This is a genomic window from Cobetia sp. 1CM21F (assembly GCF_023161745.1).
GTDB classification, from domain to species: domain Bacteria; phylum Pseudomonadota; class Gammaproteobacteria; order Pseudomonadales; family Halomonadaceae; genus Cobetia; species Cobetia amphilecti.
Genome location: NZ_JALNTQ010000001.1, coordinates 1042918 through 1273603 on the forward strand (window position 1 = coordinate 1042918; position 230686 = coordinate 1273603).

Here is a 230686-nt window from a genome sequence, read left to right on the forward strand (position 1 = left end):
CATCGGCTGGCCTCTGCTCGTCTGAGCCCAGCCTTCGCCACGGCCATGTGACATCTCATTTGAGACCTCTTGTGGCCGTGGTGGATCAACCCCGAGACGCTTCCCGTCATGCCTCCTGGCATGGCGGGCTTCTCCGTTCGGTCGAGTCCACGGTGATGCAATATCGCCGTGCCTTCCCGTTGTCGCCGCGAATGCGGCATTTCCCTGACGGTCACCGGCCACAAGCCGAAGACAGTCGCGGCCAAGGGTCGTTTCAATGGAAGACATCCTCTACTTCCTGCAACAGGTCATCAATGGCCTGACCATCGGCAGCACCTATGCCTTGATCGCCATCGGCTACACGATGGTCTACGGCATCATCGGCATGATCAATTTCGCCCACGGCGAGATCTACATGATCGGCACCTACGTGACCTTCATCGTCATCGCGGCGCTGGGCATGCTGGGCATCGCCAACCCCTTCTTCCTGATGGCGGCCGCCTTGCTGGTGGCGGTGCTGGTGTCCTGCGCCTACGGCTTTGCCGTGGAGCGGGTGGCCTATCGCCCGGTACGTGGCTCCAAGCGTCTGATCGCGCTGATCTCGGCGATCGGCATGTCGATCTTCCTGCAGAACTACATGCGTCTGGCCCAGGGCTCGCGTGACATGGCGATCTCCAGCCTGATCCCGGGCGGTTGGGAGTTCGGGCTGGAAAGCTTCGCGGTCAATCTCTCCTACATGCAGGTGATCATCTTCAGCGTCACCCTGGTGTGCATGCTGCTGCTGTCCTCCTTCATCTCGCGCTCCCGCCTGGGGCGTGCCTGTCGTGCCTGCTCGCAGGATGCCGGCATGGCGCGTCTGCTGGGCATCAATACCGACATGATCATCTCTATGACCTTCGTGATCGGGGCGGCGCTTGCCGCCGTGGCGGGCCTGCTGCTCGGCATGTACTACGGCGTGGTCAATCCCTACATCGGCTTCCTGGCCGGCCTCAAGGCGTTCACGGCGGCGGTGCTGGGCGGGATCGGCAGCATCCCCGGCGCGATGCTGGGCGGACTGCTGCTGGGGGTCGCGGAGGCGCTGACCGGCGGTTACCTGTCCACGGAATACAAGGACGTGGTGGCCTTCGGACTGCTGATCCTGATTCTGCTGTTCCGTCCCTCCGGGATTCTCGGCAAGCCCGAAGTGGAGAAGATCTGATGCCCAAGCTTGCGAAACAGACTCTGAAGAAGGCGGGCACCTCGCCTGCCGAGACGTTGCCGCCCCAGCCTGCCTATCGGCGTCCCTGGTGGTCGGCGCTCGCGGCCGCCGTGCTGACCCTCGTGCTGGGCGGCTCGGTGCTGGGGGTGCAGCTCGAATCCACCGGCATCACTACCACGGTGCGCTTGATGGGCATGGACACCTGGGGCTGGTTGCTGGCCGCGGCACTGGCCGTCTTCCTGCATCAGCTGGTACGTCCGCAGATCGAGGAGTGGCGGGCGCGTACCCGCAAACCCTCGCGTTTCAGTGTCCCCGATGTGATGAGCGGCCAGAAGCGTCAGCTGTGGATCATGCTGGCCATCGGCGCGCTGCTGATCTTCCCGTTCCTCTCCAACCGCTCGGCGGTGGATCTCGCGACCCTGACGCTGATCTACATCATGCTGGGCCTGGGGCTCAACGTGGTAGTGGGGCTCGCCGGGCTGCTGGATCTCGGCTACGTGGGCTTCTACGCCGTCGGGGCCTATACCTATGCGCTGCTCAACAGCTATCTGGGCTTCAGCTTCTGGGAGGCGCTGCCCATCGCCGGGTTGATGACGGCGTTGTTCGGCTATCTGCTCGGCTTCCCGGTACTGCGATTGCGCGGGGATTACCTGGCCATCGTGACGCTGGGCTTCGGCGAGATCATCCGCATCCTGCTCAACAACTGGACCGAGCTGACCGGCGGCCCGAATGGCATCTCGCGCATTCCCAAGCCGACCTTGTTCAACCTCGAGTTCTCGCGGCGAGCCGACGAGGGCAACATCGCCTTCCATGAGTACTTCGGCATCGACTACGACCCGGCCCTCAAGGTGATCTACCTGTATCTGCTGGCCTTGATCCTGGTGCTGATCACGCTGTTCGTGATCTACCGCTTGCTGCGCATGCCCATCGGGCGGGCGTGGGAGGCACTGCGCGAGGATGATATCGCCTGTCGCTCGCTGGGCATGAATCCCACCGGCATCAAGCTCTCGGCCTTCACGATCGGCGCGAGCTTCGCGGGCTTCGCCGGTGCCTTCTTCGCCGCGCGTCAAGGCTTCATCAGCCCCGAGTCCTTCACCTTCATCGAGTCGGCGATCATTCTGGCCATCGTGGTGCTGGGCGGGATGGGCTCGCAGCTGGGCGTGATCCTGGCCGCGATCGCCATGACCTTGCTGCCGGAGCTGGCACGCGAATTCAATGAATATCGCATGCTGCTGTTCGGGCTGATGATGGTGTTGATGATGGTCTGGCGTCCTCAGGGCCTGGTGCCGCTCAAACGACCGCAGATGGAGCTCGACCGTGGCTGATACACATGATAATCAGGTCCGTGACAAGCAGGTCCGTGACAAGCAGGTCCGTGACAAGCAGGTCCGTGACAAGCAGGTCCGCGACAGGCAAGACCTCGACAATCCGATACCGGTCGCCTCCGCGCGTCGTCAGGCGCGCACCGAGGGCGGAGCGCCATTGCTGGATGTGCGCGATCTCACCATGCAGTTCGGTGGCCTCAAGGCCGTGGACGGCGTGACGCTCCAGGTGCATCCGGGCGAGGTGGTGTCGGTCATCGGGCCGAACGGTGCGGGCAAGACCACCGTCTTCAACTGCATCTCCGGCTTCTATCAGCCCACCGGCGGCGAGGTGTATTTCCAGAACCGCGCCATGCATCGCCTGCCGGGCTATCGCATCGCCCAGGCCGGCATGGTGCGCACCTTCCAGAACGTGCGGCTGTTCAAGGAGATGACCGTCATCGAGAACCTGCTGGTGGCGCAGCACATGCACGCCGAACGCAATCTTCTCAAGGGACTGTTCAAGACGCCGGGCTATCGACGCAGTGAAAAGGCGCTGATGCAGCATGCCGGCGACTGGCTGGAGCGAGTCGGTCTGCTCGAATTCGCCAACCGCGAGGCCGGCAATCTGGCCTATGGCCAGCAGCGTCGACTCGAGATCGCGCGCTGCATGGTCGCCAGGCCGCGGCTGCTGATGCTGGATGAGCCGGCGGCGGGCCTCAATCCCAACGAGACACGTGATCTGGATGATCTGATCGTCAGCCTGACCCGCGATGAGGGCATCTCGGTGCTATTGATCGAGCATGACATGAGCCTGGTGATGGGCATTTCGGACCACATCTACGTGGTCAATCAGGGCCAGCCGCTGGCGGATGGCAGTCCGGAGGACATACGGCGCAACGATGCCGTGATCAAGGCCTATCTGGGGGAAGAGTGATCATGAGTGAGCATGTCGAAGACGTGACGCCCGAGGCCACGCTTGCCGGTGAGGAGCTCGCGCCCCAAGAGGCCATGCTGGCCCTCGAGCATCTGACCACCCACTACGGGCCGGTGCAGGCGCTCAATGATGTCTCGCTGGCCGTCGGTCAGGGCGAGATCGTGACGCTGATCGGTGCCAACGGTGCCGGCAAGACGACGCTTCTGATGTCGATCTGTGGCGATCCGCGTCCGACCAGCGGGCGGGTGTGGTTCGAGGGCGAGGAAATCACCGGCACGCCCACGGCGCGCGTGATGCGCGGTGGGCTGTCGGTGGTGCCGGAAGGTCGCCGCATCTTCACCGGCATGACGGTGGAGGAAAACCTGGCCATGGGCGGCTATTACCAGAGCAAGGAGGAGAACGAGCGCAGCATCGAGCACGTGCTGGGGCTATTCCCGCGTCTCAAGGAGCGCTTCCAGCAGCGCGGTGGCACCATGTCCGGCGGAGAGCAGCAGATGCTGGCCATCGGACGTGCCCTGATGAGTCGGCCGCGGCTGTTGTTGCTCGATGAGCCATCGCTGGGGCTGGCGCCCATCGTGATCGGGCAGATCTTCGAGATCGTCGAGCAGCTGCGCGAACAGGGCACCACCATCTTCCTGGTGGAGCAGAATGCCCATCGTGCCCTGTCGATCGCCGATCGCGGTTACGTGCTGGAGCATGGTCGAGTGGTGTTGGCGGACAGCGGCAATGCGCTGCTGGCCAATGACGACGTGCGCCGCGCCTATCTCGGAGGCTGATCGCTCGCAGGTCGATCGGGTTCACCACACCAGAACGCCGCCTCCGGCACTGAATCGTCAGTGCCGGAGGCGGCGTCTTGTTTCGCTCTCGAGATGGGGATGAGGTGGAAGTGTGGGAAGGAGGGGAGGAGAGAACAAAGGCTGGCTCGGTCAGTGGTGTGCTGCTCGTGCCAGTCCCTTTATCAGTACCAGTGACCTGCGTGAGCAGAGGTCAGGCAGAGAGCGATTCGGGAAACTCTTCGGGCATGTAGGCGACGCCGTCATGAATGCGGTAATGATCGGTGGGGCCCGAGGCCTGGCAGCTGTTGACGCATGCCTGGCTGGCGGGAAGCTGGCGCAGGGGGTAGCGCACGCCGGCCTGGCACAGTTCCAGCATCTTCTTGAGCGCGCTGCGCTCACAGTAACCACACAGGCACTCGAGGGCGTTGTCGAGGCAGTCTTCTTCGCTCATGCCAGCGCCGTAGATGCGATTGTCATCACAGACGACGAATCCGAGAGCGCCGGGGGATGTGGCGGGTGTTGTCATGTCTGCTGCCGTATCAGGTACTGCACTGAGAATGTTGTCAGCCATGATGAACCTCATTGTGATGGGGTATTCCGGCTTCTCCGAGCCAGTCGCTAGCTTGTCTGTCCATGACCCTCTCTGGTCATGCCTCATCCCAGAGTAGACGGCGGTCGTCAAACTGCCATGCAAATCTGTTTGGCGCGTCAAGGACGAACCGATGCTGCGTCAGAAATGTGACAGAGAAATGACATTCAGGTGACTGCCCGGGTCCCACACCTGGCGGCCTCAGGTCGGCTGGCAGCCCGGCGACTGGCGGTAACGTGAGTTGAGCGCCAGCAATATCGCGGCACTTTCGGCATCGAAGGCCCCGCTGATTGCTCCGGGACGAAAATGTGCCTGGAACGCGGCAATCGCCAATTCGGGACGTGCGGCGTCCACCGGATAGCCGTAATGCGTGAGCGCCGTGAGCAGAACCTGCTGTGATGGCAGGCCCTCGCTTGCCAGCTGACGCTGGAAGCACAGCACGTCAGAGGTACGTGGCCAGGCACCGATGCCGGCCTCATGCAGACGCTGCCAGGGGAAGCGCGGGCCGGGGTCGGTCTTGCGCTCAGGGGCGATGTCCGAGTGCCCGACGACATCCACCGCCTTGATGCCATGGCGCGCGATGATGGGCTTGAGCAGCGTGATCAGTGCGCTGATCTGCGCCTCGCTCCACGGCGCGAAGTCACGCGAGGGGGACCAGCGTCTGGCGACCGCCGCCGTGGCGTCTTCCTGTTCGCCTGCCGGCAGTGGCACCAGTGCCAGCGGCCCGGCATTGACGATCTCGATGCCGATGGAGGTGTCATTGAGATTGCTGCGCTCACCCCACTGGCTGACGCCGGCATGCCAGGCGCGACGAGCTTCCGGTACCAGCGGATAGACGCGCGGCAGGCCGGTCGCGGGCATTGGCGACGACAGCAGATAATGCGCGCTGACCTGAGAGCCGGTCAGGCTGATCAGGGAGCCGCGCAGATCATCATCGGTGTAGTGCAGCACCAGATGGCGAACCCGCGAATTGCTCTTGCCCTGAGGAGAAGACGTCACCCAGTCGAAGATATCGCTCCCGTCACCGGCGCCAGAACCCGGCTGGGTGCCACAGCCTGCCAGCAACACAGTGAGCGTGGCAGCGGCCAGCGACAGCAGACGTCGCGACAAGAAGCGTGACGAGAAGGAGGGTGGCGAGCAGGGGCGCGGTGAACAGTAGCGTGGCGTCATTGAGCGGTCATCGTGGTTAAAAAAGGAGAAGCTGCTGACAAGACGGTACCGCAACGGGACGGCGGCAGTCGCCTCGCGATGCACGCGACTGCCGGCAGCGAAGCAGACGGCCCGGCCGGGAGAGCATCACGCAGACTGGGCCATAACCTGCTGAATTCTCATGACTTGCGGGTTGCAGGATTCGCTCTGCCGCCTCGTGCTCGCATGAGGTATAATCCTGCGCACCTGACCTGACGCTCGCCCCGTGGCGGCGCGATTGCCGTGCCTGACAACAGTAATCGCCCCTGTGCCCTGCGCGCCAGTGTGTCTGTCTTTCCCATCGCTTGCCCTTGAGGAGCCGATCCTGATGACCGTGATCCGCCAGGATGACCTGATCCAGAGCGTCGCCGACGCGCTGCAGTACATCTCCTACTACCATCCGAAGGATTTCATCGACGCCATGAACGCGGCGTACGAGCGTGAAGAGAATCCTGCCGCCAAGGATGCCATCGCGCAGATCCTGATCAACTCCCGGATGTGTGCCCTGGGTCATCGTCCCATCTGTCAGGACACCGGTATCGTCACCGTCTTCGTTCACGTCGGCATGAACGTGCGCTTCGAGGCCGACATGAGCCTGGACGACATGGTCAACGAAGGCGTGCGTCGCGCCTATCTGCTGCCGGACAACGTGCTGCGCGCCTCCGTGCTGGCAGACCCGGACGGCAAGCGTGCCAACACCAAGGACAACACGCCGGCCATCATCCACCACAAGCTGGTGCCGGGTGACAGCGTCGAGATCCACGTCGCGGCCAAGGGCGGCGGCAGCGAAGCCAAGTCCAAGTTCGCGATGCTCAACCCGTCCGACTCCGTGGTCGACTGGGTGCTGGAGCAGATTCCGAAGATGGGCGCTGGCTGGTGTCCGCCCGGCATGCTGGGCATCGGTATCGGCGGTACCGCCGAGAAGGCGATGCAGCTGGCCAAGGAGTCCCTGCTCGAGCCGATCGATATCCAGGAACTGCAGGCGCGTGGTGCCTCCAACCGTGCCGAAGAGATCCGTCTCGAGCTGTTCGAGAAGGTCAACGCCACTGGCGTCGGCGCCCAGGGCCTCGGCGGTCTGACCACCGTGCTCGACATCAAGGTCATGGATTACCCGACCCACGCGGCCAACAAGCCGGTGGCGATCATCCCGAACTGTGCGGCGACCCGTCACGTGCACTTCACCCTGGATGGCAGCGGTGTGGCAGAACTGCCGGCACCCAAGCTCGAGGACTGGCCGGAAATCACCCGTGAAGCGGGCGACAGCGTCAAGCGTGTCAACCTCGACACCGTGACGCCCGAGGAAGTGCAGAGCTGGCAGCCGGGCGACACCCTGCTGCTCAACGGCAAGCTGCTGACCGGTCGTGATGCCGCTCACAAGCGCATGACCGAGATGCTGGCACGCGGCGAGCAGCTGCCGGTCGACCTCAAGGGTCGCTTCATCTACTACGTCGGCCCGGTCGACCCGATCCGTGACGAAGTCGTCGGTCCGGCTGGCCCGACCACCGCGACCCGCATGGACAAGTTCACGCGCACCCTGCTGGAAGAGACCGGCCTCTTGGGCATGGTCGGCAAGGCAGAGCGTGGCCCGACCGCGATTGACGCCATCCGCGACAACAAGTCCAGCTACCTGATGGCCGTCGGCGGCGCTGCCTACCTGGTCGCCCAGGCGATCAAGAAGTCACGCGTGCTGGCGTTTGAAGACCTGGGCATGGAAGCGATCTACGAATTCGAGGTCGAAGACATGCCGGTGACCGTGGCCGTCGACAGCGCGGGCGTCTCCGTGCACCAGACGGGCCCGGCCAAGTGGAAGGAAATCATCGCCAGCCGCGCCTGATGACGGCCGAGTGATGAATCGTCACGTCCTTGTGGCATGCGTCCTTGTGACCTGCGTCCTTGTGGCAAGTGTCCTTGTGAGATGACCTGAAGAACCCCGCCCGTGATCGCTCATCGGCGGGGTTCTTGGCTTTGCGGCGCTCAAGACATCTTCCCGAGCGCCAACGCAACGGCATCGTCGCGCGCGCTGCTGTGGCATACTCTGGCAACCCTGACGCCTGCAATGGAGTTGCAATGACCGCCTGGCTACTCGGCTTTCTCCTGCTGACCAGTCATATCCTCGGTGCCATGTCCGCCGTCATGGCCCTGATGTCGAGCCGCACTTCACAAGGGGCGATCGCCTGGATTCTGTGTCTGCTGACGTTCCCCTACGTGGCGCTGCCACTGTACTGGGTGTTCGGACGTCCACGCTTCTATGGTTACGTCAGCGCTCGTGAGGAGCGCGACTCGACCATGCGTCGCGTGCTGATGCGCTTTCGGCCCAAGCTGTCGCCGTGGCTGTCACGCCCGCTGGGCGGCAACCCCACCCATCTGGATGCCATCGAGCGTCTGGCGATGATGCCGGTCACCACTGGCAACCGCGCCAAGCTGCTGATCAATGGCGAGCACACCTTCGATGCGCTGTTTCACGCCATCGATGCCGCCGAGGATTACATCCTGATCCAGTTCTTCATCGTGCGTAACGATGAGCTGGGGGTGCGTCTCAAGCAGAAGTTGATGCGCCGCGCCGAACGCGGCGTGCGGGTCTGTTTCCTGTATGACGAGATCGGCTCGCGCAAGCTGCCCGACGGCTATCTGAATGATCTGCTGGAGTCGGGATGTGAGGTCAGTGCCTTCAACTCCTCGCGCGGCTGGCGCCATCGCTTCCAGATCAACTTCCGCAATCACCGCAAGATCACCGTCATCGACGGCCGCTTCGGCTTCGTCGGCGGGCTGAATGTCGGCAATGAATATCTGGGCCATTCCGAGCGCTATGGCGCCTGGCGTGATACCCACCTCAAGCTTGAGGGGCCCAGCGTGATGGGCCTGCAGGAAGCCTTCTGGGAAGATTGGCACTGGGCAACCGGTGAGGTGCTGTCACTAGAATGGCAGCCACAGATCAGCTGTGACGAATGTCAGCATGTGGTGATCGTGCCCTCCGGTCCGGCGGACCGCCGCGAGACGGCCAGTCTGCTGGTGCAGCAGGCGATTCACTCCTCGGTCAGTCGCATCTGGATCACCAGCCCCTATTTCGTGCCGGACCAGGGCGTGCAGGATGCGCTCAAGATCGCGGCGCTGCGTGGGGTGGATGTGCGGGTGATGATTCCTGAGCGTCCCGATCACCTGCTGGTGTTCCTGTCGGCGTTCTCGTTCCTGTCCGAGATGATTCGCTCCGGCGTGCGTGTCTTCCGCTATCAGCCAGGCTTTTTGCATCAGAAGGTGATGTTGATGGACAGCCATACGGCGACCATCGGTACCGTCAATCTCGACAATCGCTCCTTCCGCCTCAACTTCGAGATCACGGCGTTCGTGCCCGATCACCAGTTCGCCTCGGAAGTGGAGGCGATGCTCGAGGAAGACTTCCGCCACTGTCGTGAAATCAGCTGCGAAGAGCTGGATGCGCGGCCGATGTGGCGCAAGCTGGTCTCGCGCGCGGCCTATCTGCTGGCACCCATCCAGTAATGCAGCATCCTGCATGCAAAGACTTACATGCAAAGCCCTGCATGCGACAAGCGCCTGCCGAACTGAGCAAAACTCGCTCGGCAGGTCTTGCCAATCGCCGCGCCAGCAGGCATCTTCTCGCTATAACTGATCGCCTTCTTATATCTTTAAAGAATAAGGTGAGAGCCTTGAGGTGCTTCACGTGCCACGCACGCCAAGCGCCACCGAGGCCGGCGATTTCATGATTCAGCGCTGAGACCCGCCATGACTGCTCAAGACTCCACCGCTAGCACTGCACCCTCCATCGACTATCAGTTTCGCGATGATGCGGATGTGATCGCCTTCGCGCGCCAGCATGTCGGTGCGCGCTATCCGGCCTTCGTGACCGCTGAAGCACTTCAGGTCGAAGAGATCGGCGATGGCAACATCAACTATGTCTATCGTGTCTGCACGCCGGACCGCTCCGCCTCGGTGATCGTCAAGCAGGGGCTGCCCTGGGTGCGCATCATCGGCGAAAGCTGGCCGCTGTCGCTGGTGCGTGTGCGCATCGAGGCGGAAACCCTGCAGTTCGAGGCCGACTGCGCGCCGGACCTGGTGCCGGCGCTTCATCATTTCGATGAAGCTCGCTCGGCGATCGTGATGGAAGATATCGGCGATCACCGCAATCTGCGCCATGCCTTCCTGGAGCGCGCGTCTTTGCCACGGCTGGGCGAGCAGATGGGGCGGTTTCTGGCCACCACGCTGTATCGCAGCAGCGACCTGGCACTCGATGCCCACGACAAGAAGGCGCGCGTCGCACGCTTCATCAATCCCGATCAGTGCAAGATCACCGAAGACCTGTTCTTCATCGATCCGTTCTGCGATCACGAACGCAACAGCATCAATCCGGCGCTGCGCGCGGATGCCGAAGCCCTGTGGCAGGACGCCGCCCTGAAGGTCGAAGTGGCGGAGCTCAAGCAGCGTTTCCTGTCCGCGCCCGAGGCACTGCTGCATGGCGATCTGCATGCGGGCTCGATCTTCGTGCGGGAAGACAGTACCAAGGTCATCGATCCGGAATTCGGCTTCTTCGGTCCGGCGGGCTTCGATATCGGCAGCTGGTTGGCAGCACTGTGGCTGGCGGCCTGCGCGCATACCGAGCTTGAGGGAGAGCAGGGCGACAAGCGTGACTACGTGGCACAGCTGCGTGCCCAGGCGGTCGCCAGCTGGGAAAGCTTCGCTCGTGAGTATCGTGAGCAGGCCGCCCACACGCCGGATGCCAGCTTCGCTGCGCCGGGCGTGGCTGAGCGTCTGTTGGCTCGCATGTTGCGTGACGCACTCGGCTACGCCGGCTGTGAGCTGATCCGCCGTACCGTGGGGCTTGCGCATATTCTGGAACTCGAATCCATCAGCGATGAGGCCACCCGCGCGCGTGCCGAGCGACGTGCGCTGTCGCTCGGGCGCGAGCTGATCATGACGCGCGAAAGCCTGAGCGATATCGATTCCATTGATTCCATCGATGCCCTGGTGGCGCGTCACCTCGCCTGAGGGCGGGCATGCCTGGCAGGAGTCGGGCGTTCAGGGCCCGGCTAGGGTAGACTCTGCGCTCCGCACCCACGCGCTTGCCCTGTCACGCGCGTGGTTCAGTCGAGGAGCATGGTGCTTTATCGGCAGAGTGACTGCCTGCCATCGCCTTTCCAAGACGTCTGCCTTTTCAAGAAGAGATTTTCATGGCCCTGTCTTCCACGCCTTACAAGGTGGATCTGTCGCTGACCGACCTGGATCGCGGCGTCTACGAGACCCTGCGCTTCACCGTGGCTCGTCATCCCTCCGAAACCGAACTGCGTCTCTGCGTGCGTCTGCTGGGTCACGCCCTGTGGTACAGCGAGAACATCGCGTTCGGTCGCGGCCTGTCCGATGTCGATGAGCCGGCGCTATGGGAAAAGAGCCTCGATGGCCGTGTCCTGCACTGGATCGAAGTCGGTCAGCCGGATGCCGAGCGCCTGACCTGGTGCTCGCGACGCACCGAGCGTACCTCGCTGCTGGCCTATGGCAGCCTGCGCGTATGGGAAACCAAGGTCGTGCCGGCGGTGGCGGGGCTCTCCAACCTCAACATCGCGGCCGTGCCGGAAGGTTCGCTGGACGCCATCACCGAGTCGCTGCCACGCAACATCAAGTGGACCGTGATGATCTCTGAAGGTACCATCTTCATCACCGATGACAACGGCCAGCACGAGATCAATCTCGAGTGGCTGAAGGGCGAGCGCTGAGCCACATCAGTCTCGCACCTGCCCCCAACGACAACGCCCCCGCAAGCATGGCTTGCGGGGGCGTTGTCGTTGGGGATGGCTCAGCCGGAGCGGCTGACGTGAGCGAGGCTGATTCGGTCCGGCCGCGGCTCAGATGACGCTCAGGTCCTTGTCGACCATCAGGCGGCCTCGGCCATTTTCCTTGGCGTGGTAGAGGGCGTCATCGCTGCGCTTGACCCAGCTCGACAGGGTGTCGTCGGGGTGCAATTCGCTGGCGCCGGTGCTGAAGAGGATCACGCCGTGCAGCAGGGGCGAGGCTTCGCAGCGCTCCCGCAGGCATCTGTCGAACTGGCGTGCCGTCGCCAGGGTGCCGGGAATCAGGATCATGAACTCCTCGCCGCCATAGCGTCCCGCTTCCCCCGAGAATTCCTGCGTCAGCTGGCTGACATGGCGTGAGAACTCTTCCAGTACCGTGTCGCCATACGGATGCCCGTGGTTGTCATTGATCATCTTGAAGTGATCCAGATCGCAGATCAGCAGACAGGCACTTCGCGAACGCCTGATCCAGGCTTCGGCCTGTTCATGGATGGCGCGGTGATTGTAGAGACCGGTCAGGCTGTCCAGCAGACTGAGCCGCTCGAGCCGTGCCGCATAGGCATTGGCGATATCGCGCTCTTCATGGATGCGTCGGGCATAGCCTGCGATCACCACGCTGAGCAGCCCGAAGGCCAGCGTGTAGCTGAAGCCCATATCGAGAAAACGCATGCCTTCGGAGGCATAGCGGCTGACCAGCCCCGGCCTTGCATGCTCAAAGGCCAGCAGTGCCCACGGCATGAACATCAGGCCGATGATGATGATGCCGCGGCGTCTGGGATTGGCGGGCAGTACCGCCAGCACATAGGCCGACGCCATCAGGTAAAACAGCAGGGTCGGGCCGGTCGCGCCATGATTGAACAGCCAGTTGCCCGGCAGCATCACGAAGGTGACCAGCGCACAGAACAGCCAGGCCATGCGCTGGAACTCACCATGAAAGCGCGAGCGATACCACATCAGGGCGATGAACGCGCTGGTGATGACCAGCACGATGTTGTACGCCGGCAGGGTGAGGTCCAGCAGGGAATTGAAGAGGGCCGAAATCAACCCGATGAAGAATGCGGAGACGAGAAAGCCATGATGGAGTATCTCGCGGGCGGAGCCGGTCTTGCCGACCAGCCAACGCCAGGAGGTAACTATCAATTTCAATGGGCTGACCATGTGACCTCGGGCATCGAGATGTCAGTGCACGCCAGGCACCAACCGGGAAAGGCTGGATGATACACCACCTCATCATCAGCCACAGCTCGCCAGAGCCAACGAAGGGCGCGCAAACCCTATGCTAACGCATGGCAGGTCAAAAAATGCCTCATCCATTACTGTGCGCAATGACGTGGGTCACTCTTGGTGCTATGCGCAATATATTGCCTGTTCGACGCTGGCGCGATAAATCCTGATGCCTTCCTAATGATTTGCGTCGCCGCGCCGTTACTTCCAGGGCGTGTAGCGGTAGCTGTCGGGGTCGTTGGCATCCGGGCTGTCGGCTTCCTTGAGGCGCACGAGGGTGTTGCCATCGTCATCCTCTTCGACTCCCGTGACTGTCACCGGAAAGTTGGGTGACAGGGCATCGAGTGCCGGCCATTGCCCCTTGGTGATCTGGCTGCCGGCGGCAGGGGCGCTGTCGGCGCTGACCTTGATGGGGTCTCCGCTGACGCTGGTGCCGCCCTTGAGCGTGGTGGTAAGCGTGAATTGGATCATCAGTCGCGAACTCCTCTGGACGATTGTCGTTCATGGGGCGTTGCATTCGAAGGTGCGCAATGAATGCCTGCTTCATGAACATGCGTCGCACCCGGGCATTTTGCAATGCCGACAGCGGATTCAGGTGTCACTGCGACACCAGATCACGACGCAGGTAAAGAAATGTGAGATTCCTGCTTTTCTTTTTGAGATCAATGCGGTACATTACGTCTCGTCTTGAGGGGGAAGCTCTTCCGGACACTGTCGGGACGTGGCGCAGCTTGGTAGCGCGCTGCAATGGGGTTGCAGAGGTCGCAGGTTCGAATCCTGTCGTCCCGACCAGATTCAAGTGAAAAGGCCATCCGGAAACGGATGGCCTTTTTGCGTTTTCGCATGTCGAAAAGATTCCTGCCTCTTCACTGTTCGCTCTGTGCTCTTCATTTTTATTCTCCGCTCTTCTGTTCCATTCTCTGCGCTCCTCACTTCCCTTCTTCATTTCCTTTCTTGCGATAACCAGCCTGCCTCGCGCATCTCGCCTTTGTCCGTATTGCTCACTTTCCTGGCGCCTCAGCTCTATCAGCACTGTGCTCGCGCAAGTTCTTTTGTGTTGATCCAGGCAGATGCCTCTGACATGTGGCCCTGAAAACGCTGCCGATTGAGTTGATGTGGATCAATTTTCTGTCGGTTCGAAGGGTGGGGTAGGCAGGATGAGTTCTCTAAGCATGTAAGTATTAGAGTTTTCGTATATACTGCGCCAGTCGATATTGGGGGTGATAATGAAAATCATAGACATTTACACGGCATCTCGATTCAATCCCGAACGATCCATCCTCAGAGAACAGCTGGGCGGAGGCTATGTGGTGCAGACCTGTGCCGTGGCCGCCGAGAACTACTGCTTCGAGGTCTCTCAGTCGCGCCATTTCATCCTGGGGTTTGAGGTCGCGGGTGCACGCAGTGCTGAATTTCTGTCGATCATCACCGAGGATTACGTCTTCCAGCATCCCGGCATTCGCCCGGAAACGCTCTCGGCCTACCTGCAGGATCGCGCCCGCCATCCACTGCGTCGTCGCGCAGCCTCTGCGCCTTCCGCCACTGCGTCGGGCGCCGCACGGCGCAGTGTCACCAGCGTTGCCGTTGGCTGATGATGCTTGAGGCGACGCTCTTCAGCGAATGCCGTTGCGCCGTGCTGAGGTGAAAATCAGGCCAGAAGCAGGCAAGAGACCGGCGCGTGCAGGGCTAGCGAGACAGCAAGAAAGACAGTCAGGAAGACTATAAAGACAAGAAAAATTAGAACGGCAAGGAAGGGTAGAACGCAGCGCTGGGGAAGGGGAGCTGTTTAGAGAAGGCTGCGCAGGTTTTTCACTTTTTACGGCGCATAATTTTCGGCACGGGCTTTTGCGGCACACACTTTTTACGACGTTCACTTTTCGCCGTGCATCTACTCTTCGTCGTGTATTTGCGCGCCGCATGTATTCGCAAGGCGCGCGCAGGGTCACGTTCTGGCCCGATAGCGCCTGAGCGCCCAGACCGTAGTGGCGAGGCTCAGACAGCAGAGCAGCGGCAGGGCGACATCGAGACAGGAATCCAGGTTCCAGTGTTGCAGCAGGCCGTAGTCCCAGCGCTCCGCCTTGGGGCCGTCGCCCTTGTATTCGTGCTGAGCGATCTCGCGGCCCACAAACAGGGCGACGGCGATGGCGCCTGCCGACCACACGCCAAATAGCGGCCATAGCGCCAGCTGGATCAGCACGGCGATCACGCCGTGCTGAACGGCACTGTTCAGAATCTCGGCCGTCATAGCTCAGCCATCATGCTGTAGGCCCTCATCCCCCGACCGTCATTTCTCGACCGTCATTTATCGGCCCTGGTTGTTCGATCAAGCTTGCGCCTCTCACGCATAGCCCAGCGCCTTCTGCAGGCGCTCGGCGTTGTCGGCGACCCACCGGGCATTGATCGGCCCCCAGTCACGAATCACGTAGTGGCCGATATTGTTGCGCTGGCCTTCCTCGCGCTGGAATTCACAGACGATCTCGAGCTCGCCCAGGGCGGTGATGGTGTCCTGGGCGGTGCGCCGTGGCATGCCGGTGGCGGCGATGATGGCCGGTACGCTGGCGATGTCATGCGCGATGAGGTGGGCCACGAACAGGCGTCGATAGAAGCTCGTCTGGGTCTTGCTCAGCGGGGTGTCGGACATGGGGGCTCCATACGGCGAAGAAGGGGGCTGTCGAGAGGTGATCAGTGGCTCAGGGTGTAGTCGATGGTGGTCACGACTCTGACGTTCTTGATGTCCGGGGTATAGCTGTCGAGATCCGAGATCGAGAAATAGCCCTGGCTGGCATGCTTGATGTGACCGACAGTGCTGCCGGAATCCTCTGCGAACTGCTGGGCGGCGCGCCGGGCATCCGCGGTCGCGGCCGCGATCATGTCGGGCTTGATGGCTTCAAGACCCGTGAACAGGAATTCGGTGCGATAGGCATAGTCAGCCGAGAGCAGGATACCTTCGCGCACCAGCTCACCGGTCAGTGAGGCACTCTGCTTGACGAGGTCGACCTTGGGCGAGCGCACCAGCACCGTGGCTTCGGCGCGATAGCGCTCATCCGGACGCTGGGCGTTGTAGCTGTTGGCGTAGAGGTCAGTCACCTGGGGAGAGGTCACGCTGACCTGGTCGGCGGGGAAGCCCCGGGCGGTGAGAAAGGCGCGAATCTTGCGCTCATCATTGGCCAGCGCCTCATGAAGGCCGGTCAGCTGATTGGCATTGACGCTGAAGTGCAGCGGCCAGAGGGCCAGATCGGCCTTGACCTCACGCTCCGCGAGCCCCTTGACCGTGACCACGCGGCTGGAAGATTCCCACACCTGCGCGGCCTGCTTGAGATAGCTGCCACTCCAGACCATTCCCACGGCCAGCAGGCCGCCCAGCACGGCCGAGCTGATGATGTTGCGCATGAATTGTCGTCCCTGACGTGAGCTGTGAGCTGGCCGCCGCCTGTGGCGAGGTCAGTCCTGTACCTTGCCGCGCATGGCCTTGATCTTGCCCTTGCGCGTCTTGCTGTCGACGCGGCGACGCTTGGCCCCCTTGCTGGGCGCTGTCGCACGGCGCGCCTTCTGCACCTTGACGGCTTCCAGAATCATCGCCTTGAGGCGCGCCAGCGCATCTTCCTTGTTCAGCTCGAGGGTGCGATGGCTCTGCGCCTTGATGATGATGACGCCTTCCTTGCTGATGCGCTGATCCGACAGCTGCATCAGGCGCTCCTTGTAGAAGCCGGGCAGCGTCGAGCGCTGCACATCGAAGCGCAGGTGAACGGCGGAGGCGACCTTGTTGACGTTCTGGCCGCCATTGCCTTGGGCGCGAATCTGGGTAAGGTCGATTTCCCAGTCGGCCAGCGCTACCGAATTGGAGATGGTCAGCATATTGAATCTCCTTGTTTTTGGGACTGTGTGGTTTGTCACGCAGGCACAGTCAGTGAAGCGATGGTCCATCTTAGCCTATTCGCGCACTGGCTTCAGAATGGCGCTTGAGTCTGCCCCTCCATTCGGTCAGCTCGCGACGCTGATCGTCTGCCCTCGTGTCACAGCGCAGAGAGCCGTGAGAACTGTCATGAAGAGGAGGAGAGGCGAGGAGGAGAGGCGAGGAGGCGAGGCGACGATTTATCCTGATATGGCGTTGAGGGAGGGTGAGTTCAACCGCGCGCTGCCCGAGACGCCCGGATATCGGGTACCCTGCTGGCTGCGTCTTGCGTCAAGTCTCTCTACTTTGCTTAGCCCCTCTCCCATCCTCTGCAGAGCGCCTCATGGATATCCCGCATCAGCGTCTCGTCTATTTTCAGGTCACCGTCGAAGCCGGCTCCATCCGGCGTGCCGCCGCGCGTCTGAACATCGCCCCCTCGGCTGTCAGTCGTCAGATAGGTCTGCTCGAAGAGGCCATGGCCGCCTCGCTCATCGAGCGTACCCGTGACGGCGTGCAGCCGACGCGGGTCGGCGAGATGCTGCTGGATTACATCCTGCAGCGAGAGAAGCTCGACCAGCACCTCGGCGAGCGTCTCGATGCCTATCAGCGGCTGGAAACCGGAGAAATCCGCCTGATCATCGGCGAAGGCTTCGTCGGCGACATCATCAACAGCCCGCTGCGCGCCTTCCGCAAGCAGTACCCCGGCATCACGCTCAAGGTCGATACCGGCAGCATGCAGAGCATCATCGACAGCGTGATCGAGGATGAGGCGGATATCGGCCTGATGTATCACGAACGGGTCCATCCCCAGCTGCGCTTCTGGCATTCAAGCCCGCAGCCGCTGGTGGCCATCATGTCGCCGGAGCATCCGCTGGCGTGCGAGACCCATGCGCTGACGCTCGAGGAAGTGGCGCAGCATCCCATGGCGCTGTGGGGGCCGAGCCACGGCGTGCGTCAGCTGATGGACGATGGTTTTCGTGAGGCAGGGGTGCGTCAGCTGATGGACGATGGTTTTCGTGAGGCAGGGGTGCGCCCGCATATGGTGGTGCAGACCAATTCCATGGAGGTGCTCAAGCAGGCGGCGCGCTCCGAACTTTGCATCACGCTGTTACCGGCCTTCGCCGCGGCGCGTGAGCTTCAGGAGGGCGTGTTGATCGCGCGGGATGTGGAGTGCGCCAGCTTCCGCCAGGCCCGCGCACATATTATCACGCGGGTCGGGCGGCGCATGCCGCGTGCCAGCCTGCAGCTACTGCGCCATCTTGAACGCTGGATCGCGGCGTTCAGTGGTCCGCGTCAGGAAGCGCGCTGATAGCAAGGGCTTGTGGTCTAGGGGCTCTGGTTTCGGTCAGGCGAGGCGGGGGCAGCTGGGCGGGCACCTTGCTCAGCCAGCGATCGCACAGATGATGGAGATCATCCTCGTCCGCCGGACACAGCTCCGGCGGCTGACAGCGCTCGAAGACCGCCTTCATCAAGCCTTCCGGCAGGTTGAGCGTGGTGACGAAACTGCGTGCCAGGCGCAGGTCGCGGCGCAGCTGACCGGTGGAGATCCCCGAGTCATAGCGGCCCGGCAGCACCCAGCGCGGAAAATTCACCTCGCTCACGGCACTGCGCCCGGCGCCGAGGTTGATGGCATCGATGCACGCCTGGGGTGTCACGCCCGCGCGATAGGCCATGGCGACCGCCTCGGCGGTGGTGATCAGATGCGCGGCATGCAGATAGTCGCTGGCCAGGGCGGCGGCATGGCCACAGCCAGCGTCCCCGACATGCAGATGCTGCGTGCTGATGATGTCGAGCAGCGCTGACATGCGCGTCACTGTCGCCTCATCGCTGCCGATCAACAGCGTCAGGCTGGCATTCGCCTCATCGGCCGGATTGCGACTGGTGGCCGCTTCCAGCCAGTGATGGCCGGCGAGGCGTGTCTGCACGGCCAGTTCGCGGCTGAGCGTGACATCACCACTGCAAAGATCGATCACGGTACTGCCGGGCGGCGCCCTGCGCAGCAGGCCTTGCTTGCCTGTCAGTACCTTCTGCACCTGTTGCGATGTGGCCAGCGCCATCAGGTAGACCTCGGCGCTGAAGGACGAATGGCTCGCGACTTGCCCCTCGGGCGCTGCCACTGGCATGACGCCCTCGACTCCGGCATGCGCAAGCGCCTGTATGGCCCGAGTGCCAATGGGCGCATCGCCAATCACGCAGATCTTCATGCTGAGCATCCCTCGAGGGTTTGTTCACCTGGCCTCAGGCGGCGGCCAGCAGCTGACGCACCAGCGACGTCCAATAGCTGACGCCGATGGGCGTGGCCGCATCATTGAAGTCGTAGTGCGGGTTGTGCAATGAGGCGCTGTCTTCGCCGTTGCCCAGCCAGATATAGGCGCCCGGGCATTCCTGCAGCAGATAGGCGAAGTCTTCCGAGGCCATCGAGGGCGGCAGATCACGATGGACCCGCTGGATGCTCGGCAATTGCTCGAGAACGCTGGCGCAGCGTTCGGCATGGCCGGGTGCATTGAGCGTCGCGGGATAGCGCGGCTGATAGTCGAAGTTGACCTTGAGACCGTGGAAGGTCGCCATGGCATGGACGGCGTCATGGAAGCGCTGTTGCAGATGCGCGCGCAGTGTCGGGTCGAAGCAGCGCAGGGTACCGCGCAGTTCGACCTCTTCCGGCATCACGTTGAAGGCGTCGCCGGCATGGAACTGGGTGATGCTGAGAATCGCGGTCTGGTGCGCCGGCGTCTCGCGGCTGATCAGCCCCTGCAGCTGGGTCACCAGCTGACAGGCCGCCAGGATGGTGTCCTTGCCCAGATGCGGCATGGCAGCGTGGCAGCCGTGGCCGCTCAGGGTCAGGGTGAAGACATCGAAGGCCGCCATCACCGCCTCTTCATGCACCGCCGCCTCGCCGAGCGCCAGCCCCGGCCAGTTGTGCAGGCCATAGATGGCATCCATCGGGAACTGCTCGAATAGGCCGTCCTCGACCATGCGGCGGCCGCCGCCTTCGTTCTCCTCGGCCGGCTGGAACACGAACACCACGCGGCCGGCAAAGTCAGGATCGCGCGCCAGTTCACAGGCCGCGCCCAGCAGCATGGTGGTGTGGCCATCATGGCCGCAGGCATGCATCTTGCCCGGCGTGTGCGAGCAATGTGAGACAGCGTTGGCCTCGGTGACATCCAGCGCATCCATGTCGGCGCGCAGGCCGATGGTCTGGCCCTTGCCCAGCTTGCCGTCGAGCACCGCGATCACGCCGGTCTCGGCGAGTCCCGTGGTGACTTCCAGGCCTGCCGCACGCAGGATCTCGGCGACGCGCGCCGAGGTGCGGTGCTCCTCGAAGGCCGTCTCGGGATGCTGATGAAACTCATGACGCCAGCTGCGCAGCAGTGCCTCGTCGATCTTGTCGGGTAGTTGCATGCTGAATTCCTGTGGAAACCGGCACCCTGGAGTGCCGGCGTGAAAGTGATGAGAAGGGGGTAGCAAAGTGAGAAGCGAAGGGTAATGCGAAAGGTACAGCCCGAAGCCCTAGTGATCAGAGCAGTGCCTGCGCCACGACCGCCGAGCCGATATAGGTGCCAGTGAAGACCAGCAGCGAGATGATCACCAGCTTCCAGCCTGCCTGGCGGAACATGCTGAACTCGCGCTTGCTCAGCGCCAGACCCGCATAGCCGAGTACCGGCGTGACGATGGCGAGGAAGTTGACGAAGCCCAGCTGCTCGGTGATCCAGCCGCTGCCCGGGAACCACGGCAGCGTCATCAGGATGCTGACCAGCGACACCCAGGCGATGGCCGGCAGGTAGAAGGGCATGATGCGGGCGACCAGCAGGCCGAGCATGGTCATCACGTACAGGATCAGCATGCCGGGGGCGGCGTCGATCAGGCTGGCGCCATTGATGGTGTTGACCACCCAGCCGACCACGCAGACGGCCGCGACGACCATGGCCGTCTTGCCCAGCTGGTTCTCCGGGCGGTCTTCCACCAGCGCGTCTGAGGCCAGCTTGGCTTCCTCGTCATTCATGGCGTCATCGCTGCCGGCCCGCTTGCGGCTGAAGAAGCGGAACAGGCGCTCGGCGACCGGCAGGGCGATGAACAGCGAGACGTAGAGGCCGGTGGCATAGGTCAGCAGGTTGCTGGCGCCGGCGAAGGCCAGCAGCTCTTCGCCCATCTCCGGCAGGGCACCGGCGATGGCGCCGGAACATGCCGCCACCATGCTGCCGCTGCCGACACCGCAGGCCATGGCCAGCGCACGCGGGTCGAAGATGTCCAGCGAAGTCAGATAGCCTGCCATCAGTGCGAACCACAGGGTGCCGAACATGGTGCCCACGACATAGACACCCATCACGCCGACGCCTTCCGGGCCCTTGAGGCCGTACTTGTCGGAGATGATCGCGATATTGGGTTCACGCGCGATGGAGTAGGTCGCGCCGATCGCCTCGCGGCCCATCTTGAGCACCACCACCGCGATCGGCATCGCGATCAGCATAGTGCCCAGATTGCCCAGCTCCTGCAGGATCAGCGCCGGACCCGCCGAGATCAGCTGCTCGATGGCCGGGCCGATGGTGGAACCGAAGCGGGCGATGAACGGCATGATCGACAGCAGGATGACCGGCCCTGCCGCCGCGCTGACCACCGGCGGGATGAAGCGCCTGGTACCACTGAACAGGTGCGGATTGCACAGTACGGCGGCAATGAAGGCATAGAACAGCGGCAACAGCAGCAAGGTGCCGGGGCCGAGCGGGAACTTGAGAATACCGATCAGTTCGGCGCCGAGAGACAGCACCACGACCAGCAGGTGCAACCGCCAGTCCAGGAGTTGAGAAAGGGGCATGTGGGACTCCGCTTGTTATTGTAGTTTCTTCAGCTGATGAAACGTCTGGAATGCAGCGCCTCGGGGCATGCCCGCGGCTGTCGGCTGCCACCCTCTGCCGGGGCGGTCAGCGCAATCCAGTATTGTCAGGAGCGGTGCTCTAAAGAAACACGGAGGGTGTGCGAAAAAATAGCGCGGGTCATCTTTACTACTGAACCAGACGCCCACAACGCGACGACCCGACACGCCGCATGGGGCGGCGTGTCGGGTCGTCGGGTGTATCGAACGTGTCGGGTGTATCGAACGTGTCGGGTGTGTTGAGTGTGTTGAATGTGTTGAATGTGTTGAGTGTGTCGAGTGTATTGAGAGTGTCGAGCGTGTCGCGACTGACCGCAGGCCGCCATTCACGGCCCGGCGGGCAGTCAGTCGCGGGTGATCACGCGCAACAGCTCATGGCAGGCGCCGAGGCTATGATAGTCACACTTGGCACCCGGCGAGCTCTTCAGGTCATCGAAGCGCTGGTTGTCGGCATTCAAAAGGCGATACCAGGCACCGTGCTGGTGGTCGATGAAGTGCTGCCAGGCGTAGCCCCACAGGCGCTCGTACCACTCGGCGTAGTGTGAATCGCCGGTGGCCTCGTGCAGCAGCGCCGCGGCCACCAGGCTCTCGGCCTGCACCCAGAAGTACTTGTCGTCGTCGCAGATGGTGCCATCCGGCGCGAAGCCGTAGTAGATGCCGCCACGTTCGCTGTCCCAGGCCAGATCCAGGGCGGTATCGAACAGACGCTGCGCGGTCGGCAGCAGCCAGTCGTCATCGCGATGACGCTTGAGCATCAGCAGCAGCTTGGCCCACTCCGTCAGGTGACCCGGCTGGAAGCCCCACGGACGATAGAGGTTCTTGGGGTCGTCGCGGTTGTAGTCCCAGTCGACGTTCCAGTCGCGATCGTAATGCTCCCAGATCAGGCCATCGGCCTTGGCGGCCTGACGCTGGCAGATGTTGCTGGCCAGGGTCATGGCGCGTTCCAGATAGTGCGCCTCGTCGGTGGCTTCGAAGGCGGCCAGCATGGCTTCACAGGCATGCATGTTGGCGTTCTGGCCACGGTAGTCGGACAGCGTCTGCCAATCGGCGCTGGCCTCGTCGGCATATAGCCCCGCCTCTGGCGACCAGAACTTGTCTTCCATCAGCGCGCGGGTCTCCTCGAGCCAGCCGCGGGCCTCCTCGATGCCGGCGCGCCAGGCCGTCGCATAGGCCAGCATCACGAACGCCAGGCCGTAGCACTGGTTGGTGTGGTCTGCCTCGCCTTGCTCGCTCAGCGACCACAGATAGCCACCGGTCTGCGGATCGAGATGCACATCGCGCAGATAGTCGATGCCGTGACGGGTCGCGGCCAGACACTGCTCATCACCGCTGCGCAGATATTCCATCGCGAAATTGAAGACCATCCGCGTGCTGCTGACCAGATGACGCGCCGCGGGCGCATACACCGTGCCGTCGTCGCGCCAGGCCTGGAAGTAGCCACCGCGTTCATGGTCTACCGCCTTGGGAAGATAGAAACCCATGATCGAGCGGATATGCATATCCAGAAAGCCGCGGCTGGCGAACGTTGCCGGCATGGGCGGTACTGCCTGACGTGACAGCGGTGCCTTTTGCGGTGCCTGCATCAGTGGAGAGGCTTGTTGAGGCTGTTGTTGAGACTGTTGCTGAGAGGCGTGCTGAGTCATCAGGAAGCCTCCACGACGCCGGCTGCCGCCTTGCTGGCGGTGAAGCTCTCCAGCGGGTTGAGCCAGTAGAGGTCCATCGCCGCGGTCCAGGAGAAGTCGCGGCCGCCACAGCCCTCACCGGTCACCGAGTTGAAGTACTCGTAGTAGCCGGCGGCCTCGATGCACTTCTGGCTGGCCTGCTTGATCTGGTCGGCCTCGCGGGACATGCCATATTCCTCGCAGCCGATGGCCAGCATCCAGTTGATGTGCAGCCAGCTCGGTCCGCGCCAGTAACGCTTCGGCTCGAAGCGGTTGCTGGCCGGATGGGTGGAGGCGACACCGAAGGGCGCCTGTTCCAGCCATTCCTCGAGCAGACCGCCCATGCGCTGCGCCTGGGCGCCGCTGGCGACACCGGCGAACAGCGGCAGAATGCCGGCGGTGGTGACGTGCTCCAGCAGCACGTTGGCACGCGCATCACGGCTCAGGAAGCAGCCCATCTCATCGCTCCACAGCGCCTGCACGCCTTCCTCGGTGCGCGCCAGCGACTGCTTGAGGCTGAAGAGCGCCTCGCCGTGGGTGTTGACCAGACCCAGACCGGCGGCATCCTCTTCGCACAGCGCGATCAGGTCGCGCGTGCCACGGTGCAGGATGGAGATCAGGCTGATGTCCTCGACGCGGTACGGGCAGTCGCGATACAGCACCTCGGCGTCGTGCTCGTTCTGCTGGAAGAATTTCACCAGATAGATGTAGCGATCGTATTCGTACTTGTGTGGGCGCTCGGACGGATCGACCAGACCGGTATCGCGACGCACGTATTCGGCATCGACCGGCGGCACGCCAGCCAGCGGGCCATCCCACTGGGGGCTGTTGTCCATGCCCGATTCCCACGGGTGATAGCTGCATACGCGGCCGGTATGTTCCGGATCACGATCGCGATAGAACCACAGGTGGTAGCGGATGACGCCGGGCAGGGTGGCAGCCAGCTTTTCCTCGGCAAGCCGGCGATCACGGCCTTCCTCGAACAGCAGCTTCATGACACTGGCCAGCACCGGCGGCTGGGAGATGGCGCTGGTCGACGGGCTATGCTTGACGCCCCAGACTTCCGGCCCCGGGAAGTAGGTTTCCGCGTCACCGTGGAAGACGATGTGCGGCACCATGCCGTTGTCCCACTGGCCTTCCAGCAGACGCTCGACCTCACGCCAGGCACGCGCCTCGTCACCGGCGGCCAGCCAGCCCAGCGCGGTGATGGCGGCGTCCCAGTTCCACTGGAAGGGGTAGAGGCCACGCGTGGGCACGGTGTAGCCGCCCAGGTCGTTGAGCTTGAGAACGTCGTGAGCGCTGAGCGCGTCGAGCTTGGCATTCATGTGAGTCGGCTCCGTTCGGGATGAAAGGTTTGGGCTGAAAGGTTGGCTAGAGAGGGGTCGGGGTGCCTTACGCCGACATCAGGTGGCCGCTGTGGTCGTAGAAGCGCACCTTCTCGGCCAGCGGGCGGATGTGGATGTCGCTGCCATTGCCGACATCGAGATCACTCGGCACGTTGACGCGAATCATCTCGTCACCGAAACGCGCGGTCAGCTGCTTGTGCGATCCCAGCAATTCCGAGACCAGTACGCGCACCGGGGCGAAGTTCTCGGTGGGCTCGAAGCGCACCTCGAAGTCCTCGGGGCGGATACCGCACTTGTGCACCTGCTGGCTCGACTGCTCGGAGCGGGTCGGGTGATTCCAGCGCGCATCCGGCGGGATGAAGTTCATCGGCGGGTTGCCGATGAAGCTGCCGACGAATTCGGTCGCCGGGTAGTGGTAGATCTCGGAGGGCGGCGCGTACTGCTCGATCTGACCACCCTTCATCACCGCGATACGGTCCGCCAGGCTCATGGCCTCGACCTGGTCGTGGGTCACGTAGATGGTGGTGGTGTCGGAGGCGGCGAGGATGGTCTTGAGCTCGGCGCGCATCTCCAGACGCAGCAGGGCATCCAGATTCGACAGCGGCTCATCCATCAGCAGCACTTCCGGCTCCATCGCCAGGGCGCGCGCGACCGCGACCCGCTGACGCTGACCGCCGGAAAGCTGACCGGAGTAGTGATCGAGGCGGTCCTCGATATGCATCAGTGCGGCGGTTTCCTTCACCTTGCGCTGGATATGCGCCTCGCTGTCCTTGCGCACGCGCAGGCCGAAGGCGATGTTCTCCGCCACGGTCATGTGCGGGAAGACGGCGTAGTTCTGGAACACCATCGCGATGCGACGATCGCGCGGTGCCAGCGAGGTGATCTCCCGCTCGCCGATGCGGATCGAGCCGCTGCTCTCGTATTCCAGCCCCGCGATGATGCGCAGCAGGGTGGACTTGCCGCAGCCGGACGGGCCGAGCAGCACGGTGAATTCCTTGTCGCGGATCTCGAGATCGATGGACTTGAGGATTTCCTGCTTGCCGAACTGCTTGCGTACGGCGCTGATTTGGATGGCTGACATGGTCTGACTCCTTTGATCGAGAGCGGCGGCGAGGAAGTGAACTCGCTTGCGAGAGACGATGAAGATCGCCGCCGGTCATTGGCCTGATGAGCGGGCGTACGTTAGCGGTTGGAAATGCCCCACATGCTGAACAGGTACTTCCTGATCGCGAACAGGAACAGCAGCGCCGGAACGACCAGAATCAGACCACCGGCATACTTGATCTCGGCAGGTGACTCGGAAAGGCTCTGCACCAGGAAGGCGGTCAGGGTGCGGTTCTCGACGGTGAGAATCGCCGAGGCGAACACCTCGTTCCACGAGATCACGAAGGCGAACACGGCCGAGGCGGTGATGCCCGGCGCGGCCAGCGGCAGCACCACGCGACGGAAGGCCTGCCAGCGGTTGCAGCCCATCAGCCAGGCGGCTTCCTCGAGTTCCACCGGAATGCCCATGAACAGGCTGGAGGTGATCAGCACCGCAAACGGCAGTGCCAGGGTGGCGTGCACCATCGCCAGACCCAGGATGGAGTCATCGATGCCGACCTGGATGAAGATGACGGCCAGCGGCAGCGCCAGCAGCGGCATCGGGAAGGCCCGCGACAGGATGATGATCATGCGGTAGGCATTCATGCCCGGGAACACGAAGCGGGCCAGTGCATAGCCTGCCGGTGCGCCGAGCACGATGGCGATCACCATGGTGAAGACGGCGGCCAGTAGCGAGTTGCCCAGCGCGCTGATCACGCCCTGGTAGTGCCAGAAGAAGTCGAGGGTCTCGAAGCTCAGCGTCGGGGTCAGGGTCTTGGGCCAGCCGGTGATCTGCTCCGGTGTGCTGACGCTGTTGAGCATCAGCAGGGCGATGGGCACCAGCACCCACAGCACCAGGATCGAGACACCAGCCCGGAACAGCCATTTCCAGGCCATGTCATTGCGCCGTGGCTTGTGGGCGGTCTGTGCCTCCTGGCGTGAGGAGTCGGCTGAGGAGTCGCCTGAGCGTGACGAAAGCGATGGCGGCATGACGGCCTCGGAAGAAGAGGATTTCATCAGCGGGCCTCCTTCGGCACATTGAGGAACTTGATGTAGAAGCCGGTGATGACCACCGAGATCAGCATGATCAACACCGCGTAGGCCGCAGCCGCACCCGTCTGCTGGTAGAGGAACTGCCAGTCGAAGGTCTCGCTCATCAGTACCGGCATGTCACTGCCGCCCAGCATCATCACTACCGCGAAGACCTCGAGTGCCAGCAGGGTGCGCAGAATCAGCGCCGACTGGATGCTGGGGCGCAGCATCGGCAGGGTGATCTTCCACAGGCGCTGCCAGTAGCTGGCGCCGAACACCTGACCGGCCTCGTCATATTCCTTGGGGATCAGCCCCATGCCCGATACCAGGATCACCAGCACGATGGCGGTACCGCGCCAGATCTCGGCGACCACCACGGCCAGGAACAGCGCGAAGGCATTCTGATAGTTGAGCCAGGACGCCGGCGCATCGATCACGCTGACCGCGCTCAAAAAGCTGTTGAGGAAGCCGAACTGCTCGAGGATCGCCAGCCAGATGATGCCGGCGGCCAGATCGGAGATGCCCAGCGGGATGGTCCATATGTAGAGGATGCTGTCGCGCCCCTTGTTCATCCTGGTGACCATCAGCGCCATGCCGATGGCCAGCACCAGCTGCAGCGGCACCACGACCCCGGTCAGCAGCAGGGTGTTCTTGAGTGACGGCCAGAAGTTGAAGTCCTGATAGATGCGCGTGAAGTTGGCCAGGCCCACGTTGCCATCACTGCTGGTGAAGGCCTCGGCGAAGATCTGGATGAACGGATAGAGAAAGAAGGCACCCATGAACAGCAGGCTGGGGGCGATCAGGTAATAAGGTAGCCAGCGATCGTGCTTCATCTTTGCTCACCTTTGGCGTTGTTGTGATGGCTTGTCGGAATGGTTTGGTGGCACCGGGTCGGCATGACAGGGGTTGGCGTTCCGTCATGGCGACCCGTCGGGGGGTGCCGTTGCTGCTGCTGTGCTGCGAGTGATGCGTGTGTGGCGAGTGAGGCGTTCTTGAGCGTTGCGTTCTGGCGTCAGCGGCTTACTTGACCGGGCAGGGGCCGTCGCTGGGTGTATCCGGGAGCCAGCAGCCTGCGCCTGATGTGTTGATCAGCGTCTGCAGGCGCGGGGCGAGGATATCCAGCGTCTCCTCGATGTCGGCGTCGCGCAGTACGATCTGCACGAAGGCATCGCGGTAGATCTTGTTGAACAGGCCCGACTGCTGGCCCAGGCCGCTGGGCAGCAGCGAGAGCACGGCGTCATCGGCGGAGGACTGGGCCGCGACCGCCTTGCCGGACATGCGAATGCTGGCGGGCAGGTCATCGGGCAGTTCAGCCTCTACCACCGGGAAGAAGTTGGTGGCCCGCAGGGTGCGAATCTGCGCTTCCGGCGTCATCAGATAGCGGATCAGCTTGCGCGAGGCATCGGGATTCGTGGCATTGGCGGGCACTGCCAGGCCGGCGACCACCGGCATGTAGCCGCGTCCGCTGGGGCCGGCAGGGGCCGGGAAGGCCACGTACTGATCCGGCTGCTTGTTGAAGGCATCCTTCAAGCGCGCGGTGTGATCGAAGGCGACCCACACCTCGCCATTGAGCAGCGGTTCCTGCATGAAGCCGTAGGCGGTGGAGCGCGGATTGGTCACCGCCCAGATCTCGCGGAACTTCTGCCACATGGCCACGGCGTCATCGCTGCGGAACTCACGCACCACCGAGTGGGTGAAGGACGGGTAGAGATAGCCTTCCAGGAAGCGGTGGATCAGCCCCTTGCGACCGGCCGGGAAGCCCAGCTTGGGGCTGCCGGTGGCCTCCTGCATGTTGCGGCCCCAGGCCAGCAGCTCGTCATAGCTCAGCGCGTTCAGGTCAGCGCCTTCGGGCAGGTAGGGCAGCGCCTTGCGGTTGGCGGCCATGATGTAGGTCGCCTGCATCCACGGAATGTAGCGCTGCTGGTTGCCGCCCAGCTTGCCCAGTGTCATGTACTGCTGGCTGATGCCCGCGTCCGCAAGTGAGCCTTGCAGGTCATCCAGCGGCGCCAGAATGCTGGGCGTCAGCGACCCCAGTTCGCCGTGCAGCCCGCCGAGCAGATCCAGCGCGCCATCAGGGCTGGTCTTCTCCGCCTCGAGACGCGACAGGAAGGTGCCCGTCTCCTGCGGCATGTAATTGATGGCCTCGGCGTAGGGTGCCAGCGCGATCTCGCGCATCTGCTGGGCCTCTTCCAGCGGTCTGGCCTGGGTGCTGAAGAAGGTGATGTCAGCGAGGGCGGACGTACTGCCCAGCAGCGCCAGCAAAGCGAGGGCGGTTGGCATCTTGCGCATGGAGGTCTCCCCGGTCGGGTGTTGTTTTTCTGGCGTCACGCTGACCACGTTCTGGCGATGGCATTTTGCGGTCAGGCGTCTGGCGTCGTGAGGTCAGTCGATGGTCCTGTGTGCTCAAGCATGTGTGCTCAGGCAGTGGTATCGCGCAGCAGCAGGTCGTAATCGAAGCAGCGATGGCGTGGCGCGCCATCCTGCGGTGCCAGCACCAGTTCGATCAGCGCCTGACTGACGGTCTCGAACGAGATGTCCAGGGTGCTGAGGCTGGGCTGGCGGTACATCTGCGGCGGCAGGTTATCGGCGCCGATGATGGCGATGTCCTCGCCGGGCGTGTGGCCGCAGGCGCTGACCGCTTCCATCACGCCGTAGGCGAAGATGTCGCTGGCACACACGAAGGCGGTGGGGGCGTTGGCCCCGGACAGCGCTTCATGGGCGACCTGATAGGCGCTGGCATAGCCGTGCGGGCAATGGCGCGAGCTGGGCGCGAGGCCGGCGTCGTGCATCGCCTGCAGATAGCCGGTCTCACGTTCGACGGCGGTGTAGAGGTCGCTGAAGAAGTTGAGGAACAGGATGTTGCGATGGCCCAGGCCAATCAGGTGGCGGGTGGCGCGCATGAAGCCGTCGGCGGCATTGATGTCGACCCAGTCGTGCTCGCTGGCGCGGCCGGTACGACCGTGAGTGACGAAGGGAATGCCGCTGTCGAGCAGGAAGTCGACGCGCGGGTCCTGAATGCGGGTACGGGCCACCACGAAGGAATCGACCTTGCCGCCATCGATGAAGCGCTTGTAGGTGTCCAGCTCGTCGCGGTCCTCGGGCACCGTGGTGACGATGAGGTCATGTTCCGGTGCGGCGTCGTGCAGCGCCTGGCCCAGCGCGACCAGCAGGCGGGTGTTGAACTGATCACGAAAGTCGCCCTGGGCGCCGTTCATGATGTAGCCCACCGAGGAGGTGCGGCCTGTCTTCAGGCGGCGTGCGCTCTGATTGGGCTTGTAGCCCACTTCACTGGCATAGGCCTGCACCCGCTCACGGGTCGTGGCGCTGACATCCTCGAATCCGCCCAGTGCCCGCGAGACCGTCGTGACCGACAGGCCCAGCTGGCTGGCGAGATGCTTGAGTGTGATGTTCGGCGGCATGGCACTTTTCCTTTGCGGTAACTGTGAGCGGAAACCGTTACCCGAAACGTTTCGGAAGCGATCTTTTCACTGTTTTGATTAGCTTGGCAAGAATGACGAGACCAAAGAATATATCCGTAATAATCCCGACATATGGCGCTGAAAATCGCCGCTCTGGCTGGCGATTGAGCCGGCGACGATACCACGCTATTTGCACGTAGCGATCTGGCGCGCGTCAGCGCAGGAGGAGGGCAGCAAGCCATGCGGACAGGCTGGTAGCGGAGCCGCTCTCATGTCGTGAGGCGACGCTCGGATGGGGCTCCTGACGGGCATGACTGCCAGAGCCACAAACGCCGACACCCCGCACAGGGCAGGGAGTCGGCGTCTGGAGAGCGTTATTCGAGTCAGGCTTCAAAGCTAAGTCGTTCAGAGCCTCAGTTGCCCTGTGGCGCGAGTGCCGCGGCCTGCTCCTGCTCCTTCTCCTTGCGCGAAGGGCGGACCAGACGGCCCTGCAGGTCCTCAAGCGAGACACCCTTGGTCTCGGGCATGAAGAACAGCACGAACACCAGTTGCAGCAGCATCATGACAGCGAAGAAGGCAAATACCGGCCCGCCGCTGAAGTGGCTGAGGATGGTCGGCATCAGCAGCGCGATCAGCGCCGCGAAGATCCAGTGCACGGAGCTACCGAAGGACTGGCCCATGGCGCGTACCTTGTTGGGGAAGATCTCGGAGATGAATACCCAAATCACCGTGCCCTGGCTCATGGCATGCGCCGCGATGAATACGCCAAGCAGCACCGGCACGCCATAGCCGCCCATGGCGGAGAAGTCCTCGAGATGGAAGGCCCAGGCGATCAGGCACAGCGACACGAGATAGCCGGCAGAGCCGATCTTGATCAGGGTGCGGCGCCCCAGCTTGTCGATCAGCGCCATGCCCAGCAGGGTGAAGACGAGGTTGATTACCCCGATGCCCGCCGTCGAGAGCAGAGCAGCACTGGCTTCCAGCTGCGCCTCGGCCAGAATGCGCGGCGCGTAATAGATGATGAAGTTGATGCCGGACAGCTGATTGAAGGCCGCGATCAGGAAGGCGAACAGCACCGGCAGACGATAGCGCCAGGCGAACAGACGGGTGTGCTGCTTGGCACTTTCCTCGCTTTCGGTGCCGCGGATGATGGCGATTTCCTCGGCGATGTCGGCCTTGGGGTTGATCAGCGCGATGATCTCGGCGGCGGCCGCCTCATCGTTGCGCTTGAGGATCAACCAGCGCGGGCTGCGCGGCACCTTGCAGATCATCAACAGATAGAGGGCGGCCGGCACGGCTTCCACGCCCAGCATCCAGCGCCAGTTCTCACCATCGATGAAGCCGATGAAGTAGTTGGAGACGAAGGCGATCAGAATCCCGAAGACGATATTGAACTGATAGAGCCCGACCAGCGCACCACGCCGCTTGCGCGGAGCGATTTCCGAGATGTAGATAGGCGCCGCGACGGATGAGGCCCCCACGCCCAGCCCGCCCAGCAGACGGAAGAACGAGAATACATAAGGGTCAGTGGCCAGCGCCGACCCCAGCGCCGAGACCAGATAGAGGATACCGATGCCGATCAGCGTGGCGCGGCGCCCGAAGAGATCGGTCGGCCAGTTGCCGAAGATGGCGCCGATCACGGTGCCCCACAGGGCCATCGACATGATGATGAGGCCGTGGTTGAGATCGCTCAGACCCCACTGGCTCTGCAGTGAGGTATCCGCCCCCGAGATGACGGCGGTATCGAAACCGAACAGGAAGCCGGCGAGGGCAACCGTGATCGACCATTGAAGTATTCGTGACATGGTGTAGCTCGTCCAATGAGGGCTAGGGTAAGTGACAGCAACTTGTGAAACTTAATCGTTCAAGATTGTATGGATGAATCGTGTCACCGCGCAATGTCAGCATAGCGTGTGCGATTCTTTCTATCAGCTATACCTTATGGTGAAAGGCATTTCGTTGAGGGATGTTGCTCATTGCCTATTCGGAAATTCAATAGCTAGAACAATAGGTTATTGAAAACGCCTTATTGTTATTCTTTATAGTTTTAACGTTATTCTATTTTGCGTTATTGCCGCTGCAGGCGTAGGCTTGAGGCATCAATCCTTGAGCGAAGCAGGAGGTCGAAAGATGGCAACCTCAACACAGCGCCCCCTGGTCGAGAGCTTCTTCGACGAAGACAGCAACACCTTCACGCACCTGGTGCGCGACCCGCAGTCCCGCCAGTGCGCGATCATCGATCCCGTGCTCGACTTCGATTATCCCGCAGGTCACACCAGCACCCGCTCTGCGGATGCCTTGCTTGCGCATATCGAAGCCGAGTCCCTCGAGGTGGCGTGGATTCTCGAGACCCACGTGCACGCCGACCATCTGTCGGCGGCCGCCTACCTGAAAGGCAAGCTGGATTGCCAGCTGGCGATCGGGGCGCGCATACGCGAAGTGCAGGACATCTTTGCCGATATCTTCGCCGCCGAGGCGGGTTTCGCGCGTGATGGCCGCCAGTTCGACCGCCTGCTGGAAGAGGGCGACAGCCTGGCGATCGGCGGGCTTGAATGCCGCGTGCTGCATACGCCGGGCCATACGCCGGCCTGCTTAAGCTACGTGATCGGTGACGCCGTCTTCGTTGGCGATACGCTGTTCATGCCCGATTACGGCACCGCGCGCTGTGACTTCCCCGGCGGTGATGCGCGTACGCTGTATCGCTCGATTCACAAGGTGCTTTCGCTTCCGGACAGCACACGCATCTTCCTGTGCCATGATTATTCGGCCGAAGGGCGTGAAGGCTTCTGCTGCCAGACGTCGGTGGGTGAGCAGCGTGAGCACAATATCCATGTGCATGACGGCATCGATGAGCAGGCCTTCGTCGACATGCGCACCAAGCGTGATGCCGGGCTTGGCATGCCGCGTCTGATGCTGCCGGCGGTGCAGGTGAACATGCGTGCCGGCCAGCTGCCGCCGGCGGAAGACAACGGTCGCGCCTATCTCAAGATTCCGCTCAACCTGCCGTTTGATCAGCTGTGATGGCTGCCATGCCGGCAGGGAGTGTGTCCAGGCGCTTTGCCTATGTAGCTTGCTTACGTAATTTTGTGACTCAAATGGACGATTTTCCGCGATGGGAGCCTTATCGATGAGCCAGAGCACGCCACAGACCCCGCCAGTTTCGGATTCTGCAACGACGCCTTGTGACAACCAGGGGGCTGATTCGGCCACCGAAGCGACCCGCGCCGCCAATCACCGCCTGGCACCCAACGCCCACAAGGTGGTGATCATCGGTGGCGGGGCCGGCGGTATCGCGGTGGCGGCCAGTCTGCTCAAGCGCCAGCCGGGCATGGACATCGCCATCGTCGAGCCCGCCGAGCAGCACAGCTATCAGCCGGGCTGGACGATGGTCGGTGGCGGTATCTTCACGCCGGAATTCACGCGCAAGCCGATGCACTCGGTGATGCCCAAGGGCGTGCACTGGTATCGCGATACGGCCACCGGCATCGATGCCGAGGCACACGAAGTCACGCTCGGCAATGGCCATCGCCTGCGCTACGAGCGCCTGGTGATCGCCATCGGGCTGGAGCTGGACTGGGGCGCCATCGACGGGCTGGAGGAGACGCTGGGAATGAATGGCGTCACCTCCAACTACCGCTATGACCTCGCGCCCTATACCTGGCAGCTGGTGCAGACCCTCAAGGGCGGCAAGGCGCTGTTCACCCAGCCGCCGATGCCCATCAAGTGTGCCGGTGCGCCGCAGAAGGCGATGTATCTGGCCTGCGATCACTGGCAGCGCGAGAACGTGCTGTCGCAGCTCGAGGTCAGCTTCCACAACGCCGGCGGCGTGATGTTCGGCGTGCCGGCCTACGTGCCAGCGCTGGAAGAGGCGGTCGCGGGCTATGGCATCGATGTCAGGTTCCATCAGCGGCTGGTCGCGGTGGATGGCGAGACACAGACGGCACGCTTCGAGGTGCCGGCCGCCGAGGAGGGCGGCGAGCCACAGATCGTCGAGCAGTCCTTCGACATGCTGCATGTGGTGCCGCCGCAGAAGGCACCGGCGTTGATCGCCCAATCCGGGCTGGCCAACGCCGCTGGCTGGCTGGATCTCGAACCCGAGACCCTGCAGCACTTGAGCCATCCCGACATCTTCGGGCTGGGCGATGTCAGCGGTACCTCGAATGCCAAGACGGCCGCGGCGGTGCGCAAGCAGTCCCCCGTGGTGGTCGAGAACCTGCTGGCCACGCTGACCGGTGGTGCGCTCACCGCAGGCTATCGGGGCTATGGCTCCTGCCCGCTGACGGTGGAGAACGGCCGCATCGTGCTGGCGGAATTCGGTTACGGCGGCGAATTGCAGCCGACCTTCCCCAAGTGGGTCAATGGCGGCACGCGTCCGACTCGCCTGGCCTGGCAGCTCAAGGCACGGGGGCTGCCGTTCATCTACTGGAACCTGCTGCTCAAGGGCCACGAATGGCTGGCGCGTCCGGCGTCACGCGATGTCTGAGCCGGTTCGAGAGGCAAGGGGGACGTCGCTTGCCCGCTGGCTGCCGCTGGCGGGTTGGCTTGCCCACTATGACCGCCACAGTCTCGGGCGTGATCTGCTGGCGGCGGTGATCGTCAGCGTCATGCTGGTGCCTCAGGCGCTGGCCTATGCACTGCTGGCGGGGCTGCCGGCGCAGGTCGGCCTCTACGCCAGCATGCTGCCGCTGGTGCTGTATGCGCTGTTCGGCACCAGCAGCACCCTGGCGGTGGGGCCGGTGGCGATCATCTCGCTGATGACGGCCTCGGCGATCGCGGGCATGAGCGGCGCCGATGGTGCGGCGCTTTCCACGCCCGAGATGCTGGCCGCCGCACTGCTGCTGGCCTTTCTCTCCGGCGCGATGCTGATCGCCATGGGGCTGTTGCGCCTGGGAGTGCTGGTGAATTTCATCAGCCACCCGGTGATCTCGGGCTTCATGACTGCCTCGGGCATCCTGATCATCGCCAGTCAGCTCGGGCCGATCACTGGCCTGAGGCTCAGCGGCGGCAATCTGATCGCGATGGGCGAGTCGCTGTCGGCAGGCGCGCAAGAGCTGCACTGGCCGACACTCGCCATCGGGCTGGGCTGCCTGGCGTGGCTGATCCTGGCACGCCGTCATCTCAAGCACGGCCTGATGGCCTTGCGGATGAGCGAGAGCGCGGCGGGCATGCTATGCAAGACCACGCCGATCATCGCCGTCATCGTCTCCAGCCTGCTGGCCTGGGGGCTGAGTGATCCTCTCGTTCAGGGCGAACAGCTTGAGCAGGGCAAGAGCAGCATGGCGCTGGTCGGTGCCGTGCCCGGCGGGCTGCCCGATCTCAGCCTGCCGAGTCTTGTCAGCCATGACTGGTCGGGTCTGCTGATCTCGGCACTCTTGATCAGCGTGGTCGGCTTCGTCGAATCGCTGGCGCTGGCCCAGACCCTCGCCGCGCGGCGCCGTCAGCGCATCGATCCCGACAAGGAGCTGATCGCGCTGGGCGTCTCCAACATGGGCGCAGGCGTCTGCGGTGGCATGCCGATCTCGGGCGGGCTGTCGCGCTCGGTGGTCAACTTCGATGCCGGCGCCGCCACGCCCTTGGCGGGGGCCTTCACCGCCATTGGCATTCTGCTCGCCAGCCTGTGGCTGACCGACTGGCTGGCGTGGCTGCCGCGCGCGACGCTGGCGGCGATCATCATCGTCGCCACCACCAGCCTGATCGACATCGCGGCGATCAAGCGCACCTTCCGCTACTCGAAGGGTGACGGTGCGGCGCTGATGATCACGCTGATCATCACCCTCGCGCATGGGGTGGAGAGCGGCATCATCGTCGGTATCGCCGTGTCGCTGGGGCTCTATCTCAAGCGCACCAGCCAGCCGCACAGTGCGCTGGTCGGGCGCGTGCCGGGCAGCGAGCACTTTCGCAATGTCGAGCGTCATGAGGTGGAGACCGACCCCGAACTGGCGATTCTGCGCATCGACGAGAGCCTGTATTTCGCCAATGCGCGCTATCTGGAAGACACGGTGCTGGCGCTGATGGCCGAACGTCCCTCGCTCAAGCATCTGGTGCTGGCCTGTCAGGCGGTCAACCTGATCGACGCCTCGGCGCTGGAAAGCCTGGAAGTCATCAATGAGCGCCTGAGCGCCGCTGGCGTGAAGTTGCATCTGAGTGAAGTGAAGGGCCCGGTGATGGACCGCCTCAAGTGCTCGGGGTTGCCGGCCAATCTCGGTGGCGACATCTATCTCAGCACCTTCGATGCCTGGCAGGCGCTGAGCATTCACGGCAGCCACTGCGGCCAGTCCTGCGCTCGGGACGGCATCAGCCAGACGGCGGCGGTCGGCTGATAGGAGCAGGCGCTGGTTTCAAGAAAGAGCCGTAAACGAAAACGCCCCGCCTCGGTGATTGCCGAGGCGGGGCGTTTTGTCATCTGGTCACACAAGACGCTCAGTCAATACGTTCAGTCAATACGTTCAGTCGAGCACCGGGCCGATGATGTGCTTGACCTCCAGATAGCCCGCCAGGCCCCACGGCCCCAGCTCACGGCCGATGCCGCTGCGCTTGAAGCCACCCCAGCTGGCTTGCACCAGCGGCAGCTGCTCGCTGTTGTACCACACCACCCCAGCGCGCAGGCGACGGCCGAGTTGCTGGGCGCGCCTGGCATCGCCGCTGACCACCGTGGCCACCAGCCCGAAATCACAGTCATTGGCGAGGCGAATCGCCTCGGCCTCATCGGCGACGCGGCGCGAGCACAGCACCGGCCCGAAGATCTCCTCGCGCCACAGACGGCTTGTCACCGGCACATCGGTGTAAAGCGTCGGCGCCACGAAGTAGCCCTTGCCTGGCAGGCTGCGATGGGTGCCATCGCGCAGCGCCGTCAGGCCTTCCTCGCGCGCCACGTTCAGATAGCTCAGCACGGTGTCGCGCTGGCGGGCGCTGGTCATCGGGCCCATCTGGGTCGTGGCGTCCAGCGGGTCGCCCAGTACGAGTGCATCGATGCGGCTGGCCAGCGCGGCGTGCAGCTCATCGGCGATGGCCTCGTGCACCAGCAGGCGCGAGGTGGCAGAGCAGATCTGACCGGCATTGAAGTAGATGCCCGCCATCACCCAGTCGGCGGCTTCCTCGACGTCGGCATCGTCGAGCACGATGATCGGCGACTTGCCGCCAAGCTCGAGAGAGACGCCGCGCGTGCCACAGGCCGCGGCCTGCATGACCTTCTCGCCGACCACATTGCTGCCGGTGAAGGAAATCTTGTCGATGCGCGGATGACGGGTCAGCGGCGCGCCGATGCCCTCGCCATCGCCGTGCAGCAGGTTGAACACGCCCGCCGGCAGACCGGCTTCCAGCGCGATCTCGGCCATCACCTGTTCCGGCAGCGGCGTCACTTCAGACGGCTTGATCACCAGGGTGCAGCCCGCGGCGAGCGCTGGCGCGACCTTCCAGGCACTGGTGACCAGCGGGAAGTTCCACGGCGTGATCAATCCCACCACGCCAGCCGGCTCGTGATAGGTGTGCGCGGCATAGCCTTCGACATCATGCGCGACCTCCGCACCCTGACGCGCATCCAGCGCGCGTGCCTGGGCGGCGTAATAGCGGTAGCAGCCGATGGCGTCATCGAGATCGATCTCGGCCTCGGCGCGAATCTTGCCGTTGTTGCGACACGACATCTCCACCAGCGCTTCCCGTCGTGACGTAAGCCCCTCGGCGAAGGCCTCCAGATAGACCGCGCGCTCGGCGCCACTCAGTGCCTGCCAACCCTCGAAGGCGTCGGCGGCGGCCGCGACGGCGGCCTGTACATCACGCGCATCTCCTGCCGTCACCTCGGCGATGACGGTCTCCTCGAAGGGGTTGGTGACCGCCAGACGACGCTCGCCGTGGGACTTGACCCACTCGTTGTTGATGAACTGATGATCGAGCTTGTGCATGGACATTCCTGACATGTGAGTTTCTGGCATGAGAGTTCCATGCCGCCTGCCACCACAGGGTCACAGGCGGGCATTGTTCAGTGTTGTGGCGCTAAGCGGCGAGCCAGGCTCACTGTGCGATTGAGCGCTGCCATCCCGTCGCATCGATTTCCACCAGCAGCGGGGCACTTGCGTCGCGCTCGCTGATCGCTGTCGCCAGCTGACTGGGGGAGTCGATCGCCACTGCGGCGCAGCCGAAGCCCTGGGCGAGCAGCTGGAAGTCGGGGGCCTTGATGTCGACGCCCAGCCGCGTGACGCCGGCGTTGTCCATGAAGCGGCGAATCTCTTCATAGCCCTGGTTGTGCCACAGCACGATCACCACCGGCAGCTGTTCTTCCACCGCGCAGGCGAGTTCGGACAGCGTGAACATGATGCCGCCATCGCCGACCAGCGCGATCACCGGCAGGTCCGGGCGGCCCAGGGTCGCGCCCATCGCGGCGGGCAGGCCGTAGCCGAGCGTGCCGTAGCCGGTGGAGGCATTGAAGTAGCGGCGCGGTGCCGGCTGGCTGAGCAGGTGATTGGCGGCGTAGACGGTCGCGCAGGAATCGCCGACCCAGATCGCCTCCGGCAGCGCTTGCTGGAGGGTATCGAACAGCGGCACATAGGGCGCGAAGGCCGGGTCAGTCGGCAGCGCGAGGGCCTCAAGCGTGGCGGCGGTGATCTGCGCGCCGCGTGTCTTGCCCGCCTCTGCGTCAGCCGTCTTGTCATAGGTTTCGCCCAGGCTATCAGCAACGCTCGCGGCGAGAGTCTCCAGCGCCAGGCCGGCGTCGGCGACGATGGCGAGTGTCGCCTGCTGGTTGCGCGCCAGCTGTTCGGGGTCGATATCGATGCGGATCAGCTGGCCACCGATCACGAAGCCATCATCGAACACCACGTCGTAGTCGGTCTCGCCAAGTTCGGTACCGATCGCCAGCACCACATCGGCGTCGCGCGCCAGTTCGCGTACCGCAGGCAGCGCGGCATTGGCGCCGAGATCCAGCGGGTGGGCGCCGCCCAGCAGACCTTTGGCATTGATGGTGGTGACGGTGGGGGCATCGAGCGCCTCCACCAGCTGGCGGGCCGCTTTTGGCGCAGCGACACAGCCACCGCCCAGCAGCACCAATGGCCGCTCGGCGCCCTGCAGCAGGCTCACGGCCTCAGCGAGCAGGGCCGGGTCCGGCGCGAGGCGCCCGATGCGCGGGCGCGTGAAGTCATGCGTGGTGCGACCGGCGGGCGGTGCGAGCTCGGCATTGAACAGGTCGATGGGAATCTCGATATGCACGGGGCCCGGGCGGGCACCCTCGAACAGCGCGAAGGCGCGGGCCAGCACTTCCGGCAGCGCGGCCGGGTCGAGCAGGGTGTGGCTGAAGCGCGCCACGCCCGACACCAGCTGCTGCTGGCTGGGCAGCTCGTGCAGACGCCCCTGGCCACGGCCGAGGGTGTCGGTGCGATTGACGCTGGAGATCACCAGCATCGGGATGGAGTCGGCCAGTGCCTGGCCCATCGCGGTGGTGATGTTGGTCATCCCCGGACCGGTGATGATGAAGCACACCCCGGGCTTGCCGGTGCTGCGGGCATAGCCATCGGCCATGAAGCCGGCACCCTGTTCGTGGCGCGGGGTGACGTGGCGAATGCTGCGCGCGGCGGGGTCGGCATCCGGCTCCAGGCCACGGTAGAGCTCGACGGTATGCACGCCGGGAATACCGAAGACGGTGTCGACGCCGTAGGTGTCACGCAGCAGTCGGATCAGGAGTTCAGCACATGTCATGGCAGGTTATTCCAATGACGGGAGCACCGTGGTGCTCCCGTATGAGATGAGAAACAAGTTGAGTGCCCGCTTGGCTCAGAACACGAACAGATGCGCGATGCCGGCGATGATCGGCAGGGTGATCAGCGTGCGCAGCACGAAGATGGCCACCAGCTCCCAGATCTTGAGCGGAATCTTCGACTTGAGCAGCAGGGCGCCGATCTCGGACATGTAGATCAACTGGGTCAGTGACAGGCAGGCGATCACGAAGCGGGTCAGTTCGCTGTCGATGTCCTTGGCCAGCACCGCCGGCAGGAACATGTCGGCAAAGCCGACCAGCGTCGCCGGGGCTGCCTCTGCCGCGTGGGGAATCTGCAGCAGTTCCAGCAGCGGAATCATCGGGTAGGAGAGCCAGGTGAATACCGGCGTGAACTCGGCCAGCATCAGCGCCACGGTGCCGATGGCGATCACCACCGGCAGCAGGCCGAGGAAGATGTCCGCCACGTTGAAGCCGGCCGATTTCACCAGCTTGAGCGGGCTCGGCGCATGCTCGGCGCGCGCGACGGCCATGCCGAGTGAGTAGCGCAGCACGCCACAGTCGCTCTGGTTCTCTTCACTGATCTGGCAGCCGACCGGCTCATGATAATCATCACGCTTGCGCGACAGCGGCGGCAGACGCGGCACGATGACGGCGGCGATCAGGCCCGCGATGACGACGGTCAGGTAGAAGGGCACGAACAGGTGGTTGATGTTCATGAAGCTGGTGACCAGCAACGCGAAGGCGATCGAGACCACCGAGAAGTTGGTGGCGATCACCGCCGCTTCACGCTTGCTGTAGAAGCCCTGCTCGTACTGCTGGGTGGTGATCAGCACGCCGACGGTGCCGGAACCCATCCACGAGGCGGTGGCATCGATGGCGCTGCGCCCGGGCAGATTGAAGATGGCGCGGAACGGGCGACGCACCAGGCTGCCGATGAATTCCATGAAGCCGAAGTCGACCAGCAGCGGCAGCAGAATGGCCGCGAAGAAGAAGAAGGTCAGCAGTACCGGCGCGAGATCATTGAGCATCACGCCGCCGGTGAAGGCCGCGGTGACCTGGGTTGGCCCCCATTGGAAGTAGGTCATCAACGCGAAGATGGCGCCGAGGGCGCGCATGGCGAACCATACCGGCGAGACATCGAACAGCTCGTGCGCCGCGCCCTGACGTGCCCAGGCCGGCTTGGCGAGCTTGACGAAGCCGGTGAGGATCACCGACAGACACAGCACCGCGACGGCGATGGCGGGCAAGGCGCTGCCGAGCGTGGCCTTGAGCCAATCGGCCATCAGGCCCATGCCGATGTTGATGGTGTCGCCGACACTGAACGGCACCAGGAAGAAGCTGACGCCGAGCAGTGACGGCACCAGGAATTTCATCAGCCCCCTGGCCGTCAGCGGCACGGGGCGGGTGGCGATGAGGTCTTTCTGCGCCTTGTGTGGCTTGGCGGTCTCAGGCTGTTCAGCACCAGAGCCAGAACTTGAGACAGAACTTGAGCCAGAACTTGAGACAGAACTTGAGACAGAACTTGAGACAGAACTTGAGACAGAACCGGAAATAGCGCGGGGCGGCGTATGGTCCGCCGCGGAGTCGATGCTGGTTGTCATTCGGGTCACCTAGATCTTGTTGTAATGGTCAGGCTCTAGCCGAGCATTGTGTGATGCATCATGCCGTATCGTCTCGGGTGATTCTGTGTGCGCCGAGGGCGGGACGGGCCCCCGGCGCGGGTGCAGCAGGGCAGCGGGTCATTCGTGGGTCGTTCGTGGATCAGTCGCGCTGTTGCACGCCCGGCAGCACGCACAGCATCTCGTAGAGCAGGGTCGCGCCCATCAGCGCGGTGTTGCCGCTGGTGTCGTAGGGCGGGGAGACTTCCATCAGGTCACCGCCGACGATGTTGAGGCCACGCGCGCCGCGCACGATTTCCATGCCCTGGGGCATGGTCAGGCCGCCGGCTTCCACGGTGCCGGTGCCGGGGGCGACGGAGGGGTCCAGGCCATCGATGTCGAAGGTGATGTACACCGGGCGGTCGCCCATCATGTCGCGCACTTCGGCCATCAGCGGGGCGAGTGACTTGAACCAGCACATTTCGGCGGTCTCGACACGGAAGCCCTGCTGGCGGCACCAGTCGAAGTCATCGGCGGAGTAGCCGGTGCCACGCAGGCCGATCTGCACCACGCGATTGCTGTCGAGCAGGCCTTCTTCCTGGGCGCGACGAATCGGTGTGCCGTGGGCGATGGGCTCGCCGAACATGTGGTCGTTGACGTCGGCGTGGGCATCGATGTGGATCAGGCCGACCGGACCATGCTTCTTGGCGATGGCGCGCAGCACCGGCAGGGTGACGGTGTGATCGCCACCCAGCGTCAGCGGTACGCAGTCGTGGCGCAGCACCTCATCGTAGAACTGCTCGATGATGTCCATGCTCTTAGGCAGGTGGAAGGTGTTGATCGGCACATCGCCGATGTCCGCGACCTGCAGGCTATCGAAGGGCGCGGCGCGGGTGGCCATGTTGTAGGGGCGCAGCATGCGCGATTCATCACGGATCTGGCGCGGGCCAAGACGTGCGCCCGGACGGTTGGAGGTACCGATGTCCAGCGGAATGCCGATGAAGGCGGCGTCCAGGCCTTCCGCGGTTTCCTGAGCCGGCAGACGCATCATGGTGGCCGGGCCGCCGAAACGTGGCATGTCGTTGCCGCCCAGCGGCTGATTGAACTCGCTCATCTGTCTCTCCAGGGTCTTGAGTCGCTCGCGCTGACGTGACGGCGAGCGGGGTATTGTGATTGTTCGCCTGATCGTTCGGCCGGACGGTGGCATGAAAGCCGGCGATCTTCCTTGGCGCATACCCCAGCATTGCAGTAACCATGCCAATTTTTAGTCGATTGATTTTATTGGGTTTTATTTGAGAGTGGTCGCAGAGTGATTCATTTATGGATCACTCGTGCGCCATTAATGATTCAAAAATGGATCGCTGATTCATTTGTGGATCACATTCGGGCATCATCGAGAGTGTCTTCAAGCGCAGTGCGAGAAAGACCAGCAGGAAAGACCTGCTGGAAAGTACTGATAGAAAGAAGCGCTGGAAAGAACTGCTAGAAAGACCTGCTGTAAAGCCCCGCCCGATTCACAGGCGCGACCATGAGGTGCCCGCCATGTCAGAGCTCGACCGTCAGATTCTCAAGACCATCATCGACACCGCTCACGATCACTACTTCGTGGTCAATGCGGATGGCCAGGTGATGGATGTCAGTCCCGGCGCCGCGGCTGTCTATGGCATGACCCGCGAGGAGTTGTGTGCCGCCAACGTGCATGAGCTGGAAGCCAGCGGCGTGCTCAAGCCCTCCATCAGCCTGGAGGTGCTGCGCACGGGGCGCACCCTGCAGATGATGCAGCTCACCGCCACCGGGCGGCGGGTGGTGGCGCAGGCGCATCCGGTGTTCGTCGCGGGCAAGCTCGAGTGCGTGGTCAGCCGCTCGATGGATCTCACCGATATCCAGCTGTTGCAGCAGGAGTACGCGGTGCTCCAGCAGCGCTTCAGTGATCACCTGCGCCGCAATTCACGCGGTGGCGAGCTGAGTGGCGTCAGTCAGGCAGAGGGCGATCGGGCAACGGCGGGGGCAGGGCAATCAGTCCACGACACTGAGCAATATGCACAGAGCCAGGCTGAACAGCGGCAACGTGAACAATCAGCACGAGAGCAGGCCGAGTGCGAAGACGCCGCGCTGGAGCTGGGCGAGCTGCAGGTCAGAAGCCCGGTGATGCGCGAGATCGCGCTGCTGCTCAAGCGGGTCGCGCCCACCAACGCCACGGTATTGATGCTGGGCGAATCCGGGGTCGGCAAGACGGCCTTCGCCCATCAACTGCATCGCTGGAGCCAACGCGCCGACGGCCCCTTCATCGAGGTGAACTGCGGCGCCATTCCCGAGAGCCTGTTCGAGTCCGAGATGTTCGGCTATCAGGCCGGCGCCTTCACCGGCGCGGGCAACCGTGGCAAGGCAGGCCTGATGGAGCAGGCCGAAGGCGGCACCCTGTTCCTCGATGAGATCGGTGAGCTGCCGCTGGCCACCCAGACCAAGCTGCTCAAGGTGATTCAGGACGGGATGATCACTCGCCTGGGCGACACCACCACCCGCCGCGCCGACTTCCGTCTGGTCGTCGCCACCAATCAAGACCTCGCCGCCCGCGTGGAGCAAGGCCAGTTCCGCCTCGACCTCTACTACCGAATCAATGTGCTCCCCGTCAGCCTGCCGCCGCTGCGCGAACGCCGCGAAGACATTCCCGCCCTGATCGAGCAACACCTCTCCCGCCTCAATCAACGTCACGGTCGCCGCAAGCTCCTCGACGCCTCGTTATGGCCCATCCTCATGCGCCAGGACTGGCTCGGCAATATCCGCGAACTGGAAAACTGGCTGGAACGCGCCTGGCTCAGCGCCCCCAGTGATGTCATCGACAGCAACTCAGTGAAAACACTACTCAACACTTGTTCCACGAATAACGCTAATGGACTAGGCAATTCATTTGGCTTCAGTAATGACAAATCTAAGGGAATAGGCGTTACTGAAAGTTTTACCACTGCCGATAACTCTCATAGTCCCAATTCCCTCTCAGAGCCTGCCGCTGAGGGGGCGGTAGCCATGCCAATCCCCAAACTTGGCCCTAACGAAACTCTCAAGGAAGGCCTGGCACGCATTGAAGCACAATGGCTACGTGAGATGGCAGCGGAATTGCCCAGTACCTATGCGATAGCCAAGAGGGCAGGGATCAGTCAGCCGTCAGTGGTGAGGAAGTTGAAGAAATAATTTTATATCCTTGGTTGAATTGTATGGCTGCTCACTAAATGCGGATGAGAGGAAAATGATCGGAAATATATCAAGCAAATGTGATTACATGAGTAAAGTGCTTTCTTTCATGTTTAAGGTTGCAATTTTTGTTGGGGGTATTTCACTTTTCTTTTACTGTAAAAGAATTGATTATTTTCCAGTGGGGATATCTTTTGGGGATGGTTTACTATTTGCTTTCTATTCTCCAATTGTACTTGTTGTATTTTCTGTATTCATTGTTACGCTCATTAGTGTTGGTCTTTTGTTAGTAAATTTTATTTTTGATTTTTACAAGCTAATGCTAAAAGTAAACAATTTTTTCGCGATTTTTACTTTGCCTTATGTACCAAAATACAGGTTAAATATTAAATACAGCTTTCCTTTAATTGTACTGGCTGTTTTTGGTGTTTTTATCTCCTTGGTTCTTGCAGAAAACTGGATGCAGTTAATAACTATTTCCATAATTTCAATAGCTTGTGCTCTGATGTGGATGTTATTGGTCATTACTAGAAAAGAAGATAAATATGTTTTGCTTTACAGAGATAGAAAGACGCATAAAGCAAATAGTAGTATAGTGAATAAGCTGCTTGCTTTATCCCTTATTGTAATATTATCTTTGTTTTTCACTAGTCTTGGAGGTAAATTGTTAGATGGTTCTATGCTGATAGCTGGTATACGAAAAGATAATGTTAATATCCTTCTTGAAGACCCGTATGGGAAAATAGCTTCTATGCAAGGGTTTGAAGTAGCTAAGCTATCAGGTGAAAGTAAACTGTTTTTAGTTAAAAATGTTACTGTGTTATTAGCTGGTTTCGGTGAGAATATAGTTGTTGGTAAATCTAGTGGTGATGTTGTTACTGCTAGATTGATAGTTCCAAATAAAAATGTATACGTGGTTGGTGATTGAAGTATTAGTTAATATTTTAAATAACATGTAGTGGCAATATGCTATTCGAAGCGTTCTTTTAGTTTTCGTCAATCTTGCCATTAATGTCGATGACAAATAAAAATAACAAGGGGTTAAATATGACAGATCGATTACAGCTCACAAGAAACTGTCAGTTTTATAAAATCAAAACTAAAGTGAGCAATCTATATATAAAGTCAATCCTTGATGCAGCTGTTGATAATATGTGTAAAGACGGCGATTTTATTCTGAATACCTTAAGAGAGAAAATGGAAATAGAGGTTGATAAGCGAACCGTGAGTTGTAAAGTCTCTGTGAGAGTATATCCCTCAGAAAAGAAAGTTTACTTCTTTAACGGTGAAATAGAAGATAAAATACATGCATTCATAGCCATTATAGAATACGGTGGTTATATTGGTGTTATTAAAAAGAGTTGTTCAAATATTACCAGTGTGACTGAGCAGAGGTTGACTTTGGTAGATAGTAGCCAACTTGGAGCTACTATAGATACTAATGAAGTTGAATTTCAGAAGCTCACATTAAGAAATATCACAGTTTCAGATAAAGCTATGCGTACTAGATCATACGAGGCTGCAGATTTAAAGGGGCTTCTCTCGCCTCATGCAGCAGGAAGGTCAATACCATCTGCAATAAGGTATCGTGATGGTAGCTCGATTAGAAGTATATCTGGAGTAGGCAGATTTGTTGAAGCATCGCCTAGAAGTAGCCTGGAAGATATTACTAAGTGGGTGGTTAGCCGTATTGATTCGATTAGCACGTCGCAATTCGTCGATAACTATTTAAATACATTTGCGAAAAAGATAGCATTGCCTGATGTTTTGTCTTCATGTATTCCTATAGCTATACTTATCGAAGTAAATTCATTATTAGATAAGATTGAGAGCGATGATTGTGTCGTTAAATATACTCCTCGATATGGTGGACCTATTAAGGTTTCAGAGAGGGTATGCCAAAGATTAATCTATGGTCTTGAAAAAGTACATGAAGTTATTGGTAGTCAGTATAAGGTAAACGGCGAATGTGATAATACTTATCTTAGGATTAATAGTAATACCATAACCCTTCTCTCAAATTTATTAAGTAGATTCAAGGTAACTAACAATGATGATGAATATACTCTGCAAAGGTTCATTGTTAAGTATGGGTTCTATAGCGTGGCTTTTTCAGATCCTAAATACATGTATTTTATGGGTAAATGTTTTGAAGATACTTCTGGAGTTTCAGATATCCAAGGTATTCTAGACATACTTATCCCTAAGGCTGAGCTTTTGAAGGTAAATTCTGAGAAAGGTGACTTTAGTAGTAGCAGTACTTCTTTCTCTTCAAAATCAATGTTTAAGGCTGTAGAGGAAATTCATAGTAATGATGATTTTATATTTTGCGATGATCTCGGTATAGAATGGGCAGATCATATTACTATTAACCAAAATGAAGCATGTATTAATTTTATACATTCGAAGCATGGAGATATTAGTACTTCTGCCAGTAAACTGCATGATGTTGTAGGTCAAGGGATAAAAAATCTAGGATATGTATACTCTTCTGAGGAAGCCATATGTGAACGCGCAAACACAAAGTTCGCAGGGAACTATAATATTAATAAGCAATCGACAAATATCAGTAGAGTCAGAAAGGGCGTGCTGTCGAGCTTGGATTCAAGTATAGAGACGTTGTTTAAAAATTATGCATTGCATAGGAAGTGTATATTAAGTTGCTCGTTCATATCTAAATCTTTGATTGAAGCAGAATTTAAAAAAATTGCATCAGGTAAAAAAGTAAAAGGACACGTCATTCAGTTACTTTGGATACTTTCCTCCTTTGTACATGCATCCAAAGAAGCGAATGTTATTCCAGTAGTATACTGCTTGCCGTGATTTTATCTAATTCTTCGAGTTTATCTTAAAGAATATTTGTGGATATGATTTAAATGGTATTGTTACCTTATAATATCCATCACCACCAGACTCCCCATCACCCCTTCACATAATGGCTTGATCTCGCTGAAGCCGTCATCGACGGCGAGGTCTGTCTTGGCTTTGGCGTAGGTGGTGCCGTCGGCGGTGGGGTGGTAGCTGGTGCAGTGCAGGCGGATCAGCTTGTCGTCGAGGAAGAGGCCGTATTCGCGGGTCTGCGAGGTGATGGGCGTGCCCTGGTGTCGCTGTGTCATGGCGATATCGAACCAGTAGACCTGACGGTGATCCACTCGGGTCAGGCCGGAGTCGAGCATCTGACTGTTGATGGGGGCCCATTGCGCCAGTTGGTCCGTGGCGGCCATTACCTTGAGCTGCGCGTCGCTGACGGTGTCGCCATGCAGGTCATAGATCTCGAGGATGATCATGTCGGTGCCGGTACCCGCCTGACTCTGCCATTTCTGCACGATATGCGGCAGGCGCCCCTCGGCGGCAGACCACGAGGCAGGCAGATGTAGCGCCAGGTTGATGCCCAGCGACTTGGCGTGGCCCTTGGTATGGAATTCCTGGAAATAGCCGTCGTACAGCTCGTATACCGGCTCGATCTGATACTTGGTCGCCAGCAGGAATTCCTTGAACGGCGAGGGCAGGTATTCCCCCTGGGCGCGCAGGTGAATGGCCTCGATGAAGCGGGCCGCGAAGTCGCTGGTCAGCTTGTCGGTGGTCAGTTGGGAATCCAGTTCCTTCTTTATCTGACGGCGAATGCCATCCAGCACTTCGCGCGCGTGGTCCTTGCCCATCAGGGTGGCGAGGTTTTCCGCCAGACGATGGGTGATGTTCGGGAAGGCATTCTTGAAGTAGGCGGAGGCCAGTTCCGCATCCGGCGCGAGGCCGGGATACTCGTCGGCGATGCGTGACAGCGTGATGTCCTGGGCGATGACGAAGCCGTAGGTACTGCTCAGCGTATTGATGACCTTGGGCGTGGGGCGAAACTGTGCGGCTTCGGCGCGTGCCGAGGCACCGGGGGTAATGAGACATAAGCCCAGGCCCAGGCCCAGGCCCAGTCCGAGCGTCAGGGCGGCGGCGGCCAGCCCGGGAATTGCCCCAAAGGAGCGTGTTACGGCAAACGCCATGCGTGACATCCTGTCAGAGTGCGATCGATTCAATCCTATCATCGGCCTACGGTGACTTCTTGCGTGCTGACGCTGTTCAGATGCCTAATCAGGCAGAAGTATCAGACTGCGCGTCATGCGACGCACGCGGTTTCCCTTGTGAGAGAGCAGCAGACAACGATGTCCAGACGACACCAGTATTCGGTTGAACTTGAGTGGACCGGCAATCGCGGTGATGGCACCCGCCATTACACCGCCTATGAGCGTGATTTCGTGGCCCGTGTCAGTGGCAAGCCGAGCCTGGAGGGCTCCGCCGACCCCGCTTTTCGGGGCGACGCTGGCCGCTGGAATCCGGAAGACATGCTGGTGGCCTCCGTCTCGGCCTGCCATAAGCTGTGGTATCTGCACCTGTGTGCTGAGGCCGGCATTCGTGTCATGAGCTATCACGATCACGCCGAGGGCACGATGCAGGAAGGCTCGCCTGCCGCTGATGACAAGACTCAGGCTGAGAGTCAGGGCGAGGCGGGGCGCTTCACCTCCATCGTGCTGCGCCCCGAGATCACGCTGGCCGCCGGTGACGATATCGCGCTCGCCCATGAGTTGCACCACCGGGCGCATGCGCTGTGTTTCATTGCCAATTCGCTGAATTTTCCGGTCAGCTGTGAGGCGGTGATCACCCATCAGTGATGGGCAGCCCTCAGCCCGCGTCAGACCGACCGTGTCATACTGACCGTGTCAGAACCCAAAAGGCCACCAGAGCAATCTGGTGGCCTTTTTTTGGTTTCAGCGTCTCGAGAACTGATCAAACGAGGGAATCAACCGCGTGCGTTCACTTCCTCGATCAGCTTGCTGGAGCCGGTGAGGTCCGGCAGGCAGGCGCCGTCGGCAATCTTCGCCAGCAGCACTTCTTCGGTTTCTTGCACCTCGATGGCGTGGGTGGCGATGGCCGAGACTTCCTCTGGCGCCATGACGATGACGCCGCTTTCATCGGCGAGGATGGCATCGCCCGGATTGACGACGACACCGCCGATGCTGACAGGCACATTGAGCGCGCCGCCGATACCGGCGAAGCGGGTGGTCAGCGAGGCGACACCGCGACTCCAGACCGGGAACTGCTTGTCGCGAATGGTCAGCGCATCGGTGGCCATGCCATCGATCACCACGCCTGCCACGCCGAGGCGCGAGGCGACTTCCGTCATCACGCCGCCCCAGCAGGCGCGGTGGCGATCGCCCTGACGATGCACGATCAGCACATCGCCCGGACGCACCAGGCGCATCAGGTGGTTGAGCAGGGTGCCATCTTCCGGCGGCAGCGAGACGGTGACGGCGGTACCGGCGATGCGCACCTCGGGCAGCATGCTGGCAATCGCCGGTTCGACGAAGCCGTGGGTGTGGAAGTGGCCGATGGTGGCCGTCTCGCACTGCTTGAGCTGTTCCAGCCGTTCAGGCGCGACCTGCGCTGGCATGTCATTGAGTTGGTACATGGAAGTCTCTCGTCGTGGTCGGTCAGATCAGGCTGGGCAGGAAGGTCGTCAGCCACGGGGCCCAGTAGAGCATCAGCATCGCGAACAGGAAGCAGATTACGATCGGCCATGCCGCGGCGTAGATGGTCTGCATCGGCGTCGCCGGGGCGGCGCCTTTCACCGCGAACAGGTTGTAGCCGAAGGGCGGGGTCAGACTGCCCACCGAGATGTTGATCAGGAACAGCGTCCAGAACCACACCGGATCAAAGCCATACAGCTTGACCAGCGGCGCGTAGATGGGAATCACCACCATCATGAAGGCGATCTGGTCGATGAACATGCAGGCGATCAGCGGAATCAGCATCAGGATCAGCAGCATCCACACCGGGTCAAGATCCAGCCCGGTCACGCTGCTCACCAGACCGCTGGTGGCGCCGGTGAAGCTCAACAGCTGCGAGAACAGCTTCGAACACGCCAGGATCAGGATGATCATGGTGCTGACCTTGAGCGAGGACATCACCGCCTCGCCGGCCATCTTGAACGAGAACTTGCGGTAGTAGGCCGCGACCACCAGCGAGCCCAGCACGCCGGTGGCGGCGGATTCGGACGGCGTGGCGATGCCGAGCAGAATCAGGCCGAGCACGGCGAAGATGATGATGGTGAACGGCAGCATGTTGATCACGGCGCGGCGTTTTTCCTGGGCCGTGCCGCCACCGCTTTCATCGACGGGCGGCGCACGACGCGGGTCCAGCGTGATGCGCACCTTCACATAGAGGATGAACAGCGCGGCCAGCAGGATGCCGGGCAGGATACCCGCGATCAGCAGGCGCGCGATGGAGACATCCACCATCGAGCCGATGATGATCACCAGCAGGCTCGGCGGGATGATCGGCGCGAGACTCGCCCCGCCCAGAATCAGGCCGATGGAGAGCCTGTCGTCATAGCCGCGCTCCTGCATGGTCGGCAGCGCCGAGCGGCTGAGCATGGCGGTCACGGCCAGCGCCGAGCCGGACAGGGCACCGAACAGCGTCGAGAGGGCGACGACAAAGAAGTAGAGGCGACCCTTCATGCGGCCCATCAGGGCATCCAGCGAGTCGAAGATCACATCGATGGAGCCGGAGCGGAACAGCAGCTCCCCCATCAGCACGAACAGCGCGATGGTGGTCAGCGTCTCCGAGGTCATGCTGTCGTAGACACTGTTGGCGAACATGCCGAAACCGGCGGTGCCCATCAACCACAGCGTGCCGAGCACGTTGATGGTCAGGAAGGCGGCGAAGACGGGAATGCCGAGGGCGAACAGGCCCATCAGCAAGGCGATGGCCAGGCCCAGAGAGGTATACCATTCCATGACTCAGGGTCCTTTTCTGGTGTCGGCGGTCGCCGAGGGTGTCGCGCGGCTAGTCGAGCGGCCAAAGGCGTGGCGCAGGAAGTACAGGGCGGCGCTGATCATCGCGTAGGCGATGAAGCTGGAGACCCAGTACTTGGGAATGTCGAGGCCCATGGCGGTGGTGGTGTGGTAGTTGAACTGACGCAGGCTTTCCTGCACGCAGATCCAACCGGCCACGGCGCAGACGGCGCCGGTCACCAGGGCGAGGAGACGATCATAGAAGGCGCGCGCGGCAGGGCCAAGGCGCTCCGGCAGCACGGTGATGGCGATATGGCCATGGGTGCGGGCCAGTTCCGGCGTTGCCAGCGAAATCGAGAGGCATAGCAGGTAAGCCACCATCGCGCCGGACCACAGGGTGGGAGAGTTGAAGAAGTAGCGCGCGATGACTTCCAGCCAGAAGCACAGGACGATGCCACACAAGGTGACACCGCCCAGAAGGAAGCCTGCTCGCGTCACGCCGTCATGCACACGTGCAAGCAGGGTTAGCATGGTGGATTCCTTACTCGCTGACGGTGGTCAGGTTCTTCTCGATCGCCAGTTCACGCATGGCGGTCACCGTGTCCGGGGTCTTGTCGATGCCCAGCTGCCAGATACCGTCGGTGACGAGGGCATCCAGACGCTCGGCGTCTTCGGGTGCGAATTCGGTGGCCTGCATGCCCGCTTCGTCCAGCGCCTTCCACTCTTCGACTGCCAGCTCATCCAGGATCGGGACGATCTCGGTTTCCAGCTCACGCCCTTCGTCGAGCAGCACTTGCTGCTGTTCCGGAGACAGGGTGTTGAAGGCGTTCAGGTTCATCAGCACGAAGTTGTAGGTCTGACCGAAGGTCGGCTTGGAGTAGTAGCCGGCGACTTCCTGCCAGCCCATGTCCTTGACGCCATTCAGGCCCCAGGCCGCGCCGTCGATCACGCCACGGTCCATCGCGGAATAGACATCGCCACTGGACATCAGCACCGGCGTACCGCCCAGGCCCTTGGTGACGTTGGTATAGGTGGGGCTGCCGCGCAGACGACGGCCATCCAGACCCGGCGTACCGGTGATCGGCTCCTTCAGCACGTACTGGAAGCCGTGGCTGCCCAGCGGCGGAATCGCGATCAGCTTGAGGCCCAGGCCGTTGTAGTGCTCATCGACCATGTCCCACAGGCCGGATTCACGCGTCTGTTCCGGATTCACCGCCACGCCATCCATCGCGGCGCCGACGCCGGTGGTGTTGGTGTGATAAGCGGCGTGGGTATACAGCAGCTGGAAGACACCGGCCGCGACAGGCTGCAGCTGCTCGAAGGGCGGCACCACATCCGGGCCGGTCAGCTTGATGGTGAGGTCGGCGGCCTTGTTGGCTTCGACTTCCTTGATGAAGCGCTGGGCAATCTCGCGGGAGTAGGCAGTGGTCTGGTCGTAACTGGACAGCATGCGCAATTCGGTGGCCATGGACTGGGTGGCCGGGAGGAGGGCGAGCAGCGGGAGCAACAGAGCGGGCTTGAGGGTTTTCATAGCAGTATCCACGTTATCGTTATTGTGAGCGGGGCAGTGCATGCGGGACTTCTCGTGACCATGATGCTGCGTCCGGGAGATGCATGCGGTACCTGTCCCTGCTTCTTGTTGTGATGGTACGCCTTCAATCTATGAGGCCCTCCCTTCGCGGTCAACGAATCATCAGCCTTTTGGGCTTTCAAATTTCAATACGCAGTATTTGCCAAATTTATGTAAGAAAATATGTGTGTATTGTGCGGTGACAACATGCGGGGATTGCGATGAGAAATTGGCCGATCGATGGCAGAAAAGACAGGCAAGTCGTCGCAGGGATAGTGGGCAGTCGCTCGCGATAAACCTGCCTGAAGGCATCTGCTCGGTCAGCAGAATAGCCATCAGAGTGGCTATCAGAATGGCTATCAGAGTAGCGAGCAGAATGGCTATCAGAGTGGCGAGCAGAATGGCTATCAGAGTGGCGAGCCGGAAACCCGCAGAGCGATGGATCCTGACCACGGGAAAGCCCCCGTTGCCGATGACCTCTTGTGAGCATCGGCAACGGGGGCTTTCGGGGGGGTGCATCACTACTTGATAAGCACTGAGCGCAACTGTTCTCTCAGTCAGTCAACTCGGCCAGTCAGCGCGCCGCGGACTCGCTCGAGAGACCCAGGCTCGGCTTGCGCAGCGCCAGCGGCATCAGCGCCAGCGAGACCGGCAGGCCGATCATCACCGGGTGCAGGCCGAAGGGATGGCCCAGCACCTGCCACAGCACGGCGGTGGCCAGCCCGCCCCACATCATGATCACCCCGCCACGCGGGTCAGGCGTGCGACGGCACAGCGCGACCACCGTCGGCACCAGCACACCGCAGACCAGCATCGCGCTGCCGAGAATCCAGATATCGAGCAGACGCGGTGCGTAGAGCGCCAGGCCCAGCGAAATCAAGGACATGGCGACCACCGAGTGGCGGCTCATGCGCAGCATGAAGGCATCATTGCGGCCCTTCATGCGCGGCTTGATGATGTCGTTGGCGATGGAGGACGCACCGGCGATGAAGAACGAATCCGCGCACGAGATGATGGTCGCCAGCAGCACGACGACCATGCTGACCATCAGCGGCAACGGCAGAGTGGCCTTGATGATGGCGTAGAAGGACAGGTCCGGATTGGCGACCGCGATATCCAGCCCCAGCTTGGCGAAGGCGCCGATCAGGACCACGGCACCGCCGACCAGCAGCGTGAAGACGATGGCAACGGCGTAGCCGGTGCGTGCCGCCTTGAGGCTGCGCGCGGCCCAGAAGCGCTGCCACAGGTCCTGACGCACGAACTGATAGGCGCCGATGGTCAGCATGTAGACCGCCAGTTCATGGCCGGAAATGCCGGTCAGGCTCAGGAAGTCAGGGTTGCCTTCGGGCATGGGGGCCGCGCTGATGAACTCCCAGCTGCCGCTGGCGTAGTAGACGGTGACCAGCAGGAAGAAGATGCCCAGGGTCTGCAGGGTGCCCAGAATGGCGTCTGACCAGATGACCGCCATCAGGCCGCCCAGCCATGTCTTGGCGGTCAGCAGTGCCCAGGTCAGCAGGATGCCCACCGGCAGTGCCAGGCCGAACACCAGCTTGAGCACCGTGGCCACGGCCACGAACTGCATGCCGGTGATGGCCGCGTAGGCACACAGGATGCTGAGCAGCGTCGGCACCCTGACGCCTTCGCCAAAGCGACTGACCAGGAAGTCGGCCAGGGTCACCATGTTGAGGCGCTCGCCTTCGGCGTGGATCTTGCCGATGAAGAAGTACAGCGCCACGCCCGCGAAGGTCATGCCCACCGGCAGCCACAGCTGGCCCATGCCGAAGGTGTAGCCCTTGGAGACGAAGCCCAGCAGGGTAGAACCGCCGACGGCGGTACCGATCAGCGTACAGATCAGCGGGAAGGTCGAGGTGGAACGGCCTGCTACATTGTAATCATCATAGGTCTTGATGCGGCGGAAGAAATAGAGCGAAAGCCCCATCAGAAATACGCCACATGCTATGATCATGATCGAGAGAATGAAGGTTTCTCGGGTATCGAACATCGTCGTGTTTTCCGCTTTATTGATATTGTATTGATCGTCATTAGTGTCTTGAGCGAGGGGGAATATATCACTCGAAGGCAGACGTTGGTGACGCGGTGCTGACTTTATTACCATCTGGCGTGCCACCGGGAGTGCATTTCATTGCGCTCTTGCCGGTCGCGCCACTTTCGGGACAGGAACAATCGCCATGCGACCCATACATGACACGCTGGACTGGAACCTGCTGAGAACATTCATCGTCATCGTCCAGGAGGAAAGCGTCAGTCGGGCCGCGGCGCGTCTCTACCTGTCGCAGCCAGCGGTGAGTCTGTCACTCAAGCGCCTGGAAGAGCGCCTGGGGCAGCGTCTGATCGAACGGGACAGTCATAGCTTTCGCGTGACCGGGGCGGGGCAGGTGGTCTATCGCGAGGCGGTGGAGATCTACGCCAATGTGGCGCGTCTCGCCTCTGAGGTGGGCAATAGTCATACGGAGATTTCCGGACATGTCTCGCTCCTGTTCATCACCGGCATTGAATGCCGTTTCCTTGATAGCGTGTTCGCACGCTTTCACCGCTGTTTCCCCCAGGTCACCTTCTCGATCCAGGAAATGTCCAGTCACGAGGTGCAGCAGGGCCTGCTGCAGCGCCAGGGGGCCTTGGGTATCTGTCTGGCCCAGCAGACGCCTGAACAGCTGATGTCCCAGGTGCTGGCGCGCCAGAATTACCGCTACTTCTGTGGTCGCATGCATCCGTTGTTCGGCCAGCAGAACCTGCCGATGGATGCGCTGCGCAATGAACGCTATGTCTCCTTTGGCAGTGAGCAGCTCGATGGCGTGCTGTCACCGCTGGCGATGTTCCGTGCTCGCGAAGGCGTGCAGGGTCCGGTGATCGGTCAGTCCAGCAGCCTGCAGGAAATCCGCCGCATGGTGCTGGCCGGTTGGGGCATCGGCTGCATGCCCGAGCACATCGTGCGCCGTGAAGTCGCGGAAGGAGAGTTGTGGCCCCTGCCGCCCTATGGTGGCGTGGCCGATATCGACCTGCACCTGATGTGGCACCGCGAGGCGCGTTTCAGTGCCGCCGAATCCACCTTCGTCAACTTCATGCACAACGCGCTGGCCAAGGTGCCGCTGGAAGAGCGTCTGCATCGCGGACTGGAAATGCAGCCCGCCGCGGCCTCTGCCGCAGCCGACGGTGTGCCGGCCAGTCGCGACCCGCTTGCCGCCGTGCATGCTGATCCTGATGCTGAACGGCTGAATGCAGCCCAGCCGGGTGCGGCCCAGCCGTCTGCGGCCCAGCCGGAGTCCGACGAGAATGAGGGCGAGGGCACGGGCGAGACCGTCTAGACCGAGCCTCAGTTTCAAGCCCCATTTCTCAAGCGCTTCCCAACGTCATTTCTCGACTAGCACCATCGGCACCGCTGCCATCCTGCAACATCGGATGACAGCGGTGCCGATGGTGGGTGGGTCGTTACTGGCCTCAGTAGGCGAGATTGATCCAGGTGGTCTTCAGGTCGGAGTACTTGTCCAGCGCGTGCAGTGACTTGTCACGCCCGAAACCGGACTGCTTGACGCCACCGAAGGGCACGCTGATGTCGCCATCGGCGTAGCAGTTGACCCACACCAGCCCCGCCTTGAGACGCCGCGAGACACGATGGGCACGCGCCAGGTCGCGGGTCCACAGACCAGCGCCCAGACCGTAGATGGAATCATTGGCCAGTTCGATGGCCTCTTCCTCGCCGCTGAAGCGGGTCACGCCGAGCACCGGGCCGAAGATTTCCTCGCGCATCACGGTGCTGTTCTGGCCGCCTTCCACGATGGTCGGCTCCAGATACCAGCCGCCGGCGGTGGCGTCGCTGGGCGCGATCGCCTGACCGCCCTGGTGCAGCGTCATGCCTTCCGAGAGCGCCGTCTCGACGAAGCCGAGCACCTTCTCGTGGTGGTCCGCGCTGACCAGTGCGCCCATGCGCGTGGCCGGGTCGAGCGGATCACCGGCCGGCATGGCGCGGGCGCAGGCGATCAGACGCGGCATGAAGTCATCGAAGATGGCTTCATCGACATACAGGCGCGAACCGGCGATGCAGACTTCGCCCTGATTGATGAAAATGGCATCGGCGGCGGCGCGAGCGGCCTGGTCCAGGTCCGGGCAATCCGCGAACACGATATGCGGCGACTTGCCGCCACACTCCAGCCACACACGCTTGAGGTTGGAGTCGCTGGCGTAGCGCATGAAGCGCTTGCCGGTCGCGGTGGAGCCGGTGAAGGCCAGCGCATCGACTTCCATGTGCAGGCCGAGCGCCTGACCCGCCACCGCGCCCAGGCCCGGCGTGACGTTGAACACGCCCGCCGGAATGCCGGCTTCATCGGCCAGTGCCGCCAGGCGCAATGCACTCAGGCTTGAGGCTTCGGCCGGCTTGAGCACCACGCTGTTGCCCAGTGCCAGTGCCGGCGCGAACTTCCAGGAGGCGATCATCAGCGGGAAGTTCCACGGCACCACCGCCGCGACCACGCCCAGAGCTTCACGGGTGATGGTCGCGTGCACGTTCTCGCCGGTGGGCGCGATCTCGTCGTAATGCTTGTCGATGGCCTCGGCGTACCAGGCCACCGAGCGCGCGGTTTCCGTCAGATCAAAGCCCAGGCTGTCGCCGATCGGCTTGCCCATTTCCAGTGTCTGCAGCAGCGCCAGTTCTTCGGCATTGTCGCTGATCAGCTGGGCAAAGCGCTGCAGCACGGCCTTGCGGGCCTGGGGGGACTGACGTGACCAGACACCGGATTCGAAGGCGCGACGCGCGGCCATCACGGCGCGATCGATGTCCTGCTCGGTGCAGGCGGTGATATGCGCCAGCACTTCGCCGGTTGCCGGATTGAAGGCCGGGAAGGTGTCGCAGCCGGTGCTTTCGGTATAGGCGCCATCAATGAAGGCACGCGTCTCGAAGGTCAGCGCGGCGGCGCGTTGCTGCCAGTCGGCATGCGTCAGCGGGGCGGATGTGGCAGTGCTCATTGGGCGTTCTCCGCGGTGTTGTGGGTCGCATTGGCGTCGTCAGTGTTGGTGCTGACGATGCCGGCACGCTTGAGCATCGCCAGCAGCAGGACGTTGGCGCCATCCTCGAGATCGGACGGTTCGGCGTTCTCGCTCTCGTTGTGGCTGATGCCGTCTTCGCAGGGCACGAAGATCATCGCCACCGGATTGATGCCGGCGATCTGCACGGCGTCGTGACCGGCGCCGGTTTCCATGTCGCGGTAGCTGAGTTCCAGCTCTTGACTTGCGCTGCGCACCATCTCGATCAGTTCCGGCGCGAAGGGCGTCGGCGGAATGTGCTGGACCTCGATCAGCTCGATGTCCACGCGTTGCTTGTCGCTCTGGTTGGCGGCGTGATGCTTGAGGCACAGCGCCTTGAGCTGGTCGTGCATCTCGGCGAGCACGGCCGGTTCCAGGTGACGCAGGTCGACGCTGAAGCGCACCTGGCCCGGAATCACGTTGCGCGAGTTGGGATGCACATTGAATTCGCCACAGGTGACGCGACCGTTGGGCTGGTAGGCATCGGCCAGCGTCAGGATGTCGCTGACCAGCGCGCAGGCGGTCTTGAGCGCATCGCGGCGGTAGGGCATCGGCGTCGGGCCGGCGTGGGCTTCCTGACCGCTGACCACCACGTCGAACCAGTGCAGACCCAGCGAGCCGGTGACGGCACCGATGGTGATCTCTTCCTGCTCCAGCACCGGGCCCTGCTCGATATGCGCCTCGAAATAGGCGCCGAAATCATGGCTGCCCACCGGCACGTCGCCGGCATAGCCGGTGCGCGCCAGTGACGCGGCAACGCTGTCGCCGTCACGATCGGTGGCGGCCAGGGCCTTCTCGAGCGGGATCAAGCCCGCATGCACGCCGGACCCCATCATCACCGGCACGAAGCGGCTGCCTTCCTCGTTGGTCCAGATCACCACTTCCAGCGGGGCTTCGGTCTCGATGCCGCGCTCATCCAGCACGCGCATGACTTCCAGGCCGGCCAGTACGCCGTAGCAACCGTCGAACTTGCCGCCGGTGGGCTGGGTGTCGATGTGGCTGCCGGTGGCGACCGGCGGCAGGCTGTCATTGCGCCCCGGGCGACGGGCGAAGATGTTGCCGATCTCGTCGACGCGCAGTGTCAGGCCCGCGGCCTCGAGCCAGCCGGTGACCAGCTCGCGGCCGGCGCGGTCTTCTTCGGTCAGGGCCAGACGGCAGTTGCCGCCCTTGGGCGTCGCGCCGATCTCGGCCAATGTCATCAGCGCGTCCCACAGGCGCTTGCCGTCGACGCGCAGGGCGAGGCTATCCAGAATCTGTTGGGTCTGTTCGGTGTTGGCAGAGGGAGCTGAAGGGGTGGTGGTAGTGGACATGTTGTTGTATGACTCCTGTCGTCGCGCTCTGGCGGCATGGTTCAACTGTTCTGACGGTTCAACTGTTCTGACTGGCGACCTTCCCGCCTCGGGCGACGGGAAGGTCATCCGAAGGCGGGAAGGTAGCCTCCCTGTGACTTACTCGGCCGCGTTGCGCGTGAGGGCATCTTCACGGATGCCGCTGAGCAGCTTGCCCGGGGCGATGCCGTCCGGGTCATAGCGCAGCTCGATCAGGGCCGGCAGACGCTCGCGGTCGGCGAATTCCAGGGCGCGCTTGAAGCTTTCCTCGAAGTCCTCGTCCTTCTCCACCACCTGACCCAGGCCGCCGTAGGCGGTGACCAGCGCGGCGAAGTCCGGGTTGGTGAAGGTCAGCGCGATCTCGCGGCCCGGGAAGTCGTTTTCCTGGTGGGCGCGGATGGTGCCCCACATGCCGTTGTTGAACACCAGTACCACGACGCCGAGGCGGTACTGCAGTGCCACGCCCAGCTCCTGCAGGTTCATCTGGAAGCAGCCATCACCGGCGTAGCAGACGGCGGGGCGTTCCGGATATTCCAGCTTGCTGGAGATGGCGGCGGGCAGGCCGTAACCCATGGAACCGACGGTCGGGGCCAGCGAGCTGCCCAGGCCACGGAAGCGCACGTAGCGGTGTGCGTAGAGCGCGTAGTTGCCGGCGCCGACACTGATGCAGCCCTTGCCATCGAGAATGCGGTCGACGGTCAGGCTGACCTTGTCCAGGCTCAGCGGGCCCGGCGACGGCTGCTCTTCCAGCGTGGCCAGATAGGCGGCGCGCGCCTCGCGGGTAATGCCGGACCAGCGCGGCGCGCTATCCGGTGACAGGGTGGAAAGCGCCAGCGCGAAGCCGTTGACGTCGGTATTGATGGCCAGCGTCGGCTGATAGACACGGCCCAGCTCTTCCGGGTCTGCGTAGATGTGCACCAGCTTCTGGGTCGGCACCGGCGACTGGATCCAGCTGTAGCCTTCGCTGGTGGCTTCGCCGATGCGGGTGCCGACGGCGATCACCAGATCACTCTCGACCAGCTGCTGACGCAGCGCGTCATGCATGCCCATGCCGACGTGACCGGCGAATTGCGGCAGTTCGGCATCGACGCACTCCAGACGGCGCCAGGCGACACCGGTGGGGATATCGAAGCGCTCGGCGAAGCCTTCCAGCGCGACCTGGGCATCGCGGGTCCAGCCGCTGCCGCCGACCAGCAGGAAGGGGCGCTCGGCAGTCGCGAGCAGGCTCTTGAGCTCATCCAGCTGCGGCTGACCCGGGTAGGTGGCCAGACGCGGGTGCGGCTTGACGTCCGCGACCTGGGCTTCGCCCCACAGGGTGTCTTCGGGCAGTGCCAGCACCACCGGCCCCGGACGGCCGCTGCGTGCCACCTGATAGGCACGCGCGATGTATTCCGGAATGCGCGAGGTGTCGTCGATCTGCGCGACCCACTTGGTCATCTCGCCGAACATGCGGCGGTAATCGATTTCCTGGAAGGCTTCGCGCTCGATGAAATCGCCACCGACCTGACCGATGAACAGGATCATCGGCGTGGAATCCTGATAGGCGGTGTGCACGGCGATGGAGGCGTTGGTGGCGCCCGGGCCACGGGTGACGAAGCACACGCCCGGCTCGTTGGTCAGCTTGCCGTAGGCTTCGGCCATGTAGCCTGCGCCACTTTCCTGGCGGCAGACGATGGGCTCGATGGCGCCCTTGTGCTCATTGAGTGCATCGATGCACGGCAGATAGCTTTCGCCCGGCACCAGGAAGACACGCTTGGTGCCGTGCAGACGGATCTGGTCGACGAGGATCTGCCCGCCATTGCGCAGCGGCAGAGTGGAAGCGGAGGAAGTGTTCGCGGCCTGAGTCATGGGAGTGCTCTCGTTGTTGTTGAGAAATCAGTGTTGAGAAATCGGTGTTGAGAATTCGGATGTTGAGAAATCGGTGTTGAGACGTCGGTAGTTTTTGACGCGGTAATGAATTCGGTGCGGCGCTCGGCAGGGCAACCTTTCAGAACTGAGGCGCGGTGCTGTCGACGGGCATGAGGTCATAAAGCGCCTCGAGCTGTTCGGGGTAGATGACGCAACGCGCCTGCAGCCCCTGCTGATTGGCCCAGTGCTGGTCGGTGCCCAGCCCGTGCTTCCAGCGCCACGGGCCATCGATGGCCAGCCGGCGATGGGTCTTGCAGGCCCGCGCCAACCGCTGACGCCACGGCTTGAGCGTCTCGGTGATGGTGGCGGCGGGCTGGTCGGGCATCAGGCCCAGATCCGTGGCCAGGTCCCCGGTACCGATCAGCGCTCCCAGCAGGCGTGGCGTGTCATCGCCCGCGGCGAGCAGTTCGTCGGCGGCCAGCAGTCCGGCCTGGCTTTCCAGCGTCGCGACGCTCTTCAGACTGCCCCGTGGCAGGCCATGCAGGGCTTCCTGCTCGGCGAGGGCGTCATCCAGCGCGGCCAGCTGGGCGCGTTGCTCGACGGCGGGCAGGAAGATGGCGGCGGGCGTGCCAGTGGGATCGCCCAGGGTGGTGCTGATCAGCTCTGCCAGTTCGTCGCGACCGCCGTGCTCCAGCAGGTTGAGGCGCACGGCCGGCCACACCTTCAGGGCACGGGCGCGTCTGGCGAAGTCGGCGAAGCGGCTGATGGCGAGCTTGCGTCCGGCGGCCGGGGTGAACTCTTCGAGATCGACCACGATGGCATCGGCGCCGCTGGTGAGGGCGGCCTGCAGACGGGCGGCGTCGTCACCTGGCACGAACAGCCAGCGCTGGGGAAGGTTGTGGTCCATGGCGGTGGTCATCACTCAGCCCTCCATCAGGTTGGGCAGGAACAGCACGAGTTCCGGAATGAAGGTGATCAGCATCAGCACGGTCAGCATCGCGCCCAGCATCAGGCCCAGCGGGCGCAGCGAGTCGCTGACGTTGATCCCGGCGATGCGACAGGCGGCCATCAGGTCGATCCCCAGCGGCGGCGTATTGGCGCCGATGGCCAGATTGACGGTCAGCAGTACCCCGAAGTGCACCGGGCTGATGCCGTATTGCGCCAGCAGCGGCATCACGATGGGCGTCACGATGATGATGATCGCCACGCTTTCCATGAAGGACCCCAGCACCAGCAGCACGGCGGTCAACAGCAGCAGGACGCTGATGCGGCTGTCGGTGAATTCGCCGATCATCTGGGCGATGGCCTGCGGCACCTGCTCGTAGGTCAGGCCCCAGGCGAACATGCCGGCCGCACCGATGATCAGCAGGATGGCGCCGGTGGTCTCGGCGGTTGCGCGGACGCTGTCCAGGAAGCCGCGCCAGGTCAGGCTGCGATAGACACAGGTGCCGATGATGATGGCGTAGAGAATCGCGGAGGCGGCGGCCTCGGTGGGCGTGAAGACCCCGAAGCGGATACCGCCGATGATCATCACCGGCACCATCAGGGCCGGCATGGCGCTGAGCAGGGCGCGGCGACGCTCGCCGGGCACACGGGCCGCGACACCGCCCGACCAGCCATGCTTGCGTGACATGTAGAGGGCGACGCCGACCAGCGCGACGGTCAGCATCAGGCCGGGGATGATGCCGCCCATGAACAGCTGGCCCACCGAGGTATTGGAGGTGGTGCCGTAGACGATCATCACGATGCTGGGCGGAATCACGGTGCCGATGGAGCTGGCGGTACCGACCAGCGCACTGCTGAAGCCCTTGTCATAGCCGTTGCGGGCCATGGTGGGCAGCAGCATGCTGCCGATGGCAATCACGTCCGCCACGCCGGAGCCGGACAGCGCGCCGAACATCATGCAGGCCAGCACCGCGACCACCGCCAGACCGCCGCGGATGTCACCGACCATCGCCATGCACAGGCGTACCAGGCGTTCGGTCAGACCGGCGCGGTTCATCAACTGGGCGGCGAGCACGAACAGCGGGATCGCCAGCAGGGTGAAGCTTTCCATCCCGGCCACGAATTGCTGCGCCGAGACCATCATGGGCGCGGCACCGAAGGCCAGCAGGTAGAAGAGGGCCGACATCAACAGCGCGAAGGCGATGGGGATGTCGATGAGGATGCCGAGCGCGAATACGCCGAGCAGAGCCAGGGCGCCGAGAGTCATGAGGCATCTCCTTGGCGTGGGGATGACGTGGCGTCATCGGCCAGGGTGTCACGCGAGGTTGCGGTCGGCGTCAGCAGGTGCTCCAGCTGTACCAGTGCCATCGCGGTGCAGCACAGCGGCACGGACAGATAGACGATACCGGCCGGAATCTGCAGCGCGGTGGTGGTCTGACGCATGGTGATGGCGGTCAGATCCATGCCTGCCTTGGCCAGCAACAGCAGCATGATCAGGATCATCGCGTCAGTGATGCGTCCGGTGATGCGCTGGATACGCACCGAGCGCACCAGCAGCGGCAGCAGGCCCGCACTCAGGTGAGTGCGGTTGCGGGTGCAGGACACCGCGGCCAGCAGGGTGGTCCATACCAGCACCAGTTGCGGCAACTCTTCTGCCCAGTGCGGCGGCTGGCCCATGACCCAGCGCATGAAGACGGTCCAGATCACCAGTGCCGACAGCGCGGCGACTCCGCTGGCAGCCAGGGCCAGACAGCCCCGGCAGCTCCAACGTGAGAGGGTGATCATCAAGGTACGCACGGCACACAACACGGCCAGCGGCTTGACGGAGGGAGAGGCGGAAGACATCGTTACTCGCCCTTGCGGTATTGCTCGACCAGGCCCATCAGCTCAGGCCCGAAGACGTCGGTGTACTCGGCCCACACACCCTGCACCTTGGCATTGAAGGGCGCGGTGTCGACCTCGTTGACCTGCATGCCTGCCTCTTCCAGCTTGGCGACCAGCTCGGCGTCATCCTTCTGGGTCATCGCGCGCTGCTTGTCACGCCATTCGTCGGCGCTCTTCTGCACCGCGGCCTGATCCTGCTCGGAGAGCTGATTCCAGGTGAAGTTGGAGATGGTCAGACACGCCGGTGCCCAGACGTGACCGGTGAGGGAGACGTAGTCCTGCACTTCGCTGAAGGAAGAGGAATAGATGATGGCCAGCGGATTTTCCTGGGCATCGAACACGCCCTGCTGCAGCGCGGAGTAGAGCTCACCGAAGGACAGTGGCGCCGGGCTTGAGCCCAGTGCGGTGAAGGTGTCCAGACGCATCTTGTCCGGCGTGACGCGAATCTTGAGGCCCGCGAGGTCTTCCGGCGTGGTGATGGGGCCACGGTTGTTGGTGACGTGACGGAAGCCGTTTTCCCACCACGACAGGATCTTCATGTTGTGCTCGTCGGCGACATCCTCGAGCGCATCGCCCAGCTTGCCGTCATAGGCGGCGTAGGCGTGTTCGCGGTCCGGCCAGGAGTAGGGCAGTTCGACGATGCCGAAGCGGGCATCCAGCGGCTGGAAGGAGCCACAGCCGATCACGCCAGCCGGCACGCTGCCGATCTGCATGCCTTCCACGACCGTCTTCTCGTTGCCGAGCTGTCCGCTGGGGAAGACCTGGAAATTGACGCGGCCATCAGTGGCCTCGGCGACATCCTTGGCAAAACCTTCCGCAGCGATGTTCCAGCTATGGGTAGGCGCCAGCACGTGGCCGAGCTTGATATCCTGAGCCTGAGCGGCGCTCAGCGGCAGGATAGCGGTAGCGGCAATTGCAGCGGTCAGCAGGGTACGCTTCATCGGGACACCTCTTGGAGTTGTTATCGTTGTGACAGGCGCCTCTGTGTGCGCCTTGATCCAAGAGTGTGTTCTGTTCGTGTATTTCGGTAGTTTCGATTTTTTATTCTTGGTATTAACCAGATTTATGCTGGGTCTCGATCTCCCGCCGACCTAAGAGTCTAGTCTTTTATATACCGTTATCTTGTTTTGCTGCCCATTGCGGTTCTGGCAGGCCTGGGCGAAGCAACAGTCATCGGGACACGCAACACAAGGCGCCCGCGAAGAGACGTGTCTTCGCGGGCGCTGAGATATCACTGAGACAGCCTGGTTGGCGCCTGAATTACGCCTGACTGTCGTTTGGGAGCCGCGCTCGGGTCAGGCCACCGCCTTGTCCAGTGCCTGGCTGACATCGGCGATGATGTCGTCGATATGCTCGATCCCCACCGAGATGCGCACCAGATCCGCCGAGACGCCGGCCTTGGCCAGTTCTTCCTCGTTGAGCTGGCGGTGAGTGGTGGAGGCCGGGTGGCAGGCCAGCGACTTGGCATCGCCGATATTGACCAGGCGCAGGATCATCTGCAGCGCATCGATGAACTTGCCGCCGGCGATGCGCCCGGCTTCGGCCTTGTCGTCACCTGTCGCGTCCGTCTTGATGCCGAAGCTTACGATGCCGGAGGCCTTGCCGCCGGTGATCTTCTGGCAGGTGGCGTGATAGGGGCTGTCCGGCAGCGCGCCGTAGTTGACCCAGCTGACGCTCGGATGCTGCTGAAGGTACTCGGCCAGCGTGAGCGCATTGCTGCAGTGGCGCTCCATGCGCAGCGCGAGAGTCTCCAGCCCCTGCAGCAGCAGGAAGGCGCTCTGCGGTGACAGCGCCGCGCCGGTATTGCGCAGCGGCACCACACGGCAACGCCCGATGTAGGCAGCCGGGCCGAAGGCTTCGGTGTAGACGACGCCGTGGTAGGAGGGGTCCGGCTCGTTGAGAATCGGGAAGCGCTCCTTGTTGGCGACCCAGTCGAACTTGCCGGAATCGATGATGATGCCACCCACGGTGGTGCCGTGGCCGCCGATGTACTTGGTCAGCGAGTGGATCACGATATCGGCGCCGTGATCGAAGGCGCGGCACAGCACTGGCGTGGCGACGGTATTGTCGACGATCAGCGGCACGCCATGCTGGTGGGCGATCTCGGCCAGACGCGCGAGATCGACGATGTTGCCGGCAGGATTGCCGATGGACTCGCAGAAGACGGCGCGGGTCCTGTCATCGATCAGCGCCTCGAGGCCGGCGAAGTCATCGAAGGCCGCCATGCGCACCTCGACCCCCTGACGCGGCAGGCTATGGGCGAACAGGTTGTAGGTGCCGCCATACAGCTGGCTGGTGCTGACGATGTTGTCGCCGACCTGCACCAGCGCCTGGATGGCATAGGTGATCGCCGCCATGCCGGAAGCCACCGCCAGCGCCGCGATACCGCCCTCGACGGCGGCCATGCGCTGCTCCAGCACGTCATTGGTCGGATTCATGATGCGGGTGTAGATGTTGCCCGGCACCTTGAGATCGAAGAGGTCCGCGCCGTGCTGGGTATCATCGAAGGTGTAGGAGGTGGTCTGGTAGATCGGTACCGCCGCTGCCTTGGTGGTGGCTTCCGAGGTATAGCCGTGATGCAGGGCGAGGGATTCCAGCTTCATGTTGTCAACCGACATGACAGTGTCCTTGTGCGAGAGCGTGGCGAGATCTTGTTGTGTCGTGCTGTTTTTCGTGATGTTCAGTTCGTGCTGTTTTTGCGTGCTGTGGTCGTTCGTCCGTATGCGGCTGCGGTCTGCCTCCACCGCCAGCAGGGCGCATGCCGCAACGACGCTCAACATTAGCAACGGGTCATCGCCAAGTCCAAGCGTCGCTCACGCCGGCACCACCGGCCGCTGACTGGGCGGCACGCCGAACTGGCGACGAAAGGCGGTGGCGAAGTTGGCCGCGCTGCGATAGCCCGCCAATTCGGCTGCGGCTTCTATCGTCAGCTTGCGGTCCTGCAGCAGGTGCGCCACTCGGGTCAGTTGCCGACGTCGCAGGTCCTGCGCCAGGGTCTGGCCGTAGGCGTCGCGATAGCGGCGCTGCAACTGGCGCACGCTCATGCCCAGCCGTGATGCCATCTCCGCCTGGCTCAGATAGGCGGCTTCCCCGCTGTGTATCCAGTCTTCCAACCTTGCCGCCCAGTGCTTGCCAAGCCCTTCGGGAGTCGGATGAGTAAGAGAGGCGGAGGCCGCCAGACATTCGCTGATCACTTCCAATGCCAATGACTCGATGCCGAGACGCAGCGCCAGCGTCCCCGGCCGTTGGCGGCTGAATTCCTCCAGTCGCTCGATCAGACGCGCAGACGGCTGCCAGGCGTAATGGGCCAGATGCCGCGCCTCGGGCATCAGCTGGCTGGCGCGTGACACCCCCAGATGCAGTTTCAGCCATGCCGGCGTCAGCGACAGGATGGCGCTGTGTTCCTGCGCGCCTTTCACGCTCTTGAGCGCGAATTCCGTCACCTCATCGAGGGCGATGCATAGCGCGCGCCCCGGTGCCAGTGCATGGCTGTCCGGGCCGAAACTGACCTTCGGCTCCCCGCGCCACACCACGGCGATCTTGAGTGATGGCTCGATACGGGAGCGAATCATCAGGTCGGCACGTTTGCGCACGCGGTTGAGGCGCATGAACAGGCCGGGCTGAGCCTCATGCAGATGCATGTTGCCGATCAGCGCGCCATCGCCCGACTGGCCCTCGGCAGGCTCGCATTGGTGGTCGCTGGTCAGGGCGCGCGCCATGCGGTGGACCTGTTCCAGCTCGATGATCCTGTGCCTTGCGCTCTCGCTTGAGGGCGAGGAGGAGGCTCTGGAGCACGCAGTGGAGGAGAAAGCAGAGGAGAAAGAAGAGGAGGGCATAGAGGAAGAAATAGAGGGCGAAGCGGAAAGCGCATCAGCGGTCGTCGCGGCACCGCTAGCGCGGCCGGAAAGGGAGGTAAGGCTCATCTTGTCGCACCTGCAAACATCACGGAGGGTTCCGCAAAGGTTTTTGTCGTCGTGGAGTGCCAAAATGCCCCGTCAATGCATCAAATGCAAATAATTATCATTAGTGGCGACAGGCAGTGAGCACAAGACAATGAGCACTAGGCAAGGGGACACGATGAAGAAGAAGCACACTCAAGGACGCGGACTGTGTGGGGCAGGGGCGCGTCGTTTGATGCTCGGGGCGGGCGTGGTGCTGATCAGTCTGCCGGCGCAGGCGGACGACTCGACGCTGGTGCTGGATACGCAGCGGGTCACTGGCCTGCGCCTGTATGACATGGCCTCCAGTGAGGAGAGTGGTGGCTACAGCGTGGATGCCGCCACGGTGGGCTCCAAGGTGCCGGCCTCGCTGCGCGACATCCCGCAGTCGGTCAGCGTCGTGACCCATGACGCCATCGAGGACCAGAACTTCATCACCCTGGATCAGCTGGCGGCGCGTACGCCGGGCGTGCGGGTGCTGAACAACGACAGTGGCCGCTCGTCCATCTTCGCGCGTGGCTATGAGTACGATGCCTACAGCATCGATGGCCTGTCTGCGCCGATGTCGAGCCTGACGGGCTCGGTGCCTTCGCTGACCGCCATCGATCGGGTCGAGGTCATGCGCGGGCCGTCCGGCCTCTTCAACAGCACCAGTGAGCTGGGCGGCGTCATCAATCTGGTGCGCAAGCGGCCGACCGATACCTTCCAGGGCTCCATCAGCGGTAGTGTCGGTACACTGGATGACAGAAGCGTCAGCGTCGATATCTCCGGGCCCATCGATGAGCAGGGCCGTATCCGCGGGCGCCTGGTGACCCGCTCCACGGAGCAGGCGCAGTGGGTCGATGACAACGACAACACGCTGAATGATTTCTATGGCGCGCTGGATATCGATCTGGATGAGAACACCGAGCTGTCACTGGGCGTGATCCACAACACCAAGGACATCACCGTCAATCAGGGTCAGCCGGTGGGCAGCGATGGCGACTTCACCTACGGACGTAGTTCGGCTTTCTATGGCGCGGACTGGAACAGCTTCGAGAGCGACTCCACCGATGTCATCGCCGAGCTGACGCACCACTTCAGTTCGCGCGGCTATGGACGGCTGGCGGCGCGCTACAGTGATCGCAATGCCGATTACGAATACGCCTACAGTGGCTCCGCGCTCAGTGACAGCGGCGATATGAGCAGTGTCGCGGGCTATGCCGGTTTCACCGATGAGACCTCGGTGAGCGTGGATGCCAGCTACACCCAGGGCTTCGATGCCTTCGGCAACCAGAACGAATTCGTGGTCGGGGTCGACTACAAGACCTCAGAGGCGGACACCACCGCGGCGCGCACCAGCAATCTGACCGGCTCCAGCGCCAGCATCAGCGAGCTGAACAACCTGGCCTATGTCGACATTCTCGGCAACGCGCGTGACGGCGTCAGTGGCTACAGCCTGTCGCGCACCAAGACCACCCTCGAAGAACAGGGCCTGTACGGCAAGGTGACGCTGCGTCCCGTGGCGCCGCTGGCCGTGATACTGGGCGCGCGGGTCAGCCATTTCTCGGCGGATTCCGAAGACAGGATCAATGGCGGCAGCAGCGACATGCAGGACACGGCTGTCACGCCCTACGGCGGACTCGTGTATGACCTGGACGCCGATCACTCCGTCTATGCCAGCTACTCCAAGGTCTTCGAGCCTCAGACCAGTGAAGGCGAGGACGGTGACCTGATCGACCCGCGGGAAGGCGAGCAATACGAGATCGGCATCAAGGGCAGCTATCTGGATGGCGCCCTCAATGCGCGCATCAGTGGCTTCCAGCTGACCGACAGCCACCGCGCGGCATCCTCCACCGACAGCAGCGTCGATTACTCGGTGGATTCCGGCAAGATGCGCATCACCGGTGCGGAGCTTGAGCTGGCCGGCAACATCACGCCGCAGTGGGATGTCATCTTCGGCTACACCTACATGGACTCCGAAGTGCTGGAGGCCGGCAGCTCCGATACCTTACTGATGCTGATGCCCAACAACATGGTCAATCTGTGGACCCAGTATCGCTTCGAAGGCAACCTGCTGGACGGCGTATCCGTCGGTGCCGGCATGACGGCGCTGAGTGACTTCGACAACACCCAGGGCACCATCCATGCACCGGGCTATGCGGTATTCGATGCCATGCTCGGTTACCAGTTCACGCCACGACTCAGCGGCCAGCTGAACGTCTACAACCTGTTCGACCGCGAATATTACGTGCGCGCCGGTTCAGCCAGTGTCTTCAACTTCGTCGGGCGCCCGGCCAGCGCCGTCGCCACCATAAAGTATGAGTTCTGATGGTGGCTCTCGGATTGCGAGCGCGCATGAGGCTATTCGCCCGGCTACAGGCATGGGGGCTCATCATGCTGACATCCGCTACTGTGAGCTTGCCGGCCCTTGCCATGTCTCACGCCGCTGATGAGGCGCTGCCAGGCACCACGACCTCCTTCACCCAGCATTCGCGCCTCACGGGGCACGACTATCTGATCCAGGTGGCATTGCCCAGGGTCGCGCCGCCGCAAGGGGGCTATCCCGTGCTGCTGGTACTGGACGGCAATCGCCATCTCGATCTGTTCACGGCGGCGCGCGACATATTGGGACGTCGCGGCTTTGACAAGGCGCCGGCGAATCTCGCCATCGTCGCGGTCGGCTACGCGGGCAGTGACGAGCAGGCAGAGGCGACGCGTGCCACCGTCACGACACTGCGCTACAAGGACTTCACGCCACCGCTCACCAGCGGCACCGCACCTGAAGGCACGGGTGGCGGGGCGCAGTTTCTGGCCTATCTGACGCAATCCTTGCCGCCTGAACTGGCCTCACGCTATCCGCTGGATCTCGAGCAACCGGCGCTGGTCGGTCACTCGCTTGGCGGCCTGTTCGCGCTCCATGCCCAGCAGCAGGCGCCTGAGGCGTTCGGCGCGATCTTCGCGATCAGCCCTTCGCTTTGGTGGCTGCAGGAGAATGACCAGGCCAACTGGCCGCTGCGTCTTGTCTGCTCCGAGGCGGCGGGCCCGGTATTGATCGCCGCTGGCGGACGCGAGCAATCGCCGCAGCCACAGCGCAATGACCCAAAGCGGGACAGGCTGCGTGTCCAGCGCGCGATGATCGACAACGCCCAAGCCTATGCGCGCCAGTTGGGCGAGCGCTGTCCGCAGACCGAGGTGCAATGGAAGCTGTATGAAGGCGAAGACCACGGCAGCGTGATGTGGCCCGCGGCGCGCTCGGTGATGGAAATGTTGTTGGGGTCACGCTGATCAGGCTTGCCTGCGCGAAAGTGCGAAAGCGCGTGCGTGCAGTTGAAGGGGGGCAGCTAGACAGTAAAGACACGACGGCGGCATCAGCGTGAGACGTTTATCGTCCTGGCTGATGCCGCCGTCGTCTTGTTTCAGAGCCGCTTGTTCAGTGCAGCTTGTGTCAGAGCGGTCTGTAACAGCGCGGTTTGTATCAGAGCAACGCTTACATCACCGCACGTACCGCCAGGAACAGCACCGTCGGGGCGAGTAGGATACCCAGGCCGGTGTAGAAGGTGGCCGTCATCGCACCGTAGGGCACCAGGCGGGCATCGGTGGCGGCGAGACCGGCCGCGACGCCGCTGGTGGTGCCGATCAGGCCGCCGAAGATCATCGCGGAGCGTGGATTGTCGAGCCCGATCAGGCGTGCTGTCATCGGCGTGGCGACCATGGTCAGAATCGACTTCACCAGTCCGGCCGCGATCGACAGCGCGACCACTTCGGAGCTTGCCCCCAGCGTGGCACCGGTGACCGGGCCGACGATGTAGGTGACCGCGCCCGCGCCGATGGTGGTGATATCGACCGGGTCGGTATAGCCGAAGGCGATGGCGACACCCCCACCGGCGATGAAGGAGATCAACACGCCGACGAACAGCGCCACGACCCCACGAAAGCCGGTCTGGCGAATTTCCTTCAGGTTGACCCCGTAGGCGGTGGCGATGATCGCGAGATCACGCAGCATGCCGCCGCCCATAAGGCCAAGCCCCGAGAACAGCGTGACATCCGAGAGCCCCTTGCTGCCGCCGGTGGTCGCGCCGCCCACATAGGCCAGCACCAGGCCGAGAATGATGGCGATGGCGGAGCCGTGCAGCTTGCCGTGGGTCAGGTTGTTGCTGATCCAGTAGGCGACATACATCGCCAGGCCGATCACGGCGAAGGCGGCGACCAGATGATACTTGTCGAACAGTTGGACGAGTGACTCGATCATGGTTCAGCCCTCAGTGTTTGTGCGCAGGAGTGGAGGAGGTGTGGCGGCTGCGGTCCAGCACCGGCGCACCTGTCGTCACTGAGGTTCTGGTCGGCGTATAGCGGGTCTCGCCGGCGAGCGGGTCATCTTCCAGCGCATTCTCGGGGCGCTTGCCGGTCAGCAGCGGCACGAGGGCCAGCCCCAGCACCACGGCCAGCACGCCCGCGACCAGTGCGACCATGCCGCCACTGAAGGCCGCGACCACGTTCTGGCTGGCGGCCATCGCGACCACGATGGGGATGTACATCGCGTTCCAGAAATTGATGCCGCTGGCGGTGCTGTCGGCCATCTTGCCGCGGTCCTTGAGCACGCCGGTGATGAAGATGAGTAGCAGCATCGCGATGCCGACGCCGCCGAGATTGGAATCGATATTGAGCATTTCTCCGAGCAGATCACCGATCACGAGACCGGCCATCATGCACCCTGCCAGCAGGGCAACTCCGTAGATCACCATGGCGTAATACCTTCTTGTTGTTGTGGTGAAGGGGTGGTGAATCAGTGTGGCGTCTTGTCGTCTTTCTGATTTATCTAACTTATCTCTTTCTCCAGGTTGGCTAGCCTGGCTTTACGTGTCTTGTGTCTGACTATTGCGCGTCCTTTGCCTGTCCTTTGCCTGTCCTTGGCAGGGCTTGAGGGTGAGTGAACCCACCGGCATGACGTGATGGCGTCACGCCATGCCGATGGCAGTCGATGATGGAGCGTCAAGCTGTATAAGTCCTACCGAACGAGCCCTCAGCTGTGGGCTAGAGAGCCCTCAGCCGTGGGCGCGTGAAGGCTCTGGCATGAACAGCTCGGCATACTCCTCGCGCAGCTGTTTCTTCTGCACCTTGCCCATCACGTTGCGTGGCAGGCTATCGATGAAGAACACGCGCTTGGGCTGCTTGTAGCGGGCCAGCTTGTCGCTGAGGGCGACCAGCACCGCCGCTTCATCGAGACTGTCCTGGTGGCCGGGCTGCATCACCACCACCGCGCAGACGCCTTCGCCGAAGTCAGGATGCGGCACGCCGAACACCGCCGATTCGTTGACGCCGGGCATGTCATCGATCAGCAGCTCCACCTCCTTCGGGTAGATGTTGTAGCCGCCGGAGATGATCAGGTCCTTGTCGCGGCCGCTGATGCACAGATAGCCATCGGCATCGATATGGCCGAGATCACCGGTGATGAAGAAGCCATCCTCGCGGAATTCGCTGGCGGTCTTCTCCGGCATCTTCCAGTAGCCCTTGAAGACGTTCGACCCACGTACCTCGATCAGGCCGGTCTCGCCACGCGGCAGGATGGCGCCTGTCTCGCGGTCGGTGACGCGCACCTCGCTGCCGGGCAGCGCCATGCCCACCGTGCCCGGACGGCGCTCGCCGTCGTAGGGGTTGGAGGTGTTCATGTTGGTCTCGGTCATGCCGTAGCGTTCGAGAATCGCGTGACCGGTGCGTGCGCTGAATTCGCTGTGGGTCTCGCTGAGCAGCGGCGCGGAACCGGAGACGAACAGGCGCATGCTGGCGGTCGTCTCGCGGTTGAGGCGCTCGGATTCCAGCAGGCGCGTGTAGAAGGTCGGCACGCCCATCAGCACGCTGGAACGCGGCATCAGATCAAGAATCTGCTCAGCATCGAACTTGGGCAGGAAGGTCATCGAGGCGCCGACGGTCAGCACGATATTGCAGGCCACGAACAGGCCGTGGGTATGGAAGATGGGCAGGGCGTGGATCAGGTGGTCGTCCGCGCTGAAGCGCCAGGTCTCGGCCAATGCCTGGCAGTTGGAGGCCAGGTTGGCGTGGGTCAGCATCGCGCCCTTGCTGCGACCGGTGGTGCCGGAGGTATACAGAATGGCGGCGAGATCATCGGCGGCGCGTGGCTCGACCTCGTGGCTCGCGCTGCACTGGCGCGCCTGCTCCATCAGGCTGCCGTCCTGCTCGGTACCGAGGCTCTCGACGCGCGGCACGCCGCATTGCTTGCCGAGTTCGCGTGCCGTCTCCAGCGCCTTGGGCTGGCAGACATACAGGTGCGGGCCGGCGTCGCCCAGGAAGTAGCGGATCTCCTCGCCGGTGTAGGCGGTGTTCAGCGGCAGATAGACCGCCCCGACCTGCAGGCAGGCCAGATACAGGATGATGGTCTCGCAGCTCTTGTCGATCTGCACCGCGACGCGGTCGCCCGGTGCCACGCCCAGCTCGCGCAGGGCACTGGCCATCTGGCCGGCGGCAGTGCGTGTCTGGGCGAAGGTGTAGCCGTGGCCTTCGACGGTATCGAGGAAGGTGGCATCCGGGCGCTCATCGAAGTTGCGCGCAAATTGCAGATAGAGATTGTCGTGGTTGGCGTGAGACATAATTGGCTCCAATGGCGTTGTTCTTGTCGTGAGGCGTTGTCTTGTCATGAGACGTCATTGACGCAAAGCAAGAGACGTTGTGGTCAGGTGTGCTCCGCCAGGCGGCGTGCCTGCCGGGCGAATCATTTTTCGAGCGGCTTATTCTTTGAGCGGCTCATTCTTCCAAAGACTCAGGCGCTTGCTTGCTGTCGTTGGCATCAGCAGCCGACTTCGGCGCGGGCGGCTGTTCGGCTGTTTTTGATGACAGTGGTGAACTGGACTGGGGCGAACTGGACAGGGAATCGGTTTCCTTTTTAGTTTCGCGCCTGGGGGCCTTGGCCAGTTCCTTGTTGGCTTTCGACTCCTTCTTGACCTCGCTGCTGCACACCACGCTGTCGTTGCGGCTGAAGGCCTCGTGGTTCTGCTCGATGCGGTGCGGCTCATAGAGGTAATTCACCATCAGGCCGTGGGCCTGCTGGCGGCCATTGGGCGAGGTGTCGCCGGGCCAGTTGAGGCGATGCAGGCTGGCACCGTTGCCGAGGTGGAAGCGGGCGACCGGGTCCATCGGCTGGCCGCTGCGATGCTTGACGTTGACCAGATAGTGGGCGGCGAGGGCACGCAGCTCCGGCGCCATCTTCTGCTGGGCCTCCTCGTCATTCATCCAGTCATCGTGCTGCAGGTGATGGGCCAGCAGGTCGGAGACTTCCAGGCCTTCCTCGTCACGTGCACGTTCGAGCCACTGGCTGAAGCCGGGCACCGGCGAGAGGGTGACGAAGCGGCTGAGATTGGGCAGTTCGCGTTGCAGCTCCTGCACCACCTGCTTGATCAGGAAGTTGCCGAACGAGATGCCTTTCAGGCCCTTCTGGCAATTGCTGATGCTGTAGAAGACGGCGGTGTCCGCCTCGCGCTCGGTGGTCTGGCCGCTGTTGGCGAGCAGATGCTGGATGTTGTTGGGCACGCCCTTGCACAGTGCCACCTCGACGAAGATCAGCGGCTCATCGCCGATGGCCGGGTGGAAGAAGGCGTAGCAGCGGCGGTCCTCGGGGTCGAGGCGTCCGCGCAGGTCGCTCCAGTCCTGGATGGCATGCACCGCCTCATAGCGGATGATCTTCTCCAGCACCGCCGCGGGGGTGTTCCAGTCGATGGCCTCCAGCATCAGGAAGCCGCGATTGAACCAGGAGGCGAACAGGTGCGCGAAGTCGGCATCCAGCGGCTTGAGCTCCGGATGCTGCTTGATGAGCTTGAGCAGGTCGGCGCGCATGCGCACGATTTCATAGGTGCCGCCGGGGCATAGATTCAGACGGCGCAGCAGCGATTGGCGCCTGGGTTCGCTGGCGGCGAACAGCGTGCTGAGGTTGGCGTTGTCCGGGGATTCACGATAGGCCGCGTAGGCGGCGTGAATGCGTGCTTCATCGGCGGCGTAGTGCTCGGCCAGCACATGGAAGAAGGCGAGGCGCTGCTCGTGGTCCAGCTGCTGATAATCCTCCAGCGCCCGCTGGGCCATCATGATGCGCGAGGCTTCACCGCTGCTCTCGGTGAGGTTGTGGCAGCTCTCGATCAGGCGGGCGAGGGCGGTGTCTTCATTCCCGGCGCCTGGCGAGAGGCCGACCTGCTGGCGGGCACGCTGGCCGACATGGGTCAGCAGGTCTTGCAGAAAACTCAGATTGATGTTCATGGCGGTCTTCCTCAAGGCGCGAGACGCGAAGCTGTGGTGGCTGGTTCATATCCATTGCTCAGTATGGCGTCTGAGGAATGAATATTTGGCTTCGTCTTGTTGTATACAACAGATAGGCGTCTGGTGTGTTAGCGTCAAGTCCTGACATGCCAGACACGACTAAAGTCAGTTTCCTGCGCGGCCACTTCCCCTGTTCAATGAAGGCAAGGAGACGAGACAGCGACTGGCCTCATGGCCGGTTGGCATGCCTGTGAGGGGATTGAGGCAAGGTCGGCAGAATTTGGCGCCATCGTCACCGCAACATGGCCGCAAGGCATCAGCACCAGTGCTCAGCATCAGTGCTCAGCATCAGTAAAAGGACGCCGCAGATGATCAAGATGTCCCACACCCAGCGCCTTCGCGATCTGCTCGAAGATGCCATCGTCGAAGGGCGCTTCCCGCCGGGGACCAAGCTCGATCCCGAGGCCCTGGGGCGCGAGTACCAATGCTCACGCACGCCGATCCGCGAGGCGCTGCAGCAGTTGGCCGCCTCCGGCATGGTGAAGGTGGTGTCCAAGCGCGGCACCTTCGTGACGCAGCTGGGCGTCTCGGAGCTGGTGGAACGCTTTGAAGTCATGGCAGAACTGGAAGCCATGTGTGGCCGACTCGCCGCGCGGCGCATCACCACGCAGGAGCTTTCTGAACTCAAGGACGCCCACGCCGCCTGCCGTGAACGCCTGGAAGCCGACGACGCCAATGGCTACTACTACGAGAACGGCCTCTTTCATCACTGTCTCTATCGCGCCAGCCACAACGCCTTCCTCACCGAAGAAGCTACGCGCCTGCACGCCATCCTCAAGCCGTACCGCCGACTGCAACTTCACGTCCGCCACCGCATGCACAGCTCCTACGCGGAACACGAAGCCATCGTCGCCGCCATCGAAGCCGGCGACGCCGCTGCTGCTGAACAGGCGCTGAAGGATCACGTGCATATCCAGGGGGAGAGGTTTACGGATCTGGTGGCGAATATTGAGCGGTTGCATGAGGTGGTGTAACTGCATGCATTTGTGAATTGTTTATTATTAGAATTGGTTGTGTTGTACTATAGTGTCGTATTATATTGTTGACCTTCTGGTATATTCCGTGGCTTTTAAAGCTATATTAAGGTTAGGGTTTGTATCTACGTATTAAAAATTAGGATGCGCTATGCTCAATACAATGATTTGTCTTTCTGATATTCACTATCGTTATGGGTTTATAGACTTGGATGAGTACTGTGAAAGAGTTAGTGTAGCTCGATGGTTGACAAGTGAGTTTGATAAAGATGATCCTAGAGAAAATATAAAATATTACGAACATGGTGCAGATGATACACCTCCCATGAGTGAGGGCGACCAAGACGTGCAGGATGATGAGGAATTTAATGTCAATTCTCCTTTTATGGAGATGCTTGTAAACAAAGTTTGGGTATTCACAAAATCAGATAGAGATTCGTATCCATCAATTCCACATGGTCATTATAGAAGTCAAAATAAAACATGGCCAAAGTTGAACCCATATACAGGGTATGTTTATAAGCGTAAGCACCAAGCCGAAAGTAAATTGAGTAGACAAGAGATGATTAACATGTGGAGAGATGAAGGCTTTAAAAGTTTTTGTAGAGAGATGATAGTTTGGTATCTAGAAGAGTTTCCAGCATACGAGTTTCCAGTAGCAAGACCGCTTAAGTTGCCAAGATGGTGATATCTTATACTTTTTATTGGTATGATTTGTGCCGCATCGGTTTAGTTCTTAATTGGTTGCTCGGAGTGATGATCTTTGTCTGGCATTTAGTTAAGAAGGATAAATATAGGTTCTTAGGCTAATGTATTTGCTTTTGATTTCGCTGTTACATTTATATTTTACACACTGGCAATATGTCTTTTAATATTTAAATGGGTTTTCTGATGACTAACGGGTATGAGTTTAGTAGTTGCTATGGTCTTTTTTCTGAATGCTTGAGTCCACATTTTATATATTTACCTTTGTCCTATTCCACGGGAGTAAATGCTGATATTTTGTCAGAATATGTTTTTCCTTTAGCTAGCCCTTTCCTCTCTGCTGCCCTCGGTGCTATTGCTGCCTATCTCGCCTTCAATAGTCAAGATAAGCTTAAGATTGAAAAGAACAAAATTGACTCTATCAATAAGCTAATATTGGATGCGGAGTCTGCAAGATCTAACTTAATTGCGATAAAATATAATTATATTGGCACATTAGAGAGTCATCCTGTTCAACGGTTACTTGCTATCCCTAGTATACTTATTGATGTTGACAAATTATCTGAGAATATGCATGAGTTATCTTTTTTAGCTAGCTCTGGGAAAGACTCATCAGTTCATTGGTGCAATATTTTAAAGATCAAAGCTATGTTTCACAATTACAATTCATTGTTAACCTTCTGGAGCAAAAGAGATGAGTTGAATGAAGAGATGAGGATAAAACTCCGTGACAAAATAGATGGACCGATGATGAGGAGGCTATCGGAGGATGAAATTCTAGAAACCCTCGGTGTGGCTTTTCTTATAGCTATAGTTGATATTAATGAGCGTGTTATAGCTTTAACAGATGAATTGATTATAAGTTTTAATGATTTTTTAATAGGTTTTCCTAAAGAAGCAGAAAGGTATATTAGTAAGAGAGTGGGTAAAAGGTATGGCGGTATTCTAAAATATCAGTATAGTGTTGATAAAGAAATGCTGGATGTTCTTACTAAATCCCCTAGCGTTAATTTCGAGTTGATGGGCGCTCTTATGAATGAAGACCCAGAAATAATGGCAAAGAGATACAAACATGCTTAAAGTAATTTTTTTGCGTGATATTCAAATAAAGCAAGTCCATGCTTGTTAGTATTTTTTAAGTTAAGTTTCAGGCTGCACAGTAAAAATTTAACATCCTGCTCATAAAGAGATCATGTATCCTAAGGTTTAGACAGCAAAGTTAGAAGATTAGTCTGTTATGGTTATGAAATATTACCTTCTCATCGCAAGCATTCGTATAGTTGATGATTCAATGTCCATGATATCGGGCATTAGACTGTTATGGAGTATTGGAGTGTATCTCGGTGAACGAGTGCGCTAAGTTTGGTTAGCTAACCCTTATACAACTGATTGAATCCTTTGACGCTGAACCCCTTCAGGAACTGATCACCAATCTTCAGGACAGGCACGCTGCGAAAGCCTGTCTTGGCGAATTCCTTCTGGCCCGCGGGGGATCGGACGTCCACCAGGCGGAAGCCGATCTTCTGCTGCTCCAGATACTGCTTGGCTGTCTTGCAGTGCGGGCAGTTTGCCATGGTGAAGAGTGATACCCGTTTCATTGCTGTGCTCCCGTGTTGATCGAACCCGCGCCTTGTACGCACATCGCCTGAGAATGCTGGCGGGCAATGATAACAGCCGTCGGTCTCTCTCTACACCAGCACTTCCCGCATCAGCACCTCTTGCACTATCACTTCATGTACCAGCACTTTCCATATCGGGCGTTGTGAAGGTCAGTCCTTGCGTGGGATATGGCTCATCGCATGTTCCGCCAGGGCGGTGATGGTCAGGCTGGGATTGACGCCCAGATTGGCGGCGAGCATCGAGCTGTCACAGATCAGCATATTGCGGTAATGGAAGACGCGATTCTGCCCATCGCAGACGCCGTCCTCGGGGGAGGCCGCCATGGCCGCGCCGCCCATGCAGTGCGCCGTGGTCGGAATGTTGAAGAGTATCTCGGGGATGCTGCTGCCGGGGATGGCGCCGATGGCCTCTGCGCCACGCGTGACGAAATCATTCGCCTCGGGGATGAAGGTCGGGATGCGCTTGCCCTCGGTGACCAGCGCCTTGCGCAGCGGCCAGTACCACAGGCGTTTCAACTGCATGTTGAGGTGGCCATCCGCCGTCTGCATGCACAGAAAGATGATCGTCTCCTTCGCGAAGCCCCACGGCAGCTGGAATTTCAGCGCGCGGCGCGGATTGGCCGCCACCACCTTCGCCATGGCCTTGAGCCACGAGAAGGGACGTGTCCAGCCGGGCTTGCCCCTGGCCATCGCGGTGAACAGCAGCCCCATGAAGTCGGAGCCCGCCGGATAGCGCGTGGCTTCGATATGGGTGTGCTCATCGATATGAATGCCGGAGCCGATGGCGATGCCCTTGGACATGTCATCGTGACTGTCTGGCATGCGACAGCTGATCAACGACTCCGCATTGGTGCGCACCCGCTTGCCCAGCGCGTTCGAGATGTCCGGCAATGAGCCCTTGTCCCTGAGGTGGAACAGCAACTCCTGGGTGCCGAGCGACGAGCCTGCGAAGACGATGGACTGACAGGTGACACGGCGCTTGCCCAGTCCGAGATAGAGCCCGGCGAAGGTGGAGGGCACCGTCGTCACCACATAGCCATCGGCCCCATCCGCCTTGTTATTGAGCGGCACGACATCGATCACCTTGGTCTCGGCATGCACCTGGGCACCGTGCTTCTCGGCCAGATACAGATAGTTCTTGTCGAGGCTGTTCTTGGCGCCGTGCCTGCAGCCCATCATGCAGCCACCGCAACCGATGCAGCTGCGTCTATCAGGCCCTTCGCCATCAAAGTAGGGGTCTGCATGCGCGCTTCCGGCGGCTGGCGTGGTGCTTTCTCCCTCGGGGCCGAAGAAGATGCCGACCTCGGTGGGGTACCAGGTGCCTTCGCAGCCGGCGACCGCCGCCATGCGTTTCAGGTGGTGATCCGCTGGCGCGATGATCCGATTGGTGGTCACGCCGAGCATCTGCTTCGCCGTGGCGTAGTGCGCCGGCATCACCGCATGCCAGTCATTGAGCCCCGCCCACTGGCCGTTGTCCCACACCCTGTCGGGCGGCACCAGCAGCGTCTGCGCATAGGTGATGGAGCCGCCGCCCACCGCGTTGCCGTGCAGCACGATGACATGGCGGAAAAAGCTCATGGTGAAGAAGCCGCGCAGGCCCAGCATCGGCCGCCACAACCAGCGACTCAGCCGCCAGTTGGAGCGCGGCATATTGTCCGGTGTCCAGCGCTTGCCCTGTTCCATGACCGCCACGCGATAGCCTTTCTCGGTCAGGCGATGCGCGCACACCGAGCCGCCAAAGCCCGAGCCCACGATGAGGTAGTCGTAGTCATGCTCGTGCTTATGGCCGTGCTTATGCTCGTGCTTATGGGCGTGCGCCTGTGGCGGGGTGTCACTGGCATGGCGATCGGTGTCTGACATGGCGGCTCTCTATAGGGAAGCGCTGCTCTCAGCAGGAAAGAGCGCCTCGCACGGTACTGGCTGGGCGACTGCCTTCTGGATGCTGGTGAGCGGGCTAGCGAGGGGGCTAGTGAGGGGGCTATCGAGGGAAGTACAGCGCCAGCTGCCGGACGATCAGATCGACGAAGCCCTGGCGGTCGATATCGAACAGCACTCTGGCGTTGTGCGGCTTGCCGGTGAGCTGATAGCGGTCCACCACCGTCATGCCCTGGGTGTGCTCGCCCTGTGTCTCGACGCCGACCCAGCACTCCACCGTGGTGAACAGCTCAGGCGCCAGCAGCCAGGCGATGGTGCAGGGATCATGCAACGGCGCGCCGTTGAAGCCCCACTTCGGATCGCGATGGTAGATCATGAAGAAGTCGAGCAGCTCCGCGACACACTGGGCAACGGGATTGTCGATGGCGCGGATGCGCTCGATATCTTCATCCATGATCTGCGCCTGATGGGTGACATCCAGCCCGCACATCACGATGGGCAGGCCGGACTTGAACACCATGTCGGCGGCTTCGGGGTCGACGAAGATGTTGAACTCGGCGGCGGGCGTCCAGTTGCCGACACCGGCCGCGCCGCCCATCAGCACGATGCTGTCGATGCGCGGGTGCAGCTCAGGATAGGCTGAGAGAAACAGCGCGATGTTGGTCAGCGGGCCGGAGGGCACCAGCGTGACCTTCTGCTCACAGGCGCGGACCTTCTCGGCCATCAGCTCGATGGCGCTCTGGTTGACGGGGGCAAAGCCGGGGTTCGGCAGTTCAGGGCCATCCAGGCCACTTTCGCCATGCACGTTGTCGGCGATGATCAGCTCGCGCGCCAAAGGCTTGGGCGCACCGCCCGCCACCGGAATATCGTGGCGGCCCAGCAGGGTGAGCACCCGCAGCGCATTGTTGAGCGTCTTGTCGGGCGTCTGATTGCCAGCGCTGGTGGTGACGGCCAGGACGTCGAGCGCGTCTGAGCTAAGGGCCAGAATCAGCGAGATGGCATCGTCGTGGCCGGGATCGCAATCGAGAATGATGGGGCGCGGCATGCGGCAGTCCTTGTCGTGAGTCGTCTTGTTGTCGTGGCTTGCCTCTATAAGCTTCTCCTTTATGCCTGAACGCAAAACGACACGCCATCCTTGCGAAGGGCGTGTCGTCTGTCAGGGCAATCGGGTAATGCGGGGCGGATCAACCCGTCTGCTGGGCGCGGGCCTCGTTGAGCATCTGCACCAGCACTTCCACCGGTTGCGCGCCGGGCACGTAGTACTGGCCGACGATGGTGCTGGGCACCGACTGGATACCGGCGTTGCGCAGCGCCTCCTGCTGGGCGGCGACTTCCTGCTCGCCCGCGTCGGAATCAAGGAAGGCCAGCGCCTGCTCGATGCTCAGGTCGTCATCGTGCTGGCTTGCGATCTCGGCCAGCACCTGCCGGTCACCCACGTTCTTGCCATCGTGGAAGTAGGCAGTGAACAGGGCTTCCAGCAGCGGGCGCTCCGCCAGGCCCTTGGATTGCTGGCGCCAGACGATGCGCTGGGCATCGGTGGAATTGGGCGTGCGCTCCATCAGAGCATGGCGGAAGGTGACGCCACTCTGCGCGCCGGCCTGGGCCACCTGGGCATCGAGTTCCGCGCCACGCTCGACACTGCCGAACTTCTGCGCGCGGTAGTCGGCCCGCAGCATGCCTTCACGCGGCACCCACGGATTGAGCTGGAAGGGCAGGTAGTTCACGCGTACCTCATCCTTGAAGTCGAGTTGCGCGATGGCGTCATCGAGATGGCGCTTGCCGATCCAGCACCAGGGGCAGACCACGTCGTAGGCGACCTGGATATCGAGCTGTGACATGGGATTCTCCTGCTGATCTCTCATGCGCTCTTCACTACAGCGCGAAGGCCACCGTGAGAGCACGTCGAAAAGTGTACGTCGAAACAAGCACGTCGAAATGATTTTGAGCAATCGCTCATCATTGTCCTGTCATCCTAGCGATTTGGGGCGCGGGACGCTACCGAAAACGCCCTGACCGATCATGTGTCATGACCGGACAGGGCGTTCGGGTTCAGTGCTGTGTAATTACTGCACCGGGCTCAGCAACTCAATCAACTCAGTGCCTTGCGCAGATCCGCCAGGGCGCGGATGTCGTCCGGGCCGGTGCGGCAGCAGCCACCGATGGCCGTGGCGCCGGCGGCCAGCCAGCGCGGTGTCCAGCCGGCGAGGTCATGGTCGTGGTCATAGCCGTGGCCATCAGAATCTGAGACGGCGCAGGCGGCAGACCAGGTCTTGGTGGCCGGGTCATAGACCTCACCGGAGTTCGGGTAGATGACGATGTCCTTGTCCGTCTCGCCACGAATCTCGCGCACCAGCGATTCGATGTGCTCAAGCGCGGTGCAGTTGACGCCGATGGCGACCACCTGCTCGCAGTCGGCGATGGCGCGCACGGCATCGCGGATCGGCGTGCCGTCGCTCAATTCGGTGGCGTTGCGCGCGCTGAAGGCGACCCAGGCACGCGCGGTCGGGAATTCATCGCGCAGCAGATCACACACGGCCAGTGCTTCCTCGGCACAGGGGAGTGTCTCGACGGCGAGCACATCCGGCTTGGCATCGAGCAGCGTGGCGAGGCGGGCACGGTGGAAGTCGCGCAGGCCGGCGCGGTCCAGCGCGTAGCCGCCACGGTATTCGCTGCCATCGGCGAGCCAGGCGCCATAGGGGCCGACGGAGGCAGCGACCAGCGGCGGGCAGTCCAGGCGTTCCGGGTGCGCGGCCAGATAGTCGCTGCGGGCCTGCGTCGCCAGGGTCACGGAGCGCTGGATCAGCGCGCTGGCCTGGGTCTCGCTCAGGCTGCGTGCCATCAGGCCCTCAAGCGTTGCCTGGTAGCTGGCCGTGGTGGCGACATCGGCACCGGCCTCGAAATAGGCGCGGTGGACATCGACGATCGCCTGCGGATCATCGGCGAGCACCTTGGCTGACCACAGCGAGTCGTTGAGATCGAACCCGGCGCGCTCAAGCTCGGTGGCCAGGGCGCCATCGACGATCATGAAGGGCTGGCGCGCGGTGATGGCGCTCAGCGGATTGCGGGTGGCATCAGCGGGCATCGAGGGCCTCCTGCGGGGTCGGGTTGTCAGAATTCGCAGCGTCGGCAGACGTGCGATGGGTCAGATAGTGCACCAGATAGCACAGCGCCACGAAGGGCACGCCGAAGTAGAGCGCGATGCGCTGGTTGGGATCGAAAGCGATACCGATGCAGGCCAGCGCGCAGAACAGGAAGGCGGCAATCGGCACGACGGGATACAGCGGCGCGCGGTAGGTCAGCTCGCTGGCGCTATGGCCGGCCTTCAGCCACTGGCGGCGGAAGCTGAACTGACTGGCGGCGATCGCCATCCACACCAGCACCACGGCAAGCCCGGAAATCGACACCAGCGCCAGATAGAGGGTGTCCTCGGCATACACGCTGGAGAGCAGCGACAGCAGGCCGCCGAGCATGGTGATCAGCAGTGCGGGCACCGGAATGCCGCGCTGATTGACGCGACTGAATACACGCGGCAGCGTCTTCTGATCGGCCAGGGTCCACAGCATGCGTGAGGCGGCGTAGAGGCCGGAATTGGCCGCCGACAGCAGCGCGGTGATGATCACGAAGTTCATGATATCCGCCGCGTAGGGGATGCCGGTGAGCTGGAAGGCCGCCACGAAGGGGCTTTCCTTGAGGCCGGCGCTGTCCTGCGGCAACAGGGCGGCGATGACGATGATGGTGCCGATGAAGAAGATGATCAGGCGCCACAGGGTCGCGCGGATCGCCAGGGGCACGTTCTTCTCGGGGTTCTCGCTTTCGCCGGCGGCGATGCCGATCAGCTCGGTGCCGGAGAAGGCGAAGCTGACGGCCAGCAGCGTCATCAGAATCGGCATCACGCCGTGATCGAACACGCCTTCCTGCAGGATACGCGTGACGCCGGGCGCCTCGACGTTACCCGTCAGGGGCGTGAAGCCGAACATGGCGGCGGCGCCCACCGCGATGAACACGATCACCGCGGCGACCTTGATCAGCGACAGCCAGAATTCGGATTCGGCGAAGAAGCGTGCCGAGACGATGTTCATGCCGAACACGATCAGCGAGAAGATGCCGCACCAGATCCACGCTTCGACACCGGGGAACCAGCGCCCCATGAACACGGCGGAGGCGGTGAATTCCGAGCCCAGCGCCACGGCCCAGGTCAGCCAGTAGAGCCAGGCCACGGTATAGCCGGTAGCAGGGCCAAGATAGCGGGTGGCGTGGGCGCTGAAGGCGCCGGGCTCCGGGTGATGCACAGCCAGTTCGCCGAGACACATCATCACCAGATAGACCACCAGGCCGCCGATCAGATAGGCGAGTACCGCACCCGCCGGGCCCGCCTGCTGAATGGTATAGCCGGAGCTGAGAAACAGGCCGGTGCCGATGACACCGCCCAGTGACAACATCACCAGATGGCGCTGCTGCATGCTGCGTTTGAAGTCAGTGGTGTTGCTGTCAGACATGGCGGGTATCACTCATGGAGCTGATGATCTGACTGGCGCTCAGGCTGGTGATCTGACTGTCGATCAGAGCTTGCTCGTGCAGGCCGCGCTCGTGCAGGCAGGGCGGATGGATGGACACATGTGGCATGGCAGAAACCGGCTGGAGGTGAGAGGGAAACAGGCCGGATATGATAAATGAGAGATAAAGTCTATCCCAACGAATCATCAAGCCGATTGGCTATATATTTAGATGGGCAACTAACGGTGAGGTGCGCGATTGGTGGTTGAAGAACCCCGCAGTGGCAGGGCTTGGCGTGATAATTCATCTCACGCCTTGAAACGGGGTCATGGCGCATATCGCCAGTCTTTTCACAATGATGGCGCCGCCTTTTCTCGTGTCATGTTGTGCGATGGCAGGTTGCAGAAAACGCAAAACGGCCACCCGTAGGTGGCCGCTGTTTTTCTGCATGCCTGCGCTAGACGTTCTGCGCAGGTAAGCGATCAGGCGAGGCTTTCCAGCGCCTGCTCGATGATGGCGAGACCTTCCTCGAGCACTTCCGGCTCGACGGTCAGCGGCACCAGGATACGGATGGTGTTGGAGTAGAAGCCACACGACAGCAGGATCAGCCCCAGCTCCTTGGCCTTGGCACACACGGCGGCGGTGGCGGCGGCGTCCGGCTGGCCATTGGCATCCACCAGCTCGAAGGCGGCCATGGAGCCCTGGTTGCGCGGGTGAGCGACATGCGCGAAGCGCTCTTCCCACTTGGCGAAGCGTGCGGCCAGCAGCTCGCCCATCTGGGTGCTGCGCTCGAGGATGTTCTCTTCACGGATGACGTCGATCACGGCCAGCGCCGCGGCGCAGGACAGGGCGTTGCCGCCGTAGGTGCCGCCCAGTGAGCCCGGGCCGGAGGCATCCATCACCTCGGCGGTACCGACCACTGCAGACAGCGGCATGCCGTTGGCCAGGCTCTTGGCCATGGTCATGATGTCGGCTTCGACACCGCTGTGCTCCATCGCGAACAGCTTGCCGGTACGCGCGAAGCCGGACTGCACTTCATCGGCGATCAGCAGGATGCCGTGCTCGTCACACAGCTCACGCAGCGCGGTCAGGAAGCTCGGCGAGGCGATGTAGAAGCCGCCTTCGCCCTGCACCGGTTCCAGAATGATGGCAGCGGTGCGGCTGGCCGGGATGTCGGTCTTGAACAGGGTACGGATGGCATTCAGGGACTGCTCTTCGCTGATGCCGTGCTTCTCGTTCGGGTAGGGAGCGCGGTAGACGTCACCCGGCATCGGGCCGAAATCGCCCTTATACGGTACGACCTTGCCGGTGAGGGCCATGGTCATCATGGTGCGGCCGTGGAAGGCGCCGTCGAAGGTGATGACGCCGCTGCGGCCAGTGGCGGCACGCGCGATCTTGATGGCGTTCTCGACCGCTTCCGCGCCGGAGTTCATCAGCAGTGCCTTGCGCTCGGGGCCACGCACCGGCGTCAGTTCACACAGCTTCTGGCTCAGTTCGACGTACAGCGGGTGGGACATCACGCCAGCGGCGGTGTGCATCAGCTTGTCGAGCTGTGCCTTGACGGCAGCGACGATCTTCGGGTGACGGTGGCCCAGGTTGAGCACGCCGATACCACCGGCGAAGTCGATCCAGCGGGTGCCATCCGCGTCCCAGATTTCCGCGTTCAGCGCGGTGTCGGCAGACTGCGGGGTGGCGGTGGCGGCACCACGTGCAACGTACTTCTTCTTGAGAGTTTCGAGTTGAGCGTTGTTCATCTTGTTCTCCGTACGGATTTCATCGGCCTGCACTGTGCACGCCTGTCACTGTTCGGGGCCCGCACGCCGTGGCGTGCGGGAATCTTGTCGAGAGTTGCCGTGCCTCAGAGGCCGCCGATGCAGACGTACTTGAGCTCGGTGAACTCTTCCAGACCGTGGTGCGAGCCTTCGCGACCCAGGCCGGATTCCTTGATGCCACCGAAGGGCGCGAGTTCGGTGGATATCAGGCCTTCATTGACGCCGACCATGCCGTATTCCAGCGCTTCCAGCGTGTGCCAGATGCGGCGGTAATCGTTGGCGTAGAAGTACGCGGCCAGCCCGAACGGGGTGTCGTTGGCCATCGCGATGGCTTCCTCGTCCTTGCCAAAGCGGAACACCGGCGCCAGCGGGCCGAAGGTTTCCTCATCCGCGACGACCATGTCGGTGGTGACATCGGCCAGCACGGTCGGCTCGAAGAAGCTGTGACCGAGAGCGTGCTTCTTGCCGCCGGTGACCAGGCGCGCGCCCTTGCTGACGGCATCATCGACGTGGCTCTGCACCTTGTTGACCGCCGCATCGTTGATCAGCGGGCCGATGGTGTTGCCTTCGACCAAGCCATCACCGACCTGCATGCTCTCGACACGTGCCGCGAGCTTGGCGACGAAGGCGTCGTAGACACCGTCCTGAACGAGGAAGCGGTTGGTGCACACGCAGGTCTGGCCGGCGTTGCGGAACTTGGAGGCGATGGCGCCATCCACGGCCGCATCCAGGTCGGCATCATCGAAGACGATGAAGGGTGCGTTGCCGCCCAGCTCCATCGCGGTCTTCTTGACGGTGGAGGCACACTGCGCCATCAACGTCTTGCCCACCGGCGTGGAGCCGGTGAAGGACACCTTGCGGATGCGCGGATCGGTGGTCAGCACTTCCCCGATGGCGATCGGCTTCATGGCGGTGACGACACTGATCAGCCCCTTCGGCAGGCCGGCTTCCAGCGCCAGGTCCGCCAATGCCAGTGCGGTCAGCGGCGTGGCTTCGGCCGGCTTGATGACTACCGCACAGCCTGCGGCGATCGCCGGGGCGCACTTGCGAGTGATCATCGCCAGCGGGAAGTTCCACGGCGTGATCGCGGCCACCACACCGATCGGCTCGCGCAGCACCATCAGGCGCTTGTCGGCGCCGTGGGACGGCAGGGTCTCACCGGCCATGCGCTTGGCTTCTTCGGCGAAGAATTCGATGAAGGAGGCACCGTAGGTCACCTCGCCACGCGACTCCGCCATCGGCTTGCCCTGTTCCAGCGTCATCAGCTGGGCGAGGTCTTCACGGTGCGCCAGCACCAGATCGAACCAGCGACGCAGCAGCGCGGAACGCTCCTTCACCGGCACCTTCTTCCAGGCGTTGCCGGCGATCTCGGCTGCGGCGACGGCGTCACGGGTGTCATCGGCGCTGACCTCGGCGACACGCGCCAGCTGCTCGCCGGTGGCCGGATTGGTCACGTTGAAGGTGGTGCCGGTCTCGCGGTGCTCGGTACCGATGAGCGCCGGGACGAAGACGTCGCTGCTGGTTTCCGAATTGACGTAGCGCTTCAGGAAGTCGCTGATCGGGAGGGCGGAACGGGACATGTGAAGCTCCTCTGGCGTTCTGGCGTGCAGGTCATTCATGGAGTGAGCAGCATGTCGCAAGAGGCGTCAGCTGCTCTCGAGTCGGCTCGAAAATTACTGAGTCGAGATGGCTGGGCAGGCGGAACAGACTGCCCAGCGGTGTAGGTATTGCGTGTTTACTGCGCCGTGAAAGCCGGGGCCATGACACGGTCGCTATAGGCTCGGCCGAATTGCTTCAGGGCGATGACATACATCACCAGACCCAGAGCCATCCAGGCGCCGAAGATCAGCCATTCGGTACCGGTCAGCGCGGAAGGGCTACCCGGCAGATACAGGCAGGCCATGCCGAAGGACAGAAGGATGGCCAGTGTGCCGCAGAGCTTGCCGTGGCGGACGCGGAACGGACGCGGCATGTCGGGCTCACGGATACGCAGGATCAGGAACGAGATCGCGACGAACAGATAGGCGATGACGATACCCAGGCCACCCGCATCGACGATCCACACCAGTGCCGGACGACCGAAGAAGGGCGCGATGCAGGACAGCAGACCGATCAGCAGTACCGCATTGGTGGGCGTCTTGTGCTTGGGGTGCAGCTTGCCCAGCCAGGCAGGCAGCATGCCGGCATGTGCCAAGGCATAGATGGCGCGAGAGCCACCGATGTAGAAGGCATTCCAGCTGGTGATGATCCCGGCGATACCTGCAAGGATCATCAGCTTGCTGGCCCAGGGCGAATTGAACAGGGCGCCCATGGCGTCCGGCACGCTCAGTGAACTTGCCAGCAGGGAGTCATGATCCAGTGCCATGCTGGTGGCCAGGATGATCAGCGCATACCAGACCACGGCCAGTACCACGGACATCATCAGCACCTTGCCGATGGCGTTGTAGGGCAGATTGATTTCCTCTGCGGCCTGCGGAATGACGTCGAAGCCGACGAACAGGAAAGGCACCAGTACCAGCACCGCGATGATGCCTGCCACCACGCCGCCTTCGGACTGGGTGAACAGCGGTGTCATGTTGGCGACATCACCTTCGAACAAGGCGCCGGTCACGAACAGGACGCCGGCGATCAGAATCACGCCTGTGACGACCTTCTGCAGAAGTGCGGCAGTGGTGATCCCGACATAGTTGATCGCCATCATGGCCAGCGAGCCGCCGACACCGACAGCCACCCAGGTCGCCTTCACATCCCAACCGGCGATGGTCCACATGTGGCCAACGGCATAGTTGGGCGCGAGGTTCTCGATGACCGTGGGCAATGCCACCGCCTCGAAGGACACCACGCTCAGATAGCCGAGAATGATGGTCCAGGTGCACAGAAAGGAAGAGAAGTGCCCCATGGCCCGGTAGCTGTAGACATGCTCACCGCCCACCTTGGGCATGGCTGCTGCCAGTTCTGCATAGGTCAGACCGATCAGGACGACGGCGATGCCGCCAATGATGAAAGCGATGATGGCGCCGACGCTGCCGGCATCCTGAATCATGCCGCCGGTGAGGACGATCCAGCCCCAACCGACCATGGCGCCGAAGGCAAGTGCCAGGACGTCGCCACGCGCAAGGACTCTGACTAGCTGTTCTGCAGGGGGAGTAATGTTGTTCATTGGAATACTCAAATCGATCTTGGAATTTGTTATATAGCGAAGCCGTTTCCTGCTGATGTCCCGTGCGCTCTTCTCAATTTCAAATCCAAAGCTTGCTGGCATGAACGAGAAGTAATGACAGTCCTGTCGCTGGCTGATGCTTGCTGAAAGGTCGCTCCTGTAAAGGGGGAGCCAAGAGCGATTCAGCAATCATTTCGCTGTGAGCATCAGTCAGTAGGCAACGCCTGAAACACACGCTACCAGCGCCACGCCCGATGGCGAATAGACCAATTTTGCGTTTGACTGGACCAATCAACAGGGGCTGCGGATAATCAGGGCTGAATGGGCGCTGCGCGCCGCCTGTCAGGCGAGTGGCTGGCGGGGGGGGACGACCTCGGGAAGCTGCGTGACAGCACTACGACAACGTCAACGACAACGGGAGACCGCGATGGAACTGGCCGCGCTGGAGCCGCTGATCGAATGTTATCGCCGCCAGTCCGAGACGCTGGGCAAGCAGGTACGGCTGGAGCAGGCGTTGCTCGAGGTGATTCGTGAGCAATGGCCGCTGGGTGCGCGGCTGCCGCCGCATCGCAAGCTGTGCGAGGCGCTGGGGGTGGCGCGCAATACGCTGGCCTTGGCGATCAAGTCGCTGATCGAGGAAGGTTATCTGCACACCGGCCAGGGGCAGGGTACCTGGACGCGTCGCCCGCATGCGCGCCGGGCAAGCGCGGGTTCGGGGGAGTTCGGGGCGGCGGAGTTAGGGCCGGGTGAATCAGGGGCGGTCGCGGCGGGGGCAGCACCGGCACCGCTGCCGTTGTCGGCGCGGGCCCGCAAGGTGCTGGGCGGGCAAGGGGCGAGTCTGATCCAGAGTGGCGCCTTCGTGCCGGGTATTCCGGACATCGCACGCTTTCCGATGCGCAAGTGGCGCCAGCTGTATGCCAGCGTGACGGTGCCCCACAACGCGCTGCTGCTGTCCTACTCCAGCGGCGGCTATGGTCCGCTCAAGCGTGAGATCCGCGATTTTCTGCGTCGTTGGCGCAATATCGATTGCGATACCCAGCAGATCATCATCACCGAGGGTACCCACCACGGCATCGAGCTGTGCGCGCTGGCGCTGGCGGATGCCGGGCAGCGGGTGGTGATGGAGTCACCCTGCTATTGGGGCGCGCGCAATGTCTTCCTGGCCGCGGGCCTCGAGACCCGCCAGATTCCCTGGCGGCCGGTGAGCGATGCGACGAGTGATACGACAAGTGAGGCAGGACACGATCTCACCTCGCTTGGCGAAGGGCCGGTGCAGATCGCCTACTTCACCGGCTCGCACCACTATCCGCTGAGTGTGCCCACCTCGCGGCGTGACAAGCAGAGACTGTGCGAGGCCTGTCAGCCCGCCTATATCCTCGAGGACGATTACGAGTTCAGTGGCGATGATCACGGCGAGCTGCTGTTTGATCCCGATTCCGGCAATCGCCTGCTGGTGGGCTCGTTCTCCAAGCTGATGTTCCCCGGGCTGCGGCTGGGCTATCTGGTGGTGCCGCGCGCACTGGCCGGGCCGATGAACCGCCTGCGCAGCGAGGTGTTCCGCGAGGGGCGCATGCTGGATCAGGCGGTGCTGGCACAGTTCATCGCCGATGGCGATCTGGATGCCTGGTATCAGCGCATCCAGCGCGATTATCTCGGCCGGCAGCAGGTGGTGCATGACCAGCTGTGTCAGGTGAAGGGCGTGATCAGCGTTTCGCCGCCGTCGCGCGGCATCAGCCTGTGCGTGCAGTTCGCCCCCGAGATCGACGATCAGCGCGTCGCGCAGCTGATGGTCAAGGAGCATCTGATCGTGCGGCCACTGAGCATGGTCTGCAGCAGCGAGGATTCACGACGCGGGCTGGTGCTGGGGGTCGGCATGCTGGCGGGCGAGAGTCTGGTCAGCGAGGTGGCGCGCCTGAGACGCACGCTGGAGAGCATTCTGAGCATGCGGGATATTCGCCGCCACAACTGAAAACGCCTTCGCCGGTAAGGCGAAGGCGTGGTATCGACACCGGTTGCGTGCGTTATTTTGCCTGCTGCATGCGCTCGGTCAGCTTGCGGAATTCCTCGCGCATGGCGCTGTTCTCGAAGCTGGTGGCGACCGGTACCTGCAGGCCGGCCAGGGTGTCGAAGGTCTTGACGCCCTGGCGGATCAGGTCGGCGACGTGGGCGCTGAGCTTGACGGTGCGATAGGTATTGGTCGCCACTGCAAGCTCGCGCTGACTCTTGGTCAGAGAGGTCGTGACGCGGTCGCGCTGCTCGGTCACCAGCGAGCGATACAGGTTGATTGTCTTGAGCGTCAGCGCATTGGCGCGGATGTTGTTCTCCAGACTCTCGCGTGATCCGCCTTGCTTGATCAGCGTGCGAGCTTCGCGCGTGGTGGCCTCGGCTTCGTCGGCGAAGCCTTGCAGTTGCGGCAATACCTCATCATTCACGCGCGTGATGAAGTCCTGCTGCATGGTCACGATCATGCGGTGAAGCATGACGACCATGCCGTAATAGCGGCGCGCGTAGTCGAGGTTCTCGCCGCTGTCGCGGGTCAGCTCGGCGAGCTGCTGGGCCACCGACTTGATGCTGGCGAACACGACACTCATGGTCAGCACATCATCGCCGACCACCGAGGACAGCCACACCTGGACCTGGTCCGGCGTCAGGGTGATGCCGATCTCCTCGAGTCGCGCGGCCAGCTTGCCTTCCAGCGTGGTCAGCTCGCCTTGATAGGCGGCGATGTTCTTCTCATGCGCGGCGATCAGCAGATCATAATCGCCGCGCGTGCTGGCGGTGAATTCGCGCAGGGTATCGGTGGGCGTGAGGCGCGTCAGCGTCGAGACATCGGTGTCCGGCGCGAGGATGCGCTTTTCCTTCAACTCGGAAATCTCGCCGCGCGATTCGCGAATCTTGTCCTCGACCTGGCGATAGGTGCTACGCAGCGTCGAGAGTTGTGGCACGTCGAGGGCCTGCATGGCTTCCTCGATCATCTCGTCCATATCGCTGCGCGCAGACGCTTTATCGCGGCTGATCCATGCCTCTTCCGGCAGAGTGTCCATTTCATCGAAATAGCTGACCGCCTTCTTCAGGGTGGCGAAGGCTTCCGGCTGGTCGTAATCCATGTCCTGTGCGGCGAGCGCCGGCGAGGCGGCCAGCGTCGTCATGCTCAGGCCAAGCCCGACGAGCCAGACGCGCAGGGAAGGGATGAAGGAGTCGTCAGGCGCTTTTGGCATTCAAGAGTCTCGATTGATCAAACTGCTCGGCAGCGCAGGGTAGCAAAATCGCTGACAGGCGTCTTGCGACGCCCGAGGCGCTTGGTCATCACTCTTGCTCAGCATCCAGCGCAGGCACGACCTCTTCCTCGAGTCCGATGCAGCACTCGTTGCACAGAAATTCGATCACCGCCTGCAGGTGCCCGTACTGCGGCACGCAGATGATGCTGCGCCCCTGTTTCTTCTGGGTGATCAGGCCGACGGCGGCCATGCGACTGAGGTGGTGCGAGAGCGTGGAGCCCGGGATTTCCAGCGCATGCTGGATGTTGCCCACCGTGGCACCGTCGAAGCCGGCCTTGACCAGAAAGCGGAAGATCGCCAGGCGGTGAGGGTTGCCCAGCTCGGCAAGGCTGGCGGCAGCGGCATCATGTTCCATGGCAGTCATCCTGTTAAGCGTGTCGTCTGGAGAGGTGAAAGCATATGTTTCGATATTTCTAGAATTATAGTTGACACAAGCGTGAGCTGCAATCTAGGCTTTGCATCGTTTCCATATTTCTAGAAACATAGATTTTAGAACATGGTTTGTAGAAACATGGATTCTAGAAATACACATCCTGGTATGTAGGGCCTGGCGATATAGAGGTATGAAATGTCTGACTCACTGCACGACGCCTTGGGCATGTTTGCCTTCCTGGCGGTAGAACTCTCGGTATTGTTCCTGTTGATCAGCTTGCTGGTCGGGGTGTTGCAGCGACATATCCCGCCATCCCGGGTCGAGGCGCTGCTGAGCGCCAGTCGCCGCAGCAGTTACTTCATGGCCGCTGGCCTTGGTGCCATCACGCCATTCTGCAGCTGCTCGACCATTCCGATGCTCAAGGGTTTGATCCGTGCTCGCGCCGGCTTCGGGCCGATGATGGTCTTCCTGTTTTCATCACCGCTGCTCAACCCGATCATCATCGGCCTGTTGTTGGCCACCTTCGGCGCCAGACTCACCGCCGTCTATGTGACGGCCGCGCTGGGCGTGGCACTGGGGGCGGGCTGGTTGCTGCAGGCGCTGGGGTTCGAGCGCTTCATCCGCCAGGACAAGGTGCAGGACGCCTCGAGCTGTGGCGGAAAGGCGCAAGCCACCGGCGGCTGTGGTTCAGCCGTCGCCAGTACCAGCAGCTGTGGGGCGGCGGTGGTCGCGGAGGCAACGCGCAAGCCCGAGGGGCGTTATCACGGCCTGGCGCGTGAGGCCTGGAATGACTTCGTGAAGGTGATTCCGTATCTGTTGATCGGCATCGCCATCGGCAGTGTCATCTATGGCTTCATGCCGACGGAGCTGCTGGTGCAGTACGCCGGCCCGAGCAACCCGTTGGCCATTCCGGTCGCGGCGGTGATCGGCGTGCCACTCTATATTCGCGCGGAAGCGGTGATTCCGCTGGCCTCGGCACTGATGGCCAAGGGCGTGGGGGCGGGGACGGTGCTGTCGTTGATCATCGGTAGCGCGGGCGCCAGCCTGACCGAGCTGGTGCTGCTGCGCTCATTGTTCGGTATCAAGTTGATCCTGGCCTTCGTGACGGTGATCTTCGCGATGGCGATGATCGCCGGTTACGCCACCTATCTGTTGTTCTGACAAATGTCGTTCTGACAGCTGGCGTTCGAGAGAAGATCATTCGGGTTGATAGGCTTGCGGCCGGCCGGTGAGGGGGTCGATGCGATCCAGCGACGGCCCTTGGTAGCGATCGGTGATCAGGGCCACCACGGCGTCACCGTATTGCTCGAACCAGAAATCGCCCATGGCCTTCAGATGCTTGATGTTGGTGGTGCTGATGTCGTCCATCGCGTCATCAGGCGCCTTGAGCATGCCGGGCTGTGGGCGCATCTCGGCATTGACGCGGATGTAGCTGCCCGGCGGCGAGATGGTGATGGCCTGATAGCCGACCACCTTCTCATCGGAGAGCACGTCGATCAGGCTGCCTTCCAGTACCCACTGCACTGCGCCCCAGTGCTGGGAATCCGGGCCATTGATCTTGCGCGTGCGTGTTCCGGTGCCGATCGACAGCACGCGACGCGGCTCATGCGGCCACAGGCGACAGGCTTCGGCGATGGCGCACATGGTGGGGTTGTTGGCGATGACGCCGCCATCGATCAGCCAGGTCTGCTCGTTGTCCGGCCCCAGCTTCATGTCGCGGGTCGGGAAGTAGGTGGGCGCCGCGCTGGAGGCGTCCGCGACCTGCCAGGCCAGCAGCTTGTGATGCTCGCGCTTGCTCGACTTCAAGACATGCGGGCGGCGTCTCTCGATGCCGTAGGTGACGACAAGTACCTGCTTGCCAGCGGGGACATCCCTGAGCTTGGCCTGACCGAGGTGCTTCTTGAGCATCGTGCTCTTGCCCTTGGCCTCGTACTTGGGCGCATTGATGCCATCGAGTTCGAACCAGCCGCGATTGTCAGCGAAGATCTGCCTGGCGCTGGTCGCGCTGTAGAGCCTATTGATGTCCTCGAGGCTCATGTTGGTGGTCGCCAGCGCCAGCGCGATCAGACTGCCGGTGCTGGTGCCCGCATAGAAATCGACCCGCTCACGCAGGCTGGTCTGGTGGTCATTTCTGAGTGTCGCGTCGACACGCATCAGAAACTGAGCGGTGGCCGCCCCGCGTATGCCGCCACCATCCAGTGAAAGAATCAGCTTGGACATGCTTGCCTCCTGCAGAGCGGGTAACGCTCAGTCCTGTCCACGGCAACGCCTGTGGCTGCTACCAGAATAGAGAGGCCACTGGTTTTCAGCCGACTGAAATGACTGAGACGGACAAACAGCAGGGCCTGATACTGGCAGAGAGAGCAGAGGCGACAGGTCAGCGAGGCACTGAAGACGAGATAAAGGGGGAAGGCGGAAAGAGGAGAGAAGAGAGGAGAGAGGAGAGGAGAGAAAAGAGGAGAGAGGGGACCAGAAGAGGAAAGAAGAGAGGCGTGGCGAGGAAAGCCGCGATTACCTCCCATGCAGCGGACTGATCGCTCATTGCATGGGAGGCAAGCCGTTGGCGGCCGGAGTCGGTGCTAGAGGGTGTAGTCGACGCCGACCCACAGGCGGCGGCCATCTTCCACGTAGCCGAAATCGTCGTAGCGCACGCGCTTGTCGAACAGGTTGTAGAGGCCGGCGCTAAGTGTCAGCTGAGTGGTGGCATCGAAGCTGACGCCGGTATCGACGATCGTGTAGGACGGCGCGATGACGGTACGACTGGTGACACCGGTGGCGGGCTGAGTCTCTTCGCCACGCCAGTCGACTCGTGTCCAGTGATTGAGGCGATGGTTGAGCTGCCAGTCCAGCTGAGCCGTGGCCTGGTGGCGGGGAATCTGGGTCAGCGGTTGGCCCTTGTTCTCGCCACTGGTCTGCTCGGAATCGGTATAGGTGTAGCTGAGTGCCAGCGCGAGGTCGTGACGCAGCTCCTGATTGAGACTCAGCTCGACGCCCTGGGTGACGGCACTGTCGACGTTATTGTACCAGCGCGCATCATCCGCGCCGCCAGCGCAGGCGCCATCCGGGCACAGTTCGGTGACGATCTTGTCATCGAAGTCGCTGCGGAACAGGGTCACGCCCGCCTGGGTGCCTCTGGCATTGTCATACAGCAGGCCGATCTCGCGGCTCAGAGAGGTCTCGGCTTCCAGATCCGGATTGCCGTAGATATCGCCGCCGCGACTGTCCTGTACCCAGTTGTCGGCGACCTGACGCAGACTCGGCGCCTTGTAACCGGTCGCCACGCCCGTCTTGAGCGTCCAGCTGTCGGCCAGTTGATAGACGCTGTAAAGACGCGGTGACAGGTGGCTGCCGTAGTTCTCGTCTTCATCCAGACGCACGCCGCCGGTCAGCGCCCAGTCGTCGGTCAGCAGCCATTCGTCCTCGGCGAACAGTGACCAGCGGCTGTTGCGGATCTCGTTGATCTCGCTCAGAGCGTTGGTGTCGTTGTCCTCGAGGTGCTCCTCCTCGAAGCTCACGCCCAGGGTGGTCAGGTGATCGCCCAGCGGAATCAGCACGTTGCTGCTCGCCTTGATATTGCTCAGCGTGATGTCACGGCTATCGTTGCGCGACGTCTCGTACTGGACGTAGGAATTGGTGCTGGCGCTGGCCCAGTCACCCTGATGGCTCAGGCTGAAGCGGCGAGTATCCCAATCACGATCACTGTCCTGGCCCTGACTGCGGTCTTCCTCGGTCTGGCGATTCTGGTCGTGATAGGCGAATTCGGCCTCGATGCGCTGGTTGTCGTCCGGCGTGAGGCTGAGCTTGGTGTCGAGGTCCTGACGCTTGCGCTGTGGGTAGCCGCGGGTGATGTCATCTTCCTGGCGCGTGGTCTGTCCGGCGCTGACGCTCAGGCCCAGCAACCCATCGATGAGCGGGCCCGAGGTGCGAATGCGGCTCTGGCGTTCATGTCCCGACACGCTGTGCTGGGGGATGAAGGTGTCATAGTGCAGATTGGTGACCCACTCCTCCTGCGTCTTGCGGGTGATGATGTTGATGACCCCGCCGATGGCATCGGAGCCATAACGCGTCGACATCGGGCCACGTACCACCTCGATACGCTCGATCGCTTCCAGTGGCGGCAGCCAATCCTGCTCGAAGCCACCACTGCCGCTCGGTCGCGTATCACGGCTGTCGATCGGGCGGCCATCCACCAGAATCAGCGTGTATTCACCGGGCATGCCGCGAATGCTGATGTCCTTGGAGTATCCGCCGCTGGATACCGTCACCCCGGGCAAGCCGCGCAGCGCATCGGTGAGGTCGCTGTAATGACGGCCTTCAAGGCTCTCGCGTGTGATCACGCTCATCGAGGCCGGGGCATCCTTGACCATCTGATCGTGACCGGACGCGGTGACGACGATGTCTTCCAGCTGGTCGGAGGCATGGCTCGGGAGTACCACCAGAGAGGGGAGCGCCGCCAGGGCCAACAAGACGGCTGAGCGTGAGGCCATGGGGCGGTGAGGTGCAGAAGGGGGCGCTGGCATCGATTGAAGTTCCCGAGATTATCGTTATGTGCGTGCATCATTCGTGCACTTTTTGAATGATAATGCTTTGCATTGGCGAAGTGCAACGCACTGTTGCGAAAATGTGACGTTGGTGACAATCTTCGACGCTGAATCCATTCATCTTGGTGAGATAGGGCTATCTATGGGGAATTCTCGGCTAGTAACGGCAGGACTGATGGCAGGGTTGATCGGCCTGCCGCTGTCAGGTGTCGCCTTGGCCAGCGCGGCATCGCAGCCAGCTGATGCTCCTGCTGCGGCGATGTCGCCGCTTGCGACCCAGTTAGCGCAACGGGGGTTGGCGGCGGGTGAGGGGTATCCCGGCCTGCACAGCCTGTGTAGCCTCGAGGCACCCCTGGTTGACGCGGGCAAGCGCCACCGACACTCCGAGGATGAAACTGCCAAGCCTAGACCCAGATCGAAGCCCTCCGCTGACAAGCGCAAGTCGCTGGGGCCGCACAGGGTATTCGACAATCTCTACTTCGTCGGCAATGGCCAGGTTTCGAGCTGGGCCTTGACCACCTCCGAGGGCATCATCCTCATCGATGCGATGAACACTCCGAATCAGGCCGAGACCATCATCGCGCCAGGCATGCGCGAGCTGGGGCTGGACCCTGCCGATATTCGCTATCTGGTGATTACCCATGGCCATGGCGACCATTACGGCGGCCAGTCCTGGATCGTGGAGCAGTATGCGCCCGAGGTGATCATGACCAAGATCGATTGGGACATGCTGGATGACCCCGAGCAGCGCATCGACAACCCGCGCTGGGGAGAGCCGCCAGAGCGGGACCATCAGGTCATCGACGATGAGAGGCTGACGCTGGGTGACACCACGCTCGGCATGTACATCACGCCCGGCCATACCCCCGGCACGCTGTCGCTGGTGTTCCCGGTCAAGGATGGCGATGAAGTGCATCACGCCGTGTTGTGGGGCGGCACTGGCTTCAACTTCGGGCCGGATGAGGCCAGACTGCGTGGCTATTCTGCCTCGGCGTCACGCATGCATCAGATCGCGCAGCAAGCCGGCGTAGACGTCTTCCTGTCCAATCACCCCAAGCGTGACGGCACGCCCGGACGAATCGCGGCGCTCGAGACTCGCAAGCCAGGCGAAGCGCATCCCTTCGTGACCGGAGGCCAGGCGTTGGGCGCGCTGGATCTGCTCAGTGATTGCACGTTGGCCCAGGCCGAGCGTCTGCGCGCCGCACGCTGAGTCATCCTGCGGACATTGCGCGCGACAAACGAAACAGGCCGCCCAAGATGGGGCGGCCTGTTTCGTGTCGAGCATGTCGCATCACACTCGGCTTGCTCAGGTGTGTGCTGAAGGTCTGCGATCAGGTGTTGAGCACGACGCCACCATTGAGGTGAATCGTCTGGCCTGTCATGTAGCTTGAGTCTTCGCTGGCCAGATAGACGTAGGCCGGGCCCATTTCACTTGGCTGGCCGGGGCGTTCCATCGGTACCTGCTGGCCGAAGTTGGCGACCTTCTCATCCTCGAAGCTGGCGGGGATCAAGGGAGTCCACACCGGCCCGGGGGCGACGGCATTGACGCGAATACCGCGGTCCATCAGCGTGCCGGACAGTGAGCGTACCAACCCCTGGATGGCGCCCTTGGTGGCGCTGTAATCGATCAGGCTGTCATTGCCCTTGAAGGCATTGACGGACGAGGTGGCGATGATGGAATCGCCTTTGGAGAGGTGCGGTACGGCGGCCTTGATCATGTAGAAGTGACTGAACAGATTGGTCTTGAAGGTGCGCTCGATCTGCTCGTCATCGATCTCGGTCACGTCATCCCAGTCGTACTGCTCAGCGGCATTGTTGACCAGAATATTCAGCTGTCCGAATTCTTCCATCGCGCCCTCGACGACCTTGCGGCAGAAGGCCGGGTCGCCGATATCCCCTGCGATGCGGCGTCCGCGTCTGCCTTCGGCTTCGATCAGACGGATGGTCTCCTCGGCATCGACTTCTTCACTGCCCAGGTGCGTGATCAGACAATCGGCACCTTCGCGTGCAAAGTGCACGGCGGCGGCGCGACCGATACCGCTGTCACCACCGGTGATGACTGCCACCTTGCCCAAGAGCTTGCCGCTGCCGCGATAGCTCTCGCGGATATATTCGGGCTTGGGGTCCATGCGATGTTCATCGCCCGGTTGATGGTTCTGATGCTGTGGGGGCTGTTGCTGAGTCATGCCGTCACCTCCGGTTCGTTGATCGTGAATGCGCTGATGCGCGTTCAGACGCTGAACGTCTCCCCACAGATCTGTGGACGATCGTGGCGGATTAAACCCCCTTGATCAAGATTTTCTTGTTTAGCGATATAAAAACGCCCAGCCCCGAGTGAACGGAGCTGGGCGTCAGAATGTCTCGTCATCGGCAAGCCTGACAGTTGTCAGGAGGCGATATCCTCATGCTTGTCATGCATGGTGGCTGGCGTACTGGCGCCCGCTGCCATGGTCTGTGCAAGCGGAACACGCGGCTCGCTTTCCTCGGTCTGTTCTATTCCGTGCAGGCTCGGCAGATTGGCAGGATCATGCCCGGGGCCGGTTTCGAGGCTGGGCAATGCCTTGCGAATGATGCTGGCGCACAGGGCACGGTGTGCATGCAGTGTCAGACCTTCCCGTTCGAGGAATTGCAGCAGCCGAGTGGCTGAGACCAACGCCACGATGGGATGGAGATCGCGAAAGTGTTCCTCGACCTGGCTGGCACTGATCGTCGCGAGTCGCTCCGGATGGGTATGCGGCATCGAAATATCCTCTTTTCGGGTTCCGATGAGTCGGAATCTTGAGTGCTTCTTCAGGTGTCACGCTCCCTCGACGGCGGTGGGGCTTGCCCATCTGCCAGCGTGACCGCTGCGCTTTCCCTGGCGCAGCGGTCATTGGTCTTGCGGTGACAGCTCGTACTGAGAGTGTTCGTGCTGAGAGTCTTTACTTTACGACGGTGTTGCGTTCTTCAAAAGCTAGTATTAGAGAATTCGCGAATATCTTCCAGCCTTGATGCGCGCATGCTCTCATTTTTATCGTGCTTTCGCGAAACTTCATGCCTTCGCGCAGGCGGATACCTGCCACGGGGTTCTGACTGTTAGACTAACGCTCCCCCATGTCGTACAGATGTCCGTCATGTTGAATATAGTCAGGATGGCCACGAAGCTACCTGACAGATGATCATTTTTCCTTCTATGGATGTGCCATGAAACGCTTTGTGCTGCTCGATACCGCGCCGATCCCCGGTACGACGGATTCGTTGTGTCTGTTCGAGTATGGCGAGGACTTCGTCATCAAGATCGAGAGCGGCAAGGGCGGGCAGCTGATGAATACCCGCATGCATGGCTCGGAAGATGCGCTGGCAGAGATTCCTGCCGGCCTGCTCAAGAGTCGCGGTACGGCCTCGGCGCCGCAGCGCGTTCTGATCGGCGGGCTCGGGATGGGCTTCACGCTGGCCGCCGCGCTCAAGCACTTCAAGGCCGATGCCGAGGTGGTCGTCGCCGAGCTGGTGCCGGGAGTGGTGGCCTGGAATGACGGCCCGCTGGGGGCCAAGGCGGGTTATCCGATTCGGGATCCGCGCACGACAGTCGAGAATCGCGATGTGGCCGAGGTGCTGCGTGAAGCGCCCGGCGGCTTCGATGCCATCATGCTGGATGTGGACAATGGCCCGGAAGGCCTGACCGCAGATGACAACGACTGGCTCTACAGTGCTGAGGGGCTGGCGGTGTGTGCCAAGGCGTTGCGCCCGGCCGGCATTCTGGCGGTGTGGTCGGCCACGGCCGATGCACGTTTCTCGCAGCGCCTGTCGCGGGCCGGTTTCAAGGCAGAGGCGCGTCAGGTCTATGCGCATGGCACCTCGGGGGCCAAGCACACCATCTGGATCGCGCGTTACGTGGGGCGTGCGGAGAAGCCTGATGACAAGACGAAGGCCGGGAAGGGCAATGGCAAGCGCTCAGGCAGTCCGAGCAGAAAGCCGGCATCGAAAGGTGCCGCACGCCCGCCGCGCCGCAAGTAGGCTGAGTGTCTCGTTGCTGATGACGTGATGGTTGGCTCTTCGCCTCATGCGCTTACACACGCTGTGAGTGACGGCAGCGCCTTCACCGCAGGGTGAACGCATGACAAAACGGGCTGGCCACATGATGTGGTCAGCCCGTTTTCGTGTGCGTCATCGGCGCTTGTCGATAGCGTTGAGCCTGTCACAGCGCCAAGCGCTTTCGACTAGGCCCGATGCTGGATTCTGGCTCAGGCCGCTTCGCGCGCCTTCATGTCCTGGTGATATTCCTCGGCGAGGCGCTTCTTGGTGGCGTCATCGAAGACGCGGCCTGCCAGCTGGAAGACTTCCTGCTCTTCCTCATCCAGGTGGTGGGTCACCAGGTGCTCGAGCTGCTTGGCGGTGGCCAGCCAGCCCGGTGAGCTGTAGTCGGTCGCCTCGAGCTTCTCGACCAGCTCATCGATCTCATGGTGCTCGGCGACACTGTGACGCGCCTTCTCCTGCGTCATGTCGTGCTCCATCATCGGCATGTAGAGCGCGCGCTCCTCAGCACCGGCGTGATTGGTCAGCGATTCCTTGAGGCGCTTGAACAGGTCATCGCGCGGCTCGCTGTCACCTTCGGTCTGCAGCAGCATGTCCAGCAGGCGGCGTTGTTCGTCGTGGGTCTCGCGCAGGGCTTCAAAAACGGTCATGTTCCAGCTCCTCATCATGTCTGGCGTGTTGAGTGGCGGGTCTGCTTGTGTGCGATCTTGCTTGTGTCAGGTCTGTACAACTCTGGTGGCGGATCGGCGGAAGTTCAAGTGCGCAACGCTGATCGGCCTTGAAAAAGCCTTGGCGCGAGGCAAGGAAACAAGGGTGACCCTTGAATTCTTTGCTCGGTGGCGTGCCCGCACGGTGTCTGATCGATGCCAGCTGCCGGCCGCCACCGTCAGGAGCCCCGACATGTCCCAAGACCAGACCACGCCAGTCGATTCCTTCAGCCCCAAGGGGTCCCACGCACCGGCATTATCGGCGTCGCTGTCCGGCAGTCAGCTGGATCGGCCGCCGGGCGGTGGCTGGCCGTCGATCAAGGCGGTCGAGAAGTTCATCTGGCAGGAGCATCTGCCCATCGAGGGCCATCGCAGCCTGATGAAGATGAACAAGCCCGATGGCTTCTATTGCCCGAGTTGCGCCTGGCCGAATGGCGACAAGCCCAAGGGTGCCAACTTCTGCGAAAACGGTGCCAAGGCGCTGGCGTGGGAGGCGACACGCGAACGCGTCAGTGATGAGCTGTTCGCCAACAACACGCTCAGCGAGCTGCGCGAGTGGTCGGATCACCATCTGGAGAAGGAAGGGCGCTTGACGCGACCCCTGCGCTACAACGCCCAGACGGACCGCTACGAGGTCACCAGCTGGGAAGCGGCCTACGCCGAGATCGGCCAGCGCCTCAAGCGCTATGAGGACCCGAACCAGGTCGAGTTCTACACCTCGGGGCGTACTTCCAACGAGGCGGCGTTCCTGTTTTCCCTGTTCGGGCGCATGTACGGCACCAACAACTTCCCGGACTGCTCGAACATGTGCCACGAGACCACCTCGCGGGCGCTGCCGGAATCCATCGGCATCGGCAAGGCGACGGTCAATCTCGAGGACTTCAAGCAGGCCGATGCCATCTTCATCTTCGGCCAGAACAGCGGCACCAACAGCCCGCGCATGATGGGTGACCTCCACGAGGCGCGTGGCCGCGGGGCCGAGGTGGTCAGCTTCAACCCGCTGCGCGAGCGGGCGTTGGTCAGTTTTGCCGACCCGCAGTCGCCCAAGGACATGTTGAGCGGCAAGGGTGTCGAGATCAGCAGTCAGTATCATCAGCTGCGCATCGGCGGGGACCTCGCCGCCGTGCAGGCGATGTGCAAGTACGTGATCGAGGCCGACGATGCGCTGCGCGAGCGCAATCCGCATGCGGTGGGCTATCTGGATCACGACTTCATCGCCCAGCACACCCACGGCTTTGATGCCTTCGCCGAGCATTGCCGCAAGCTCGAGTGGCAGGACCTGGTCGCCATGTCCGGCCTGTCACGTGAATCGCTGGAACAGGCGGGGCAGACCTATCTGGAGGCCGAGCGCGTGATCTGCTGCTGGGGCATGGGAATCACCCAGCATGCGCGCGGCGGCGACACCATCCAGCAGATCATCAATCTGTTGCTGCTGCGCGGCAATATCGGCAAGCCCGGCGCGGGGGCCTGCCCGATACGCGGCCATTCCAATGTGCAGGGCGACCGCACCGTCGGCATCGAGAATCTGCCCAATGACGCGATGCTGGATGCCTTCGATCGGGTCTTCGATATCAAGTGTCCGCGCGAGAACGGCCATGATGTCGCCGAATGCTGCGAGGCGATTCTGCGCGGCGAGGTACGCGCCTTCATCGGCATGGGCGGCAATTTCTTCCGCGCGATTCCCGATCAGAAGCGCGTGGTCGAGAAGGTGCACGAGATGGACATGACGGTGCATATCGCCACCAAGCTCAACCGCAGTCACCTGCACCCCGGCAAGCATGGCTGGGTGCTGCCCACGATCGGCCATAGCGAGCGTGACCTGCAGGCCGGCGCCGATGGCAAGGGCGCGGAGCAGGTCTCCAGTGCTGAGGACGGCATGTGCAATGTGACGCCGTCGCGTGGCGTGATGGAACCGGCGGACCCAAGCCTGCACTCCGAGATTGCCATCACCTGTCAGCTGGCCAAGGCGACGTTGCCGCCGCATCCCACCCTGGATTGGGATTGGCTGCAGGCGGATTACGCGCGGATTCGTGATCGCATCGAAGAGGTCTTCCCGCAGATCTTCCCCGACTACAATGCGCGCCTGGCTCAGGGCGGCTTCCATATCCGCATCGCCCCGCGTGAGCGCATCTGGCATACCGACTCGGGGCGTGCCAACTTCCTGTTCCCCGAGGGGCTGGGCACGGATGAGGAGGGGCTGAACAAGGTCACCCATGAGACCCTGAACATGGATAGCACCTTCCTGCTCATCACCATGCGCGGTCACGACCAGTTCAATACCACTGTCTATTCAAATGACGACCGCTATCGCGATGTCTATGGCACGCGCATGGTGGTGATGATCAGCCCGCAGGATCTCGAGACGCTGGGCCTGAGCGAGGGTCAGCGCGTGACGCTGGAAACGGTCAGCGAAGACGGCGTCGAGCGCAGCATGGCAGGCTTCAAGCTCAAGGAATACGACATCCCGACGGGCTGTCTGGCAGCGTACTATCCGGAAACCAATGATCTGATTCCGCTGGATCACCGCGATGCGCGCAGCAACACGCCCGCCTCGAAATCGGTGCCGGTCCGGTTGCGCCTGATGGACAGCGAAGAGGTCAATGCCAGCGAAGGGGTGCTGGCGAGCAGCTGAAGGGCTTCAGCATGAACCGCTAAACAAGGAAAGGCTGAAAAAATTTGCATCCTGTACTCGGCGTCAGGTTTTGATGTCAGAGAAGGAGGGCGAGAGCCACGCCACGCGCTGCACTGAAAGAGTGCGTCGTGTGGCGTTCTGGTGTCTGGCGCTCAAGTTGATGCCAACGTCGGCGTATTTGAGGGGTTTGTAGGTACTGCGCCGGACTTGTCGCGAAATCATTTCTGGAGGCGGTCTTGCGCCCAACCGCGCCTGTTGGCAGGCCAGATCCTGACGCCTGTGTCAGCTTCATGGCACAGGCGGCGAGCTGGCTTGTTGCGCGGCTTGAGGATGGGTGGCGTGAATCTTGCGTGGTGATAGGGTAGCGACCGCCGCTCTGACCTCCGCCCTGCCCGCCACCTTGCCCGCAGGGGGCGGTGGCCGGCGTTCAGGCAGGCTGACACCACCACAAGACTCGACGACTCACGACCGAGCTCCAGGAAGGCACTCATGGCAGAACACTCCTCACCCCATTCCGCAGACCATGCATCGATGGCAGGCGAATCCGGCAATGATTATCCCTTGAGCGAAGTGCCTGCCTCGGCACGACGGGGACTGCTCTCCACCTCGATGGTGCTGCTCGGTTTCACCTTCTTTACCGCCACCATGTGGGCGGGCGGGTCATTGGGTGCCGCGTTCGCGCTCAATGAACTGCTGTGGATCATCGTGATCGGCAATCTGCTGCTCGGCGGTTACGCTGCCGCCCTGGCCTATATCGCCTGCAAGAGCGGTCTGAATTCGGTGCTGATGGGCCGGCTGTGCTTTGGCGAGAAGGGCAGCCGCCTGTCTGACTTCGTGCTCGGGTTCACCCAGATCGGCTGGTACGCCTGGGGCACCGCGACCATCGCCATCGTGCTGGTCAAGACACTCGGCTTGCCGGAGTGGCTGACCACGCCGCTGATGGTCATCTTCGGTTTCGCCTTCTGTCTGACGGCGATGATCGGTTATCGCGGGCTGGACATGCTCTCGCGCATCGCCGTGCCGGCCATGTTGCTGTTCATCCTGTTCAGTCTCTATACCGGCATGGTCGATGTCGGCGGCGTGGCAGGCCTTGCGGCACTGACGCCGACCGATTCCATGAGCTGGACGGCCGCGATCACCGCAGTGATCGGCACCTTCATCAGCGGTGGCACCCAGGCAACCAACTGGAGCCGCTTCGCGCGTTCGCCGAAGATCGCCGTCATTGCCACCCTGGCGGCCTTCTTCGTCGGCAATGGCCTGATGGTGCTCACCGGCGCGCTCGGCGCGATGATCTACCAGCAGGCCGATATCGTCGACGTGATGATCGCCCAGGGGCTGGTCAGCCTCGCCGTCCTGATGCTGTTCCTCAATATCTGGACTACCCAGGACAACACCATCTACAACTTCGCGATCGCCGGCTGCAATCTGCTGCGCACTCCGCATCGTCAGCGTGTCACCCTGGGTGGCGCGGCCATCGGTACAGTGCTGGCGGTACTCGGCATGTATGAGTGGCTGATTCCGTTCCTGATTCTGCTCGGCACCTTCATCCCGCCGATCGGCGGCGTGATCATGGCCAACTTCTGGCTCGGTCACAAAGGGCAGTATCCGCGCCTCGCCGAGGTGCCCAAGGTCGATTACCACTGGCCGGGCCTCGCCGCCTACGCCATCGCCTGCCTGTGCGCCTGGAGCTCACCCTTCATGCCGCCCGTGGTGGGTGTCGTGGTCGCCTTCGTCGTCTACGGCGGACTGATCAAGCTTGCCAAGGTCGAACTGGCCAACAAGACGGCGGCCTGAGTGGCTGAGCGTCTGATGTGAAGGGCAGAGGAATATGAAACGCCCAACGAGTCCTGGACTCGTTGGGCGTTTTTCATGGGGGAAGAAGCGTCAGGGTAGAGAAACTTCAGGGTAGAGCTACTTGATGCACAACATGGTTGTGCATAGAATGAGGGGAAAAGGTGCTGCCATGGCGGTGGAATTCAGGGATGTGTGGCTCGAGAGCTTCTACGAGCAAGATGTTGGCCACCGCAAGATACCTGCGGCGCTCTCCAGTTCGCTCTATCGCAAGTTGCAGATTCTCGATGCCGCAAGTCAGGAGTCTGATCTGAGGATTCCACCGGGCAATCGGTTCGAGCATCTGCAGGGCAATCTCGCAGGTTATTGCTCGATTCGTGTCAACAAGCAGTATCGACTCATCTTTCGATGGGAGGCAGGGATTGCCCATCAAACATATCTAGACCCGCATGCTTACAAGGGCTAGAGGAGGTAGCAGTGATGAGAAACACCCAGCGGCGCCCACTAACGGTAGGAGAGATGTTGACGGCAGAGTTTCTGGAGCCGATGAACATCGACATTCGCACCCTGGCCGAGGCGATGGGAGTGCACAGAAATACCCTGAGCCGTATCGTGCATGACAAGGGCACCTTGACGGCCCCGATGGCCATCAAGCTGGCGGCTGCGTTAGGCAATACGCCGGAGTTCTGGCTCAACATCCAGCATGCCGTGGAGCTTTGGGATGTGCGCCATCGTGCCTATGCCGAGGATGCCAAGGGCGTACGCCGGATAACGCCGCAAGTTGATGCCACCGAGCTTGCCTCGCACTGACGTCGCGCGCTCTTCACGGCGAGTGATTGAAATGGCGTGGGCTCGTGAGTACATGCCCAGCAATGCAAAGCCCCAGCCTGAAACTCAGGCTGGGGCTTTGTGCTTTTCGCATTCGGTAACACCTCGTCGTGCCGCTCGCGTTGATCAGGCGGTTGCTGGCTTCACCTGAATCACCAGGCAGACGGCGATCAGTGCCATGCCCAGCCAGCCGAGCGGTACGATATGTTCCCCGACGATGGTGACGGCGAGCAGCGCGGCGACCAGCGGTTCGAACAGTGTGAGCAGGGTGGCCTTGCTGGCGGCGACGGTCTTCAGGCCGTAGCCGAAGGCGATATAGCCGAGGAACATCGGCACCAGCGCCATGTAGAGCGCGACCGATGTATTGCCGGGGGTGGCGAACAGGCGCGGGTCTGCCACCAGCATGCTGAGGCCCAGGCCTGCGATCAGCGAGATACCGGCGACGCCGAACAGGCTGCCCATGGCAGCGCGGGCGTGGGTGCCGTGGTCCATCATGCGCCGGGCGATCAGCGAATAGGCGGCGTAGGTCGTGCCGGCGATGATGCCCAGCACGATACCGCCCAGACGTTGCCAGTCAGCGTGAGGCACGCTCTCTATACCTGTCGCCATCGGGTCGCCTCCGGCGCTGATGGTGGCAATGTCCCCGCCATGAGTGGCCGTTTCGCCCATCGCCATCATCACCACACCGGCAATCCCCAGCGCGAGGCTGATGTACCAGCTCAGCGTGAGTCGGTGGTGGCCGAACAGGCGCTCCAGAATCGCCGCGGCCAGTGGCGCCGTAGCGATGGTGATCACCGTGCCGATGGCGACGCCGGCCAGATGCATCGAGGAGTAGAAGGCCAGCGGGTAGATGACGACACACACGGCGCCGAGCAACACCCAGCGCTTCTGCGCCATCAACAGGCCCAGGCAGCCCATGATATTGGGCCGTGCGATCACGGCCTGAAGCAGGCCGCCGACGCCCATGGCGAAGGCGCCGGTCGCCAGCGGACTGACATCCTGATTGAAGTGGGCCGCCGTGCCGGTGGTGCCCCACAGCAGCGCGGCAAACAGAACGGCCAGGCTTCCCATGTCGGTCGACCTTGCAGACCCGGCGATATCGGGGCGGGTGGTTGTCATGGTGATGTCCTTGCGTGTATTGCCAATCCCTTGGCCGTTTTCAGTCGCAGCATGAGCGCTGGAAAAAGTGTGCTGAAACCACTTTCGGCGAGTTGAGTTGACGCGCCAGCTGGCTGCCGCTCAGGGCGCGCACTCCAACTTGCCAACAAATCCCTCATCGTCGTCAGGCGTCGTGACGCTGCCATGGCTCCGATCCTTGCTCCGGCCCTTGCTTGGCATCGCGGCCATGCTCGGTATCGCTCCAGGGATCATGCTCACCCCAGTAAGCAGTGTCGCCGTGTGTATCAGCTTGAGCGTCGCAGGCCGTGTCAGGTGTCGTCCAGGCCGCGAGGTCTGCCTGCGGGCTGGCCATCGGCGTTTGCGTTGCCTGCGGACGCAATTGCAGCATCAGGCAGGTCATGATCAGCACCATGCCGATGGCCCCCATCAGCGTGAACTGCTCGCCGACCACGATGACGGCCAACAGGCCCGCCACCAGTGGCTCGAACATGGTCAGAACCGTCACCCGGCTGATGGGCACGCTGGCAAGCCCGCGCCCGAAGATGAGACTGGCCAGCAGCATCGGGATCAGTGCCATGTAGATGGCGACCGCCGAATTCACCGGCGTGGCGAACAAGCGTGGATCGAGGAACAGGCAGCTGATGGCCAGCCCGATCAACAGCAGGACGCCGGCACAGCCGAACATCGCCCCCATGGCCGCACGGCGATGAACGCCCAGCAGCATCATGCGTCTGGCAAGCAGCGAATAGGTGGCGTAGCTGGCGCCGGCCAGCACGCCCAGCCCGATACCGATGAGCTTGCGGCTCTCGCTGGCAACGCCGCTGGCAGTGGCGTTTGCCGCCGTGTCTGCCAGGCGTGTCTCGCCCATGGCCATCAACCCCACGCCGGCCATGCCCAGCATCAGCGCCGCGTACCAGCGCGCACTGACGCGCTTGCGGTCCAGCACATATTCCAGCACCGCTGCCGCCAGCGGTGCCGTGGCGATGGTGATGACGGTGCCCATCGCGACGCCGGTGTATTCCATGGCCGAATAGAAGGCCAGCGGGTAGACGATGATGAACAGCGCCGCCCACAGCACGAGATGCTTGTGGACCAGCAGGGCGGCCAGCTCCTCATGGAGGATTCGTCGCGACAGCACGGCCTGCAGAATGCCGCTAAAGCCCATGGCGAAGGCGCCGGTGGCCAGCGGGCTGACATCCTGATTGAAGTGGGCGGCGGTGCCGGTCGTGCCCCATAGCAGGGCGGCCGTGAGGACGGAAAGATTGCCGATCTGGCGTTCCAGCGCTGGGCGGAAGGGCGTCCGGGAGAAGGAGTGCTGCATGGTGGATGGCTCGCAATGAAGTGTGTCTCGGTGTGCACGAGATTACGCCTCATCGCGAGAATATATTGTGCTGAAACTACGCTCTGATCTGCCAGGAGAAGCAAAACGTCATATACCGCCAGCGTGCGGTGATTGACTGCTGGGTTCGGGTGCTCAATCGGTTGTTCAGATGATCGAGCCAGTCGCTCATTCAGTCATTCGGGGGAGTGAGGCTCGAATACTGACGCGTCATCTCGCGTGGCGACTGGCCGAAGTAGCAGGAAAACCGCCGCGAGAAGGCGGAAAGGTTCTGATAGCCGACGGCCTCGGCGACCTGCTGGACGCTGAGATCGGTATGGATCAACTGCGCCCGCGCGCGCTCCATGCGTCTGGCGGTCAGGTACTGCTTGACGCTGACGCCCAGATTGTCGCGGAACACCTTGTGGAACTGGGTCGGGCTCAGGTGGGCGAGTCGGGCCAGGGATGTCACATCGTGGGGCTGGGCCAGCTGCGCGTTCATGACGTCGAGCACTCTGAGCAGACGACGATCGACGCGCTGATCACAGGTCTGCTTCTCCAGCAGGCCGAGAAACAGCGCGATGGAGAGCTGATCGATGTGCTTGTCGACCTCGCCCTGCAGCTGCGCTTCGAGAAACAGCAGGTAGTTCATCAGCAGGGTGCTGATCGAGAACACCACGCGTTGCGACGCCGCGAGATTGTCGGGCAGGTAGTCCAGATCGGCGACGATGAAACGCGCGGCGTCCTTGGCATGAAACAGGTGCGCCTCCCCGGGGCGAATGATGACGCACTCGCCGGTGACCACGGTGCCATGATGGCTGCCGACCTGGATATCGAGATGGCCGCGGATCGGCAGCACCAGCTGGTGGTGGTCGTGGTCATGACTCGTGGCCTGCGGGGTATAGGCGCGCAGCGAGAGTGTCGTCATGGTGCGATGGCCATCATCCGGCGATGCAAGGGCAGCAAGCAGAGCAAGAGGAACACGCGGGCCGTCAGCGGCTCAGCTCGATGCTGCGGGTCTGGCCGCGGCCGACCTGCACCTGACTGAGAATCAGCGGGCTGCGTGTGCCGTCCGGCAACTGGATGACACCGGCGACATAGAAGGTGCCGGATGGCAGACCAGTGGCATTGAAGTAGCCATTGCTGTCAGTGCGCACGATGTGGGTGTAGGCCTGGGCGCGCGGGTCGGCGCGAGACGCCGTCTTGCCCGCCAGTGCCAGTTCCGCGGCTTCGGCGGAGTAGGTGGTGACCGGCGCGATCGAGATACCCGCCCGGTTGGCGTAGATCGTCTGGCCCTGCCACTCATAGGACATGCGGCCCTTGATCACCGAGGTGCCGGTCTTGTCGAGCTTGGCGTACTCCGCCTCCGGGAAGGCGACGGTGCGCTGGACGCGCTGCTCGCCCTGTTCGGACTGCGAAGAGCCGAAGTCCGGCAGCGAAATGCTGTCGGCCATGCGCGAGGCGCTTTCACACCCGGCAAGAACGGCGGTGCACATGAGCAGAGCGAGTGGAGTACGCAAGTGACGAAGCATGGCGAGTCTTCCCTGAAGTCGAGTGATGGGCGGCGCGGGCGTCGGCTCGTGAGCGAGCCAGTCTGGCCACAGCTGCTGCCTTTGCCCCACATCCTACTGCGCCGAGCACAGTCAGGGAACTGCCGGTGAGCGGGAGACAGGCGCGGGTGACTCTTCCGTCAGGCATCGGCATCCGTGGGCATCCGCTGGTAACTCTCGCGGTTTCGACCGACCCTTGTCAGTAGGCCAGCGGGAAGCATTTGCCCGTGAGCGGGCTGGGTTGCGCAAAGCATGCCTCTGGAGTTGCTTAAACAGGAACTCCTTGTTCATTATACGTTTGTCTATAACGTGATGGCGCTTGTTACCATGCTGTTCATCAAACCCTGTGCAAGGGCTGCGCAAGAGCTGTTCAAAGCCGCTCGAGGTCTGCTTGGGCGCTGTTCGAGTGCTATTCGGGTGCAGCACACAGGTGGCAATACCGCCTTGCGCGCTGGCGTCGGGTGAACCATTCATTGTCCGGGAGGGCCGCATGTCGACATCCCAGAGTGCTACTGATCCTTCACGTCGTCAGCTATTGAAGCTGGGGCTCGGTGGGGCAGGCATTGCCGTGTTCGGCGGCCTGTCCCTCCAGGCCCTGGCCGAGACGGTCGCTGACGAGCAACAGATGCAGGATGACAGTGCCTTCGCGACGTTCATGGTCCTGTCGCGCTGGCTGCTCAGCGACAAGACCCTGGATGAGCGGCTGGGTCAGCGCTACTTCGAGGCGCTGGCGAGAATTCCGGCCGAGGGAGTGCCCGGTGTCGGCAGCTTGCCGGCCCTCAAGACTCGGTTGCTGGCCCTGGGCGAGTCGCGAGAGTACGTGAAAAAGGAAGACCTGAGTGACGGCGAGATGGCGCTGGTGCGCCGTCTGCTGCAGGCCTGGATGCTGGGCACGGTCGGCAAGTCGATCAGTGACCCTGCCGCCGAGGTCATCGCCTTCGAGCGCGCTGGCATGTATGCCGGGCCGCGCGATGTGCAGGTGGTGCGTACCTATTGCCCCAATCGCCCGGGGTTCTGGGCAGAGGCACCCAAGGCCTGAGTGGTCACGCTTTCTGACCGCCCCTGTTGCCGTTCCCAATTTCCCGAGGAGAATCCTGTATGGCCGAGGAACCCCGTGCGTATGATGCCGATGTGATCGTGGTCGGTTCCGGCGTTGCCGGTGCCCTGATCGCACATCGCCTGGCCGAGGCCGGCAAGTCGGTCATCATGCTGGAAGCCGGCCCGCGCATGCAGCGCTGGCAGATCGTCGAGCGCTTCCGCAACCAGGCCAACAAGATGGACTTCATGGGGCCCTATCCTGCCAGCAAGGCGGCGCCCCATCCGATGCTCTACGGCGAGAATGCCGACTATCTGGTGCAGAAGGGCGAGCAGGCCTACGACGCCCAGTACATTCGCGCCGTCGGCGGCACTACCTGGCACTGGGCGGCATCCTCCTGGCGTTTTCTGCCCAGCGATTTCGTGCTCAAGAGCGAGTATGGCGTCGGGCGCGACTGGCCGATCGGCTATGACGACCTGGAAGACTATTACTTCCGGGCCGAGGTCGCGCTGGGTGTCTGGGGGCCGAATGATGTCGATCTCGGCAGCCCGCGCAGCGCCGAGTATCCGATGGCCCCGCTGCCGCTGTCGTGGAACGAGCGGCGGGTCAGCGAGCGCATCAATCCCCACGGCTTTGACATGGTCACCGAGCCGGTGGCGCGCAACAGCCGCCCCTATGATGAGCGCCCGACTTGCTGTGGCAACAACAACTGCATGCCCATCTGCCCGATCGGTGCGATGTATTCCGGCATCATCCATGTCGAGAAGGCCGAACGTGCCGGTGCCAGGTTGATCGACAATGCCATCGTGCATCATCTGGAAAGCGACGCCAGCGGCAAGATTCGCGAGGTGCGCTATCTGGACCCCGACGGCAAGCAGCATCGCCTGAGTGCGGCGCGGGTGGTGCTGGCGGCCAATGGCATCGAGACGCCCAAGCTGATGCAGATGTCGGTCAACGCCCATACCCCCGATGGGGTGGGTAACCAGAACGACATGGTCGGCCGTCATCTTATGGACCATCCCGGCACCGGGGTGAGCTTTCTGGCCGATGAGCCGCTGTGGGCCGGGCGTGGCCCTCAGGAGATGACCTCGATCATCACCTGGCGCGACGGCGACTTCCGCAAGGACTTCGCGTCCAAGAAGCTGCATCTGTCCAACATTGCCCGCACGCAACAGATGACCACGGAGGTGCTGTCGGAAACACCGCTCAGGCTCGGCGCGGATCTGCAGGCGCAGATCGATAATCGCGCCAGCCGCTATGTGCAGTTCGACAGCTTCCACGAGCTGTTGCCAGAGGCCGCCAATCGCATCACGCCGTCAAAAAAACGTGACGCTCTCGGCCTGCCGCGCCCGGAATTCCGTTATGCTATCGATGATTACGTCAAGCGCAGCGCCGCGCATACCCGTGAACAATATGCGCGTATCGCTCAGCTGATGGGAGGCACCGACATCGCGTTCCGTGATGAGTTCTCCAACAACCAGCATATCTGCGGTACGACCCTGATGGGAGACAACCCCAAAGACTCCGTGGTGGATCGCGATTGCCGAGTGCATGGCCATGACAACCTGTTTGTCGCCAGCTCCGGCAGCATGCCCACCGTCGGGTCGGTCAATTGCACCCTGACCATCGCGGCGTTGTCTCTGCGTATTGCCGATCTGCTCGAACAGGAAATATAAGCATGGTCCCGCACGTCCGTACTGCTGGCACCCGTGATGCCATTGATGAGAAAGGTCGCGGTGCCCGCCCGATCCTTCGCCCCGCACGCCTGACCCGTGCCGTCCGCCTGGCCGCCATTGCGGGCACCAGCGCTTTGTTGCTCAGCGCCTGTGGTAGCGGCGAGGACGAGCACGCCAGCCAGGTGGAAGCCGACAAGGCCGCCACCAATGACCCCGCGCTGATCGAGAAGGGTCTTTACATGGCGCGCGCCAGCGATTGCGCGGCCTGTCACAGCACCGAGGACGGCGATGAATACGCCGGTGGTCTCGGCTTCGAGACCCCGGTGGGCGAGATCTACGCCACCAACATCACTCCGGATACCGAGCACGGCATCGGCAACTACACCCTCGAGGAGTACACCCGTGTGCTGCGCGAGGGCGAGGCCGCCGATGGCCACAACCTGTATCCGGCGATGCCGTTCCCGTCCTATGCCCGTCTGACGGATGAGGACATCAAGGCGCTCTACGCCTGGAACATGCATGAGGTGACGCCGAGCAGCACGCCCAACCGCGAAAGCGAGATTCCGTTCCCGCTCAACATGCGCTGGCCGATGGCACTGTGGGAAGAGATCTTCTCGCCGCTGGAGCCGTGGCAGGACCACGAGGACAAGAGTGCCGACTGGAACCGTGGCGCCTATCTCGTCCAGGGGTCAGGCCACTGTGGTAGCTGTCATACCGAGCGTGGCTTCGCCTTCCAGGAAACGGCACTGACCGGTGATGAAGAAGGCTATCTCGGCGGGGCGATGATCGAAGGCTGGCGCGCCTTCAACCTCACGCCGGACATGCAGGATGGTCTGGGCAGCTGGAGCGAGCAGGATATCCAGACCTATCTGGCGACCGGCAACCTCAAGGGCAAGGCGCAGGCTGGCGGCCCGATGGCGGATGTGGTCGAGCACTCCATGCGTCACATGAGTGAAGATGACCTGCGCGCCATCGCGGTCTATCTGAAGTCGATTCCGGCGGTGGATGGCAAGGGCGAGCAGGGCGAGGCGGTCAATGATGGCGATCGCGAGGCTGAAAGCGAGCCGCAGGTCGCCACGCGCTTCAATCAGGGCGCACCGGCCGATGATGTGCTGTTGCTGCGCGGTCAGCCGCTGGACAAGCGCCCCGATGATGAAGACCTGATCGGTCAGCTGACCGACGCCACGCCGGGCGTGCGTCTGTATCTGGGCCACTGCGCCATGTGTCACGGCGCGGATGGCGCCGGCACCCAGGATGGCTACTACCCGTCGCTGTTCCACAACAGCGTGACCGGCAGTGTCTATCCGGACAATCTGGCCCAGGCGATCCTCAATGGCGTGCAGCGTGAGAACAATGGTCACAGTGTCTTCATGCCGGCCTTCGATGACAGCCTGACCGATGATGAGCTGATCAACCTGATGGACTATCTCGAGAGTCGCTTCGGGGAAGGTCATCAGTCCGAGACGCTGGCATCGCCCGACACGCGTCGTCAGCAGCTGAGCGACAAGCTCGAGGACTGGCGCAAGCACTGAGTCCGGTGCAGGCGCTGAGTCCGGTGCAGGCCTGAGTCCGGTGCAGGCACAGAGGTCTGTGCTGACAGGCCTGCGCAAGTGCTGGGTAGCCGAGTGAAAAGACAGCCCTTGAAAGTGGGCTGTCTTTTCCGTGACCTGCGCCATGGCGCCGAGAGTGCGGTTGTCGTGTGCGTTCAGGCCGTCTCATCCCGTGTTCAGTTTCCCGTGACTGGATCATCCGTGACTGGCGATGTCACACAGTTGGGGTAATATTGCCCCATGCAGGACCCCCGATTCACATTCATCCCGCTCGGGTTGCGCTCAAATGCAGCACAAACTGAAGAACTGCGGTAGAATGTGCGCCCAGACTTTAGCTCTTTATCAATTATTCGAGGCAACATAGCAGTATGACCGACGCTAATCTTGACGACCAGCTTGCATCCCTGTTTCAGGAGCAGGACACCAAGCAGGACCAGAACGCCCGCATCAAGGAGCTGGAGCGTCAGCTGCGTGAAGCCAGCAAAGAAGCCGACAAGCTCCGTAATGCCCGTGACAAGGCAAAGAAGGAAGTCGAAGACCTGCGCGCTCGCAACGAACGCCTGAGCGAGAAAGCCGCAGCCTCTGACAAGCACCGCAAGCAGGTCGAACACGAGTTCAACCAGAAGCTGGTGCAGTACAAGGCACGTCTGGCACGCGAACAGGCCATCGCCCAGTCTCGCATGATGCCGATGGGCGCAGCCGTCGAGGAAGCGACCGAAGAAGCCGATGCGGCCTCTCTGGAAGACCTCGGCCTCAACGCTGCCGCTATCCGTGCCCTGACTGACGCTGGCTACGACGACGTCGCCAAGGTTCGCAAGGCTCACGCCGATGGCGTGATCTCTGAAGTCAAGGGCATCGGCCCGAAGGCTCAGTCCCAGATCGCTGAAGCCCTCGACGCCTGATCGTTGCCGTTGATCGAAAAAACCCGCCAATCGGCGGGTTTTTTTGTGTCTATCATTCGCCCTGTGGCGGGCGTGACTGATGGCCTAATGCTGCGTCTACTCCCGGGTCTACTGTTAGAGCTCAGGCCAGCTGACCGCTGACTGTTGCTCGCCCAGCCAGTCCTTGAGGGCGGTGCGCATGTCGGCGGTCGGGATCGAGCGTCCGTTCAGCGCATGCACCACCCTGGGCAGACTCGGCGCCTCACCGGCATCTGCTGGCCAGGCCTGCTTGAGCGTGAAGGCGAGCTTCATCGGCTCCTCGCCGTGCAGGCTCTGCTGCATGCGGGCGTGTTCCACGGCCAGCGACTCGAGCTCGGCCTCAAGGCTGGCATCCTCGATATCGGCGCGGCTGACCAGCAGCATGCGCGGCAGGTCGAGCATGTCGGCGCGCGGCAGCCAGTCCTTGGACAGCGGATGCAGCGCCACCAGACGCGTCGCGTCATCGCCGTTGAGGAAGGCAGCGTGCATCTTGCGGCTGTTGATCAGCGCCTGGGGCGCATCGCCGACATATTCATCGCCTTCCAGCTCTTCCAGTGAGCGCGGGCTGACCAGCTGCATGCTGGAGCCGACCTTGACCTCCACCCACTGCTTCAAGGCCAGATGCGAGCGTGCATCGTCATCGCTGATCACCACTCGCACCGCGCGGGTGGTGTCGTTGAGGAAGCGGATCAGCAGCTCCTGCGGCTCGAACAATTCGGTGTAGCGGATCAGCTCGTCACGCGCGACCAGGCTGACATCGTCGAGATCCGCGCCATCCAGCACTCGCAGTGACATGCCGCTTTCGGCCAGTGCCTTGAGCATCTGCGGTGTCAGGTAGGCGGCGTCGAGGCTACCATCGCTCAGCCCTTGCTCCACGGCCTCGGGGCTTGAGAACTGCTTGAGCAACAGCGGGCTGCTCAGTTGCTCATCGAGGGTGCCCTCGGCTTCGAGCATCACGGCGGGACTGACGCTGACACCGCCATCGGCGGGCATGCCGATCTCCAGCGCGCTGGCGTGCTGGGCAAGGGTCAGGCTGGCAGTGGTGAGCGATAGGGTCACGAACATGCGTGCCAGACGCGGGCGAGATATCGGTAGTGATATCGAAGGACAGAACAGTGCAGGGGAAAGCAGGGACATCTGGCACTCCGGCAACGGTAACAGGGTGATGGCGTACGGCAGCGATGACAGCGCTCGCGCGTGGGCGCCAATGGTAGCCGTTTGGCCTGTGGGTGTCAGGCACGGCGCGGCGTCATGTCTCACCTCGCCGCCAGGCCCGCCATCCTGCGGGGTGACCGTGAAGATGATCGTGAGGATGGCCGTGGAGATGAGCGTATGGATGACCGCGGGCATGAAAAAGCCCCGTCTCCGAAAGGAGGCGGGGCTTTTGACGACTGTCAGCACAGGTGGCTCAGTCCACTTCAGCTCATGGCTGAGCACATGCGGCAGCTCACGGCTCGGCACATAGGGCAGCTCACGGCTGTGAGCGTGCCACCGGTGCTTCACCGGTCGCGGCAACCGGCTCCGGTGTGGCCACTACACCATCGCGGCGCGCGAAGTGATCGACCCACAGCGCGATCACGCCATCGCCGGTGACGTTGGTGGCGGTACCGAAGCTGTCCTGGGCCAGATACAGCGCGATCATCAGGCCAAGTTCCGCCTCGCCAAAGCCGAGCATGCTGCCCAGCACGCCCAGCGCCGCCATCACCGCGCCACCCGGTGCCCCGGGCGCGGCGATCATGGTCAGGCCCAGCATGATCAGAAACGGAATCACTTCGCCGAGGCTTGCGAGTGCCAGGTTGTGGCTCATCATCATCACGGCGGTGGCACAGGTGACGATGGTGATGGTGGAACCGGACAGGTGGATGGTGGCGCACAACGGCACGCTGAAGTTGGCCACTTCATCGCTGACGCCATTGGCCTTGGTCTGGCGCAGGCTGACCGGAATGGTCGCCGCCGACGACATGGTGCCCAGCGCCGTCAGGTAGGCCGGCAGCATGTTGCGCAAGAGGCCCAGCGGAGAGCGACGCTGGATCAGGCCGGTGATCAGGTAGGCCGTGCTCAGCCAGATCCAGTGCATCACGATCGCCAGCACCAGCACCTTCCAGAAGGTATCCAGTGTCGACAGCGCCTTGCCCTCGTAGGCCATCTCGGCAAAGGTGCCGGCGATGAACAGGGGCAGCAGCGGGATGATGACGCGATTGAGGAACACCTCGACCACTTCACGCGATTCGAAGACGGCGCTTTTCAGGGTCGGCAGTTCGCGGCGGCTGATGACCACGCCGAACACGAAGGCCAGCACCAGGGCCGTCATCACCGGCAGTGCCGCGGGGATTTCGAGATCGAGAAAGGGAGTCAGGGCATCGCGGCCTTCAGCGACCGGCGCCATGCCGGACAGCATGCCGGGCAGCAGGTTGCTGGCCACCAGGAAGGCGAAGATGCCGGCCAGAATCGTCGACCCGTAGGCCATGCCGACGGTGCGACCCAGCATGGCGCCGGAATTCTTCGGCAGCGACGCGATGCCGCTCATGACGTAGAACAGGATGATCAACGGGATGGTGAAGTTGATCAGCTGGCCGATGATGACCTTGGCGGTCAGCGCGGCACGTACGAGGGCATCCGGGGCCATCAGGCCGATCAGCAGGCCGGCAATGATGCCGAGGATAAGTTTGACGATGAGCTTCATGTGGATCTCGAGGGTTTGACGGGTTCTTGCCCCGATAACGGGTCGTGAATCGCGTACCACCTCGGCGACGCACCGAAATGGCGCGCAGAGTTTACCTGAATTGCGCCACCATTTCAGGCGCCTGGCCAGCTGCCGTGGCATGGGGTGTGAATGCCCATGACTCGACGTGCTGACCAGGCGCCATTTCAGGCTCTCAGCCGTTCATCGCTTCGCTCTCATCACTTTCGCGTTTTCTCTTTCGCGCCTCGCTTGCCCACCCAGCGCTTCGCTTTAGCTCTCGTCTCACTGTCTTGATCTCACTGCCTTGATCTCACTGTGATGAAGAGACCGAGCGGCGTTGCTTCACACCATGATGAACCAGTGCCACCGCTGCCAGTGCCAGCCCGAACAGAGACATGCCCTGCCAGCCATGCACGCTCATCATCTTGACGCCGATGGCGGAACCGGCTGCCGCGCCGAGGTAGTAGCACAGCATGTAGACGGCGTTCATGCGGCTCTGGGCCTTGGGGTCGATCGAGAACACGCGCACCTGGTTGGGAATCTGGGCCGCGAAGACGCCCAGGTCCAGCAGGATGATGCCGACGATCAGTCCGGCCAGGCTGTCACCCCACATGGCGAGCACCGCGAAGGACGCCAGCACCATCACCAGGGCGAAGCTGATCAGACGCCCCGCGCCGACACGATTGACCAGTCGGCCCGCCGCCTTGGCACCGAAGATGCCCGCCAGCCCGATGATGCCGAACAGCCCCGCCTGCTGGACGCTGTAGTCAAACGGCGCATCGGTGACGTGAATGGCCAGCGTCGCCCACATGGCATTGAAGGCCGCGAACCACAGCGCGCCGGTCAGCGCGGATTCCCGCAGCAGGGCGTGTTGCTTGAACAGCGTGCCCATCGAGGCGATCAGTCTGGGGTAGGCCATCTGCACGGCAGGCGCGCGGCTGGGCAGGTGACGGTGCAGCAGCACACCGATGATGACGGTGATGATGGCCGCGGCCAGGAAGACGCTGCGCCAGCCCCAGTATCCGCCGATGCTGCCGCTCAGGGTGCGTGACAGCAGTATGCCGATGGTCAGCCCCGTCATCAGGGTGGCGATGTTCTTGCCGCGCGCCTCGGGGGTGGACAGCGAGGCGGTCAGCGGAATCAGCTGCTGGGTGATGTTGGCGCCCAGTCCGGCCACGAAGCTTGCCAGCAACAGCGGCCAGAAGCAGGGGGCCAGGAAGATGCCCAGTGAGGCCAGTGCCAGGGTGATGGACAGATTGCGGATCAGCTGGCGCCTGTCCATGGTGTCGCCCAGCGGCGAGATCAGCAGGATGGCGGCGGCATAGCCGAATTGGGTCGCGGAGGGAATCAGGCCGATCATGCCCTGGCTCACGCCCAGTGAGCCGGCCATCTCCGCCAGCAGCGGCTGGTTGTAGTACAGATTGGCGGCGGTCGCGGCGACCGCGATCGCCATCAGCAACAACAACCCGCGGCCAATGGCGGGGGGGCTGTCGGCGTCTGGTGTCGATGTCGGCGTGTCAGTGCCTGACGGGACAGTATCTGATCGGGCAGTGTCCGATGGGGAAGTGCTTGAAGGGGAAGTGCTTGAAGGGGAAGTGCTTGAAGAAGTGCCTGTCACCTGGGTGTCCTCATGTTCGTGCTGCCAAGCGTGGCAGCGGTGATTCATGAGGGGCAGAGTAGGCAGTGTTCACCTATAAGAGAAATGTTGTTGTTTGATATGTTTGATGCTCATCCGGTATAGATCTGTGATCTACCTTGGAGGCGTTAAATCCTGGTTGCCCTCAAGCCTGGCTGTGCTCAAACGTGGCTGTGCTCAAGCCTGGCTGCACTCAAGCCTGGCTGTGCTCAAGCCTGACTGTGCTTAAACGTTGCCTGGAGTCACTGGCCTGGCCGCGCGACGCTGTCGCGTTCCACCAGCCTCGGGGCCAGTTGGGTCTGGCCCGGGAAGGGAGTGCCTTCCAGACGCGCGATCAGCTGATCGACGGCCGTGGTGCCCAGCGCATAGATCGGCTGGCGGATGGTGGTCAGAGCGGGTGAGAGGTAGGCGCTGATCTCGATATCGTCGTAGCCGATGATCGAGAGTTGCTTCGGTACCTCAAGGCCCAGGTCCTGGGCGGCGCGCAGACAGCCCAGCGCCAGCAGGTCATTGAAGGCGAAGATGGCATCGGGTCTGTCGGCCGGATTGGCCAGCAGCAGGTGGGCCGCGCGATGACCGTCGGCCAGCATCAACTGGGTCGCGATCTGCCAGTCCTCGGCGAGCCCCAGACCGGCGGCGTGCAGGGCGTCCAGTGCTCCGCTCAGGCGCTCGCGGGAACGCGCATGATCACGAGGCCCGGTCAGCAGGGCGATGCGCTCGATCCCCTGCGCCAGCAGGTGCTCGATGGCAAGCCTGCCCCCCAGGCGTGAATCGTCATTGACCACCGTCATGTCCCAGCCCGGCTGGGGCTCGGCGTCCATCATCACCGTCGGCAGTGGCAGGGCGCTGAGCGCCTCGAGAAAGCCCGCGCCGTTCTCGGCCGTCATCACCACCAGGCCATCGATGCGCCGGTCCCGCAGCGTCTCGAGATAGCTGAGCTGCTTGGCATCGATATCGTCGCTGTTGCACAGGATCAGGCTGTAGCCTGCCTGGTAGCAGCGGTCCTCGACGCCACGGATCACCTCGGCGAAGAAGGGGTTGTGCGCACTGGTGACGATCATCCCCAGGGTGCGGCTGCGGTTGGATTTCAGCGCGCGAGCGACGCTGTCCGGGCGATAGCCGAGCGCAGCGATCGATTCGCGTACCCGAGCCTCGGTCGCGCTGGCCACCGGGCGGGTGGCATTCACGACATGCGACACCGTGGTTACCGAAACTCCAGCGTGTGCCGCCACATCCTTGAGTCGAATCACTGTTCTATCCCTGGTGATGAGCCTGATGGTGAAAGTCGAGCGGGCGTCACTGGCCCTGCGAGGCGAGCAAGACACGCCATTGATGGAAAGACGCAAAAAGACGGTAAAACGCCGGCCAGTGGCCGGCGTTCTGTTCCGCGATGCAGGCGGCGTGAGCCTTGTGAGCGCTTATTCGGTGATCAGCTTGAGCGGCACGGAGATGGTCTTCTCGACGTCCTCGTCCTTGAGCAGCTTGTCGGCGGTATCGACACCGAGGCTACCGATCAGTGCCGGCTGCTGGGCGACGGTGGCGTCCATCTTGCCGGCCTGCACGGCCTTGATGCCTTCATCGGTGCCATCGAAGCCGACCAGCAGGATGTCCTTGCCGGCGGCCTGCAGGGCACGCTGGGCGCCCAGCGCCATTTCATCGTTCTGGGCAAAGACGGCATTCACGCCCGGATGCGCCTGCAGGAGGTTCTCCATCACGTTCAGGCCCTGGGTGCGGTTGAAGTTGGCCGGCTGAGTGGCGACCAGGCTGAGGCCTGCCTGGCCGTCGATGGCCTTCATGAAGCCTTCGCCGCGATCACGCGTGGCCGAGGCACCGGCGACGCCTTCCAGCTGCACGATCTCACCCTTGCCTGCGAGTTTCTCGGCGATGAAATTGCCCGCCAGTTCGCCACCGGCGACGTTGTCGGAGGCGACGTGCGCCGCGACCCGACCGCCGTTGGCGCTGCGATCCAGTGTCACCACCGGCACATTGCGGCCATTGGCGGTGCGCACGCTGGAGACCACGGCATCGGAATCGGTCGGGTTGATCAGCAGCAGATCGACGCCGCGGGACAGGGCGTCCTCGACATTGGACAGCTCACGCGCGGCGTCATCGCCGGAATCCAGCACGATCAGCTCGTGGCCCAGTTCCTCGGCCTTGTCCTTGGCACCCTGCTGGAGGCTGACGAAGAACGGGTTGTTCAGCGTCGAGACCACCAGCGCGATCTTGTCGGCCATGGCGGATTGCACCGGCATCAAGCTCAGGCCTGCGGCAGTGATGGCGGTGGTCAGCGTGGAGGTGAGCAGTTTTCCGTTCTTCTTCTTCATGGCGATGGTCCTTTCGTTGTTGTCGGCGACCCGCTGGAGGGCCCCCGTGGTTGGCGCACGGGGGCGAGGGTCTTCGATACTGCCGGGAATGAAACCGTGTCGTGTCTTACGTACTTGTGCTTCTATTTCTGCGGTACTTGCTCTTCTATTTCTGCGCGCGGCTGTCGATCAGTACCGCGAGCAGTATGACGGCGCCCTTGGCGATCATCTGGTAGTAGCTGGAGACGCCCATGATGTTCAGCGCATTGTTGAGCACGCCGATCACCAGTGCCCCGATCAAGGTGCCGAAGATGCGTCCACGGCCACCCATCAGGCTGGTGCCGCCGATGACGACTGCCGCGATGGCGTCCAGCTCGTAACCGGTGCCGGCATTCGGCTGTGCCGAGCCCAGACGGGCGGCGAGGATGGCACCGGCCAGTGCCGCGAAGGCCCCCGCGATGGCATAGACGCTGATCTTGATGCGATTGACGTTGATGCCGGACAGACGCGCGACCTTCTCACCACCGCCGACCGCATAGACGTGACGCCCGAAGCGGGTGTGGTGCAGCACGCCCCAGCACAGCACGTAGACGAAGAACATCATGTAGATCGGGATCGGCACGCCGAGCCAGTAACCGCCGCCCAGATTCCAGAAGCTGTCAGCGGCTTCGCTGACGCCGATGGAGACCGGGCGACCATCGGTGTAGACGAGCGTGGCACCGCGCAGCACCGTCATCGCCACCAGCGTGACGATGAAGGCCTGGATGCGACCGAAGGCGACGAACAGGCCTGAAATGGCGCCCAGGCCGGCACCGGCGATGATGGTGCCCGGCACGCTCAGCCAGGGGGAGAGGCCGGCGGCGGTCATCGAGGCCGCGAAGGCGCCGGTCAGCGCCAGTACCGCGCCGACGGACAGATCGATGCCCGCGGTGAGAATGACGAAGGTCACGCCCATGGCGATGATGGCATTGATGCTGGTCTGGCGGAGCACGTTGAGCAGGTTGTCGGACGACAGGAAGTTGTCGGACAGGCCGGCACTCACGGCGATCAGCAGGGCCAGCGCGATCAGCGCCTTGTTGTCGACCAGCAGGCGCATGACGTCGAGGCGGCGGCCGCTGGCGGCAGAGGAAGAAGGAGTAGACATCAGTTCGGCATCTCGTGGCGGGAAGCGGAGGAATCGGGGGTAGAAGACGGGCGGGCGGTAGCGCGTGATGCAGCGCTGGACGTTGACGTGCCATTCGCGGCGTCGTTGCCGCTGCTGAGGGGACTCTCGAGGCCCGAGGCCGCGGTCATGATCGCTTCCTGGGTCGCGTTCTCACGGCTGAATTCGCCGGAGATGCGCCCATCGGCGACCACCAGAATGCGATCGGCCAGGCCGAGCAGTTCGGGCATCTCGGAGGAGATCAGCAGCACGCACTTGCCCTGGCGCTTGAGCTCGTTGATCAGCAGGTAGATCTCGCGCTTGGCGCCGACATCCACGCCACGGGTCGGTTCGTCGAGAATCACCAGCTCCGGCGCCGGCATCAATGCCTTGGCCAGCGATACCTTCTGCTGGTTGCCGCCGGACAGGGTATCGACCGGCTGGTCGGTATTGCTGACCTTGATCTGCATGCTCTTGACGAAGCTTTCGACGGCGGCGGCTTCCTCGCCATGACGAATGCGCCCGAACGCGCCACAGAAGCTCGGCAGGGCGCTCAACGACATGTTGCTGGCCACCGAGTGGGCGAGAATCAGGCCCGCCTGCTTGCGGTCTTCCGGTACATAGACCAGGCCCGCGGCCAATGCCTCGGCCGGCGAGGAAAATCTCACCGGCTGGCCATGCAGCTGCACGCTGCCGGCGCTGATACGGGTATCGCCGCACAGGGCGCGGGCCAGTTCGGTGCGCCCGGCGCCCATCAGGCCGCCAAAACCGAGCACTTCTCCGCGGCGGGCCGAGAAGCTGATGCCCTTGACGCCCGGTGCCTCGAGATCTTTCACCTCAAGCATCACTTCGCCATCAGGGCTGGCGGGCGTGTAAGGGTAGCGCTCTGCCAGCTCGCGACCGACCATCAGGCGAATCAGGCCGTCCTCATCCAGTTCCGCCGTCGGCCCCTGGTGGATCATCTGGCCATCGCGCAGCACGGCGACTTCATCGCACATGCTGAAGATCTCGTTCAGGCGGTGGGTGATCAGGACCAGTGAGCGGCCTTCGGCGCGCAGCTCCGCGACGACCTCGGCGAGAATCTCGGTCTCGATGTCGGTCAGCGCATCGGTGGGCTCATCCATGATGATGATCTCGGCGTCCAGCGACAGCGCCCGCGCTATCTCGACCATCTGCTGCTGACCGATGCTCAGCTCGCTGACGGCGGTGCGGGAATCCAGCGATTGGCGCAGGCGGTCGAGCAGCTGGCGGGCATCACGGTGCAGGCGCTTCCAGTCGACGGTACCCAGCGCGGTGCGTGGCTCACGGCCGAGGAAGATGTTCTCGCCGGCGGACAGACCCGGCACCAGATTGAGTTCCTGGTGGATGATGGCGATGCGGCTGTCCATCGCCTGACGCGGGGTGGTGAAGACCACTTCCTCGTCACGCAGCCACAGCGTGCCGGCGTCGTAGCGATAGACGCCGGAGAGAATCTTCATCAGCGTCGACTTGCCGGCGCCATTCTCGCCGGCCAGTGCATGCACGCGCCCCGCGCGCAGCGTCAGGTCGACACCCTTGAGCACGCTGACCCCGGAGAAGCCCTTGTCGATGCCCTTGAGTGCCATCAGCACCCGCGGTTGTGCATGGCTCTGCATCAGAAGGGCACTCCACAGTGCAGGATCACGTTGGCGTACGGCGTGCACTCGCCCGTGCGCACGATGACGCTCGCCTCGGGCAGCGCCGCCTTGAAGGCTTCATGACTGAGCTGCTGGCGGGCGATCGGTGCGAGGGACAGGCGGTCCAGGGTGTCCAGACGTTCGACGATGGCGTCATGGAAGGATGGACTCTTGACCGGCAACTCCTCGGCCAGGGTCGTGGCCTCGATGCACAGCTCGGCCAGCAGGGCGTCCAGCACTGGCAGCATGGCGGGCAGGCCGGGAACCACCGCGAGATCGACACAGGGCACGCCCTCGGGAATCGGCAGGCCGGCGTCGGCGATCACCACGGTGTGGGTATGGCCGAGACGGGCGAGGTGGCCACTGAGAGGTCCGTTCAAGATGCCGTGTCGTTTCACGTCGCAGTCCTTGGGTAAAGCAGGAATGAGTCGATCCAGTGTCTGAATCCGCTGGTTCACAATGGCGCCAATTATGAACCGCAAACGTTTGCGGTGCGGTAAGCGATACGTCGTAGGCGCTGTAGGGTGACTACCTTTCTGTAGTCTGAGGTCCAATGCGGGGTGTGCTCGGGAGGTGATCAAAAGGGAAGGCGATCGAAAGGAAGGCGATCGAAAAAGAAGGTGGTCGGAAGAAGAAGGGGGTCGAAAGAAGGTGATCGAAAGAAGAAGACGCTCACACAGAAAGGGTCTGCACAACAAAGCCCTCAAGTTCATCAGGCCGGTGCCGATAGCCACCACACTCAGACAGACAAATACGCCCGGTATGCGTGCTTTTTCGCCTGATGGCGACTCAGCGGGCATGTGAAAATACCTTCACCCTATCGAGAGGTGCATATGGCGACGATTTCATCGCTGGGGATTGGCTCTGGGCTCGACCTCAACAGTCTGCTGACGGATTTGGAGACGGCAGAGCGTCAGAAGCTCACGCCGATTGAGACCCAGCAGGCAAGTTACGAGGCCGAGTTGTCGGCCTGGGGCACGATTCAAAGTCGCCTGGAATCCCTGGATACCGCCGCCGCGGCGCTGGCCGATGCCGACACCTATGCCGGCATGACCACCACCGCCAGTGGCTCGGGCGTCAGTGCCACGGCAACCTCGGAAGTGAGTGCGGGCAGTTATTCGGTGGCTGTCACCCAGCTGGCGCAGGCGCAGAGTCTGGCGACGACGGGCCAGGCGAGTCGTGATGAGGCCATCGGTGATGGCACCGCGACCACGCTGACGCTGTCATTGGGCACGCTGGCCAGTGATGGCAGCTATGCGGCGGACGCCGAGCGCAGCGCCAGCATCGTCATCGACGAGAGCAACAACACGCTGGAAGGCATTCGTGATGCCATCAATGAGGCGGGTCTCGGGGTCACGGCCTCGATCGTCAATGATGGCTCTGACACGCCGTATCGCCTGGTGATGACCTCGGACGAGACGGGCAACGAGGCGGTGATGAGCCTCTCGACCAGCGGCGAGGTGGCAGAGCTCGATAGCCTGCTCAGCCATGACCCGGCGAGCTATGACCCGACAAGTAGTGACCCGGCCGCCGGCGGGATGGAAGAAGTCGTCGCGGCGCGCAATGCCGAGTTCAGCGTCAACGGCATCAGCATGCAAGCCACCTCCAATGTCATCGATGATGCCGTGGATGGCTTGACCCTGACGCTGAGCGAGACCAACACGACTGCCAGCGTGGTCACCGTCAAGGAGAACGCCGAGTCGGTAAGCAAGGCGATGGAAACCTTCGTCAATGCCTACAACGACCTGCAGGACACCATCGACAATTACACCGCCTTCAATGCCGATGAAGGGACCGCGGGGGAACTGCTGGGCGATTCGACGCTGCGCACCATCGAGAGTCGCCTGACCTCGGCGCTGAATTTCACCAGTGAGGGCGATTTCTATGCGCTCTCCTCGCTGGGAGTGAGCCGTACCAACGATGGCAAGCTCGAATTCGACAGCGCCGTGATCGAGGCCGCCGACAGTGAGCAGCTGGCGGCGATGTCGGGGTTCTTCATCTCCGATGATGAGGCGGGCACCAGCGGCTTTGCCAGCCAGATGTCCAGTCTGCTGGAAGAGGTGGTCGGGGAGGACGGCACGCTGGAAAGCACCACGGAAGGCATCGAGGGGTCGCTGGAGAGTCTCGCCAGTCAGTATGAGCAGACCGAAGACACCATCGAGGCCACCATCGAGCGTTATCGGGAGCAGTTCACGGAACTCGACATCCTGGTGGCCAACCTGACATCCACCAGTGACTACCTGACCAGTCAGCTGGAAACGCTGGAAAACAGCTGGGACATGACGGGCTGATCGGTGGCTGATGCCTTGGCCATCCGCGATCCGCTTGCGAGATTCGATGCGTCCGGCGATGCCCGCAGTCGAGACGGCATGCCGACGACGGCTCCATATCTGACAGAGATACTGACAAACGCCATGAACAAGGGAACCCAATCACCATGAGTCGCTATCGTGGCGCCAATGCCTATGCCCGTGTCGGCGTGGAATCCGGTGTACTTTCCGCCAGTCCACACCAGTTGATCGTGATGTTGTTCGAGGGAGCCGACCGCGCGCTGGCGGCGGCGCGTCTGCAGATGGAGGCCGGCGACGTGGCCGCCAAGGGGCAGTCGCTGGCCAAGGCGACCAGTATCGTCACCGAAGGTCTGCGTGCCTGTCTGGATCATGAGCAGGGCAATGAGGTCGCGACCAATCTCGATCGCATGTATGACTACATCGCGCGCCTGATCATGCAGGCCAACCTGGGCAATAGCCCGGAAAAGCTCGACGAGGCGCGTCGCCTGCTCAACGAGCTGGGAGACGCCTGGCGTCAGATTGCCGTACACGACAAGGGATTGGACTGACCATGGACAGCAATGCACTGCTCGCCGATGACACCTTCCAGCAATGCGATGAGCTGCTGGAGCAGATGAATGCCATGCTGCGTTCAGCACGCCTGGGTGACTGGCCCGCGGTTCTCGGCGGGCAGGCCAGCTATATCGAGAAGATGCAGCAGCTACGCATGCCGCGAGGTGGCAACGCCGAGACGCGCAGTGCGCTGGAGCAACGCCTGCGCACGCTGACCACGCTGGAATCAGAGCTGACCGTCCAGCTCAAGGCGCGCCAGAGTCAGTTGCAGGAAGTGCTCGGGGATGTGGGTACGCGCCGCAAGCTGGCACGTAGCTATGGCCAGGGCAATTATGGCCAAGGCAGCTACGGTCAGAATAGCTGAGGCCACAGTAGCCAAGGCCAGAACAGCCAAGATCAGGCAAGTTACGATCAGGGCGGCCAGGCTCAGCAGAGCAGGGCTTGATCGGGCGCGGGGAGAGCCGAGTCTTCAATGCCTCGCGCATGACTCCCTGACGGCCTCCCTGGCAATGAGGATTGCACGACATGAGCGGCATCAATCCCTTGATCGATAGTCTGCTCCATCAGGTGTTGGGAAGGGCGGCACAACGCCCGCCGCCGGCGGACTCCGGTGTCGTCTTCCCGACCTCCGCTCTCCAGTCGCGCCAGGGGCTGGGGGCGGAAGACGGCAAGGGCAGTGGCGGCCAGAATGGCGCCAGTCCGCTCTTCCAGACAGGCGCTGGAACAGGATCAGGCGCAAGCGCAAGGCCTGCGGCTCCGTCATTGAATGCCGGCTCAGCGTTGCTGACAGCCTCGCAAGCCTCTACTTTTCCCACTGGCGCCCTCGCGTCAGCTTCCTCTTCCCGCCCACCGTCCGGTGCTTCCGTCGAGCTGACGACGCAGACACAGACGATGTCGCGTTTGCTCGATGCCCTGTCACAGCTGGTGGCCAGCGGCTCGCCGTCCGCGCGGGTCGGGTTGGCGCTGCCGGAAGGGCAATCGCTGGTTTCTCTGCTGGCGCGCGGCCAACCCTTGCCCGGTCTTCTGGCGCCCATGGCGTTGTCCAGCGCATCACTTCTCAGTCTGTCGGCGGCCTTGAGCCAGCAGATCCACCAGAGCGGGCTCTTCTACGAAGCGGACCTGCTCGCCTGGGTCGAGAATCGGCTGGGATTGGCCGACCTCGCCGGTCATCCGCAGCTTGCCAATGCCAGATTGGAGGCTCTGTTGGCCTGGCGGCAATGGCCGGTGCTGGCGGAGGCGCGCTTCATCCCCTGGGAGGCGGCACGTGAGGACGCCTTTGTCTGGCGCATGCGAGACATGCGAGCAGAGCTGCGCCGTGAGTCGCGCCCGGGCATGGCTCGCCCGAGCAGTGACATGCTCTTGCCGCCGGGTGGCATTGACGCGGCCCGACAGGGCGCCAGCGCCCATGAAGCCAGTGCGCTGGGTGCCTATCGCGCCAACATGCAATTGGGCGTCGCTCAACCTGCCGCCTCTGATGTGTCTCGCCAGGCGATTGGCTCAGACGCCCTTGCCAGCGGGCTGGTACAGCAACAGCTGTTGTTGATTCTGGGTCAGCCCTTCCATTGGCAGGGCCTGTTGATGCCCGGCCTGCATGTCTTCTTCAGCCTCTATTTCCCGGGGCCGCCTTATCGGCATCGCTCGCGGGATGAGGAGGAGCGACGTACAGCGCCATTGGCCGTGACGCCCGTGGCTGCGCATGACGCCACACCTGACAGTCGCCGCAGTGATCACGGCGAGGCTCAACAGTGGAAGATGTCGCTGACCTTGGTGGCAGGCGACAGCGATGGCGAGGAGGGCAGCGATCGCAAACCACAGGTGACTTCCGAGCCGGAAAATCTTGCCGCGCGAGACACTGCGGAGCAGGGCGAAGGGCAGATGCAATCGCCCAGTAGTGTGAAAAGTGCGGAAAGTGAGGGTGGTGAGAAGAGCAGGAGCAGTGAGAGCGGTGATACTGCCGCGCGGGCAACGCTTGCACTGAAGCTGACCTGGTATCAGCTTGATGCGCCTGTGGCATTGGTGGTCGAGATAGAGCGACTGACGCAACCTTCCAGCAACGCAGGCGAGCGTGATACGGCCTTGCGCGAGCTGCAGCATTCGCTCGCGCAAGGTCTGGCCGGGTTGGCGCCCCGGGTGTACGTACGCCCCGTCGATGCAGTGCCTGATCATGAGGCGCCCGCGTCTTCTGATGGCGCATCTGTCGATGCCCCTTGGGCCACGGCAAAGCAAGCGACGGATTTCATGCATACCCAGGGTGAGAGGCTGGGGCAGCGCATCCAGCAGCGGGCCAACTCGCTGGGTCTGAGCGTGCATGAAATGCCCGAGCTGGTCGAAATGCTGGCCACCGGCCTGCCGGCACGCAAGGATTTGCCTACAGCCTTGATGCAGGTCGTCGTCAAGATCGCCGAGCTATGGGCCGAGAGGCATCGCTCACAGAAGGCGCCTTCTGAGTAAAATCCTCGAATGTCCCGCTCTACAGGATGATGTTTCATCCTTGTACGATTCTTGCTCATTGAGTCCTGGCGAATGTTTTTATGGCATGCCACTGCATGGCGACTGTGGAGGTGTGAAGTGACACTTCAGGCGTCACGCCACAGGCCGGGATATCGAGAAATATAATTTATTTATAATATTTAAATAAAGCGTCACTCAGGCGAACTGCTTGCGTGGATACGGTATTGAAACTCCGCCGAGGGTCGCCCTGTAAATGCAGCTCGATCCTGCATGTTGTTTGTGCCAGAACCCTCATATGCAGTGTTTTATTGCGTTGAAGCGGCGAGAGAAACCCATTTGGGCGAGTCGCTGGCGGGTCCTCTCACAGCGTTGAAATAGCAGATAGCCCATTCTGGACAAGTGCTGACATTGCGTTATTCCTCGCCTTTACGCAGGGGTAACTTGCTGCCTGTTGGCGGCCCGTTCGGGGCAATTGCTCGATATTGTACAAGGCATGCCCCGGGCGGCGGGAAAGGGTCAGGGCTGCCTTTCACGAAAATGCAACACACTGTGCGCACCATCCGCTTGCTATTGCTTTGTATGACAAATCTGGTGCATCGTGATTATGCAAGTCGTCTTGAAGACAAGATTGAGGGCTTTTCTGACACACCTTGCTGCCATTTCGGCGCCTTGATGCAGCTTTTGTGCATATAGCGTAGTGGTATGTAAAAAAATGTTGATGAAGAGTCTGGTCCATTACGTGATTAAGTATTAGAATCGCCATCTTTAAGTGGGTGGCTCATTTGATCATGAAGCCGCTAGCCCGCATGGCGCCATTGGTCCGGCGCCATTGAGTATTTCGTTTCATCACATCAAAACCATAAGGAATGACGGTCGAGCGCCAGGGTTGGCGGTAGCTCGGGACGATCAGACCACTCAGGGAATCATGATGTCCTCACTGCTCAATGATATACAGAGTGTCAATCTGTCGTATCTTCTGCTTGTGCAGCGCTTGTTGGTCGAAGATACGGAAATGGCGCTGGTACGCCTGGGTCTCGATCAAGAGATGGCGGATCTATTGTCTGGCATGAGTGTCAGTCAGCTGGTGTCGTTGTCGTCCTGCAATCAACTGCTGTGCGAGCTGGCGTTGGATGATGCCTCGCAGCTCAAGGGGGTATTGCAGGGTGGACGCGACCAGGATTTCAGCGCGATGCACACTGCCATGCTGCTGAATGCGCGTCAGAACGATGCTGGACTTCGCCAGGGGGGAGTCAGCTGATGACCCAGAAAAGTCTCGTCGATGAACTGCAACAGCTGCAGTTGGCAGTAGAGTTGATCGAACTGGGGGCCCGCCTGCAGGTGCTCGAGACGGAAACTGAGATCAGCCGCGCGCGTCTGGTCAAGCTGTACAAGGAAGTTCGGGGTGTCTCGCCGCCCAAGGGTATGCTGCCGTTTTCCACCGACTGGTTCATGACCTGGCAGCCCAATCTGCATGCATCGCTGTTCCACGGTTTCTACCGTCGGCTCAAGGCGCAGGGCGCGTCGCGCATGAATGCCTTCGTCAAGGCATATCGCTTCTACCTGGAGCATGTCGGCGAAGACGAGCCGGTGCTGGCGCTCACGCGCGCCTGGACACTGGTGCGCTTTTTCGAAAGTGATCTGCTGGAAGTGGCCAGCTGCAAGACCTGCAGTGGCCATTTCGTGGTGCACGCCCACACGCCATCACACGATTACGTGTGTGGCATCTGCCAGCCGCCATCGCGTGCCGGCAAGACGGCAGCCCGTCGCAAGGCCCGTGAAGAACTGGCACTGGAGCAGTCGGCAGCCGTCGCCAGTCTCGGCTGATAGCTGTCTCGTGTCAGCGAAGGCGCCAGGATGGCGCCAGGCGAACGAGCAAGACGAGCGTGCAAACACCAGAAGGCTTGCCCATCCCCGGGCAAGCCTTCTTGCGTTGTGCACCATTGATTGCCCGCCTGTCTCTGTGCCGACTGTTCGACCATGACTGTTTCGACCATGGTGCTTTCGACCATGGCTCATTCGGCCATTGTGCTTTCGCCCATGGCTCATTCGGCCATTGTGCTTTACACAACGACTGCCTCAACGAATATTCCGCCGTGACCCTAAAGACATGCTCAGCGACGCCGATAGTCAGATTCATGCGACGTTGACCGAATGCCAAGGGGGTTATTGTGTTGTTGTTCATAGGCTATCTAGTGGTCATCGGGTCCACCCTGGGCGGGTATCTGATGGTGGGCGGGCACCTGGCGGTGCTGATGCAGCCCGCGGAATTGCTCATCATCTGTGGCTCTGCCGTCGGCGCCTTTCTGGCCGGCAACAACGGCAAGGCCATCAAGGCCACCGGCAAGGCATTCTCGAAGTTGAAGCGCACGCGTGGCTACAACAAGTCCCTGTACATGGAAGTCATCGGGCTGCTGTATCTGCTGCTGTCGCGTGCCCGTCAGCAGGGCATGCTGGCGATCGAGCAGGACATCGACAATCCGCAGGAAAGCGCCTTGTTCGCCGAGTATCCACGCCTGCTCTCCGACCCCATTCTGATGAATTTCATCACCGACTACCTGCGCCTGATGGTCAGCGGCAACATGGACCCCTTCGAGCTCGAGTCGCTGATGGAACACGAGATCGAGACCTTCAAGCACGAGACCGAGATTCCGGTGCATTCCCTCTCGGCGGTGGCCGATGGTCTGCCGGCCTTCGGGATCGTCGCCGCCGTGATGGGGGTGGTGCATGCGCTGGCCTCGGCGGACCAGGGCGCCGCCCAGCTGGGCGTGTTGATCGCCAATGCCATGGTCGGCACCTTCCTCGGCATCCTTTTGGCCTATGGCTTCGTCACGCCGGTCGCCAACAAGATCCAGCACGAGGTGCACGAGGCCGTGAAGATGATGCAGTGCATTCGCGTCATCCTGATGGCCTCGCTCAATGGCTACGCTCCGCAGGTCGCGGTGGAATTCGGCCGCAAGGCGTTGTTCACCGCCGAGCGTCCCAGCTTCAACGAGCTGGAAGAGCATGTACGCGAGATCAAGAACAAGGGTGCGGGCTGATATGGCGATTCTGTCAGTCGCAAGTCCGTCTCTCGCAAGTGCGTCAGTCGCAAATGCGTCTCTCGCAAGTGCGTCAGTCGCAAGCGCGTCCGTCACCTGCGTGTCAGTGGCACAGGTGCCGCTGGCTGTCGTGGTCGAGGCAGTGGGTGTCTCTGGACTGAAGCTCGGAGGTCTCGATGAGTGAAGAGCGCAGACCCATCGTCATCAAGCGGCCGCGTATCGTCAAAGGGCATCACGGCGGTGGCTGGAAGATCGCCTACGCCGACTTCATGACCGCGATGATGGCCTTCTTCCTGGTGATGTGGGTGATCTCGAATGCCTCGGATGACGACCTGCGGGAAATCTCCGACTACTTCGGTGCACCGCTGGAAGTCTCGCTGCTGGGGGGCGATCGCAATTCGGCCTCCAGCAGTGCCATTCCCGGTGGCGGCTTCATGGCCGAGCAGACCCAGGGCGAGAAGGGCGCTGATCTGCAACGCCTGCAGCGCCAGGCGCTGGCCGATGATTCCCGCATGGCCGCCATTCGCGACGAGATCGATACCACCATGACGCAGCGCATGGCCGATGACGCGGACCTGGCCGAACTGCGTGAGCAGCTGCAGATCGAGTTGACCTCCGAAGGCTTGCGCATCCAGATCACCGATAGCGATCAGCACCCGATGTTCGCGTTGGGCAGCAAGCAACCCTCGCCACAACTGTCGCAGTTGCTTGGCTTGCTGGCGCCGATTCTCAAGCGGCTGCCCAATCATCTGAGCATCACCGGGCATACCGACAATCGTCCCTTCGTCGGTGAAGGCGGCTACGGCAACTGGGAGCTCTCCACCGATCGCGCCAATGCCGCGCGCCGCGTGCTGGGCAACAGTGGGCTGCCCTATGAGCGCATCGTGCGCGTGGTCGGCATGGGCTCGCGCATCAGCCTCGACAGCCAGAACCCCGAGGCCGCCATCAATCGTCGCATCAGCCTGATGGTGCTCAGCCAGTCGGCCTATCGCGATATCACCGACAGCAACGGCGTCAATCCCCGGCCCGCCGAGGACATCAACAGCCTGCGCGAGCGTCTCGAGCAGCTGGCAAGCCCGGTACGCGTGACGAATCCCGTCGCTGGCAGTCCTGTCACCGACAGCCCCGTCGCCTCCGGGCTGGACAGCTGAGTGCGCTCAAGGCGCCTCATGTCAGAACTCAAGCGGCGCCGCTTCCCGTGTGATAGCGCAATGACAGCCAGCGAGAACATGCATGGATATCAGTGAGTTTTACGACACCTTCTTCGAGGAGGCGCAGGAGCTGCTGGCCGAGATGGAACGCCTGCTGCTGGCGCTGGATGTCGAGGCGCCGGATGCCGAGCAGCTCAACGCCATCTTTCGTGCGGCCCATTCCATCAAGGGCGGCGCCGCGACCTTCGGCTTCACGGTCCTGCAGGACACCACCCATCACCTCGAGAACCTGCTGGACCGTGCCCGCCGTGGCGAGTTGCGGTTGAGCATTCAGCATATCGATCGCTTTCTGGAGACAAAGGACATGCTCGACGACCAGTTGGCGGCCTATCGCAATGCCCAGTCCCCCGACCCCGAGGCCTACGCGCATATCGTTGCGGTGCTCAAGCAGCTGGGCGAGGAGCCGTCGGTGATGGATGCCCCGAGCGTACCAGTGCCATCTGACATTGATGGCCCGGGGGCACCAGGGCCGTCAGGCGAAGCGTCTGCGCCAGTCGGCAGCGATATGGCCACGCCGTCTGCGCTCGAGCCACGGCCCAACGCCGACGCAAGTGTGCCGTTGCTCTCGGTCACTCTGATGTTCGTCGCCGACCGCGAGCGTGAACTGCTGATCGAAGAGCTGGCCAACCTCGGAGAGGTCATCTCCAGCAGCGGTGACGAGCAGGTATGTCGCGTCATCGTGAGTACCACGGTCAGCGCCGCGGATATCGAGGCGGTGCTGTGCTTCGTCATCGAGCCGGAGCAGATTCTGATCGAGCCCGCGACAGCTGCTCCACCAGCGGAGGTTGATGGCGTAGTTGATGACGTAGTGGGTGGCGTAGCGGATGGTCAGGTTGAAGCGGCTGTCGATGCAGGCTCGTCGGCAGATATCTCTTCCACTGGCATGGAAGAGTCGTCCTCCACTGGCGCGGCAGGGTCATCTGCCGCTACCCCGGCGAGTGGCGAGCGACGCAGCCAGTCGGGGCGGCGCGCCACTGATGCGCCCACTGAGCAGGGCTCCATCCGCGTCGGCGTCGACAAGGTCGATACCATCATCAACCTGGTCGGCGAGCTGATCATCACCCAGTCGATGCTGGAGCAGACGGCATCGGCGACCACGCCGCCGGATCAGGCGGCGCTGGTCAGTGGCATCAGCCAGCTGCAGCGCAATGCACGAGATCTGCAGGAAGCGGTGATGTCGGTGCGCATGATGCCGATGGACTACGTGTTCTCGCGGTTTCCGCGCCTGATTCGCGACCTTGCCTCGCGGCTGGGCAAGCAGGTCGAGCTGGTCAGCCAAGGGCATGACACCGAGCTGGACAAGAGCCTGATCGAGCGGATCATCGATCCGTTGACCCATCTGGTGCGCAACAGCCTCGATCATGGCATCGAATCGCCTAGCGAGCGTGAGGCGAGTGGCAAGAGCGCCCACGGCACCCTGACGCTGTCTGCCCGCCATCAGGGCGGCAATATCGTCATCGAGGTGATGGATGACGGCGCCGGCCTCGATCGCGCGCGCATTCTGGCCAAGGCGCGCAGCAACGGCCTGGCGGTCAGCGATGGCATGAGCGACGACGAGGTCTGGCAGCTGATCTTCGCCCCCGGCTTCTCGACGGCCGAGCAGGTCAGTGACGTCTCGGGGCGTGGAGTCGGCATGGATGTGGTCAAGCGCAACATCCAGGCGCTGGGCGGGCATGTGGAGCTTGCCTCCGTGACCGGGCAGGGCACCACCACGCGTATCGTGCTGCCGCTGACGCTGGCGATCCTCGAGGGCATGGCCATTCGCGTCGGCGAGGAAATCTACATCCTGCCGCTGTCGGTGGTGGTGGAGTCGTTGCAGCCGCAGGCCGACATGCTGTTCAGCATGGTCGGCAATGATCGCCTGCTGAAGGTGCGAGATGAATACCTGAGCCTGGTCGCCTTGCATGAGGTGTTCGCGGTACCGGGTGCCCAGACGCAGCCGGAGCAGGGCATCGTGGTGGTGGTGCAGGGCAAGGGGCGCCACTACGCCTTGCTGGTGGATGAGCTGATCGGTCAGCAGCAGGTGGTGGTCAAGAATCTCGAAAGGAATTATCGCAAGGTGCCGGGCGTCTCTTCGGCGACGATCCTAGGCGATGGGCGGGTGTCGCTGATTCTGGATGTTTCGGACCTGCATCGCCTCGCCAATCAGATGCCAGCGGTGCAGCGGCAGGCAGAGGTCGTCACTGAGTCGGCCATGCTCCGGGGCACCATCATGCCCCGGGACGCCATTGTCAGCTGAGGCGCTGGCCGTTCACCGGTCGCATCCTCGCCCCTTGCGCCTCGGCGCGAAGCTCCACCCCATCACAGACAGGAGATGAGCATGTCTCACACTCAAGTTGCCGCGGCGCAGACGTCCAATGTCGGCCTGGCGCAGGACCACGCCTCCAAGGTCAATGACGGCGGCGAATACCTGGTATTCAGCCTCGGCGAGGAGCACTACGCCGTGGATATCCTCAAGGTGCAGGAGATTCGTGGTTACGAGAACGTCACGCGTATCGCCAATGCACCGGCCTTCATCAAGGGCGTGACCAACCTGCGTGGCGTCATCGTGCCGATCGTCGATCTGCGGCTGAAGTTTCAACTGGGGCAGGCTGAATACACGGCGCAGACGGTGGTCATCGTGATCAATATCGGTGAGCGTGTGGTCGGCATCGTCGTCGATGGTGTCTCCGATGTGATCAGCCTCGCGGCCGATCAGGTGCTGCCGCCGCCGGAATTCGGTGCGCGCATGAACAGTGACTTCCTGGCGGGGCTGGCGACCGTCAATGACCACATGCTGCTGATCATGGATATCGAGCACATGATGACCAGTGATGAAATGGCGCTGATGGAGCCCGCGGCGCAGCCGGCATGACCTGCTGTCTCGCGGCATGAGTCAGGCGCAATAGGCGGCATGTTGCCTGCGGCGTGTGCTCGCCTGATCTCGCGAGCTTTTCCACCCGTTTCGTCTCGAGCGCCGCTGGCCTGCTGGTCAGCGGCGTTCTTGCGTTCAAGAACGGCCGACAGCGGCCGATAAGGTGTGCACCACAAGGTCGTGGGCGGCTGTACCGGGCAATGACGGTCATGCTGCCGGTCAGTGGTCTCGCCGGGTCAATGACGATCACGCTGTGACGAGTACGAGGCTAAGCAAGGGCAATGCGAAACAATCAGCCGGTGACGGCAAGGGAATACCCCATTGGTGAGCATGACTACCTGATCTCGCGTACCGATCTCAAGGGACGCATCACCTACGCCAACTCTGTCTTCATCGAGGTCAGTGGCTTCACGCGTGATGCCTTGATCGGTGCGCCGCACAATCTGGTGCGCCACCCCGACATGCCAGAAGCCGCCTTCGAGAATCTTTGGTCGACGCTCAAGCAAGGCGAAAGCTGGCAGGGACTGGTCAAGAATCGACGCGAGAACGGCGACTATTACTGGGTCGACGCCTGTGTGACGCCGCTGATCGAGCAGGGCGAGGTGATGGGGTTTGCCTCGGTGCGCGTCAAGGCCAGTCGCGAGCAGATCGCCCAGGCCGAGCAGGTCTACGCGGGCCTCAAGCAGGGCAAGCGCGACTATCGCTTGAGCAAGGGCCGCATCGTGCGTGCTGGCCTTACGGGGGCCTTCCAGCGCCTCACCCAGTGGCGCATGGCGCCGCGTATCGCGCTGCTGGCCGCACTGCCGCTGGTGGGCGGAGCCTTGATGGGCAGCGAGCTGCTGCAGGTGCTGGCCGATAGCCAGGCGCATGCACGTACCGTGCTGGCCCAGCTGTCTGCCGAGCTACCCGCGGCGCAGCTGGCGACGCTCGAGCAGCGCCAACAAGCGCTTGAGGCGAGCCATGCGCGTCTGGAGTGGGGGCTGTGGATCGCCTTCGCTGGTGTGGGCGTGGTGTCGCTATGGTTGGCGCTGCGTACCTACCGCAGTCTGGTTCGTCCGCTGCGCAGCACACTGGATTTCGCGCGCCAGATCGCCGCGGGCAATCTTTCCCAGTCGATGACGCTGGCGGGCAATGATGAGATGGCACGTCTGGTGCGAGCGCTGGACAGCATGCGCAAGTCGCTGGTCGGCATCGTCAGCGAGGTCAATGCGGGCATCAATGTGGTCAGGCCTGCCGCTGGCGACATGGCACACGGCAATCAGGAATTCTCGGCGCGGGTCGAACAGCAGGCGGCATCGCTGGAAGAGACGGCGGCCAGCATGGAGCAGATGACCGGCACCGTGCGCCAGAATGCCGACAATGCCATCCAGGTCTCGCAACTGGCTGATCAGGCCACGCGCTCCTCCAATGAAGGTGGCGAGGCGATGCAGGCGGTGGTGGTCCGCATGCAGGGGATTACCGCCACCTCTGAAAAGATGGCCGACATCATCAAGGTGATCGACTCGATCGCCTTCCAGACCAACCTGCTGGCCCTCAATGCCTCGGTGGAGGCCGCACGCGCCGGTGAACATGGTCGCGGCTTTGCCGTGGTGGCCGGTGAGGTGCGCAATCTGGCCTCTCGCAGCGCCGAGGCGGCGCGCGAGATCAAGGCGCTGATCGACACCACCCAGCGGGAGATCAGTGATGGCGGGGATCAGGTCGAGGCGGCGCGCGGCACCATGGAGGCGATCGTGACCGGCATCTCGCGGGTCAATGACCTGATCGCCGAGATCTCCTCGGCCTCGCGTGAGCAGAGCGGCGGTATCGAGCAGATCAATACCGCCATCAACGAGATGGACCAGGCCACTCAGCAGAACGCCCAGCGTGTGATGAGCAGCGCCCATCTGGCGCAGGATCTCGAGCGTTCGGTCGCGGGGCTGTCGCATGCGGTCAACGTCTTCCGCTTTGGCGGCGAAGGCCCGGAGCAGATCCCCGCACGTCTGCCGGGGGACGCATCAGCCGAGCAGTCTTCTTCTGTGCACGCTCAGGCCGCGACTCGAGCGCAGGTGCCTGGTGGCTCACAGGGCTCGCGACGGTGACAGATCTCACGCCGCCACCCGTCTGGTCCGCCCCGTCACCGGCCTCCCATGCCCTCGGGCGGGACCTGGTGATGACCGATGACGACTTCGAGCGCATCGCGCGCCTCATCTATCAGCGCGCCGGCATCGTGCTGGCGCGTCACAAGCGTGAGATGGTCTACAGCCGTCTGTCACGCCGGCTCAGAGTGCATGGTCTGACACGTTTCCATGACTATCTGACCATGCTGGAGGCCAGCCTGAGTCGCAGTGATCACGACGAGTGGCCTGCCTTCATCAATGCGCTGACCACCAATCTGACCGCGTTCTTTCGCGAGCCCCATCACTTCGTGATGCTCGAGAACTTCCTGCGCGAGCGCCTGCAGCGTCAGGTGTCGGGTCAGCGAGCGCCGCTGCGTATCTGGTGCGCGGCCGCCTCGACCGGGGAGGAGCCCTATTCCATCGCGATGGTACTGCGCGAGGTGTTGGGGGCCGCGGCGAATCAGGTCGAGCTGATCGCCACCGATATCGACACGGATGCGCTGCGGGAAGCCGAACTCGGCATCTACCCCTTCGAGCGCATCGCCAAACTGGGTGAGCAACGCTGCAAGCGCTTCATGCTGCGTGGCAGCGGCAGTCGCCAGGGGCAGGTGAGGGTGCGCCCGGAGATCAAGCAGCTGGTGCGCTTTCGCCACCTGAATCTGCTGGATAGCCTCTGGGACCTCGGTAGCGGCTTTGACGTGATCTTCTGTCGCAACGTGATGATCTACTTCGACAAGCAGACCCAGTCACGTCTGCTGGACCGCTTCGCACTGATGCTCAAGCCCGATGGACTGTTGTTTGCCGGTCATTCCGAGAATTTCTCATGGCTCAATGATGCCTTCACGCTGCGCGGCCAGACGGTCTATACCCTGTCTCGCCGCCGGACGGAGGGCGCGTGATGCGTCGTGATGGCTGGTGATGATTCCCTTTCCCTTACCCACTCTCCAGGAGTGTCTGGATGCCTACTCCCGCTTCATCGTCATGCTCGGTCTCAAGCTCAAATGCTGGTTCAAGGTCAGATTCGAACTCAAGTGCAGCTGCTGGCGCAGGCACGTCCCAGGCCGGGGCCGGGCGCATGATCCGTGTGCTGTGTGTCGATGACTCCGCGCTGATCCGTGAGTTGATGGCAGAGATCATCAATGCCCAGCCTGACATGCAGGTCGTGGCCACCGCGCCGGACCCGCTGGTCGCGCGAGACCTGATCAAGCGTCACGAGCCGGATGTGCTGACGCTGGATGTGGAAATGCCGCGCATGGATGGGCTGGACTTCCTCGAGCGCCTGATGCGTCTGCGGCCGATGCCGGTGGTGATGGTGTCTTCGCTGACCGAGCGCGGCGGGGAAATCACGCTGCGCGCGCTGGAGCTGGGCGCGGTGGATTTCGTCTCCAAGCCGCGTCTGGGCATACGTGGCGGCATGCTCGAGTATGCCGAGACGATTGCCGACAAGATTCGCGCCGCCGCGCGGGCGCGTGTGCGGCCTGCGGGTCGCGCCGTGACGTCGCCATCTGCTGGCGGTGCACAGGCCGGCTCGGTTCTGTCCACTACGGCCCTGTCCAATTCGGCTCAGTCCCACCCTTATCCATCCAGTCTGGCAAATAGGTCAGTCGCCGCTTCGGTCAGTCAGGGTACGCTTGGTCAGGATACGGTCAGTCCGTCTGCGGCCGCTGCTGCCAGCCGACGGCCATTGCTGTCGAGCGAGAAGCTGATCGCGGTGGGGGCCTCGACCGGCGGGACCGAGGCGATACGCGCGGTGTTGCAGTCGTTACCGGCGGATGCGCCGGCCATTCTGGTGACTCAGCACATGCCGCCGGGCTTCACGCGCTCGTTCGCCGAGCGACTCAATGGACTGTGTCGTATCGCCGTCAAGGAAGCTGCGCACGGTGAGCGCATCCTGCCGGGGCATGCCTATATCGCGCCTGGCGACGCCCACCTGACGCTGTCGCGCAGCGGGGCCAACTATGTGGTAACCCTCGATCAGCGTCCGCCGGTCAATCGTCACCGCCCATCGGTGGATGTGCTGTTCGATTCCGTGGCGCGGGTGGCCGGTCGCAACGCCGTGGGCGTGATCCTGACCGGCATGGGCCGCGACGGCGCGCGGGGGTTGTTGCAGATGCGCGAAGCCGGCGCCCACACCATCGCCCAGGACGAGCAAAGCTGCGTGGTCTACGGCATGCCGCGGGAAGCCGTCGAGCTCGGGGCCGCACAAAGCGTGTTGCCGTTGAGTCGCATCAGTGGGCATCTGCTCCACCAGGCACAGCTGGCCGGGCGTTCGCAACGCGTCTAGACCGCTTCGATCTGCCTGGGCGTGGAGGTAAATGGGTGTGAGTTGCCGGCAAGGAGAAGATGGCCGCAGAGGGTAAAGTCTGCCGGCTTGTGGCCGATAACCCCCTCACAAGGCTGGAATTTTCAGCCGTTCCCTCATGTGATTCTGGAAGAGAGCCCGACCGCTGATGGCCGACAAGAACCTGCGAATCCTCGTCGTCGACGACTTTCCCACCATGCGTCGGATCGTGCGCAACCTGCTCAAGGAGCTCGGCTTCATCAATGTGGAGGAAGCCGAAGATGGGCAACAGGCATTGGAGTTCCTGAATCAAGGCAGCTTCGAGCTGGTGATCTCCGACTGGAACATGCCCAACCTCGATGGGCTCGAGATGCTCAGACGCGTGCGTGCCAATCCCGCCACGACCACGTTGCCGGTGCTGATGGTCACCGCTGAGGCCAAGAAGGAAAACATCATTGCCGCCGCCCAGGCCGGTGCCAGTGGCTATGTGGTCAAGCCCTTCACGGCGGCGGTGCTGGAAGAGAAGCTGGGCAAGGTCTTCGAGAAACACGGCCTCTGAGCCATCGCGCCACGTTGGCCGGGCCACGCTGGCCGCGTCACGCTGGTCAGGCAAGGCTGGCGCGGTCAGCGTAGTTGGTCACATCAAGGAGGGTGTCATGAGTCATCTGGAATCATCATCTGAACCCCAGTCATCCTCGGGCGCTGATCCTGGTGTGATGGCGCGCGATGGGGCAGCCACCCTCGCCAGGGCGGGGGATAGCAGCGAAGACCTGATTCGGCGTATCGGCCAGCTGACGCGCATGCTGCGCGACAACATGCGTGAGCTGGGGCTGGATCGGGAGATCGAACGTGCTGCCGAGGCGATCCCCGATGCTCGTGATCGCCTCAATTACGTGGCCAGCAAGACGGAACAGGCAGCAGATCGTGCCCTCAATGCCTGTGAGCGGGCCCAGCCGCTGCAGGATGCCCTGGCCAGTGAGGCGAAGTCGCTCAGCGGGCGCTGGGACGCCTGGTTTGCCGAGCCGGTGGCCCTGGATCAGGCGCGTGAACTGGTGATCGACACGCGTGCCTATCTGGCCGTGGTGCCTGATCAGACCAGCGCCACCAACAGCGAATTGCTCGAGATCATGATGGCGCAGGATTTCCAGGACCTTACCGGTCAGGTGATCAAGCGCATGATGGATGTCATCCAGCAGATCGAGATGCAGCTGTTGCAGTTGCTGCTCGACAATGTCCCGGAGGGCCATGCACGTTCGGCGCTGGCGCCTTCCGGACAGGCCGTCACCACAGCGACCGCTGCAGGGCTTTCGGAAGCAGCGCTTTCAGCCTCGGCGTTGGATGAGCAGGCAGCCCCCGGCGACGTGGACGCCCAGTCTGGCGCCTTGCTCAATGGCCCCCAGGTGCGAGCCGATGCACCGGGGGTGGTCGCCAGTCAGGATGAGGTCGATGACCTGCTGGATAGCCTCGGTTTCTAGCCGCCTTCCCGGTAGTGGCTCCTGCTGGTCCTTGTTCTTCATACCTTGCCCGTCCACGTCCCGTAAGGCGGGCAAGGGCGTTTTTGGGCGCTATTCCGCGCTTTGATCCCAGCCGTGCTTGGCACAATAAGCCCCATTCTCGGCATGATGCGTTCGCCGTGCGCGCCAGTGTGAGCGAGCGTCATGCTCCCAGGCAGTCCAGGCAGATGCGATCCCAGGCAAGCGGAGTAGCCGGTGGCTGACGAGCAGAGCAGCGACGACAAGACAGAAGACGCCACGCCCCACCGAATACAGAAGGCCCGCGAGGAAGGGCAGGTGCCCCGCTCGCGGGAGCTTGCGACCTTTCTGTTGCTGGGCGGAGGTGCGGCAGGCCTGTGGCTGTTGGCGGGGCCGCTTGGCGACACCCTGGAGCGAGTGCTGGGCGCCTCGTTCGGCTTTGATCGCGCTCAGGCACTCGACAGTCGCGTGATGCTTGCCAATGCCTTGATGCTGGGCCAGGAGGCCTTGCTGGCACTGTTGCCGTTGTTCGCCCTGCTGATGGTGCTGGCGCTGGTCGGCCCGGTGCTGCTGGGCGGCTGGATGTTCTCCACCAAGTCGCTGGCGCCGTCGCTGGGCAAGCTCAATCCCGTCAAGGGGCTGGGCCGGATGGTGTCCTCCCAGGCGCTGGCCGAGCTGCTCAAGACCATCGCCAAGTCGATACTGGTCGGTGGCGTGGTGGTGATGTATCTGCATGCCCAGCGCCAGGAATTGATGGCGCTGATGATGATGCCGCTGGGCAACGCCATGGCGGATGCGCTGGCGATCGTGGCGCGCTGTACGGCGCTGGCGATATTGATGCTGATCGTGCCGACGCTGATGGATGTGCCGTATCAGTTGTGGAGTCACGCCAAGAAGCTGCGCATGAGCCTCGAGGAGATCAAGCGCGAGCACAAGGAGACGGATGGCGACCCGCAGATCAAGGCGCGCATCCGTCAGCAGCAGCAGGCCATGGCGCGCGCGCGCATGATGAGCGCCGTACCCACTGCCGATGTCATCGTCAACAATCCGACGCACTACTCGGTGGCGCTGGTCTATCACGAGGGCGACATGCGCGCACCGCGGGTGGTGGCCAAGGGGCGTGATGAGGTGGCGCTGCGCATTCGTGAAGTGGGCGAGGCAAACGGGGTGCCGATGCTGAGTGCGCCGCCCCTGGCGCGTGCCCTGCACACCCATGTCGATCTCGAGCAGGAAATTCCCATTGCGCTCTATCAGGTGATCGCCGAGGTGCTGGCCTGGGCGATGCGTCTCAAGCGGGCGCGCCAGCAGGGTGGCCTGCGCCCGAGTCTGCCGGTAGATCTGTCCGTTCCCGATGAGTATCAGGTGCCGGAGGAGGCGCAAGGGGCGGCTGAGGAGGCTGGCCCGCCAGGCGCCGAGCGTGATGACGGGGAGCCGGCAGCCGAAGCTGAGGATTCAGCCGCAGGCGCGATGTCTTCTGATCATGATTCTGATGACGCCGATGCCGGGGCGGTGTTCCAGCCCAGCGCCAAGCCCGGGCCGGACAGTGATGCGACGACGGATCCTCGCGTCGGAAGTTGATGATCGAAGTTGAGGCCCGAACTTGATAACCGTCCTGCTGCCCGATGCTGCTGCCCGAGCCCCATGACTGACCGCCATTTCTGCACCCCAAGCCCGGGCCGCTGCGCAGCATGCGCAATGCCCTTCACGATCGATGAGCCGCTTGCATGAATACCTTGCTGACACTGTTTGACCGCGTGGGGCTCAACACCTCCAGCCAGCTGAAGGTGCTGGCCGGTCCGCTGCTGATCATGATGATCCTGTCGATGATGGTGTTGCCGCTGGCGCCCTTCATTCTCGATCTGCTGTTCACCTTCAATATCGCGCTGTCGATCATGATCCTGATGGTCAGCATGTTTGCGCAGAAGCCGCTGGATTTCTCGGCCTTCCCCGCGGTGCTGCTGTTCTCGACCTTGCTGCGCCTGTCCCTCAATGTCGCCTCGACGCGGGTGGTGCTGCTGGAAGGTCACAACGGCGGTGACTCGGCGGGCAAGGTCATCGAGGCCTTCGGCCAGTTTCTGGTAGGCGGCAACTTCGCCGTCGGCCTGGTGGTGTTCTCGATTCTGGTCATCATCAACTTCATGGTCATCACCAAGGGTGCCGGGCGTATCGCCGAGGTCGGCGCACGCTTCACGCTGGACGCCATGCCCGGCAAGCAGATGGCGATCGATGCCGATCTCAACGCCGGCCTGATCGGCGAAGACCAGGCGCGCGAGCGCCGCCGGGAAGTGTCGCAGGAATCCGATTTCTTCGGCTCGATGGACGGTGCCAGCAAATTCGTGCGCGGCGATGCGGTGGCGGGGCTGGTGATCATGGTGGTCAATATCATCGGCGGGCTGATCATCGGGGTCGGTCAGCACGACCTGAGCATGTCCGATGCGGCGCGCACCTATACGCTGCTGACCATCGGCGATGGCCTGGTGGCCCAGATTCCGTCGTTGGTCATCTCGACCGCCGCGGGGGTGATGGTGTCGCGGGTCAACACCAATGAAGACGTCGGTCAGCAGATGATCGGCCAGCTGTTCAAGAGCTCGCAGGTACTGTGGTTGGCGGCTGGCGTGATGGGGCTGCTGGGTCTGGTACCGGGCATGCCCAACATGGTCTTCATTCTCTTCACCTTGCTGCTGGCGGGGCTGGGGTGGTGGGCCTCCCAGCGCGAGAAGGAGGGCAGCAGCGAGACGAAGGAAGAGGCGGCGCCCGCGCCTGCGGCGGCCGTGCAGGAAGTCAGCGAGGCCAGCTGGGATGACGTGCGACTGGTGGAGCCGCTGGCGATGGAGGTCGGTCATCGCCTGATCGCGATGGTCGACATGCGCCAGGGCGGTGAGTTGCTGGCGCGCATCAAGGGGGTGCGTCGCAAGTACGCCCAGGAGATCGGGTTCCTGCCGCCGGTGGTGCATATCCGCGACAACCTCGAGCTTGGGCCCAATCAGTATGTCATCAGCCTCAAGGGTGCTGAGGTCGGGCGGGGCGAGGCCTATCCGGGCCGCTGGCTGGCGATCAATCCGGGCAAGGTGTCCGGCAAGCTGCCGGGCGTGGCCACCACCGAGCCGGCCTTCGGTCTGGCCGCCACCTGGATCGAGCCGGAAACCCGCGAGCAGGCCCAGGTCTATGGCTACACGGTGGTCGATACCCCGACCGTGATCACGACCCACCTCAATCATCTGATGACTCGCCATGCCGATCAGCTGCTCGGGCGCAGTGAGGTCAGCAAGCTGCTCGAGAAGCTGGGCCCGCAGGATGGCGGTCTGGTGGAGGAAGTGGTGCCGGCCTTGATCAGTCAGGGCACCCTGCAGCGTATCCTGCACAACCTGCTGGATGAGGAGGTCTCGATTCGCGACATGCGTACCATCCTCGAGGCGCTCGCGGAACATGCCCCGCACAGCAAGGACCCCAACGACCTGACCGCTATGGTGCGCGTCGCGCTCGGGCGTGCCATCACCCAGTACTGGTTCGGCGCCGAGCGCGTCTTGCGCGTGATCGGTCTGGAGGCGCAGCTCGAGCAGGTGCTGATGCAGGCCTTGAGCAGTGGCAATGCGCTGGAGCCCGGCCTTGCCGATACCCTGATGCAGCATGCCGAGAATGCCGTCGCCGCGCAGGACGCCAATGGCGAGCCCAGCGTGCTGGTGGTCGGGCATGCGCTGCGACCCTTGGTGGGGCGCTTCCTGCGTCGTCGCTTCAAGAGCCTGGCGGTGCTGTCCCAGGCAGAGATTCCCGATGACCGCGAGCTGCGGGTCACGCAGATGATCGGGGGTCGTGCGGCGTGACGACGGGGCAGCGCGACTCACCACCGAGCAAGACAACAACATGCCGCAAAGGCAGAGAAGTGCGACAGGGAAGGCGCCGGCAAGGGGTGTGTCGAGCGTCTGCAGCAAGACGGATCTGAAGGAGTCAGCGGTGCAGAGAAGAAGGCGAGTGGCGACAGGATTCAGGAAATCCAGGGCGGGAGTGGCGTCGAGAGCGAAGCTGAGTGAGAAGCTTGGAAGCAGGACAACACCGATGGCGGCCTTGATGACGGCAGCAGCGCTGTGGGCCGCGACGCTGGCCGCGCCGGCACAGGCCGCCAGCGCGGCGGTGATGATGTCCGTCGAGTCGCTGACCATCGCTCAGCGAGGGCATTGGTATATGCGCCCTCTGGCAGTGGCAGATGCCGTGCGTGATTCAGGGCTGATGGCGCCTGACAGGACGCGCGTCACCGCGATTCATTGGCGCTATTCGCTCACGAGTGCGCCGGGGGAGTGGCAGGTCATGCTCTGCCTGGAGGAGCGCTGCGCCATGCTCGCGGCGAGGCGTGGCAAGTTGACCCTGCCCACCCGGGAGCTGGCGACGGCGCCTTTCTCGCTGAAGGTCTATCGCAATGGGCGTGGCGTACTCAAGCCGGCGGCACATCTGGATGACATCCAGCTGGTGATCGACGTCGAAAGCCTGGAAGGCGCGTGACTGGCGGCGTTGCCAGCGAAAGGGAGCTGTCCTTGAATGACTGGCGATGAATGACTGGCGATGAGTGGCTGACGATCGCTGGCTGATTGGCTGGCGAGTGGCGTGCAGCAGCAGTGTCTGGAGGCTCGGCAGAATGCCGGGCCTCGCGTGTTTCTGGGTCAGTAAAAGGAAAGACAGTCGGGGGTGCAGCCCGCGGGCCTCACGCCTTAGGTTTTCAAGTCAGGACGCTGAGGCCAGGACAGTCAGGCCGAGACGTTCAGGCGTGAGGCGCCCGCCGCAGGCCGCCCATCGGCGCCGTAATGGCCGGGGGAACGTTGATGCAGGCTGTCGAGAATCTTGCTGTGCAGCGCCATGCGCTGACCGATCAGCTCACCATTCAGGCGATTGCGTGCCTGGGCGCGGCGCGTCAGCGTCACCAGATGCCACCACTGGGTAGCCAATACCGGCTGGCTGGCGAGCACAGTATGCAGCTCCAGTGGGTCATTGGTGAGCCCTGCGTTGCTCAGCCAGCCGCGCCGGCGGCTCTCCAGCGCTTCCAGGCGGGCGGCGTTGGCCAGCTTGGCTTCGCGCGAGGCCTCAAGGTCTGCCGCGCTCGGCAGGCGTTGGCCCAGCAGGCGCTGTTCTTCCTCGAGCAGGGCGATGAAGACATTCAGCTCCTGCTCGAGGCCGGAAAAGATCTCGCCCAGCAAGGCCATCGAGGTGTCATCGAGTGTCATGCGTCACCTTCGAAGGCATCGATCAGCCCTTGTGAAATGCGGTCGACATCGATCTTGATGCTGCCATCGGCGATGGCCTGCTTGAGGCTGTCGACGCGCGCCTGGTCGATGTCCTGGCCTGCATCGATCGCGCTGCTGGAAAGCTCGACCTGGGTGGAGTCGGCCGTGGAGGCCGCCGCCGTGGTGGCGGTGCTGTCCTTGGCCGTCTCGGGACGCAGTTCGCGCGGGGCTTGAGTGTCGCTGCGCTGTATCGGGCCGCCATGTTCAATCTTCATTGACTGTCCTCTCTGGCCGTCGGGCCGGGCTCGACGACGAGCCTGTCATGGATGGGTTGCGTGCGTCATCTGCGCGCTTGAATCGACTATCGGCCATGCCGGCACAAGCTTTACCCCACACAGGCAATATGGTCCCTCAGGAATGAGATATCTGGTGCGGGTGGCGGCTTGTCAGTATCAAGCATTTCGGCCTTCGAGCGTCAGCGTGTCGTTCCGGTGCGTCAGCGTGTCGTGGCTGAATGTGCGCAGTCAACAGGATGATTCGAGTTGGCTCGGCGCGACTCATCTCAACTCAACTCAACTGAAGTCATCATGGCGCTACCCGCCGCGGCCCGATGACGCGGGCGCGCACCCAGTCGCCCGGAGCGAGTTCGATGCGGATGCGCTCATCGAGCCCCCCAGCCTCCAGTGCCCGCGCACTGCGTTGCATGCTGAAGCCTGTGCCGCTGACCTGATAGGTCACGGTATCGCCGAAGTTTACCAGCGGGATGGCGCGCACGCTGTTGCGGGTGATGACCTCGCCGGCGCGTAGGCGGCGGCGTACCTCGAAGCCTGACAGTGCCGCGGCGCTCTCGAAACCATTGCCACGCAACTTGCCCAGTGGCGTCAGCACCGGCGTCAATCTCGCGGGTGCCAGCGGCGTGCCGCTCGCAAGCGGTTGTGGCGTGTTCAGGCGCCAGGCGAAGCGTTCCATGCGAACGCTGACGATATGTCGCTGGCCGTTGGCGCACAGCAGCTGCAGACGTTTGAGTCCCGGTGCATGTCGGTCACTGCGCGCGGCATTGAGGCTCAGCTGGGGTGCCGAGCAATCTTTCAGGCGGGCGGGCAGGCGACGCAGCTCGAGTTGTACGGAGGCCTCGCTGGGCGCGCCCAGTGGTGGCTCTCCGGGCATGCGCACTCTGACGGGGCCGCTGTCCTCGGCGGTGAAGAAGTCGCTCAATTGCCAGCGCAGGGCCTCGACGGCGCGTGTCTGCGCGTCTTTGGTTGATGGCGCTGTTGTTGAGGCTGTTGTTGAGACTGATGCTGATGCCTGGGCGGCAGACAGCTGAATGGCAGAGCCGATCGCGTCTGAGGTGCTGGCATGCACAGCGACCCCCGCGGGCAGCAGGGCCAACAGCCCGGTGCTGGCGATGGTGCGCCACAGTCCTTTTCCCGTCACCACTCTTCTTGAATCAGACAGCGCTTTTGCCGCCGTCAGGCCCTTCGCTACGCTGATTTTCGGCATGCTGTCTCTCATCGCGAGTGGCGTCCGGGGCGGAAGGCGGGGTCAAGCGCCCCTGGTTCAGGGCACAAGGTTCAGGGCGCTGGATCAGTGCCGCGAGAGATTGTAAGCCGCCCCTGACACCGGCATGGCCAGAAATAGCCGCGATAAAGTGGCTTGTTCTTACCTTCATCCTGGCGCTGGCTGACTATTCTCAGTCCTGCTTTCCGTCATGCTCCCCTACGCGTGAGCTGACCGATGGATGTTCCCTCGCTCACGTCAGGGCGAGGTGCCGACAGCGGGGCACTTCCATGTTTGATCGACTTGATTCCCTCATGAGCTTTCACCAGCAGGCGCTGGGCCTTCGCGCCGAGCGTCAGCAGGTGCTGGCCACCAATATCGCCAATGCCGACACGCCGGGCTATCTGGCGCGCGATATCGACTTCTCCGCCACCCTGGCCAAGGCGACGGCGGGCAATGCCGCGCCGGGGCCGCTTGCGCTGAACACGACCCAGGCCGGCCACCAGGCCGCCAGCGGGGCGGGGCTGTCGCTGGGCGCGGACCTGCTCTATCGCGTGCCGACACAGCCGAGTCTGGACGGCAATACCGTCGACATGGATGTGGAGCGGGTCAATTTCGCGGACAACAGTCTGCATTACGAGGCCAGCCTTGAGCTTCTGACTGGCAAGATCCAGGGCCTGCGTCTGGCCATGCAATCGGAGAACAGTTGATGGCAGCGTTCAGCATCTTCAACGTCGCGGGTTCCGCGATGGCGGCCCAGTCGCAGCGCATCAATGCCGTGGCCAGCAACATGGCCAACGCCGACAGCGTGGCGGGCCCGGATGGCAAGCCCTATCAGGCGCGTCAGGTGGTGTTCGAATACGCGCCCCTCGCGCGTCAGGCCAATGCCTCGCTGGCGACGGCCAACCTGGCCGGTGGCGGTCTGGCGACACAGATGGCGTCACGCAGTGCAGGCCTCGGTGGTGTCAGGGTCAGCTCGGTGGAGCTGAGCGATGCCCCGGCGCGCCAGGAGTATCGCCCCGATCATCCCCTCGCCGACGAGCAGGGCTATGTGACCTTCTCCAATGTCGATCCGGTCGCCGAGATGGTCGACATGATCGCGGCCTCCAAGTCCTACGAGGCCAATGTCGAGGTCTTCAATACCTCCAAATCCCTGCTGCGCAAGACGCTGACGCTGGGGGAATGACCCTCGCTCAGGGCTTTGGCCTTCTGACCGCTTCTTCTGATTTCGGGTAACCGCATGGCGACGCTAGACACCAGTGTGCTCAACAGCATCAACCAGACCACCACGACCTCCGGCGTCATCGACAGCACGCAGTCGGTGAGCAGTACCGAGGAGCTCAATGATCAGTTCATGACCCTGCTGGTGGCGCAGATGCAGAACCAGGACCCGATGGACCCGGTGTCGAATTCCGACCTGACCGCGCAGCTGGCCCAGATCAGCACCGTCAGTGGTATCGAAGAGCTCAACACCACCCTTGAGGGCATCACGGCGCAGATTTCCAGCAGTGAAGCGCTGCAGGCGGCCAGTCTGCTCGATCAGGGCGTGCTGGTCGGCGGCAATGCGGTGCTGGTGGGCAACGCGACCTCGACACCCTTCGGTCTTGAGCTGGTCGACGATGTCGACAACGCCACCGTCGAGGTGCTGGGCGCGGATGGCAGTGTGGTCAAGACCTTCGAGTTGGGCGCATTGGAGGCGGGTATTCATGGCTTCGTCTGGGACGGTTTGCTGGATGATGGCACTGAAGCCGCCGATGGCTCCTACCAGCTGGCCGTGACGGCCGAGCGGGCAGGCGAGAGCTATGACGACCTGCAGACGCTTAGCTATGGCGTGGTCAGTGGCGTCAATCAGACCGACAGCGGTGCTCAGCTGGACCTGGGTCCGGTGTTGGGTGTCGTCAGTCTGGACGCCGTGCGTCAGGTGCTTTGAGCTGAGCCCATGGCGCCGGGATAGCGCCAGCGAGCCCGCCGGACGGGCCACCAGTTTCAGGCCGTTTGGCCGCCCCCGAGCTCGCTGACAGGTCTCGGGCTTTCATCTTCATCGCGATCAAAGGGACAGACCATGGCGTTTTCACAGGCATTGAGCGGCTTGAGTGCGGCTTCTACCAATCTGGATGTGATCGGCAACAACATCGCCAACTCGGAAACGGTGGGTTTCAAATCCTCTGAGGCGCAATTCTCCGACATCTATGCCGGCTCACAGGCAGCAGGGATCGGGGTGCAATTGGCATCCGTTGCCCAGGACTTCACTTCCGGCTCGCTGGAATCCACCGGGCGCGATCTCGATCTGGCGATTTCCGGAGATGGCTTCCTGCGTTTCTCGGACACCAGTGGTCAGATCGTCTATTCGCGCAATGGCCAGCTCAACATCGATGCCGAGGGCTATATCGTCACGGCCCAGGGTGCCCAGTTGACAGGCTATTCCGGTGAAGGTGTCACCGGGGAACCCGTGGTATTGCAGATTCCGACAGCCCCTCTGGCGGCAAAAGCGACGCAGGACAACATCGCTCTCGAGGTCTATGGCGCTGAAGTCGCGCTCAATCTGGATGCCGCGGACCCTGTGCCGGCCACTGCCGATTTTGATCCGACGGATGCCGCGACCTACAACTACGCCTCGGCGATGACGGTGTATGACAGTCTTGGCGATGAACATGTCGTGACGTCCTTTTATGCCAAGACAGAAAACAACACCTGGAACGTCCATCACGTGATGGACTTTTCCAGCAAGGCTGCGGAATTGCAGGAACAGATCGACGAAGGCGTTGCTGACCCTTCTGTCGACTTTGATCCTCAGACAGAGGTGATCACCTTCGGGGCAGGCGGTCAGCTCCTTGATTACAGTCAGACGGCCCAGACCTACGCCCTGGCCAATGGCGCGAGTGATCTTAGTTTCAGTATCGACTTCACCGGCAGCACCCAATATGCCAACGATTTTGAAGTCATCACCCTGTCCCAGAATGGTTATACCTCCGGCAGTCTTGTCGGCGTGTCCTTCGAGGAAGATGGCCGCGTGATCGGCAGTTACTCCAATGAGCTCAAGCAGACACTGGGCACCATTGCGCTGGCCAACTTCGCCAATGAGCAGGGTCTGCAGCCCAATGGCGACAACGGCTGGGTCGCAACCGCTTCCTCGGGTGTTCCGCTGGTCGGTGTGCCGGGTGAGGGCGTCTTCGGTGAGGTCCAGTCCGGGGTCGTCGAGGCCTCCAACGTCGACCTGACCACTGAGCTGGTCGATCTGATCATCGCTCAGCGCAACTATCAGTCCAACGCCCAGACCATCAAGGTCCAGGACGAGGTCCAGCAAAGCGTCATCAACATGCGCTAATGCCACTCCTGACATGTGACTCGGTTCGTCTTCTGCAATGAAAACAGCAGAGATGTCGGGGCGAACCGGGTCATCTCGAGCGTCAGTACTCAGGCGGCGGACCAGCGCTTCAAGAGCGGGCGTTGAGGGTCGGGCGCTGACTGCAACACGGCAAGGTGTGAGGGAATAGCGGATGGACAGAATGCTCTACACCGCCATGAGCGGCGCCCAGCGCAGCCTGGCGGCTCAGGATGTAGCCAGTCATAACCTGGCCAACCTCTCGACCACCGGCTTTCGCGAGATGCTGACACTGTCGCGGGCGGTAGATGTGCAAGGCGAAGGGCTGGCGACACGCGTCTCCAGTCAGCTGACCACCACGGGCGCCTCGATGGCCCAGGGCACCATCCAGACCACGGATCGCTCGCTGGATGTCGCGCTGGACGGCCCCGGCATGCTGGCCGTGCAGGGCGCGAATGGCGAGGAGCTCTACACCCGCAACGGCGCGCTGCAGATCGATGCCGATGGCGTCCTGACCTCCGGCGGCTTGCCGGTAATGGGCGATGGCGGGCCGATCGAGCTGCCGCTCAACGCCATCGTGCATATCTCCGCCGATGGCAGCGTGAGTGCGCGCTCGGCGGCGGATGCGCCTGACACCATGGTGCTGCAGGCCCAGCTCAAGCTGGTCAATCCCGAGGCCATTCCCGGCAGTCCGGCGCTCGTGCGCGGCGAGAACGGCTATTTCCGTCAGCCGCCGACTGCGGCGGGGGAGGCCGCGCCACCGCTGGCTGCCGACCCGCTGGTGCGGGTCGTCTCCGGCGCCCTGGAGAGCAGCAACGTCTCGGCGACCGACGCGATGGTCGCCATGATCAACAACGCGCGCAGTTTCGAGATGCAGATGAAGAGCATCGATACGGCAGAGCGCATGGCCGAGCGTGGCAACAGCCTGCTTGGTACCGACTGACCTCGTAATCACGGCGGAGCCCCCTGATGATTCGTGCCCTATGGACAGCCAAGAGCGGCCTTGAAGCTCAGCAGATGCAGATGGACGTCACGGCCAACAACCTGGCCAACGTCTCGACCAATGGTTTCAAGCAGTCGCGGGCGGTGTTTGAAGATCTGCTCTACCAGAACATGCGCCAGCCCGGCGCTGCCTCCTCTGCCACCACCGAGCTTCCCTCGGGGCTGCAGGTGGGCACCGGGGTGCGCACCGTGGCCACCGAGCGTCTGCACATCCAGGGCAATCTGGAGCAGACCGAGAACTCCAAGGATGTCGCGATCAATGGTCAGGGCTTCTTCGCGGTGATGCTGCCGGATGGCACCAATGCCTATACCCGCGATGGCTCCTTCCAGCTCGACAGCACCGGCCAGATGGTCACCGCCAGTGGCTACCCGCTGGACCCGGCGATCGTCATTCCGGCCAATGCCCTGAGTGTCGATATCGCCTCCGATGGCGTGGTCAGCGTCACCCAGCCCGGCTCCACCAACAGCACCGAGGTCGGTCAGCTGCAGCTGTCCACCTTCATCAACCCGACGGGCCTGTTCAGTCGTGGCGAGAATCTGTATTCCGAGACCGATGCCTCGGGGCCGCGCAGTGACAATGTGCCGGGCTTCAATGGGGCGGGCACTCTCTATCAGGGCTTCGTCGAGACCTCCAACGTCAACGTGGTGGAAGAGATGGTGGGCATGATCCAGAACCAGCGTGCCTACGAGATCAATTCCAAGGCCGTGACCACCACCGACCAGATGCTGGAGCGTCTGGTCCAGATGTAAGGGTTGTCGCATGTCGATTTCGCGTGATCTCCCGGTGGTGGCGCTGCCATCCCTGTCAGCTGTTTGCCCACGCCAGATTGGCTTGGCGATGCCCGGATTGGCGTTGCCTGGCTGGCGTCGCATGCGCCGCGCGCTGGTCGGATTGGCGATGCTGACCATGACGCTGGTAGGCGCCGGGTGTGCCCATATCCCCAGCGAGCCGCTGGTCGATACCACGCCAATGGAATCGACGATGCAGCCGCGTCCGGAACCGATGGCCAATGGCGCCATCTTCCAGCCACTGTATGGCAACCAGCCGCTGTTCGAGGATCGCCGCCCGCGTGCCATCGGCGACATCATCACCATCCTGCTCGACGAGAATGTCAGCGCCAGCAAGAGCTCGGCCAGCAATGCCAGCCGCGACGGCAGCCTCGGTTTCTCGCTGACCGCCATCCCCGATTTCATGACGGGGCTGCTGGATGGCACCGATGCCGATATCGAGGGCGAGAATGATTTCACCGGCAGTGGTGGCTCGAATGCCAACAACAGTTTCACCGGCACCATCACCGTGACGGTCAGTCAGGTGCAACCGAACGGCAACCTGGAGGTGCGCGGCGAGAAGCGCATCGCGATCAATCAGGGCACCGAGTCGATTCGCTTCTCTGGAGTGGTCAATCCGCGCACGATTTCCTCGGCCAATACGGTGCAGTCCACCCAGGTGGCCAGTGCACGCATCGAATATGTCGGTGATGGCTATATCAACGAGGCGCAGAACATGGGCTGGATGCAGCGCTTCTTCCTCAATCTGGCGCCGTTCTGAGTCTGGCATGACGATTGCCGCGGCTTGTTCTGCAGAGGATTGCCCTGTTTTGAATGCTTCGTCCAGATCTCTCACCACGCTGTCCCATCATGAGTCGCTATCCGATGCCTGAGATGCTCCCTTATCCCCGCTGGCGCGCTGCGCTGGCCGCCTGCCTGATGCTGGTGAGCTGCCTGACCTTGACGTTGCAGTCGGCGCAGGCCGATCGCATCAAGGACCTCGCCCAGGTGCGCGGCGTGCGCGACAACCCGCTGGTCGGCTACGGCCTGGTGGTGGGGCTGGATGGCAGTGGGGACCAGACCACCCAGGCGCCGTTCACCGGCCAGAGTCTGACCAACATGCTCTCCCAGCTGGGCGTGACGGTGCCGTCGGGTACCAACATGCAGCTCAAGAACGTGGCGGCGGTCATGGTCACCGCCAGCCTGCCGGCCTTCGCAAGCTCCGGTCAGCCCATCGATGTCGTGGTGTCGTCGCTGGGCAATGCCAAGAGTCTGCGCGGTGGCACCCTGTTGATGACGCCGCTCAAGGGCGTGGATGGCCAGGTCTACGCGCTGGCGCAGGGCAATCTGATCATCGGTGGCGCCGGTGCCTCGGCCGGCGGTTCCAGTGTGCAGGTCAACCAGCTGACCGCCGGGCGCATTCCCAGTGGCGCGACGGTGGAGCGCGGCGTGCCGACGCGTCTCGGGGATGAGAATGGCGTGATCCATCTCGATCTGTTCGAGGGCGATTTCAATCATGCCCAGAACGTCGCCAGTGCCATCAATCGCAACTTCGGCGGCTCGCTGGCCTCGCCGCTCAGCAGTCGCGATATCGTGGTGCAGGCACCGCGTGATCTCAGCCAGCGTGTCGGGTTCATCGCCAGACTCGAGAACATCGAGGTCGCCCTGGGCGTGCCGCGTGCGCGTGTGGTGGTCAATGCGCGGACCGGCTCGGTGGTGATGAACTCCGAAGTGCGCCTGGCGCGCGCTGCGGTCACCCACGGCAACCTGTCGGTGGTGATCGACGCCAATCCGGTGATCAGTCAGCCTGCGCCGCTGTCCCAGGGGCAGACGGCAGTGGTCAACGACCCCGATATCAGCGTGAACCAGCAGGGCGGTGCGCTGCGCATGGTCGAGGGGACTGCCAGCCTGCAGGAGGTCGTCGATGGCCTGAATGCGCTGGGCGCCACGCCGCAGGATCTGGTCTCGATTCTGGAAGCGCTCAAGGCAGCCGGTGCGCTGCGTGCTGATCTCGAGGTGATCTGATGAGTGTGCTTGGTAGCGGTGCCAACGTGGATGCCGGTCGTCTGGCCTTCGATACCCAGGGTCTGGCGAGCCTCAAGGGGGCGGCCAGCAGTGGCGGCGAGCGCCAGCAGGAGGCGCTGGAGGAGAGTGCGCGCCAATTCGAGGCCTTGATGCTCAACATGATGCTCAAGCAGATGCGCTCGGCGACCGAGAATTCAGCGCTGACCGGCTCCCAGCAGCAAGAGATGATGACCTCGATGCTGGACCAGCAGCTCTCCCAGCAACTGGCCAGTGTCGGCGACGGTATCGGCTTGTCGAAGATCCTGATTCAGCAGTTGTCCTCCAGCACGGCGACGGGCACTGACACGAAGATGAGCACTGACAGCAGCGCGACGCCTTCTGCGGCAATCTCCCCCAGCGCAGCAGCCGATGGGAAGTCGGTCGCTGAACAGGGTGCCGGTGGCTGGTTGTCGGCGGTAGGGCTGACCCCGGAGGGGGGCGCGGCACGCGAGGATGACTGGCAGGCGGCGGTGGAGACACGCGCCGCAGATGAGGTTGCCGGCTTCATGGCGATGCTCGATACGCTGGCGCCCGGCGACACGGCGCGAGGCGTCTACGCCGAGCTGCCGATGGCGACGACAGGCAAGGATGACGTGTCCGACACCGTCAGCCCGGTGGCAGTGACCGACGTGGCAGTGCTCAGCGAGCAGCAACGCCGTCAGCCCGAGAATGTACAGCGCTTCGTGGCGGAATTTGCCCCCGCCGCTCAGGCGGCCAGTCGTGAAAGCGGGCTGCCCGCAGAATTGATTCTGGCCCAGGCCGCGCTGGAGACGGGCTGGGGTGAGCGTCGCATTCACACCGAGGCCGGCACCGACAGCCATAACCTGTTCGGCATCAAGGCCGGCAGCAGCTGGCAAGGCGACAGCACCACGGTGCTGACCACCGAATATCGCGATGGGCGCCGCATGCGTCTCGAAGACAGCTTCCGCGTCTATCCCGATCAGGCCAGTGCGCTGCGCGATCATGCCGCGCTGCTGACCGGCGCCCAGCGTTATGCCCACGTGACCCGGTCGCCGGACGCCGAGAGTGCCGCGCGCGCCTTGCAGGAGGCGGGCTACGCCACTGACCCGCACTATGCCGACAAGCTGATCTCGATCATGAGTCGGGTCGGCCCGCTGGAGGCCAGCGGCACTCGCGAGACAGCGGAGACCCGCCTGGCGTCACGCGATGCCGTGCCTGCGTCAGCGTCTGTCGCAACCGCTAACTCAAGCTCCCCGCGCGGGCTGCTTGAGGCCTCCGCGCCGCTGTTTGCCCTCGATGCGCGCGATGCTCAGCCGCTGGTCCAGATGGCGGCTGCGACGGATGCGGTGTCTGAGACGGGTGTGGCGTCTGTGGCGTCTGCGACGGATATGGCGCCTGCGGCGGATAAAGAGATCGGTACTGGCAGTGAAGGCGCTGCATCAGGGGCCATCCAGTTGGCGATGGGCCGTTCAGAGCCGCTGATCCGCTAGAGCCGCTGATGACGATTCACTGTCGATGAATTGCGGGCAACTATTGCTGCCTGGGGCCTCAAGTTGGCCTCTGGCGCGCCGATAATCACAGCATCCGTGCGCCGGTGTGGCGTCATTCACCTTCTCCCTTTTCCCATTGTTCCTTTCAGGTAAACGCCATGGCCAGCAGCATGTTGAGTATCGGTGTCAGTGGTCTGCAAGCCGCCCAGACGGCGCTTGCCACCAACAGCAACAACATCGCCAACGTCTACACGCCGGGCTATAGCCGTGAAACGGTCGAACTGAGTGGCAGCAGTGGTGGCGGTGTCAGTGTGGCGTCGATCAGCCGTCAGACCGACAGCTATCTCTCGGCGCAGCTGGATAGCGCCATGAGCGCCAGCACGGCGCTTGAGACCCACGAAGCCAACATCAGTCAGATCGACAATCTGCTCGCCGATGACGAGGCGGGCCTGGCGCCGTTGATGCAGGAGTTCTTCGGCGCCATCGAAGGCGTAGCCAGTCAGCCGAGTGATCCGGCGGCGCGCGAGAGCCTGCTGGGCAGTGCCGAGAGCCTGGCCGGGCAGCTCAATGCCTTCTCCGCCTATCTGGATGACATGGACGCTGCGGTCAATTCACAGCTCGGCGATGTGGTCGGCGACATCAACACTGCCACCAGCCAGATCGCCTCGCTCAACGAGCAGATATCCCTGACGCGTGCGCGTACCGGCGAAGAGCCACTGGGCCTGCTGGACCAGCGCGATCAGGCGGTGACCGACCTGCAGACGCTGGTCGGCGTCGAGGTGCAGGAGCAGGATGGCCGGCTGAGCGTCAGCCTCGGCAATGGCCAGCTGCTGGTCAACGGCAGCAGCAATTACGAACTGGCCGTGGAGCCAGACCCGCAGGACATGAGTCGTTCGGTGGTCACCTACAGCGTGGCGCCGGGCGTGACCAGCGCCATCGATGAGGGGCAGCTCGAAGGCGGCACCCTGGGCGGGCTGTTGAGCTTCCGCGCCGACAGCCTCGAGCCGACCCAGAATCAGCTCGGCCAGTTGGCTGCGGGGCTGGCGTTGACCTTCAATGCCCAGCACGCCGACGGTGTCGACGCCAATGGCAACACGGGGGGCGACTTCTTCACCCTCGGCGATCCGGAAGTGCTGCCGGCCAGCGGCAACGCCGCCGGAGCGGACCTTGAGGTGACATTCGCCCCCGCCACCCAGCAGGAAGGTGACGACTTCTACAGCGTCGCGCTGACCGGCGATGACTACCGCCTGAGTCTTGACGGCGGCAACTATCAGCTGGAAAACCTCAGCAGCGGCGCCGTGCAGACTCTGACCCCGGACAGCGAAGGCGTGATGCGCCAGGATGGCCTGGTGTTCACCGCCACCGGCATGGCGGACGGTGACAGCTTCACCATCCAGCCGACGCGCAATATCGCCGACACCTTCGGGGTCGCGATCGATGAGGGCGCCGAGATCGCGGCGGGCTCAAGCGACGCCAGTCTCGACAACCGCAACATTCTCGCCCTGCAGTCACTGCAGAGCAGCGACGCCCTGGGCAGCGCCGGCAGCTTCAATGATCACTACGCGTCGCTGGTCAGCCAGGTCGGCAACCAGACCCGCCAGGTGCAGGTCAACTTGGAGGCTCAGCAGGGCCTGACCGAGCAGCTGTCGGCGGCAGACCAGTCGATCTCTGGGGTCAATCTGGATGAAGAAGCCGCGGACCTGATCCGTTATCAGCAGTATTACCAGGCCAACGCCCAGGTCATCCAGACCGCGTCGACGGTGCTGGATACCATTCTGAACATCCGTTAACGAGGCCGTGATGCGCATCAGTACCCAAACCCTCTATGCCCAGGGCGTCACCTCGATGCTGGATCAGCAGGCGGCGTTCTCCAAGGTGTCCGAGCAGCTGGCCACCGGCAAGCGCGTGGTCAATCCCTCGGATGACCCGAGTGCGGCCAGCCAGGCGGTGACGATCTCGCAGTCCCAGGCCGTCAATGAGCAGTTCAGTGACAGCCGCACCACGGCGCGCAACAACCTGTCCATCGAGGAAAGCGCGCTCAATCAGGTCACCGACACCATCACGCGTGTCCAGAGCCTGATCGTGCAGGCGGGCAACGGCACCCTCAGTGACAGCGACCGTGATGCGCTGGCCACCGAGCTTGAAGGCAGCCGTGAGGTGTTGCTGGGACTGGCCAACAGCACCGACGGCAACGGCAACTATCTGTTCGGCGGCATGAGCGGTGACACGGCGCCCTTTGGCGAGGATGGCAGCTATCGCGGCGATGATGAGCAGCGCCAGCAACGCGTCGACAGCTCGCGCCTGATGGAGGTCAATCATACCGGCAGCCAGATCTTTGGCGGCGTGGCATCCGGCAATCAGCAGCTGGCCCGCCAGACCAGCGAGAGCGAGTCGTCACTGCCGATCACCTTCAAGGGGCCGGAAGTCATCGATACCGCGGCGCGGGTCGATGGCGCGGCCTACAGCGTCAGCATCGATGCCGCTGGCGTCACGATCAGCGGCACCGATGCCGATGGCAATGATCTCCAGGTCCTGGATGGCGAAGGCAACCCGCTGCCATCGCCCGTGGCGTACAGCGATGGCATGACGCTTGCGTTCAATGGCCTGTCGATGACGCTGTCCGGTGATGAGCAACAGGTCGCTGAGGCACAGGCTGAAGGCAAGGCAACCCAGCTGGTGGTCGAGGAGGGCGAGGCCAGCGCCGATCTGTTCGCCAATCTGGATGGCCTGATCAGCGCGCTGAGCACGCCGATCGAGAGCGAGGCCGACCAGGCCGCCTTCAACAACGCCATCTCGACCGCCAGTCGCCAGTTCAGCAACAGTCTCGACAATGTGCTGACGGTGCGCGCCGATGTCGGCACCAAGCTCAACGAGCTGGATTCGCTGGATATCATCGGGGATGACCGTGAGCTCAACTATGCCTCGACCCGCTCGGACCTGATCGATCTGGATTACAACGAGGCGATCTCCGACTACTCGCTGACCCAGGTGGGGCTGCAGGCCTCCCAGCAGGCGTTCTCGGATATCTCGGGCATGTCGCTGTTCGACTATCTGCGCTGAGTGATGAGGTGACCGCGTTCGAGAAATGATGAAAAAGCCGCACTGGATACTCGCTCTCGCGATGGCATTCGGTGCGGCTCTTGCGTGCTGGTGGTTGCTTTTCAGATCAGTGCTTGCGTGTCATGGCATCGTGCCCAGGCCTTCATGCACGGCCTGGAAGGCGCCCAGCGCCTGACGGAACAACAGCGACAGCCAGTCCGTCATGCCCGGCATCATCAGCCACAGCATCGCGATGCCCAGCAGCAGGGTCAGCGGGAAGCCGATCGAGAACACCGACAGCTGCGGTGCCGAGCGGTTGAGTACGCCCATCGCGAGGTTGATCGCCAGCAGCGAGGCGACCAGCGGCAAGGCCAGCAGCAGGCCGGCGCTGAACAGGCTGGCGCTCCACAGCAACAGATTCTCGAGCCCGACGGGCCCCATGCGGCGCAGGTCGAGGGGGATCTCATGGAAGTGGGTGACCAGGATTTCCAATACCAGCAGATGGCCATTGAAGGCCAGAAACAGCAGCATGGCCAGCATGCCCAGTAGACGTGACAACACCTGGGTATTGGTGCCGGTGTCGGCCGAGAAGAAGCTGGCGAAGGCCAGACCCATCTGCAAGCCGATGAATTCCCCGGCCGCCTCGACGATGGCGAAGGTGATGCGCATCACCAGGCCCAGTGCCAGGCCGACGCCCATCTGCAAGGCCAGCTGCCAGACGGCGGCCGGGCCGAGCACGTCCACAGGTGGCGGGCTCTCGACCAGCGGCGCGATGATCAGCGCCAGGCCAAAGGCCATCAACAGGCGCACCGGCGTGGGCAGGCTGCGATGACCGAACAGCGGCGCGCTGATCATGAAACCGGACAGGCGCGCGAAGGGCCATATCACGCTCAGCAACAGGGCCTGGAGATGCTCGGGGGACAGCAGGTCATTCGGCAATGGAGCGTCCTCCCGCCGGGCTTGCGTCAGGTCTGTTGGCGATGCTCATGCAGGCGTCGCTCATCCGATCAGGTGCGGGAAGCCGGTGAAGACGCTGCGCGTGAAGTCCATCAGCGTCTCCAGCAACCAGGGGCCGGCCAGTACCAGGGTGCCGAACACGCCGAGAATCTTGGGGATGAAGGACAGGGTCATCTCGTTGATCTGGGTCGCGGCCTGGAACAGGCTGACGATCAGGCCGATGAACAGGGCGCTGGCCAGCAGCGGGCTTGCCACCAACAGGGTGATGTACATGGCATGCGAGGCCAGGCTGGTGATGACTTCAGGTGTCATGGCGGCGCGTTCTCGATGGGCAGATGGGAGGTGTCGAGGCTGGCAGTGCACGGTTGCGCGTCACGGTTGCGCATCACGGTTGCGCGTCACGACGAGAAAGCCCGGTGACGGCGTGATGTCAGGGCCTGGCTCAGTAGCAGCTCTCTCAGTAGAAGTTCTCTCAATAGAAGCTCTCGGCCAGCGACCCCAGCAGCAGCTGCCAGCCATCGACCATCACGAACAGCATCAACTTGAAGGGCAGCGAGATGGTGGCGGGTGGCACCATCATCATCCCCAGCGCCATCAGTACGCTGGCCACCACCAGATCGATGATCAGGAAGGGCACGAACAGACTGAAGCCGATCTGGAAGGCGGTCTTCAGCTCGCTGGTGACGAAGGCCGGCAGCAGCACCCGCCACGGCACGTCCTGCGGGGTCTGGATTTCCTCGACCCTGGCCAGGCGCGCGAACAGGGCGATATCCGGCTCACGCACCTGACCTAGCATGAATTCGCGCAGCGGATCGCCGCCGCGTTCGATGGCTTCCTGCAGACTGATGGCCTGGCTGTCATAGGGTTGCCAGGCCTCGTCGTAGATGCGCTCCAGCACCGGCGACATCACGAAGAAGGTCAGAAACAGCGCGATGCCGACCAGCACCTGATTGGGCGGCGCAGACGCGGTGCCCAGCGCGGTGCGCAGCAGGCCCAGCACGATGATGATGCGGGTAAAGGCACTCATCATCAGCAAGGCTGCCGGCAGCAGGGCGAGGCCACTGAGCAGGATCAGCGTCTGGATATTCAGCGACCAGGACTCGCCGCCGTCCGGCAGTGGCTGGCTGGTCAGGCCGCTGAGCACATCGGCGTGTACTGCTTGGCTGGTCACCAGGCATGCCGACAATGCGATCAACAGCCCTGTCAGCAGCTCTCTTGTCTTCAGCCTTCTTGCTTTCTTCAAGCCCGGCGACAACCTCACCAGCCCCATCATGAGCGTGGCTCCGCATCATCTGTCTTGTCTGATGTGGCAGTTTGCGTCACATCAGAGGGCATCGTGGCGGATGTAGCAGCCGGCGAGCGTCTGGCGAGGCGGTCGCGCAGCAGCTCGGCAAAGCCGGCCGCGGCACCGCTACTGCCTGTTGCGGAGGCAGGTGAGGCCAGCGATGCGTCGTTCGGAGTGCTGCCATCGTCTGCGGGCACCAGGCCGCCATTCTCGGCCGTCAGCTCACCGAGGGAGGTGATACCCGCCGGCCCGACGCCCAGCAGCAATTGCTGGTTGCCCACCGCTACCACCACCAGGCTCTGCTTGTGACCCAGTGCCAGCCGCGCCAGCGGGCGCAGGGCAATGCGATTGCCGCGCAGTGTCTGGGCACCCCCGAGTGTCTTCATCAGCCATGCCAGCAGCAGGATGACGCCGATCACGGCGGCAAGCGCCAACCCGGTATTGACCAGGCTGGCCGCGCCCAGCGGTGAGCCGCTGGATGTGTCGGCAGTCAGGTTTGCATCGCTACCCAGAAAGGCCGGTGACGGCGCCTGGGTGGTGGCGCTGGTATTGGGGCTGGCATCCGGCAGCAAGATCGCGCCGTCAGGGGCATCGGAGGTCATGACAGGAACAGCCTTAGCGGTTGAGCTTCTGTACCCGCTCATTGGGGGTGATGATTTCCGTGATGCGGATACCGTACTTGTCCTCGACCACGACTACCTCGCCCTGGGCGATCAGATAGCCGTTGATCAGGATGTCCATCGGCTCACCGGCCAGGCCATCCAGTTCGATCACCGAGCCCTGCGACAGCTCCAGCAGCTGCTTGATGGTCAGGCGCGTGCGCCCCAGCTCCACGGTCATCTTGACCGGGATGTCCATGATCATGTCCAGCTCACGCGGACGTGCGCCGCCACCGCTGCCATCGAGGGGCTCGAAGATATCGCCGCCCTGGGGGGCAGCCTCGCTTTGCTGTTCTTCCAGCGCCTTGGCCCACTCGTCGCCCATCTGCTCGGTCATCGCATCGGCCCAGGGGTCGTCAGTGCCGGATGTCGGGGAATTCGGGGTGGCCTTGGGCGCGGGCGCGTCTGGCGAATTGGGCTCACTCATCGCCGCTGTCCTCGCTGGCAGTGTTGATCGGATGATTGATGATGCGGGTCACGCGCAGGGCGCGGTGGCCATTGGCGCGACCGAAACCGGCTTCGAGCACCGGCACATTGTTGACGTAGGCATTGACGCGCTCGGGCTTCTCGATGGGCAGCACATCGCCCACGGCAAGTTCGGCCAAGGCGCCCAGCGTGGTGGTGATGCTGGCAAAGTCTGCGTGCAGCTCGACATCGGTGGCGCGCACTTCCTTGCGCAGGCGCTCGCCCCAGCGGCTGTCACCCTCGGCGCTGGTTTCCTGCAGCGGGCTCGAGAGCAGCTCGCGATGCGGCTCGATCATCGAGTAGGGCAGGCAGATCTGGAAGTCGCTGCTGTGATTGCCGACCTCCAGATGGAAGCTGGTGCACACCACGATCTCGTTGGGAGAGCTGGTGATATTGGCGAACTTGACCTGCATCTCGCTGCGCAGATAGTCGGTTTCCACGGCATAGACCGCCGACCAGGCGTCGCGGTAGGCATTCAAGGCCAGCTGCATCAGGCGCTGGATGACGCGTTGTTCGGTACGCGTGAATTCGCGACCCTCTGACTTGGTCACGAAGCGGCCATCGCCACCGAACAGGCTGTCGACCACCATGAACACGAGACTGGGCGGAAACACCAGCATCGAGGTGCCGCGCAGCGGCTTCATGGTGAACAGGTTGATGTTGGTCGGCACCGGCACGTTGCGGGAAAATTCGTTGTAGCTCAGGAACTGCACCGGCCCGGCGGTGATATCGGCGCCGCGGCGGATCAGGTTGAACAGCCCCATGCGGAACTGGCGACTGAAGCGCGAGTTGATGATGTCGAGAGCATGCAGGCGATCCCGGATGATGCGGTGCTGGCTGGCCGGGTCGAAGGGGCGAATGCGCGCTTCGGCGGGCGTGCTCGAGGCGTCAGCCGTTGCACCGCTGTCACCGTTCACGCCGGAGAGCAGAGCATCGATTTCGTCCTGTGACAGCAGATCGTCTTGAGCCATGGCCAGTTATTGCACGATGAAGTCGTTGTACAGCACGCCGGAGATGGCCAGTGGCTGGCCGCCTTCACTGTAGGGGCGCGAAAGCGCCTCGGTCAGGGTGCTCTGCAGTGTCTGCTTGCCGGCCTGGGTGATCAGCTCATCCGGGCTCTGGCCCGACAGCAACAGCAGCAGACGGCTCTTGAGTTCGGGCTTGAGTTCTTCCACGCGCGCCACCGCGTCCTGATCGGCCATCTTGAGCGTGATGCCGATATAGAGCAGGCGATTGCCGCGCGGGCTTTCCAGGTTGACCGTGAAGGGCGCCAGCGGCATGAAGACCGGCGGTGGCACGACCACGACTTCCGGCTCGGCGTCCTGTGCGGCCTTCTGATCACTGAGCATCGGCAGTGCGAAATAGACGGCCACTAGCGCCGCGATCACGGCACTCATCAGGCTGATGACCCCGATCAGCAGCCAGGAGCGACGCTGACTGGCGGGGGTGGTGATAATCGTTGACATCGTGGTGCGGTGTCCCTGGAGTCGGTGGCGGGGCCAGTATGACCGAAGGCGTGGTTATCGAACGGCGGAATAACGCCACGTGCGAGCGCTTACTTGAATGATGACGCGCCAGGCGGGCTCATCTGACAGCCACCTGACGGGAGCCGCTGACACAAGCACCTGGCAAGCGCCAGGCCCGTCATGCCTGCCATTCACGCTGCCCCCAGGCTGCCTGGGTTGCACTTGCAAGATTGCTTGTGAGATTGCCCGCGGCGAGGCTTCCCTCCATGGCGTCAGCGCTTGTGCTGGTATCACTCGCCGGCTGACCCTCGCGGTGCTGGGCGAACTGACCCTGATTGGCGGAGTTGTCCGCCGCCTCGTCCGGTGTGTTGTCAGGTGTGTCGTCCTGAGCACTGAAACTGATCGCCGTCAGCTCGTGCCCCCGGGATTCCAGCGCCTGACGCAGCTCGCTCAAGGATGACTCGACAGCCGAGCGCACCTGTTGGTGGCCCGCGACGAAGTGCGCACTGGTGCCCTGTTCGCCGATATTGAGGCGAATGGTCAGCTTGCCCAGGTTGGCTGGATTGAGCGCGATCTCGGCCTGTGGCGACTTGCTCAGCTGCATGCGTACCACCTGCTCGCTGAGTGCCTGTTGCCAGGCCTGAGTGCCGACGCTTGCGGGAATCAAGGCTCCCGCCTGTGATGCCATGCCCGTTGGATTGGCTGCTGGATTGCCGGCAGTATTGAGCAGGGCACCGCTGCCTGCAGCGGTCGAACTCGACGCGCCGGCTGACACGCCAGCAGATGACGCACCGGAGAGCTGGGACAGATCGCCACCGGTGCGTGAACCGTTGGCATCAAGCAGGGCGCCGTCGGCCTTGGCGGTGATGCCTTCAATGGCCTCCTCGGTCAGCGGGCCCAGCGCGCCATCCGTCAGCGAGGAGGGCGCATCCGTGCTCAGGCTGCCAGCCGCTGTCGGAGAGGTCTTGCTGCTGGGAGCCTGATCCGCAATCGCGCCGTCCAGCCCAGCCGCCGCAGGGTTACGCAGCGCGGCGAGCCAGTCACCTTGCAGCGCCGTGTTGGCCGCTGTAGAGAGCGCCTGCGCGCCAGCGGGCGCTGTCGCTGCCGCTTTCAGTGCTGCCTCGTCGCCGCCAGAAGCGCCTTGGCCGCCTTGCGTGAGTTGCTGCAGCTGTTGCATGCGCGAGATGCCGCGCTCGACGCTGCTATCCAGTCGTGAGGCCTCAAGTGACTGCGCTGATGGCTGTCTTGCTGTCTGGCTTGCCGATGAGGACTGGGCAGGCGGGAGGTTGCCATTCTGGAGGGCGGCAGCGGCGGGGTCCGGAGTGGGTGATGTCTCTGACGAGGCTGCCTGAGCCTGCTCGAGGTGCTGCGCATGCTTGTCTTCGGCGGCCTCGCGACGCTCGACACGCTGCTGCTGTGCGTCTTGCGCTTGCGTCTGCACCTGCACCTGCGCCGCTTGCCTGTCCTGCTGGCGATCCTCGCGCTGGGCGCGGGACAGATGTGCCTCGAAGGCGCTCTCTGCGGAAGCCGAGCTGACGTCGTCGCGCGAGCGAGCCTCCTCAGAGGAGACCTTGGCGCTGGTCGGCACCCTGGTTGGCGAGGTGGCCGACAACATCGAGATGCGTGCAGTGTCCGTCATGGTGTCACTCCTTCGACTGGCCGTTTTCAGCCATTGGCACGGCGTAACCAGGCCTGGGTGGCTTGCTCATCGCTCTGGCGTTGCTCGGCGGTACGTGCCTGCAGCGCGGCGCTCAGGCTGGCGCGATCCGCCAGGCCCTGCCAGGCCGCGTGGGTCTGCTGTTCCTTCACCAGCCGCTGATGCTGATGGTGCGTCTGGGTCTGTTCCTGGGCTACCCGTGCGCGACACTGGGCAATCGCCTTGTCCAGCGAGGCGATGAAGGCCTGATAGTTGTGCCAGCTGGCCGGGTCCAGCCCCTGAGTCAGGCGTGCCTGCATCTGCTGGCAGTAGTCGAGACGGTACTGCTCGAGGGTGACCAGTTGCTGGGCGGCGGTTTCCTGACGCTGGCGCTGGCTGGTGAGCTGGCGCGCAGCGCCATCACGCCGGCGCTCGCTCAGCTGGGTCAGGGTGTCGAAACGTGACGATGAGATGGCCATTCAGTGAGAGTTCCCGATCAATGACAGGTGAAGGTGGCCATCATGGCTGGGCCAGCAATTGTTCGAGCATGTTCGTACTATCGGCAAGACTTGCGTGCTGTGTAGTGCCTTGTTGCAGGAAACGTCCCATCGGCTCGTGCAGGCGCACCGCGGCGTCGAGCACCTTGTCGTTGCCGGGCTGGTAGGCGCCGATGGCGATCAGGTCCTGATTGCGCTGATAACTGGAATAGAACTGCTTGAAGCGACGGGCGCGGGTGAGCTGCCGCTCCGGCGCCACTGCCGACATCGCGCGGCTGATCGAGGCTTCGATATCGATGGCCGGGTAGTGGCCGCTTTCCGCGATGCGCCGCGACAGCACGATATGCCCATCCAGAATCGCGCGGGCACTGTCGGCAATGGGGTCCTGCTGGTCATCGCCTTCGGTCAGCACGGTATAGAAGGCGGTGATCGACCCGCCGCCACGCCGGCCGTTGCCGGTGCGTTCCACCAGCGCCGGCAGCTTGGCGAATACCGAGGGCGGATAGCCCTTGGTGGCCGGCGGCTCACCGATGGCCAGGGCGATCTCGCGCTGGGCCATCGCGTAACGGGTCAGCGAATCCATGATCAGCAGCACATTCTGGCCCTTGTCACGCAGGGACTCGGCGATGCGCGTCGCGTAGCTGGCGCCCTTGAGGCGATGCAGCGGCGTCATGTCGGCCGGCGTGGCCACGACCACGGCGCGCTTGAGGCCTTGTTCGCCGAGAATGTTCTCGATGAATTCCTGCACCTCGCGCCCACGTTCGCCGATCAGGCCGACCACGATCACATCGGCATCGGTGAAGCGCGCCATCATGCCCAGCAGCACACTCTTGCCGACGCCAGAGCCGGCGAACAGCCCCATGCGCTGGCCACGGCCGACGCTCAGCAAGGCATTGATGGCGCGAATGCCGACATCCAGCGGCGTGTCGATGGGCGCGCGCTCCAGCGGGTTGAGCGGACGGCTCTCCAGCGGCGCATGTTCGACATCTTCCAGCGGGCCGAGGTCATCCAGCGGTCGACCCACGCCATCGACGACCCGCCCGAGCAGTGCTTCGCCGACCGGGTAGCGTCGCTCGCCGACATTGCCATGGCCGAGGGGAAATACCCGCGCGCCCGGTGCGACGCCGCTGAGCGGGTCGATGGGCATCAGGTAGAGGGTCTGATCGGCGAAGCCGACCACCTCGGCCTCGGCCGGCGGCAGGTTCGCGCCCAGCTCGACCAGACAGCTGGCACCCACCGGCAGGCGCAGGCCGACTGCTTCCAGCACCAGGCCGGTCGCGCGCACCAGGCGGCCATTGCTGCGTTGGGGCTCGAGGCTCTCGACGCGCTCACGAATGGCGCCCAGCGCGCTGCGCCATTGCTGTGCGGAAGAGGGGCTCATGGCGTGTCACTCATGTGCGATCTCCTGCCAGCTCAGTGCGTGCCTGCTCTGGCTGTACATGTTCTGACGACTGGCGGTGCACGATGCGCGAGCCGCTGGCCTCGTCCTTGCCATGCAGGCTGCCGTCGGCGCTGCCGCGATGGCGCAGCTGGCGTGACAGCATCTCCAGGCGACTCTCGAGGCTGGCATCGTGACAGCCGCTGTCGGCTTCGGCGCGACACCCGCCGAGGCTCAGGCTGGCGTCCGGCAGACATTGCCAGCCCAGCTTGGCGAGCTGTTCGCCCATCGCCTGCTCGACGCGCGGCAGGTCGTCCGGATTCAGGTAAAGACGCGGACGGCCGATCAGCGGCGGATCCGCCGCCAGCAGGCTGCGCACGCTGTCGATGATGTGCTCCGGATGGGCACGAAATGCCTCACGGGCCAGATGCTGACCGACGCTGATGGCCAGTGCTGCCAGCTCATCGCTGATCTGCTCATCCAGGCACGCCAGCGATTGCTGCAGGTTCTCGATCAACGGTGCCAGCTGGGCAGCCTGTTGTTCGAGCGCCTGCTGGGCGGCCTCGGCCTGACGCGCCGCCTGCTCGGTGGCTTCCTGCCTTGCGCGCGCCAGACCCGCTTCATAACCGGCTTTCTCGCCCGCGGCATAGCCTTCATCACGCGCCGCCTGTTGCTGCTGTAGCGTCTCCTGCTCGAAGGTCGAGCGGGCACGCTGCGCCATGCGCCGAATCAGGCCGACATCCGGCGCCGCAGCTTGCGGCATGCCGGCTTGAAAGCCGCCACCCGACTGAGGCGATGCGGGCTTGCCATCCAGCGCGTCGAGCTCCAGCGGCTGCCACTGATGCATGTCATCGCTGCCTGCCACGTCGCGCTCGGCCCACGGGTCAGGCGCGTCATGATGCGGATCAGAACTGGACATGGTCCTCACTAGACGTAGGCCTCACTAGACATGGTCCTCATTAGACATAGTCCTCGCCACCGCTGTTGATCACGATCTCGCCGCTGTCGGCCAGTCGACGCACCGTCTGCAGGATGCTCTTCTGTTCGGCTTCCACTTGGGTGACACGCACCGGGCCACGCGCCTCCATGTCATCACGCAGCATCTCGGCAGCACGCTGCGACATGTTCTGCAGGAATTTCTGGATGATCGCCTCGGGGGATCCCTTGAGCGCCGTGACCAGCGTCTCGTTGTCGATTTCCTTGAGCAGCAGCTGGATGGAGCGGTCCTCGAGCCCGACCAGGTTCTCGAACACGAACATCTCGTCGATGATCTGCTGCGCCAGACTCTCGTCGTGGTTGCGTACCGCCTCGAGGACCTGCTCTTCCTGCTGGCCCGGCATCAGGTTGAGTATCTCGGCCGCGGTACGAATGCCGCCCATCTTGCTGCGCTTGAGGTTCTGGCCACTGAGCATGTTGCTCAGCACTTCGGTCAGCTCCTGCAGGGCCGCCGGCTGAACGCCACTGAAGGTGGCGATACGCAGCAGCACATCGTTGCGCAGGGTGTCGGAGAAGTGCTCGAGAATCTGCGAGGCCTGATGGCGCTCCAGATGCACCATGATGGTGGCGATGATCTGCGGGTGTTCGTCGCGGATCATCTCGGCCACCAATGGCGGCTCCATCAGGTTCAGTGTCTCGATGCCATTGTTCTGACCGGAGCTCTCGTAGATGTCTTCGAGCAGCGAGCTGGCGCGCTCCTGCCCCAGCGCCTTCACCAGCACCGAGCGTATATGGTCGGTAGAGAGCAGATTGACGGCGCTGAACTGCTCGCTGTCGGCGTGGAATTCCTCCAGCGTCTTCGCCATCTGCTCCTGGGTGACCTGCGGCATGTTGGTCATCGTCGCGCTGAGCCGTTGGATCTCCTGGGCAGACAGGAACTTGAAGACCTCTGCGGCGCTGTCCTCGTCGAGGCTCATGATCAGGGCCGCGCTGCGTTCCATGCTTGTCAGTGTCTTACTCATGGTGACTCATCCAGTTCTTGAGGATCATGGCGACCATGCGTGGGTCATCGCGGGCCATGTCACGCGCATCCTTGAGATTCTGCTGATAGGTGGTCGGCGTGCGCGGGCCACTGGCCGGCGCTGTCTGGCTCGCCATCATGCTGCCCAGATCGCCATTGGCCGTCGCCAGACCAGGCTCCATGCCGCCGATACCACCCACTGCGCTGCCGGCTGCCTGAGTGCCGGGCGGCTGACCGATGGTCTGGTATGCCTCCTGCGGACGCAGCAGCGGCTGCAACAGCGGACGCAGCAACTTGCGATACAGCAGCCAGGCGATGAAGCCGATGATCAGGTATCGGCCAAGCTCGATGGCCAGCGCCTGCATCTTGGGATTGTTGAGCCACTTCTCCCACCACTGCTGTGGCGGGCCGGCGTTCTGCTGCTCGGCGGTCATGAAGGGCGCATTGATCACGCTGAGGCTGTCGCCACGCTCGGCATTGAAGCCCATCGCCTCGCGCACCAGCGAATCGATCTGTGCCAGCTGGTCGTCTGCCAGCGGTTCACTGGTCGGGTTGCCGTCACTGTCCATGATGCGACGGTGATTGATCACCACCGCCACCGAGAGATTATCGAGGCGACCCAGGCGCGCACGGGTGTGGCGCACGCGCTTGTTGACTTCATAGTTGATGGTGCTGCTGCGCTGAAAGTTGCTCAGACCGCTGGCTGCGTCGTCAGTCTGTGTGGTGCCGTCACCATTCGCCGCGTCATCGGCATTGATGGGCGAGGCGGCAATTCCCGGGGGCGTGTTGGAGAGGGCGCCCGGCACGCCGCCGATGCCGAGCATCTCGCCGGCGCCGGTATTGTTGAGCTGTTCACTGCGCACCGCTGCGCTGCCCGGCTGCTGATTGGGCGTGTAGTGCTCTTCGGTCTCTTCGGCGTGGGAGAAATCGAGCTGGGCGCTGACCTCGGCGCGGAAGTTGTCGCGTCCCACCAGTGGCGTCAGCAGGGCATTGATGCGCGATTGATAGCTGCGCTCCAGTGCCTGGGCATATTCCAGCGCACTGCCATCGAGATTGAGCGCATCGCCTGCCGGGCGCGACAGCGGATTGCCGTCCTGATCGACGACGGTGATGTCTTCGCTGGCCAGGCCCTGCACGCTGCCGGCCACCAGATGCTGGATGGCCTGGATCTGACGTGCCTTGAGCTGCTGGCCGCCCTTGAGTTCTACCACCACGGAAGCGGTCGCTGGGCGGCGCTCGCGCACGAAGACGGAATCTTCCGGCAGTGCCAGGTGCACACGGGCGCTGGACACCGGCTCGAGACTGGCGATGGTGCGCGACAGCTCGCCGGACAGGGCGCGCTGGTAATTGACGTGTTCGGTGAACTGGCTGATGCCGAAGGCCTGGGTATCCATCAGCTCGAAGCCGGAACCGCCCTGGCTGGGCAGGCCCTGCTGGGCAAGTGCCAGGCGCAGGCGATAGACATCTTCCTTGGGGACCTCGACGGTGGCGCCTTCATGGCTCAGCCGATAGGGCACGCCGGTCTGCTCCAGCTGCGCGACGATCTCGCCGCCTTCGCTGGCGGGCAGATCACGATAGAGCACACTCCAATGGGTGCCAGCGCCCCACAGCAACAACGCGACGATGACAGCCACGCTGAAGGCGGCCGCCATGATGAGCGGCAGACGTGGCAATGCCGCCAGGCGCGCCAACAAGGGATTGGCTGGTTTGTCCGGTGATTGTGACGTCGTCGAGGTGCCCGACTGGGGCGCTGTCTGGCTGGGTGTACTCATGCAGATGTCCGATAAGCGCCGTGGTCTGAACTCGCAGCGGGTGATTCCAGCAAGCAGGGCGAAACATGAAAACGATGGATCAACAATGTCGCGTTTCGCAGCGCCTTCTTGCGTAGGCTGGCCATTATCGAAGCTGGGCGCACATCCAATCAGACGAATAGCGTCGCAAAACAGGGGTATTAGTCACTTTCAGCCGCTCGACTGACTGGTAGTCTGAGCCCCACTGAAAGCGGCAGACGAATGGCGCGTGTTGAGAAAGGAGAGGCGAGATGGCGATTGAGGCAGTCGGCGCGGCGATGTCATCCGCGATGACGGGCAGTCTGCAGCAGCTCGATCAGATGGCGGCGCAGGCGGCCGGAAGCAACGCTCAGTTTGCGGGCGCAGTGTCAGAGGCCAGTGGCACAGATGCACAGGGCTTTGCCGGCATGCTCAAGGATTCGCTGGCGCGCGTCAGCCAGTCACAGCAGGTCGCGGCAGGCCAGGCCAGGGCCTTCGAGCTGGGCAGCCCGGATGTCAGCCTCGATCAGGTCATGGTGGCGGGCCAGAAGGCCTCACTGGAATTCGAGATGACCGTACAGGTGCGCAACAAGTTGCTCAGCGCCTACAAGGAAATCATGAACATGGCGGTGTGATTCATGTCCGCATTCCCAAAAAAGGGCAGACGCGATGCGTCTGCCCTTTTTTGTTTTCTGGCGGTGGTGCTGGATATTGCTGGCGGAGGTTGAAATGCATGAGCGCTGTTGACTAAAAGGAGCAATATCAACAAGGCCACTATCCTCTGCCAGCGACGGGCCTGCCACTCTTGCTCAGTGACAGGCCTAAGCAGCATGCGAGCCAGAGATCAGCCCAGCAGGGACAGCACGTTCTGCGGCACCTGGTTGGCTTGGGTCAGCATGGAAGTCCCCGCCTGCTGCAGAATCTGTGCAGTGGTCATGCTGGAGACTTCTTCTGCGTAATCGGCATCCTGAATACGCGACTGGGCAGACGCCAGGTTGGTTTCAGTCGTCGCCAGGTTGGTGATGGCAGAATCGAAACGGTTCTGCAGAGCACCAAGATCTGAGCGCAGGTCATCAACGTCGCTCAATGCGTTATCGAGTGTGGCTAATGGGTCGTCGGTAAGAGTCTCACCTTTAGTGATGGTTGCGTCAGCATTTATGGTTGCTGCGTTATACACATCGTTGCCATCGCTATCTTGAGACTTAATCACATACTCCCCGGTGCCATTTCCGTCACTATCTACTTTTTCCATTAGCGTATCACCTGTTGCGATAGCTCCAGAAACATCTAGTTCAGCATCAACTTCACTTACGGCAGTGGTTGTGTCGTAACCATCAGCACTTGCAGCTGCATCATCCGCATATGCAGTAGTAGAAGAAGAATCCCAATCAAAAGTCCCGTCGCCATTATCTGTGGCAGTGAAATAGTCGCCGTTACCATCTTTAACAAGATAGTTCGTTCCATCAGTGTACAATCCTTCAGCAGTTTCTGCTCCACCGCTATCAGCATTTATTACAGGGGTGACAGATGTTGATACTGCTGTACCATCATCTGCTTTTAAGTCTTCAGTGTTTAGCATTTTTGTGACATCAAAAGATCCAAGTCCTAATGTATCTCTATTCAGCTGCTTTAGATCTATTTCGATAGTCTGTCCATCTTCTGATCCAACTTGGATCTCTATAGATTGATCTTCTGCTAAGACATTTGTGCCATTGAAGCTTGTTTCCTCAGAAATGCGATCAATTTCGTCAAGTCGCATACCTATTTCATTTTGGATAGACTCGAGATCTTCACTTGAGTTAGTTCCATTTGCTGCTTGAACTGTAAGCTCACGAATTCGTTGTAAGTTATCGTTGACTTGATTAGCCGCACCTTCAGCAGTCTGGGCAACAGAGATGCCATCGTTGGCGTTACGCTGTGCCTGGGACAGGCCGGTGATCTGGGAGTCCATGCGGTTGGCGATGGCCTGGCCGGCGGCGTCGTCCTTGGCGCTGTTGATACGCAGGCCGGAGGACAGACGTTCCATGGAGGTGTTCAGGGCGTTCTGGGACTGATTCAGGTTCTGCTGAGTCACCATGGAAAGGGTGTTGGTATTGATCACTGAAGCCATGTGTCACTTCCTGTCGTAATGGGGAGATAGATGGCGTGTCGCCAGTAACGACTCCTGTGCCGTTGCTTCAGTTATCGTCGCGGCGCGACAGAACTTTAGAAATTTTTTGCGGCCTTTTGACCTTTCTCATTTCGGCTGTCCCGCTGGCTTTCCTCATGTGCTCTTCATACGGGCGCTCCTCGTGACATCCTCGCGCCACCCTCGTGACATTCTGTCGACCTGCTGGCGGGCGTTGTGCGTGTCGTCTTCCCTCACTGTCTCTTCCTGTGGGCCTTCATCTCCGCCTCCCCGAGGCGGAGTGGCGACGTAAGGCAGGAAAGCCGTCGCTGAGGGTAGCTATTCGAGCGAATGGTTTGTGGCGGGGGCGCGACAATACGCTGGGAACAGGAGTCCCGAGGATGGGGGCACGACCCTGAGTCAAACGACCCCGAGGGATGCAAGCGAGGACCAGGACGCCGATGTATACCGCCAATGGGCGCATGGCCCAGCAGGATATCTACACCGAGTATCAGCCGCTGGTGCGCCGGATTGCGCTGCAGTTGCAGGTGCGCTTGCCAGCGAGTGTCGATCTCGAGGATCTGATTCAGGCCGGCATGTTGGGGCTGTGTGAATGCGTGGGCCGCTATGAGCAGGGCCACGGCGCCAGCTTTGCCACCTATGCCAGTCAGCGCATCCGCGGCGCGATGCTCGATGAGCTGCGCTCGCGCGACTGGTTGCCGCGCAGTGTGCGCCGGGCCGGGCGCGAGCTTGAGAGCGTTATCCAGCAGCTTGAGCAGAGTCTGGGCTATCCGCCCGAGGAGACCCAGATCGCCGCCGCCATGGGGCTTGAACTGGAGGACTATCGACGCCTGCTGCTGGACACCAACAACGGCATGGTGATGTCGCTGGACGAGATGATGGATGAGGAAGGCGGGCTGGCGGGCGGTTATGCCTCGCCTGAAGCGACGCCTTTCGCCACGCCGTTTGCCTTGCCGCATGATGCGCTGGAAGAGGCCGATACGCGGCGGGCCTTGAATGAGGCCATCGCGCGGCTACCGGAGCGCGAGAAGCTGTTGATGGCGCTCTATTATCAGGAGAAGCTCAACCTCAAGGAGATCGGCGCGGTACTCGATGTCACCGAGTCGCGTGTCTCGCAGCTGCATTCCCAGGCCGTGCGACGGCTGCAGGGTGTGCTGGCACCGCATCTGGTGGCGCGGGCGGGCAAGCGTCGTCGCTGAGCCTCTATCCTGAGTCTCTATCGTTGTGAGCCTTCTTCGTTTCCCTGAGCTTTATCCTCTCGCTGTACCGTCTTGCTGTTACGCCTGCCTTGTTTCTGCTGTCCCAGTTTCTCCTATCTCAGTTTCGCCCGCCCAAAACAAGAACACCGCCCTGAGAGGCGGTGTTCCTGTTTATCACTCGAGCATGTCGTCAGGCGTGATCAATAGCTCTCACGCTCCGGCTCCGACTTGACGCGGCGTTCCTCTTCGCTGAGGTGCTGGGCCTGTTCGTCGATATGGCCATCCAGATGCCAGTCGTCTTCCATGCCGGTGACGCGGTCGTTCATCACGCCTTCCTCATTGTCGACCTGCTGCACGACGCCTTCCTCTGCTTCAGCGGCGGCTTCCTGTTGCTGGGCAGCGAGTTCTTCCTCGCTCGGTTCCGGCTCAGGTTCGGCATCGAAGTCGAATTCCAGCTGACCGGTTTCCGGCTCGGTGATGGCTTCCTCGACCCAGGCGGCGCTCAGCGGACTGGTGGTGGAGGGCGCTACCACATAGTGGCCGGGGTGATCGCCTTCCTCGGCATCCAGTTCCTGACGCGGCTTGCTGGTGACACTGGCGGCCAGAATCACGATCAGCACGTGAATGGCGGTCAGGGTATAGAGGAAGCCGACGGCCCCGAAGCGCTCCATCAGCAGACCCGCGGTGAGCGGGCCCAGAATCGCGCCCGCGCCATGCATCAGCACCAGCGTGCCGCTGGCGGAGATGATCTGTGGCGTGGTCAGCAGGTTGTTGGCCGCGGCCAGGAACAGCGAGTACTGGGTCAGGATCAACCCGCCGAGGCCCGCACCCAGCAGCGCCATGGTCAGCATGCTGCCACCACTGAACGGCACGCCGCCGATGGACAGCGCGATCGCCCCGAGACTGCAGCCCAGAATCACCTTCTTGGCCGAGAGCTTGTCGGAGAGCTTGCCCAGCGGCCATTGCAGCAGGGCGGCACCCAGAATGAAGGCACCCATGAACCAGGAGACTTCCTGCACCGGCAGGCCGGCGCGGTCGGCATACACCGCGCCCATGCCGAAGACGGTGCCGTTGGCGATACCGGTGGCGAAGCCGCCCAGGGTGCCCAGCGGTGCCAGGCGCAGCAGACGAACGATCCCCATCGCCTCCGGTTGTGCGCCTTCCGGTTGCGGTGAGGCGGACAGCAGCATCGGCACCAGCGCCAGCGACATGATCACCGACACCAGGATGAACAGCAGATAGGTGTCCGGGTTGGCGACGTTGAGCAGCAACTGGCCGCCGCCCATGCCCAGATAGGTAATCACCATGTAGATGGCCAACAGACGGCCACGCATCTGGTTGGTCGCCTGGCTGTTGAGCCAGCTCTCCGCCACCACGTAGAGGCCGGCGAAGGCGAAGCCGGTGATGAAGCGCATGGCGATCCACACCTCGGGCACCACATAGAGTGCGTGGATCAGGATGCACACCGAGGTGATGGAGGCCAGCGCCGCGAAGGTGCGCACATGGCCGACCCGGCGCAGCTTGCGGGGCGCAAGTGTCGAGCCGAGCAGGAAGCCGGCGAAGTACGCCGACATGATGATGCCCGTCATGGTGTTGCTGAAGCCTTCCGAGGAGGCGCGAATCCCCAACAGACTGCCCTGCAGTCCGTTGGCCAGCATCAGCATCCCCATTCCCAGCAGCAGCGACCACAGAACGACCGCTGCGCCGAGACTGCTGGTCGGCTGCAGTTTGCGCGAGGTGTCGAGCGGCTCGGCCTCGAAGGTGGGAGTGGGTATGGCTTCCTGCTGGGGGTTCGGCATGGAAGGGGGCCTCATCGGTCAGGGTCGGGACCGTGGGAGCGGTGCCGACGAGATGTCAGGTACGACACTTGCGTGCGTGATGTTGGTCAGTCGTGGTCGGTCCTTGCGGGAACGGCGCTCAGTCTACCGACCGAATCCGGAGTCTGCGACCCGTGGTGCGCCATTGTGTGGTTGAAAGGCGACATATCGTGAAATTTGTCTCAAGGATGTAATGGGGTGGATAAATATACAGATCCTCATGAAATCCTGACCCGACCCGGACTCGGGACACGCTGGCGCTGTAAAAGGCACGGCATCCTGCAAAGGGCAATATCGCCAAGCTCCCTGTTGGCGGGGCCTGCGCGAGGGTTGGCCCTCTGGCATCGCTGGATGCACTCCTTGGCAACACACGCTGATGACACCACATGGTCGAGCGTTTCGTACGCAAGAGGTCTCGGAAAATCCGAGGGGTGGATGAATATACAGTGATCGGTAATGCAGCGAGTTAGCATGTGAGCGTCGAAAAAGCGCCGATCTGTCGCATGGTCGAATGGTCAGCGACCAAAGTAGATGCGAATCTGCCTCTGGACACACTCAACAACATCATAATCAAGAGGTTATTCATGACCCTGACCGCTGCACACGCCAACGCTGGCCCCGCCTCTCATCACTTGCGTCACCGCTCTGCGGATCATTCTCCGGCTCTTTCTCAAAGCCATACCGCGCGCCCGCGTGTCGCTGCCACGGGTCGCTCTGCCCTGATGGCCGGCGTGCTTGGCCTGGCCTTGCTGTCACCGCTGATGGCGAGTGATGCCGAGGCGCGTGAGCTGTCCGTCTCCACCGTGCTGTCGGATGCCTTCCCGTGGGGGCAGGCGGCCGAGAAGTGGGCGGAGCTGGTAGAGGAGCGCTCCGGTGGCGAGCTCACCCTGCGCGTCTATCCGAATGCCCAGCTGGTGGCGGGGGACCAGACCAAGGAGTTCTCGGCCATGCGTCAGGGACTGATCGATCTCGCGGTGGGCTCGACCATCAACTGGTCGCCCCAGGTACCGGAGCTCAATCTGTTCTCGCTGCCGTTCCTGATGCCGGATCACGCCGCCATCGATGCGCTGACCCAGGGCGAGTCGGGCAAGCAGGTCTTCGCCGCCATCGAGTCCAAGGGCATCAAGCCGCTGGCGTGGGGCGAGAACGGCTTCCGTGAGGTGTCCAACTCCTCAAAATCGATCACCTCGCCGGACGACCTGAAGGGCCTGAAGATTCGTGTGGTGGGCTCGCCGCTGTTCCAGGACACCTTCACGGCGCTGGGCGCCAACCCGACCCAGATGAGCTGGGCGGATGCCAAGCCGGCACTGACCACCGGCGCGGTGGATGGGCAGGAGAACCCGCTGTCGGTGTTCGATGTCGCGCGCATCGATCAGGTCGGTCAGACCCACCTGACTCTCTGGCACTATATGGCAGACCCGCTGATCTTCGCCGCCAACCAGCGCGTGTGGAAGTCGCTCAGTGAACAGGAGCGCATCCTGCTCACCGAGACTGCCAGGGAAGCGGGTGCCTGGGAGATCGCCATGAGTCGTGAGGGCAATGCCCAGCGGCTGGCGGACATCGAGGCGCGCGGCGTGAATGTCGTCAAGCTCGATGAGGATGCGATGCAGACCTTCCGTGACGCCACCCAGTCGGTCTATGCCAGCTGGACACCCAAGATCGGTGAGGCGCTGGTCGAGACGGCACGTGCCGAGGTCGAGGCCTCGCGCTGAGTCGGCCAGGGCCATCATCGCTGCTGCTCACTGAGCAGATGACATCGGGAATAATGCGGTCTGTGCGCGTTATTGAGTGAAGAACCACGCCGGGGCCTGACAGCCTCGGCGTTCGTGTGGATCGCGTGTCATGTCGCAAAAGTCGCAACAAACCTCTCAACAAGCATCACCGCAAACCTTGCAAGACGGCGCCAACGGAGCGCCTGCTCCCGCAGACAGGCCACCGCCACGCGTGCGGCCGGAATCCTGGCTGGCGGCGTTGGCGCTGGGGCTGATCGGTATCATCAGTCTGGCCAATGTGGTGGTGCGCTATGCCACCGATGCTTCCTTTGCCTTTACCGAGGAATTCTCGGTCTTCCTGCTGGTGTTGTTGACGCTGGCGGGCGCCTCGGTGGCGATTCGCCGTCAGGCACATATTCGTATCGCATTGCTGGAAGACGTGCTGCCGTTGCCGCTGTGGCGACTGGTCGTGATAGTGCAGACCTTGGCGGTACTGATCGTGCTGGGGCTGGTGGTGTGGTTCGGGGGCACCTTCGCGCTGGAGGAGTATCAGTGGGACTCGCTGTCGCCGGGACTGGGCCTGCCCAACTGGTGGTACGTGATCTGGCTGCCGATATTGGCGCTGGCGATGGCCTGGCGTCAGCTGCAGCAGTGTGTCGAGCGTCTTGCGCAAGGGCCTGGGCAGGGGCCCGCACAGAATGCGTCGCCGGAGCACAAGGAGTCTGATCATGAGTCCTGATCTCTGGTTGCTCGCAAGCTTTGCCGCGCTGTTGATTCTCGGCGTGCCGGTGGCCTTCGCGCTGGGGCTCTCCGGTGCGGTGGGGATCGTGGCGGGGCTGCCGGTCAGCATGCTGGCCACCCTCGGCACCAATACCTACAACAGCATCGCCAAGTATCCGCTGATCGCCATTCCGCTGTTCATCCTGACCGGCCTGGTGTTCGAGCGTGCCGGAGTGGCGGCGCGGCTGGTGCGCTTCGCCCAGGCGCTGATCGGCCCACGGCATGGCGGTCTCGCGCTGGTAGCGGTGCTGGTGTGCCTGATCATGGGCGGCATGAGTGGTTCTGGCCCGGCGGATGCCGCCGCGGTGGCGATGGTGATGATCCCCAGCATGACGCGGGCGGGCTATCCCAAGGCATTCTCGGCGACGCTGATTGCGGCCTCGGCCTCCACGGCGATCCTGATCCCGCCGTCCATCGCGCTGATCCTTTACTCCATCGTGGTACCGGGGGTGGATCTACGCGCGCTGTTTGCCGCGGGCCTGATTCCGGGGTTGCTGGTGGGCGTGGCCTTGCTGCTGCCTGCCTGGTTCCTCTCGCGCCGCTATCGCTGGGAAGACCCGACTCAGGTCGAGCGTATCGCGCTGGGTCCGGCGTTTCGCTCAGCGATCCCGGCCCTGCTGGCGCCGGTGATCATCCTCGGCGGGCTGCGCTCAGGCCTCTTCACGCCCACGGAAGCGGCGGTGGTCGCGGCCGCCTATGGGCTGTGTGTCGGGCTCTTCATCACCCGCGAGCTCAAGCTCTCTCAGGTATGGGAGCTGCTCCGGGAGGCGGCCGTCATCTCCGGTGTGGTGATGCTGATCATCGCGCTGGCGGGCATATTCGCCTGGGCGGGCACCATGCTGGGTACCTTCCGGCATCTGGCCGAATGGCTGATCACGCTGTCGGATAGCGGAACGACGCTGCTGATTCTGGTGATGGTGGCGGTGCTGATCGCCGGGATGCTGCTGGATGCGGTCTCCATCTACCTGATCCTGATGCCGGTGCTGATTCCGGTGATGCAGCACTTCGGCTGGCATCCGGTGTGGTTCGGTATCCTGCTGGCGATGAATATCGCGATCGGGCAGTTCACCCCGCCAGTCGCGGTCAATCTGATGGTGACCAGTAGTGTGGCCGGGGTCCGGCTCGAGAAGACGGTCGGATGGGCGATGGTCTTCGTGGTGGCGATGCTGGCGGCGTTGGCGGTGGTGATGCTGTTCCCTGAGCTGGCCTTGTGGCTGCCACGCGTGCTCGGCTACGCGGTGTAGTCGGCCCTCACGATCATCACTTGTGGTCTTCACTGTGCGAAATGAAACGGCTTGCCCTATGGGTAAGCCGTTTTGCGTCTCAGGCCACCTCGGAGGCTGCTACCACCTGAATGCCTGGTGACCATTCCGGTTGTGCCGGTTAGCGCACAGCCAAATGGAGAGCGGATTCTGGTCGCGCGCTGTACAAGGAATGGGGTGATTCTTCTCACGCAACGGTGCACGCCGGCGAAAAATGTTAGCCTGCATATATTCTCAGCGATGACACTGCCCTCAAGATTCGCGCAGTGGAACAGTTCACCCGTGGGCCTTGAATGCACGCCAGGCTGCCACCATCGTTGAACGCTGATTGCACGCATGGCAGTCGCTATTCAGCTATCGCATACACAAGCCAGATCTCGCATACGCAAGCCAGCTCTCGCCCAACGCAAGTCAAGGACATCTCGATGAAGGAAATCGCCGCAGGCAATGATGTTACGTCTGGCTTCAATGCGCTGCATGAAATGGTGGTCGGGGAATTCCTGATCAGCCCGATGCTGGTCTATGCGCTGGTCGCCTTGCTGGCGGCGGGGCTCATTCGCACGCTGCTGCATCGTCTGCTGGCCAATCACGAGCTCTGGTTCGAGGCCTGGTTCGATATCTCGCTGTTTGTCATCTGTCTGGCGGCGGTGGTTGCCCTCGTGACGTGATGTACGTCATTGCCCCAGCGTCTCGTTATTCGTCATCCCGATTTCCCCGCGAACCCTTTCGCGGCACCCATTTCCTCCAGCCCCTCTATCCCCCAAGGAAACCGCATGCGCAACCTGCGACAGAAAGCCGTCAAATGGATCATCACTCTATGTCTGGTGGCGGCTGCAGCCTGGTGTGCGGTGTGGCTGTGGAATACCTACATGTACAGTCCCTGGACGCGTGACGCCCGGGTACGCGCCGAGGTGATCACGCTGAGCCCGGATGTCTCCGGTTGGGTGCGTGAGCTGAACGTGGCGGATACCACGCGGGTCAAGGAAGGGGACGTCATTCTTCAGGTCGATCGTGCGCGCTATGAGGCGGCGCTTGCCAAGGCCGAGGCCAGTCTCGCCAGTGCCAAGGCGACCCTGAGCCTCAAGGAGCATGAATCCAATCGTCGTGGTCGCTTGACCAATCGTGCCATCAGCGAGGAAGAGCGCGACAGTGCGCGTCTGGAGGCCGAGGTCGCCCGCGCTGATGTGCAACAGGCCGAAGCCGCGGTGCAATCCGCGCAGCTGGATCTCGATCGTACGCGTCTGGTGGCGCCCGCCGACGGTAGCATCCTCAACATGCACCTCAGTCAGGGCAATTACGTCACGGCAGGCACGGCGGTGATGGCGCTGATCAAGGATGACTCCTTCTACCTGAGCGCCTACTTCCAGGAGACCAAGCTGCAGCATGTGCGTGCGGGCGATCCGGTCCAGATCACGCTGATGAGTGGCAATGAAGACTTCAAGGGGCGAGTCGTGGGGATAGGCCAGGGCATCGCCGATGACAATACCGCGACCAATGCCCAGCAACTGCCCCAGGTGAGCGCCACCTTCAGTTGGGTGCGTCTGGCGCAGCGCATTCCGGTGCGGGTGGAATTCGATGATATCGAGGCGGTACGTGCCTCAGGTGTCAATCTTGCCGCCGGCATGACGGCGAGTGTCAGGCTGATCACGGCGGAAGATGGCAATGATGAGGCGACGCAGGCCAAGGCGGCACCTGTCGAGGCGGAACCGGTCGAGACAGCTCAGGCCGTCCAAGACGTAGACGGGAAGCACTGATCCATGTCTCCCGCTCTGGCCGCCTTCTTAAGGCCTTCGCCGTTCGCCCTCAAGTTCGCCACCAAGGGTGTGCTGGCGATGGCGCTGGCCCTCTACACCGCCTTCTTCTTCGATCTCGATCGCCCCTATTGGGCGTTGATCTCGGCGGCGTTTCTGCAGACACGTCCGATGTCAGGCATGGTGGTCGAGAAGGGTATCTGTCAGGTCACGGGTACCTTCGTCGGTACCTGTGTGGCCGTGGTGATCATGGGCTGCTTTGCCCAGGTGCCGGAACTGGCGCTGGGCTCGGTCACGCTGTGGATCGGGCTATGCATCTATGGCGCCTCGCTGACGCACAACAATCTGTCCTATGGCTGTGTGATGGCGGCGGTGGCCTGCATGATCATCGTGGTGCTGACGTCCTCGGCGCCGGATGACTTCTTCTCGGTGGCGCTGGCTCGTCTCAGCGAGCTGAGTCTCGGCGCGCTGTGTGCTGTCGTCGTGAGTGCGCTTGTCTGGCCGATTCGTGTGCGGGATCATCTCGGCCAGCTGGCGGACACGGCGGTGAATGCCACCTTCCGCTATATGGCGCTGGCCTTCTCGATGCCGCTGGAGGCTGATAGGGCTGGGAGTCGAGATGCTGACGGTCAGTCACAAGCTCATTCACAAGGCCTGTCACAAGCCCAGTTAAAAGGTCAGCAACGTGAACGCATGGCGATGCTCGAGCAGATGATGACCGGGCTGGATGCGCTCAACAATCTCGAGATCGACGCCCACTCGGCGCGTTATGAAGGCCCCCAGGGCAAGGGGCGCATTCGCGGCGTACACCTGCTGACGCGGCGAAGCATGCGTCTCTACGCGACCCTCAAGGCCCTGCACCAGCTGCGTCATCCTGAGTTCTTTGTGTCTTCACAGCGCGATGACGGTGAGGCGAGCGCACACCCCAGTGAGCTGGACCAGACCCACAGACAGGAAGCCGAACGTTTCAGTCAGCCGACCCAGGACCTGATGCAATGCCTGGGCGCGGCCTTTCAGAGCATGGCCGACAATCAGGGCACGGCCCAGGCACGCAAGACGCTCAAGGAGCTGCGTGGGGAATGTCTGCGCCTGTCTCGCGGTCAGCGCAGCATCACCGCGCTGGAAGCCAGGCTGCTGTTCAGTCTGCGTGAGGTGCTGGGGCATGCGCTGGTTATCCTGCAGGCACGCGAGGTCATCAATCATCCCGGCCGTCATCAGCTGCGTCAGCCAAGCATGAGCTGGCACCGCGATCACGGACGCGCCGCCATCGATGCGCTGCGCGCGATGGCCATCTTCAGCGCCACGGCGATCTTCTGGCTTGCGACGGCATGGGACAACGGGGCGGTGGCCATGCTGCTGGGCACGCTGTTCTCGGGCATCTTCGTCAGTCGCGGTGATCCGGCACCGATCATTCCGATGGTGCTCAAGGGCCTGCTGCTGGCGGTGCCGAGCGTATTGCTGTTCGGCAATGTCATGCTCAGTCACGCCCAGCACTTCGTGCCCTTCGTGATCATCTTCAGTATCCCCCTGTTCCTTGGCCTGATGGGCTCTGTCGTGCCGGCGCTGGCGGGGATCGCCTTGCCCTTCGTGGTGTTCAATATTCTGCTGGTGATGCCGGACAACGGCATGACCTTCGATGTCGCCTATACCCTCAACCGGAGTCTGGCGGCCGGGATCGGTCTGATCGTGACCATCATCGGTTTCCGCCTGATTCCCGTGCCGGGGGCCGGCTGGGACAAGCGTCAGCTGATTCGCGCCACGGCGAGTGATATTCGTGAGCTGGCGGAACGCTCCACCGAGCGCCTGGACAGCTGGTTCGGCGGGCGCATGGGCGACAGGCTGCTGCGCCTGGCCCGGCATGAACAGACTCGCAGTCGTGAACAGGAAGCGCGTCGCAGTGGCGAGAATGCAAGTGGTCAGCCCGATGATGCACAGCAGCAAGTGCTCGGCATGCCGCTACTGACGCTGGGGCTGACAGGGATGGATATCGGACGCGGCATAGGCTTCGTGCGGCGGGAATTGGGCAACGATGTGCCACGCCCGGTACAGCACGCCTTGCGCGAATTGATCCATGCACTGGCGGATGATTATCAGCGCTGTGCCCGAGGAGAGAGTCCTACCAGAATGCGGGCGGCCGGCGACCGATTATGCGAAGTGATCGAGCAACATCGCACCATGAGTCGGCATAAGCAGGCGCTGCTGGCGGGCTGGCTGACGCGAGTTCAGCTAACCTTGCAAAGTGATGCCCTGCGCCAACAACGCAGCTGATATTGCGTTAAGGAGAGTCACTTGCAGATTCCAACAAAATGTTCTTATAAACCGGCCCGCAGCATATCTTCTGCGCTATGATAAGAAGGTCAGCTCAAAAATGAGCGAAATGTATTAGCGCCTTACTGTAGGAGAGAGCCATGGCTTTCATGAACGATATCAGCAACAGTGGGCGCAATGTTCCCGAGCGTTTTCGGCGCGTGACCTTCACGACGCAATATCTGCATGAGTTGAATCTCTATGTATTGCCGGCAAGCGAGGTATTGTTGCGCATCTCCCAGGCGGGCGAGGACCTCATGCTGCTGCAGTTCGACGATGAGTTTCATGCCGAATTCATTGCCTCGCGTATCGTCGAGTGGGTCGCCGAGAATCCCGGCGCCGACCGCGATGACCTGACGCTGTGGATCAAGACGCGGGCACGCCATGAGACGCTGGACCCGAAGCGGGCTCACCACGTCTATTGAGATGTCAGCGCGTCGCTGGCCAGCATGATTTCTCAACAAGAAGGCCACCCGAATGGGTGGCCTTCTTGTCATTGGCCTTCTTGTCATAGGCCTGGCGTCATTTTGCTCCATTCATGTTCGAAAACTTCCCACTGTTGTGGAGCTTCAGGGCTCAGAAGCTGCCGACCAGGCTGCCCAGGGTCACGACGGCAATCAGGGCCAGCATCGGGAAGGCGACCGTCATCATGAACATCTGGCCGTAGGACTGGCGGTGAGTCAGCTTGCAGATCGCCAGCAGGGTGATGACCGCGCCGGAGTGCGGCAAGGTGTCCATGCTGCCCGCCGCCAGCGCCGCCACGCGGTGCATCAGCTCCAGATCGATGCCGGCATTGACGGCCATCTCGCGGTAGGTCTCGCCCAGAGTCGACAGCGCAATGCTCATGCCGCCGGATGACGAGCCGGTGATGCCGGCCAGAACATTGACCGCTACCGCTTCCGAGATCAGCGGGTTGGCCGGATACAGGCCGAGCACCGCCTCCTTGACCATCGCGAAACCGGCCAGGCTGGCGATCACCGCGCCATATCCCACCTCTGAGGCGGTATTGAAGACCGGCAGCATGGCGCCGAAGCAGCCATTGTTGACGGTGGTCTTCAGGTCGGCCCACTGCTTCCAGCGTGAAATGACCAGCCAGGTGGAGGCGAAGGCCAGCGCGATCAGGATCGACCACATGCCGGTGGCGCCCGCCGGGTCAAGCTCCGGGAAGGCCTCGCTCAGGTAGGAGAAATCGATGCGCGGGAAGACGAGATAGGTCAGCAGGGCATTCAGGCCGATGACCATCACCAGCGGAATCAGCGCCGTGATCATGCCCATCCGTGCGGCGGGCGCGGGGGATTCCTCAAGCGCTTCGTCCTTGTGGACCCCGTAGCCTTCCCCCTGTGCCTGAGCCTTGCTGGCACGTCCCTTCAGCCACCAGGTGCCCAGCCCCAGCATGATCAGGCCTGCGATGATGCCCAGGCCTGGCGCTGCAAAGCTGTTGGTCTGGAAGTAGGGGATCGGGATGGCGTTCTGGATGGCAGGCGTGCCGGGGAGTGCCGTCATGGTGAAGGTGAAGGAGCCGAGGGCGATGGCCGCGGGCAGCAATCGCTTGGGCGTGCCGGTGCGCTGGAAGAGCTGGGCGCCAATCGGGTAGACGGCGAAGGCGACCACGAACAGCGAGACGCCCCCATAGGTGAGCAGTGCACAGGCCAGCACCACGGTCAGGATCACATGGCGTGTCCCCAGGCGTTTGACCAGACCTTCGGAGATGGCATGCGCGGCGCCGGAATCGGCCATCAGCTGGCCGAACAGGGCGCCGAGGATGAACAGCGGGAAGAACTTGGCCAGATAGCCGCCCAGCTGGCTCATGAAGGTCACGGTGTAGCTGGGCAGCAGGGCGGCTGCATCTCCTGACAGGACGACGGCGAGGGCGGCCATCAGAGGGGCGAGCAAGAGAACGGTGATACCGCGGTAGGCCAGGAACATCAGCAGCCCGAGCGATATCAGAATGGCAAGAATACTCATGGGGGTATCTCGTAGTTGGCGTTATCGTAGTCGTGGGTCGTCTGCCATTGACGACGGTTGTCCTGTCTACAGGTGCGTGGCCTGTTGTTTTTGCTATTTATTGGCTTATATACAGAGACATCCAGCACACTAGAGATTGTCTGACATGAGAACAATGCGCCTTAAGTGGCAGCGCTGTGCGGTCAGCGAGCACTCAAGGGCAGACTCCCTCTGGCCTTGCGCAGCGAAAAGAGAGGTCGTTTTACATTTAAAAAATATACCGTTATCTTCCTGTCTGCTTCATTGCAACGAAGTAGCAACCTCAGTCATCTGGTAAGCAGGGGGGTTGTGTCAGCACGCTGTTGTAGTCAGTCATGAAGCCTGGGCAGGTGACATGGAGACCTAGAATAGCTGTCCAGAATAGCTGTACAAAAAAGCGGCGCCCGAAGGCGCCGCGGCAAGTGATCGAACAGTCTGCCGGTCGCGAAATCCGAGAGATGTCCTGCTTTCAAGCAAAGTCGATTTTCGCGTTGAATGAGTGGGCAGGAGCCGCCTCACTCAGGGGCGCTTTTCGTCACTGAACCAGATACAGACGTCAGCGGGTGCCAGCCCCCGGCTACCGGCCAGCAGCCCGCTGTCATTGACGAGGCCTTCCGGCAGCCAGCGCGGCTCGGGCGCATAGTTGAAGGCGAAGCTCAGCGGCCCGCGCCGCCGCAGGCGCACGCCGTCGGGCAGGGCATGGGTGGTGATGCCGCAGGCCTGACACTCCGCCTGCAGAATCGCCACCAGACTGTCTTCACTCAACCAGGCGGTCAGATAGCTGACGCCACGATGATGCAGGATGGCGGGTTCGCCATCCTCGAAGCGCGTTACCACCTGTGCGCGGGTGCGCTGATGATCGAGCAGATCGCGCCAGCGCAGGGCGTGACCGCGTGCGCCGTTGCTCAGCGTGACGGCCGGCTCGGCCCCTGGCCTCAGACCATCGACTCGATCGACCGTGACGCCCGTCAGCTCGCTGAGTGCGCCGGGCGCCAGCTGCGCGGGTATCTGAAACTCCGGCGTACGCGAGCCGGAGCGTGCGCCGATCACCACGCGACTGCCTGAATCGCGCGCCGCGCTCAGACGCGCCGTCAGTGCCTCATCGGCGATCACCTGGCAGGGAAGCACGATCAGTGGATAGCCACTGAGCGCATCGCGCGGTGAGACGATATCGACATCAAGCCCGAGTCGCCGCAGCGCGCTGTACCAGCTCAGGTACAGCTCGAGCGGGTTGAAGTTCTCGGCGTGGGGCTGGATCTGACAGGCCCAGATGGAGGCGTAATCGAACATCAGGGCGACGGGGGCCTGCTGGGCAGTCGTCGTGTCATGTTCCGCGAGTGTCGCCAGCTCATCGCGCACCTGCAAAAGCTCCGGCCAGGCCGAGGCGGGCGAGCCGTCCGGGCGCAGCAGTCCAGCGTGCATCTGCTCCTGGGCGAAGGGCGCCTGACGCCAGCGGAAGTAGGAGACGACTTCGGCGCCATGTGCGAAGGCTTCGTGGCTCCACAGTCGCACCATGCCGGGCAAGGGCGCGGCGTTGCTGATCGCCCAGTTGACCGGGCCGGGCTGCTGCTCCATCACCCACCAACGGCCCTTGCACATGGCGCGGTAGAGGTCGTGATGGAAGCCGGCAAAGTCCGGATGGCCTTGCTGGCGATAATGGGCCTTGGTGGCATCGTCGTGGGCACCGCGCTCCAGAAAGCCCAGTGGGTAGCTGTCCCAGCTGGCGATATCCAGATCCCGGGCGACATCGAAGTGATCGAATTCGGTGAACAGGCCCATGAAGTTGTGCACGATATCGCCGCTGACACCCGCGGCACGCAGGGTGTCGACCTGCAGGCGGTTGTATTCGACCACCATGTCGGAGCAGAAGCGTCGATAATCGAGCACGATGGCCGGATGCGGCTCGGTCACGGTGCCGACGGGCGCCTCGACCTGGGAGAACTCGCTGACTTCCATGCTCCAGAACACCGTACCCCAGGCCTCATTGAGGGCCTTGACCGTGCCATAGCGTGCCTCGAGCCATTCGGGGAAGCGGGCGCGGGCGGCCGCGGAGTAGCTGAGAATGGTGTCATGACAGCCGTACTCGTTGTCGGTCTGCCAGGCGATGATCGCGGGATGGTTTGCGTAGCGCTCGCCCATCAGGCGCACGATGCGCTCACTCAAGGTACGAAACGTCGGTGAAGAGAAGCAGTAATGACGACGCGAGCCATAGCCACGCGTGTCGCCATTCTCATCGACGGCCAGAATCTCCGGGTGGGCATCCACCAGCCATTTCGGCGGTGTCGCCGTGGGCGTGCCCATCACGATCTTGAGACCGGCCGCCGCCAGCACCTCGATGGCCTCATCCAGCCACTCGAAGCGCAGGTCACCCGCGCCGGGTTCCAGGCGACTCCAGGCGAATTCACCGATACGCACGACACGAATGCCGGCTTCCATCATGTCGCGAGCATCCTGCGGCCAGCGATCACGTGGCCAGTGTTCCGGGTAGTAACAGACACCGAGCTGCATGGGGTTCATCCTTGAAGCTGAAAATGGGGAGCGAGCGCGGCGCAGGCCATCACAGCCTGCGCGGCACGGGTCATGCCGCCACCGCCTGAAGGTGGATCAGGATTGCCTGGTCAGGGTCCAGCACCGGCAGGGCAAGGCCTTCACGCATCAGGTACTCACCGGAGACGACGACCGGCTCGCCGGCCTGTTGTCGGCTGATCCAGGCGGGCAGCTGCTTCATGCGTCGCTCCGGGTGCTCCGGCAGTTCCAGCAGCTCGAGCCGGTAGGCCGTGTCGGCTTGCAGGCCGGTCAGCGGCTGGGCGGCGGGCACGGCGTGGCGTGGCATGGCCAGCTGGCTGATGCTGAAAAGGGCCTGCTGGCCATCCTGACTGACCACGCCGTGGGCATGCTGATTGTCATCCAGGCAATCCAGACGCCAGCTGACGCCGTTGTGCAGCAGACCACGCAGCGTCTTGTAGCGCGCTATCCAGCCGCCCAGCTCACTGCGCTCCGCCTGATCGAGCTGGCTGACATCCAGCTCCAGCCCCAGATGACCGAACAGTGCCGTGGAGGCGCGGAAGGCGAGCGTCGTGCGCCGCGAGGTGGTGTGAGCGTGTTGCGGCCCGATATGCGCGCCCAGAAGCTCCGGCGGCAGTACGCGACTGGCCCCGCGCTGGATATGCGTGCGCTCGTGGGGGTCATTGCAGTCGGACGTCCAGACGCGATGGGTGTGCCGGAGTATGCCGTGATCGGTGCGCGCGCCACCCGAGGCGCAGCTCTCGATCTCGACGCCGGGATGTGCCTTTCGCAGGCGGGCCAGCAGCGAGTAGAGCGCGCTGACCTGAGCATGGGCGACAGGCTTGCCGCGACCTTCTTCCGACTGGCCTCCCGCGTGGGTCAGGTCGCGATTCATGTCCCATTTCAGATACTTGATCGGGTACTCACTGAGCAGCGCATCGAGGCGCGCAAACAGGTAGTCACAGACCTCGCGGCGGGTCAGGTCCAGCACGCATTGATAGCGTCCCAGCGGCTGCTCACGCCCCTCCAGCCCGAGAATCCAGTCCGGATGGGTGCGGAAGAGTTCACTGTCCGGATTGACCATCTCGGGCTCGACCCACAGGCCGAATTCCATACCGTGCGCCTGTACGGACTCGATCAGCGGCCCCAGCCCCTGCGGGTACTTGGCGGTATCCAGATACCAGTCGCCCAGGGCGGCGCGTTCGCCATCCCGGCCGACGAACCAGCCATCATCGAGCACGAAACGCTCGGCACCCACCTCACCGGCGGCAACGACCAACTCTTGGAGGCGCGTCGCATCGTGATCGAAGTAGAGCGCTTCCCAGGTGTTGACGTGAACCGGGCGCGGCTTGTCAGCCACCGGCCAGTCAAGGCGCGCACGCAGGGTGCGATGCATGCGCTGGCTGGCGCCATTGATGCCCGTATCCGACCAGGCCATCACCACTTCCGGGGTGGTCACGCTGTCGCCGGCGGCCAGCATCTGCTCGCCAGGCAGCAGCAGGGCGCCCATCTGCAATTGGGTGCTGCCATCGAACTGCCGCTCGATCAGGGCGCGATGGTTGCCACTCCACGCCAGATGCGCGGTGATGACTTCGCCACGCTGCTCGCTGAAGCCTGGCGTGCCGGTGATCAGCGTCGGCACGCGTTGATGCGAGCTGCGCCCGCGACGGTTCTCGAGCGTGAAAGTGCCTTCGCTGAGACGATGACGCGTCTCGGTGAATTCCTGCACCCAGCGGCCACCGAAACTCAGGCACTCCTCGAAGCGGACCGGCAACGGCAGGCAGGCAGCCGCCAGCCATTCGAGCCGGTAGGGCGCTGATGACTGATTGGTCAGGGTCGTCTGCTGACGCAGTACGCCCTCGCGGGTGACGGTCAGCGCCAGCAGCACTTCCAGCTCACTCAGGCTGTCGCGAAGCGTCAGGCGAGCGTGGGCGCCGGTGGCATCCGTCGAGCAGGCCACATCGCTCAGGCGCATCGCCGTCAGCCAGTCGCGGCCTTCGCGATCACCGATCAGCGCGGGATAGCCGGCAAAGCCAAGCCCGGCATCATTGAACAGGGTGTTGGGCGGCAGCTGATCCAGGCTCGCCTGAGGCGTGGCGGCAGCGCTCATCAGGCGGTGCTGATCCGGATTGATGGGCGCGATGCGCCCGAAATGGGCCAGCTTGAGCAGGCCATCGGCGAGATCCAGCTGCAGCTGGATGCCATCGGCACTCAGGCTCAACCACTGCTGATCGCTTGACCAGGTCGCGTCAGGCGCGGCCGACGGTCGGGAAGATGGGGCGTCTGCGGTCATCATGAGAGGTCCAGAAATGAAGAAAGATCAGAGACGGAATGGCAGTGTCAGCCCAGCACCAGCGGTGGCTCTGCCAGTCCCTTGAAGCCGTGTGCTGACAGGTCCAGCGCGAAGAGGTCACCGTCACCCGCCGCATGATCCGGCGTGGCCATGCCTTCACGCGCCGTGGTGATGTACAGCGTGCTCAGCCCCTCGCCACCGAACAGCGGGCACGAAGGCTGGCTGACCGGCAGCGCCACATGGGCGATTTCCTTGCCATCGTGATCCAGCCTGGCCACGCGGCCGGCCCCCCAGAGCGCGATCCACATGTGGCCGTCGGCATCGATCACGGCGCCATCCGGGCCACCACCGGCAACGCGCAGATCGGCCCAGACCTCAGGGGCGTTGTATTTACCTGCCGAGGTGAGTGGCCAGCCATCGGCGTCCAGCTGCCAGCGCATCACCTGACCGGTGACGGTGTCGGTGAAATAGGCGAAGCGGCCCTCCGGCGAAAAGCACAGCGCATTGGGAATGCTCAGCCCCTCGAGCACGCGGGTCAGTTCACCGCGATGCAGCCGATAGAGGCTGCCAGCGCCGGTCTCGGCGTTGCAGCCCATGCTCGACAACCACAGACTACCGTGACGATCGACCCGCGCGTCATTGCTGCGCGTGGCCGGCGTCGTGTCCGCCTCGAAGGGCATGACATCTTCCACGGCGCCGGTCTCGGGGGTGAAGCGCGAGAGCATCCCCTGCGCGACCAGCAGGTAATCGCCCTCTTGGGTAACGGCTGCGTAGGAGGTGCGGCGCGCGAGCTGAGTGATGACGTGATCACTGCCGTCAGCGGCGGCGTGATGCAGTTCGCCGGCGAGGATGTTCAGCCAGCGCACCCGCGCAGGCAGGGCCTTGGTCGCGGGCGTCCAGCCCGGTCCTTCGCCCAGCTCGCAGCCACTGGCCACGAGGCGCCTGGCAGTGCCAAGGCATGGTGATGACGTCATCTGCTGCTCCTTTGCGATATCCGTGGGCTCTTTACGCTGTCTCGTCACTCTTGCGGCGGCGCGACTTGTCGCCATCCGTATGTGGCTATCAGTCAGCCGCCTGCCATGCCGCGACCAGAGTGCGGGCCCGTTCGCCAACCTCGGCGGCGCTCAGGCCGGGCGTGTAGATGGCCGTGCCGAGGCCAGCGCCATGGACACCCGCCGCGCGCCATTCGGCGAAGTTGTCACTGCCGATGCCGCCGACGGCATAAAGCTCGGTGTCCTTGGGCAGCACGGCCAGCATGGCCTTCATGTTGACGATGCCGACCTGAGTCGCCGGGAACAGCTTGAGACCCGAGGCGCCGGCAGCGAGGGCGGCGAAGGCTTCCGTCGGCGTGACGATGCCGGGCAACGAGACCATCTCCAGCCGGCGACTTTCGCGGATGACATCGACATCGGCATTGGGCGAGACGATCAGACGGCCGCCGGCGGCGTGCACATCGCGCACCTGTTGCGGGGTCAGCACGGTGCCGGCACCGATCAGGATCTTGCCGCCGTGCGCGCGCTCGCAGTGCTCGACCAGTGCGGCGATGCTCTCCAGCGGCTGAGGGGAGTTGAGCGGGACTTCGATGCGGGTGATGCCGGCGGCGATGATCTCGTCGGCGATGGCGATGATGTCTTGCGGTGTCACACCGCGCAGTATGGCGACCAGAGGCAGGCTCATGGCGATCTCCAGAAATGGGGCTGTTTGAAGAGGAGCTGTTTGAAGAGGAGCTCTTTGAATAAGGGCTGTGTGAAGTGAGGAGTGACTTGGCTCACTGACTGGTAATGTCAGCAATGCTGAATCAATGGCTCACAGAGGCGCGATCCGATGACGACGCACGGGCCGATGACAAGCCACGCTCTGATGACGAGGGCTGCGCGGCTGATCGTGCACGCTGGATGCGTCCGAGGCCTGCCAGAATCATGTCGGCGTTGGCCGCGGTGGTGACCTGATAGCCCAGATGCTCCAGCGCGACCTGATAGCGCTGGCACAGCACGGCGTCGCCGATCAGGGTGATGGTGGCATGATCCGAAAGCTCCGCAGTGGCGCCCGCCAGCTCAAGCCCCAGCACCAGGCCTGACAGGCGTGCTCCGAGTACCGCCTTGCGAGCATCACCCTCAGGCAGAGCCGTATCGAGCAGATCGCGGGCACGAATGCCGAACAGTTGCGCGGTGGTGCGCTCCGGGGCGGCAAGCGCCGTATCGATGCCCTCCAGATAGGCATCGCGCTGGGCGGCGTCGCTGAGATCTCCGGCAGCGACGGAGTGCTTGAGCACCGAATCCTGACTGAGCAGCTTGAAAAGCTCGCCGCTCATGAAGGTGCTGAATCCGGTGATGGCGCCACTGGTGAGATGTGCCCACTTGGCGTGGGTGCCGGGCAGACACACCGCACCGCTGTAGTCGGGCTGGGCAGCGACCAGGCCCGCCAGCTGGGTCTCCTCGCCACGCATGACATCGTAGGTCGGCTGCTGCTGACAGAGGCCCGGCACGATGGCGACGGCAAGGCGGCTGTCGCGGGTCGCGACGTGGGTCAGCTGCTCGGAGAGTGCCCCCAGCACATCACGGGAAGGCATCTTCTCCGTGGGCAACGGCAGGTAAGCCGCCTCCTGCCAGCCTTGACGCGCGCCGGCCATGCCACAGATCAGCACCGGCATGGGTGAGGTCGCATCGTCGGGCAGCCAATCATTGATCAGCACGCGCAGTACATCCTCGAACTCATCCGCCGCCAGTCCCAGCATGCCGCGGGCACTGCTGGCCTGGGCGATGACTTCATCGTCGCCATTGACGGCCCAGGCGCGCAGATTGCTGGAACCCCAGTCGACGGCGATCCAGGCCGGCGTGACGCTGACGGCGCTCACACTCGGCCTCCGTCTACCACCATCGGCTGGCCGGTCATCATGCGCGAGGCGCTGGAGGCCAGGAACAGGCACGGATTGATCATGTCCTCGACCGGAATGGCCTCTTTCAGACACTGCTGATCAATGCACTCGTTCAGGTCCTTGTCGTTGACCCACAGCTCGCGCTGACGCTCCGTCATCACCCAGCCCGGAATCAGGCAGTTGACGCGAATGGCGTCCGGGCCCAGCTCGCGCGCCAGCGCCTTGGTCATGCCCATGATGCCGGCCTTGGCGGTGACGTAGGTCGGGTAACCGCCCAGTCCCAGCATGTAGCTGTTGGAGGACAGATTGATGATGGCGCCACCACCCAGCGCGCGCATGTCGGGGGCGACGGCCTGGGCGGTGAAGAATTGCGGGCGCAGGTTGGTGGCGATGGATTCATCCCACTGTTCCACCGTCCACTCATCCAGCGTATGACGGGTATCACGCGCGGCGTTGTTGACCAGCACGTTGATCAGGCCGTGGGCCTCACGCGCCTGAGCGACGGCGGCCTGCAGCGCCTCGATATCCTGGATGTTGCAGGGGATGAACAGCGGGCGATTGGCGTAGCGAGCTTCCATGGCGTCACAGAATTCGCTGGCATCGGACAGGCCGACGAAGGCGACCTTGGCGCCCTGGGCGAGGAAGCCTTCGGTCAGCGCGGCGCCGATGCCGGAGCCACCGCCGGTGATGAAGACGCTGGCGCCTTCGAGGTCCGGGTAGCGAAAGTCGGCGAAGGCGGGGCGTTCGGATGATGCGGTACGAGTCATGTCGAATCCTTCCTTGAGCGTGACAGGCCTTCGGCGGAAGACCTGTCCTGGCATGGCGTCTGTGTTGTCAGTGTGTGCGTTGCGGCTTGCTCGGCATTACCACTCGGCGACGGAGCCGTCTTCGTGGGTCCACAGCGGGTTGCGCCAGCGATGGCCGACCTTGGCACGCTCCTCGACGAAGGCTTCGTCGATCTCGACGCCCAGCCCAGGGCCCTGCGGAATGGCGCAGAAGCCGTCCTTGATCGCCAGCGCATCCTTGACGACCAGGTAATCCAGTACGTCGTTGTCCTTGTTGTAGTGGATTCCCATGCTCTGCTCCTGGATGAAGGCGTTGTGACACACCGCGTCCAGTTGCAGCGAGGCCGCCAGCGTCAGCGGGCCGAGCGGGCAGTGCGGGGCCAGCGCCACATCGTAGGCCGAGGCCAGGGTGGCGATCTTCAGGCCTTCGCTGATGCCGCCACAGTGCGAGAGGTCCGGCTGGATGATGTCGACCATGCCGTCCGCCAGCAGATCGCGGAACTGGAAACGGGTGTGCAGGCGCTCGCCGGTGGCGATGGGCGTCGCGATGCCTTCGGCGATGTGCTTGAGCGACGGCAGGTGCTCAGGCGCGACCGGCTCCTCGATGAACATCGGGTGGAACTGCTCCAGCTCACGCAGCAACGCCTTGGCCATCGGGCGATGCACGCGACCATGGAAGTCGATACCGATGCCGACATCCGGACCGACCGCATCACGAGCCTCGGCGACACGCGCCACGGCGTCATCGATCTTCTTGTGCGAATCGACGATCTGCATCTCCGGCGTGCCATTCATCTTGAAGGCGGTGAAGCCCTGATCGACCAGTGCCTTGGCGCCTGCGCCGACATCTGACGGGCGGTCACCGCCGGTCCAGGCATACATGCGCATCTTGTCGCGCACCGGGCCGCCGAGCAGCTGGTGCACGGGCACGCCCAGATCACGGCCCTTCAGGTCCCACAGCGCCTGATCGATGCCGGCGATGGCAGACATCAGGATCGGGCCACCACGATAGAAACCTGCGCGGTACATCACGTTCCACAGGTGCTCGATATTGCGCGGGTCCTGACCGACCAGATAATCGGACAGCTCGTGCACGGCGGCCTCGACCGTCGCGGCGCGGCCCTCGATGACAGGCTCGCCCCAGCCATAGCAGCCTTCATCGGTCTCGATCTTGAGAAAAAGCCAGCGCGGCGGAACTTGCCAGGTCTTGAGTCGGGTGATTTTCACGGATGCATCCTTGTTGAGAATGGGCGTTTGAACGAGGCTCAGCGCCAGGCGAAGCGAGTGGTGGGATCGGCCGTCATCAACTGACGCCCGATCAGCATCAGAAGCGGCGGTGCCGCAGCTGCGGGTGGTCCGGTGAGAAGCCGAGATCGCGCGCTGCGGTCTCCAGCACCCGCTCGGCACAGGTGCGTGCCATCTCGGGCTGGCGCAGGCGAATGGCCTCCATCACCGCGCGGTGACGATCGAGGCTGGCGCGATGATGGCTGTGATCATGCTGCTGCGCGGACTGCTGGGTACTGTGGATCAGCTGGCTGATGGAAGGGCGCAGCAAACTGCCAAGCTGTGTCCATACCAGATTGTGCGTGGCGTGGTAGATGGCCTCGTGGAAGGCGACATCGTGCTCGGCATGCGCCTCGCGCGAGCTGTCATTGGCGGTATTGACCATGCCTTCGAAGGCGCGCTCCAGGCGCGCGAGGTCCTGGGCATTGGCCTTCATCGCGGCCAGCGCACTGACGTAGGGCTCGACGGAGAGACGGAAGGCGTAGATCTCGCGCATCAGGTCCGGGTTGATACCGTCGAGGCCGCTGACCCAATGGCTCATCAGCGGGTCCAGCAGCTGCCATTCGCTCATCTCGCGCACGATGGTGCCACGCCCGGCGGTGCGCTCCAGCAGCCCGGCGCTCACCAGCTGAGCCAGGGCATTGCGAACACGGTTGCGGCTGGCGTCGAAGCGCTGGCAGAGGTCCAGTTCACGCGGAAAGCTGTCACCGGGGCCGAAGCTGCCCGCGAGGATTTCCCGCGCCATGCAGGTGGCCATGGCCTCCATGCTGCGCGGGGTCGCGTCGTCCGCCGAAGCGCTGTCAGTGGCGAGCGCGGCTGTCGCCAGAGAGTCGGTCATTGAGATGCCTGTCGTGAGGAGATGGCCAGGTGAGTCACTGCATCGCACCGCCTTGGAGCGCGGCGCTGATGCATGAGGTTCCGAGCATCAGAATAAATGTCTGAACACACATTAATAAATGTCGGACATTTCAACAAGACGCAAACACTTCAACTTTGGTCGCGCGAGAAGCCCGCCCGACACAGCTAACAAGGGCGAAGCTAACAAGGATGGTAGTAAAAAGGGGTGTGCCCACAACGACAGGGGCCAGACACGATGTCTGGCCCCTGTCACGTCATGTGGCCTTTTGAAGCCGGGTCACATGCAAAGCGGGTCATAGGGAAGCGGGTCACAAGGAAAGCCTGGTGCCAGACTGGATCAAGCCGATGGCGGGTAGCGAGCCAGGTGGCCATTGAGGGTCAGTTGCCATTCCTTGAGAGTCTGGGCACAGGAGAGATCGAGCAGCGTGACCTCCAGCGTCGCGGTGACCTCCAGCGATGACAGCAGCGATGTCAGGGAATCGGCGGTGGGCGGCGAGGCGGTGCCATTGGCTGGCGCCTCGAACAGTAGTTCATTGCCTTCAGGGTGGCGAGTCACTTTCTGCGCAGGCGAGATATCCCGACATTGATGGCCCATCACGATGAAGTTGCCCTCACTGACGCGGAAGACACGCAGCGGATGGAAGCAGGCATTCAGGTGCGGGCCAAGCTGGGCATCGAGTGGCGCAAGTTGTCTGTCGCCAGCGTCGCGTCGCGCGCCTCCCTTCCGGCTCAGACGAAGATGGCACAGCGTGATGTGCTGTCCCATGGCGTCCTGACACTCGCGGGCCAGCGCCTCGAGAGCGGCATCCAGCAATGCGCGGGTGAAGCAGCCACTGTGGCTGTCGCGCCACCGGTTCGGGTCGCGTTCTACCTGCTGCGGGCAGAGTCGATGCAGGGTGGGCGCCGGCGGTATCGGTTGCTCCGTCAGCACTTCACGCGCCGCCTGCAGCAACTCTGGTGGTAGATGGCCATGACGGTGCTCGATATCGCACAGCGCCTGGGCCTCACTGAGCTCGGTGTGCCGCACCAGCTCGATGACCTGCACGACCAGCGCCAGAGTGCTGGCAGCGAGCGACGTCTCACCAAGCGACGTTGCAGCAATATCGGTAGAGGCCTGCTCCGCCTGTGGGGTGTCTGTATGAGGAGGAGCAGAGGGAAGCTCAGAAGGAGGTGTTGTAGAGGACTGCGAGAGCTGGGAGGGCGCGTCAGCGTTGCCGTTTGCATGCGGCGCCAACCTGCTGCAGGCCCCCAGCATGAACTGCTGGCTGGCACGCAGCAGGTCAGCTTCGGCGGGCGCCATCAGGGCATCTTCCATCATGCGTGCCCCGATCTCGACATGGCGACGCAGCAAGTGATACTGATCGAAATGCAGTTCATCGCGTGGTCGCAGCAGTGAGTCAGGCAGCGCCAGCTTGCCGATATCATGCAGCATGGCGACGCGTTCCAGCGTGGCGATTTCCTGGCGGTCCATCCCGAGTCGTGTCGCGATGGCGCTGACAAGATTGGCGGCCAGCCAGTCTTCACCTGAACGCTCGGGGCAGCGTTCCTCACGGATCATGCGCATCACCGACCCGAGCCTGTCTTCGCCGCGCTGCTCAAGCTCATGCTCCAGTTGATTCATGCGCTGGCGCATCTGCAGCTGTCGCTCGCGATACTGGCGCAGGAAGGCGTAGCCAAAGGCCAGGCAGAGCATCAAGGTCACCAGCAGCGTGATCAGGAAGTGCCAACGCTCCAGCGCGTGCTTCTTCTTCATCAAGTCTGCGTGCGCCTGGAAGGCGGCTTCACTGATGTCATCGAGATAGACACCACTGGCGATGATCCACTGGAAGGGGGGATACAGGGCGGCGTAGGCGGTCTTGTCGACCTGCTCGGCGCCCGGGCGCTTGGGGAAGCGGTAATCGAAGTAAATGCCACTGCCGTTCAAGACACCCTCGAGCTCGGTGCGATACGGGAAGCGGCCACTGCTGTCCTGGTACTCGGTCGACAGCAACTTGCCTTCGGTGGCCGGCAGCAGAGGATGGATCAAGCGGCGGGCATAGCCCTCACCGCCGGCCGGGTCCAGGATCTCGTTGATCCAGACATAGCGGCTTTCCTCGCGCTCGATACTCGCGTGCAGAGATTGTCTCAGCTCATTGGCGACCAGAAAGGCCACCATCTTCGGGTCGATATGCACCAGCGCCCAAGGGGCAGGCTGCTGTCGTCGATCAAGTCGCACGGCGCCGGGGCTGTCTTCCTCTTGCCCCAGAGGCACGGCAAACACCAGTCCGGCATCCGTGCCGCGCAGGAATTGTGCCTTGAGCATGCCCGCGTTGAGGCGCTGATTCAGCTCCTGATTCCACCAGTCAGGGTGGAGCGTGGTGGGGAGCTGCACGATGTCGATCCAGTCCGGGTTGATGCGCAGGTCCGGGAACTGGCGCAACAGTTCGGTGCTGACGAAGGAGCGATCACGACCACTCAGATGGCTAATGCCCAGCGATGGGGAACGCATGGTGGTGATGAGAAGACGTTGCAGACGATGCTCGTAATCGCGATGTCGCGAGGCGATCATGCCCAGTGTCTGCTCCACCATCAGGCTGGCCTGTTGACGCCGCTCCCTGGCGACCAGCATCTGGGTCGCCTGGGCCTGCAGAATGTCCTGTTCGCGACTCTGCGATTCCTGAAATACCAGCAGGCCGCCAAGCGAGAGACAGGAAAGTGCGGTCAACCCCAGCCACAGGCGCAAGGGTTTGCCGAACGGACGCTGTCTGTCCGGGGAGCGAAGATCGGGCGGGCCGGTATCTGGCCCATGTCGAGAGAGATCACTATCCTTGATCATCGAGTCACGTCATCCATGAGTGATGCGGTGGCGCTGCGAAGGGCGATGATGACACTGTTTCGAGCATAGCGGCTAGCGCAACACCCATGAGATGTCGTTTCAGGCATCGACATCATCCAGCCAACGCTACGGTGTTGGCGTCCAGATGCCAAGTGAGAGTGCCCAACACTCCGTGAAGCCCCAGTTCAGGGCACTTGCGCGCTTTGCGTATCGCGCGATGTCTTGCGAGCAGGCGTTGAAAGGGGCATGATGAAGCTAGTTTTCTGTATGGCTTTCAAGAAGATATCTGTCATTTGTCTATGGCTGTCCAGAAGAGGCTCGCTAACATCTTGATTTGAGGCGCGCCGGTCGAGTGTTGAAGGTGTCGTGCATAAGCTGCAAGTCAAATTGTCGCTCATCGTCCTGCAGTGAACTCATAGCGTTGTCTTCTTGTTGTCGACAAGATCAAAAGTGGAAAATCGTGCATGAACCGACATGATGAAAAGATCATTGCCAGTGCTCGCAAGCAGCGTGCTCTCTTTGATGAGCTCGAAAAGGCGTTGGCGGAAGAGCTGAATGCGCTGGATCGCTCTTCTCAGCCTGCGCCCGCCGCTGAGTCGAACCACGACGCCGACGACGCGCGCGCCCAGCAGCGTGAAGCGGAGTTCGTGGCGCGGCTCGAGAGTCTGATCGCGGAATTCGATCTCGATCGCGAGGCCGCCCAGACATGGCTGCGTGAGCTTGAGGCCTTCAAGGGAGACGCGGAGTCAGAGGAATCAGCGTAAGCCTCAGTCTTGGCTGACGTCTCTTGCACTCTGCCTTGAGCAAGCCCTGAACTATCACTTGAGCTACGCAGATATGGCGCTGCGCGTCGCGATGGTCTGTTCAAGCGTGCAAGCCTGTAAGCCTGCCAGAACAACGCCCAGCACTTCTTCCTGAAGGCTGGGCGTTGTGCGTTTGTCGCTTGGCGCATCTGGGTCCAATGGTTATCTAGCCCGATGGATTTTCTGACGTCTTGTTATTGGCTTTTTGGCTTGCCGACGTATCTACGAGACCGCTTGTCTGCTTGATGACTAGCTTCATTCGGCATCGCTTCCACCGGCCCTCGGACTTGGGTCTAGATCTCCTCCCAGATGGCTTCCTTCAATTCATCTGTCAGGCCTTGCAGGCGTTGCAGGCGCTTGACGGTATGTTCCTGCACATCACTGACGATCTCCGTCAGGCACTCCTTCGACTCGTGTGGGTCAACGAACCCGGTCGATAGCAGGCACTGGCCCATTTCCATGCTCTTGGTCTGCCACATGCGAATAAACTCGATTTCCTGCTCATATGCCTTGAGGCTCAGGGTCCACCATACCTGCTGACAACGCATCAAGGGGGCGAGGGGATGCACGAGGTCGTCGGGGCGATTCATCCAGGGCAGTGGGGTGCTGAACATGGCAGCGAAAGGCTGCATCGGTTGATTGGCGACTGGCATTCTGGACTCCTGTCTCATGGTATCTGATAGCTGATGAGTGCAAACCTTGGGGGAAATACCTGCGGGGCAGCTGGTGTTTGGCGTTATTGTGACCAATAGTGATAGTGGCTGGTGTCTGGTGGCACAGGCTTCGCAACCTGAGCTGAGTTGAGCATAGCTCCCTCTGCTGGAATGCGCGCGAGCATCCTGTGCTGTCCCCAGTCAACTCTGTCTTCAACAACCCTGGCTTCAACAACCCTATTCTCAGACAATCCTGTGCCCAGATGATGAATTGCGTGAGGTCACCGACAAGGAGGCGATCATGATCAATGAAGTCAAATCCGTACTGGCAGCATTCTTTGGTGTCCAGAAGGAGGCCAATCGCAAGCGTGATTTCGAGCACGGCCATGCGCTGGACTTTCTGGTGGTGGGACTGGTGATGGCCGCACTGCTGGTGGGAGGGATGGCATTGCTGTCCACGGTCGTCGCCGGCTGATGAGCCGCTCAGGTGACAGAGACGAAACGTCACACAAGACACTTCAGATATGAAACATCCGGCATGAAAAAAGCCCCCGCCCAGGAGAGCATCCTGGACGGGGGCTTTTGCTTGGCTCACTCGGCTGCGATTGCCTTCTATCCAGTGTCTATCCGAAGGCAGAAGCAGTGAGTGATCAAGAGCGGGCGATCAGCGACGCGCGAACAGCGGCGTCTTCTGGTCGACGCCGGTCTGGTAGCTGACGCTGAACGAGCTCAGGGCATGCAAGGCATCTTCCACGTACTGATCGTCACGCAGCGCAAAGGCAGTGATGCCGCAACGGCTCATGTAGTGGAGTTGATCCACCAGCACGTCACCGATGGCGCGAATCTCACCCTGATAGCCGAAGCGTTCGCGCATCAGGCGGGCGATGGTGTAACCGCGGCCATCATTGAAGTTCGGGAAGTCGACCGCCAGCAGCGGTGCGTCCGCCAGTGCCTTGCCCAGTTCCGGCGTGAGCTCGGTGTCACTGGCAAGCCAGGGCGCCAGATGATCAGAGCCTTCGCCGGCGGCGACCAGCGCCTGCCATTCTGCCAGCGGCAGCAGGGCGGGTTGCTGATAGCTCGGCAGATTGCCGTCTTCATCCAGACGCACGACCTGCCAGGCATCTTCGCTCACCAGCTGATTCTGACGGATGACGCCACCCTGGCGCTGATCGGTCAATTCACGTGCTGATGTCATTTCTGCTGTCACCTCAGGCATAGACCCGCTCCTTGAACGGCTTCATGCCGATGCGGTGGTAGGTATCGACGAAGACTTCATCTTCCAGACGCTGCTCGACGTACACCTGCAGCACCTTGTCGATGACGTTCGGCATGTCTTCGGCATTGAAGGACGGGCCGAGGATCTTGCCGAGCGTGGCGTTGTCGTCACTGCGTCCGCCCAGCGAGACCTGGTAGAACTCCTGGCCTTTCTTGTCGACACCGAGGATACCGATGTTGCCGACGTGGTGATGGCCACAGGCGTTCATGCAGCCCGAGATATTCAGGTCCAGCGGGCCGAGGTCGTACAGGAAGTCGAGGTCTTCGAAGCGGTCCTGCAGTGCCTGAGCGATGGGAATCGACTTGGCATTGGCCAGCGAGCAGAAATCGCCACCCGGGCAGCAGATCATGTCCGCCAGCGTGCCCACGGTCGGGTTGGCCATGCCGAGTTCTTCCAGCGCCTTCCAGAGTGTCTCGAGTTCATCGACCGGCACGTCAGACAGCACCAGGTTCTGCTCGTGAGTCACGCGCAGTTCACCGAAGCCGTACTGCTCCGCGAGGTCAGCCACGGCGTCCATCTGGTCGGCGGTGACGTCACCCGGGGCCAGTTCACGACGCTTGAGCGACAGGGTGACGGCCTTGTAGCCCGGCACCTTGTGGCCGACGACGTTGTTGGTCACGAAACGCGCGAAGGCACGGTTCTCGCGGCGCAGGGTCTCATAGGCCTCGATGGCCTCGGCGCTTACTTCACGGCGCTCAGGCTCGGGGAAGTAGCTGGTCGCCTTGGTGACGGCGGAGTCGGTGAGGGTCTCCGGGCCATCCTTGAGGTGGGCCCATTCTTCCTCGACGCGACGACGGAATTCCTCGATTCCCAGTGCCTTGACCAGGATCTTGATGCGCGCCTTGTACTTGTTGTCGCGACGGCCCCACTGGTTGTAGACACGCACGATGGCGTCCAGATAGGTCAGCAGGTGCTGCCAGTCGAGGTCTTCGCGCACGATGTCGCCGACCATCGGCGTACGGCCGAGACCGCCACCCGCCAGGATGGTGGCCTTGACGCTGCCATCGTCGGCGCGGTTGAGACGAATGCCGATATCGTGGACCTGGATGGCAGCGCGGTCGGCGCTGGCACCGGTGACGGCAATCTTGAACTTGCGCGGCAGATAGGCAAATTCCGGGTGAAGCGTGGACCACTGACGGATCAGCTCACACCAGGGACGCGGATCGACGGTCTCGTCTTCCGCGATACCGGCGAACTGGTCAGTCGTGGTATTGCGGATGCAGTTGCCGCTGGTCTGGATCGCATGCATCTCGACCTGAGCCAGTTCGGCGAGAATCGCCGGGACATCTTCCAGCTTCGGCCAGTTCAGCTGCAGATTCTGGCGAGTCGTGAAGTGTCCATAGGAACGGTCATAACGACGGCTGATGGCCGCCATGGCGCGCAGCTGGACAGCGCTCAACATGCCGTAGGGAATGGCGATACGCAGCATCGGGGCATGACGCTGGATGTAGAGGCCGTTCTGCAGGCGCAGAGGGCGGAATTCTTCATCTCCCAGACGGCCCGCCAGATAGCGATCCATCTGGTCCTTGAACTGAGCTACCCGCTCGTCGACCAGCGTCTGGTCGTAGGTGTCATAGCGATACATGTCAGGGGTGTCCTGCGGTCGGGCATCAGATGATCGTCCACTGATGCGAATCTTGTTGATGCTGAAGCCACCATACCCTCTATTCTTTATTCTTTAAAAGAATAAATCCTCATAGTTTTCGACGATGGCGTTATTAAGAAGGCGCGTTGAGTTTGCCTACCAGCAGCGAAAAAGAAAAGACCAGCCGCCGGAGGGTAAGGCGTCTGGCCATGTTGCCGGGGGGCTCACGACAGGCACGGGCCTGCCGCATGCCGGGCTTGCGCAGAACGGAGGGCCTCAGTCAGATGCCATCAGCCCGTGTCATTGCCTGTGCCTGGTGCGCTCCTGACAGATTTCAACAGACTGACACGCGCATCCGCGTTGGCGTGAAAGCGAGTCTCGAAGGCCTGCTGCGGCATCGGGCGACCGAAGAGATAGCCCTGGAAGGCGTGGACGCCCATGGCCTGGAAGATTTCGGCTTGCCCCCGCTCCTCGACCCCCTCGACAACGACCTGCATGCCGAGTGATTGGCCCATCGCGACGATGACCCGTGCCAGCTCCCTGTCCCGGCGACTGGTCTCGACATTCATGACGAAGGAGCGATCGACCTTCAGGATGCCGAAAGGCAGATCATGCAGATAGGAGAGGCATGAGAAGCCTGTCCCGAAATCATCCAGCGAGAGGTTGACGCCCAGTCTGCGTATTGCCTGCAGTTGATAACGCAGGCTGTCTTTGCTGTCGAGCATCAGGTTCTCGGTGACCTCGACCACCAGCTGCGAGGGATGAATCGGGTAGCGCTCGAGCAGTGACTCGAGCTGGTGCAGAATACCTTGATCCCTGAACTGGATGACGGAGGCATTGACGGACAGATAGCGCTCCTCGATCCCGAGTCGTCGCCATTCGCACAGAATGATGGCAGCCTCTTCCAATACCCAGTTGCCGATCTCGACGATCTGTCCGGTCTTTTCTGCCGCCGCAATGAACTCATCGGGGGGCACCAGGCCGAGATCAGGGTGCTCAAGGCGGATCAGTGCCTCCGCGCCGAGCAGTTCCGGAGCCTCCAGGTCCGCGCTGGCCGCCCGGAAGATGGGCTGTAGATAAAGGCGGAACCAGCCCATGGTCAAGGCTTCGCGGATCATGCGCTCCTTCAGGAACAACGGCTCACCGTCTTCCAGCGCGCTATCGCGGACACAGGTGCGATATTGATTTCCCCCCTTGTGCTTGATGTCCACCACGGTAAGTTCCAGTAGACGCATCAGGCGGCTGGGGCTCTCGTCATCTGCCTGCGCCTGCAGGCCCGCCATGCTCAGGCTGAGATGGATGGGTTCGCCAGCCTTGAGCAGCGGATGGGAGAAAGCGATTTGAATCCGGTGGACAAGTGGGCGCAAGTCATTGATATCACAGGTCATGACGAATTCATCGCCACCCGTACGTGCGATCCAGTCGGGGGCACACTCCTTGAGCCGTGCGCCAACCTCTTTCAAAAGAAGATCGCCGTCCATCGGCCCCAGGTGGTGATTGATGCTGTGGAATCGATCGATATTGACCAGCAGCAAACCAAAGGCAGCGTCACGTGCGATCAACTGCTGGACATGCTGATTGAGCGACAGCCGGTTGGGTAACTGCGTCAAGGGGTCAATCAGCTCATGCTCCAACAGCCGTTGCTGGGTCCTGGTCAGTTCGGTGATGTCCGTCAGCAGCATCATCGTGCCCCGGGCCTGGCTGCCATTGGCGGCGGGAATGACCACCTGAACCTGACGGTCTTCCTGGTGTTGGCAGTTCAATGTCATCACCAGATCGTTGCAGGCATTGCCCAGTCGCAAGGCCGTGCTGATGCGATGGATGTGCTTGCCATTCTGACTGCTGATGAGAGCATGGAAGGGCATGCCGACAAGATGTTCACGAGCCCAGCCGGTCACCTCCAGCATTTGCTCGCTGGCATCCTGCACAGTGCCCTTGTCGTCGATCACCAGCAGCAACGCGGGGGTATCACGATAGAAGTGTTGGTAGCGCTCTTCGTTGTCACGCAGTGCTTCCATCATGTTGAAGATTCGCTCTCCCAGCTTGTTCAGCTCCACGATGACCTTGTTGATCTCACGCGAGTGAACGGGGGGAATACGTTGGAAGGTGGCATGCTGGCCCTCCAGCTGCCGCATGCGCCTCACGGCCTTGCTCAAGGGGATCATCACATAGCGCTTCAACTGCCAGGAAAGCATCAGCAGGATCGACAGAATGATGGTCAGGGCGATCCCGAACAGTACAGCTCCACCCTGGTAACGGGCGGCAAGCAACGGGGCGTTGGTGCTCTCCAGTTCAAGCCTGCCAACGGCCTGCTTGACCAGCGAGTTCTGATAGACAAGTGGCTTCGAATGCGTAACGGGATCCAATGCTGTGCCGCTCTTGGCAATCTCCTCGACAAGCTCCCCCTCATGATTGAAGTAGCGCACGGCATGAACACTGGCGTGGTGACTGAGAGTCTCGAGGTAGGCATGGATTCTCTCATCGTCGAAGTTCCATATGGCGTCCGGCATCGACAGCGCCACGATATCCATCATTTCCTGATGGTCATCATGCATGTGCTCGACGGCCTCGCTGGCATACAGGTAATAACTCACGGCTCCACTGATGGCACAGATGGTGAATACCAGCGGTGCAAGTATCCGCAGTATTCGCCACCTGAGCGGTGAGGCATGCTCGCCATCACTCTCGGGCGCCGTACCGGGGGCCTTGGCGAGTTTCTGACCATCATTGATCACGCTGTTCTCCCTCGGTGGCGATGGACGTTGCCCTGCGAGCTCTCCTTGCGCCTCCTCATTGAGGGGTGTCCATGAGCGCGCTGGAACGTGCAGTCTTCTTCTGGGTGGCGGGAGCCTGAGGGGGCAATCCGGATGCCGGGGCCTGGTGACCAAGCATCTGCGTCAATACCCTCATCGGATCAAACTCATAGTCATCCCGCGATGCCTGCAAGCCGAAGGCGGCGAAATCTGCGGCTTCCCAGTCAGGGTTTTCCAGAAGCGGGCCGTATCGCGCCACATTGTCATGCGTGATCGCGCTCATCGGAAAGTTGACGGTTCTGGGGGACCAGCCCTCGATATCGGCATGATCTCTAGCCATCACCATCGCCCAGGCTCCCGCCATGAAATGCCCGCCGTCCGTCAACAGCATGCGTTGGTCCTTGACCATGCTGATACCCTCCGGTGACCAGTTGAGCCCTGCCACCAGCACATCCACGCCGGGCGTGAGGCCCGCTGACTCGAGCGCAAGAATGGCCCCCTCGGCCATGGCATCATTCGCCGCCCAGATCAGATCATTCTGACCGCTTGAGCGGCTGACCCACTTGAGATATTGCGCAGTAAGATGTTCGGCATCCCGGGTATTCCAGCGCGCCTCGAGTATGCGGTCTATCTGGACATCCTGGTCCTGGGAAAAGCCGGCCACCATGCCGGTATTGCGAGCAATCGAGGCAGGGGTTCGGGTGTCACCGATCAAGGCAAGCCCATGCAATTGGCCGGTGGGCGAACCTTCTCGCGCCACCTTGATCAGCTGGGTCGCCATGCGTTTGCCCGCAGTATGGTTGTCCGGGATGACGCTGCCGATCCAGGAGGGGTGGAGGGACCCCGGGGTGCCATGGGTCAGCGCCTCTTCGCGGGTCAGTCCGTTCAACAGCATCACGACATGGGTGTCGTGGCTATCCGCAATCGTCAACAACTCGGATGCCGCCTGCTCTTCATTGACCAGCAGGAGGTAATCCGGAGCGGCAGGGCTTTCCAAAGCCTGAATCGCGAGTTTCTTGAGCAGGTAGGGATTGCGCTCGGCGTAGACGACTTCCAGTGAGATATTCAGGTCCATGGCGGCTGCTTGCATGGTGTCGGTCACCATGTCCCAGAAGCGTTCGCCACGCAGTCCGGGGTTCACGAAGGTGGCGGTCAGCGGGCGTCCTGGCATCGCCTCCTGTGCACCACGCGCTCTCGATTGGCCTGAAGGGTAGGCAGGGGCTTGAGTGTTTTCGGAGGCTCGAGTCGTGAGATCGGAGGAGGAAGAGTAAGAGGTTGATAAAGAGGATGAAGCATTGACCAGCCCGCTGAGGGCAAGGCAACCACACAGGACGATCAGCCTTGGCAAGCCAAGTTGTGCTCGTCCTGTCCTGATGGTGGCAGCGGACATGGCGTTCTCCCTAGTGCATTGACTTTTGTTTCTATCAGGGTACGCGACTGGGCAAGCTGGGTATGGACTTCAACAAGACTGCCATTTACCAAGCTTCAACGATTGAACGACATATATCATTATCACTTGATGTCTTCCATGGGCTACAGGCGCGAGTGGCCGCAGAGGCTGCTGGCTGGCTGCACCAGAGAACACCTTCAAAGGCGCAAGGCTTGCCACGCTCTGCGTTGCCAGATAAACCCGAAGACGAGCGAGTTGAGCAGGCGATAGGCGAGCTGGATCGCCCAGATGGCGACAAGGCCACCTTCCTGATGGACGCCCCACCACCAGGCCGCGGGCAGAAAGATCAGCCACTGCAGGCTCAAGGTGGCAAGCATCACGGTGCGATGGGCGCCGGCGCCCAGCAGTGCCTGGGCCAGCACGATGGCGGTGCAGTCGAGCACGATCATGGCGGCTGTCATCTGCAGCGGCAGCAGGCCCAGCTCGATCAATGGCGGGCGATGCAGGAACAGCCCGAGCACGCTCTGGGGCGCGACCCACAGCGGCAAGCCCAGCAACAGCAGACACGGCAGTGCCACGCGCACGGTGTCCCACCCCCAGCGATGGGCCTCTTCATGCTCGCCGCTGCCCAGCGCCTGACCCACCAGACTCATGGCGGCAAGCCCAAGTCCGACCCCGGGCAAAATCAGCAGCAGGGAGAGATTCACCAGCACATGGCCGACCGCGACACTGGCCGCATCGATCTGACCGAGTATCCAGAACAGCATCGCGTAGCCCGCCGCGAACCATAGCTGTTGAAAGGAGTGGGGCACCGCCAGCTTGAGCAGCGTCAGGTAATGCGTCATCGGCGGCCAGGCATGCAGGACACCGTGCAGACTGCGCTCGCCCAGCGTCGCCTTGATCCACAGCGCCAATGCGACCAGCAGGGATAGTGTCGTACCGGCCCCGGCGCCATCGGCACCCATCTGCGGGGCGCCGAACAGACCGTGGATCAGAATGATGCTGAGCACGACATTGACCGCCTGGGTGATCAACATGATGCGCAAATAGATGCCGGTGCGCTGCAGGCCATTCCAGAAGCCTCGGAAGCAGAACGCCATGGCGACCGGGATCAGCCCCAGCACGCGCCACTGGAAATACGAGGCGGCGGTTTCATGCACGCCGGGCTGGTCATTGATCAGCGACAGCAGCGGCTCAGCCCAGTGATGGCAGGCGAGAGTGACGGGAATGCCGATCGACAACGCCAGCACCAGACCGGCATTCAGGCCTTCGCCACAACGCTCCGGCGCTTCCTCGCCCAGGCGTCGCGAGGTCTGGGCCTGGACGGCGGAGGACAGCCCGAAGATCAGCGCCGTGACCATGAACATGGCATAGCCACCGATTCCCACACCCGCCAGCGCCGTCTCGCCCAGGCTGCCGACCAGTGCCGCGTCGATCAGGTTGAGCAGACTCTGCGACAGCATCGCCCCGATGATCGGCAGCGCCAGCTTCAGAATTCGTGTGTTGCGCGCAAGATCCCCCAGCATCAGACGCTCCCACGCGGGGAGTCGGAAAGGTGATAGGAGCAGGAGGGGTCAAAAGCCTCGAAGGCGGCTGACAAGCGGGAAATCAGGGAACGGGGCTGCGATGAACAGAACAGCGAGAAACCGAGCAGAGACAGACAGGACAGTGATAAACAAAGCAGTGACAACGGCAGCACGGGCGACTCACGACAGCAGACAAGGAAGAGCGCCATGATAGCGCGCTCGGCAAACTGAAGACATCGCCTCTCAGACGACAGCGCGCCCCATCTCCTGAGAGGTGAGGCGCGTGGAGTTGACATTGGCTGCATCAACCGGCGGGGCGGCTGATGGAGGAGATCAATCGGCGTCGGGATCGTAGCTCAGCACCGGTGACAGCCAGCGTTCCATCTCGGAAAGCTCCATTGCCTTGCGGCTCGCCAGGGACTGCACCTGATCGCGGGTGATCTTGCCGGTGGAGAAGTACTTCGACTCCGGGTGCGCGAAGTACCAGCCAGAGACGGCGGCCGCCGGCCACATGGCGAAGCTCTCGGTCAACACCATGCCGGCATGCGTCTCCGGTTCGAGCATGCGGAACAGCGTGGCCTTCTCGGTGTGATCCGGACAGGCCGGATAGCCGGGCGCCGGGCGAATGCCGCGATACTTCTCGGCGATCAACGCCTCGTTGTCGAGCACTTCCTGGCTATCGTAGCCCCAGAACTCCTTGCGCACGCGCTCGTGGAGGCGCTCGGCAAAGGCTTCGGCGAGACGGTCCGCCAGCGCCTTGACCATGATGGCGTTGTAATCATCGCCCGCCGCCTCGTACTCCCTGGCCAGTTCATCCGCGCCATGCCCGGTGGTCACGGCGAAGCCACCGATCCAGTCCGGCTTGCCGCTGTCACGCGGGGCGATGAAGTCGGCAAGACTGTGACAGACGCCATCACGGTTCTTGGTCATCTGCTGACGGATATGATGCAGGCGCTCGACCACCTGGGTGCGTGATTCATCGGCGTAGACTTCCAGGGTGTCGTCGTCGACACAGTTGGCCGGCCAGAAGCCGATCACGCCACGCGCCAACAGCACCTTGTCATCGATCAGCTTGCGCAGCATCACCCTGGCATCGGCAAAAAGCGAACGCGCCGCTTCCCCGACCGTCTCATCCTGCAGAATCTTCGGGTACTTGCCCGCCAGCTGCCAGCTCATGAAGAAGGGCGTCCAGTCGATGCGCTCGACCAGTTCATTCAGATCGTAGTCATCGAAGACCTTGAGGCCGGTGAAGCTGGGGGCCGGCGGGGTGTAATGCTCCCAGTCCGGCTGGAAACGGCGCTTGCGCGCCTCGCGGTAGTCGAGATCCGCGGCCTTGGGGCGGCGCTTGGCATTGCGCTCGCGCACCACGGCGTACTCGGTGCGAATCTGATCGACATAGGCTGCCTTGAGTTCCGGCGACAGCAGGCGCGAGGCCACGCCCACCGCGCGCGAGGCGTCGGTGACATAGATGACCGGCTGATCATACTGCGGTTCGATCTTGACTGCGGTATGTGCCTTGGATGTGGTCGCGCCACCGATCAGCAGCGGCAACTCGAACCCACGGCGCTGCATCTCCCTGGCGACATTGACCATCTCGTCCAGCGACGGCGTGATCAGCCCCGAAAGCCCGATGATGTCGGCCTTCTCGTCGATGGCGGTCTGCAGGATCTTCTCCGCCGGCACCATCACGCCCAGGTCGATCACCTCATAGTTGTTGCACTGAAGCACCACGCCGACGATGTTCTTGCCGATGTCGTGGACATCGCCCTTGACGGTGGCCATGACGATCTTGCCCTTGGCCTGGGTCTCGCCGCTCTTCTCGGCCTCGATGAAGGGGATCAGATGGGCGACCGCCTGCTTCATGACGCGCGCCGACTTCACCACCTGGGGCAGGAACATCTTGCCCGCGCCGAACAGGTCACCGACCACATTCATGCCGTCCATCAACGGCCCTTCGATGACCTCGATGGGGCGGGCTGCCTGCAGGCGCGCCTCTTCGGTATCTTCCTCGACATGGACGGTGATGCCCTTGACCAGCGCGTGCTCGATGCGCTTGTTGACTGACCAGCTGCGCCATTCGAGGTCTTCCTTCTTCTCACCGCTGCTGCCATCGCCCTTGTACTTGTCGGCGATGTCGAGCAGACGCTCGGTGCTGTCATCGCGGCGGTTGAGTACCACGTCCTCGACGGCGTCGCGCAGCTCCCCGGGCAGGTCATCGTAGAGCGCCAGCTGGCCGGCGTTGACGATACCCATGCTCAGGCCCGCCTGGATGGCGTGATAGAGGAATACCGAGTGGATCGCTTCGCGGACCGGATTGTTGCCACGGAACGAGAAGGACACGTTGGAGACGCCACCGGAAATCATCGCGTGGGGCAGGTTGTCATGAATCCAGCGCGTGGCCTCGATGAAATCAACCCCGTAGTTGTCGTGCTCCTCGATGCCGGTGGCGATGGCGAAGATGTTGGGGTCGAAGATGATGTCCTCGGCCGGGAAGCCGATGTCATCGACCAGCATCCGGTAGGCGCGCTCGCAGATCTCGATCTTGCGCTGATAGGTATCGGCCTGGCCGACATCATCGAAGGCCATGACCACCACGGCGGCGCCGTGACGGCGACAGATCTGCGCCTGCTGACGGAAGCTTTCCTCGCCTTCCTTGAGCGAGATGGAGTTGACCACCGCCTTGCCCTGGATGCACTTGAGCCCCGCCTCGATGATGTCCCACTTCGAGGAATCGACCATGATCGGCACGCGCGAGATGTCCGGCTCCGAGGCGATCAGATTCAGGAAGCGCACCATGGCCTCCTGTGACTCCAGCATGCCCTCATCCATGTTGACGTCGATGACCTGCGCGCCGTTCTCGACCTGCTCGAGGGCCACTTCCAGCGCGGTGGTGTAGTCCTCCTCCTTGATCAGGCGACGAAAGCGCGCGGAGCCGGTGACGTTGGTACGCTCACCGACATTGACGAACAGCGAGTCCGGCTGGATGTTGAAGGGCTCAAGCCCTGACAGGCGGCAGGCCGGCGCGATCTTTGGCACCTTGCGCGGCGGGTACTGGGCCACCACACGCTTGACCGCCTGGATATGCTCTGGGGTGGAGCCACAGCAACCGCCGATGATGTTGAGCAGGCCCGCGGCGGCGAAGGAGCCGATGATCTCGGCCATCTCGTCCGGGGTCTGGTCGTACTCGCCGAATTCGTTGGGCAGGCCGGCGTTGGGGTGCGCGGAGACGAAGGTATCGGCCTTCTCGGACAGCTCACGCAGATAGGGGCGCAGCTCCTCGGCGCCCAGCGCGCAGTTGAGGCCGATGCTCAGCGGGCGCGCGTGACGCACCGAGTTCCAGAAGGCTTCGGTGGTCTGGCCGGACAGCGTACGCCCCGAGGCATCGGTGATGGTGCCGGAAATCATCACCGGCAGGCGCGGATGGCCTTCGTCGAACAGCTCCTCGAGGGCGTAGATCGCCGCCTTGGCATTCAGGGTGTCGAAGATGGTCTCGATCAGGATCAGGTCCGCGCCACCCTCGAAGAGCGCCAATGCGGCCTCGCGGTAGTTGTCGCGCAGGATATCGAAGGTGACGTTGCGCTTGGCGGGGTCATTCACGTCCGGCGAGATGGAGCAGGTGCGGCTGGTCGGGCCAAGCACCCCGGCGACGAAGCGCGGGATGCCGGTCTCGGCGGCCACGGCGTCCGCCGTCTTGCGCGCCAGGCGTGCCGATTCGAGATTGATCTCGTGGACCAGCGCCTGCATGCCGTAATCGGACTGCGACAGCTGAGTGGCGTTGAAGGTGTTGGTCTCGACGATGTCGGCGCCGGCCTCGAAGTAGGCGCGGTGGATCGCCTCGACGATGTCCGGCCGGGTCAGCGCCAGCAGGTCGTTGTTGCCCTTGATGTCGCTGGGCCAGTCGGCGAAGCGCTCGCCACGGAAGTCTTCCTCCTCCAGCCCGTAGCTCTGCAACATGGTGCCCATGCCGCCATCGAGGATCAGGATACGTTCCTGCAGCGCCTGGCTCAGCGCGTCGGGCAGGGGCAGAGAATAGGGTACAGGGGATAGGGCTTGCGCCATGACGGACTCCAGCGTGCGTGACCTGTCGCGTTGTCTCCCGAGCGTGTAGCGTTCTCTGTCAGGCCAGTACTTTGCCAAGCCAGTACCTTCTGAGCCGGTACCTTCTGAGCCCAGCACCTAGCCGAGAAAGTCACACGCCACAGGCGCGAACTCATTGCTATTGAGAGGCGCTGGCGAGGGATCTGCTCACGAAATCCCCGCCTGGCCAGTTTGGGATATCGTATCAGACTGCAGAATCGTCACGATGAGCATGATTCATGCGCAACATGAGTCAGCCAGGAGTGCCCGCAAGGGAGTGGCTGCGCGCAGGACACCAAACCCGAGTGATTTGCTCAGGATTGCGAGTGCAGCAGGTTTTCCTTAACATGGAGCCATTAGTCACCTGACATCAAGAGAGTCTCTGCGCCATGAGTGAGAGCATCCAGATTACCGATAGCGCCCAGGAGTATCTTGCCGAGCTGCTCGAGAAGCAGAACGTCGAAGGCATTGGCGTGCGCATCTTCATCACCCAGCCGGGCACGCCGTATGCCGAGACCTGTCTCGCCTACTGCCGCCCCGGCGAAGAAGAGCCGACGGATGAGATCCTGGATCTGCCGAAGCTGAAGGTCTATCTCGACACGCACAGCGTGCCGTTCCTGGAAGAAGCGACCGTCGACTTCAATGCCGATCGCATGGGCGGCCAGCTGACCATCAAGGCGCCGAACGCCAAGATGCCCAAGGTCAACGCCGACAGCCCGCTGGAAGACCGCATCAACTATCTGCTCTACAGCGAGATCAACCCGGGTCTGGCGGCTCACGGTGGCGAGATCAAGCTGGTGCAGCTGACCGAAGAGCAGGTCGCCGTGCTGCAGTTCGGTGGCGGTTGCCAGGGCTGCTCCGCCGTCGATCTGACGCTGAAGGATGGTGTCGAGAAGACGCTGATGGAGCGTATCCCGGAGCTGACCGGTGTGCGTGACGTCACCGACCACACCGACACGACCAACGCCTACTACAGCTGATGTCGGGTCTGGCTTCGGGCCCGAGGTCAGGGTCGAAGCCAAGCACAGGCCAGAAACGCAATCTCCCATCGATTTTCGGTGGGAGATTTTTTTATGGGCGCGACGTCAGCCTGTCAGGGGCTGAGGCGACCTGACGCGAGCCTGGGACATCCAGGCCAGGGCATTCGGCGTATGAAGGGAGGTTCGGGGGAAGTCGCTGCGTAAAGTATTAGATTTATCTGGTATCGTGGCAGTATCTTTTTCATGCTGGCAGCGCCCATCGGCTGGCCGGCGTGACGCGTTTTTCCGTCGAACGTTTCCTCCCATCGTCAAGAGATAGCCTTCATGAGTCTGGCCAACCTGCGCTTTCGCACCATCAACATCATCATCTGTGCGCTTTCCGCCTTGGCGGGACTGGTGTTGCTGGTCGTGTTGGCATTCATTACCCGCAACGTGTCCGACCTGCAGCGCGACTGGCAGGAATATCAGCAGGCACGCTCCGACAAGCCGCGCCTGGAAGGTCAGCTGACCAAGGCTCTGGGCTATGGCGGCATGGTGCATGACTTCAAGAATCTCGTGCTGCGTCAGGACCTCGAGCTGATCGGCGAGGTGCAGAACGAGATCGGTGCCGCTCGCAGCGCTCTGAGCCGTTACCAGAATCTTGGCCTGACCCAGGGGGAGGAAAATGCGGTGGCGGGCCTGCGTGCCACCATCAGCCGCTATGAGCTGATGGTGCCCAAAATACGCACGATGATCGAGCAGGGGCGCTCGAGTGCCGATATCGACAAGCTGGTTCAGATCGATGATTTCCAGGCCGTCTCGGGGCTGGATACCCTGCGGCGTATCTCCATCGCGGAGCTGCGTGACAATGACAATCCGCTCGAGAACGGCATGGGCAAGGCTCGCCTGGTGGCCAACCTGCGCCGTGACCTCGGCTATGGCGAGATGATCCACCACTTCAAGAATTACGTGCTGCGCAGTGACGCCATCTACGGTCAGCAGGCGGCGCAGGACATCGAATCGCTGCGCGCCACCCTGGCGGCTTATCGTGCGCTGGGCATGAACACCGCCGAGCAACGTGCCATCCGCGATATCGCCGATGTCATCCAGTCCTACGGTGACCGCTTGAACAAGGTCAACCAGCTGCATGACGAGCAGGCAGACCTTTCACCGCGTGAGATCGATCAGCTGGTCAAGGTCAATGATGCCCCGGCGCTTGACGCACTGGCGGTGCTGGATCATGAAAGCCGCATGCGGATCGCGGCCACCTCTGCCGCGGTCGGCAAAACGCTCAAGCTGCTGGCCACGGTGGCCCCGGTGGTCAATGGCCTGGCACTGGCGATGATCGTGGTGCTGATCGGCATCTCGATGTGGCTGTTCGGGCGTTATGTGCTGGTACCGATCCGTCGTCTGACCCAGACCATGAATACCCTGGCCAATGACGATGTCAGCGTGGTGATCGACAGCACCCAGCACACCAATGAAGTGGGTCAGATGGCGCGAGCGCTGCAGAAGTTCAAGTACAACATCATCGAGAGCAACAACTACAAGAAGCGCATCACGCAACTGGCGATGCATGACTCTCTGACGGGGCTGCCCAATCGACAGCATTTCTATGAGCGGGTCGAGCATTGGCTCGAAAGCGTCAGTGACGACGGCGGGCAGCTGGCGTGCCTGATGCTGGACATCGACAAGTTCAAGCCCATCAATGACACCCATGGCCATGCCGCCGGGGATGTGGCGCTCAAGGTGATCGCGGAGCGACTCAACCAGGTGGTGCGCAAGGGCGATTTCGTCGCGCGTCTGGGAGGCGATGAGTTCGTGGTGCTGGTTCACAATGCCGACATCCAGGCGAATCTGGGTCGCCATGGGGAGCTGGCCCAGCTGGCCCAGCGCATCATCGACAGTCTGGGCAAGCCATTCCTGTATGAAGAGCACAAGCTGGAAGTGGGCTGCAGCATCGGGATTGCCATCGCCCCTCAGCATGGCAGCGACCGTGAACAGCTATCACACAATGCGGACATGGCGCTCTACGCCGCCAAGCACGAGGGACGCAATTGCGCGGTGCAGTTCAGCCGCCATGATGAGCTGGGCCAGATTGTCGCGACCGCCAGCAAGAAGCGTGAGGGGCAGAAACAGCAGTGACGGATGCCCTGGGGTTCAAGCACTAGAGTTCAAGCCCTGGGGCTCAAGCACTAGAGCAGAAGCCGCCTTTGCGGCAATGGAAAGGCAGCGGCAACGCAAGCAAGGCCAGATGTCGCATGAGCAGCCAAACAGACGGCGCCCCTCGGGGCGCCGTCTTGCGTCTGGTGGGGACAAATCATCAGCGGCGGTGGGCAAGGGCGAGAGTTGCCCGGTACTGGTACTGGTTACTGGTACTTGTACTGGCCCGAGCTTGCACGCTCACCGATACGGGGCTTGGGATAATTCTACGTTATCCATACGCTTCGCGAGAATAATTTATGGTTTGCGACATCCATAACGGTTTGTTATGGTTTATAGCGAATTCGCCAACTGCGAAATATTTTATGAAAACCATGACAATGACTTCCACGATTCAGGGCCTGGCCCACCACACCCACGATGCCGTGATCAACCGCGCCAGCGCGCCGTTGTTCATCCGTCAGCCGACTACCGATGATGGTTGGGGCATCTATGAGCTGGTCAAGGCCTGCCCGCCGCTGGACCTCAATTCAGGGTATTCGTACGTTTTGCTGGCCACGCAGTTCCGTGACAGCTGCGCCATCGCGACAGATGAGGAAGGTGAGGTCGTCGGCTTCGTTTCCGGTTACACCCGCAACGACGCCCCGCAGACCTTCTTCCTGTGGCAGATCGCCGTCGGTGAGAAGGCGCGTGGTACTGGCCTGGCACGTCGCTTGATCGAAGCCGTGATGAAGCGTCCCGAAATGGCGCACGTGCGTCATCTCGAGACCACCATCACGCCGGACAACGAGGCGTCCTGGGCATTGTTCACTCGCCTCGCCGAGCGCTGGCAGGTGCCGCTGCACTCGCGTGAGTACTTCTCTTCAGACCAGCTGGGTGGCGAGCACCTTGCCGAAAACCTGGTGCGCATCGGCCCGTTTTTGCCGAGCGAGATCTGAGTGCTCGACGCGCTCAAGGCTCTTGTGCAGTCAGGGCCCATGCGCAGCAAGGGCGGGTAGCAAGCCGCAAGAAGTCCCGGACGGGACGCCGTCATGATTCTTGTGTCGGTCGTCGAGAAGAATCACGTCCCGTCCGGCAGATGTTCACGACAGGAAGGTTGTGACATCTCCTGCTGACCCCATGTGTGAGTGAGGTAGGGTCAGTGTCATTCGTTGGATCGTCTTTACATTCTGGTATGGCCATTTCAGTAGTCGGCCATCCATCACCAGGGAGGTGACAGCATGAATACGCAGATTCTCGAACAGATGGAATCCGAGGTACGCACTTATTCGCGTTCTTTCCCGACCGTTTTCACCAAGGCGCAGAATGCCCACCTGTTCACCGAGGACGGCAAGCGCTACATCGATTTCCTCGCCGGTGCCGGTGTGCTCAACTACGGGCATAACCATCCGGTACTCAAGAAGGCACTGGTCGATTACATCAGCAATGATGGCATCATCCACGGCCTGGATATGTGGACTTCCGCCAAGCGCGATTTCCTCGAAGCGCTGGAGGAAGTGATCCTCAAGCCGCGAGGTCTGGACTACAAGGTCCACTTCCCGGGGCCGACCGGCACCAACGCGGTCGAAGCTGCCATTCGTCTGGCGCGCAAGGTTTCCGGCCGCCACAACATCGTGTCGTTCACCAACGGCTTCCATGGTGTGACCATGGGTGCGCTGGCCACCACCGGTAACGCCAAGTTCCGTGATGCGGCGGGTCTGCCGGCGCAGGGTGCGCAATTCGTGCCCTACGATGGCTACATGGGTGAGGGCATCGACACCGTTGCCTACCTCGACAAGCTGCTCAAGGATTCCTCCAGCGGTCTGGATCGCCCGGCAGCGGTGCTGGTCGAGACCGTGCAGGGCGAGGGCGGCATCAACCCGGCCTCCATCGAATGGCTCCAGCGTCTGGATGCCTTGTGCAAGGAGCACAAGATCCTGCTGATCGTCGATGATATCCAGGCGGGTTGTGGCCGTACCGGCAAGTTCTTCAGCTTCGAGCACGCCAACATCGTGCCGGACATCGTCTGCAACTCGAAGTCGCTGTCTGCCTCCGGTGTGCCGTTCGCGATGGTGATGATGCGTCCCGAGCTGGACCAGTGGAAGCCGAGCCAGTACAACGGCACCTTCCGTGGCCACGCCCTGGCCTTCGTGACCGGCGCCGCCGCGCTGCGCCACTTCTGGAGCGATGACAAGTTCGAGCGCGATATCCAGCGCAAGGGCCGTATCGTCGAAGACCGCTTCCAGAAGATTGCCGCCAAGGCCCGCGAGAACGGCTTCGAAGCGCACGAGAAGGGCCGTGGCCTGATGCGTGGTATCGATGTCCGTGACGGTGAGCTGGCCGATGCCATCACCTCACGCTGCTTCGAACAGGGCTTGATCATCGAGACCAGTGGTCACTCCGGTCAGGTCGTCAAGTGCCTGTGCCCGCTGACCATCCGCGACGAAGACCTGCTGGAAGCCCTCGATATCATCGAGGAAAACGCTGCCGCAGTGCTGTCCAAGTAACGCTGTCTACCCGCGGGGCGCCCGGTCATCGGCGCCCCGCGGGTCGTTGGTGAGCTCTTGGCTTGCCATCCCCACCGATTGCCCATCCAGGTCATCCCTTCGTTACGGTAATCGCCATCTGTCAGCTGTCGATGTCAGGCAGCCTAGTGAGGAAAACACATGATCGTTCGCAATCTCGAAGAAGCCCGCAGCACCGATCGTCTGGTCAAGGCCGAGAATGGCAACTGGGATAGCACGCGCCTGCTGCTCGATGAAGATGGTGGCAAGTGTTCGTTCCACATCACCCGCATCTTTGAAGGCACCGAGACCCACATCCATTACAAGCATCACTATGAAGTGGTGTATTGCATGGAAGGTGAGGGTGAAGTCGAAACCCTGGCCGATGGCAAGATCTGGCCGATCAAGCCGGGCGACATCTATATCCTCAACGAGCACGATGATCACCTGCTGCGTGCCACCAAGACCATGCACCTGGCCTGTGTGTTCACCCCGGGCCTGACCGGCAAGGAAGTCCATCGTGAAGATGGCTCCTATGCACCTGCCGAAGCCTGATACCCTGTCTCGACGTGAGTGAGGCGCGAAGCGTCTGACCTCAAAGGGACAAGCGTCATCCAGAAAGCCCCGTAGCCTTGCTGCGGGGCTTTCTGCGTCGTGGTGGTGAGAAACCGCTCCGTGAGGTTGCCGCGCAGCAGAACGTGCAGGGGTTTCCACGCTCAATTATCGTTAGTGGTGCGCAGCTTGCCGGCTCTGCCTGTCAACAGTCGAGACGAGTATGCTCAAGTACGAACATGCGGTTATATCTCCTGGAAATTCCAACGAGGCAGTAGGCCATGGCAGATTCCACCCCAAAGACGACCCTCGCGCCGGGTGGCCGGCCCGGCTTCAGGCCGGCGGCGCCTCATCCGCGTGAAGAAGAGCGTCTCAATAGTCTGCATTCTCTGCATGTATTGGATAGTGACCATGAAAAGCGCTATGACGATCTGACGCGCCTGGTCGCTGATATCTTTGATGTGCCCATCTGCCTCGTATCGCTGGTGGATGAAGACCGCCAGTGGTTCAAGGCCCATTGCGGGCTGGATGCACGACAGACGGGCAGGGATCTCGCCTTCTGCGCCCACGCGCTGCATGAAGAGCGCTTTCTGGTCATCAATGATGCGCGCCAGGATGAGCGCTTCTTTGATAACGCCCTGGTGACGGGGCCACCGCATGTCTGCTTCTACGCGGGTGCTGTTCTGCGTGACAGCAGCGGCCTGCCGCTTGGGACTCTGTGTCTGATCGACCACAAGCCCCGCCAACTGGATACGGCACAGCTGGAGCGGCTGGAGCGCTGTGCACTGCTGGTCGAGAACGAGCTCATCCAGCGTGATGCGCTGCTGGCAGAGCGCGCACGCGCCACCCTGCAAGCCAATATCGACCCGATCACCGGCTACAGTCTGCGTCGCCGCTACCTGCAGCGAATGACGGCCTGGCTGCAGGAGCGCGCCAGTCAGGGGGAGCTGCAGGTCATCCTGGTCAAGCTGCAGAACGCCGAAAGGCTGCGCAAGCAGCAGGGCGTCGACTTCTACGAGGGCGTGCTGCAATCCCTGTCCCACCAGCTCAATGAAAACTTCGATGACGAGGGTCTGCTCAAGGGACGCGTCAGTCACGACACCCTGATGGTCCTGTTGCCGCGTGACCAGGCATTGCACGGCATGCGCTGGCATCGCTTCGTGGAGCAACCCTGGCTGCTGCATCTCTCCGCCAACAGCCGGCCTGATCTGTTGATCGGGGCGGGCACCTTCGTAAGCGACAGCATGTCAGCGGCGGAACTGGTCGAGGTGGTGGAAGAGGAGCTTGCCTGTGCCAGTGAATGGGCGCCAAAAGAGAAGGGCGTCCAGTTCGCGGATCTCACGGACAACCTCAATCTGCGCCTCGAGATGAACAACCGCTTTGCCCAGGCGCTGCGCGACAATGAGCTGTGCATCCACCTGCAGCCCATCGTCACTGCGGGCAGCCAAGGCCTCAGCGGCCAGGAAGTGCTGCTGCGCTGGCAGGACACGAACCGCTGGATCACACCCCATCAGATGTTGCGCATCGCCAGACACGCGGGGCTGGATGAGGAGCTCGATATCTGGGTGCTGCGCAGAAGCTGCGCCTTGCTCAGCCATTGGCTGGCGACCAGGAAGGGCAACGACAGCCTGTTGCCGCTATCGCTGAACATCACGGCGTCGCGCTTGATCGAAACCGAATACATGGATGCCCTGCGTCGTGTCCTGCGCCTTTACCGGCTCAAGGGGGATTGCCTGCGCCTTGATGTCAGCGGTGTCGAGAGCTTTTCCGCGACGCCTGAGCCATTGGTGCTGGCGATGAAATCGCTGGCCAATGACGGCATCAGCTTCTGTGTCGACCGTTTCGGCCCTGAGCATGACAGCCTGCGCCTGTTGAGCATGCTGCCCATCACCAGCGTGAAACTGCATCCGCGCTGGATCAGTCTGTTGCAGACGGATCCACGTCAGGCGCGCCTGCTGAAAGCCTGGACGGCAGCCTTGCATGTGTTGGAGATCTCCGCCGTGGCAGTGGGTATCGAACACTCACGCCAGCGCCAGACCATGATTGATCTGGGCTTTGACCAGTTGCAGGGATACGCCTTCGGAGAGCCCATGGCGCCAGAAGAGGATTACGGCAAGTGGCTGTCCAAGGTGGAGACATCGCTCGAGCAGCATGCGGGTGACTCCGCCGCCTCATGAGGGTTGGGCTGTCAGGTGCTGGAACCGACAAGGCTGGCGCTATCAAGGGGTGAAGCTATCAGGCAAGGCTTGAAGCCTTCAGGGGCTCATGTCATTGCCGCGCACGAGCTGTCATTTCGGCTCGGTTGCCGGTGAGTCACAGGGACAGCGCTGAAATGCCAGGGTGATACTGGCGGCTTCCAGGCCCAGTTTGCGCATCGAGGTCCGGTTCAGGATGCGACCATCCGGCTGCAGATACATCCAGTCATCCATGCTGAACTCCCAGGTACTGTCGTCGATCGGTACCTGAAGCACGTAGTTCATGCGCAAGGCGTTACCGCGGGTCGTCGCTGTCGCTTCGCCCGTCACATCCGCCGCTCGACCAATCCATTGGCGATCACCCGCCGGGGTAAAGGTCCAGCGGCGGTGTTGCGTCTCGCCATCGGCATAGACGAAGTCTTCCTCCAGAATCAGCTGGTTGCCTTGCATGCTGCCGATGACATCGACCACGAACCGCCGCGTCACCTCGCCACGGTAATCCTGCACCATGCCCCAGCCACGTGTGTGACCCAGGAAGTAGTCGTCGATGCGAAGCTCAGGGCCGCTGCCCGCGTAATCCTCTATCTGTGGTCCGCTACAGGCTGACAAGCCCGCTGCCATGATCATCACGGCTGCGCGGCCGCTGATACGCTGAAGGCGTCGAATGCCGCTGTGAGCGAATCCAGAGGTTGCTGACAGGCAGGACGGGAAGGAGGGCATCGCTGACTCCGGTTCGCGCCGACCCGTGAGTCATCACGGCGCGCGGCAAGGTTGAGTGACAAGATGAGCGGTGTGGGTCACATGTGGCCCGAATTATTCTACAACACTTGTGCATGAATGCTATCAAGGATAAGTTTGTTCGCGCTCTTGGGCAACGGGCTGTTTGGCACTTGGAATCTGGCAAATTGGCTCGGAGTGTCTGATGGGAGTTCAAGTGGATCGTGATCATTGCCGTCGCTGATGCAAGCCGACAGGTTCAACTCGCTGGACTTGGCCCGACGGCTCGACTTGATGGACCTGACCTGATGGATCAAGGCAACTGACTCTACGGGCGCCCAGGATCACTGATGTAACCCGCATACCCTATGATTCGTATAATATATATTATGTTAAATACGCTAGTTCGTGAGCGAGCTCAAGCCGTATACGTCGGTGCCTTGTTCATCCGGGCTGTGTACGTCAATGCTTGAGCGTCGATCTTCAGGCGCCTAGGCACCTGACCTCCTCCGCGCGAATGTCAGCTTCTGCATAGCTGCTTGTGAACCTCAGGTTCTGCTTGTCATTAAAGTCAGTCGATAAAGTCAGCCGATGGAGTCAGTCGACGTTCCCGCCTATCTTTTGCTGAGTGGCCTGCATTTGATCAGTTTGGCGACAGTCTGACTCGCTGTGCCGGCGGGCTCGCATCCGAGATCGTGTCACTGCCATGCTGTGATCCCGCGCTGATGATGCAGTGGCATCCTGAACAATGCGCAAACAGTGAGGTCTGGCTGTGCAAACTGCCGCGAAGATTGCCCCTGTCTGGAGGCTGGATTCCATCAAGGTTTTCGTCACCTGAAGGCGACGCAAGCCAAGCTGGCGTTATATCTCCAGCCGGCTGACAGCGGCCCTGACCCACGCCTGGCGGGAGCTCGTGTGGCCTGTCCTCGACTGGCGACAGAAAGTGATCGCTACGTTGGTGAATCGCAGGAAATGGCTCGGCGTCAGGTGCTGAAACATGGACAGTCACCATTCGGGCTACGTATGATCGCCCCCAGTAACGCTTCGGTGCTAGAACGCCCAAGCTATACAAGGGAATACCCAGGCATCGTCGGATCAGTGTGCTGACTGACTGACGATGGACAAGAATTATGTCTGCCGTTCACACAGGATGTAGAGCGGCAGCAAGGCTGAACAGGAACCTTCTCCCCTATGCTGATCCGCAAGCTGCTATTGCCTGTTACCTTGACCAGTGTCGTCGTCATGGCCGGCTGCGTCCCGGCACAACCGCAACCGCAGAAACCGGTATTGACGCCAGATGCCTTTTCACAGCGCATCGATGCCCTGCAGGAACAGCTGGCAGGCCAATGCAACGTCCAACAGCAGCAACTTGCCGACCAGCAGGCGCTGAGCCGCTCTCTGCGTCGTGACGTGCGAGAAGTCGGCAGTCAGCTGCGTCAGATCCATGCCGAGATGGAACAGCCCGCACAGCCGCAGGCCGTGGAAGCCTGCAAGGCCGTGACCGACAACCCCATCCTCGACAAGACCCTGCTTGGGCGCGTCGAGTGGGTCGGCTTCCCGACCATCAGCAGCTACTTCAAGGCACGCATCGATACCGGTGCCAATACCTCGTCGCTGTCGGCGCGTGATATCACCGAATTCGAGCGCGACGGCGCCAAGTGGGTCAAGTTCAAGCTCGCGCTGCGGGATGACGGCAAGTATTTCGTGTCAGGCGATCGTGACAAGTGGGTCGAAGCCCAGGTCAGCCGCACGGTGACCATCATCCAGGCCTCCGGCCGCGAAGAGCGTCCCGTCGTCAGCCTGCTGATGACGCTGGGTGACATCAAGCAGAAGGTCGAGTTCACCCTCAATGATCGTCGTGATCTCACCTATCCGGTATTGCTGGGCCGCCGCTTCATGATGGACATCGCTGCGGTGGACGTCAGCCGTACCTTCATCAATGCACGTCCGGAGTACCCGGGCAGTGCACCCAGTAACGAAGCGGCCAAGGACGAGGACCCGAACGAAGGCAACCGCGACTGAGTGGCAAGCGCCCTCCTGTCTCCTCTGCCCGGCTTCGCTGCCTGACATGGCTCGGTGCTCCACCGAGCCATCATGACTGCTCCAGACATTTCAAGGACTCCCATGTCGCGTTTTGCTTTCTATCTTCTGGTCGGCCTGTTGATGCTGATCGGTGTGGGCCTGACCGCCTATCGCCATATTTCGTTTGATGTGCCCTGGGTGCCCGGTGCACAGCAGAAAGTGTGGGATATCGAAGCCCAGGTGGCCTTCACGGCCACTGGCGGTCCGGTCAAGGCGTCGCTGGCGCTGCCGGAAAACCAGAAAGGCTACAGCGTCCTGACCGAGAACACGGCGTCCTCGGGCTTCGGGCTGTCCTATCTGGATGACCTGCCGGGCCGTCGTGCCGAATGGTCGATCCGTGAAGCGGCAGGCTCGCAGCTGCTGTATTACACCGTGACCATGCTGGAGTCCGACAACGCGACGCCTGCGGCCATCAAGCGCCTGCCGGCCCCTCAGGAAGTCTCCTGGGAGCGTCCCTACGATACCGCCGCGGCCCAGGTCATCGATCAGGCCCGTGAGCGCAGTGCCGATTCGTTCACCTTCGCACGTGAGTTGATCAAGCAGTTCGACAATCAGCGTCAGGGCGAGAATGCGCGCCTGCTGCTGACCCAGTTCGAGCGTCCCGAGCTCATGCTGCGCCTGCTCAATGAGGCCGGTGTCAGTGCGCGTCTGGTCAGCGGCCTGAGCCTGGAAGACGGTCGTCGTCGCCAGACGGTCTCGTCC

190 protein-coding genes, 1 tRNA gene and 1 pseudogene (1 of these 192 cut by a window edge) are annotated in these 230686 nt (G+C 62.2%); 85 read left to right on the forward strand and 107 right to left on the reverse strand.

All coding sequences use genetic code 11. From position 1 onward, the window contains the following. Positions 1-256 precede the first annotated feature (256 nt). The 4 genes from livH (at position 257) to MSG32_RS04200 (ending at position 4191) form a co-directional block, all read left to right on the forward strand. Positions 257-1177 (forward strand): high-affinity branched-chain amino acid ABC transporter permease LivH, encoded by a 921-nt coding sequence (livH, locus tag MSG32_RS04185; protein WP_043336883.1) that lies wholly within the window; start codon positions 257-259, stop codon positions 1175-1177. After that, a complete protein-coding gene (gene livM / locus MSG32_RS04190) occupies positions 1177-2502 on the forward strand; it encodes a high-affinity branched-chain amino acid ABC transporter permease LivM (RefSeq protein ID WP_248377968.1) in 1326 nt (441 codons plus the stop codon). Before livH ends, livM begins: the two co-directional genes overlap by 1 nt. Before the next feature lie 157 nt (positions 2503-2659). Beyond that, positions 2660-3415: a high-affinity branched-chain amino acid ABC transporter ATP-binding protein LivG gene (livG, locus tag MSG32_RS04195; protein ID WP_082388869.1), complete on the forward strand. Its 756-nt coding sequence runs from the start codon at positions 2660-2662 to the stop codon at positions 3413-3415. 74 nt (positions 3416-3489) lie between these two features. Further along, positions 3490-4191, forward strand: a complete 702-nt coding sequence (locus tag MSG32_RS04200) for an ABC transporter ATP-binding protein (RefSeq protein WP_248378425.1) — start codon at positions 3490-3492, stop codon at positions 4189-4191. 211 nt (positions 4192-4402) lie between these two features. Here the strand turns inward: MSG32_RS04200 and MSG32_RS04205 are convergent, their stop codons facing one another. After that, the gene (locus MSG32_RS04205; RefSeq protein ID WP_248377970.1) at positions 4403-4762 is read right to left on the reverse strand and encodes a hypothetical protein; all 360 of its coding nucleotides are present in this window, start codon (positions 4760-4762) and stop codon (positions 4403-4405) included. A 219-nt stretch (positions 4763-4981) separates the two neighbouring features. Then, a complete protein-coding gene (locus MSG32_RS04210; RefSeq protein ID WP_248377972.1) occupies positions 4982-5950 on the reverse strand; it encodes an N-acetylmuramoyl-L-alanine amidase in 969 nt (322 codons plus the stop codon). Between the two features lie 346 nt (positions 5951-6296). Here MSG32_RS04210 and MSG32_RS04215 point away from each other — a divergent pair, with 346 nt between their 5' ends. From MSG32_RS04215 to MSG32_RS04230, 4 genes are all read left to right on the forward strand, one after another. Continuing rightward, a complete protein-coding gene (locus tag MSG32_RS04215; RefSeq protein ID WP_054556993.1) occupies positions 6297-7802 on the forward strand; it encodes a fumarate hydratase in 1506 nt (501 codons plus the stop codon). Positions 7803-8035: 233 nt separating this feature from the next. Then, a complete protein-coding gene (cls, locus tag MSG32_RS04220; protein WP_248377974.1) occupies positions 8036-9463 on the forward strand; it encodes a cardiolipin synthase in 1428 nt (475 codons plus the stop codon). A gap of 243 nt (positions 9464-9706) precedes the next feature. Beyond that, positions 9707-10966 (forward strand): S-methyl-5-thioribose kinase, encoded by a 1260-nt coding sequence (gene mtnK / locus MSG32_RS04225; RefSeq protein ID WP_248377976.1) that lies wholly within the window; start codon positions 9707-9709, stop codon positions 10964-10966. A 182-nt stretch (positions 10967-11148) separates the two neighbouring features. Beyond that, entirely contained in the window at positions 11149-11688 is a 540-nt protein-coding gene (locus MSG32_RS04230) for a YaeQ family protein (RefSeq protein ID WP_043336867.1), read from the forward strand. A gap of 129 nt (positions 11689-11817) precedes the next feature. Here the strand turns inward: MSG32_RS04230 and MSG32_RS04235 are convergent, their stop codons facing one another. Then, a complete protein-coding gene (locus MSG32_RS04235) occupies positions 11818-12909 on the reverse strand; it encodes a GGDEF domain-containing protein (protein ID WP_248377978.1) in 1092 nt (363 codons plus the stop codon). A 279-nt stretch (positions 12910-13188) separates the two neighbouring features. Further along, on the reverse strand, positions 13189-13458 hold the full coding sequence (locus MSG32_RS04240) for a hypothetical protein (RefSeq protein ID WP_107334657.1): 270 nt from the start codon (positions 13456-13458) through the stop codon (positions 13189-13191). 244 nt (positions 13459-13702) lie between these two features. On the opposite strand from MSG32_RS04240, the gene MSG32_RS04245 reads away from it, so the two are divergent. After that, positions 13703-13779, forward strand: a tRNA-Pro gene (locus MSG32_RS04245). A gap of 518 nt (positions 13780-14297) precedes the next feature. Further along, positions 14298-14579, forward strand: a complete 282-nt coding sequence (locus MSG32_RS04250) for a hypothetical protein (RefSeq protein ID WP_248377980.1) — start codon at positions 14298-14300, stop codon at positions 14577-14579. A gap of 350 nt (positions 14580-14929) precedes the next feature. Here the strand turns inward: MSG32_RS04250 and MSG32_RS04255 are convergent, their stop codons facing one another. The 4 genes from MSG32_RS04255 to arfB all read right to left on the reverse strand — a co-directional run bounded on the left by MSG32_RS04255 (position 14930) and on the right by arfB (position 16842). Continuing rightward, positions 14930-15232 carry a hypothetical protein gene (locus MSG32_RS04255; RefSeq protein ID WP_248377982.1) on the reverse strand — a complete coding sequence of 101 codons (303 nt, stop codon included), beginning with the start codon at positions 15230-15232 and terminating at the stop codon, positions 14930-14932. A gap of 93 nt (positions 15233-15325) precedes the next feature. Further along, a complete protein-coding gene (locus tag MSG32_RS04260; protein WP_248377984.1) occupies positions 15326-15628 on the reverse strand; it encodes a winged helix-turn-helix domain-containing protein in 303 nt (100 codons plus the stop codon). A 41-nt stretch (positions 15629-15669) separates the two neighbouring features. After that, positions 15670-16377, reverse strand: a complete 708-nt coding sequence (locus tag MSG32_RS04265) for an SIMPL domain-containing protein (protein ID WP_131432172.1) — start codon at positions 16375-16377, stop codon at positions 15670-15672. Between the two features lie 51 nt (positions 16378-16428). After that, complete coding sequence (gene arfB / locus MSG32_RS04270; protein ID WP_043334927.1) at positions 16429-16842, reverse strand: alternative ribosome rescue aminoacyl-tRNA hydrolase ArfB; 414 nt, start codon at positions 16840-16842, stop codon at positions 16429-16431. A gap of 380 nt (positions 16843-17222) precedes the next feature. On the opposite strand from arfB, the gene MSG32_RS04275 reads away from it, so the two are divergent. After that, positions 17223-18188 (forward strand): LysR family transcriptional regulator, encoded by a 966-nt coding sequence (locus MSG32_RS04275; RefSeq protein WP_248377986.1) that lies wholly within the window; start codon positions 17223-17225, stop codon positions 18186-18188. On the opposite strand, the gene MSG32_RS04280 is transcribed toward MSG32_RS04275, so the two are convergent. From MSG32_RS04280 to MSG32_RS04330, 11 genes are all read right to left on the reverse strand, one after another. Then, on the reverse strand, positions 18160-19002 hold the full coding sequence (locus tag MSG32_RS04280; RefSeq protein ID WP_248377988.1) for an NAD-binding protein: 843 nt from the start codon (positions 19000-19002) through the stop codon (positions 18160-18162). The two genes, MSG32_RS04275 and MSG32_RS04280, sit on opposite strands and share 29 nt — an antisense overlap. A 115-nt stretch (positions 19003-19117) precedes the next feature. After that, positions 19118-20278, reverse strand: a complete 1161-nt coding sequence (locus tag MSG32_RS04285; protein ID WP_248377990.1) for a M20 aminoacylase family protein — start codon at positions 20276-20278, stop codon at positions 19118-19120. 115 nt (positions 20279-20393) lie between these two features. Beyond that, complete coding sequence (locus MSG32_RS04290; protein ID WP_248377992.1) at positions 20394-21689, reverse strand: DUF3100 domain-containing protein; 1296 nt, start codon at positions 21687-21689, stop codon at positions 20394-20396. Positions 21690-22090: 401 nt separating this feature from the next. Further along, positions 22091-23281, reverse strand: a complete 1191-nt coding sequence (locus tag MSG32_RS04295) for an AGE family epimerase/isomerase (RefSeq protein ID WP_248377994.1) — start codon at positions 23279-23281, stop codon at positions 22091-22093. A 107-nt stretch (positions 23282-23388) separates the two neighbouring features. Then, complete coding sequence (locus MSG32_RS04300) at positions 23389-24732, reverse strand: trehalase family glycosidase (protein ID WP_248377996.1); 1344 nt, start codon at positions 24730-24732, stop codon at positions 23389-23391. 67 nt (positions 24733-24799) lie between these two features. Continuing rightward, positions 24800-25834 carry an ABC transporter ATP-binding protein gene (locus MSG32_RS04305; RefSeq protein ID WP_054556979.1) on the reverse strand — a complete coding sequence of 345 codons (1035 nt, stop codon included), beginning with the start codon at positions 25832-25834 and terminating at the stop codon, positions 24800-24802. A gap of 101 nt (positions 25835-25935) precedes the next feature. Next, positions 25936-26853 (reverse strand): carbohydrate ABC transporter permease, encoded by a 918-nt coding sequence (locus MSG32_RS04310; protein ID WP_248377998.1) that lies wholly within the window; start codon positions 26851-26853, stop codon positions 25936-25938. Further along, complete coding sequence (locus tag MSG32_RS04315; protein WP_192838913.1) at positions 26853-27701, reverse strand: sugar ABC transporter permease; 849 nt, start codon at positions 27699-27701, stop codon at positions 26853-26855. Before MSG32_RS04315 ends, MSG32_RS04310 begins: the two co-directional genes overlap by 1 nt. Positions 27702-27888: 187 nt before the next feature. Next, positions 27889-29157, reverse strand: coding sequence for an ABC transporter substrate-binding protein (locus MSG32_RS04320; protein WP_248378000.1), 1269 nt, complete (start codon positions 29155-29157; stop codon positions 27889-27891). A gap of 128 nt (positions 29158-29285) precedes the next feature. Beyond that, complete coding sequence (locus MSG32_RS04325; RefSeq protein ID WP_054556976.1) at positions 29286-30287, reverse strand: substrate-binding domain-containing protein; 1002 nt, start codon at positions 30285-30287, stop codon at positions 29286-29288. Positions 30288-30700: 413 nt separating this feature from the next. Then, positions 30701-32092, reverse strand: coding sequence for a sugar porter family MFS transporter (locus tag MSG32_RS04330; RefSeq protein WP_248378002.1), 1392 nt, complete (start codon positions 32090-32092; stop codon positions 30701-30703). Positions 32093-32417: 325 nt separating this feature from the next. On the opposite strand from MSG32_RS04330, the gene MSG32_RS04335 reads away from it, so the two are divergent. The 3 genes from MSG32_RS04335 (at position 32418) to MSG32_RS04345 (ending at position 36607) form a co-directional block, all read left to right on the forward strand. Then, complete coding sequence (locus MSG32_RS04335; RefSeq protein ID WP_248378004.1) at positions 32418-33308, forward strand: MBL fold metallo-hydrolase; 891 nt, start codon at positions 32418-32420, stop codon at positions 33306-33308. Positions 33309-33414: 106 nt separating this feature from the next. Beyond that, positions 33415-34770, forward strand: a complete 1356-nt coding sequence (locus tag MSG32_RS04340) for an FAD/NAD(P)-binding oxidoreductase (RefSeq protein WP_248378006.1) — start codon at positions 33415-33417, stop codon at positions 34768-34770. After that, a complete protein-coding gene (locus tag MSG32_RS04345) occupies positions 34763-36607 on the forward strand; it encodes a SulP family inorganic anion transporter (RefSeq protein ID WP_248378008.1) in 1845 nt (614 codons plus the stop codon). The genes MSG32_RS04340 and MSG32_RS04345 overlap by 8 nt, the downstream gene beginning before the upstream one ends. A gap of 126 nt (positions 36608-36733) precedes the next feature. Here the strand turns inward: MSG32_RS04345 and MSG32_RS04350 are convergent, their stop codons facing one another. From MSG32_RS04350 to speB, 4 genes are all read right to left on the reverse strand, one after another. Continuing rightward, a complete protein-coding gene (locus tag MSG32_RS04350) occupies positions 36734-38185 on the reverse strand; it encodes an aldehyde dehydrogenase family protein (RefSeq protein ID WP_248378010.1) in 1452 nt (483 codons plus the stop codon). Positions 38186-38294: 109 nt separating this feature from the next. Then, positions 38295-39971 (reverse strand): 5-guanidino-2-oxopentanoate decarboxylase, encoded by a 1677-nt coding sequence (locus MSG32_RS04355; protein WP_248378012.1) that lies wholly within the window; start codon positions 39969-39971, stop codon positions 38295-38297. 75 nt (positions 39972-40046) lie between these two features. After that, entirely contained in the window at positions 40047-41363 is a 1317-nt protein-coding gene (locus tag MSG32_RS04360; RefSeq protein WP_248378014.1) for a YjiH family protein, read from the reverse strand. A 388-nt stretch (positions 41364-41751) separates the two neighbouring features. After that, a complete protein-coding gene (gene speB, locus MSG32_RS04365) occupies positions 41752-42702 on the reverse strand; it encodes an agmatinase (RefSeq protein ID WP_054556970.1) in 951 nt (316 codons plus the stop codon). Positions 42703-43130: 428 nt separating this feature from the next. Between speB and MSG32_RS04370 the strand changes: the two genes are divergently transcribed. The 3 genes from MSG32_RS04370 (at position 43131) to MSG32_RS04380 (ending at position 47600) form a co-directional block, all read left to right on the forward strand. Then, a complete protein-coding gene (locus MSG32_RS04370) occupies positions 43131-44777 on the forward strand; it encodes a sigma 54-interacting transcriptional regulator (protein ID WP_248378018.1) in 1647 nt (548 codons plus the stop codon). Positions 44778-44865: 88 nt separating this feature from the next. Next, the gene (locus MSG32_RS04375) at positions 44866-45705 is read left to right on the forward strand and encodes a hypothetical protein (protein WP_248378019.1); all 840 of its coding nucleotides are present in this window, start codon (positions 44866-44868) and stop codon (positions 45703-45705) included. Between the two features lie 119 nt (positions 45706-45824). Then, positions 45825-47600 carry a hypothetical protein gene (locus MSG32_RS04380; RefSeq protein ID WP_248378020.1) on the forward strand — a complete coding sequence of 592 codons (1776 nt, stop codon included), beginning with the start codon at positions 45825-45827 and terminating at the stop codon, positions 47598-47600. A gap of 62 nt (positions 47601-47662) precedes the next feature. Here MSG32_RS04380 and MSG32_RS04385 read toward each other — a convergent pair whose 3' ends face one another. After that, the gene (locus MSG32_RS04385; RefSeq protein WP_248378021.1) at positions 47663-48769 is read right to left on the reverse strand and encodes a hypothetical protein; all 1107 of its coding nucleotides are present in this window, start codon (positions 48767-48769) and stop codon (positions 47663-47665) included. 159 nt (positions 48770-48928) lie between these two features. On the opposite strand from MSG32_RS04385, the gene MSG32_RS04390 reads away from it, so the two are divergent. Next, positions 48929-49435 (forward strand): OsmC family protein, encoded by a 507-nt coding sequence (locus MSG32_RS04390; protein WP_248378022.1) that lies wholly within the window; start codon positions 48929-48931, stop codon positions 49433-49435. A gap of 128 nt (positions 49436-49563) precedes the next feature. Here MSG32_RS04390 and MSG32_RS04395 read toward each other — a convergent pair whose 3' ends face one another. From MSG32_RS04395 to MSG32_RS04415, 5 genes are all read right to left on the reverse strand, one after another. Further along, positions 49564-50232 carry an RraA family protein gene (locus MSG32_RS04395; RefSeq protein ID WP_248378023.1) on the reverse strand — a complete coding sequence of 223 codons (669 nt, stop codon included), beginning with the start codon at positions 50230-50232 and terminating at the stop codon, positions 49564-49566. Positions 50233-50254: 22 nt separating this feature from the next. Continuing rightward, positions 50255-51559 (reverse strand): TRAP transporter large permease subunit, encoded by a 1305-nt coding sequence (locus MSG32_RS04400; protein WP_054556964.1) that lies wholly within the window; start codon positions 51557-51559, stop codon positions 50255-50257. 3 nt (positions 51560-51562) lie between these two features. After that, positions 51563-52087: a TRAP transporter small permease subunit gene (locus tag MSG32_RS04405; protein ID WP_248378024.1), complete on the reverse strand. Its 525-nt coding sequence runs from the start codon at positions 52085-52087 to the stop codon at positions 51563-51565. A gap of 10 nt (positions 52088-52097) precedes the next feature. Next, positions 52098-53087, reverse strand: coding sequence for a TRAP transporter substrate-binding protein DctP (gene dctP, locus MSG32_RS04410; RefSeq protein ID WP_192838901.1), 990 nt, complete (start codon positions 53085-53087; stop codon positions 52098-52100). 613 nt (positions 53088-53700) lie between these two features. Beyond that, complete coding sequence (locus tag MSG32_RS04415; RefSeq protein ID WP_248378025.1) at positions 53701-55128, reverse strand: sodium:solute symporter family protein; 1428 nt, start codon at positions 55126-55128, stop codon at positions 53701-53703. Positions 55129-55315: 187 nt separating this feature from the next. Here MSG32_RS04415 and MSG32_RS04420 point away from each other — a divergent pair, with 187 nt between their 5' ends. After that, the gene (locus tag MSG32_RS04420) at positions 55316-56449 is read left to right on the forward strand and encodes a LysR family transcriptional regulator (protein ID WP_248378026.1); all 1134 of its coding nucleotides are present in this window, start codon (positions 55316-55318) and stop codon (positions 56447-56449) included. A 133-nt stretch (positions 56450-56582) separates the two neighbouring features. Here MSG32_RS04420 and MSG32_RS04425 read toward each other — a convergent pair whose 3' ends face one another. The 9 genes from MSG32_RS04425 to MSG32_RS04465 form a co-directional block, all read right to left on the reverse strand. Beyond that, complete coding sequence (locus MSG32_RS04425; protein ID WP_248378027.1) at positions 56583-58103, reverse strand: aldehyde dehydrogenase; 1521 nt, start codon at positions 58101-58103, stop codon at positions 56583-56585. After that, a complete protein-coding gene (locus tag MSG32_RS04430; protein WP_107334686.1) occupies positions 58100-59470 on the reverse strand; it encodes a Zn-dependent hydrolase in 1371 nt (456 codons plus the stop codon). The genes MSG32_RS04425 and MSG32_RS04430 overlap by 4 nt, the downstream gene beginning before the upstream one ends. A gap of 138 nt (positions 59471-59608) precedes the next feature. After that, positions 59609-61336, reverse strand: a complete 1728-nt coding sequence (locus MSG32_RS04435) for a thiamine pyrophosphate-binding protein (protein WP_248378028.1) — start codon at positions 61334-61336, stop codon at positions 59609-59611. A gap of 139 nt (positions 61337-61475) precedes the next feature. Then, entirely contained in the window at positions 61476-62255 is a 780-nt protein-coding gene (locus tag MSG32_RS04440; RefSeq protein ID WP_248378032.1) for an aldolase/citrate lyase family protein, read from the reverse strand. A 3-nt stretch (positions 62256-62258) separates the two neighbouring features. After that, positions 62259-63548, reverse strand: a complete 1290-nt coding sequence (locus MSG32_RS04445) for a TRAP transporter large permease (RefSeq protein WP_248378034.1) — start codon at positions 63546-63548, stop codon at positions 62259-62261. Next, entirely contained in the window at positions 63545-64126 is a 582-nt protein-coding gene (locus MSG32_RS04450; protein WP_248378036.1) for a TRAP transporter small permease, read from the reverse strand. The genes MSG32_RS04445 and MSG32_RS04450 overlap by 4 nt, the downstream gene beginning before the upstream one ends. Positions 64127-64128: 2 nt before the next feature. Then, positions 64129-65106: a DctP family TRAP transporter solute-binding subunit gene (locus MSG32_RS04455; protein ID WP_054556958.1), complete on the reverse strand. Its 978-nt coding sequence runs from the start codon at positions 65104-65106 to the stop codon at positions 64129-64131. Between the two features lie 354 nt (positions 65107-65460). Next, positions 65461-66768, reverse strand: a complete 1308-nt coding sequence (locus MSG32_RS04460) for an aminotransferase class I/II-fold pyridoxal phosphate-dependent enzyme (protein WP_248378427.1) — start codon at positions 66766-66768, stop codon at positions 65461-65463. Between the two features lie 210 nt (positions 66769-66978). Next, positions 66979-67884 carry an AraC family transcriptional regulator gene (locus MSG32_RS04465; protein WP_248378038.1) on the reverse strand — a complete coding sequence of 302 codons (906 nt, stop codon included), beginning with the start codon at positions 67882-67884 and terminating at the stop codon, positions 66979-66981. Between the two features lie 358 nt (positions 67885-68242). On the opposite strand from MSG32_RS04465, the gene MSG32_RS04470 reads away from it, so the two are divergent. Then, positions 68243-70414 carry a TonB-dependent siderophore receptor gene (locus MSG32_RS04470; protein ID WP_248378040.1) on the forward strand — a complete coding sequence of 724 codons (2172 nt, stop codon included), beginning with the start codon at positions 68243-68245 and terminating at the stop codon, positions 70412-70414. Positions 70415-70518: 104 nt separating this feature from the next. Next, complete coding sequence (locus MSG32_RS04475) at positions 70519-71370, forward strand: alpha/beta hydrolase-fold protein (protein WP_248378042.1); 852 nt, start codon at positions 70519-70521, stop codon at positions 71368-71370. A gap of 202 nt (positions 71371-71572) precedes the next feature. Here MSG32_RS04475 and madM read toward each other — a convergent pair whose 3' ends face one another. The 4 genes from madM to MSG32_RS04495 form a co-directional block, all read right to left on the reverse strand. Next, complete coding sequence (madM, locus tag MSG32_RS04480; RefSeq protein ID WP_054556957.1) at positions 71573-72334, reverse strand: malonate transporter subunit MadM; 762 nt, start codon at positions 72332-72334, stop codon at positions 71573-71575. 10 nt (positions 72335-72344) lie between these two features. Further along, complete coding sequence (gene madL, locus MSG32_RS04485) at positions 72345-72827, reverse strand: malonate transporter subunit MadL (protein ID WP_131432133.1); 483 nt, start codon at positions 72825-72827, stop codon at positions 72345-72347. A gap of 300 nt (positions 72828-73127) precedes the next feature. Continuing rightward, positions 73128-74687 (reverse strand): malonyl-CoA synthase, encoded by a 1560-nt coding sequence (locus MSG32_RS04490; RefSeq protein WP_248378044.1) that lies wholly within the window; start codon positions 74685-74687, stop codon positions 73128-73130. A 154-nt stretch (positions 74688-74841) separates the two neighbouring features. Further along, positions 74842-76341, reverse strand: coding sequence for a malonyl-CoA decarboxylase (locus MSG32_RS04495; protein WP_282460254.1), 1500 nt, complete (start codon positions 76339-76341; stop codon positions 74842-74844). A gap of 368 nt (positions 76342-76709) precedes the next feature. On the opposite strand from MSG32_RS04495, the gene MSG32_RS04500 reads away from it, so the two are divergent. The 3 genes from MSG32_RS04500 to MSG32_RS04510 all read left to right on the forward strand — a co-directional run bounded on the left by MSG32_RS04500 (position 76710) and on the right by MSG32_RS04510 (position 79160). Further along, on the forward strand, positions 76710-77375 hold the full coding sequence (locus tag MSG32_RS04500; RefSeq protein ID WP_248378046.1) for a GntR family transcriptional regulator: 666 nt from the start codon (positions 76710-76712) through the stop codon (positions 77373-77375). Between the two features lie 151 nt (positions 77376-77526). After that, the gene (locus tag MSG32_RS04505) at positions 77527-78063 is read left to right on the forward strand and encodes a hypothetical protein (protein ID WP_248378048.1); all 537 of its coding nucleotides are present in this window, start codon (positions 77527-77529) and stop codon (positions 78061-78063) included. 203 nt (positions 78064-78266) lie between these two features. Continuing rightward, positions 78267-79160 (forward strand): hypothetical protein, encoded by an 894-nt coding sequence (locus MSG32_RS04510; protein WP_248378050.1) that lies wholly within the window; start codon positions 78267-78269, stop codon positions 79158-79160. A gap of 290 nt (positions 79161-79450) precedes the next feature. Here the strand turns inward: MSG32_RS04510 and MSG32_RS04515 are convergent, their stop codons facing one another. The 10 genes from MSG32_RS04515 to MSG32_RS04555 all read right to left on the reverse strand — a co-directional run bounded on the left by MSG32_RS04515 (position 79451) and on the right by MSG32_RS04555 (position 91000). After that, a complete protein-coding gene (locus MSG32_RS04515; RefSeq protein WP_107336525.1) occupies positions 79451-79678 on the reverse strand; it encodes a glutaredoxin family protein in 228 nt (75 codons plus the stop codon). Between the two features lie 171 nt (positions 79679-79849). Further along, on the reverse strand, positions 79850-81559 hold the full coding sequence (locus MSG32_RS04520) for a GMC oxidoreductase (protein ID WP_248378052.1): 1710 nt from the start codon (positions 81557-81559) through the stop codon (positions 79850-79852). A gap of 118 nt (positions 81560-81677) precedes the next feature. Next, positions 81678-82619, reverse strand: coding sequence for a pyrimidine-specific ribonucleoside hydrolase RihA (rihA, locus tag MSG32_RS04525; RefSeq protein ID WP_248378054.1), 942 nt, complete (start codon positions 82617-82619; stop codon positions 81678-81680). A 139-nt stretch (positions 82620-82758) separates the two neighbouring features. Then, the gene (locus MSG32_RS04530) at positions 82759-83412 is read right to left on the reverse strand and encodes a DsbA family oxidoreductase (protein WP_248378056.1); all 654 of its coding nucleotides are present in this window, start codon (positions 83410-83412) and stop codon (positions 82759-82761) included. A 251-nt stretch (positions 83413-83663) separates the two neighbouring features. Then, positions 83664-84656 (reverse strand): homocysteine S-methyltransferase, encoded by a 993-nt coding sequence (gene mmuM, locus MSG32_RS04535; RefSeq protein WP_248378059.1) that lies wholly within the window; start codon positions 84654-84656, stop codon positions 83664-83666. Further along, positions 84646-86070 (reverse strand): amino acid permease, encoded by a 1425-nt coding sequence (locus tag MSG32_RS04540; RefSeq protein WP_248378061.1) that lies wholly within the window; start codon positions 86068-86070, stop codon positions 84646-84648. Before MSG32_RS04540 ends, mmuM begins: the two co-directional genes overlap by 11 nt. Beyond that, positions 86063-86197, reverse strand: coding sequence for a hypothetical protein (locus tag MSG32_RS17980; protein WP_282460255.1), 135 nt, complete (start codon positions 86195-86197; stop codon positions 86063-86065). Before MSG32_RS17980 ends, MSG32_RS04540 begins: the two co-directional genes overlap by 8 nt. Before the next feature lie 353 nt (positions 86198-86550). Next, positions 86551-87822, reverse strand: coding sequence for a 4-aminobutyrate--2-oxoglutarate transaminase (gene gabT / locus MSG32_RS04545; protein WP_192838880.1), 1272 nt, complete (start codon positions 87820-87822; stop codon positions 86551-86553). A gap of 104 nt (positions 87823-87926) precedes the next feature. Then, positions 87927-89420, reverse strand: coding sequence for an NAD-dependent succinate-semialdehyde dehydrogenase (locus tag MSG32_RS04550; protein ID WP_131432122.1), 1494 nt, complete (start codon positions 89418-89420; stop codon positions 87927-87929). Between the two features lie 155 nt (positions 89421-89575). Next, positions 89576-91000: an APC family permease gene (locus MSG32_RS04555; protein WP_248378063.1), complete on the reverse strand. Its 1425-nt coding sequence runs from the start codon at positions 90998-91000 to the stop codon at positions 89576-89578. A 427-nt stretch (positions 91001-91427) separates the two neighbouring features. Between MSG32_RS04555 and MSG32_RS04560 the strand changes: the two genes are divergently transcribed. Continuing rightward, positions 91428-92969 (forward strand): PLP-dependent aminotransferase family protein, encoded by a 1542-nt coding sequence (locus MSG32_RS04560; protein WP_248378065.1) that lies wholly within the window; start codon positions 91428-91430, stop codon positions 92967-92969. Between the two features lie 52 nt (positions 92970-93021). Here MSG32_RS04560 and MSG32_RS04565 read toward each other — a convergent pair whose 3' ends face one another. Both MSG32_RS04565 and MSG32_RS04570 read right to left on the reverse strand, forming a co-directional pair. Further along, positions 93022-94218 (reverse strand): hypothetical protein, encoded by a 1197-nt coding sequence (locus MSG32_RS04565; RefSeq protein WP_248378067.1) that lies wholly within the window; start codon positions 94216-94218, stop codon positions 93022-93024. 88 nt (positions 94219-94306) lie between these two features. Continuing rightward, on the reverse strand, positions 94307-94633 hold the full coding sequence (locus MSG32_RS04570; protein ID WP_248378069.1) for a helix-turn-helix transcriptional regulator: 327 nt from the start codon (positions 94631-94633) through the stop codon (positions 94307-94309). Between the two features lie 213 nt (positions 94634-94846). Between MSG32_RS04570 and MSG32_RS04575 the strand changes: the two genes are divergently transcribed. Further along, positions 94847-95812, forward strand: coding sequence for a permease (locus MSG32_RS04575; RefSeq protein ID WP_248378071.1), 966 nt, complete (start codon positions 94847-94849; stop codon positions 95810-95812). A gap of 36 nt (positions 95813-95848) precedes the next feature. On the opposite strand, the gene MSG32_RS04580 is transcribed toward MSG32_RS04575, so the two are convergent. Beyond that, a complete protein-coding gene (locus tag MSG32_RS04580; RefSeq protein WP_248378073.1) occupies positions 95849-96871 on the reverse strand; it encodes a patatin-like phospholipase family protein in 1023 nt (340 codons plus the stop codon). A 98-nt stretch (positions 96872-96969) separates the two neighbouring features. Between MSG32_RS04580 and MSG32_RS04585 the strand changes: the two genes are divergently transcribed. After that, a complete protein-coding gene (locus tag MSG32_RS04585) occupies positions 96970-97185 on the forward strand; it encodes a hypothetical protein (protein ID WP_248378075.1) in 216 nt (71 codons plus the stop codon). 45 nt (positions 97186-97230) lie between these two features. Here MSG32_RS04585 and MSG32_RS04590 read toward each other — a convergent pair whose 3' ends face one another. Next, positions 97231-99138 carry a TonB-dependent receptor gene (locus MSG32_RS04590; protein WP_248378077.1) on the reverse strand — a complete coding sequence of 636 codons (1908 nt, stop codon included), beginning with the start codon at positions 99136-99138 and terminating at the stop codon, positions 97231-97233. Between the two features lie 229 nt (positions 99139-99367). Here MSG32_RS04590 and MSG32_RS04595 point away from each other — a divergent pair, with 229 nt between their 5' ends. After that, on the forward strand, positions 99368-100402 hold the full coding sequence (locus MSG32_RS04595) for an MBL fold metallo-hydrolase (RefSeq protein WP_248378079.1): 1035 nt from the start codon (positions 99368-99370) through the stop codon (positions 100400-100402). Positions 100403-100523: 121 nt separating this feature from the next. Here the strand turns inward: MSG32_RS04595 and MSG32_RS04600 are convergent, their stop codons facing one another. Further along, positions 100524-101378, reverse strand: a complete 855-nt coding sequence (locus MSG32_RS04600) for an SDR family oxidoreductase (RefSeq protein WP_216060694.1) — start codon at positions 101376-101378, stop codon at positions 100524-100526. 200 nt (positions 101379-101578) lie between these two features. After that, positions 101579-101932, reverse strand: a complete 354-nt coding sequence (locus MSG32_RS04605) for a hypothetical protein (protein ID WP_248378081.1) — start codon at positions 101930-101932, stop codon at positions 101579-101581. 443 nt (positions 101933-102375) lie between these two features. Here MSG32_RS04605 and MSG32_RS04610 point away from each other — a divergent pair. Continuing rightward, positions 102376-103056, forward strand: a pseudogene (locus MSG32_RS04610) (hypothetical protein); the annotation flags it as partial. Between the two features lie 356 nt (positions 103057-103412). Here MSG32_RS04610 and MSG32_RS04615 read toward each other — a convergent pair. Next, positions 103413-103853, reverse strand: coding sequence for a hemerythrin domain-containing protein (locus tag MSG32_RS04615; protein WP_153635859.1), 441 nt, complete (start codon positions 103851-103853; stop codon positions 103413-103415). Between the two features lie 250 nt (positions 103854-104103). Between MSG32_RS04615 and MSG32_RS04620 the strand changes: the two genes are divergently transcribed. The 4 genes from MSG32_RS04620 (at position 104104) to MSG32_RS04635 (ending at position 109143) form a co-directional block, all read left to right on the forward strand. After that, on the forward strand, positions 104104-106542 hold the full coding sequence (locus MSG32_RS04620) for an FdhF/YdeP family oxidoreductase (protein WP_248378085.1): 2439 nt from the start codon (positions 104104-104106) through the stop codon (positions 106540-106542). A gap of 531 nt (positions 106543-107073) precedes the next feature. Next, positions 107074-108336: a cytosine permease gene (codB, locus tag MSG32_RS04625; RefSeq protein WP_248378431.1), complete on the forward strand. Its 1263-nt coding sequence runs from the start codon at positions 107074-107076 to the stop codon at positions 108334-108336. A gap of 169 nt (positions 108337-108505) precedes the next feature. After that, positions 108506-108799, forward strand: coding sequence for a type II toxin-antitoxin system RelE/ParE family toxin (locus tag MSG32_RS04630; protein ID WP_248378087.1), 294 nt, complete (start codon positions 108506-108508; stop codon positions 108797-108799). Between the two features lie 14 nt (positions 108800-108813). Further along, the gene (locus MSG32_RS04635; protein ID WP_248378089.1) at positions 108814-109143 is read left to right on the forward strand and encodes a HigA family addiction module antitoxin; all 330 of its coding nucleotides are present in this window, start codon (positions 108814-108816) and stop codon (positions 109141-109143) included. A 144-nt stretch (positions 109144-109287) separates the two neighbouring features. Here the strand turns inward: MSG32_RS04635 and MSG32_RS04640 are convergent, their stop codons facing one another. The 4 genes from MSG32_RS04640 to MSG32_RS04655 all read right to left on the reverse strand — a co-directional run bounded on the left by MSG32_RS04640 (position 109288) and on the right by MSG32_RS04655 (position 113052). Further along, a complete protein-coding gene (locus MSG32_RS04640) occupies positions 109288-110280 on the reverse strand; it encodes an EamA family transporter (protein ID WP_248378091.1) in 993 nt (330 codons plus the stop codon). Between the two features lie 163 nt (positions 110281-110443). Further along, positions 110444-111601 (reverse strand): DMT family transporter, encoded by a 1158-nt coding sequence (locus MSG32_RS04645; protein ID WP_248378093.1) that lies wholly within the window; start codon positions 111599-111601, stop codon positions 110444-110446. A gap of 190 nt (positions 111602-111791) precedes the next feature. Then, on the reverse strand, positions 111792-112526 hold the full coding sequence (locus MSG32_RS04650; protein ID WP_248378095.1) for an AraC family transcriptional regulator: 735 nt from the start codon (positions 112524-112526) through the stop codon (positions 111792-111794). Positions 112527-112590: 64 nt separating this feature from the next. Next, the gene (locus MSG32_RS04655) at positions 112591-113052 is read right to left on the reverse strand and encodes a carboxypeptidase regulatory-like domain-containing protein (RefSeq protein WP_176677188.1); all 462 of its coding nucleotides are present in this window, start codon (positions 113050-113052) and stop codon (positions 112591-112593) included. A gap of 586 nt (positions 113053-113638) precedes the next feature. On the opposite strand from MSG32_RS04655, the gene MSG32_RS04660 reads away from it, so the two are divergent. From MSG32_RS04660 to MSG32_RS04675, 4 genes are all read left to right on the forward strand, one after another. Continuing rightward, positions 113639-114187 (forward strand): sorbitol dehydrogenase family protein, encoded by a 549-nt coding sequence (locus MSG32_RS04660; protein WP_248378097.1) that lies wholly within the window; start codon positions 113639-113641, stop codon positions 114185-114187. 59 nt (positions 114188-114246) lie between these two features. Beyond that, complete coding sequence (locus tag MSG32_RS04665) at positions 114247-115860, forward strand: GMC family oxidoreductase (protein WP_248378099.1); 1614 nt, start codon at positions 114247-114249, stop codon at positions 115858-115860. Positions 115861-115862: 2 nt separating this feature from the next. Beyond that, positions 115863-117392: a cytochrome c gene (locus MSG32_RS04670; RefSeq protein WP_248378101.1), complete on the forward strand. Its 1530-nt coding sequence runs from the start codon at positions 115863-115865 to the stop codon at positions 117390-117392. 386 nt (positions 117393-117778) lie between these two features. After that, complete coding sequence (locus MSG32_RS04675) at positions 117779-118312, forward strand: hypothetical protein (RefSeq protein WP_054556587.1); 534 nt, start codon at positions 117779-117781, stop codon at positions 118310-118312. A gap of 114 nt (positions 118313-118426) precedes the next feature. On the opposite strand, the gene MSG32_RS04680 is transcribed toward MSG32_RS04675, so the two are convergent. The 8 genes from MSG32_RS04680 to rbsD all read right to left on the reverse strand — a co-directional run bounded on the left by MSG32_RS04680 (position 118427) and on the right by rbsD (position 128548). Next, positions 118427-119395 carry a hypothetical protein gene (locus MSG32_RS04680; protein ID WP_248378103.1) on the reverse strand — a complete coding sequence of 323 codons (969 nt, stop codon included), beginning with the start codon at positions 119393-119395 and terminating at the stop codon, positions 118427-118429. A gap of 406 nt (positions 119396-119801) precedes the next feature. Beyond that, positions 119802-121013, reverse strand: coding sequence for a dicarboxylate/amino acid:cation symporter (locus MSG32_RS04685; protein ID WP_248378105.1), 1212 nt, complete (start codon positions 121011-121013; stop codon positions 119802-119804). 310 nt (positions 121014-121323) lie between these two features. Then, positions 121324-122466, reverse strand: a complete 1143-nt coding sequence (locus MSG32_RS04690; protein WP_248378107.1) for an MFS transporter — start codon at positions 122464-122466, stop codon at positions 121324-121326. A 425-nt stretch (positions 122467-122891) separates the two neighbouring features. Further along, positions 122892-123974: a LacI family DNA-binding transcriptional regulator gene (locus tag MSG32_RS04695; RefSeq protein WP_348983953.1), complete on the reverse strand. Its 1083-nt coding sequence runs from the start codon at positions 123972-123974 to the stop codon at positions 122892-122894. Between the two features lie 93 nt (positions 123975-124067). Continuing rightward, entirely contained in the window at positions 124068-124973 is a 906-nt protein-coding gene (rbsB, locus tag MSG32_RS04700) for a ribose ABC transporter substrate-binding protein RbsB (protein ID WP_248378111.1), read from the reverse strand. Positions 124974-125118: 145 nt separating this feature from the next. Next, positions 125119-126096, reverse strand: coding sequence for a ribose ABC transporter permease (gene rbsC, locus MSG32_RS04705; RefSeq protein ID WP_107334720.1), 978 nt, complete (start codon positions 126094-126096; stop codon positions 125119-125121). Continuing rightward, positions 126096-127727, reverse strand: coding sequence for a sugar ABC transporter ATP-binding protein (locus tag MSG32_RS04710; protein ID WP_248378113.1), 1632 nt, complete (start codon positions 127725-127727; stop codon positions 126096-126098). Before MSG32_RS04710 ends, rbsC begins: the two co-directional genes overlap by 1 nt. Next, positions 127727-128548, reverse strand: a complete 822-nt coding sequence (gene rbsD, locus MSG32_RS18080) for a D-ribose pyranase (protein WP_348983954.1) — start codon at positions 128546-128548, stop codon at positions 127727-127729. The genes MSG32_RS04710 and rbsD overlap by 1 nt, the downstream gene beginning before the upstream one ends. A gap of 33 nt (positions 128549-128581) precedes the next feature. Here rbsD and fliD point away from each other — a divergent pair, with 33 nt between their 5' ends. The 18 genes from fliD (at position 128582) to MSG32_RS04805 (ending at position 150488) form a co-directional block, all read left to right on the forward strand. Next, on the forward strand, positions 128582-130039 hold the full coding sequence (gene fliD / locus MSG32_RS04720; RefSeq protein ID WP_248378115.1) for a flagellar filament capping protein FliD: 1458 nt from the start codon (positions 128582-128584) through the stop codon (positions 130037-130039). Between the two features lie 146 nt (positions 130040-130185). Then, entirely contained in the window at positions 130186-130587 is a 402-nt protein-coding gene (fliS, locus tag MSG32_RS04725; protein WP_054556596.1) for a flagellar export chaperone FliS, read from the forward strand. A gap of 2 nt (positions 130588-130589) precedes the next feature. Then, the gene (locus tag MSG32_RS04730) at positions 130590-130955 is read left to right on the forward strand and encodes a flagellar protein FliT (protein WP_248378117.1); all 366 of its coding nucleotides are present in this window, start codon (positions 130590-130592) and stop codon (positions 130953-130955) included. A 161-nt stretch (positions 130956-131116) separates the two neighbouring features. After that, positions 131117-133042, forward strand: a complete 1926-nt coding sequence (locus MSG32_RS04735) for a hypothetical protein (protein WP_248378119.1) — start codon at positions 131117-131119, stop codon at positions 133040-133042. A gap of 928 nt (positions 133043-133970) precedes the next feature. Further along, complete coding sequence (gene flhD, locus MSG32_RS04740) at positions 133971-134300, forward strand: flagellar transcriptional regulator FlhD (RefSeq protein ID WP_159055718.1); 330 nt, start codon at positions 133971-133973, stop codon at positions 134298-134300. Continuing rightward, positions 134300-134866, forward strand: a complete 567-nt coding sequence (gene flhC, locus MSG32_RS04745) for a flagellar transcriptional regulator FlhC (RefSeq protein WP_054556600.1) — start codon at positions 134300-134302, stop codon at positions 134864-134866. Before flhD ends, flhC begins: the two co-directional genes overlap by 1 nt. Positions 134867-135210: 344 nt before the next feature. Continuing rightward, positions 135211-136080 carry a flagellar motor stator protein MotA gene (motA, locus tag MSG32_RS04750; RefSeq protein WP_176677172.1) on the forward strand — a complete coding sequence of 290 codons (870 nt, stop codon included), beginning with the start codon at positions 135211-135213 and terminating at the stop codon, positions 136078-136080. A 176-nt stretch (positions 136081-136256) separates the two neighbouring features. Then, on the forward strand, positions 136257-137231 hold the full coding sequence (gene motB, locus MSG32_RS04755; protein ID WP_131432099.1) for a flagellar motor protein MotB: 975 nt from the start codon (positions 136257-136259) through the stop codon (positions 137229-137231). 82 nt (positions 137232-137313) lie between these two features. Next, complete coding sequence (gene cheA, locus MSG32_RS04760; protein ID WP_248378121.1) at positions 137314-139530, forward strand: chemotaxis protein CheA; 2217 nt, start codon at positions 137314-137316, stop codon at positions 139528-139530. A gap of 81 nt (positions 139531-139611) precedes the next feature. Then, positions 139612-140145 carry a chemotaxis protein CheW gene (locus MSG32_RS04765; protein ID WP_215822765.1) on the forward strand — a complete coding sequence of 178 codons (534 nt, stop codon included), beginning with the start codon at positions 139612-139614 and terminating at the stop codon, positions 140143-140145. A 281-nt stretch (positions 140146-140426) separates the two neighbouring features. Continuing rightward, positions 140427-142223: a PAS domain-containing methyl-accepting chemotaxis protein gene (locus MSG32_RS04770; RefSeq protein WP_248378123.1), complete on the forward strand. Its 1797-nt coding sequence runs from the start codon at positions 140427-140429 to the stop codon at positions 142221-142223. Between the two features lie 71 nt (positions 142224-142294). Next, on the forward strand, positions 142295-143140 hold the full coding sequence (locus tag MSG32_RS04775; protein WP_248378126.1) for a CheR family methyltransferase: 846 nt from the start codon (positions 142295-142297) through the stop codon (positions 143138-143140). Between the two features lie 176 nt (positions 143141-143316). Further along, positions 143317-144525 (forward strand): chemotaxis response regulator protein-glutamate methylesterase, encoded by a 1209-nt coding sequence (locus MSG32_RS04780; RefSeq protein ID WP_248378128.1) that lies wholly within the window; start codon positions 143317-143319, stop codon positions 144523-144525. A 166-nt stretch (positions 144526-144691) separates the two neighbouring features. Then, positions 144692-145081: a chemotaxis response regulator CheY gene (gene cheY, locus MSG32_RS04785; protein ID WP_248378130.1), complete on the forward strand. Its 390-nt coding sequence runs from the start codon at positions 144692-144694 to the stop codon at positions 145079-145081. Between the two features lie 157 nt (positions 145082-145238). Next, positions 145239-145997 (forward strand): protein phosphatase CheZ, encoded by a 759-nt coding sequence (cheZ, locus tag MSG32_RS04790; protein ID WP_248378433.1) that lies wholly within the window; start codon positions 145239-145241, stop codon positions 145995-145997. A 234-nt stretch (positions 145998-146231) separates the two neighbouring features. Further along, positions 146232-147572 carry a flagellar biosynthesis protein FlhB gene (flhB, locus tag MSG32_RS04795; RefSeq protein WP_248378132.1) on the forward strand — a complete coding sequence of 447 codons (1341 nt, stop codon included), beginning with the start codon at positions 146232-146234 and terminating at the stop codon, positions 147570-147572. Between the two features lie 146 nt (positions 147573-147718). After that, the gene (gene flhA, locus MSG32_RS04800; protein WP_248378140.1) at positions 147719-149815 is read left to right on the forward strand and encodes a flagellar biosynthesis protein FlhA; all 2097 of its coding nucleotides are present in this window, start codon (positions 147719-147721) and stop codon (positions 149813-149815) included. Between the two features lie 232 nt (positions 149816-150047). After that, positions 150048-150488 (forward strand): flagellar protein FlhE, encoded by a 441-nt coding sequence (locus MSG32_RS04805; protein ID WP_248378142.1) that lies wholly within the window; start codon positions 150048-150050, stop codon positions 150486-150488. Positions 150489-150730: 242 nt separating this feature from the next. Here the strand turns inward: MSG32_RS04805 and MSG32_RS04810 are convergent, their stop codons facing one another. From MSG32_RS04810 to flgA, 3 genes are all read right to left on the reverse strand, one after another. Further along, positions 150731-151204, reverse strand: a complete 474-nt coding sequence (locus MSG32_RS04810; protein WP_248378144.1) for a flagellar protein FlgN — start codon at positions 151202-151204, stop codon at positions 150731-150733. Continuing rightward, positions 151201-151479, reverse strand: a complete 279-nt coding sequence (flgM, locus tag MSG32_RS04815) for a flagellar biosynthesis anti-sigma factor FlgM (protein ID WP_248378146.1) — start codon at positions 151477-151479, stop codon at positions 151201-151203. Before flgM ends, MSG32_RS04810 begins: the two co-directional genes overlap by 4 nt. A gap of 310 nt (positions 151480-151789) precedes the next feature. Further along, positions 151790-152638, reverse strand: coding sequence for a flagellar basal body P-ring formation chaperone FlgA (flgA, locus tag MSG32_RS04820; protein ID WP_248378148.1), 849 nt, complete (start codon positions 152636-152638; stop codon positions 151790-151792). A gap of 377 nt (positions 152639-153015) precedes the next feature. On the opposite strand from flgA, the gene flgB reads away from it, so the two are divergent. From flgB to flgL, 11 genes are all read left to right on the forward strand, one after another. Beyond that, positions 153016-153411 carry a flagellar basal body rod protein FlgB gene (gene flgB, locus MSG32_RS04825; RefSeq protein WP_318833290.1) on the forward strand — a complete coding sequence of 132 codons (396 nt, stop codon included), beginning with the start codon at positions 153016-153018 and terminating at the stop codon, positions 153409-153411. Next, the gene (gene flgC / locus MSG32_RS04830; protein ID WP_054556609.1) at positions 153411-153887 is read left to right on the forward strand and encodes a flagellar basal body rod protein FlgC; all 477 of its coding nucleotides are present in this window, start codon (positions 153411-153413) and stop codon (positions 153885-153887) included. The genes flgB and flgC overlap by 1 nt, the downstream gene beginning before the upstream one ends. A gap of 54 nt (positions 153888-153941) precedes the next feature. Next, complete coding sequence (locus MSG32_RS04835) at positions 153942-154631, forward strand: flagellar hook assembly protein FlgD (RefSeq protein WP_248378150.1); 690 nt, start codon at positions 153942-153944, stop codon at positions 154629-154631. A gap of 132 nt (positions 154632-154763) precedes the next feature. After that, a complete protein-coding gene (gene flgE, locus MSG32_RS04840; protein WP_248378152.1) occupies positions 154764-156026 on the forward strand; it encodes a flagellar hook protein FlgE in 1263 nt (420 codons plus the stop codon). A 172-nt stretch (positions 156027-156198) separates the two neighbouring features. Further along, the gene (locus MSG32_RS04845) at positions 156199-156966 is read left to right on the forward strand and encodes a flagellar basal body rod protein FlgF (RefSeq protein WP_248378154.1); all 768 of its coding nucleotides are present in this window, start codon (positions 156199-156201) and stop codon (positions 156964-156966) included. Between the two features lie 26 nt (positions 156967-156992). Continuing rightward, entirely contained in the window at positions 156993-157775 is a 783-nt protein-coding gene (flgG, locus tag MSG32_RS04850; protein ID WP_054556613.1) for a flagellar basal-body rod protein FlgG, read from the forward strand. Between the two features lie 121 nt (positions 157776-157896). Next, positions 157897-158574, forward strand: coding sequence for a flagellar basal body L-ring protein FlgH (locus MSG32_RS04855; protein ID WP_234368311.1), 678 nt, complete (start codon positions 157897-157899; stop codon positions 158572-158574). Between the two features lie 158 nt (positions 158575-158732). Then, the gene (locus MSG32_RS04860; protein ID WP_176678373.1) at positions 158733-159818 is read left to right on the forward strand and encodes a flagellar basal body P-ring protein FlgI; all 1086 of its coding nucleotides are present in this window, start codon (positions 158733-158735) and stop codon (positions 159816-159818) included. Continuing rightward, positions 159818-161308, forward strand: a complete 1491-nt coding sequence (gene flgJ / locus MSG32_RS04865; RefSeq protein ID WP_248378160.1) for a flagellar assembly peptidoglycan hydrolase FlgJ — start codon at positions 159818-159820, stop codon at positions 161306-161308. Before MSG32_RS04860 ends, flgJ begins: the two co-directional genes overlap by 1 nt. A 158-nt stretch (positions 161309-161466) precedes the next feature. Next, complete coding sequence (flgK, locus tag MSG32_RS04870) at positions 161467-163098, forward strand: flagellar hook-associated protein FlgK (protein ID WP_248378162.1); 1632 nt, start codon at positions 161467-161469, stop codon at positions 163096-163098. 10 nt (positions 163099-163108) lie between these two features. After that, positions 163109-164368, forward strand: coding sequence for a flagellar hook-associated protein FlgL (gene flgL, locus MSG32_RS04875; protein WP_248378164.1), 1260 nt, complete (start codon positions 163109-163111; stop codon positions 164366-164368). A 120-nt stretch (positions 164369-164488) separates the two neighbouring features. Here flgL and fliR read toward each other — a convergent pair whose 3' ends face one another. From fliR to fliF, 13 genes are all read right to left on the reverse strand, one after another. Further along, a complete protein-coding gene (fliR, locus tag MSG32_RS04880; protein ID WP_248378166.1) occupies positions 164489-165286 on the reverse strand; it encodes a flagellar biosynthetic protein FliR in 798 nt (265 codons plus the stop codon). Positions 165287-165346: 60 nt separating this feature from the next. Continuing rightward, positions 165347-165616, reverse strand: coding sequence for a flagellar biosynthesis protein FliQ (gene fliQ, locus MSG32_RS04885; RefSeq protein ID WP_054556620.1), 270 nt, complete (start codon positions 165614-165616; stop codon positions 165347-165349). Between the two features lie 160 nt (positions 165617-165776). Then, positions 165777-166475, reverse strand: coding sequence for a flagellar type III secretion system pore protein FliP (gene fliP / locus MSG32_RS04890; protein WP_348983955.1), 699 nt, complete (start codon positions 166473-166475; stop codon positions 165777-165779). Positions 166476-166573: 98 nt separating this feature from the next. After that, entirely contained in the window at positions 166574-167191 is a 618-nt protein-coding gene (fliO, locus tag MSG32_RS04895; RefSeq protein ID WP_248378168.1) for a flagellar biosynthetic protein FliO, read from the reverse strand. Positions 167192-167204: 13 nt separating this feature from the next. Next, on the reverse strand, positions 167205-167675 hold the full coding sequence (gene fliN / locus MSG32_RS04900) for a flagellar motor switch protein FliN (protein ID WP_107334750.1): 471 nt from the start codon (positions 167673-167675) through the stop codon (positions 167205-167207). Beyond that, positions 167668-168684: a flagellar motor switch protein FliM gene (gene fliM / locus MSG32_RS04905; protein WP_248378178.1), complete on the reverse strand. Its 1017-nt coding sequence runs from the start codon at positions 168682-168684 to the stop codon at positions 167668-167670. The genes fliN and fliM overlap by 8 nt, the downstream gene beginning before the upstream one ends. A 6-nt stretch (positions 168685-168690) precedes the next feature. Continuing rightward, on the reverse strand, positions 168691-169179 hold the full coding sequence (fliL, locus tag MSG32_RS04910; protein ID WP_054556624.1) for a flagellar basal body-associated protein FliL: 489 nt from the start codon (positions 169177-169179) through the stop codon (positions 168691-168693). A 178-nt stretch (positions 169180-169357) separates the two neighbouring features. Next, positions 169358-170818 carry a flagellar hook-length control protein FliK gene (locus tag MSG32_RS04915; protein WP_248378180.1) on the reverse strand — a complete coding sequence of 487 codons (1461 nt, stop codon included), beginning with the start codon at positions 170816-170818 and terminating at the stop codon, positions 169358-169360. A gap of 26 nt (positions 170819-170844) precedes the next feature. After that, entirely contained in the window at positions 170845-171294 is a 450-nt protein-coding gene (gene fliJ / locus MSG32_RS04920; protein WP_153635812.1) for a flagellar export protein FliJ, read from the reverse strand. 40 nt (positions 171295-171334) lie between these two features. Continuing rightward, positions 171335-172693, reverse strand: coding sequence for a flagellar protein export ATPase FliI (gene fliI, locus MSG32_RS04925; RefSeq protein WP_248378182.1), 1359 nt, complete (start codon positions 172691-172693; stop codon positions 171335-171337). A 10-nt stretch (positions 172694-172703) separates the two neighbouring features. Then, complete coding sequence (locus MSG32_RS04930) at positions 172704-173609, reverse strand: flagellar assembly protein FliH (protein WP_248378184.1); 906 nt, start codon at positions 173607-173609, stop codon at positions 172704-172706. A 40-nt stretch (positions 173610-173649) separates the two neighbouring features. Then, positions 173650-174648 carry a flagellar motor switch protein FliG gene (gene fliG, locus MSG32_RS04935; RefSeq protein ID WP_176503331.1) on the reverse strand — a complete coding sequence of 333 codons (999 nt, stop codon included), beginning with the start codon at positions 174646-174648 and terminating at the stop codon, positions 173650-173652. Further along, complete coding sequence (fliF, locus tag MSG32_RS04940; RefSeq protein ID WP_248378186.1) at positions 174641-176419, reverse strand: flagellar basal-body MS-ring/collar protein FliF; 1779 nt, start codon at positions 176417-176419, stop codon at positions 174641-174643. Before fliF ends, fliG begins: the two co-directional genes overlap by 8 nt. Positions 176420-176688: 269 nt before the next feature. Between fliF and fliE the strand changes: the two genes are divergently transcribed. Beyond that, the gene (gene fliE / locus MSG32_RS04945) at positions 176689-177051 is read left to right on the forward strand and encodes a flagellar hook-basal body complex protein FliE (RefSeq protein WP_248378188.1); all 363 of its coding nucleotides are present in this window, start codon (positions 176689-176691) and stop codon (positions 177049-177051) included. Between the two features lie 209 nt (positions 177052-177260). On the opposite strand, the gene MSG32_RS04950 is transcribed toward fliE, so the two are convergent. Continuing rightward, entirely contained in the window at positions 177261-178526 is a 1266-nt protein-coding gene (locus tag MSG32_RS04950; RefSeq protein WP_248378190.1) for a FliC/FljB family flagellin, read from the reverse strand. 458 nt (positions 178527-178984) lie between these two features. Between MSG32_RS04950 and MSG32_RS04955 the strand changes: the two genes are divergently transcribed. Further along, entirely contained in the window at positions 178985-179743 is a 759-nt protein-coding gene (locus MSG32_RS04955; protein WP_192838825.1) for an RNA polymerase sigma factor FliA, read from the forward strand. A 200-nt stretch (positions 179744-179943) separates the two neighbouring features. Here the strand turns inward: MSG32_RS04955 and MSG32_RS04960 are convergent, their stop codons facing one another. Then, complete coding sequence (locus MSG32_RS04960) at positions 179944-181542, reverse strand: MFS transporter (RefSeq protein ID WP_248378192.1); 1599 nt, start codon at positions 181540-181542, stop codon at positions 179944-179946. Between the two features lie 740 nt (positions 181543-182282). Here MSG32_RS04960 and MSG32_RS04965 point away from each other — a divergent pair. From MSG32_RS04965 to MSG32_RS04995, 7 genes are all read left to right on the forward strand, one after another. Next, positions 182283-183272, forward strand: a complete 990-nt coding sequence (locus tag MSG32_RS04965; RefSeq protein ID WP_248378437.1) for a DctP family TRAP transporter solute-binding subunit — start codon at positions 182283-182285, stop codon at positions 183270-183272. 232 nt (positions 183273-183504) lie between these two features. Next, the gene (locus tag MSG32_RS04970; protein WP_248378194.1) at positions 183505-184011 is read left to right on the forward strand and encodes a TRAP transporter small permease; all 507 of its coding nucleotides are present in this window, start codon (positions 183505-183507) and stop codon (positions 184009-184011) included. Next, positions 184001-185296 carry a TRAP transporter large permease gene (locus MSG32_RS04975; protein ID WP_131432069.1) on the forward strand — a complete coding sequence of 432 codons (1296 nt, stop codon included), beginning with the start codon at positions 184001-184003 and terminating at the stop codon, positions 185294-185296. The genes MSG32_RS04970 and MSG32_RS04975 overlap by 11 nt, the downstream gene beginning before the upstream one ends. 443 nt (positions 185297-185739) lie before the next feature. After that, complete coding sequence (locus MSG32_RS04980) at positions 185740-185982, forward strand: DUF1656 domain-containing protein (protein ID WP_054556634.1); 243 nt, start codon at positions 185740-185742, stop codon at positions 185980-185982. Between the two features lie 105 nt (positions 185983-186087). After that, on the forward strand, positions 186088-187068 hold the full coding sequence (locus MSG32_RS04985) for an efflux RND transporter periplasmic adaptor subunit (protein WP_248378196.1): 981 nt from the start codon (positions 186088-186090) through the stop codon (positions 187066-187068). Between the two features lie 3 nt (positions 187069-187071). After that, positions 187072-189333, forward strand: a complete 2262-nt coding sequence (locus MSG32_RS04990; protein WP_248378205.1) for an FUSC family protein — start codon at positions 187072-187074, stop codon at positions 189331-189333. Between the two features lie 140 nt (positions 189334-189473). Beyond that, positions 189474-189797: a hypothetical protein gene (locus tag MSG32_RS04995; RefSeq protein WP_054556636.1), complete on the forward strand. Its 324-nt coding sequence runs from the start codon at positions 189474-189476 to the stop codon at positions 189795-189797. 151 nt (positions 189798-189948) lie between these two features. Here the strand turns inward: MSG32_RS04995 and MSG32_RS05000 are convergent, their stop codons facing one another. From MSG32_RS05000 to MSG32_RS05045, 10 genes are all read right to left on the reverse strand, one after another. Then, entirely contained in the window at positions 189949-191337 is a 1389-nt protein-coding gene (locus MSG32_RS05000) for a GntP family permease (protein WP_248378207.1), read from the reverse strand. 537 nt (positions 191338-191874) lie between these two features. Then, the gene (locus MSG32_RS05005; protein ID WP_248378209.1) at positions 191875-193863 is read right to left on the reverse strand and encodes a beta-galactosidase; all 1989 of its coding nucleotides are present in this window, start codon (positions 193861-193863) and stop codon (positions 191875-191877) included. A gap of 70 nt (positions 193864-193933) precedes the next feature. Beyond that, complete coding sequence (locus MSG32_RS05010) at positions 193934-196156, reverse strand: alpha-galactosidase (RefSeq protein ID WP_248378211.1); 2223 nt, start codon at positions 196154-196156, stop codon at positions 193934-193936. Positions 196157-196200: 44 nt separating this feature from the next. Then, entirely contained in the window at positions 196201-197127 is a 927-nt protein-coding gene (locus MSG32_RS05015; RefSeq protein WP_248378213.1) for an SMP-30/gluconolactonase/LRE family protein, read from the reverse strand. 88 nt (positions 197128-197215) lie between these two features. Next, complete coding sequence (locus tag MSG32_RS05020; RefSeq protein WP_216060643.1) at positions 197216-197830, reverse strand: 2-dehydro-3-deoxy-6-phosphogalactonate aldolase; 615 nt, start codon at positions 197828-197830, stop codon at positions 197216-197218. 121 nt (positions 197831-197951) lie between these two features. Continuing rightward, positions 197952-199007, reverse strand: a complete 1056-nt coding sequence (locus MSG32_RS05025) for a 2-dehydro-3-deoxygalactonokinase (RefSeq protein ID WP_248378215.1) — start codon at positions 199005-199007, stop codon at positions 197952-197954. Further along, positions 199004-199795 carry an SDR family oxidoreductase gene (locus MSG32_RS05030; protein WP_248378217.1) on the reverse strand — a complete coding sequence of 264 codons (792 nt, stop codon included), beginning with the start codon at positions 199793-199795 and terminating at the stop codon, positions 199004-199006. Before MSG32_RS05030 ends, MSG32_RS05025 begins: the two co-directional genes overlap by 4 nt. A gap of 96 nt (positions 199796-199891) precedes the next feature. Continuing rightward, positions 199892-201040, reverse strand: a complete 1149-nt coding sequence (dgoD, locus tag MSG32_RS05035; protein WP_248378219.1) for a galactonate dehydratase — start codon at positions 201038-201040, stop codon at positions 199892-199894. 97 nt (positions 201041-201137) lie between these two features. Next, on the reverse strand, positions 201138-201935 hold the full coding sequence (locus MSG32_RS05040; RefSeq protein WP_248378221.1) for a FadR/GntR family transcriptional regulator: 798 nt from the start codon (positions 201933-201935) through the stop codon (positions 201138-201140). A 357-nt stretch (positions 201936-202292) separates the two neighbouring features. After that, positions 202293-204770, reverse strand: a complete 2478-nt coding sequence (locus MSG32_RS05045) for a cache domain-containing protein (RefSeq protein ID WP_248378223.1) — start codon at positions 204768-204770, stop codon at positions 202293-202295. Between the two features lie 464 nt (positions 204771-205234). Here MSG32_RS05045 and MSG32_RS05050 point away from each other — a divergent pair, with 464 nt between their 5' ends. Continuing rightward, complete coding sequence (locus MSG32_RS05050; protein WP_153635790.1) at positions 205235-205534, forward strand: hypothetical protein; 300 nt, start codon at positions 205235-205237, stop codon at positions 205532-205534. 332 nt (positions 205535-205866) lie between these two features. Here MSG32_RS05050 and MSG32_RS05055 read toward each other — a convergent pair whose 3' ends face one another. After that, the gene (locus MSG32_RS05055) at positions 205867-206226 is read right to left on the reverse strand and encodes a hypothetical protein (protein WP_153635789.1); all 360 of its coding nucleotides are present in this window, start codon (positions 206224-206226) and stop codon (positions 205867-205869) included. 301 nt (positions 206227-206527) lie between these two features. On the opposite strand from MSG32_RS05055, the gene MSG32_RS05060 reads away from it, so the two are divergent. Then, positions 206528-206701, forward strand: a complete 174-nt coding sequence (locus tag MSG32_RS05060; protein ID WP_082388754.1) for a DUF2970 domain-containing protein — start codon at positions 206528-206530, stop codon at positions 206699-206701. A 189-nt stretch (positions 206702-206890) separates the two neighbouring features. Here the strand turns inward: MSG32_RS05060 and MSG32_RS05065 are convergent, their stop codons facing one another. The 6 genes from MSG32_RS05065 to metH all read right to left on the reverse strand — a co-directional run bounded on the left by MSG32_RS05065 (position 206891) and on the right by metH (position 218815). Continuing rightward, positions 206891-207442 (reverse strand): DUF934 domain-containing protein, encoded by a 552-nt coding sequence (locus MSG32_RS05065; protein WP_248378225.1) that lies wholly within the window; start codon positions 207440-207442, stop codon positions 206891-206893. Next, a complete protein-coding gene (locus MSG32_RS05070; protein WP_141391638.1) occupies positions 207435-209087 on the reverse strand; it encodes a nitrite/sulfite reductase in 1653 nt (550 codons plus the stop codon). The genes MSG32_RS05065 and MSG32_RS05070 overlap by 8 nt, the downstream gene beginning before the upstream one ends. Positions 209088-209377: 290 nt before the next feature. Next, the gene (locus MSG32_RS05075) at positions 209378-211822 is read right to left on the reverse strand and encodes a bifunctional diguanylate cyclase/phosphodiesterase (RefSeq protein ID WP_248378227.1); all 2445 of its coding nucleotides are present in this window, start codon (positions 211820-211822) and stop codon (positions 209378-209380) included. Between the two features lie 55 nt (positions 211823-211877). Continuing rightward, on the reverse strand, positions 211878-213230 hold the full coding sequence (locus MSG32_RS05080; RefSeq protein ID WP_248378229.1) for an ABC transporter substrate-binding protein: 1353 nt from the start codon (positions 213228-213230) through the stop codon (positions 211878-211880). A gap of 197 nt (positions 213231-213427) precedes the next feature. Continuing rightward, on the reverse strand, positions 213428-214756 hold the full coding sequence (locus MSG32_RS05085; protein ID WP_248378231.1) for an MATE family efflux transporter: 1329 nt from the start codon (positions 214754-214756) through the stop codon (positions 213428-213430). 333 nt (positions 214757-215089) lie between these two features. Beyond that, positions 215090-218815, reverse strand: coding sequence for a methionine synthase (gene metH, locus MSG32_RS05090; RefSeq protein ID WP_248378240.1), 3726 nt, complete (start codon positions 218813-218815; stop codon positions 215090-215092). 407 nt (positions 218816-219222) lie between these two features. On the opposite strand from metH, the gene nfuA reads away from it, so the two are divergent. The 6 genes from nfuA (at position 219223) to MSG32_RS05120 (ending at position 227167) form a co-directional block, all read left to right on the forward strand. Next, the gene (nfuA, locus tag MSG32_RS05095) at positions 219223-219813 is read left to right on the forward strand and encodes a Fe-S biogenesis protein NfuA (protein WP_054556652.1); all 591 of its coding nucleotides are present in this window, start codon (positions 219223-219225) and stop codon (positions 219811-219813) included. 324 nt (positions 219814-220137) lie between these two features. Further along, complete coding sequence (locus MSG32_RS05100; RefSeq protein ID WP_248378248.1) at positions 220138-221937, forward strand: sensor domain-containing diguanylate cyclase; 1800 nt, start codon at positions 220138-220140, stop codon at positions 221935-221937. Between the two features lie 392 nt (positions 221938-222329). Further along, positions 222330-222893 carry a diaminobutyrate acetyltransferase gene (gene ectA, locus MSG32_RS05105; protein ID WP_248378250.1) on the forward strand — a complete coding sequence of 188 codons (564 nt, stop codon included), beginning with the start codon at positions 222330-222332 and terminating at the stop codon, positions 222891-222893. A gap of 282 nt (positions 222894-223175) precedes the next feature. Continuing rightward, the gene (gene ectB / locus MSG32_RS05110) at positions 223176-224441 is read left to right on the forward strand and encodes a diaminobutyrate--2-oxoglutarate transaminase (protein WP_043334231.1); all 1266 of its coding nucleotides are present in this window, start codon (positions 223176-223178) and stop codon (positions 224439-224441) included. 159 nt (positions 224442-224600) lie between these two features. Continuing rightward, the gene (locus tag MSG32_RS05115) at positions 224601-224993 is read left to right on the forward strand and encodes an ectoine synthase (RefSeq protein ID WP_043334232.1); all 393 of its coding nucleotides are present in this window, start codon (positions 224601-224603) and stop codon (positions 224991-224993) included. Positions 224994-225271: 278 nt separating this feature from the next. Then, a complete protein-coding gene (locus tag MSG32_RS05120) occupies positions 225272-227167 on the forward strand; it encodes a sensor domain-containing phosphodiesterase (RefSeq protein WP_248378252.1) in 1896 nt (631 codons plus the stop codon). A 111-nt stretch (positions 227168-227278) separates the two neighbouring features. On the opposite strand, the gene MSG32_RS05125 is transcribed toward MSG32_RS05120, so the two are convergent. Beyond that, on the reverse strand, positions 227279-227794 hold the full coding sequence (locus MSG32_RS05125) for a DUF3833 domain-containing protein (RefSeq protein WP_248378254.1): 516 nt from the start codon (positions 227792-227794) through the stop codon (positions 227279-227281). Between the two features lie 1299 nt (positions 227795-229093). Between MSG32_RS05125 and MSG32_RS05130 the strand changes: the two genes are divergently transcribed. Together MSG32_RS05130 and MSG32_RS05135 are read left to right on the forward strand one after the other, a co-directional pair. Next, positions 229094-229924 (forward strand): ATP-dependent zinc protease, encoded by an 831-nt coding sequence (locus MSG32_RS05130; protein WP_054556656.1) that lies wholly within the window; start codon positions 229094-229096, stop codon positions 229922-229924. A gap of 102 nt (positions 229925-230026) precedes the next feature. After that, on the forward strand, positions 230027-230686 hold the 5' portion of the coding sequence (locus MSG32_RS05135) for an inactive transglutaminase family protein (RefSeq protein WP_248378256.1). Its footprint extends 903 nt past the window's final position; 660 of the gene's 1563 nt are visible here — the first part of the coding sequence; its start codon is at positions 230027-230029; its stop codon lies beyond the right edge, outside the window.

Bases quoted from the DNA above. Each gene is read 5' to 3' on its own strand.
- livH (WP_043336883.1), top strand. From the start codon at position 257: ATGGAAGACATCCTCTACTTCCTGCAACAGGTCATCAATGGCCTGACC.
- livM (WP_248377968.1), top strand. From the start codon at position 1,177: ATGCCCAAGCTTGCGAAACAGACTCTGAAGAAGGCGGGCACCTCGCCT.
- MSG32_RS04200 (WP_248378425.1), top strand. From the start codon at position 3,490: ATGCTGGCCCTCGAGCATCTGACCACCCACTACGGGCCGGTGCAGGCG.
- MSG32_RS04205 (WP_248377970.1), bottom strand. From the start codon at position 4,762: ATGGCTGACAACATTCTCAGTGCAGTACCTGATACGGCAGCAGACATG.
- MSG32_RS04210 (WP_248377972.1), bottom strand. From the start codon at position 5,950: ATGACGCCACGCTACTGTTCACCGCGCCCCTGCTCGCCACCCTCCTTC.
- MSG32_RS04215 (WP_054556993.1), top strand. From the start codon at position 6,297: ATGACCGTGATCCGCCAGGATGACCTGATCCAGAGCGTCGCCGACGCG.
- cls (WP_248377974.1), top strand. From the start codon at position 8,036: ATGACCGCCTGGCTACTCGGCTTTCTCCTGCTGACCAGTCATATCCTC.
- mtnK (WP_248377976.1), top strand. From the start codon at position 9,707: ATGACTGCTCAAGACTCCACCGCTAGCACTGCACCCTCCATCGACTAT.
- MSG32_RS04230 (WP_043336867.1), top strand. From the start codon at position 11,149: ATGGCCCTGTCTTCCACGCCTTACAAGGTGGATCTGTCGCTGACCGAC.
- MSG32_RS04240 (WP_107334657.1), bottom strand. From the start codon at position 13,458: ATGATCCAATTCACGCTTACCACCACGCTCAAGGGCGGCACCAGCGTC.
- MSG32_RS04255 (WP_248377982.1), bottom strand. From the start codon at position 15,232: ATGACGGCCGAGATTCTGAACAGTGCCGTTCAGCACGGCGTGATCGCC.
- MSG32_RS04260 (WP_248377984.1), bottom strand. From the start codon at position 15,628: ATGTCCGACACCCCGCTGAGCAAGACCCAGACGAGCTTCTATCGACGC.
- MSG32_RS04265 (WP_131432172.1), bottom strand. From the start codon at position 16,377: ATGCGCAACATCATCAGCTCGGCCGTGCTGGGCGGCCTGCTGGCCGTG.
- arfB (WP_043334927.1), bottom strand. From the start codon at position 16,842: ATGCTGACCATCTCCAATTCGGTAGCGCTGGCCGACTGGGAAATCGAC.
- MSG32_RS04275 (WP_248377986.1), top strand. From the start codon at position 17,223: ATGGATATCCCGCATCAGCGTCTCGTCTATTTTCAGGTCACCGTCGAA.
- MSG32_RS04280 (WP_248377988.1), bottom strand. From the start codon at position 19,002: ATGCCAGTGGCAGCGCCCGAGGGGCAAGTCGCGAGCCATTCGTCCTTC.
- MSG32_RS04285 (WP_248377990.1), bottom strand. From the start codon at position 20,278: ATGCAACTACCCGACAAGATCGACGAGGCACTGCTGCGCAGCTGGCGT.
- MSG32_RS04290 (WP_248377992.1), bottom strand. From the start codon at position 21,689: ATGCCCCTTTCTCAACTCCTGGACTGGCGGTTGCACCTGCTGGTCGTG.
- MSG32_RS04295 (WP_248377994.1), bottom strand. From the start codon at position 23,281: ATGCCGGCAACGTTCGCCAGCCGCGGCTTTCTGGATATGCATATCCGC.
- MSG32_RS04300 (WP_248377996.1), bottom strand. From the start codon at position 24,732: ATGAATGCCAAGCTCGACGCGCTCAGCGCTCACGACGTTCTCAAGCTC.
- MSG32_RS04305 (WP_054556979.1), bottom strand. From the start codon at position 25,834: ATGTCAGCCATCCAAATCAGCGCCGTACGCAAGCAGTTCGGCAAGCAG.
- MSG32_RS04310 (WP_248377998.1), bottom strand. From the start codon at position 26,853: ATGAAATCCTCTTCTTCCGAGGCCGTCATGCCGCCATCGCTTTCGTCA.
- MSG32_RS04315 (WP_192838913.1), bottom strand. From the start codon at position 27,701: ATGAAGCACGATCGCTGGCTACCTTATTACCTGATCGCCCCCAGCCTG.
- MSG32_RS04320 (WP_248378000.1), bottom strand. From the start codon at position 29,157: ATGCGCAAGATGCCAACCGCCCTCGCTTTGCTGGCGCTGCTGGGCAGT.
- MSG32_RS04325 (WP_054556976.1), bottom strand. From the start codon at position 30,287: ATGCCGCCGAACATCACACTCAAGCATCTCGCCAGCCAGCTGGGCCTG.
- MSG32_RS04330 (WP_248378002.1), bottom strand. From the start codon at position 32,092: ATGTCACGAATACTTCAATGGTCGATCACGGTTGCCCTCGCCGGCTTC.
- MSG32_RS04335 (WP_248378004.1), top strand. From the start codon at position 32,418: ATGGCAACCTCAACACAGCGCCCCCTGGTCGAGAGCTTCTTCGACGAA.
- MSG32_RS04340 (WP_248378006.1), top strand. From the start codon at position 33,415: ATGAGCCAGAGCACGCCACAGACCCCGCCAGTTTCGGATTCTGCAACG.
- MSG32_RS04345 (WP_248378008.1), top strand. From the start codon at position 34,763: ATGTCTGAGCCGGTTCGAGAGGCAAGGGGGACGTCGCTTGCCCGCTGG.
- MSG32_RS04350 (WP_248378010.1), bottom strand. From the start codon at position 38,185: ATGCACAAGCTCGATCATCAGTTCATCAACAACGAGTGGGTCAAGTCC.
- MSG32_RS04355 (WP_248378012.1), bottom strand. From the start codon at position 39,971: ATGACATGTGCTGAACTCCTGATCCGACTGCTGCGTGACACCTACGGC.
- MSG32_RS04360 (WP_248378014.1), bottom strand. From the start codon at position 41,363: ATGAAATTCCTGGTGCCGTCACTGCTCGGCGTCAGCTTCTTCCTGGTG.
- speB (WP_054556970.1), bottom strand. From the start codon at position 42,702: ATGAGCGAGTTCAATCAGCCGCTGGGCGGCAACGACATGCCACGTTTC.
- MSG32_RS04370 (WP_248378018.1), top strand. From the start codon at position 43,131: ATGTCAGAGCTCGACCGTCAGATTCTCAAGACCATCATCGACACCGCT.
- MSG32_RS04375 (WP_248378019.1), top strand. From the start codon at position 44,866: ATGAGTAAAGTGCTTTCTTTCATGTTTAAGGTTGCAATTTTTGTTGGG.
- MSG32_RS04380 (WP_248378020.1), top strand. From the start codon at position 45,825: ATGACAGATCGATTACAGCTCACAAGAAACTGTCAGTTTTATAAAATC.
- MSG32_RS04385 (WP_248378021.1), bottom strand. From the start codon at position 48,769: ATGGCGTTTGCCGTAACACGCTCCTTTGGGGCAATTCCCGGGCTGGCC.
- MSG32_RS04390 (WP_248378022.1), top strand. From the start codon at position 48,929: ATGTCCAGACGACACCAGTATTCGGTTGAACTTGAGTGGACCGGCAAT.
- MSG32_RS04395 (WP_248378023.1), bottom strand. From the start codon at position 50,232: ATGTACCAACTCAATGACATGCCAGCGCAGGTCGCGCCTGAACGGCTG.
- MSG32_RS04400 (WP_054556964.1), bottom strand. From the start codon at position 51,559: ATGGAATGGTATACCTCTCTGGGCCTGGCCATCGCCTTGCTGATGGGC.
- MSG32_RS04405 (WP_248378024.1), bottom strand. From the start codon at position 52,087: ATGCTAACCCTGCTTGCACGTGTGCATGACGGCGTGACGCGAGCAGGC.
- dctP (WP_192838901.1), bottom strand. From the start codon at position 53,087: ATGAAAACCCTCAAGCCCGCTCTGTTGCTCCCGCTGCTCGCCCTCCTC.
- MSG32_RS04415 (WP_248378025.1), bottom strand. From the start codon at position 55,128: ATGTTCGATACCCGAGAAACCTTCATTCTCTCGATCATGATCATAGCA.
- MSG32_RS04420 (WP_248378026.1), top strand. From the start codon at position 55,316: ATGCGACCCATACATGACACGCTGGACTGGAACCTGCTGAGAACATTC.
- MSG32_RS04425 (WP_248378027.1), bottom strand. From the start codon at position 58,103: ATGAGCACTGCCACATCCGCCCCGCTGACGCATGCCGACTGGCAGCAA.
- MSG32_RS04430 (WP_107334686.1), bottom strand. From the start codon at position 59,470: ATGTCCACTACCACCACCCCTTCAGCTCCCTCTGCCAACACCGAACAG.
- MSG32_RS04435 (WP_248378028.1), bottom strand. From the start codon at position 61,336: ATGACTCAGGCCGCGAACACTTCCTCCGCTTCCACTCTGCCGCTGCGC.
- MSG32_RS04440 (WP_248378032.1), bottom strand. From the start codon at position 62,255: ATGACCACCGCCATGGACCACAACCTTCCCCAGCGCTGGCTGTTCGTG.
- MSG32_RS04445 (WP_248378034.1), bottom strand. From the start codon at position 63,548: ATGACTCTCGGCGCCCTGGCTCTGCTCGGCGTATTCGCGCTCGGCATC.
- MSG32_RS04450 (WP_248378036.1), bottom strand. From the start codon at position 64,126: ATGTCTTCCGCCTCTCCCTCCGTCAAGCCGCTGGCCGTGTTGTGTGCC.
- MSG32_RS04455 (WP_054556958.1), bottom strand. From the start codon at position 65,106: ATGAAGCGTACCCTGCTGACCGCTGCAATTGCCGCTACCGCTATCCTG.
- MSG32_RS04460 (WP_248378427.1), bottom strand. From the start codon at position 66,768: ATGAAGCTGGAATCCCTCGCCCTGCATCACGGCTATACCTCGGAAGCC.
- MSG32_RS04465 (WP_248378038.1), bottom strand. From the start codon at position 67,884: ATGGCGCGCGCCCTGACCAGCGACCACCAATGCGAGCCTGCCGAGGGC.
- MSG32_RS04470 (WP_248378040.1), top strand. From the start codon at position 68,243: ATGAAGAAGAAGCACACTCAAGGACGCGGACTGTGTGGGGCAGGGGCG.
- MSG32_RS04475 (WP_248378042.1), top strand. From the start codon at position 70,519: ATGTCTCACGCCGCTGATGAGGCGCTGCCAGGCACCACGACCTCCTTC.
- madM (WP_054556957.1), bottom strand. From the start codon at position 72,334: ATGATCGAGTCACTCGTCCAACTGTTCGACAAGTATCATCTGGTCGCC.
- madL (WP_131432133.1), bottom strand. From the start codon at position 72,827: ATGGTGATCTACGGAGTTGCCCTGCTGGCAGGGTGCATGATGGCCGGT.
- MSG32_RS04490 (WP_248378044.1), bottom strand. From the start codon at position 74,687: ATGTCTCACGCCAACCACGACAATCTCTATCTGCAATTTGCGCGCAAC.
- MSG32_RS04495 (WP_282460254.1), bottom strand. From the start codon at position 76,341: ATGAACATCAATCTGAGTTTTCTGCAAGACCTGCTGACCCATGTCGGC.
- MSG32_RS04500 (WP_248378046.1), top strand. From the start codon at position 76,710: ATGATCAAGATGTCCCACACCCAGCGCCTTCGCGATCTGCTCGAAGAT.
- MSG32_RS04505 (WP_248378048.1), top strand. From the start codon at position 77,527: ATGCTCAATACAATGATTTGTCTTTCTGATATTCACTATCGTTATGGG.
- MSG32_RS04510 (WP_248378050.1), top strand. From the start codon at position 78,267: ATGACTAACGGGTATGAGTTTAGTAGTTGCTATGGTCTTTTTTCTGAA.
- MSG32_RS04515 (WP_107336525.1), bottom strand. From the start codon at position 79,678: ATGAAACGGGTATCACTCTTCACCATGGCAAACTGCCCGCACTGCAAG.
- MSG32_RS04520 (WP_248378052.1), bottom strand. From the start codon at position 81,559: ATGTCAGACACCGATCGCCATGCCAGTGACACCCCGCCACAGGCGCAC.
- rihA (WP_248378054.1), bottom strand. From the start codon at position 82,619: ATGCCGCGCCCCATCATTCTCGATTGCGATCCCGGCCACGACGATGCC.
- MSG32_RS04530 (WP_248378056.1), bottom strand. From the start codon at position 83,412: ATGTCACAGCTCGATATCCAGGTCGCCTACGACGTGGTCTGCCCCTGG.
- mmuM (WP_248378059.1), bottom strand. From the start codon at position 84,656: ATGCCCGCTGATGCCACCCGCAATCCGCTGAGCGCCATCACCGCGCGC.
- MSG32_RS04540 (WP_248378061.1), bottom strand. From the start codon at position 86,070: ATGTCTGACAGCAACACCACTGACTTCAAACGCAGCATGCAGCAGCGC.
- MSG32_RS17980 (WP_282460255.1), bottom strand. From the start codon at position 86,197: ATGCCACATGTGTCCATCCATCCGCCCTGCCTGCACGAGCGCGGCCTG.
- gabT (WP_192838880.1), bottom strand. From the start codon at position 87,822: ATGAACAACGCTCAACTCGAAACTCTCAAGAAGAAGTACGTTGCACGT.
- MSG32_RS04550 (WP_131432122.1), bottom strand. From the start codon at position 89,420: ATGTCCCGTTCCGCCCTCCCGATCAGCGACTTCCTGAAGCGCTACGTC.
- MSG32_RS04555 (WP_248378063.1), bottom strand. From the start codon at position 91,000: ATGAACAACATTACTCCCCCTGCAGAACAGCTAGTCAGAGTCCTTGCG.
- MSG32_RS04560 (WP_248378065.1), top strand. From the start codon at position 91,428: ATGGAACTGGCCGCGCTGGAGCCGCTGATCGAATGTTATCGCCGCCAG.
- MSG32_RS04565 (WP_248378067.1), bottom strand. From the start codon at position 94,218: ATGCCAAAAGCGCCTGACGACTCCTTCATCCCTTCCCTGCGCGTCTGG.
- MSG32_RS04570 (WP_248378069.1), bottom strand. From the start codon at position 94,633: ATGGAACATGATGCCGCTGCCGCCAGCCTTGCCGAGCTGGGCAACCCT.
- MSG32_RS04575 (WP_248378071.1), top strand. From the start codon at position 94,847: ATGTCTGACTCACTGCACGACGCCTTGGGCATGTTTGCCTTCCTGGCG.
- MSG32_RS04580 (WP_248378073.1), bottom strand. From the start codon at position 96,871: ATGTCCAAGCTGATTCTTTCACTGGATGGTGGCGGCATACGCGGGGCG.
- MSG32_RS04585 (WP_248378075.1), top strand. From the start codon at position 96,970: ATGACTGAGACGGACAAACAGCAGGGCCTGATACTGGCAGAGAGAGCA.
- MSG32_RS04590 (WP_248378077.1), bottom strand. From the start codon at position 99,138: ATGGCCTCACGCTCAGCCGTCTTGTTGGCCCTGGCGGCGCTCCCCTCT.
- MSG32_RS04595 (WP_248378079.1), top strand. From the start codon at position 99,368: ATGGCAGGGTTGATCGGCCTGCCGCTGTCAGGTGTCGCCTTGGCCAGC.
- MSG32_RS04600 (WP_216060694.1), bottom strand. From the start codon at position 101,378: ATGACTCAGCAACAGCCCCCACAGCATCAGAACCATCAACCGGGCGAT.
- MSG32_RS04605 (WP_248378081.1), bottom strand. From the start codon at position 101,932: ATGCCGCATACCCATCCGGAGCGACTCGCGACGATCAGTGCCAGCCAG.
- MSG32_RS04615 (WP_153635859.1), bottom strand. From the start codon at position 103,853: ATGACCGTTTTTGAAGCCCTGCGCGAGACCCACGACGAACAACGCCGC.
- MSG32_RS04620 (WP_248378085.1), top strand. From the start codon at position 104,104: ATGTCCCAAGACCAGACCACGCCAGTCGATTCCTTCAGCCCCAAGGGG.
- codB (WP_248378431.1), top strand. From the start codon at position 107,074: ATGGCAGGCGAATCCGGCAATGATTATCCCTTGAGCGAAGTGCCTGCC.
- MSG32_RS04630 (WP_248378087.1), top strand. From the start codon at position 108,506: ATGGCGGTGGAATTCAGGGATGTGTGGCTCGAGAGCTTCTACGAGCAA.
- MSG32_RS04635 (WP_248378089.1), top strand. From the start codon at position 108,814: ATGAGAAACACCCAGCGGCGCCCACTAACGGTAGGAGAGATGTTGACG.
- MSG32_RS04640 (WP_248378091.1), bottom strand. From the start codon at position 110,280: ATGACAACCACCCGCCCCGATATCGCCGGGTCTGCAAGGTCGACCGAC.
- MSG32_RS04645 (WP_248378093.1), bottom strand. From the start codon at position 111,601: ATGCAGCACTCCTTCTCCCGGACGCCCTTCCGCCCAGCGCTGGAACGC.
- MSG32_RS04650 (WP_248378095.1), bottom strand. From the start codon at position 112,526: ATGACGACACTCTCGCTGCGCGCCTATACCCCGCAGGCCACGAGTCAT.
- MSG32_RS04655 (WP_176677188.1), bottom strand. From the start codon at position 113,052: ATGGCCGACAGCATTTCGCTGCCGGACTTCGGCTCTTCGCAGTCCGAA.
- MSG32_RS04660 (WP_248378097.1), top strand. From the start codon at position 113,639: ATGTCGACATCCCAGAGTGCTACTGATCCTTCACGTCGTCAGCTATTG.
- MSG32_RS04665 (WP_248378099.1), top strand. From the start codon at position 114,247: ATGGCCGAGGAACCCCGTGCGTATGATGCCGATGTGATCGTGGTCGGT.
- MSG32_RS04670 (WP_248378101.1), top strand. From the start codon at position 115,863: ATGGTCCCGCACGTCCGTACTGCTGGCACCCGTGATGCCATTGATGAG.
- MSG32_RS04675 (WP_054556587.1), top strand. From the start codon at position 117,779: ATGACCGACGCTAATCTTGACGACCAGCTTGCATCCCTGTTTCAGGAG.
- MSG32_RS04680 (WP_248378103.1), bottom strand. From the start codon at position 119,395: ATGTTCGTGACCCTATCGCTCACCACTGCCAGCCTGACCCTTGCCCAG.
- MSG32_RS04685 (WP_248378105.1), bottom strand. From the start codon at position 121,013: ATGAAGCTCATCGTCAAACTTATCCTCGGCATCATTGCCGGCCTGCTG.
- MSG32_RS04690 (WP_248378107.1), bottom strand. From the start codon at position 122,466: ATGGCGATCGCGGTCGCCGCGACCGCCGCCAATCTGTACTACAACCAG.
- rbsB (WP_248378111.1), bottom strand. From the start codon at position 124,973: ATGAAGAAGAAGAACGGAAAACTGCTCACCTCCACGCTGACCACCGCC.
- rbsC (WP_107334720.1), bottom strand. From the start codon at position 126,096: ATGTCTACTCCTTCTTCCTCTGCCGCCAGCGGCCGCCGCCTCGACGTC.
- MSG32_RS04710 (WP_248378113.1), bottom strand. From the start codon at position 127,727: ATGCAGAGCCATGCACAACCGCGGGTGCTGATGGCACTCAAGGGCATC.
- rbsD (WP_348983954.1), bottom strand. From the start codon at position 128,548: ATGCCCGCTGAGTCGCCATCAGGCGAAAAAGCACGCATACCGGGCGTA.
- fliD (WP_248378115.1), top strand. From the start codon at position 128,582: ATGGCGACGATTTCATCGCTGGGGATTGGCTCTGGGCTCGACCTCAAC.
- fliS (WP_054556596.1), top strand. From the start codon at position 130,186: ATGAGTCGCTATCGTGGCGCCAATGCCTATGCCCGTGTCGGCGTGGAA.
- MSG32_RS04730 (WP_248378117.1), top strand. From the start codon at position 130,590: ATGGACAGCAATGCACTGCTCGCCGATGACACCTTCCAGCAATGCGAT.
- MSG32_RS04735 (WP_248378119.1), top strand. From the start codon at position 131,117: ATGAGCGGCATCAATCCCTTGATCGATAGTCTGCTCCATCAGGTGTTG.
- flhD (WP_159055718.1), top strand. From the start codon at position 133,971: ATGTCCTCACTGCTCAATGATATACAGAGTGTCAATCTGTCGTATCTT.
- flhC (WP_054556600.1), top strand. From the start codon at position 134,300: ATGACCCAGAAAAGTCTCGTCGATGAACTGCAACAGCTGCAGTTGGCA.
- motB (WP_131432099.1), top strand. From the start codon at position 136,257: ATGAGTGAAGAGCGCAGACCCATCGTCATCAAGCGGCCGCGTATCGTC.
- cheA (WP_248378121.1), top strand. From the start codon at position 137,314: ATGGATATCAGTGAGTTTTACGACACCTTCTTCGAGGAGGCGCAGGAG.
- MSG32_RS04765 (WP_215822765.1), top strand. From the start codon at position 139,612: ATGTCTCACACTCAAGTTGCCGCGGCGCAGACGTCCAATGTCGGCCTG.
- MSG32_RS04770 (WP_248378123.1), top strand. From the start codon at position 140,427: ATGCGAAACAATCAGCCGGTGACGGCAAGGGAATACCCCATTGGTGAG.
- MSG32_RS04775 (WP_248378126.1), top strand. From the start codon at position 142,295: ATGACCGATGACGACTTCGAGCGCATCGCGCGCCTCATCTATCAGCGC.
- MSG32_RS04780 (WP_248378128.1), top strand. From the start codon at position 143,317: ATGATCCGTGTGCTGTGTGTCGATGACTCCGCGCTGATCCGTGAGTTG.
- cheY (WP_248378130.1), top strand. From the start codon at position 144,692: ATGGCCGACAAGAACCTGCGAATCCTCGTCGTCGACGACTTTCCCACC.
- cheZ (WP_248378433.1), top strand. From the start codon at position 145,239: ATGGCGCGCGATGGGGCAGCCACCCTCGCCAGGGCGGGGGATAGCAGC.
- flhA (WP_248378140.1), top strand. From the start codon at position 147,719: ATGAATACCTTGCTGACACTGTTTGACCGCGTGGGGCTCAACACCTCC.
- MSG32_RS04805 (WP_248378142.1), top strand. From the start codon at position 150,048: ATGGCGGCCTTGATGACGGCAGCAGCGCTGTGGGCCGCGACGCTGGCC.
- MSG32_RS04810 (WP_248378144.1), bottom strand. From the start codon at position 151,204: ATGACACTCGATGACACCTCGATGGCCTTGCTGGGCGAGATCTTTTCC.
- flgM (WP_248378146.1), bottom strand. From the start codon at position 151,479: ATGAAGATTGAACATGGCGGCCCGATACAGCGCAGCGACACTCAAGCC.
- flgB (WP_318833290.1), top strand. From the start codon at position 153,016: ATGAGCTTTCACCAGCAGGCGCTGGGCCTTCGCGCCGAGCGTCAGCAG.
- flgC (WP_054556609.1), top strand. From the start codon at position 153,411: ATGGCAGCGTTCAGCATCTTCAACGTCGCGGGTTCCGCGATGGCGGCC.
- MSG32_RS04835 (WP_248378150.1), top strand. From the start codon at position 153,942: ATGGCGACGCTAGACACCAGTGTGCTCAACAGCATCAACCAGACCACC.
- flgE (WP_248378152.1), top strand. From the start codon at position 154,764: ATGGCGTTTTCACAGGCATTGAGCGGCTTGAGTGCGGCTTCTACCAAT.
- MSG32_RS04845 (WP_248378154.1), top strand. From the start codon at position 156,199: ATGGACAGAATGCTCTACACCGCCATGAGCGGCGCCCAGCGCAGCCTG.
- flgG (WP_054556613.1), top strand. From the start codon at position 156,993: ATGATTCGTGCCCTATGGACAGCCAAGAGCGGCCTTGAAGCTCAGCAG.
- MSG32_RS04855 (WP_234368311.1), top strand. From the start codon at position 157,897: ATGCGCCGCGCGCTGGTCGGATTGGCGATGCTGACCATGACGCTGGTA.
- MSG32_RS04860 (WP_176678373.1), top strand. From the start codon at position 158,733: ATGCTGGTGAGCTGCCTGACCTTGACGTTGCAGTCGGCGCAGGCCGAT.
- flgJ (WP_248378160.1), top strand. From the start codon at position 159,818: ATGAGTGTGCTTGGTAGCGGTGCCAACGTGGATGCCGGTCGTCTGGCC.
- flgK (WP_248378162.1), top strand. From the start codon at position 161,467: ATGGCCAGCAGCATGTTGAGTATCGGTGTCAGTGGTCTGCAAGCCGCC.
- flgL (WP_248378164.1), top strand. From the start codon at position 163,109: ATGCGCATCAGTACCCAAACCCTCTATGCCCAGGGCGTCACCTCGATG.
- fliQ (WP_054556620.1), bottom strand. From the start codon at position 165,616: ATGACACCTGAAGTCATCACCAGCCTGGCCTCGCATGCCATGTACATC.
- fliO (WP_248378168.1), bottom strand. From the start codon at position 167,191: ATGACCTCCGATGCCCCTGACGGCGCGATCTTGCTGCCGGATGCCAGC.
- fliN (WP_107334750.1), bottom strand. From the start codon at position 167,675: ATGAGTGAGCCCAATTCGCCAGACGCGCCCGCGCCCAAGGCCACCCCG.
- fliM (WP_248378178.1), bottom strand. From the start codon at position 168,684: ATGGCTCAAGACGATCTGCTGTCACAGGACGAAATCGATGCTCTGCTC.
- fliL (WP_054556624.1), bottom strand. From the start codon at position 169,179: ATGTCAACGATTATCACCACCCCCGCCAGTCAGCGTCGCTCCTGGCTG.
- MSG32_RS04915 (WP_248378180.1), bottom strand. From the start codon at position 170,818: ATGACGGACACTGCACGCATCTCGATGTTGTCGGCCACCTCGCCAACC.
- fliJ (WP_153635812.1), bottom strand. From the start codon at position 171,294: ATGGCCATCTCATCGTCACGTTTCGACACCCTGACCCAGCTGAGCGAG.
- fliI (WP_248378182.1), bottom strand. From the start codon at position 172,693: ATGAGCCCCTCTTCCGCACAGCAATGGCGCAGCGCGCTGGGCGCCATT.
- MSG32_RS04930 (WP_248378184.1), bottom strand. From the start codon at position 173,609: ATGTCCAGTTCTGATCCGCATCATGACGCGCCTGACCCGTGGGCCGAG.
- fliG (WP_176503331.1), bottom strand. From the start codon at position 174,648: ATGAGTAAGACACTGACAAGCATGGAACGCAGCGCGGCCCTGATCATG.
- fliF (WP_248378186.1), bottom strand. From the start codon at position 176,419: ATGAGTACACCCAGCCAGACAGCGCCCCAGTCGGGCACCTCGACGACG.
- fliE (WP_248378188.1), top strand. From the start codon at position 176,689: ATGGCGATTGAGGCAGTCGGCGCGGCGATGTCATCCGCGATGACGGGC.
- MSG32_RS04950 (WP_248378190.1), bottom strand. From the start codon at position 178,526: ATGGCTTCAGTGATCAATACCAACACCCTTTCCATGGTGACTCAGCAG.
- MSG32_RS04955 (WP_192838825.1), top strand. From the start codon at position 178,985: ATGTATACCGCCAATGGGCGCATGGCCCAGCAGGATATCTACACCGAG.
- MSG32_RS04960 (WP_248378192.1), bottom strand. From the start codon at position 181,542: ATGCCGAACCCCCAGCAGGAAGCCATACCCACTCCCACCTTCGAGGCC.
- MSG32_RS04965 (WP_248378437.1), top strand. From the start codon at position 182,283: ATGGCCGGCGTGCTTGGCCTGGCCTTGCTGTCACCGCTGATGGCGAGT.
- MSG32_RS04975 (WP_131432069.1), top strand. From the start codon at position 184,001: ATGAGTCCTGATCTCTGGTTGCTCGCAAGCTTTGCCGCGCTGTTGATT.
- MSG32_RS04980 (WP_054556634.1), top strand. From the start codon at position 185,740: ATGAAGGAAATCGCCGCAGGCAATGATGTTACGTCTGGCTTCAATGCG.
- MSG32_RS04985 (WP_248378196.1), top strand. From the start codon at position 186,088: ATGCGCAACCTGCGACAGAAAGCCGTCAAATGGATCATCACTCTATGT.
- MSG32_RS04990 (WP_248378205.1), top strand. From the start codon at position 187,072: ATGTCTCCCGCTCTGGCCGCCTTCTTAAGGCCTTCGCCGTTCGCCCTC.
- MSG32_RS04995 (WP_054556636.1), top strand. From the start codon at position 189,474: ATGGCTTTCATGAACGATATCAGCAACAGTGGGCGCAATGTTCCCGAG.
- MSG32_RS05000 (WP_248378207.1), bottom strand. From the start codon at position 191,337: ATGAGTATTCTTGCCATTCTGATATCGCTCGGGCTGCTGATGTTCCTG.
- MSG32_RS05005 (WP_248378209.1), bottom strand. From the start codon at position 193,863: ATGCAGCTCGGTGTCTGTTACTACCCGGAACACTGGCCACGTGATCGC.
- MSG32_RS05010 (WP_248378211.1), bottom strand. From the start codon at position 196,156: ATGATGACCGCAGACGCCCCATCTTCCCGACCGTCGGCCGCGCCTGAC.
- MSG32_RS05015 (WP_248378213.1), bottom strand. From the start codon at position 197,127: ATGACGTCATCACCATGCCTTGGCACTGCCAGGCGCCTCGTGGCCAGT.
- MSG32_RS05020 (WP_216060643.1), bottom strand. From the start codon at position 197,830: ATGAGCCTGCCTCTGGTCGCCATACTGCGCGGTGTGACACCGCAAGAC.
- MSG32_RS05030 (WP_248378217.1), bottom strand. From the start codon at position 199,795: ATGACTCGTACCGCATCATCCGAACGCCCCGCCTTCGCCGACTTTCGC.
- MSG32_RS05040 (WP_248378221.1), bottom strand. From the start codon at position 201,935: ATGACCGACTCTCTGGCGACAGCCGCGCTCGCCACTGACAGCGCTTCG.
- MSG32_RS05045 (WP_248378223.1), bottom strand. From the start codon at position 204,770: ATGATCAAGGATAGTGATCTCTCTCGACATGGGCCAGATACCGGCCCG.
- MSG32_RS05050 (WP_153635790.1), top strand. From the start codon at position 205,235: ATGAACCGACATGATGAAAAGATCATTGCCAGTGCTCGCAAGCAGCGT.
- MSG32_RS05055 (WP_153635789.1), bottom strand. From the start codon at position 206,226: ATGCCAGTCGCCAATCAACCGATGCAGCCTTTCGCTGCCATGTTCAGC.
- MSG32_RS05060 (WP_082388754.1), top strand. From the start codon at position 206,528: ATGATCAATGAAGTCAAATCCGTACTGGCAGCATTCTTTGGTGTCCAG.
- MSG32_RS05065 (WP_248378225.1), bottom strand. From the start codon at position 207,442: ATGCCTGAGGTGACAGCAGAAATGACATCAGCACGTGAATTGACCGAT.
- MSG32_RS05070 (WP_141391638.1), bottom strand. From the start codon at position 209,087: ATGTATCGCTATGACACCTACGACCAGACGCTGGTCGACGAGCGGGTA.
- MSG32_RS05080 (WP_248378229.1), bottom strand. From the start codon at position 213,230: ATGTCCGCTGCCACCATCAGGACAGGACGAGCACAACTTGGCTTGCCA.
- MSG32_RS05085 (WP_248378231.1), bottom strand. From the start codon at position 214,756: ATGCTGGGGGATCTTGCGCGCAACACACGAATTCTGAAGCTGGCGCTG.
- metH (WP_248378240.1), bottom strand. From the start codon at position 218,815: ATGGCGCAAGCCCTATCCCCTGTACCCTATTCTCTGCCCCTGCCCGAC.
- nfuA (WP_054556652.1), top strand. From the start codon at position 219,223: ATGAGTGAGAGCATCCAGATTACCGATAGCGCCCAGGAGTATCTTGCC.
- MSG32_RS05100 (WP_248378248.1), top strand. From the start codon at position 220,138: ATGAGTCTGGCCAACCTGCGCTTTCGCACCATCAACATCATCATCTGT.
- ectA (WP_248378250.1), top strand. From the start codon at position 222,330: ATGACAATGACTTCCACGATTCAGGGCCTGGCCCACCACACCCACGAT.
- ectB (WP_043334231.1), top strand. From the start codon at position 223,176: ATGAATACGCAGATTCTCGAACAGATGGAATCCGAGGTACGCACTTAT.
- MSG32_RS05115 (WP_043334232.1), top strand. From the start codon at position 224,601: ATGATCGTTCGCAATCTCGAAGAAGCCCGCAGCACCGATCGTCTGGTC.
- MSG32_RS05120 (WP_248378252.1), top strand. From the start codon at position 225,272: ATGGCAGATTCCACCCCAAAGACGACCCTCGCGCCGGGTGGCCGGCCC.
- MSG32_RS05130 (WP_054556656.1), top strand. From the start codon at position 229,094: ATGCTGATCCGCAAGCTGCTATTGCCTGTTACCTTGACCAGTGTCGTC.